Raw genomic sequence first — 230,686 nt, forward strand, 5'->3', positions numbered from 1 at the left:
GTGCGGGCCTGGCCGAAATCATCAAGATGGCCGATGAATACGCCAAGTTCACGGCCCAGCTGCGCCTGGCATCGACGTCAGTGGCCGATTATGCCGCGTCCTACGACGCCGTCAAACGCATTGCGAAGACCTCGCAGCAGGATCTGGCCAGCACGGGGGTGCTGTATGCCCGAATTGCCAACGGCACGCGGGAGCTCGGGACAACGCAAAAGCAAGTGGCTGCCATTACCGAGACCGTCAACCTGGCGCTGCGCGTGAGCGGCGCCACGGCGACTGAGTCGGCATCGGCCCAGCTGCAGTTGTCGCAGGCATTCGCCTCCGGCACGCTGCGCGGCGAGGAATTCAATGCGGTGAACGAGGCGGCGCCGCGCCTGATGAAGGCGCTGGCTGACGGCATGGGCCTGCCGGTGGGCGCGCTCAAGGCGATGGCAGGCGAGGGGCTGATCACTTCCAACATCATGGCCACAGTGTTGCCGAAGGCGCTGGAATCGTTGCGCGAGGAAAGCAAGAATATCCAGACGATATCTGGCGCATTCACGGTGCTGAAGAATGAAATGCTGGAGTTTTTCGGCATGCAGGCGCAGGCCAACGGTACTGTGGCGCTTATTACTGGCGCCATTCAATTTCTTTCTGAGAATTTGGATGGCTTGGTCATTATCCTCAAGACTTTGACTGCGTACCAGATCGGTACCTGGTTGACAACATGGGTGACTAAAACGTATGAGCAGGTTTCTGCGAGCATTGCGCTGCGCGCCGCAACGGTGGCACAAATGCAGGCTGATGTAGTAGCGGCCGACGCGAAAGTGGCGCAACTTGCTGTCACCCAGGTGGCGATAGTTGAAGCGCGCGCGGAAGCCATTGCGCGCCTGTCCCAAGCTCAGGCAAATATTCGTGCGGCCCAGGCCGCTATCGTTGCGGCAGAAGCCGCTGGCGCACAGAGCTACGCTTTGATGGTGCTGCGCACTTCTACGGCGGAACTAGCTGTGGCGGAAGCGGCCCGTTCGGCCATGCTGAAAGAGTTGGCTATCCTTGGCGTGCAACAAAAAAGGATTAGCGAACAGATTGCAGTGGCAGATACCACTCAGGCGGCAGCAAAAGCAGGCCTCGCCGGGGCCACCGGCGTACTGGCGGGGGCCATGCGAGGTCTCAGCGCAGCCACAGCATTTCTTGGTGGCCCACTTGGCGCAGCAATCCTGCTGATCGGGGCGTTGATCCTGGCGTGGCAGTCGTTCGGTAAGACGGCGAAAAAGGCGAATGTCGAGGCGGTGGAATCCTTGGAGGAAGGCACCATCCGCATCAATAAGGTGCTCGACAAGCAAATCGAGAAATACGAAGCGATCATAGCCCTACGGGGAAAAGGCGTTAAGAAAGAAGAAGCCGAGAAATATGCGGATGCGTACGCGCAATTGGCAGCTTTAGAACGCCGTCGTGCGGCGTATGAACAAGGGGCAAGGGGTACGTCTTCGAGCATGGCATTGGACCTGATGCGAGAAATTGATAAGGAAATTGCTGTAATAAACGCGAAAATCGCAAAATCGCGCGAGAAAGGCGCGGCCGCCGAGAAAATGATGGGGCAAGAAGCCTATAACGAGTGGAAAAAGATCTACGCTACCCGTGAGGAGCAGCGCGCCGCCGAGATCGCGGACCTGAAATCGCGCAACATGAATGCTGCACAGTACGCTGAGATGCTGGGGCGCATTAATTTGAAGTATGCCGACAAGAGCGCGGCCAAGGCCTTGAAGCAGGAAGAAAACGCCTACAAGACCCTGGTCGCCTCCATCCAAGAGAAACTGGAGGCCAACAAGCTCGAAGCGCTTGGCTTTAGCAGCATGACCGATGCGCAAAAAATGACGGTCAAGCTGAATGCAGCCATCCTGGCCGACAAGACCAAATTGAACACGGCCGACATCGAGCGCGCGCGCGTGCTGATCGCCCAGGTCGCTGCCGAAGACGCTCTGCTGCTGTCGGGCAAGAGCGTGAAGAAGGCGATTCAGGAACTGAAGGAAGAGCGCGACAAGCATGCCGCGTCGGTGTTCGACGAGATCGAGGCCAACAAGCAGGCGATCGCCACCTTCGGCCTGACCAAGGCGCAGATCGAGGCGCTGACGCTGGCCCGCCTGGAAGACCGCCTGGCGCGGCGCGGCCCGCAAGACCTTGACCTGGACGAAGCGGAGGTCAATCACCTGATGCGCATGATCGGCCTGCAAAAGGAAAAGGCGACCACGGCGGCTACGCTGGGCGCGCTTAATGCTGGATCCGATGTAACGAAAGCCAAGGAACTGCTCGATATCCTGACGGCGGTCGACAATGCAGCCAAGGACGCCGCATCGGGCATGGCTGCCAGCTTTGGCGCCGTGGGCTCAGCGATTGGCGGCATGACCACTGCCTTGACCGGCTTTTCGCGCGGCCAAGCTGCCATCGCGGCGGAGCTCGCATCGTCGATGAAGGCTGCCGCCGGCGATCCGACCAAGATCGCCAAGGCGCAGGCCATGGCCGCGCAGCAGGGCGCGCAGGCGCAGGTGCGGTCGTACGGCGACATGGCCAGCGCCGCCAAGGGCTTCTTCAAGGAAAACAGCACCGGCTACAAGGTGATGCAGACCGCTGAAAAAGCTTTCCGGGCCTACGAAATGGCGATGGCTGTCGAATCGATGGTCAAAAAGATCTTCTTCAAAGAAGCCGAGGTGGCAGCCAACCTGACGCTAAACGCCACCAAGGTGGGCGGTGAGGCTGCTGCCAGTGCCGCGTCGACAGGCCTGGCCGCAACCGAAGCCAGCGCCTGGGGCATTACGGCCGTGGTGAAGGCCTTGGCCTCGCTGCCGTTCCCAATGAACTTGGCCGCTGGTGCCGCGACACTTGCGGCCGTGGTGGCCATCGGCGCCAAGATGCTGGGCGGCGTAGGCGGCGGCAGCGTCAGCGTATCCGAACAACGCCAGGCTGCCAACGGCACCGGCTCGGTGCTGGGCGACTCGTCCGCGAAATCGGAATCGATTGCCCACAGCCTGGCCATCATGGAAAAGAATTCCGGGCTGGGCCTGGTGCACACCATTTCCATGGATGCCTCGCTCAAGCAGATGGTGGCCGGCATCGGCAATCTGGGCAACCTGCTGGCGCGCTCGGGCGTCACGGCCGAAGGCGGCGGTGCGGCAGCTGGTGTGCAGACTGGCACCAAAGTGCTGGGCGGCACCCTGGGTACCGTCGCTGGTGTTGCTGCTGGGGGAGTTGGTGGCGCAGCGCTTGGTACATACCTAGGCATGGGCATGGCCGCCATTGGTGGTCCGCTGGGCCTGGCCGTTGGCGCCGTGCTTGGGGCGGTGCTGGGCGGTGTAGTGTCGAAACTGTTCAACACTTCCACTTCCATCAAAGATCAGGGCATTACCGGAAAGACCATGTCGCTGGGCAATGTCGATGCGCTAGGCTTCACGGCCCAGGCATACGCTGATGTCAATACGAAGAAAAAGGCGTTTGGCATCAGCTACAGCAGCAAGGACAGCACCCAGGTAGCTGCCCTGTCGACCGAAATGAACCAGCAGTTCAGCATGATCATCAGCAGCATGGGCAATACGATCCGCAGTGCAGCGGATGTGTTGGGCATGGGCGGCGATGTTTTTAATGCCAAATTGAATACTTTCGTCGTCGATCTGGGCAAGATCAGCCTGAAAGGGCTAACGGGCGAAAAGCAGCAGAAAGCACTGGAAACCGCATTTTCCAAGATGGGCGACGACATGGCCAAGTTTGGCGTGGGCGGCCTGCAGCAATACCAGGCTGTCGGCGAAGGCTATCTGGAAACGCTGGTGCGCGTCACCAACGACTACATGCAGGTGTCCGACGTATTGGCCGTGCTGGGCAAGTCGTTCAACACGACCGGCCTGGGCGCGGTGGCGCTCAGCGAAGGCTTGATTGCCGCAACTGGCGGTCTTGACAAGCTGACCAGTGGCACCAGCTATTTCGTGCAGAACTTCCTGAGCGAGGCCGAACAGATGGCGCCGATTACCAAATCGGTACAGCAGGCCATGGCCGCCCTGGGCCAATCCAGCGTAACGACTAGCGAGCAGTTCAAGGCCCTGGTGCTGGCGCAGGACTTGAACACGGCCGCTGGCCAGGCCATGTATGCGCAGCTGATCGCCATTGCTGAACCATTCAAGAAGGCTGCCGATTACGCAGCTGAGCTGGCGGCGGCAACCGGGGATCTCTCGGCAGTGAACAAGACTGCCAGCGAAATCGCCAGCGAGCGCAAGGATTTGCTGCAGCAGCTGAACGAATTGACGAAAAGCGAAACTGAACTGCTGGCCATCCAGCGCTCCAGCATCGCCGCCGTCAACCGTGCGCTGTTCGACCAGGTGCAGGCCGCCAAGGCTGTTGTTTCGGCCAAGGATGCGCTGGCCAAAGCCTACGAAACCGAATCGACCGCCGCCAAGGCTGCGCTCGACAAGTCGAAATCGTGGGTGACCACGCTCAATGGCCTGAACGCCAGCATGGCCCTGGGCAACCAGTCCATCCTGACGCCGGAGCAGAAGTACGCCGAGGCGCGCGCCCAGTTCGAGAAGACCCTGGCGGCGGCCAATGCCGGCGACACGACGGCGCAGTCCGGCCTGTCGGCTGCCGAGCAGGCATTCCTGACGGCCTCGCAGGTGGTCAACGCTACGGATGCTCGCTACGCGGCAGATTACGCCCGTGTGGTGGCCGCCAACAACGAGGCATTGAAATGGGCCTCGGCCCAGGTCGACGTGCAGCAGGCCAGCCTGGATGCCCTCAAGGCCCAGGTGTCGGGCCTGATCACCATCAACGACAGCGTGCTGACGGTGGCGCAAGCCATCGCCAACCTGCATGCGGCGATGGGCACGGCGACTGGCCTGGGCGTGAAGTTCGACGGCTCCCATGCCGGCGGCTTGGCCAACGTGCCGTTTGACGGCTACGCGGCCGAGCTGCACCGCGGCGAAGTGGTTATGGATGCACAAGCTGCTGCAGTCATGCGCCGCTACTTCGGTGGCGCACCAAGCCAGGGCGGCGGCAACACCGACGCCCTGGTGGCCGAGATCAAGCTGCTGCGCGCGGAAGTGGCTGCGCACCGTGCCGATCAGGACAAGCAAACCGGCGCCACCATCCAGGCCACCGTCGAATCGAACGACAAAGCGGCGAAAACGGTTGTGGCTGGTGTCGACAAATCAGCCAAGGGCTCAGCCTGGGCCAATACAGTGAAAGGTGAATACGCATGACCGATGAGCAATTTCTACAATGGCTGCAAAGCCCGTCAGCCACCCGCATGGTGCTGATTGAGGCGCAGGTGAACGTGGCAGGCAGCGAGGTGACGCGTTACATCGCCTCGCGGCCGTACGTCACCGGGCCGACCGAAGTGCCAGCCAACACCGAGTATCTGCCGCTGGCCACTGGCGGCCTGGCTTTCACCGAGCAGGTCAGCTTGACGGGTGAAGCTGGTCTATCGGGTGGCGACATTGAGCTGGACAACGGCGATGGCGCGCTTGATGGCTGGTTGCTTGATGTCTGGCGCAACCGTGCCATCAAAGCCTGGGCTGGCGACCCTAGTTGGCCGCGCGCCGACTTCCGCCTAGTGTTTGACGGCATCATTGATGACGTTGGCAGTTCCAGTCGGGAAACCATCAACCTGGTGCTGCGCGACAAGATGCAGCGCTTAAATACGCCCATCACCGAGGCCAAGCTGGGCGGCACGTCGCCAAACAAGGACGCAATCTTGCCGATTCCGTTCGGCGAATGTCACAACGTGACGCCGTTGCTGATCAACCCAAATACTCCGGAGTATGGATTTTTGGGGCCGGTCGAGTGGTTCGTCAATGACGAGGCGCGCACCAGCGGCAAGCCGGTGCCGACCGTTGTCAATGCCGCCACGGGGCGCTTCACGCTGCCGATCAACCCGCTGGCCAACGCTGTCACCGTCAGCGTGCAGGGCGACAACGTTGGCGGCTACGCTCCGCGCATCGCGCCGCTGGTGCAGCGCATTGCCACCGGCTACGGCAAGGCAGCTGACCGCTTCACTCTGGATGACCTGGACCTGGACAACCTAGCCGCCTTCGACGCCGCTCACCCGCAAAAGGTGGGCCTGTACGTTGCGGACCGAACGAACCAGGCGCAGGCCATCCAGCAACTGGCGGCCAGTGTGGGCGCCCAGGCGCTAATGTCGCGCACGGGCAAGTTGCGCCTGGTGCAAATCACCTTGCCCGCTATCGGCGTGCCGATTGAGATCGGGCCGGACCAGATGCTGGAGCACTCGTTGCGCCCGGTCCAGCGTCTGCCTGTGGCCGCTGCCGTCAAGATCGCCTTTGACCTCAACTACACAGTGCAGGCCGGCCTTGTCACCTCGCTGCCGCCGGCGCATGCCGAGCTGTATGCCGCAGAATGGCTGACCGAAACAGTGGTCGATGCTGCGGTGCGTGCGCGCTACCGCTTGACCGATGACCCGGTGCAGATCGAGACGTGCCTCAAATCGCGCGCCGATGCGCGGGCCGAGGCGGCGCGGCGCCTGGCGATGAACAAGGTGCCGCGCACCATTTATGAACTTGACGGGGAGCCTGAATTAATGATGCTTGAACTGGGGCAGCCTGTGCTGCTGCGCGATGCGCGCTTCGGCCTGCAGGATGGTTTGCCGGGTGTGGTGGTGTTGCTGTCGCGCTATTGGCTGACCGGCCGTGTCACCGTGGGGGTGCTGGTATGAGGACCATTGCAGGAGAGCGCGACAACATCATCATGAACACCGTGCCGCGCTTCGCGCCGGCCACTGACCGCGTGCTGCTGCTGGCGGCCACGGGGCAGGCGTTCAAGGTAGCGGCAACGGGCTTGGCCAGCCCGGCAGCCATCACGTTCACGGCGGCAATGCTGAATATGGCGGGGACGGTCGATATCAGCACCAGCGATGGCAGCGTGCTCGAACTTGCAGGCAACGTCGCAACGCTGCGCTACGCAGACATGGCCAGCAATACGACCGTGATCACGGCCCGCATCGTGGTCGATGGCCTGACCTACACCGCCAGCCAGACGGTGAGCAAGATTTTCGATGGCGTGACTGGCAACTCCACGCGCGTCTGCTACAGCAAGACCAGCTTATCCTCGCTGGCCAGCGCGCCGGCAACGATCAGCACGGCCGGAAGCACATCGTACCCGCCGCTCAACACTTGGGGCGCAGGCACTGTATGGGAGGGCTCGCCGCAAGAATTCGCCGCGGGCGAATCGCTGTACCGGTCTGATGGGATTTTCAACCCGGCCAGCGGCACGACCTTGTGGAGCGCGCCGTACCTGAATGCATTGAAAGTGGGAAGGCTGAGCGCGATCAGTGCGGATCTCGGGGAGGTTACGGCGGGCACCTTGAGGGCGGTCACGATCTATGGCGGCCCTGGGTACCTGACCAAGGACTACGCATGGCCCACCAATGGCCTCGGCGGTTTCCACCTTAGTTCCGCTGGGCTGCTCATGGGCTGCTACAGCACGGGGAAATACTTTGAGGCCCGGGCAGATGGCAACCTTTATATGCCGGGACTGAAGGTGGAGGGCGGCCAGGCCAGCTACTCGGGGAAACTCTCGGCCGTAACCGGTTCGTTTGGCGCCGTGACGATTGCTCCCGGCGGCTCCATTTCCTCGGGGCAGACGGGCTTCAACGTCGGAAATGGATTTTGGCTGGGCATTGACGTAGGCATCCCCAAATTCAGCCTGGGCCAAGGTGGAGGTGCTGGTATCCGATGGGATGGCAATAATTTATATGTCGTCAATCCAAAAATTGCCAGTTTTGATCTGGTCATTTCCCCTAGCGCATCCGGCAACTACTTCACGATGGGGCGCAATACCGTAGACGGTTTCGCCGGCACTTATACGGCAGTGGCGACCAATGGCAGCGGGAGTTTCAGCTATCTATGGCGCTTGGAGGGCAGCACCTTTGCCTGGGTGTCGACAAACAATTACACCAATGCGCAGGTACTGCCGGGGGTTTCCGGGCGCGGCGTGACCGGCGAATTTGACCTCTACGCCATTTGCACCTGCACCGACACCAACACCGGGCAAACGCAAACCCGGTCTTTCAACTTTATAGTGAATTTCACATGACACAATTTATTGCCGTGGATGCCGATGGCCGCGTGCTGTATGCGTGCGGCCGTCCAGATCCAGCCGATTTTACCGGGCCTTTGCCACCACCACCGAATGAGGAAGAGGGGATCGAGTACTTCCCCTGGCAGCGGCCTCTGGTTTTCGGCAACCCGCCAAGCCCCACAGCGGTATTGCGTTGGAATGGTGTGGCGCCGGCATGGGTCGAGAATGACAGCACCATCGACGCATGTCGCCAGCGGCGATGGGCGTTGATCAAAGCAGCGCGCGATGCGGCATTGGCCGGCGGCTTCACGTTTGGCGGCGCGCGGTTCGATAGCGACGCCGTGTCGATTGGCCGCATCACGGGCGCCGCCATGCTGGCCTTGATGGCTGTTGCCGCAGGCGAGCCGTACAGCGTGACATGGGTGCTGGCCGACAATACCACCCGTACGTTCGACGGTGCCAGCACCATGGCGCTGGGCGCGGCGGCCGGACTGCATGTGCAGCGTATCGTCGACCAAGGCCAGGCATTGCGCGAGCAACTCGATGCGGCCACATCACACACCGCCATCGAGGCGGTGATCTGGCAGGAGGCGTCGTAAATGGGAAATCTTCGCATCATCTACGACAACGCTGCCGACCGCGCGGCGCTCACCGCATCGAGCCAGGCCGGCGCGCTTGGCCCGAGCAACCTGCAGCGAGAACGCAAGTCAGCCGTGCTGCGCTCTGTCGGCACGGCGCTGACCATTACCGCCACGCTGCCGCTGGGCGAGATTATAGGCGTCGTGGTCCTGCCGTTCTGCAACCTGACTTCGAATGCCAAGATCCGTGTGCGCGGCTATACCGCGTCCGGGGATGCTGTTCCGGTGATCGATACCGGCCTAGTGCTGGCATGCGCCTACGCGCCGCTGGGCGCTTGGGACTGGGGAGCCACGGCGCTGGCAGTCAATGCCTTTTCATTTGGTGGTGGCACCTATGCGCGGGCCTGGTTCCCGCGCCAGACCGCGCGCTATTTTGTGATCGAGCTGGCCGACCCCGGCAACCCCGCTGGCTACATCGAGTGCTCGCGCCTGGTGATGGGGAACTACTGGGAGCCTGATAACAACGCCAGCTACGGCGCCAGCGTGACGCCCGTCGACACGTCGACCCAGTACCGCAAGGCTTCCGGCGAGCAGGGCGTCGAGGCTGGCTGCAGCTACCGCAAGCTGTCGTTGCCGCTCGATCACATGACGCCGACAGATCGCGCTGCAGTCTGGCGCCTGGTGCGCGGCAGCGGAAAGCGCCTGCCGATTCTGGTGAGCCTGTTTCCCGATGATGCTGATCCTGAGTTGGAGCAAACCCACCAGCTATATGGCCGCCTCAGCGAACTGGCCGCCATTTCGGCGCCGTACTTTAAAACCTATGCAACATCGCTTGATATCGAGGAACTGTAATGGCAGATATTTTTACTCCTGGCATGCGGGACTGGCTAGACAAGCTCAATCAGTTGGCTGAAGGGCAGCTGCTGCCAATTCAGCCCGACTGGAACGCGGCGCCGGGCTCGGTCAAAGAAATCAAGAACAAGCCCGTGTTGGCAGCCGTGGCCACATCGGGCAGCAAGGCCGATGTGGGGCTGGGGGCTGTCGACAATACTGCGGACGCAGACAAGCCGGTCAGCACTGAGCAAAAAGCTGCGCTGGATTTAAAGGCGAGCATAAACAGTACGGGCATGAAAAACCGCATCCATAACGGCTGTATGCGTGTGGCTCAACGTGGAATCAGCGGGGCGAGCGTCTGGTTTGGTATCTCCTTAGATCGGTGGCACTTAATCTCGGCAGGGACTGCGGTGAACTGGGAGCAACGGCCATTAGATATTGATGGCAAGCTCCGAGCGCTAACATGGGCAGGGGCTGCTGGTAACACTTACGTACAGGCACAGCAGCGCATCGAGGCTATAAACTGCCAAGACATGGCTGGCACTGCTGTCGTCTTATCTTTTCTTGTATATCAGTCCACAGGGGCAAGTAGGAGCATTGCCCCGCAACTAGGGTACTCCACAGGGGCAGAAGACTCGTGGCAGGCCATAACGTTCATCCCCTCGCTAGACCCAGTGGCAACAATACCAAATGCCGCGTGGACTCGTGTTACAGCGCGGTTTGCAGTTCCCGCAGCAGCGACTACGGGTTTAGCGGTGTTCCCTATAGGCGCAAACGCCCCCCTAGCTTTCGGTGCTGGGCAGGAAGGGGGGCTTGCAAATGTGCAGCTAGAGATAGCAAACACTGCAACCCCGTTAGAGCGCAGGCCATATAGCCTAGAGCTCAGCCTTTGTCAGTACTACTACAGGAGGGATGCGTTCGGCCATAACGTGGTTGTCGGCACTGGGCAGGCGTATAGCACTGATACCGCGTACGTTTTGGTGCCGCTGTCGGGCGCGATGCGAGTGTCACCTACTCTCTCATTTTCTGGAGCGTTGTCAAGGCTGGGAGGGGAAATGGTTACGGGGCCGGATCAGCCGGGTTACGGGCCATCTGGACTTTCAATCCGCGTTGGCTACTCCACCACGCGATACGTCGCAGGTGACGCGGTTATGCTTATGGCCAACGGATCATTCACTGTCATTAGAATTGCGGAGCTATGATGTATAAACAATTAAATGGTGCCTACGTTATTCGCTTGGCCGATAACGCCTATGTACCACGGGACCCTGAGAATCAAGACTACCAGGCTTATTTATCCTGGTTGGCGGAAGGCAATACGCCGGAACAGGAGGACCCACCTATCGACGGCGCACCTGCTTTCCCGCCGTACGCTGAGCCAGCAACTCCATAATTTTTAGCGCAGCACTCCACCATAAACCCGCTTCGGCGGGTTTTTTCATTTCCACCACCTGAAAGGCACTACATGGCCATCGAAACAACCGCCGCCGGCGGCGCATTGATTAAAATTTTTGGCATCCCGGTCCTCGCCGGCGCTGCCGCAACCTCACTGGGATTCATGTTCATGTGGCCTAAATCTGCCAAGGAAGCCTTCGTGCGCTTCTTCGTCACCATTCTGTTTTCCGCCCTGATGGGTCCAGCCCTGGTCGTAGTCGTGCGCAACTGGATGCCGGGCCTGTTCGACAGCGCACGCGCCGTGGCCGTGCTGTACGGCAGCGATCCGGCCTTTGGCTTCCTATTCATCGCCGCGCCGCTGATGGTCGCCGCTGGCTTGCCTGCCTGGTGGATACTGGGCGCCACCGTACGATGGTTCGACAAGCGCCGCGACAAGGATATCGGCGAGCTGGCGCGCGATGCGGCCGCCGACTTCAAGGACGTGCGGGGTGGCCTGTGAACCTGACCAAGAATTTCACCCTGCAGGAACTGACCGCCTCCGACTGGGCCGCGCGCCACGGTGTCGATAATACGCCACCGCCCGCTGTGCTGACCGAACTGCAGCGCACGGCCGAGATGCTCCAGCGCATCCGCAACTACCTGACGGCCTGCGCAGGCATCGACACGCCGCTGACCAATATCAGCGGCTACCGCTCGATTCCGGTGAATCGCGGCATTGGCAGCAGCGATGGCAGCGACCATGTGCGCGGCATGGCGGCCGACTTCAAGGCGCTGCGCATGACGCCGTACCAGGTATGCCAGGCGCTATTGCCCAAGCTGGACGAGTTCGGCATCGGCCAGATCATCAACGAACTGACCTGGATACACGTCAGCACGAAGATGGTGGCCAAGCCGATCAACCGCATCATCACCATTGACCGCCATGGCACGCGCGCTGGCATCTTGCAGGTGCGGCCGTGAGCGCCCTGGGCAGCAAGCTTTGGCGCAGCCAGCTGGGCGGGCTGATGTTTCATTGCCCCGGTTGCAGCTATGATCACGTCGTCCACGAAGCCGGACAAGGCTGGTCCGGCCCCGCCTGGTCGTTCAATGGCAACGGCGATAGACCAACGTTTTCGCCTTCTGTGCTGGTCACGACAGGTCGCGCGGTCGATTCGTCATTTGTGAAAGAAGAGGGGGATCCGCCGGAGGTGTGCCATTCATTCGTCATCGATGGTCGGATCCAGTTTCTCGGCGATTGCTACCATGAGCTGGCTAGCCAGACTGTTGAAATGCCAGATTGGCGGGCATCTTGAGCGCCATCAGCGCGCTGGCGGGCGCCGCCGTCAGCGGTATCTGGAAGGCCGCCGCCGTCATCCTTGCCGCCGCGCTGCTGCTGGTGGCCAGCTCCACCGGCGCCGGCTGGTGGCTGGCCGCTGGCGACCGTGACACCGCGCGCGCTGCGCTGGTGCAGGAGCAGGGCGTCAGCGCTGCGCTGCGGGCGTCGATCACCGAGCAAAACCGCGCCATCGATGGCATGGCCAAGGCAACCCTAGCGGCGCAGGAGCGCGGCGCTGTCGCGCAGGCGGCCGCCGTTGCCAAGGGCAAGAAGTATGACGCGGCCCTGGCGCGGATCGCTGGCGCGCGCGCCACGACCTGCGATGAGGCGATGCCGGCCGTCAGGCTGCTACTGGAGGGCGTGCGATGAAATGGATGCTTGTATTGCTGCTGGCCGGGTGTGGCAGCGCGCCGCCGGTAGTGCAGCGGGTCGAAGTCCCTGTCTTTACACCATGTGTAAAGGTGCTGCCGAGGCGGCCGGTCTATGAGTTCGACCAGCTGGCGCCAGCGGCAACGGATGGCGAGATCGTCCTGGCGTTGGCGCGGGACTGGCCGCGCGGCCGAGCATATGAGTCCCATTTGGAAGCAATTATTGCTGGGTGTCGGTAGCCGCCAACACTGAAGCCCCACGGATCGACGTCACACTGGCCACAGCAGGCACTGCATTGCAGTAGTTTGCCCACACTTGCATGAGTAAAATCCGTTTCTCCAGCAGATCACCCCTGCGATACGCTGCCTCGACCTTGTCTGGCAAGCTGTGCGCCAGCGCATGCTCGCAAACCTCGCGCGGGAACGAGTTGGCCACCGATTCCGAGCACCAATCCCGGAACGTCGACCGGAAGCCGTGCACGGTGATCTCGTTTCGACCCATCCTGCGCAGCACGGCCGTCAGGCTCATGTCGGATAGGGGTGTTGCTTTTCTACTCCCCGGGAAAATATGCTTGTCGACGCGCGGCAGCTGCTTGAGCAGCGTGATCGCCTCGGCCGACAATGGAATGCGATGCTCCCGGCCTGCCTTCATCCGAATCGCTGGAATTGTCCACAGCGCGTAGTCGAGGTCTATTTCTTCCCAAACCGCTCCACGAACCTCGCCAGATCGGGCGGCTGTCAGAATCACAAACTCCACGGCGCGAGCCGACACGCCTTCGCGCTGGCGCAACTCTTCCATGAATTCGCCTATATCCTGCCACGGCAGGGCAGCGTGGTGCTTTACCCGCCCCAGCTTACCGGGATCTGCCAGCAGGTTATCCAGGTGGCCACGCCATCGGGCTGGGTTTTCGCCCACGCGGTACTTGCTGACGGTTGCCCAATCCAGGATGCTCTCGATGCGTCCGCGCAGCCTGGTGGCCGTCTCGGTCTTTTCCTGCCAGATAGGGCTGAGTACCTTGACCACCATGCCAGTGTCGACTGCGGCCACCGGCAACTCCCCGATAAAAGGATCTGCATACGTCGCCAGCGTATTTTCCCACTGCTCAGCATGCTTGAAGTTCTTCCAGCTGCCACGGTGTGCGGCGATGTAGGCGGCGGCGCATTGGCTGAACGTGATTGCCCGGGCCTTGTCCAGAGCATCACTGAGCTTGTCGGCCGCGCGCGTCTCCAGGGGGTCTTTCCCATCCAGCAGCAGCGCACGGCAATCTCGTGCCTTGCCACGCGCCTCGGCCAGGGTTACAGTGTGCACGGCGCCCAGGCCCATCTCGCGCTTCTTGCGCTCGCGCGTGTAGCGGAATATCCAGCTTTTGGTTCCCGTCTTCGATACCTGCAAATACAGGCCGGCGCCATCGCCAAAATATCCGGGCATTTTTGCGCGGCTTACCGCTAGCGCAGTCAATTTTTCCACCGTTCGCGCCATAGCCTACCCCCATTCCTACCCACATATAGAGTGCGGATTTTAACGCAATCAAGCGGCACCATGCGGACTAATTGGCAAAAAAATCGCATGAATTCAAGGGCGTAGGGGCATCAAGCGACGTTTGGCGAACATCGCTTAGGCGGACACCGTCTCCGCCAGTATTTTTAAAAACCCGCTTCGGCGGGTTTTTTCATTTCCACTCCCCGCATTGCGCTCCCATTGGTTTTCTGCCCACGGCGCACGCGCATGCGCGAAAATTTTTCCCGGTGCTTGGCAGTAATATCGACTGCTTGGTAGCGGCGTAGCAAATACACCGGGCTCGGCAGCACCTGTCCCCTGCAGTCATTCTTTTTTTGCCTGACTCTCCCCAAGCTTCTTTAAAAATTGCATAATCAACAAATGCTGCGCAGAAACTTCATTCTGACCAGTGCGGCATATGCCAACGGCATTGTGGGCATGGTCCGGATTACGAAGGGAATACGCAAATGCAGCTACTTCGCCAATTAAAACTGTCGCACAGGCTGGCCTTGTTGGTCGCCATTTTTTCGCTGGGCCTGATCGTGTATGGCGGCTTGTCGCTGCGCGTACTCGGCGAATTGAAAGTCAATGGGCCCGTGTACCAGCGTATTGTGCAGGGCAAGGACCTTGTGGCCGATGTGCTGCCGCCGCCCGAATACATCCTCGAATCCTATTTGGTGGCCTTTCAGCTGATGGCGTCCGAAGACCGGGCGGCGCAAGACAAATTGGTCGAGCGCCTGAAGGTCTTGAAGGGCGAATACGACACGCGCCATCAGTTCTGGCGTGGCCAAGGTCTCGATACCGACATCGCCGATGCCTTGCTGGCGCAGTCGCATGCCCCTGCAGTGGCATTCTATGAAACGGCATTCACGCGCTTCATCCCGGCGCTGCGGGCTGCGGACAAGGCCGCTGTGGCCAATGCCATGAGCGCCATGAGCGCCAACTACGACGCCCATCTGGTGGCCATCAACCGGGTCGTCGACCTTACCAGCAAGCGTTCGGGCGCGTTCGAGACCCAGTCGGCCGATAGGGCGCGCTCGGCGACGGTGCTGCTGGCGGGCTTGCTGCTGGCATTGCTGGGCGTCAGTATCGCCGGCGCCGTCTTGATCAGCCGTAGCATTACCGGTCCTTTGCAGCAGGCGCTGCGGGCTGCCCAGATGGTGGCGGCCGGCGACCTGACCAATCGCGTCGACAAGCTCTATTGTGATGAGCCTGGTCAATTGCTGCAGGCGCTCGAAGCGATGAATGGCAGCCTGTCGCGCACCGTGGGGCAGGTGCGCAGCAGCACGCAAAGCATCACTCTTGCTTCGCGCGAAATTGCGGCCGGTAATTTCGATCTGTCCTCGCGCACGGAGGCGCAAGCGAGCTCGCTGGAAGAAACGGCTTCTGCGATGAAGGAGTTGACCAGCACGGTCAAACAGAATGCCGACAATGCCAGGCAGGCCAACGAGCTGGTGCTGTCGGCGTCGCAATTTGCCGTGCAGGGCGGGCAGGTGGTCGAGCGCGTGGTCGATACGATGGGTGCCATCAATGCCAGCTCGCGCAAGATCGTCGATATTGTCGATGTGATCGATAGCATCGCTTTCCAGACGAATATCCTGGCCTTGAATGCGGCTGTGGAGGCGGCCAGGGCGGGCGAACAAGGACGCGGTTTCGCCGTCGTCGCCAGCGAAGTGCGCAACCTGGCACAACGTTCGGCCAGCGCCGCGCGCGAAATCAAGGCCATGATCAGCGATTCGGTCGACCGCGTTGATGCGGGCAGCAAGCTGGTAGACGAGGCGGGTGCGACGATGGACAAGATAGTGACATCCGTCAAGCGGGTGGTCGACCTGATGAGTGAAATCGCCGCCGCCAGCCAGGAGCAGAGCCTGGGTATCGAACAGGTCAACCAGGCCATCACGCAGATGGATGAGGTCACGCAGCAGAACGCCGCCTTGGTCGAGGAGGCGGCGGCCGCTGCCGGCAGCCTGGAAGAGCAAGCTGCCAGCCTGGTGCGCGAAGTGGGGGTGTTCAAGCTCCTCGCGGGCGTCACTGCCGGCGTGCCTGCCACGCCTGCGTAGATGCTCGGGCTGGCGGCGCTTTGGCGCGCGGACCGCTGAAGCGGCTTGCTTGTTGCAAGCGGCCAGCGCGCGCATCATTCTTGCATTTGTGCATCCAAATAGTAATGATTCTCATTTATAATTCATGTCTTATGGATAGCGACGCGCTGGCGCCATGGCGCCACTGCTGGTGAAGGAGGGCATGATGGGCAGTGTGTATGGCAATGAGGATCTGATCGCGCATGAACATCGCGTGTTGATGGGCGAGTATGGGCGGGCCCAGGCCCGTTGCAGTGCACAGCTGGCCGCGCAGGCGGCCCGCATCGCGCAGCTGGAGTCGGCATTGATGCGTGCGCGGGTACAGGTGGTGATCCGCGATACGCAGCTGGCGCTGGCACGTGATGAACTGGCCGAGCTGGCGGCCAGCATGCCGGGCTTGCCGACGCGTGCCAGGCTGGCCCGCCGGGTCGAGTGGCTCGGCGACAGGGTGCAAGACTTGATGCGCGAGTTGCTGCGCCTGCAGTGGCTGCCCGTGCCAGGCTTGCAAGCCGATCTGCGCGAAAAAGCCGTGCTGTACGTGGGCAGCTATTTTAGCCAGGATACGGGTCAGGCTATGGGCCAGGCTATGCGCCAGGATATGGGCCAGGATATGGGCCAGGCTATGGGCGCTGCCCATATGGCGCAGCATGCCGTCGAGCAGGCCGGCGGGCGCTTTCTCCATCATGCGGGCGGCGCCGCTGGTGCCGACGATGCCGCGGCCCTGGAAGCTGGCCTGGTGGCGGCCGACCTGGTGATTTGCCAGACCGGCTGCGTCAGCCATGATGCCTATTGGCGCGTGCATGACCATTGCAAGCGCACGGGCAAGCAGTGCGTGCTGCTGGACCAGCCGCACACCGTGCATGCCATACATTTTGTGCGCAAGCAGTCACTGCTGGCGTGAGGCTTGACGAAGCTGCCACTGGCTTGGTCGTTGAACTCGATGTTGTGCCGGCTTGGGGTGCTTTGATTGCAGGAATGGGGCTGTTGCATGACAAGCCGCACATCGCTCCCGATGTGCGGCTTTTTTTACGCCTTGTCCTTGTTCCGTGCTCTCTGATAGTATACCCCCCTATAGTATTTATTCGGGTGAAATCATGGGCCATACGGCGCACAACAAGACCAAGCTGCTCAATCGCGTGAAGCGCATCCGCGGCCAGGTGGAAGGCCTGGAGCGGGGCCTGGAAGAGGGCCGCGACTGCGGCGAAGTACTGCAGTTGATCGCCGCCGTGCGCGGCGCCGTCAATGGCCTGATGGCCGAAGTCATCGAAGAGCACTTGCGCGAGCACGTGGCCAGTCCCGATCTTGCCAGCGACGAGCGCACCAGGGGCGCCGACGACATCGCCGCCATCCTGCGCACCTACCTCAAATAATCGATCAAAGAGACCAGCATGAAACTGCAACATATCGAGGAAGACCTGTCAGCCTGGCAGCACGAACATGTTTTTGGCGGGACCAGCGACAAGGCAGAACGCCGCGCGCGCATCGTCATGTGGATCACCTTGGCCACCATGGTGCTGGAAATCGTCGCCGGCTGGTGGTACAACTCCATGGCCCTGCTGGCCGATGGCTGGCATATGAGTTCGCACGCGCTGGCCATCGGCCTGGCCGCGTTTGCGTATGCGGCGGCGCGCCGCTATGCGCGCGATCCCCGCTTCGCCTTCGGCACGTGGAAGATCGAGGTGCTGGCCGGCTACACCAGCGCCATCGTGCTGCTGGGCGTCGCCGTGCTGATGGTGGCGGCCTCCGTCGAGCGCCTGTTGTCGCCGCAGCCCATCCATTATCCGCAAGCGATGGCGGTGGCGGCCTTCGGCCTGGTGGTCAACCTGGTGTGTGCGCTGATCCTCGGCGGCCATCACGAGCATGAGCATCAACACGGTCACGATCACCACGGTCACGATCATCATGATCGGCATGGTCACGGCGAAGACCTGAACATGAAAGCCGCTTACATCCACGTGCTGGCCGATGCCGCCACGTCCGTGCTGGCCCTCGTCGCACTGGGCGGTGCGTGGGCTTACGGCTGGCGCTGGCTCGATCCCGTGATGGGCATTGTTGGTGCCGTGCTGGTGGCGCTGTGGGCGAAAAAGCTGATGCACGAGACGGGCAAGGTCTTGCTGGACCGCGAGATGGACCATCCCGTGGTGGATGAAATTCGTGCAGCGGTGGAAGTGGAAAGCGCCGGCGATACGCCGCGCATCGTCGACTTGCACGTGTGGCGGGTGGGCAAGCAGTTGTACTCGTGCGCCTTGTCCGTGCTCAGCGGCGACCCTGCGCTGACAGCCGCCGCGCTGCGCGCGCGCATCGGCATCCACGAGGAAATTGTCCACAGCACCATCGAGATTATTCGCCGTCCTTGATAATGATGGCGAAAAAAGCGCGCTGATGCAGGGTGTAGGCAGTATACTGTCGGCTTTTACAGCACGCGCTGTTCACCAGACAGAGAAAAAAATGAGCACATTACCACCATGCCCGCAATGCAAATCCGAATTCACGTACGAAGACGGCAGCCAGTTGATCTGCCCTGAATGCGCGCATGAATGGTCGGCCACGGCAGGCGATGCCGTGGAGGAGGGCGCCAAGGTGTACCGCGATTCGGCCGGCAACATCTTGCAAGATGGCGATACGGTCAGCGTCATCAAGGACTTGAAATTGAAGGGCGGCGGCGGCGTCGTCAAGATGGGCACCAAGGTCAAGAATATCCGCCTGGTCGATAGCGACCACGATATCGACTGCAAGATCGATGGCTTCGGTTCCATGAGCCTGAAGACGGAGTTCGTCAAGAAGGTGTAACGCTTTTACCCTTAACACGGCGCGCTGGCTTCATTGCTGCGCGCCGTTTTTTCATTGAGAATCCATGCAAATCGACCATCTCCGTCAGCGCCTGCGCGCCTTGGGCGCCAAGCCCTTGCACGAACAGCGCGTGCTGCGCGACTGGATACAGGCGCAGCCGCACGACCAGGGCCGGCGCCGCGCCGAGGATTTCCTGCCGCTGCCCGTGCGCGAGGCCTTGCCTGCGCTGGACCTCGAATTGCAGGGCATGCTGAAACTGCTCAGCACTCATCCGGGTGCGGACGGTTCGGCGCGCCTGCTGGTGGGGCTGCACGATGGCCAGACGGTGGAAAGCGTGCTGCTGCCACGCGACGGCCTGTGCGTGTCGAGCCAGGTGGGCTGCGCCGTCGGCTGCCAGTTCTGCATGACGGGTCGCGACGGCTTGATCCGGCAAGTCACCAGCGGCGAGATCGTCGCGCAGGTGGTATTGGCGCGTACCCTGCGCCGCGTGAAAAAAGTCGTCTTCATGGGCATGGGCGAACCGGCGCATAATTTGAACAATGTGATGGAAGCGATTGAATTGCTGGGCACCGAAGGCAATATCGGCCACAAGAATCTGGTGTTTTCCACGGTGGGCGACCCGCGCGCGTTCGAGCGCCTGCCGCAAGGGCGCGTCAAGCCGGCGCTGGCCCTGTCGCTGCACACCACCAAGCCGGAACTGCGCGAGCAGCTGCTGCCGCGCGCGCCCAAATTATCTCCGCGCGAATTGGTGGCGTTTGGTGACGCGTATGCGCGTCTGACGGGCTACCCGGTGCAGTATCAATGGACCTTGATGGAAGGCGTGAACGATGGCGAGGACGAGATGGACGGCATCGTGGCGCTGTTGCAGGGCAAGTATGCCGTGCTCAATATGATCCCGTATAACACCATCGACGACTTGCCGTTCAAGCGTCCGAGCTGGGAAAAGGCGCACGCCATTGCCGCTGCCCTGCACGCGCGCGGCGTGCTGACCAAATTGCGCGATTCGGCCGGCCAGGACGTCGAGGGCGGCTGCGGACAGTTGCGCGCCCGCGCCGCGAAGGGGAAGAAAGTGATCGAGATACACGCAGCGTAAAACCGGGGTCAGCGGCGTAGGTCGGATTAGCAGGAACCGCGTAATCCGACATTGCGAGGCCAACAATGGTGTCGGATGACGCTCCGCTAATCCGACCTACTCGGCTCACACTGCGCCCAGCAAATCGTTTTCATTCAAGATCGCAAACGCGATTTGCGGATGCGCGGCCAGGCAGCGGCGCACCGCGGCCGGAATGGCTGCGCGCGTCTTGCGGCACAGGCCGGGCCGCTCCAGCAGGCGGATCTGGAAGCCGCGCACGGTGCGCACTTCGCCGCTGCCCGGCGTGATTTGTAATTCCACGCCCAAGTTGCTCTTCAACAGCAACTGCAGCTTTTGCAGCTGCGCATGGGTGGCGATGCCCTCGATGTGCGCCAGCAGGCGTTTTTCTTCCGTCAGGTTCAGGCGCAAGATGGCAAGGTCTGCCTGCGCATCGTCGAGCAGGCGCTGCCGTTCGCAGTCGCACAGCTGCGGCGGACACTCTTTGCGGACTTCAAAATCGACGCTACGCATGCGGGTGTTCCAGTGACATTCCAGTGATATTCCATAGGCGATGGCGGATGAATCAAGTATCGTCCGCCATTTGGCGCGTGTCAATCAGCGCGGGCTGACGATCAGGCGCCAGCGGATAGCACCTTGCTCGCTGCTGTGCTGGTGATGGTTTTGCGGCGGCATGACGTGGCCTTGCGTCGACACGATTTCATGCGCGCAGCCATCGCAGCGGTAAATGCCTGAATACGGTACGGCATCGCCTGGCGAGGTCAGTTCATCGAAGCGCGGGTGCATCGAGCGGGCCACGTAGCTGGGGTTTTTGTAGTCGGCCATGGTATCGCCTGGAAGTGGGTAATGGTCCATTCTGGCACACAATCGCGCGCGGCCTTGAGCGCGCGTCTTGGCGTGCTTGCCAGTCCGCGTCCCGTTTTCCTGGCCGGCAGCATCGATGCTGGCGCTGTGACGAAGGCGCTGCGCAACGTGGATGCGGCGCTGTACGCGCAAGCTTAAGCGACCGTTGTCAAAGCGTTCATCTCGCGCACGAACGCTTGCGTAAATGCAGCAACCATGCCGCTGGCCGCGCGCGGCGAGATCAGGCCCACGGCGCAATGCGATTGCTCATCGGGCAGTGCAATGAATCGCACGCCCGGCGGCGCCAGCAAACGCATGCTGTCGGGGACGATGGCGATGCCCATATCGGCCTCGATCAGGTTTAGCTGCGAGGTCTTGCGCGACAGGGCGCGCGCCGCCTTTGGAAAAAACCCCTGCGCCAGGCACAGGCTCGCCACCAGGTAGCTGAGGCCGCCGCGGTCCGTGTGCGGGATCGAGACGAACGCTTCGTCGCGCAGGGCGGCAATGGTCGTGCGCTCCAGTGTGGCCAGTTTTGAGGCCGCTGACACGGCCACCACCAGCTTTTCCGCATACAGTTCGTGCACGACGATATTTGCATGCTTGCGTAGGGTCGGCAGGCGCACCAGGCCCAGGTCGGCGCGGCCTTCCTCGATATCGGCTGCCTGGTTTTCCGACGAGCCCTTTGAGATATCCAGCGTAAGGCCTGGAAACTGCGCCAGCAGCCGGTTCAGCACCGCGCCTATGGCCGGCGTGAGGGTGACGGAGCTCGAATGGAGCAGGCGGATGATGCCTTGCGCGCCTTGCCCTACATGGCGGGTCTGGCGCACGGTTTCGTCGATCTCGTCGAGAATGCGTCTGGCGCGATCATAAAACACCTGTCCTGCCGGTGTGAGTTCGATATGGCGCGCGTCGCGCGTCAGCAGCAGCGCCTGCACCTCGTTTTCCAGTTCCTTGATTTGCCGGCTCAGGGCCGACTGCGCGATGTACAGCTTTTCCGCTGCGCGCGAGTAGCTGCCCGCATCGACGACTTCGACAAAATAGCGGAACTGTTTAAGGGAAATCAATCGTATGCCTTTTCGAGATCGGTGACTGCCGGATTTGATATTCGCTTTGCGCCGGCGTTCAGGCTACAGTGGATTGCTCTGCTGTCATTGCGAAGGAAAGATCATGCTGGAATTGCTCGGGGTGCTGGGATTACTCGTCAGTATTATCGCAAAACTGATTTTCGTCCAGATCGGCGCGGCGGGAAGTGACAAGGAAGATTAATAGGCCAGGCTTGCCACGTAGGGCGCTGGCACGGGTAAAGCCTGCAAACGGCACGCTGGCGTGGCTTCTTGCCACTCGGCCAGCTCTTGGCCGGAGTATTTGAGCGCCGCTTCGCGCGCCGTCCAAGCCCGTGCCAGCGCTGCCGGGCGCAGGGCGGCGGGGCAGGCGGCCAGTTCCTGCGCCACCTGCGGTCCCAGGTAATCGCGCGCCAGATTCGCCCAGTCGGCAATGTCCTGCACGCGCATCACGTCGATACCGACAGGGCCATGCAGATGGACGGCGGCCAGCGACAGTCCCTCCTCGTGGGTGAACGACAAAGCCGCCGCGCGTCCGGCCAGCAGCAAACGGGAAGGGGCTCCTGGCGTTGACTCCACCGAGATCGCCTCGATGTCCATCTTTTGCCACCGCGCCGCCGCTGCGCGCACGGCGGCGCGGATGCGCTGGCGCGCTTCGGCGCGCGGCATGACGGCGGCGATGCCGATCACCAGCACGCCGTCGCCCGGCCAGAGCAGCGTTGCATCCATCAGCTGCGCAGGGGTGCGGCCGGGCAACCGGCCCAGTTGCTGCCAGCGGGGATGTGTTCGCCCTTCATCACCAGGGTCAAGGGACCCAGGCGCGCATTGTCGCCCACTTTGGCGCTGTACAGCACGGAGCTGCGCGGGCCCATGTAGACGCGCTCGCCGATTTCCACGTGGTCGATCTTCATCACGCGGTCTTCAAACAAATGCGTTTGTGGGCAGGTGAGGGCGTTCAATTCGCTGTAGTGGCCGATGTGCACGCAGTCGAATTCCGTGATGTCGGTCGTGTCCATGTAGACGCCACGGCCGATCTTGCAGCCGAACAGGCGGAAAGCCAGCGGCAGCCATGGCGTGCCGCGCAGGTAGCGCATGAAGTTGGGCACGGCGATGCCTTCATACAGGTTGGTCACGCCTTCTGAAATCCACACGAAGGGCGTCCACATGGGCGCCGCGTGCTTGCGGTAGCGTCCCAGCAGTAGCCATTTAAACAGCACCACGACCAGGAAATTGCCGATGCCATAGGCCAGGCCGGCGATGGTCAGGTCGCCCACCACTTCGCCCCAGCGTCCGGCGCCCGCAATCGGCATCACGTCCAGTACCAGGGTATAGCCGACGGCGATCACCACCGCGTGCGGCGCGACGATACGGAACGCTTCGATCAGGCTGCGGCCCAGGCGGCGCAGCATGGACGGCTTGAACGTCAGGTGTTCCGCATAGCCGGCGACCTGTTCGCGCGCGGGCAGGTGCATCGGAGGAGAACCGAGCCAGGTATCGCCGCTATGCATCTGCGCATTGCGCGGCGCATGCGTGTGCACGCCGATCAGCACGTGCTCGGGCAAGGTGGTGCCGTCCGGGATATAACTGCCGTTGCCAACAAAGCTGCGGTGCGAGATGACGGTGGGGCGCATGGTCATCCAGCCGCCATCGATCTGCTCGTCGCCCAGCATGACGGCGTCGGCGATGAAGGTATCGTCGCCCAGGGTCAGCATGTCGGGCACCACGCCCAGCGCCGTGGAAATCTCGGCGCCCTTGCCCACCTTGGCGCCCAGCAGGCGGTACCAGTACGGGGCGTACACGGTGGCGTAGATGCCGTGCAGCACATTCAGACTCGACTCCTGGATATGGCTGACCAGCCACTTGGCACAATAGATATTGCTGTGCACGGGCGAGCTGCCCGGCTTCAAACGGGGCAGCGCGCCCCAGCGGATGGCGGCCGACAGCAAGGCCGTCAGCACGATCAGCACGGCGCTGGCGGGGAAGGCCAGCAGGAAGTAGCGCGCCAGCTGGGTCGTCACGTCGCGTCCCTGCAACCACGGCATCATTTCGCGTTCGTCGAACCAGTCGATCAGCACGAAGCTGGGGAAGACGGGCATGAAGAACAGCACGGCGATCAAGACCATGCCAAAGCAGAAGAACAGGGTTTCGCCCGTCAGGCGCAGGCGCGAGACGGCGGGGCGCGGCGGCTGGCTGGCAGGATCGTAGGGCCCGATGTCGCGCGCGGGCGAACCCGTATAGATACGGCCGTCGGGCACGCAGGCGCCATCGGCCAGCGCCGATTGACCCTCCAGGTGGCCGAAGGCGCCCACCGTGGTATTGCCTTCCAAAATCGCATAGGAACTGATGCAGGCGTCGTCGCCGATGCGGATGCGGCCCAGCAGCAAGCGGCCCCGTTCGACGCGGGCGTTTTCAAAGTTGACGGCATTGCCCACGCTGACGTTGTCGCCGATATCGAGCAAGTCGGGCGCGCGCAGGGTCATCGAGCCGATAACCACTTCCTTGCCCACTTTCGCGCCCAGCGCGCGCAGCCACCAGCTGTTCAGCGACGAACCGCTGAGTAGATACGCGGGCGCTGATTCGACCAGGCGGTCGGCCAGCCACCAGCGGTAATACGTGACGCCCCATAGCGCATAGCTGCCCGGTTTCAGACGCCCGGCGATCAGCCACTTGCCGGCAATCGCAATGGCAAATTCGGCCAACGTCGCCAGCAGGAATACGCCGATGGAGGCGGCGATGGCGCGCGGCACGGTGTCTCCCGTGTCACCGGTGAAGAAGTGATAAGTGAAAAACGGTGCCATCCACTGCGCCATGCGCAAGGTGACCAGGCCCGGCACGGCTGCCGCCTGCGCCGCGCCGCAGATCCAGCGCTTCCATGTCGACGGCGGCGTCCAGTCCGCTTCCGGCGTGGCCAATGCGGGCACCTCATTGAGCGCGGCGGCGATCTTGCCGATTTGCCGGTTCTGGTAAATGTCGCGCACCGTCACGTGGGCGTAGGCCGGATCGGCGCGCAGGGCGGACGCCAGGCGGGCGGCCAGGAAGGAATGGCCACCGAGGTCGCTGAAGAAGTCCAGCTGGCGCAAAATTGCCTGGCCCGGGAAGAGCTTGGCCAGGGCCGCAAACAGGGCCACTTCGGCCGGTGTTTCCGGCGCGTCCGATGCACTCGCTTCAGCTGTCGGCGGTGCGGACAATGGCATAGTTTTCAAGGCTTTGCGGTCGATTTTGCCGGAAGTGAGGCGCGGCATCAGCGCCAGCAGCTCGAAGCGGCCCGGCACCATATACGGCGGCAAATGCAGGTTCAAGGCCGCGCGCAGGGTTTTCGCCGCCAGCGTGTCGTCGGGGGCATCGTCGCTGCCGACGATGTAGGCCACCAGCTGGTCGATGCCATCATCCTTGCGCAGCAACACGGCCACCGTGCCCACGCCCGCCTGCTGCGCCAGCACGGCTTCGATTTCGCCCAGCTCCACGCGAAAGCCGCGTATTTTGACCTGGTCGTCGGCGCGGCCCAGGCACAGCACCTGGCCGTCGGCATCGATGCGCGCCAGGTCGCCCGTGCGGTACAGGCGAGTATCGCCGGGTCCCGTGCTCCAGGGATTGGCCAGGAATTTTTCCACTGTCAGGTCGGGCCGGCCCAGGTAACCCTCGGCCAGGCCGGGGCCGATGATGCACAGCTCTCCCGTTTCGCCGCGCGCCAGCAGGGCCAAGCGACGGTTTTCACCGGGCTCGGCCACCTGCAGCACCAGCAAGCCATAGTTGGGCAGCGGCGTGCCGATGGTGACGGGTTCGCCGGGGCGCAGGCGCGCCAGGCTGCACGATACGGTTGCCTCGGTGGGGCCGTAGGTATTGAACATGGCGCGGCCCGGGCGCGACCAGCGCTCGACCAAGGACTCGGGGCACATCTCGCCGCCCAGGTTGATCAAGCGCAAACTGGGCACGTCCTCGGCGAACAGGGCCAGCAATGTCGGCACGGCGTGCAGCACGGTGACCTTGTTTTCGGCCAGGGCGCGCGGCAAGGCTTCCGGGTCACCCGAGATATCCTTGGGCCCCAGCCACAGGGTGGCGCCCACCAGGTAGGCGATCCAGATTTCTTCGAAGGACATGTCGAAGGCGACGGAAAAGCCCTGGTAGACGGTGTCGGCTTGCGTCACTTCCAGCACGGCGTTTTCGCTGCGCAGGAAGTGGCAGATGCTGCGCTGATTGATCAATATGCCCTTGGGCTTGCCCGTCGAGCCGGACGTGTAGATCACATAGGCCGGGTGTTCGGGCAGGACGCTGCCGCGCGTGGGCAGATGTTCGCCCGGCATGATGGGCGCCAGCAGGCTTTCCGCCGTCCACACGGGACGCTGGACGCCAGCATCAAACAGGCGCGGCGCGAACTGCGCGCAGCTGATGACGCCAACGCCATTGGCATCGTCCAGGCATACTTGCAGGCGCTCGACTGGCGTGTCTTCGTCGACGGGCAGCCAGGCGGCGCCCGCCTTGGCGATGGCCGCCTGCATCAGCAGCAAATGGGGGCCGCGCGGCAGCCACAGGCCCACGATGTCGCCGGGCTTGACGCCAGCGGCCACCAGGCGCGACGCGGCCAGGCCGGCCTGTGCATCGAGTTCGGCGTAGCTGATGCGGCGCTCGCCGGCGATCAGGGCGATCTGTGCGGGGCAGCGGCGGGCCGTCGCCTCGAGCAGGTCGGCCAGCACTTCCTCGCGCAGCAGATCCGGTCGCGGCGGGCCGTACAGAATGTCGGCGTGGGTGGAAGGAATGCCTGGCTGGACTGCGGTGAACTCGTTCATGGATGACGCTTATCTGTGATGCGGTGTGAAGAATCTGACGCGCTACGCGTGGTGCGCAGCACAGTTGATACCTTACAGTACGCCAGGCATTTTGGTGTTGTGTAAAGAATAATTTTGCCGGGCTTTGCAAAATTATGTGCTTATCGGCTCAACTGCCATGATGACGGAATGTAAATCGCGCAAACATGGCGCCGATGTGCGCCAAAGTGCTCGCCGCCGGATAGCCGTGCAGGGGGCGGCTGGCCAGCGACGCGTCCGCACAGCCTTCGGCGCGAAACTGCTGCAGCACGTAGTTGTCGACGCCTTTGGCGGCCAGGGTGGTGGCCAGGGCCAGCAACTGTGCATCGGGCAGCAAGTCCGGGTGGGCGGTGGTGCGGCATTCGTAAGCGACGCCGCTGGCAAGGATGGCGTCCAGGCAGGCGCGCGCCGGATCACCGCTGCCCGCTACGCCCGTCACAAGACGATAGTGGGCAAACGGCGCCTTGATGTCGAAGCCCACCCAATCGAGCAGGGGCAGCACTTCCTGCAGGCGCTGCGGATAAATGCAGGCCGTGTGCAGGCCGATGTTGAAACCGAGCGCCTTGACGTCATGCATGGCGCGCGCCAGGCCCGGGTCCATGCACGCTTCGCCGCCGCTGAAGACGACGGCGTCGAGCAGGCCGACGCGGCGGCGCAGCCAGGCCAGCACGTCGCGCCAGGACATGGCGCCCTCGGGCGTGCGCCGCTGCAAATGGGGATTGTGGCAATAGCGGCAACGCCAGGGGCAGCCCTGCACGAAGACCACGGCCGCCAGCTTGCCCGGATAGTCGGTGGCGGAAAAGGGCGTGAGGCCCCCCACTTTCAGTTCAACTGCCATCGCGGGCGGGCTGGTCAAGCCGGGCGCTCGCTTGCGTAAAATACTGGCGCTCATGGAATTCGCCCTGCTTGCCGATGTTGAACGAGGCGACGGGGCGGTGATAGCCCATCACCCGGGTCCAGATTTCGCAGCGCTGGCGTTCGCTGTCGAGCAGGCTGATGGCGGGAGTGAAGTCGGGACGTGTATTCATGGCGTTTCCTCGAGTGATGCAGCAGGGTGGGCTTGCTTGCGGGCGATCAGCTCCGCGTCGCAGGTGGGGCAGAATGTATGTTTGCCGGCCAGGTAGCCGTGGCGTGGGCAGATGGAAAACGTGGGCGTGAGCGTGATGTAGGGCAGCGAAAAGCGGCTCAGGGCGCGCTTTACCAGCTCGCGGCAGGCGTTGGCGTCCGAGAGCGCTTCCGTCATGTACAGGTGCAGTACCGTGCCGCCCGTATATTTGCGCTGCAGTGTGTCCTGCATGGCCAAAGCCTCGAACGGGTCGTCCGTGTAGCCCACGGGCAGCTGCGACGAGTTCGTGTAATACGGCTGCTCGGGCGTGCCCGCCTGCACGATGGCCGGATAGCGTTTGCGGTCTTCGCGGGCAAAGCGGTACGTGGTGCCCTCGGCCGGTGTCGCTTCCAGGTTGTACATGTGGCCCGTCTCTTCCTGGAATGCCACCATGCGGGCGCGCACATGGTCGAGCAGGCGTACGGCCAGCGCATGGCCTTGCGGCGTCGTGATGTCATACGCGTCGCTGCTGAAATTGCGGATCATCTCGTTGATGCCATTGACCCCCAGCGTGGAAAAGTGGTTGCGCAGGGTGCCCAGGTAGCGCTGCGTGTAGGGGAACAAGCCTTGCTGCATCAGGTCCTCGATGGTGCGGCGCTTGATTTCCAGGCTTTTCTTGCCCAGTTCCAGCAGGCGGTCCAGGTCAGCCAGCAGCGCCACTTCATCGCCGCGCCACAGGTGGCCCAGGCGCGCGCAGTTGATGGTCACCACGCCCAGGGAGCCGGTCTGCTCGGCGGAGCCGAACAGGCCATTGCCCCGCTTAAGCAGCTCGCGCAAGTCCAGTTGCAATCGGCAGCACATGGAGCGGATCATGTTCGGCTTGAGTTCCGAATTGATGAAATTCTGGAAGTAGGGCAAGCCGTAGCGTGCCGTCATCTCGAACAGCCGTTCGGCATTCTCGCTATGCCAGTCGAAGTCCTCGGTAATGTTATAGGTGGGGATGGGAAAGGTGAAGACGCGGCCCTTGGCGTCGCCCGCCATCATGATCTCGATATACGCGCGGTTGATCATGTCCATCTCCGCCTGCAGCTCGCCATAGCTGAAGTCCATCTCCTGGCCGGCGATGACGGGAATCTGCTGGCGCAGGTCGTCCGGGCAAACCCAGTCAAAAGTGAGGTTGGTAAACGGCGTCTGCGTGCCCCAGCGCGATGGCACGTTGAGGTTGAAGATCAGCTCCTGCATGCATTGGCGCACGTCTTCGTAGCGCAGGCTGTCCTTGCGGATGTAGGGCGCCATATAGGTGTCGAAGGAGCTGAACGCCTGCGCGCCGGCCCATTCGTTTTGCAGGGTGCCGAGGAAATTGACGATCTGGCCGATGGCGCTCGACATGTGTTTCGGCGGGCCTGACTCAACTTTTCCTGGTACACCGTTCAAGCCTTCATGCAGCAGGGTACGCAGCGACCAGCCGGCGCAATAGCCGGCCAGCATGTCGAGGTCGTGGATGTGCAGCGCCGCTTCGCGGTGCGCCGCGCCCACTTCCGGTGGATACACCTGGTCCAGCCAGTAGTTGGCGATGACCTTGCCCGACACATTGAGGATCAGGCCACCGAGGGAGTATCCCTGGTTAGCGTTGGCGTTGACGCGCCAGTCGCGCCGCTCCAGGTATTCATTGATGGACGCGGCGACATCGACCTGGCCGCGTGTGGGGGAAACTGCATTTGTCGCCATGGAACCTCCAATAAACACAACATACGGTGTTTTTTTGAAGACTATCGACTAAATGTAGTGATGTCAAAGGTGGCGTGCAAGCGCTGTGCGTATCCTTGATCCAGGTGAAAAAACCACCTCAGGCGGTAATGCCGTTCAGTTAAGGATTTTGGCGTGATTTATGAGTGCCAGTAAATTCGCTAACCCCAGAGGCAAGAGCTGGGGTCGGACCCCAATCCACCCAAGTTAAGCAACAGGCTGCCATCAAGCAGCCTTGTAGGCCATGTATTTATGGGGCTTGTAGGCGTTGGTTTGCCGTGACCTTGATTGTCCTGGGCGATGTAGAAACGTTCGCTTGGCGATCAGAGCCAGCGCGTCGGCAAGCAAGTGTGCTGCCGCCAGCCCAAGCAGCAACGATGGCAAGAGCGGCTTGAGTACCGAATGGACATAGGCGCGGTTGATGCGTCTGTCCGTCGGCAATGCATCTTGCTGGCCGGCGGCACAGCTCGCCAACGCCTGCAGGTTATCGCATATTACCTTGGCGGCCAGATCCTGCATCAGGGCCTGCTGTGACAGTCCCGTCACGTGCTCCAGATGGAGGCGGTGTTTGATGCGCTTGAAGGCTTCCTCAATGCGCCAGCGTTGGTGGTAGAGGTCTCCGAACAATGCGGCAGGGAATTGTTCAACGTCCAGTAAATTGGTCATCAGAACACGCACCTTGCCGGTCGAGGCAACGTGGCGTATCAGGCGCACGGTCTGCGGTTCAGCGGGACATTCATAGTCAAGCGCATCGCGCCGATCCGGCGCCCGCAGCGTGACGATCTGCTCCTGCAGCCCCGACTTCAGAAACTGATTGACGCAGGGAAAGCCGCCACCGCGCGCCTGTTCGACGCGCATGCAGAAGGCAATGCGGCGCTGGTTCAACACGGCGGGCATCCAGTAACATGGATAGCCTCGGTCCAGCAACAGCAGATCTTCCTTGCCAAGCTGGTCGAGCTGTTCGAACAGCATCTGGCGTTCGCCGACGTCGGTACTGTATAGCGAGGCCGAGAGCATCAATTCGGCACCGGGCAGAAACAAGCCAAACACCAGTTGATCGGCCACGGCGGCGCGTTTGACATGGCTGGCGCGCAAGCCAAAGCGAACGGTCGAGGCGTCAGCGGCGACCAGCCTGAAACCGTGCCAGCGCGGCAGGTAGCCATGCTGCTGTGCTTGTGCAATGAGCCAGTCGTTAAGCTCTGGGATGGCCGTGGTAGCAAGTTTTGAGCGTGCCTGAGCGAAAGCCTGGGCGCTCACCTGGTGCGTCAGTTGCGCCTGCTGTTGCAGATGGCCAAAGAATTCATCAAGTTCGGTTTGCACGCTCTTGCGCATGCCGGTGAGCATGAGCGCCACCAAGGATGGCAGCGGCAGTTTGCGGCGACGTTGAAACGCCATCGGATGATCAGGATGGCGGGCGCTAAGCCGAAACTGGTCGGATTGAAGATGGTCGGAGAAATCGGACAGCAAGGAAGCGAGCGACATGAAGGGCCAATGAAGATCAAAAGACCTTCATTGGCCGCCGCCTTGCCGCTGTCGAAAAAAGAGAGGTCAGCAAGGCGGCGGCCGCGCAAAGCCAGTGCCACGTCAAGCACTATTTCATTGAATTGCCAGCAATTGCGCGGGCTTGCTCCTTAACTTGGGTGGATTGGGTCGGACCCGCCGGGGGAATGTGCTTCAATGGAGCACATTCCGATCACGAAGTGACCGACCCCTGTCCTGGTTCTTGGGCTAAAAATAGCATCACTAACACACTAACTGAACGGCATTACGCCTCAGGCGGTTTTGTTCCAGCGCGTTTCGCGCAGGACCAGCCAGCTCGCGCAAAAGAAGGCGGCGATGCTGGTGACAGAGGTGGGCAGCACCCGGGCGCAGATTTCCAGCGGCGTATAGGTGCTCCAGCTGGCCATGCGCGCCTCGAAGATGGCGACCTGATGCAACTGCGGCCGTTGGCGGCGCGCGAACACGGTCAGCAGGAAAATCAGCAGCGCTTTGCGGGGCATGGTGGGCCTTCAAACAGGAGGAAAGATGGGCATTTTACAGCCAGGTCAAGCAAGTTGAAGGTGCGCCAGCCATGCATGTATTCCTTCACCTGCATCAACGACTGGGCAGCATGGGCGGGGCTATAGTGTGCACCTGAGCCGATACAGGACTGAGAACAGCATGATGCTTGAAGCAACCACCGCCCCCTGCGTAGCCGGACCATTGGAACTGGTTTGCCCTGCCGGCAGCTTGCCCGCCCTGAAAGCGGCCGTCGATAATGGCGCCGACACCGTTTATCTGGGCTTTCGCGACGCCACCAATGCGCGCAATTTCGCCGGCCTCAACTTCGACGAGAAGGCCATCGCCGAGGGGGTGCGCTACGCCCACCAGTACGGACGCAAGGTGCTGCTGGCACTAAATACCTATCCGCAGGCGCATAACTGGGCCGTGTGGCGCAGCGCCATCGACCGCGCCGCCGCGTCGGGCATCGACGCCATAATCGTCGCCGATCCAGGTCTGATGGCCTACGCCGCCCAGCACCAGCCGCAGCTGCGCCTGCACCTGTCGGTGCAGGGCTCGGCCACGAATTATGAAGCCATCAACTTCTATCACGAACACTTCGGCATCTCCCGCGCCGTGCTGCCGCGCGTGCTGTCGATGGCGCAGGTGGAACAACTGATCAGCAAGACCGCGGTGGAGATCGAGGTGTTCGGCTTCGGCAGCTTGTGCGTCATGGTCGAAGGGCGCTGCGCACTGTCGTCGTATGCGACGGGCGAGGCGCCGAACACCCACGGCGTATGCTCGCCAGCGAAGGCCGTGCGCTGGCTGGAAACACCGAACGGTCTGGAGTCGCGCTTGAACGGCGTGCTGATCGAGCGCTACGCACCGGCTGAAAACGCCAGCTATCCGACTCTGTGCAAGGGGCGTTTCGAAGTCAATGGCGAAGTGTATTACGCGATCGAGGAGCCGGCCAGCTTGAATACCCTGGCGCTGCTGCCGCAACTGATCGCCATGGGCGTGCGTGCCGTGAAAATCGAAGGGCGCCAGCGCAGTCCCGCCTACGTGGCGCAGGTGACGCGCGTGTGGCGTGAAGCGATTGACGCCTGCCGAGAAGGTCATCCGCGCTACGCCGTCAAGCCGGCCTGGATGGCGGCCATGGACAAGCTGGCCGAGGGTCAGCAGCACACCCTGGGCGCTTACCATCGCTCCTGGAAATAGCAAAACCTGCTGCGCATCCCGGGGCGCGGCCCCGTGCTCAAGCACGGCTGCGCTTCTCGGCCTCGCTGCGAGCCGCTCGCTACGGTTTTGTAACTTAAAAGATACTGGAAAAGGCATGCTGAAACTCTCTTTGGGCCCTTTGCTGTACTACTGGCCGCGCGCCACCGTCTTCGAGTTTTACCAACAGATCGCCGGCAGCGCCGTCGATATCGTGTATCTGGGCGAAACCGTATGCTCGCGCAGGCACGAGCTGCGCCTGGCTGACTGGCTCGATATCGCCGACATGCTCGCTGCAAGCGGCAAGGAAGTGGTGTTGTCGACGCAAGCGCTGATCGAGGCGGGCAGCGAACTGGCGATCCTGCGCCGCATCACGGGCAATGGCCGCTATGCGGTCGAGGCGAATGACATGGGCGCTGTGCACTGCATGCAAAAGGATGTCTCCTTTGTCGCTGGCCCTCACCTGAACCTGTTCAATGGCCCCAGCCTGCAACTGCTGGCGCGCTTGGGTGCGCGGCGCTGGGTGATGCCGCTGGAAATGGGACGGGTGGCACTGGCCGAGATGCAGCGCCAGAAACCGCAAGGGCTGGAGACGGAAGTATTCGCCTACGGCCGCATGCCGCTGGCGTTTTCCGCGCGCTGCTTCACGGCGCGTAACCGCAACCTGCCGAAGGACGATTGCGGTTATAGCTGCCTGGAAGAGCCGGACGGGCTGCTGCTGCGCACGCGCGATGAGGTGCCATTCCTCGTGCTCAATGGCACGCAGACGCAGTCGGCGCTGGTCTATAACCTGGTGCGCGAACTCGACGTCATGCGCGACATGGGCGTGGCGGTGGTGCGCATCAGCCCACAGGCCATGCATACGCAACAAGTCATCGCCATTTTCGACCGGGCGCGCCGCGGCCAGGTCAGCGGCGTCGGCGCCCAGGCCCAGCTGGCTGCCTGCCAGCCGGCCGCCGCCTGCGACGGCTATTGGCACGGTCAGCCCGGCATGGAACTACACGCCGCTCATTGAACGCATCGAAAGGAAGCACCATGCAAGATCAACTGGAAAGGTTGCCGGTCCCGGTCCCGGTCCCTGCCAAGCCCGTGACGAGCAAGCCTGCCGCCGCGTACCCCGCGTACCGGCTGCCCGAACCGCTGGCCGAATTGCTGTCCAAGCTACCGTCGTATCCCGCCTCCTGGCTGTTCGTGCAAGGGTTGAATCGCTTGCTGGCACCGCAATTGCCCGACGACGTGCGGCGCAGCCTGGAAGGGCGCAGCCTGCGCCTGCGCTTGCTCGATGCGGGCATCGCCTTCGATTTCGAGTGGCAGGGCACAGTGTTCGTGGCCGAACGTTATGCCGACGTGCCGCACTTGTGCATCGCCGCCAGCGTGCATGACCTGATGCTGCTGGCACGGCGCCAGGAAGATCCGGACACCCTGTTCTTCAGCCGTCGCTTGAGCCTGGAAGGCGATACCGAACTGGGCCTGCTGTTCAAGAATACGCTCGACGCCATCGCGCTGCCGCCGTTCGACTTGCAGGCGCTGAAACCGCGCCGCGTGCTGGCGTATCTGTGCGACCTGGCGGCGCGGGAAGGCTGAGCGTAGAAGGGGGGAGGCGCGCGCAGAAGGGCTCGACTCGGCGTTCAGTGACGGCATTGGCCGCAGGCGCCGCTGCAGGACGGCAGTTGTTTCTCATCGGAGGCCTCGGCCATGAAGCCGGCGTCGTTAATGGCCACCAGCAGGCGTTCTTGCGTGGCTTGCCGTTCGTCAAATTGTACCGTGGCGCCCTGGCGCGCCAGCGAGACGCACACGGTGGCCACGCCCGTGACCGCTTCGAGCGCGCCCGTCAGCCTGTCGGCGCAGCCTTCGTGATCCATACCGATAATATTCAAGCGCGCTGTCTGCATGGCTTCCTCTTGTTTTTAAATAAATAAACAGCGTAGGCGAGGACTGCACATGCCGTCCAGAGCCGCACGCAAGATTTATAATCTATTTGCGTTTTTATTGAGCTCGATTAATTGACACCTTCTCGCGCAGTCTGAAAAATATTGCCTTTTATGCACGCTTGCGCTACTCGATGCGATTTGCGTGCCAGCCACATCAGGCAATAGTGCAGGCTGCAATAGACATCCGTGGATATAATTGTTATTGTGAAAGTATAAACATGGCAAGCCCGTGCTTTCCCCTCATTCACTGACTGGACGCTACATGGGTATATTGCAAGGGCATTTATCATTATTGCTGGCCAGCGCGCTGGGTGCGGCGATGCCCGCGCAGGCACAGCTGCCAGCGGGCGCACCGTTGAGCTTTGACGAAGCGCTGCAGCAAGCAGCAAAGGTTTCGGGCACCGTGCAGGGCGCGGCGCTCGACGTGCGCGCGAAAACATTAAAGGCCGAAGCGCTGTCCAATATCGACGGCCCCTCCGTCGATTTGACGGCATTTCGCGGTCGCTTGTCGACGGACTTCAATATTGATACCAGCGGCTTGGTGGGCGGCATCGAAGCGGTGCTGCCGCCAATGCCCGGCTTGCCCACGCCGCATATCCCCAATTCCCTCAACCGCGCAGTGGTGACGGATCTGACCTCGTTCGGCTTGCTGGGCATGTGGCCCATCTACACTGGCGGGCGCCTCGATGCCGTCAAGGGCCTCGCTTCCAGCCAGACGCTGGCCGCGCAAGCGGAGCGCACGGAAGCGGAAGAACAGTTGGCCACCCTGGTGGCGCAGCGCTATTTCCAGTTGCTGCTGGCCAAGCGAGTGGTGGCCGTGCGGGCCGAAGTGACGGTCGGCGTGACGCAACACCAGCGTGACGCGGCCAGGCTGGAAAAGGGCGGCCTGATTTCGCGCGCGCAACGCCTGCGCGCCGACGTGGCCTTGGACAGCGCTCGCAGCGATGAAGCGCAGGCGCGCAGCGACGCGGAAATCGCGCAAGTAGCGCTAGCCCGTTTGCTCGCCGTCAACACGCTAGTGCGGCCCAGCACGCCGTTGTTCGTCAACAGCTTGCCGGTCGGGAGCTTGCAATCGTTCATTAGCACGGGCATGCGCGAAAATGCGAACTGGAAAAAAATCGACAGCAAGCGCATGCAGGCTGAGCAAGCCTTGAAGCTGCACGGCAAGGAGTACGCGCCCACCGTGTTTGCCATCGGTAACTACAATCTAAATCGCGGCCAGATGGTGCGCTCGAACTGGGCCATCGGCCTGGCCGTATCCGTGCCGCTGGTGCATCGCATCAATACGGGCAAGATGACCGCCGCCGCCAAGCTCGACCAGGAGCGGGTGGAAGTGGTGGCGCGCCAGGCCGAGCGCGACATTCCCACCCTGATCGAGAAAAACTGGCGCGCGCTGGAAAACGCGCGTATCCAATACCTGTCCACGGCCTCGTCGGTGGAGCTGGCGCGCGAAAATATCCGTTTGCAAACAGTAGCGTTCCAACAAGGACAAGTGACGTCGCTGGAAGTGGTCGATGCGCGTCTGAACTTGGCCAAGGTGGAAACCCAGCGCGCGCAGACGGCCTATCACTATGTGATGGGGCTGGCGCAATTGCTCGAAGCGACGGGCGAGACGCAGCGCCTGGGCAGCCTGGCCGCCGCGGCCGATATCCAATTACCTGTGGACAAAGAATAATGAGTACCTCCAAAAAACCATGGGCCTTCGGCACCGCCGCCCTCCTCATTCTCATCCTGGCCTTCGTGGGCTGGGGTCTGTACCAGGCGTTCCAGCCGCAGCGCCTGCCTTTGCAGGGGCAGATGGATGCGCAGGAAGTCAATGTCTCGTCAAAAGTGCCGGGCAGGGTGGGCGAACTGTATGTCACGCTGGGCCAGACGGTGCCGAAAGGCGAACTGCTGTTTCAGCTGACGAGCCCGGAAGTCGATGCGAAGATCGCGCAAGCGACGGCCGCCACGCAGGCAGCCGACGCCGTGGCAAAGAAGGCGCAAGCGGGCGCGCGGCCAGAGGAAGTGCGCGCCGCCAAAGCCAACTGGGAGCGGGCGCAAACGGGGGCGACCATCGCCAAGACTACCTTTAGCCGCGTCAGCAATATGTTCGAGCAAGGCGTGATCGCCGAGCAGAAACGTGACGAGGCGCAGGCGCAATGGCGCGCCGCCGACCAGCTGGCGCAAGCGGCACGCGCGCAATATGACATGGCGCAACAGGGTGCCCGTGCGGAAGACAAGACGGCCGCTGCTGCCCAGGCGCGCCAGGTGGGGGCGGTGCTGACGGAAGCGCAAATCGCGCTGGCGGAAACGAAGATCGCCGCACCGGTGGCCGGGCAAGTGAGCAAGATCCAGATACAGCCGGGCGAACTGGCGCCGCAAGGTTTTCCTGTCATCACCTTGGTGAACCTGGACGATGCCTGGGCCGTGCTGCAGGTGCGCGAAGATGACATGGCGGCGTTTGCCATGGGCAGCACGCATGCGGCCAGCGTGCCAGCCTTGCAGCAGCAAGTCAGTTTCAAGGTCAGCTCGGTGGCCGTGCTGCCCGATTTTGCCACCTGGCGCGCTGCCCGTCCGGGCGGTACGGACTTGCGCACCTTCGAGATACGCCTGCGTCCCGCCATCAAGGTCGAGGGCTTGCGTCCGGGCATGTCGGTCGTGTTTCCCCCGCTCCGATAGCCGATGAGCGAGCCTGACAAAGAGCGGCCGACGGCGCTGGCACGCGAATGGGGACGTTTGCGCGGCGACTTCTGGGATGTCGGCATGCTCAGCTGGATTCCCGTGTTGCTATGCGCCATCTTGTGGTTGGTGTTTTCTGCCGGCATCGCACGCGACTTGCCCATCGTCGTCATCGATAACGATAACTCTGCCTTGTCGCGCCAGCTCACGCGCTGGCTCGACGCTTCGCCCGGCATTGAAGTCACGGCGAAAGTGGCGTCCAGCGATGAAGCCCTGCACCGCCTGCGCGAACGCACGGCGTTCGGCTATCTGCTGATCCCGAATGATTTTGAACAGAAATTGCTGGGTGGCCGCCAAGCCACCGTACAGTGGTTGTACAACGCGCAGTTTTCCTCGCACGCGGGCGCCTTGCTGCGTGATGTGCGCACGGTCAGCACGACCTTGTCAGCCGGCATCGAGATGACGGCGAGGATGAAAAAGGGCATGTCGCCCGTACAGGCGGCGGCCCAGTTCGAACCGATACGCACCACGCTGAATAGTTTGTACAATGAAAATGTCAGCTATGAAGCGTTTTTGACCCTGGCCCTGATGCCAGCGATGCTGCAGATTTTCATCGTCGTCGCCGTCGTCACCTCCATCGGACGCGAGTTGCGCGACGCCACGGTGCCGCAATGGCTGGCCTCGGCCAACGGTAGCTGGCTGCGCGCCGTCGGCGCCAAGCTGCTGTTTCCCCTCATCGCCTACAGCGCGCTGGCGCTGCTGTACTTGCTATTTTTCAGCCTGGCGCGGGACTGGGCCGTAGCGGGCAGCTTGCCGGCCTTGCTGCTGAGCATGTTGTTGCTGGTGCTCGCCTATTGCGCCCTGGCGACCCTGCTGATAGCGGCCACCGTGTCCCTGCGTCTGGCCCTGTCGGGCGCGGCCTTCATCACGGCACCGGCTTTCGCGTTTGCGGGCCAGGCCTTTCCCTTGATGGCCATGCCGGCGCCGGCTCGTGCCTGGGCGCAAGCGTTGCCGCTCACGCATTATCTACAGCTGCAAACGAAGTACTGGCTGGCCGGCGCGCCGTGGCGCTATGGGGTGCAGGAAATGCTGATACTGGCCGCTATCACCATCGGCTGCGGCGTGCTGGGTGTATTTCTGCTGGCGCGTCGCGCCAATAGCCCGCAAGCATGGGGGCGCACATGAGTAGCTGCTGGTCAGCCTTTCTTGCCACCTGGCGCGCCATGCTGACGGACAAGGGCGCGCTGACGTTGCTGTTTGTCGGCGGCATTATTTACTCTTTCTTCTATCCGCTGCCATACGCGACGGAAATCGTCCAGCGCGTGCCCGTGGTGATCGTCGACCAGGACCGCAGCGCCATGTCGCGCCAGTTGACGCGTTTTGCCATGGCCCATCCGTCGCTGCAGGTGCTGGCCGTCACGCCGGAATTGCCCATCGCGCAAGATTTATTGTGGAGCGACAAGGTCATGGGCGTGTTGATCCTGCCCGATGGCTTGCAGGCAGACGTGCTGGCCGGCCGCACCGCCCACGCGCAGGTGGCCGGCAATGGCTTGTATTTGATGCTCAACAAGGTCGCCTTGAACGGCCTGGCCGAAGTGGTGGGGACGGTGTCGGCCGGTATAGAGCTCAAGCGTTTGGGCGCGGGCACACCGTCCGCCATCGAGGCCAAACAGCAGCGCTCGCCCATCGTCTTGGCCGCCGTGCCCCTGTTTAACGTCAAGGAAGGTTATGGTGCCTATGTCGTGCCCGGTGTAGCGACATTGATCGTGCAGCAAACCTTGCTGATCGGCATGACCATGCTGTTCGGCACCTGGTTTCAGCACCAGCGTTTTCCCCTCGCGGGCCGACGCACGGCAGGCGGCTACGCAGGCATGCTGCTGGCGTTTGCCTGCGTGGCATTCATCAACTGCTGCTATTTCTTCGGTTTCGTTTTCTGGTTCCAGGATTACCCGCGCGGCGGCAACTTCGGCGGCATGCTCTTGCTGCTGGTGCTGTTCTCGCTGGCGCAAGCGGCTTTCGGCATGCTGCTGGGCATGCTGTTTCGCACGCGCGAACGGGGTACGCAGTTGATGATCGCCACCTCGATGCCCGTGCTGTTCCTGGCCGGCCTGACCTGGCCCGTCTCGTCCATGCCCATGGTGCTGCAATGGCTGCGCTGGCTGCTGCCATCGACGGCCGGCATCCAGGGCTTTGTCGCGCTCAATCAAATGGGCGCCTCGCTGTATGACATCGGCCATGAAGTGGCCGGTTTGCTGTGCTTGCTGGTGGCATGCGTGGCGCTGGGCTGGTGGCGCTGGCGCAAGCAGGAGGAAGCCGTGGTCGATGTGAACAAGGCGTAGTGGGAACGATATGCAATAATTTCGTACCCGGGGTCAGCCCCGCCGGGTCTGACCCCATTTAAAGCAAACGAACCATGTCCGCCTTCCATTTGTTCCAGCGCCTGTCGCAAGCCCCCACCAAGCCCAAGGCCGTGCCCGCCGCGCGGCAGTTCGACGTGGCGGACCTGTACCAGGGCCCCATCGCGCTGGGGGCGGAAGGCGAGGCGCAAGCGCGGCCTTTCGATGAAAAGCTGCGCCAGGCCTATTTCTGGATCGTCAACCACGCCATCATCAGCCCCCATTACGATATCGAGTACAACGATGGCCCGTCGCAGACGTATTCGGTGGGCGACAGCCGCCGCACCCTGAACTTGCCGTCGGCGCAAAGCTATTCCAGTTTTATTTTGCTGCCGCTGCTGACGTTCGCCACGCGCCGCAAATGCCTGTTCGTCGGCGGGCCGGGGCGGGGCAAGACGGCCAGCGCGCTGCTGATGGGCGTGCTGGCCGGTTCCACCGTCAAGGAAGTCAAACGCGCCATGCAGCATGGCCACCCGCAGATGACGGTGGCCGACTTGCTGGGCAATCCGCTGCCGGCGGACCTGGTCAACGCGCAAAGCATGGACGATATCCGCATCGCCTGGCGCGCCTGGCTGGGCATGCGCGTGAAAATCGTCGATGAATACAACCGCATCCCCACGCGCACGCAAAGCGCGCTGCTCACCGTCATGGGCGACAATTACGCGGAAGTGCTGAACCATATTTACGAATGCCCGGAAGCGGCCTGGTATTTGACGGCCAACGACGACCAGGGCGGCGGTACGTACCAGGTGATCGAAGCGCTGCGCGACCGGGTCGACGTGACGGTGCAGGCGCTGGCTTTCAATCCGCGCTTCCTGAATGAACTGCTGCTGCGCGTGGAAGAAAACGTGCGGCCCGAAGAACTGGTACCGCCCGATATCATCTTCACGGAAGGCGAGGTGGATCAAATTGGCGAATCTATCCGCCAGGTGGGCATACCCGACGCCGTGCGGCGCCGCCTGGAATTTTTCGCCAGCCAGTTCGAGCTGTTCGAGACGGCCGGCGGCCAGTTCGAATACATGACCAAGGATACGGCGCGTCTGGCTGGCGCCGACCGTGGCGCCGCGCAGGCGGCCGACAATGGGCGCGACCGCCTGAAGGACCTGGGCTGCCAGACCTTGAATGGCATCTCCGTGCGCACCCTGATGGCGCTGCTGATCTACGCCAAGGCCATGGCCTACTTCCGCGGTAACGGCGAGGTGGAGCTGGAAGACTTGCGCCAGGTGCTGCCCTTCGTCCTGCATAACAAGCTGCAGCCGGACCCGGACGCGCCATTTTTCGCGCTGCCCGAGAACGCCGCCTACCGCAGCGACAGGCTGGGCTGGTTGCGTCGCCTGTTCGACTTGTCGAACGATGAATTCAACCGCCTGGACCTGGACCGCGATGATCCGGTGGGCGTGCTGTCGGCCGAATTCGACCTGGGCCTCGATGGCGTCAGCGAGCGCGAGACACTGGCACGCCTGAACCGCATCGAAAAGCTGATCGGCGAACGCACCAAGGGGCGCAAACTGTATGGTCCCCTGTATGACGATCTGCTCAAGCTCAAATACCTGCACCAGCGCTATACGAATTACCGTAGCTGGCTGCGTTCGCAATGATTTACGCTCTGAATATGGATCACTGCCGAGGGTATCTCGGCGCGCTTGAGAGGCTGAACAGCGAGGCCGGCGACCTGTGCGCAAGCTACGAGCTGCAGCGCCTGCCGGACGCGCCCGACCTGCTCACGGCGCTGGGCATGCGCGTGGAAGAGCATGCCTTGCACGTCATCGAGCCCGCGCGCGACTTGCCGGCGCCCCTGTGGCACCTCAAGGTAGCACCGTGCGGGCGCGCACAGCTGGAGCAGGTATGCCAGCGCTGGTTCTTCTCGTCGGCCCACATGCAGACGGCGCCGCCGGGCCGTTTTCGCGCCTGCCTCGTCGACGCATTCCTCGAAGCGCTGGACATGTCGCTGGCCGGATTCACAGTGCATGTCGTGAAGATGGCGCCGCCACCTGGTTTCTGGTACGCGATCCACTGGGACGAGATCGCTTTCGAACTGGGGGATGAACGCTATCTGCTGCACTTCTCGCACAGCGATTGAGGAGCGGCGATGATCTCTCCTGCCTTTGCCTCGATACTCGCCGGCGGCCGCGCCCAGTTCAACGGCCGCGCTGCGGAAGCGCGCCGGCGTTTTCCATCGCTCGACATGGCCGCCTTCGGCGCTTTCCTGCACGATGGCGTCGATCCGCTGGTAGTGGCCGTAGCCGACGCTGCGCCTGAGCGCGCAGGCGGCGTCACCCTGGCCGCCTACGACATGGCTCTGGAGCTGGTGGGCCACGGCTTGGCGGGGCCGACGGCGAAAAATTTCTTCCTCAACACCGTCTGGCGCGAACTGGCACCGCAATTTTCCCCTCTGCTGGCGACGGCGCCCGTCGAGGTGCTGGGCATGCTCAGCAACGCCGCCATCCACATAGCCTCCGTGGCGGGCGCGCGTCCCGCGCAGTGGCAGCGCGAGCTGGCCGCCCTGGCAGCGCAGATCGCCACGCTGGCGCAGCTGCGCGCCGTTGGCCAGGTGCTGGCCTGGCGCGCCGGTGTCGCGCATTTCCGCCTGGGCGCGCTGGCCGCCGCCGATACCTTGCCGCCAGCCTTGGCGCTGGCCGCCTTTGGCGAGCCCGGTGCGCAGTGGCCGCAGGTGCATGCGCAGTTGCTGGCGAATCCCTGGCGCGGCAATGCCGAGGGCAGGGATTTCGGCAGCTTCAGCGGCCTCGGTGGTGCTTTCGGCACGCCGCCGCAAGTGCGCGCGACAAAGGACGGTTTTGTCGTGCGCAGCGCCGAGCGCCACTACCTGCTGGTGGCCGATGCCTGCGGCGCCGTGCTGCACAGCGCCACGGCGCAGGAGTTCGAGCAGGCGCCAAACGAGCTGCCATCGTCCGTGCGCGTCGATGGTGCGAGCCTGCATATCGGCGCGCGCAGCATCGCGCTCGACCTACCGGGCGGCGACATCGCGCTTGCCGCCAATGCGCATACAGTTGCCATCACGTCGCCGTGGACGCACGCGATCCGCTTGCTGCCGCGCGCATGAAGAAGGACGCTGAACCCGCCCTGATCGACGCCTGGCAGGCTGCCTGGCCCGAGGCCCTTGCCGTGTGGAGCAAATTTACGCGCTTGCGCGACCCGAGCCTGTGCGCCAGCGGCGTCAAGGCCAGCAAGAAGGGGCTGTCCGGCAGCTTCGCCATGATCCGTTTGCTGGACCAGAGCATCGTGGTGGACTTGCCGCTGGTGACGGAGCTGGGGCTGAACGACTATGCGCTGGAAGTGCTTGCGCATGAAATCGGCCACCATATCCTCGCGCCGGGCAGCGCCAGTGACCAGTTCCGCCTGCTGGCGCGCATGCGCCGCGCCTTGCCCACTTTGGAACAGCACGCGCCCATGGTGGCCAACCTGTACACGGACCTGTTCATCAACGACCGGCTGCAGCGCCAGGCAAATTTGCGCATGGCCGACATTTATCGCAAGCTGCAACAGGGCCGCGAGCCTTCGCCGGACGGCAAGGCCAGGGCCAGCGGCGGCGTGTGGACCCTGTACATGCGCATCTATGAAAACCTGTGGCAGCTGGAAAAGGGCGAGCTGGGTGGCGCCAATGTGGATGAGCGCCTCGATACGGACGCCTGGCTGGGCGCGCGCCTGGTACGCGTGTATGCGAATGACTGGATGCTGGCGGCGGGGCGCTTTGCCACCTTGCTGTTGCCGTACCTGGTGGACGACACGGATGCCTTGGGTGGCAGTCTTGACCCCAGCCGCTACCTGCAGGACACACGCGACGCGGCCCGTGGCTGCCAGACGTATGGCGCGCAGCAGATCGAGGATGACGAAGAGGGCGGCGCCATCCATCCCGTGCACGACAAGCGCATCTCCGGCCTCGATGGCGAGGAGCCGCAAGCCGAGGCGCCGGCCAGGCCGGGTAGCGGCCAGTTGCGCGAGCCGTTCGAGCTGGGCGACATTTTGAAGGCCTCGGGCATCAACCTGAGCGACCATGAGATCGCTATCCGCTACTACCGCGAGCGCGCCTTGCCGCACCTGGTGGCGTTTCCCAGCCGCCCCGCGCCCGAGTCGCAGGAGCCGCAGATGGAAGGGCTGGAAGCGTGGGAAATCGGCGACCCTTTGGAAGACATCGACTGGCTGCAATCGGTGATGCAGTCGCCGCGCCCCGTGCCCGGCGTGACCACCATGCGCCGCGTGGTTGGCCGCGAACCGGCGCGCGCCATCGACGCCGTGCCCGTCGACCTGGACATGTACGTGGACAGTTCCGGCTCCATGCCCAACCCGCAGGCGCACACCTCGTTCCTGACCCTGGCTGGCGCCGTCATCGCCTTGTCCGCCCTGCGCGCTGGGGCGAAGGTGCAGGTGACCTTGTGGAGCGGCAAGAATGAGGTGATGCAGACGCCAGGTTTCGTGCGCGACGAAGACATGATCCTGGGCGTGCTGACGGAATTTTTTGGCGGCGCCACCTGTTTCCCCATCCACTGTCTGCGCAAGACCTTTGCGGGCAAGCGCGAACGGCAAGCGCATATTCTGATGATTTCCGACGACGGCATCACCACCATGTTCGACGACGATGAACTGGGCAACAGCGGCTGGGATATTTCCGCCAAGGCGCTGGCGCAGGGCGGCGCGGGTGGCACCATGGCCCTGAACCTGGAGCGCGGCTGGGATGGCGCGGCCAGCCACACGTGGCTGCAGCAGACCTATGAAACCCTGAAACGCGCGCGCCGCGAACAGGGCTGGGATATCCACGCCGTCGAGCGCTACGAAGACTTGCTGGACTTTGCGCGTGCGTTCAGCCGCAGGCATTATGTGAAGCGTTAAATAAGATGAATATACGCAGCAGAATGCCGTTGGGTTGAGGTAATGACATCATGATGCAAATCGGTCCCCACCTCGAAACCCTGACCCACCGCCTGGCCGACACCCCCGTCGAGTTCCTCGCCGAGCCCCGCATCGCCGGCGTCGCCAACGCGCAGGCGGTGGCGGTTGCTGCACTGGTCAACGACATTTTGCTGCTGCATGGCACCCGCGCGCCGGCCGCGTCACTGCAGGGTTTTATCGGCGCGCAAGTGAAGGCGGACCGCAATCGCCTGGCGCTGGCCATGATCTTGTGCTGGCTGCTGGCCGACGAGTGGTTCATCGGCCAGCAATTGCGGCACCAGGATTTGCTGCAGGTGCTGGGCGAGACGGCACGCGAACTGGCCGCCGCCACGCCAGCCCACCAGTTCACGCACGACCCGGAGCGGCGCGAGGAGCTGGCGCGCATCGTGCTGGCGCGCCTGGCCTTTCGGCCCCGTGACGAAAGCGTGGCGCAGGCGACGGACAGATTGTCCGCCATCAGCGGCACGGAGCGCCGCCGCCTGCTCGAAGCGAGCCGGCTAGCCGAACAGCGCGCGCGGGAGATCCGCGAGGCGCTGGCGAAGAAGGCGGCCGAGGAATCGGCCGACAAGTGGTCGCGCGAATGACGCCCGCTGGCAAACCTGATGTCAATCTGCCGGGCGGCGCCTGGGAATCGGACCGCGACTACTGTCCCACGCTGACGCAAGCGGGTGCGCGCATGCTGGAAAAACTGCGCAGCCATCCTTGCGCGCCCCAGTACCGCAACCGCAGCGGCAACAAGCTGCTGGCCGGGGAGGTTGAAGCGCTGCGCGCCTATGAGCAGGAAGTCATGCAGGCGGTAGTCGCTTGGAGCGCGGCCGCGCCGCCATCCTGGCTGCCGGATTTTCTCAGGGCGACTTATGCCACGGTGCCCTACTATCGTGCCTGCGGTTCGCCACCGGCGCGTCTCATCGATGCAACGCCCATCAGCCGGGCCGAATTGGCGCACGATATCGCCGCCTTCGTGCCCGACAATGCGGACTTGGCGCGCATGATCAATTTCCAGACCGCGGGCACCACGGGCCACCCGTTGCTGATCGCTTCGCACCCGCTGGTGGCGGGGCGCTACCTGGCCTTCCACAAGCGCGCGCTGCGGCGCTTTGGTGTGACCTTGCGCCATGGCGCGGGACAGGTGGGCGTCATGCTGCTGGGGCATCAGCGCCGCTGCTTCACCTATGTCTCCGTCACGCCCACGATGGACGAATCGGGCCTGGCGAAGATCAACCTGCACGTGGACGACTGGCGCGAGCCGGACGACCGCGCGCGCTACCTGGACGCCATGGCGCCCGAATTGATCGCGGGCGACCCTATTTCGTTTGCCGAGCTGCTGACCTTGTCCATGACGCACAAGCCGGCCGCGCTGCTGTCCGTGTCGATGATGCTGTTGCCCGGCATGCGGGCGCGCCTGGAAGAACGTTTCGGCTGCCCCGTGCTCGACATCTATTCGCTCAATGAAGTGGGTCCCGTGGCCGTCTACGACGAACAGGCGGGCGGCCACGTGCTGCTGCAGCACCGGCTGTACGTGGAAATCCTCGACAGGGAAGGGCGGCCCGTGGCCGACGGGGAGCGCGGCGAAATCACCGTGACGGGCGGTTTTAACTTTTGCCTGCCCCTGGTGCGCTACCGCACGGGCGATTACGCGTCGCTGACGCATGGACCGCACGGTCCCGTGCTGGTGGGCCTGGCGGGGCGCAGCCCTTTGCGCTACAGGATGATCAACGGCGAATGGATCAACAATATCGACATCACGCACGCCCTGAAGCCGCTGGCCATCGCCCTGTTCGGCGTGCACCAGCAGGGCGATGGCAGTGTCGTGCTGCGCCTGGCGCCGGGCGCCATGCCGCAAGCCGATCGGGCGCGCACCTTGCTCGCGCCCTTTTTCGGCGCCATTACGGTCGAGACTTTGCTGGCGCAAGACAAGATCATTCAATACACCTCGGATTTGCAGGAAGCAGCGGCATGAACCTTTATAAACGCGGCCTCGTGGTAGGCAAATTCTGCCCGCTGCACAAGGGCCACGAACTGTTGATCAATCGTGCGCAGGAGGCCTGCGAAGAGTTGCTGGTGCTTAGCTACACCAAACCCGAATTTCCCGGCCTGGACCCGGCGCGCCGGGAACGGTGGCTGCGCGCGCAGTTCCCGCAGGCGCATATCGTCGTGCTGGACGATGCGCGCCTGGCCGCCCTGTGCGCGGTGCGCTGCGTGCCTGCGCGTTCGCTGCCGCACAATGACGACGAGGGCGACGAGCATCGCCACTTCATGGGCTGGCTGTGCTGGACGGTGCTGGCGCTGCCCGTCGATGCCGTGTTCAGCAGCGAAGACTATGGTCCCGGCTTTGCGGGCGTGCTGGAACGGCATTACGCGATGGGAGCGGTAGCGCATGTCAGCGTGGACCCGGCGAGAACGCTGGTGCCCGTGTCAGGCACCCTGGTGCGACAAGACCCGCAGGCGCGCAGCGCCTTCCTGTCACCCATTGTGCGCGCCGATTTTGTTACGCGCGTGTGCGTGCTCGGAGGCGAATCGAGCGGCAAGACGATCCTGACGCAGGCGCTGGCGCGGCATTTCGAGACGGAATGGGTGGCCGAATATGGCCGCGAACTGTGGGAAAGCCAGGATGGCGTGCTGGCCTATGATGATCTGCTGAAGATCGGCCGGGAACAGCTGCGCCGCGAAGCGCAGATGCTATTGGCCGCGCAGCGCTGGCTGTTTTGCGATACATCGCCCCTGACCACCTATTTTTACTGCATCGAGATGTTCGGCAAGGCCGAGCTGGAGCTGGCGCAGCTGGCCGAGCATGGCTACGACCTGGTGCTGTTGTGCGCGCCCGATTTTCCCTTCATTCAGGACGGCACCCGCCGCGACGGGAATTTCCGCGCGCGCCAGCATGCGTGGTATCAGGCCGAGTTGGCGCGGCGGGGGATCGCCTTTGTCAATGTGTCAGGTTCGGTGGATGAGAGGATCAGGCAGGTGGCGCAGTTGCTGGCGCCGCGATAGCCGGAAATATGGCGCTTGCCAGCGTCAGTGCGGGAGACGAAAGGCGGCATCATCGAGGGCGGCGGTCGCCACCCTGAACAAGCTTGATGCGACGCTGCCCACTGAACTGAACTGAACTGAACTGCGGTGCGCGGGCAGCCCAGGCAGCGGAAGGGAGCGACATGCCGCCGGTGATGGCATGCACAGCCCTCCGGACTACATGTTTCTTAGGCCGCGCTCAAGGCCTGTTCCAGGTCTTCGCGCAAGTCGTCGATATGCTCGATGCCGACCGACAGGCGCAGCATGTCTTCGGACACGCCCGCCTTGGCCAGTTCTTCGGCATTGAGCTGGCGGTGCGTGGTCGACGCCGGGTGGGTGGCCAGCGACTTGGCGTCGCCGATGTTGACCAGGCGCGTGAACAACTGCAGGGCGTCGAGCACGCGGGCGCCGGCCGCGCGCGGATCTTCGTCAGCTGCCAATTTCAGGCCGAAGGACAAAATGCCCGAGGCGCGGCCTTGCATGTATTTTTTCACCAGCGCGTGGTCCGGGTGGTCTTCCAGGCCCGCGTAGTTGACCCAGGCGACTTTCGGATGCTGCTTCAGGTGCTTGGCCAGGGCCAGCGTGTTATCGCAGATGCGGTCCATGCGCAGGGCCAGCGTTTCGATGCCCTGGATCAGCTGGAAGGCGCTCAAGGGCGAAATCGCCGCGCCCATGTTACGCAGCGGGACCACGCGCGCGCGGCCGATGAAGGCGGCGGGCCCAAAGGCTTCCGTGTAGACCACGCCGTGATATGACACGTCCGGTTCGTTCAGGCGCTTGAAGCGCTCCTTGTGCTCGGCCCACGGGAATTTGCCGCTGTCGACGATGGCGCCGCCCACGGTGGTGCCGTGGCCACCCAAGTATTTGGTCAGTGAATGGACGACGATATCGGCGCCATGTTCGATGGGGCGGAACAGATACGGGCTGGGCACGGTGTTGTCGACGATCAGCGGGATACCGTGCGCATGCGCGATTTCGGCCAGTTTCGCCACGTCCGTGACATTGCCCAGCGGGTTGCCGATCGATTCGCAGAAGATGGCCTTGGTGCGGCTGTCGATCAGGGCGGCGAAGGTCTCGGGCTGGCGCGCGTCGGCGAAGCGCACTTCGATGCCGATCTGCGGCAGGGTGTGGGCAAACAGATTGTAGGTGCCGCCATATAGTTGGCTGGCGGAGATAAAATTGTCGCCCGCTTCCGTGATGGTCTGGATCGCATAAGTAATGGCTGCCATGCCCGAAGCGACGGCCAGCGCGGCGACGCCGCCTTCCAGCGCAGCAACCCTCTTTTCCAGCACGTCTTGCGTGGGATTCATGATGCGCGTGTAGATATTGCCAGCCACTTTCAAGTCGAACAGGTCGGCGCCATGCTGGGCATTGTCGAAGGCATAGGCCACTGTCTGGTAGATGGGGACGGCGGCGGCCTTGGTGGTCGGGTCGGGGGTGTAGCCGGCGTGCACGGCCAGGGTTTCGATTCTCATGTGGTCTCCGGTGTCGATGGTGTGCGGTGGTGAAATCCGCAGCCATTGTGCCATGCGCACCTTAACTCATTGCAACGCTTGATAGAATATTAAGTCATAAGCTAGTGCTGTCTTGATATAAGTCATGCAGTTCTGCCAGCGCGATGAAACGTTCATGCGTGCCACGCTGCGCGCAGGCAAACGCGCCGCCGATGGCGCCGCGGCGCATGGCCTCGTCCAGCGGTCGTCCATCGAGCCAGGCATGCAAAAAGGCGGCCACAAACGAGTCGCCCGCGCCATTCGTGTCCACCACGGGCAGCTTCAATCGCGCCGCCGGAGTGTGGCGCACGGACGCGCTGCCCCGTTCCAGCACATACGCACCCTGCGCGCCGGCCATGGCGATGACAGCCTGTGCGCGTCCCTGCGCGACTATCGTGCGCATGACCGACTCCGTGCGCTCGCCCAGCGCGGCCGTACTGAGAAAGACCAGGTCGGCGCGCAGCGCAAAGACCTTGTGGTGCGCGTTGATTCCATCCCAGTCGTGCAAATCGGTCGATACCGTCGTGCCGCACGCTTGCGCGTCGGCAAACAGTTCGGCCACCCAGCCCATGATGGAAAAGTGCGCGTGGCGCGCCGGTCTCAGGTAGGGAAGATAAAAGGCGGCCGGCATGCGTACGTCTTGCCGATGGCGGCCGTCGTACAGCGACAGCCGGCGCCCTTGCGGGTCGACCAGGTTGACGCTGCGCCGCGTGCCAGACGGTTCGACGATGTGTGAAAAATCGAGCTTTGCCTCTTTATAGCGCTGCAGGATGGCCGCGCCTTGCGCGTCGTCGCCGATGAAGTCGATGAACTTGCAACGCAAGCCCAGCGCATGGCAGCCGAGCGCCACGCCATTGCCCGTGTGCGCCACGTAGTCGTGGATGGGGGGCACGTGCACGGAATCGGCGACGGGCAATTGCAAATCGGGGACGCGTACGATGGTGTCGATGCCGGCGCCGCCGACCACTACTATGTCATAGGTACTCATGGTGCAGCTTTCTCCAGCAGGACGGTGCCGGCCGCGTTCACGGCGACGGCGCCATCTTTGACGATATAGGTTTGATTGGCGTAGGCGTCGCGCAGCAGGGCGCCATCGGCGAACACGCCGTGCACCTTCAGGTCGAGCGCGCCTTGCGCTTCGGGCACGGCGATGACGGCGTCGTCCTTCATCACGCGGGCAAACGCATACGGTTTCTCGTCGATCAGGCGATGCTCGCCGCGCGCCAGGGCAGGGTGGCGCAGACGGAACTGGCCCAGCTTGCGCGCATGCGCCAGTATGGCCGCATCCATGGTTGTCCAGTTCATGTCGGAGCGCGTGGCCTGCTGTTCGTCGCCGATCGGTGCCGCGCCAGGCTGGCGACCGCTTTCATCGCCGTAGAACAGCTGCACGCCACCGGGTGCCAGCAACAGGGCGGACAAGCCATGTTTCAGTTCCTTGCGCGGGAACAGGCTGGTATCGTGCGAAGAGATATACGACAGGATGTCGTAGCGGGGACTCTTATTCAGCAAGCCCGCGTACCGGCGGTAGACGCCATCGATGCTTGCCCAGTCGCCGCCGGCGCGGTGTTGAAAGTCGAAATTGATCATCGAGTCGAAGCCGGCATCGAACCAGCTGCTGCGTTCGGGGCCATGGCCCCACGCTTCGCCCGTCATCCAGAACGGCGCGTCATCAATCTTTTGCTGCGGATGGCGCGCCTTCCAATCCATGAGGGCATCGGTGGCCGCCGCGCGCAGGGCTAGCCAGCTGGCCGGCTCCACGTGCTTGACGGTGTCGGCCCTGAAACCGTCGACGCCGAATTCGCGCACCCAGTCGGCCAGCCAGTGGACCAGGTAAGAACGTACTGTCGCATCGGGCAGGGCCACGGCGCGCGTGTCGCTTTTACGCTGCAGTATCGGTGGCAAGCCCACGGCTTTGCCGCTCTCCGTGCGGAAGTCGGGCAGATAGGCCAGTTGCATGGTGACATCATCCTGGCCGCCCTCGCGATAGCCGGGCAGGCCCGCGCGCACCCAGTCCGGGCCCCACCACTGCGCGAATGCGACGTTGTTGTAGTCGATGAAGCTGTGATAATCACGCAAGCCGGCCTTCTCGTGGCCGGGCCACAGCACGGGCACCTTGTATTGCGCCAGGGTGCGCAAGTCCGCGTAGCCGGGGTGGTTCAGCACCACGTCGAACAGCACGCGGATGCCTTGTGCGTGCGCCGTGTCGATCATCTCGCGCAATTGTTCGCGCGTGCCCATGCTGGCGTCCATGGTGGTGTAATCGAGCGCCCAGTAGCCGTGGTAGGCGTAGTGCTGGAATTGCTGCTTGCCGCCCACCACCCAGCCGTGTATTTGCTCGTACGGCGCCGTGATCCACAGGGCGTTGACGCCCAGGTCTTGAAAATAGCCGGCTTTCAGCTGTTGCGTGATGCCGGCGATGTCGCCGCCGTGAAAGCTGCCGACATCGCCGCCTTGCGGATCGGCCGCGCGGCCATAACTATGGTCGTTGCCGGGATTGCCGTTGGCGTAACGGTCCGTTACGACGAAGTAGACGATGGGGTTGTCGGAGAATTTTTCCGAACCCTCGCTCCCTGCGTGCGCCGAAGCGCACAGGAGCAGGGCGGTCAGCGTCGTCAGGGAGCGTCGCATGGTCAGCCCTTCACGCCGCCAGCCGTCAGGCCCGAGATCATCCATTTTTGCGCCAGCAGGAACACGGCCGTGATGGGCAGGCCGGACAAAATGGCTGCCGCGGCGAAGTCGCCCCACAGGTATTTTTGCTCGTACAGGAACAGTTTCGAACCGACGGCCAGGGTCAGGTTGTTCTGTTCATGCAGCAGTACGGAGGCGATCGGATATTCGATGATGGCGCCGATGAAGGACAGCAGGAATACCACCATCAGGATCGGTACCGTCATCGGCAGCAGCACGTAGATGAACGCCTGCCATTGCGTGGCGCCATCGACCTTGGCCGCTTCCTCGATTTCGATGGGGATGGTTTGATAGTAGCCCTTGATGGTCCAGATATGCAGGGCGATGCCGCCCGTGTAAGCGAGCACCAGGCTGCCGTGGTGGTCGATGCCCAGCCATGGCACGTAGTTACCCAGCACATCGAAGATGGCGTAGATGGCCACCAGTGCCAGCACGGCGGGGAACATCTGCAGCAGCATCAGCGCCGACAGGGTTTGCGACTTGAAGCGGAACTGCATGCGCGCGAACGCATATGCGCAGGTGGTCGACAGCAGCACGGTGACGGTGGCGCTCATGCTGGCCACCTTGATGGAATTCCATAGCCACAGCAGCACGGGGAAGTCCGGCTCGACCAGGGTGCCGTTGGGCGCCTGGTAAGACATGCCCAGCGCCAATCGCCAGTGCTCTAAGCTGATCTCGGGCGGGATCAAACTGCCCGAGGCGAAGTTACCGGGCCGCAATGAGATCGACAAGATCATCAGGAAGGGAAACATCACCAGCGCGATCAGCGCGATCACGGCGACGTGGGCCGCCAGGATGCGCCAGCGGTTGGAACGGTCGACAACGATAGCCATTACTGTCCTTTATGCTTTGTTCATGCGCGTCAGGCGCATGTTGACCAGCGAAATCGCGGCCACGAGGAAGAAAATCAGGGTCGAGATGGCGGCGGCCAGGCCAAAGTTCTGTCCGGAATCCACGAACGCGATGCGGTAGGTATAGGACACGAGCAAGTCCGTCGTGCCGGCCGGTAAGGTGGTGTCGAGGAAATCGGGACGCCCGCCCGTCAGCAAGCTGATCAGCACGAAATTGTTGAAGTTGAAACCCAGGCTGGCCACCATCAAGGGCGTCAGCGGCTTGATGATCAACGGCAGGGTGATCTTGAAGAAATTCGTCAGCGGTCCCGCGCCGGCCAGAGCCGAGGCTTCGTACAGGTCCGACGGAATCGCCTTGATCAAGCCCATGCACACGACCATCATGTAGGGGTAGCCGAGCCAGGTGTTGACGATCAAAATCATGGCCTTGGCCAGCGTGGTGTCGGAGAACCAGGCGGGCTTGATGCCGAACAGGGCGTCGAGCACGAGGTTGATTTCACCAAAGTTATTGTTGAACAGCCCCTTGAAGACCAGGATGGAAATGAAACCGGGCACGGCGTACGGCAGGAACAGCAGGGTGCGGTACAGGCCGCGGAAGCGCAGCGCATCCCAGTTCAAGAGCACGGCCAGCACCATGCCCAGGCCCGTCGTGGTGGCCACGCTGATCAAGGCGAAAACGATGGTCCAGACGAAAATGCGCAGGAAGGGGCCGCGGAACGCTTCGTCGGAAAAGATCTTCACGAAGTTGGCGAAGCCCACGTTGACCTTGAAGCCCGGTTCCAGTTTCGTGCCATCGGGCATTTCATAAAAGCCTGTTTTGAAGTTCGGTTTGACCAGTTCGCCCGTGGCGATTTTTTTCAGGGTTTTGTCGGGCAGTTGCTTGTAGACATGCGCGACGGGGCCGAATTCGCGCAAACCGACCATGCGCAGCTCGATCTTGTTCGGCATGACGAGGGTGAGCTGTTTCAAATCCTTTTGCAGCGCGATGATGTCCTTGATGGGCAGCGGCGGGACCAGCACGGGCGCCTGCACGGGGTCGGCCGGCGCCACCTCCACGGTCAAAGGTACGGCGCGCTTCAGGGCCAGCGGCTCGGACAGCAGCACGTCGCCCGTGTCCGGGCTTTCCAGGCGCAAGCGATATTGCTTGTTGTCCTGGTGCACGGTCAGCGCGTAGCCCGTGCTTTCCACGCGCTGCGTCTCGTCGAGCAAATATTGCGTGGCCCGCTCATAGGTGAGCAGGTTGCGCGAACTGAAATTGGTAAAGCCGATCGACACCGTGTACACCATCGGCAGCAGCACGAAGACGATGACCGCCGTGATGCCGGGAAACAGATAACGGTAGGCATAGGCGCGCGGCGACGTGAAGACAAACGTCGTCAGGGTCAGCAAGCCGAGGAAAACGGCGGCCAGCATGGTCTGGCCGGAAATGTACAACATGAAGAGCAGATACAGACCCAGCGCCATGCTGATGGTCAATACCGTAGGGCCGATAAACTTGCGCACGATGGATACCTGTAATGATACGTAGGTCGGATTAGGCCCAAAGGGCCGTAATCCGACAACATTGTTGGCGGCACATGTCGGATTACGCGCTACACGCTAATCCGACCTACGCTCAAACAAAATATGGCTTAATTGGCCGTCGTAATCCGCTTCGCCGCCGCGTCCAGGCCATCCTTGGTGGACTGGCGGCCTTGCGTGATGTTTTCCAGCGCCGATTGCATCGATGACCAGAAGCGGCCCATTTCCGGGTTGTTCGGCATCGGGCGGCCCGCTTGCGCGCTTTCCATCGTCGCCTGGATGTTCGGATTGGTTTTCAATTCGTCGAACAGCACCTTGTTCGCTGGCGTGCCCAGCGGGACGTCGGCGTTGATGGTTTTCAGACCATTGAGCTGCAGCACCTGGTTTTCCAAAAATTCTGTCGCCAGGTCCTTGTTCGGGCTGGCTTTCGACACCATCGCGCCCAGCACGCCCACGAATGGGGTGGCCGTCTTGCCGGCCACGGTAGGAATCGTTGCCACACCGTAATTAATTTTCGATTTGCGCGCGTTGTCCCACGACCATGGGCCGTTGATCATCATGGCGATCTTGCCCTGGTTGAAGCCCGCTTCCATCTCGGCATAGCCGGCGCCCTTCGGCATGGCGCCGCTGTTGATCAGGGTCATCAGCGCGTTCACGCCCGCCTGCGAACCGGCATTGTTGACACCCGTCTTGGCCGCATCGTAGCGGCCGTCGCTCTTGACTTCAAACGGGAAGCCGCCGCCCGCGCCCAGCAAAGGCCAGGTGAAATAGGTATTCGTGTAATCCCACAGGATGGCTTTCTTGCCTTGTGCCGACAGTTTTTTGTCCAGCGCGGCGATTTCCTCGAACGTCTTGGGCGGATTCGGCACCAGATCCTTGTTGTAGACGAGGGCCACGGCTTCGATGGAGATCGGATAGCCCCAGGTCTTGCCGCCCACGGTAAAGGCGTTCCATGCCAGCGGCAGGATGGCGGCGCGCGCTTCCTTGCTTGGCGTCACTGGTTGCAGCAAGCCGGCGTCAATCCAGCCGCCGATGCGGTCATGCGGCCAGATCCAGATGTCCGGGCCCTTGCCGGCGGCCGCTGCCTGCTGAAATTTGTTCGGCGCATCTTCCGGGTGTTCGACGACGACCTTGATGCCCGTCTTCTTGGTGAATTCCTCGCCGACCTTGGCCAGGCCCTTGTAGCCTTTGTCGCCATTGATCCAGATCAAGAGGGTACCTGCTTCGGCCGCGTTTGCCATGCTGGCGGCGGCCAGGTTGCCGATGCCGGCCAGGGCGGCGGCGATCAGGGTGGTCTTGATGAAGCTGCGTTTCGCGTGTGTGACGGACATGTCAATCTCCAGTATCTTTTTTTATGCTAAGTTTATGTTGAGTATCAAGGCTGAAACGATGCAACCAGGCCAGGCGGCGCCTGTAGCGCCTGGCCCCTTAAGTTCGCAATCAGGTACGGGTCTGGCCGTGTTCGTCGAACACGTGGACGCGCGCGGGCGCCACCTGCAGCGCCACGCATTGGCCTATGGCCCAGTTTGTATCGGCATCGGCGCGCACCACGAGCGGCTCGTCGCTGCCCGCTACCTGTACATACAAATAGCTGATGTCGCCCAATTTTTCCACCGCCTGCACGGTGGCCGTGATGGCGCTCGCCACACCGGGCGCGCACGCCTGCACGTGTTCGGGGCGCGCGCCGATGGTGACTTGTGTGCCGGTGGCCAATGGCTGCGTCAACGCCGCCTGCAGCATGCCGCCCGCATTCGTGGCGATGCTGGCCACGCCGTCGACGACACTGTGGATCTTGCCTTTGAGAAAGTTCATGCGGGGCGAACCGAGGAAGCCGGCCACGAACAGGTTGGCGGGGTGGTGGTACAACTCGAGCGGCGCGCCCACCTGTTCGATGCGGCCCGCGTTGAGCACGACGATGCGGTCGGCCAGGGTCATCGCTTCGACCTGGTCATGCGTGACGTAAATCATGGTCGAGCGCAATTCGCGGTGCAGATTTGCCAGTTCGATGCGCATCTGCACGCGCAGCGAGGCGTCCAGGTTCGACAGCGGTTCGTCGAACAGGAAAACGTCGGGTTTGCGCACGATGGCGCGGCCGATGGCCACGCGCTGGCGCTGGCCGCCCGACAGGTCTTTTGGTTTGCGTTCGAGCAAAGGTTCGATGCGCAGGATTTGCGCGGCGCGCTGCACGGCGTCGGCGATTTGCACGCGGCTCTGTCCGGCCAGCTTCAGGCCAAACGCCATGTTTTGCGCCACGCTCATGTGCGGGTACAGGGCGTAGCTCTGGAACACCATGGCGATGCCGCGTTTGGCGGGCGGCACGTCGTTCATGCGCGTCTTGCCAATATATAAGTCGCCGCCGCTGATTTCTTCCAGGCCGCAGATGCTGCGCAGCAAGGTCGATTTGCCGCAACCCGACGGTCCCACGAAGACCATGAATTCGCCATCGGCGATCTCCAGGTCGATGCCGTGCAGGGTTTGCACGTCGCCATACGCCTTCTTCAGCCCTGCTAATTTCAGTCCCGCCATGTCGTCCTCACTGTGTCAAGCCGTCCCCGCTGATGCGCGGGGCTCGTTATTGTAATTGGCGGCACGGCCGCCAAAGTCTGCGATTTACGCCAGGGTGCCGAACCAGCCGCCATGCGCTGGCAGACTGATTTGCTGGCCTTCTTTGCTGCCTGGCAAGCCGTGACCGGCCAGGTAGGCCGCTGGCGCCGCATCGGGCCAGGCAAACGTGAGCGCTTGCGTGCCCAGGTTGAAGGCGGCCAGCACGGACGGTTGGCCGGGCAAGTCGCGGCGCAGGGCCAGCACGGGTTCGGGCGCATCGAAGAAAACGATGTCGCCGCCCAGCAATTGCGGTACGGTGCGGCGCCAGGCGAGGATGTTGTGCGCAAAGGTCAAGGGCGAGGCGCTATCGCGCTCTTCGACGTCAACGGCGCGCGCCAGATGCTCGGGCGGCACGGGCAGCCAGGGTTTTGCCGAACTGAAGCCGCCATGCGGCGCGTCAGCCACCCACGGCATCGGCGTGCGGCAGCCGTCGCGACCCTTGAACTGGGGCCAGAACGGGATGCCGTACGGGTCTTGCAGCGCCTCGAAAGGAATGTCCGCTTCGGTCAGGGCCAGCTCGTCACCCTGGTACAGGCACGGCGTGCCTTTCAGCGCCGCTTGCACGGCCAGCACCACCTTGGCCAGCGATGGCGACGGGTGTTGTCCGCCCCAGCGCGTCATGACGCGCACGCTGTCGTGGTTGCCCACGGACCAGGACGCCCAGCCGTCGGCCACTTGCGCTTCGAATTCTTCCACCTGCGTGCGGATGTGCGCGGCGGAAAACTCCGCCGTCAGCAAGTTGAAACTGTAAGCCATGTGCAGCTTGTCGGCGCCCGTGTAGGCAGCCATGGTGGCCAGCGCATTGTCGTCGCCCACTTCGCCGATGGAAATGGCCAGATATTCGTCAAGCACGGCGCGCACGCGCTGCAGGTAGGCGATGTTTTCTGGCTGCGTCTTGTCGTACACGTGCGCTTGCATGCCGTACGGGTTGATGGCCGACACGCTGCTGGCGTCGCGCTGCGCGGCCGGCGGATTGTCGCGCAGCAATTGGTCATGATACGGGAAGTTGCAGGAATCGAAGCGGAAGCCATCGACACCGCGTTCCAGCCAGAAGCGCAGGTTGTCCAGCTGCGTTTGCTGCACGGCCGGGTTATGGAAATTCAGGTCGGGCTGGCTGGCGAGGAAATCGTGCAGGTAGTACTGGCCGCGGCGCGGCTCCCATTGCCAGGCGGAACCGCCGAACACGGACAGCCAGTTATTGGGCGCCGTACCATCGGGTTTCTGGTCGGCCCAGACATACCAGTCGGCCTTGGCATTGTCGCGGCTGGAGCGGCTTTCCACGAACCACGGGTGGACATCGGACGAGTGCGACAGCACCTGGTCGATCATCACTTTCAAGCCCAGTTCATGGGCGCGCGCCACCAGGCGGTCGAAATCGGCCAGGCTGCCGAACATGGGATCGACGTCGCAGAAGTTGGCCACGTCATAGCCGAAGTCTTTCATCGGCGACGTAAAGAAGGGCGAGATCCAGACGATGTCGGCGCCCAAGGCGGCGATGTAATCGAGCTTGGAGGTAATGCCGGGCAAGTCGCCAATGCCGTCGCCATTGCTGTCGAGGAAGCTGCGTGGATAAACCTGGTAAATGACGGCGCTGCGCCACCAGTCGGCGGGCAGGTGGGCGAGATTGTTCTGGATGGTCGGCATGAATGATTTCTTAAAAGTTGCCTGTAGCCTCGGCTATCAGGACAGCGCTGCTGGTTGGTAGGCGAACGTCTTATTTTAAAATTCAAAGCGCTTTGGGTATGAAATGAGTATAGTTCAAAGCGCTTTGAAAAGTAAAGCGATACACGCGCCAGACATACGATTTTTTTATGAGGGTGATTCAGGACAACAAGATGGGTCCGACCCGCCGGGGGAATGCGTCCCAGTGGGACGCATTCCGATCACGCAGTGACCGGCCCCAGCAGTTGGCTCCAGGGGTAAATCAGGCGTGTATTACCGGTCCGGTCGACTCGCCCGGCAACAGTTCGCACGGCCACAGCTCTTGCAAGTCGGCGACGGGCGTGCCATCCATCAGGGCCAGCAGCATGTGGATCATCTTCGCGCCGGCGCCGCGTGGGTCGGGCTGGACGACGGTGGTGACGTTGTGGCCGGCCAGGGAATCTTCCATCACGCCCCAGACGATCAGCGACATCTCGCTGCCGATGGCGATGCCCGCGTCGAGCAGGGCGCGCACGGCGCCCACGCCCGACATGTGATTGTCGACGATGACGGCGGTGGGGCGGGGCGAGCGGGCCAGCAGGCGCTGCATCGCCTGGTAGCCGGCGCGGCGGTCGTGCGCATGGTCGACCAAGTTGTCCGGATCGACGGCCAGGCCGCCGGCCTGCATGGCGTGCTGGAAACTCTCGACGCGCTGGCGCACGAAGTTCAGGTCTGGCGTGGCGCTGATCAGGCCGATGCGCTGGTGGCCCAGCTGCGCCAGGCGCTCGACGGCCAGGCGCATGCCCGCCTCGTTGTCGTAGTCGAACCAGGCGTGCGGCTGGTTCAGCTGCGTGCGGCCATGCGCGACAAACGGCATGCCTTGCTGCGCCAGGTAGGCGATGCGTTCGTCGTACGGTTTCGTGCGTCCGACGATCAGGCCATCGATGCGACGGCCCTTGACCATGCGTTGATAGGTGTGGAATTCATTGGTGGCCGAGGCGGGCGCGATCATCATGTCCATCTGCTGCGCTTCCAGCGCCTCCGACATGCCGCCGACGATGTCGATGAACATGGGGTCGGCCAGGTCGTTCGGCATCAGCGGGTAGATGATGCCGACGATATTCGTGCGTCCCACGGCCAGGCTGCGCGCCATGGGGTTGGGGCGGTAGCCGGCGGCCTGCGCGGCGGCCAGCACCCGCTCGCGCGTGCGTTCACTCACTTCCGGATAGCCATTCAAGGCGCGGCTGACGGTGGTTTCGGATATTCCTAGCGTTTTGGCGAGATTTTTGAGGTTCATGGATGCTGCGTCTGGGATGGGTCGGGAGCGATGCAGGGTAGTTTATCTGATAAATGCCGGAATGATCAGGGGGATGACCCGCGGCGCCAGCGCCCAAAAAAATACGCGGGCAAACCCAGGGGCGCCCGCGCTAAAAGAGGATACTGCTGAAAACACTACAGTGTAGCTGCCGGCCATCGCGTGCAGCGGCGAAATGGTGGGTCCGGATATTGCCTGCCCCTCGGTGAGCGGGCGGTGTTGCTGCCAGTGGCAGGCGCCTTGCGGCATCAGCCAATGTTGGATGCCATTACCACCAGGATTCCACCTGGAAACCCAGCGAACTGCCGTTGGTCTTGCCACCGAACACACCCGTCGTCGACAACGCCGATTCGGCAACGGCGGCCGACTGGGCTGCCTTGTTCCATTTGGCGTAGGTGTAGAAGGCGCGCAGCACGGGGCGCGACCAGAAGCTGTTGCCGGCCGACAGTTGAGGGGCAATGGTCAGCTTGGTCAGGTTGCGGCTTTCGCCGCCTTCCGGCTTGACGATGTCGTGGCCCAGTTCCACCGCCAGGCTGTAGTTGTCCGTAAAGTGGTAGACGGGACGCGCGCCGATCGAGGTCCATTTGCTGCTGACGCCCGCCGTTTCCTTGTCTTCGTAGACGAAGGTGCCCATGCCCGACCAGGCGCCTTTGGGCTGGATCATGACCTGTTCCGTCAGGCGCACGACCTTGTCATCCTTGCCGGCGCCCAGGCTGAAGCCGCCCGTGTTGGCGGCGCTGCCTTTGCCATACTGCAATGCCACCTTGTTGAAGCCGCCCAGCAGATTGCCCTGCGTATGCATGATGGTCAGCAAGTGGCCGCCGGCGATGGGGGCCGCGCCTTGCGCGTTGCGTTTCTGATTCAATTGCAGGCCCAGCGTCAGTTCACCGTCCGGGTTGACCTTGATGCCGGAAAAACGCAAGTCGTGGGACAGGCCCATACGCTTGCTGTCGCCGTCGTCGGCCGTGCGCACGATGGCGTAGGCCAGCTTGGCGGCGCCCAGGTCGATGTTTTCCAGGCCGGCGCCAGGGCCGCTGTTATTCCAGAAGTAGTAATCGGTGATGTGCACGTCCTGGCGGTCGTAGTAGCGTTTGCCGACCCAGGCGCGCGCTTCGGCGAAGGCGCCCGTGCCGATCTTGTCGGCCACCACGTTCATTTCGCGCCATGACGGGTTCGACTGCTCCCAGTCCTGATTCTGGTTGACGGAAAACGCCACCAGGGTGTTGATGCGGAAGGTGGTGCCGTTGGCTGCCTTGAAGGCTTCGCCGCCGAATTTCAGCTCGCCGTAGGTTTCGCACTCATTGCCCAGACGATACTTGGACGAGGCGCCGGCCAGGCCGAAACAGGCTTCCTTGCCGCCTTCGCTGCTGGTGCCAAAGCCCGAGCGGATGTAGCCGCCGAAGTCGATCGGCAACGCCGCCTGGGCAGCCGAAGCGCTCAAGGCCAACGCCACGGCGGCAGGCAAAGTTTTCAAGAAATGTTTGTTCATTGCGTCTCCAGTATTTTTATAGGTGTGGGATCGGTGCGCATAACTTCGCACAGCCAAAGCGCTTTAGTTATGGTTCAAAGCGCTTTGAGTATAGTTCAAAGCGCTTTGATCGGTAAACTAGTTTTGCTCTTTGAATTCTTCTTCAACTGTTGAGCTGTTGCGGAGAAACATCAAAGGCTGGTGGCGCTGCCCAATATGAACAGGCTTCCTAGGCTGATCCGTACGACCTCGGTGATGCAGAAAGGCAATCGTCGCACCGCGTCACGGCGGCGCGCGGCAGGCGTGGTCTCGGCCTGCCCGTGATCGGCTAGCGCATCATCTTGCCCTGCTGGCCCAGTGCCTGCTGTAATCGTGCAACCGTTCGTTGCTGTGGCCGTCGGGCCGCCACCGGCGGCGCAAAAATCGCGTCTTTGTGACGCATTTGCGTGCCCACCTGTATGCTCCCGCGCCATCGCGAGTCCGTCGAACAGTCTGGCAGCCGCGATGACGGGAGTTGCGCGATATTCTGACATCAGGAAAATTTTCCCCAACATTGCAGAATATATATTTGCTGCGATGCACTACGCCACGCCGCGTATTGTCAACTTATGTCTTTTCTGAATACCCATCATGCGTCAAGTAAATTGCAAAAAAGAATTGATCTATGTTAATTTAATATCTGTTTGTGTCAGATTGCAATAGTTTCCTATTGCTACAACATTGGCATGCATCAGCGTATTAAGCGTGTAGTCACCAATAATGAGGGCGCGAGCCCGGTTCCGTTCAGGGAGTGTGCATGAAGACAGCAAGCATGACGCCGCCATATCGGGCACCCGCCAAGAAACCTGCCCGCAAGACGGGCTTGCTGCTTGGTGGCGGTGCACCAAATTCCACCTTGATTGCGGGCGCGCTAGCCGCGTTTCTCGATGCAGGCATCGAATTCGATGTCATTTCGGCCTCCGGCGCCGGTGTGTTGATGGGCTTGCTTTACACCACGCCGCATCAGGCTACGCCGCGCCAAGCCTTGCAAAACTGGGCCGATACAGGCGTGGCCGACAGCATTTACAAGATGATTCCGATCAACTACAAGGTGTTCCAGAAGCCGGGCATGCACGCGAGCACCTTTCGAGATGCTTTCCAGGCGCCGGCCAACAATCCTTTTTACCAGGCATTCCAGCAAAGCTTTGCGGGCGTGCCCACTGCCTGGTCGGACTGGGGCAAGCTGATGCTGTCGTCGCTGTCGCCATCGGACCTGTCGGCGAAGAGTCTGGGATTGTGCGCGCATTTGCCTTTCCTGGAATCAGCCGTGGATTTTTCGGGCGTGGCGCATATGCGTCCCGATTTTTACATCAATGCCTATAATCTCAGCGAGCACCGCATGCAAATCTGGGGCAAGCACGAGATCGCACCGATCCACGTGCGCGCAGCCCTGTCGTTTCCTTTCTTGTATGCCCCCACGACCATCGATGGTGACGATTACATCGAAGGTGCGGCGCTCGACACGCTCAATTTCGAGCCCTTTATCGAAGGCAAGGGGGAACACCATGACGCCGACACCCTGGTCATCCTCGACATCCTCGGTGACGAACGCCTGCTGCGCAGGCCGCGCAACCTGTACGACGCCTGGGTGCGCTCCATCATCACGCCGCTGGTGAAAATTTCCAAGAGCGAATTGCGCCTGTTTGAACTCGAGCACAACACCGACGCGCGCACGGGCCAGCCCAAGCGGCGTTTGCTGAAACTCGACTTGATGGGCGGCATCCCCGAACAGCACTGGCCCGACACTCTGGACTGGTCCAGTTCGAACATGCAGTTGCTGTTTGACGTGGGCCACAAGGCGGGCCTGGCATTTTGCCGCCAGCATGGCGACTTGCTGCGCCGCAAGCCTGATGCTTCCCCCCTGGCGGCCTGACGTCGCCAGCAACACGTCCCCGGCCACCTGATCGGCAGCTACTTATCCTGCCTGGCTCCCCAGGCTGTTTTCCTGACTGTGAAACATCATGAATATCACCAAACAATTAATTGTGACTCTTACCATCGCCTTGCTGGCTCTGCTGCTGCTGGGCGCCGGCGGCGCCATTCAGTTGCAGCGCGCCCAGCAGCGTTTCGATACCGTGCAAAACCGCATCATTCCCAGCATCCAGGGTTTAAATGCGGCCAAGGGTTTCCTGGCCGATGCGCGCCTGGCTGGCTACCGCCTGTCCGTGTTCGCCAACCTGGCCGACAAGACGGCGCTGGACAAGGCCGTGGTCGACGCCAACACCAATTTTGACAAGCTCATCGCCACTTACCGCGCCGAGCGCCTGTACGACGCCACGGACAGCAAGATGCTCGACGCCGACCAGGCCGCCATGGAAGCCTACCGCCGCGCGCTGGTGCCATTTTTCGCTGCCGCCTACGCTGGCGACATGGATGGCGTGCGCGCCACCTTGCTCGCCGGAACGCCACTGGCCCTCACGGCCGCTGCCGTGAAAAAGAGCATAGATGAGCATATTGCCTACAACAATAAGCTGGTCGACGACGTGAAGGCCGAGAGCCTCGCCGCCTACGATACGGCGTTTACCACCATGCTGGCCGTGCTGGGCGTGGCCGTGCTGCTGACGGGCGCTCTAGCGTGGCATATCTACCGCACCATCAGTGGCGGCCTGGGCAATATCGAGCATACCCTGGAGCGCGTCAGCGCCTCGCTGGACTTGTCGTCGGCCATGCCCGTCGAACGCAAGGATGAAGTGGGCCGCACGGCCACCGCCTTCAACAAGTTTTTGGAGCGCATCGTCGACGTGATCGCCACCGTGCGCACCTCGGCCGATACGGTTAGCGTGGCAGCTGCGCAAATTTCCGCCGGTAACGCGGATTTGTCCGTACGCACCGAGCAGCAGGCGTCTTCGCTGGAAGAAACGGCTTCCAGCCTGGAAGAGCTGACCTCGGCCGTGCGGCAGAATACGGACAATGCGCGCCAAGCCAATACCCTGGCCGTGTCCGCCTCGGACGTGGCGCGCAAGGGCGGCGCCGTGGTGGCGCAAGTGGTGGGCACGATGGGTTCGATCAATGAATCGGCGAAGAAGATTGCCGACATTATCGGTGTGATCGACGGCATTGCCTTCCAAACCAATATTCTGGCCTTGAATGCGGCCGTCGAAGCGGCCCGCGCGGGCGAGCAGGGCCGCGGTTTTGCCGTGGTGGCCACGGAAGTGCGCAACCTGGCGCAGCGTTCGGCAGCGGCGGCCAAGGAAATCAAGGGTTTGATTGAGGATTCCGTGGATAAAGTCAACACCGGCAGCGCGCTGGTCGATCAGGCGGGCGCGACGATGGAAGAGATCGTCGCCAGCATCGGTCGCGTGACGGACATCATGGGCGACATCGCCAATGCCAGCCACGAGCAAAGCGCCGGCATCGAACAAGTGAACCAGGCCATTTCGCAAATGGACCAGGTGACCCAGCAAAATGCAGCCCTGGTGGAAGAGGCGGCCGCTGCTGCAGTGTCGCTGCAAGAGCGCGCCGTCGAGCTGGTCGACGTAGTGGCCGTGTTCCGCTTGCGTGGCGATGCGCAGGCCACATCGTTGAAAACGGCGGCTGGCTTGCCGGCCAGGGCGACGCCTGCCGCCAGCCGGCGCATGACGCTGCCCAGTCGCAGCGCCCGCAGTTAAACCTTGTGACGACCCCGGTACGCCGGGGTTTTTTTCGGTGATATGATAGTTGTTCAAGCAAGCGTTGCGTTCTGTCCCTGTGGCGACGGTGAACCAAGTTGACGAGAGACACGGCGCGGGGCCCGATAAAAGACCCGCTGACTTTCATCAACATGATGGGGAGATCAAAAATTGAGGCAGATCGAAGCAAGCATCCACATTGCAGTCCCGCCCACGCTCATCGATCAAATCTGGAGCGAAGTCGACCGATGGCATGCGTGGGACCCCGATACACGGCAAGCGTGCCTCAACGGGCCATTCGAAGTTGGCACAAAGGGCAGGATAGTTCCCAGCAAAGGGATGGGTATTGCGATGCTGATCACCGAGCGCTCTGCCGGCCGATCGTTTACTGTCGAGGGGCATATTCCGCTATTCCGACTACATTTTGAGCACACGGTTGTTGCCGCAGATGGCGGATCGGAAGTCATTCACCGCGTATGGTTCTCTGGCGCGCTTGCTTTTCTGTTCGGGCCAGGCGTTGCCAAACAAGTCCGGCAAGGTCTGCCCAAAACGATGCGTTCGCTCAAGGCCTATGCCGAAAAACGCAACGCTGCTATCCATGATGGCGAGGTGGATGGGGCCAAGGCGACAACAGTCTGACGGATAGTTTCCCATCGTCAATTCCTGGCAAGGCAGCGTAGCGTCGCAAATTAACGTGCCGTTCCCGTCATGATGGAATACAATTCTCGCGTGGCAGCCAGCGTGCCTGGCAAGGCCAGGTACGGCGCCATGCCTTGAACTTGGAAAGATGGTGGCTTATGACTCCGCAGTTCCCCCAGCAAACGGCGCCTTGCGCGCCACCCACGCGGCGCATCTCACGCCAGCCCCTCGTTTCCCGCTTCGTCCTGATATGTTGCTGTCTGCTGGTCACGGCACCGGTCATGGCCGCCACGCCTGCCACGCCTGCCAATAGCAGCGTCATGCTGGAAGAGCTGACCAGTACCGAGTTGCGCAGCCGTATCGAGCACGGCGCCACCACCGTGCTGGTGCCGATTGGCGGCGTCGAGCAGAGCGGGCCATATATTGCGCTGGGTAAACACAATGTGCGTGCCGGGCTGCTGGCGCGCCAGATTGCGCAAAAGCTGGGCAACACCATGGTTGCGCCCGTCGTTTCCTATGTGCCGGAAGGCAGTATTGCGCCCCCGGCCGGGCACATGCGCTATGCCGGCACGATTTCGATTCCGCCCGCCGTTTTCGAAGCCGTACTGGAAGCGATAGCTGCCAGCCTGCGCCAGCATGGTTTCCGCGACATCATCTTCCTCGGTGATCACGGTGGTTACCAAAAGAACGAGCAGAATGTGGCGAATAAACTCAACCTTGCCTGGGCAAAAGCATCCGCGCTGCACGATGCACGTGCGTATGCCTTGTCCGGCTATTATGACATTACGCAATCGACCTATATTGCCGAACTGCATAAGCGTGGCTATAGCAGCGCCGAGATCGGCCTGCACGCGGGCATGGCCGACGCGGCGCTGATGCTGGCGACGCAGCCGTCGATGGTGCGCAGCGATGCCATGGCCCACGGGTCCAAGCCCGGCGTGGCCGACGGCGTGCGCGGCGACGCCACGCGCGCCACGGCGGAACTGGGCCAGATCGGCATCAAGCTGCAGGTCGATAGCTCGGTGGCCGCCATCAGGCAGCTGCTGCAACGTAATCAATAACATCCGCCGGGGTGCTGAACTTCCGGCTTTTGCAACGAAAATGACGCGAAATAACATGAAAAAATCTCAACGACGTCACATCGTCACCTTGTCCGTCCTGGCTGCCGCACTGGCAGCCTTGGGCGTGGCCAGCCAGGTCATCGGCGCCAGCACAGCGGCCCCTGCCGCCGCTGCACCCGCTGCCATCTATTCTCCGCTGCCGGGCATGCCGCCGCTGGTGGACCCGAAAAACGTGTATGGCAGCACTGCCAGCAGCAATATGAGTGCCGTCGTCAAGGATCACTTGCGCCGCATCTATGTGCCCAATCTGCGCTCGAACGATGTCTACGTGATCGACCAGGATAGCCTGAAGGTCGTCGACAAGTTCAAGGTCGGCAGCGGCCCGCAGCACGTCGTGCCGTCGTGGGACTTGCGCACTCTGTGGGTAGCGAACAATGCCGAACGCACGGACAAGGGCAGTCTGACGCCGGTCGACCCTTTGAGCGGCAAGCCGGGCAAGGAAGTGCCGGTCGATGATCCTTATAATATGTACTTCACACCGGACGGCAAGTCGGCCATCGTCGTGGCCGAGGCGCGCCGCCGCCTCGATTTCCGCGATCCGAAGACCATGGCGGTACAGTATGCGATCGACACGCCCCAGTGCGGCGGCATCAACCATGCCGATTTTTCAAATGACGGACGCTACGCCATCTTCACCTGCGAGTTCGACGGCACCATCGCCAAGATCGACCTGGTGGGGCGCAAGGTTGAGAGCTACCTGAAATTGCAAATGCCGGCCAAGCGTTTTGCCGAGTCCGACCCCGTGGGCGGCCCGGCAAATGAAATCTGCAGCGTCAAGAAGGGCATGCCGCAAGATATACGTATCTCGCCCGATGGCAAGAAATTCTATATCGCCGACATGGACGCCGATGGCGTGCACATCGTCGATGGCGCCACCCTGAAGCAAATCGGCTTCATCCAGACCGGCGTGGGCGCGCATGGCTTGTACCCTAGCCGTGACGGCAAGAAACTATACGTGGCCAACCGCGGCACGCACCGCATCCACGGCAAGCCGAAGGGCAAGGGCAGCGTCAGCGTGATCGATTTCGCCACCGAAAAAGTGGTGTCGCAGTGGCCGATTCCCGGTGGCGGTAGCCCCGACATGGGCAATGTGAGTGCCGATGGCAAGTATCTATGGCTGTCCGGCCGTTTTGATGATGTCGTGTATCGCATCGATACGCACAGTGGCGACGTCTCCAAAGTGAAAGTCGGCCAGGAACCGCACGGCCTGACCGTGTGGCCGCAGCCGGGCCGCTATTCGCTGGGCCATACGGGCAACCTGCGCTGAGCGAGGCAGGCGCCAGGCGATCACTCCATCAGCCCCACTACTGTGCGGACATCTTCCGCCGCGCAGTAGTGCTTGTAAACCTTGCCTATAATGCAATTGCGATACATACTGCGTTTTTCGTGCCACATTCTGCTAGGAGTGCCCTCATGATTCTTGATCATATCGGTTTGAATGTCAGCGACGCACAGGCCAGCAAGGCTTTCTTTTCTGCTGCCCTGGCACCCCTGGGCGTATCGGTGGTGATGGAAGTGCATGGCTGGGTTGGCCTGGGGAAAGATGGCAAGCCTGATTTCTGGTTCGGCGTGGGCGGTACGCCGCATGCCGGCATGCATCTCGCCTTCGTGGCAGACAACCGCGCCCAGGTGGATGCGTTTTACCAGGCCGCGCTGGCAGCAGGCGGCAAGGATAACGGCGCCCCTGGCATCCGCGCCATCTACCACCCGAATTACTATGGCGCCTTCGTGCTGGGCCCGGACGGTCACAATGTCGAAGCCGTCTGCCACCATCCCGAGCCGTGACGCCGAGCATGACCTGAGGAGAGCAATATGCAGCACAGCGCCACCCTGTTTGCCGACGATGCCGGCCGCTATGCCTACGTGAGAGCGGGATTTTCCTGGTCAGCCCTGTCTCTGGGCTGGCTCTGGGCCGTGGCCAAGCGCCGCTGGTGGCTGTTGCTGCTGATGCTGGCGATGGATGTCTGCCTGTGGTTTGGCAGCCAACTGGCCAGCGAACTGCGCCTCGCTCCGATGCTGCTGCTGATGGCTGTCGCGGAGCTCAGTTACCTGCTGGCGCGCGGCTGGTATGCCAACCGCTGGCTGGAAGCGTCGCTGCGCAGCCATGGTTACAAGCCCGTCGCGCCGGGTGCCAGTACCGGCGACGCTCGTTGAGCGTGCTTGACACGGATTGTCCGCTGCGTCATTGATGTTTGGCCAGGGCCTGTCGCTGAGCCAAAAATTTCTGCGCAGCCTGGCGCACATTTGATCCTGATCATCCCCCACCTGCGGTACTCACGTAGCCTTGGGACTCGCGTTGCAAAGCATCTCTCCACCAATCGGATATGTTTTTTCGCGTTTCGTGGCGTAGCCCGGCCGTCTGCGTAAGCGTGCGACAGCCGCTGGTGGCGCCGTGTGTCTACCCAATCGCTATTTAGTGAGGAACTTCATGTATTCCTATTCTTTTCGTGTTACCCCTGCCGCCGAAAACCACCTGGAAGCGCAACTGGCCTTTTTCAATGGTTTGTCAAAGTCGCTGTTTCAGTTGCTGCAGCACTTCAATGAGCTGAACATACAGCTGGCGCAAGGCTTGCTGGAACAAAGCACCGCCACCAGCCAGAGCCTGCTGACGCTCGAACGCGCTGAAGATGTATTCCAGGTGGCTGCCGTAGCGGGCCAGCCAGCGGCCGAGCAACTGCGCAAATACCAGCAACAGCTGTCGCGCCTGGCGGCCGATACGCAGCTTGAACTGGCCAATGTGGCAGAGCGGCATGTGAATGAAACGAGCCGTACGGCCAAGGCCCTGGCCGAAGAAGTGGCCCGCACGGCTTCAGAAGAAACGGAGAAAAACGCGCGCAAGCAGCAAGAAGCCATGCAGCGTATCGCCGAACCGTTTCAGGCCTTTCATCAAAATGGTGCCAACCGCGACCAGCAGCGCGGCATGCAAAGCCGTGACGGCCAAAGCCTCCAAAACGTCAACCAGCAGAGTAACCAGCAGGGTAACCAGCAGTCGGCCGGCAGCGAAAGCTCGGCCGGCGGCAGCGCTTCGCATGCGGGCTCCGCCCAAGGAAAAAGCGGCAGCGCCAGCCGTAAAGAATAAGCGGCTGTCGGTTATCGGCTGACGGCTGAGCGGTCGCTGAACCCGTATCGCGCGGGCCTAGCCTTGCGCTGCGCTGCGCTGAGTTTAGCTGGTGCAGCGTCGTGCGCCCGAGCAGAGCGGTCTTTTCAGAGCGTCCTTCTTTAAGGGGCGGAGGTTTTGTCGTGGGTGCGCGCCGCGGCCGTCTGCGTGGTGGCGCTTTGCGCCGTTGCGGCAGGTAAGGGCGTGGCGGGGATTTGCCGCGCGTGCGTGCCCGCGCCCGTGTCAGCTGTCAGCACGCTATCGACCTTGCTGTTGGCGTCGATAAAGGCGCTCACGGCGTCCAGCGTGGGCGCCAGCATGCGCAAGGGACTGGCCAGAGAGGCGACCAAGGTGGTGTGGCTGACCTTGGCAAAATACGTTTCCGTCACGGGCCGGTGCAAAGCCCGCAAGGCCTTGGCCAGTCCTGCCGTGTTGCGTTGCGGATTGACCAGTTTATCCTGTCCGGGCAGGGGAGCGATCAGCAGGGCGGGCGGCGCTTCGGCAGTCACGTGGTAGATGGGCTGCGAAGAGGCGGGCGTGTCCGGGTAAAAGAAAACGGGCTGGGCGGTGGTATTTTCGATCGGCAGGAAATCATACGGACCGGCCAAGCCTATCCAGCCCTGCAAATCGTGCGGGCGCATGCCGTGGCGCGCCAGCAGGCTGGCATCGAGCGCTACCATCGCTGCATTGTAGGCGCCGGCGCTATGGCCCATGACGAACAAGCGGGCGGGGTCGCCGCCATGGCGGCCAGACTCCATCGCCGCCCATGCCACGGCGCGGGCCGCATCCTGCAAGATTTCGGGGTAGTGCGCGTGTGGATATAGCCGGTAGTCGGCGATCACGGCCAGGTAGCCGCGCGCAGCGAGCGCGTGGCCAACGAAGGCATAGTCGGCGCGCTCGCCCGTCGTCCAGTTGCCACCATAAAAGAACACCACCACGGGCACGGGGCCGGTGCGCATTTTTGGAGCATAGACGTCGAGTTTTTGCCGTGGCAGGGGGCCGTAGGGCAGGCCCAGCGTCACTTGCGAGGCGCTGCCGGACGACAAGGCATTGATGGCACCCAAGGGTGAACAGGCGACCAGGCTGGCAGCGAGCGGGATGGCCGCCAGCACGCCGAGCATGGTGGTGCGCAGGATCGTCATGTTGGCTCCTGATGCTTGTGGATGATGCTTGCAGTGTAGGCCATGCAGGGCAGGGCAGGCGAGGGGAAGTTGCTGTCTGTCATAGATAACGATTGCATGCGTCGCTCAATTCTGCAACAGCCATTTGCGTGCCGTGGCGATGACGGCGTCCGACAAGGTGCGCGTCAGGGGCGTCTGGATATCCCAGGCATGCCAGGTCAGTGGCACGTCGAGCGCCTGCCCGGCTGCCACGTCGACCAGCCGGCCGGCGGCCAGCGCCGTTTCCGCCTGTAGCAGCGGTACCATGCCATAGGCATAGCCTGCTTCGATGAAGCGCACGAAGTCGCGCGCCGAGCCCAGTACATGGTGCGGATAGCGGCCCGCGTAGCCGAGGCGGTGCTGCAGATAGCGCTCGTGCAGGGCATCCTTGCTACCAAACGTGATGGCCGGCGCCTGGCTGACAGCTTCTACCGTAAAACCGTGAGGAAACCATTGCTGCGCGAACGCGGGCGACGCTACGCACAGGTAGCGCATGCCGCCCAGCGGCGTGGCCGTGGTGCCGGCCACCAGGTCGTCGGCACTGGTAACGCAGGCAAACACGCGGCCTTCGCGCAACTGGCTCAGGGTGTGGTCCTGGTCGTCGAGGCGGATATCGAGCAGGCAGGACGGCGGCGACAGCAGCGGCCCCAGCGCTTCCGGGATCCAGGTGGCCGCGCTGTCGGCGTTGACGGCGATGGCCAGCTCCGGCAATTGCGTGGTGGGGCCAGGCTGAGCGTCGAGCGCCGCTTCGAGCAGCTTGACTTGGCGGTAGTGGGCGATCAGGCGTTGCCCCGCTTGCGTGGGCAGGGGCGGGTGGCTGCGGATGATCAACAGGGTGCCTTCCAGGTTTTCCAGTGTGCGGATGCGCTGCGACACAGCCGGCTGGCTGATCGCCAGCGCTTGCGCGGCCTTTTCAAAACTGCCCAGGCCGATCACGGCGTCGAGGGCGGCCAATCCACGGTAATCGACGACGCGCATAAGATTCTCTTATATATGTTTAGAATCATTAATTATACTTATATTTACTTTTTCTTTACACTGTTGAAATAGGGTAACAACTCCACTCTCCCGCGCGGTCCTCCTGGTTCCGCTACACCCTCTACCTACCTCTGATGACTTTGCCGTTGCCGGCAGAGCGTGGGCGACCGTGCGCGTGATGGAAAGCAATATAAAGGATGCAATATGGACAGCGCAATTTTCTTGAAAGGCATGGGGCTCGGAGCGAGCCTGATCGTGGCCATCGGCACGCAAAACGCATTCTTGCTCAAGCAGGGTTTAAGGCGTCATTACGTGCTCACCTGCATACTCGTGTGTCTGCTGTGCGACGCCATCCTGATCACGGCCGGCGTGGCCGGCATGGGTACGTTTATTGCCGACAATCCCAATTTCCTGCTGTGGGCCAAGGCCGGCGGCGCCACCTTCCTGATCGCGTATGGCTTGCGTGCTGCCAAGTCGGCCTGGCGTCCCACGGCCATGGCGGTGTCGGCCGCCAAGGCCCCCGAAGGCTATTGGGCCGTGATCGGCGCGGCACTGGCGTTCAGCCTGCTCAACCCGCACGCCTTCCTCGATACGGTCATCCTGCTTGGCTCGATCGGCGGCCAGCATGAAGGCGTGGGACGCTTTTACTTCGCCGGCGGCGCCATCATGGCTTCGGCCCTGTGGTTCTTCCTGCTCGGTTTTGGCGCCCGCTATCTGGCGCCCGTGTTTGCCAAGCCCATGGCTTGGCGCGTGCTCGACGGCATCATCGCCTTTGTCATGTGGGCCATTGCCGCCTCGCTGTTCCTGTAAAACATCAGCTGTAAAGCATCAACGTGTCAGGAAGGCCAGCACGCGGCTGGCCAGTTTGCCATACGGCGGCCACAGCAGTGTCAAAGCGCTGTAGCGCGCTTGGTAAAACACCGGGCGCAGCTTGCTGAAGGTGTGGAAGCCTTCCACGCCATGATAGTGACCCATGCCCGATTCGCCCACGCCGCCAAAGGGCAGATCGTGCTGGCCCACGTGGTACAGGGCATCGTTGACGGACACGCCGCCCGACATCACGCGCTCGATCAGGCGCTGCACGGTGTCTGCGTCGTTGCTGAACGGGTAGATCGCCAGTGGGCGTGGCCCCGCGTTGATGCTGTCGATCACGGTGTCAAGCTTGGTATAGCCCCGCAGCGGCAGGATGGGGCCAAAGATTTCCCTCTGCAGCAGCAGACTGTCCTCGGGCGCATCGAGCACGATGTGCGGCGCGATCTTGCGCGTGGCCCGGTCGTAGCTTGGCCCCGGCAACAGCGAAATCACTTGCGCACCGCGGTCGCGCGCGTCGTCCAGCGCCAGCAGCAAGCGCTCAAAAGCGGCCTCGTCGATGATGGAAGTGTAGTCGGGCGTGTCCAGCCGCGGGTAGCGCTTGGGCATGATGGTGCGCGCGTGCGCGACGAAGGCGGCGATGCTGGCCTCGGGCAGCCAGGCGTGGTCGACGCTGGTGCAGATTTGCCCTGCGTTCAGATACTTGACGAACAAGATGCGCTCGGCTGCCATGCGCAAGTCGACATCGGCGCAGACGATGGCCGGTGCCTTGCCGCCCAGTTCCAGGGTGACCGGGCATAGATTGCGCGCTGCTGCGGCCATGACGGCGCGCCCCGTCTGGCCGGAGCCGGTAAACAGCAGGTGGTCGAACGGCAGTTGCGAGAAAGCCACGCCCACGCCGCCTGTCTCTTCAAAAAACTGCAATTTTTCCGGCGGAAAGTAGGCGGGCATCTTGTCGATCAGCAGCCGGCTCAGATGGCGCGAGTTCTCGCTCATCTTGACCATGGCACGGTTGCCGGCGGCAAAGATGTAGGTCAACGGCACCAGGCTCAGGTTCACGGGGAAATTCCACGGCACGATGACGCCCACCACCCCCAGTGGCTGGGGCAGCACGCGGTTGCGGGCGCCCAGGAAATTGCGCCTATCGACGCTGCGGCGCTGCGGCTGCATCCACTTTTTTAAGTGTTTCAGTACATGGGCGATGCCGTCGGTGGCGGGAAAGATCTCCGCGAGCAAGGTTTCGTGCCGCGAGCGGTTGCCATAATCGGCACTGATCGCCTCGCAGAGCGCTTCTTTATGCTCGCCGATGAAGCGCTGCAGGGTTTGCAGGTCGCGCTTGCGCTCGGCAAGCGTGGGTACGGGGTGGAGCAAGTAGGCGGCACGTTGCAAGGCCAGGGCGGCATCGAGTTCTGCGTGCGCCGGCTTGCTGCTCAAATCCATGTTTTTTGCGACATCAGGCATTGTTTTCCTTGGCTGGGCGGGCAAGATGCGCGCCGTTCCAGCACACTATAGTGGAGTATTGACGCAGGCGCTGCCAGCGTGCCGACAGCGCTGCACGATAAGCCGTAAAATATCGCTCAACTTTACGCTACGTTCCCCAGGAATGCCATGACCTCGACCACGCCAGACTGCCTGCACATCGTTTGCCCCCATTGTGATGCCGTCAACCGCCTGCCGCACGACCGGCTCAACGCGCAACCGACCTGCGGCAAGTGCCAGAAGGATTTATTCATGGGCCAGCCCGTGGACCTGGCCAGCGCCCGTTTCCTCAAGCATATCGAGCGCAGCGACATTCCCGTACTGGTCGATTTCTGGGCGCCGTGGTGCGGTCCGTGCCGCAGCATGGCACCATTCTATGTCCAGGCCGCCAAAACCCTGGAGCCGGCGTTTCGCGTCGTCAAGGTCAATACGCAAGCGTCGCCGGACCTGGGCAGCCGTTTCAATATCCGTAGCATTCCCACGCTGGCCCTGTTCGTGCGCGGCGTGGAAGTGGCGCGCCAGCCGGGCGCCATCGATGCCCATGCCATCATCGCCTGGGCCAGGGGCCAGGCGCGTCGCTAGGCGCGTGGGGAAACGCGTCAGCTTTCCCGTCTTACATTGACCATGACGCCATGCAGCAGGGCGTCCGATGCTCAAACCCGGGCAGAAATATCTGGCCATGCGGGGCGACGTGCAGCGCCGCGGGTTTGCCCGAGCTACCCGCATCACTGAGTGTTCGTTCGCTAACAGACGCCTCGCTGTTCCCTGCGTAGTCTTGCCCCATGATGTATCACACAGGGAGCAGCCATGCAGGGATATAGCGGGCAAGACGTCGGGAAGACGGGCGAACAAGGTAAACAAGGTGAAGAAGGTGAACAAGCGCGCCGTGAATTCATTGCCGAACTGTGGCGGCGCTTTGAAACCTTGCAGGAATGGGCAGTCCATCACTGGCCGGATCAGCAACATCCGCTCAGTTCGGCTGACTTCGTCGAGGCGCGCAAGGAACTGTTAAGTTTGCGTTCGCCGGCCGGGCCGTTGAAGCAGCCGTTGAAGCAGCCGTTGCAGCAGAATGAAGCGGAACCGGAGCAGGGCGGCGCGCAATATTTGGACGTCACGCCTGCGCCCTGGCCGTAATCGGACCTGCGCGTTAGCGCTTACCCTGCGCAAACACCCAGCACAATAGCGCCACCAGCAATCCCGCCATCACGCCATACGCCAGGTTCAGGGCGCTGTCGAACAGCAGCGGCGCCACCAAGCCCGACACCAGCGCGAACAGCAGCATCTGGATGAACGACTGCATCGACGAGGCCAGGCCGCTGTTGTTGGGGAAGTGGTTCAGGGCCATCAGCGTCATCGGAGGCATGGCAAGGGACAGGGCGAACGAATAGAAGAACAGGGGCAGCACGGCCCATGGCACTTCGGCGGCGAAGACAACGTTGTAGCCGATGTTGGCCAGCGCTGCCAGCAGCATCAGGATGAAGCCGGCCCAGATCATCTGGCGCTGGCTGATGCGATGGGCGATTTTCGCCGACAGGGCCGAGCCGAACACCATGCCGCCAATTAAGGGAATGAACAGCCAGGCGAATGCCGTTTCGGGCAAATGCAGGATGTTGATGATGAAGTAGGCGGCCGAGCCGATATACAGGGCGAAGCCGCCAAAGGCGGCGCCGATGGCCGTCGACAGCAGCAGGAACTGGCGGTGGCACAGCACTTTCCAGTAATTGACGGCGATGTCGCCCAAGTGGAAGGCATGGCGCTGCTGCTTCGGCAGGCTTTCCGGCAGCGCGCGCCAGACGACGAGGAACATCAGTACGCCGAAGGCCGTGAGGAACCAGAAGATCGCCCGCCAGCCCAGCGACACTTGCAGCCAGCCACCCAGCACGGGGGCGATGGCCGGCGCCAGGGCGAATACCATCATGATGTGCGAGAGGATTTTTTGCGCAGCGGCGCCCGAATAGCGGTCTTGCACGATGGCGCGGCCGATCACGGAGCCGGCGCCCGCCGACAGGCCCTGCAGCACGCGCCAGGCCAGCAGCCAGCCCAGCGACGGCGCCAGCGCGGCGCCCACGGAGGCGATCACATACATTACCAGCGAGACGAGAATCACGGGACGGCGGCCGAACGAATCGGACAGGGTGCCGTAGAACAGCATCATGAAGGCGAAGGTGAACAGGAAAAAACTCAGGGTTTGCTGCACCAGCAGGGGGCTGGCATTGAAATCGTGCGCGATGGCGGGAAAAGACGGCAGGTAGGTATCAATTGCAAGCGGTCCGACCATCGCCAGGCCCGCTAAAATCCAGGTTAATAATTTAGTCATGTTGAAGATTTGTTTTGTTAGCCCGTCATTTTACGCTAGTCACTGGAATCGGGTCAGGCGCGCGCCTTGCTGGTCAACGATATGCGTTTTCCGCATATCTAAGCGCAGAATCCTTCGTTGGCTTCGCCCCTCGCCGCCATTATGCTAGGGCGACCCGGCTTGTTGGCCGTTTTTTTTGGAAGTGACACGCCATGCACAGCATTGATCCCGCAGCGCCCGCCGACGACACGCCCCAGTGGAACCTGGGGCCCGTGATCCAGGCGCTACGCATCTCGCGCGAAGACAAGCACAAGATCCGCCATAACGGCAGGGTGCGCGAACTGCCGTCGCGCGAAGCGCTCACCAGCATCGTCAACGGCTTGTCGGCAGCGCTGTTCCCCACGCATTACGGGCGGCCCAACCTGACGGACGAAAGCATCGACTACTTTGTCGGCGACACACTCAATACCACCCTGAACCGGCTCAGCGAGCAGGTGCGCCGTGGCCTGTTATTTTCCGGACCGCCCGGCGATGAGGGCGCAGACGCCAGCGACGATGTGGCCCTGGCGCTGCAGGCGCGCGATATCACGCGCGCCTTTGCCGCCAGCTTGCCCGATATCCGCGCCCTGCTGGTGTCGGACGTGCAAGCCGCCTACGCCGGCGACCCGGCCGCCACCTCGGTGGCCGAGATCATGCTGTGCTACCCGGGCACCATCGCCATCTTGTACCACCGCCTGGCGCACCGCCTGCACGCGCTCGGTGCTCCGTTCCTGGCGCGCCTGATCGCCGACATCGCGCACAGCCTGACGGGCATCGACATTCACCCGGGCGCGCACATCGGCGCGTCTTTCTTCATCGATCACGGCACCGGCGTGGTGATCGGCGAGACGGCCATTATCGGCCAGCGCGTGCGCCTGTACCAGGCCGTCACCCTGGGCGCCAAGCGTTTTCCTGCCGATGCTTCCGGCGCCCTGATCAAGGGTACGCCGCGCCATCCCATCGTCGCAGATGACGTGGTCATTTACGCGGGCGCGACCGTGCTGGGGCGTATTACCATCGGCGCGGGATCGACCATCGGGGGCAATGTATGGCTGACGCAGAGCGTGCCAGCGAACAGCAATGTATCGCAGGCGCAGATGCGCAACGATTGAAGCGATTCCGAGAAAACGTCGATCGCGGCGGCGCTGCATCGCTGCGCCTTGGCCTGCCAGCGTACGCTCTGCTGCGCCGTGCAGTGCCTGGCCCGGTACGTTGTTCAGGCACGCTCGCAATACGCGAGTACGCGTTTTACTGCGGCGTCAGCGCTTTTCCTGTTCCAGGCGGGCGTCGAGCCGGGTGTGCGCGGCCGCTACGTAAGCGCGGCACGCCTGCGGCTCGATAAAGGCATCGCTGCCGCGCGTGGCGCTCGCCTCCAGCCGCTGCCAAAGCTGCGACGCTTCCGGATGCGCCGAGATGAGCACGTCGCAGGGCAGTTTATCTGCTACGTCAGGCCGCTGCCAGAGCGGCGCTGTCGGAGGCGATGCTGACCTGGCGTCCCGCATGGCCTTCGGGCAGTCGCGGGCCTTGGCCGAAGACCTTGTGGCGCAAGCTGCCTTGCTTGTAATGGGTGCGATAGCGGCCGCGCCGCTGCAGTTCTGGCACGATGTATTGCACCACGTCGGCCATGCTGTCGTGCGCCACGGCGAAGGCCAGATTGAAGCCGTCGATACCCGTCTCGGTTATCCAGCTTTCCAGCTGGTCGGCCACCTGACGCGCATCGCCGACGATCACGGGGCCGCGCCCGCCGAGGCCGATGTATTGGGCCGCTTCGCGCACCGTCCAGGTGCGATCCGGGTCGGCCTGGCTGAAGGAGGCCAGCGCCGAGCGGCCCGCCGGGGAATCGATGTAGTCGATGGTGGCGTCGAGCCGATAGCGGCTGAAATCGACGCCGGTCCAGCCCGACAACAGTACCAGCGCCGCCTCGATATTGATGTGCCGCAGATAATCGGCGTGTTTTGCGCGCGCTTCATCTTCGGTGGCGCCGGTGATGATAAGCGCCTGCGCATAGATCAGCAGCGCATCGCCATCGCGTCCCGCTAGCCGCACGGCGGCGCGCAAGTCGTCGGCGTAGTGCTTGACCACTGTTTTGCTGGGGCCACTGACAAAGGTCGCCTCCGCATGGCGCGCCGCGAAGCGCGTGCCGCGCGGCGAGGTACCGGCCTGGTACAGCAGCGGCGTGCGTTGCGGCGATGGTTCGCATAAATGGATGCCTGGCACCTGGTAATGGCGCCCCACGTGATTGATCGGGTGCACGCGGGCAGGGTCGGCGTAGATGCCGCGCACCTTGTCGTTGACGACGGCATCATCGTCCCAGCTCTTTTCCCACAGCTTGTAGACGACCTCCAGGTATTCGTCGGCCAAGTCGTAGCGTTCGTCGTGGCCCAGTTGCTGGTTTAGGCCCAGGTTGCGCGCCGCGCTATCGAGGTAGCCAGTGACGATATTCCAGCCGACGCGCCCGCCAGTGAGATGGTCCAGGGTGGACATGCGCCGCGCGAATGTGTACGGATGTTCATAGGTGAGGGCGCAGGTGACGCCGAAACCCAGGTGCGTGGTGGCTTGCGCCATGATGGGCACGAGGGCCAGCGGGTCGTTCAGCGGCACCTGCACGCCGTGTTCCAAGGCCGCATCAAGGCTGCCCCGATATACGTCATACACACCCAGCACGTCGGCCAGGAACACTGCATCGAACAGGCCCGCCTCCAGCAGCCGCGCCAGTTCCGTCCAGTGCTGCGGATCGGTATAGCGGTGGCTGCGGTCGCTCGCATGCGTCCATAGCCCCGGCGACTGGTGGCCGACGGCGTTCATCTGGAAGGCGTTGAAGCGTATCGTTTTGGCCATGGCTTATTTGCTCGCCGCGTTGGCAGCCGTCTGCACGCCTTGCTGGTAATCAGGTTTAGAGTAGCCGGCAAAGTGCTTGTTGGTGATGTCGAGAAATTCGCGCGAGCGGTAGGCTGCCGCCAGGTCTTTCGCAAACTGCTTGTCCTTGTCGGCCGTGCGCACGGCCACCAGGTTGATGTAGTTGGGCGAGATTTTCTCGGTCAGCAGCGCATCGCTCAGTTTCAGCCCGGAAGCCAATGCGTAATTGCCGTTGATGAAGGAGTAATCGGTATCGCTCAAGGAACGTGGCAGCTGCGCCGCCTCCAGCGGCAGCAGCTTGATTTTCCGCGTGTTGACGGCGATATCTTTTTCCGATGCGCGCACGGGGTCGAAGCTGGCGCGCAGCTTGATCCATCCCAGCTGATCGAGCAGCACCAGTGCGCGCGCCTGGTTGGTCGGATCGTTCGGCAAGCCCACCGTCGTGCCCTCCTTCACCTCGTCCAGGCTCTTGTGCTTCTTGCTGTAGATGGCAATTGGCGCCGTCGGTATCGTGATCAGGTCCGTCAGCGCCAGCTTGTGTTCGAGCGCGAATTTCTTCAGGTAGACGATATGCTGGAATACGTTGGCATCGAGCGACCCCTCGGCCAGTGCGAAATTGGGCTGGATATAGTCATTGAATTCCACCAGCCTGACCTTGTAGCCCTGTTTTTCCAGGATAGGCTTGATGCCCAGCTTGATCTGGTCCGCGTAGGGACCGGCGCTGGTGCCGATGGTGATGTCTTTCGGGTCCTTGGCGCAGACAAGGCTGCTGGCCAGGGCGAGGCTCAGGGTGGCAAGCAATACGTTGCGGCGGGCGATGGTCATGGTGTCTCCTTGGTGGGTAAGTTATGAGTACGCGGTTGGCTCGGGCAGCGTGCCAGTCAAGGCAAAGCGCCCCAGGTCGCGCAGCTTGTAGTCGATGGGGTCGTGCAGGGTATGCACGCGCACGTTGCGCCAGTAGCGGTCGAAGCCATATTGGGCAGAGGTGGAACGGGCGCCCGTCAGTTCGAACATCTGGCTGCTGATTTCCAGCCCCGCCTTGTGCGCCAGGCACTTTGCTTCGGCCACGGAGACGGCCAGCAAGCCCCGTTCGTGCGCCGTGACCAGCGATCCCTTGCGCAACACGGTTTCCAGTGCCTGCGCCGCCGCGTCGGCCAGCACTTGCGCGGGGCGCAGCAGCAGCCAAAGCTGGCCGTAGCGGTGCTGTATCAAAGGGTCGTCCGTGGCTTGTGCCACGCCCGCGGCAAACCAGGCTTTCGCCTGCTCGCGCGTATAGCGGCGTGCCGCCTCGAATGCGCCCTCGGCGATGCCCAGATAGAGATTCGCCATGATCAGTTGCGCGACCTGCGAGCGCACGCTCGCTTGCGGCGTAGCTGCCTGCGCGGGCGCCTGCAGCACCAGTTCCTGCGGCAATGCGACGCGATGAAAATGTACATTGCCGCTATCCGTCTGGCGCTGGCCGAAGGCATCCCAGTCCGCCTGCACGCTCACGCCATCCTGGCGCGTGGGCAGGGCGGCGATCAGCGCCGTTTGTGTGGGCGCGTGCCAGGCCGAAACCGTCAGCCAGTCGGACCCCACGGAGCCGGAAGAAAAGCTCTTGATGCTGTCGAGGAGGTAGCCGTCATCGCTGTCGATGGCCCTGACTCGCTTGTCGAGTGGATTCAAGGCATTGCCCCAGAAAAGGCGTTCATCGACGGTGAGGGCCAGCAAGCGGCGCTGCTGCTGCGCGCTGCCGTACAGCTGCAGGCCGGCCAGTTGCAAATGGTGGAAGCCGAAGATATGGGCCAGTGCGCTGTCGGCGCGCGCCAGGATGCGGATCACCTGGTACACCAGGGGCCAGGATGCGCCCTGGCCGCCGAATTCGACGGGAATCGACAAGGTCAGCAAGCCTGAGTCGCGCAACCACTCGCGTTCCTGGGCCGCATGGCCGCCGGCCTGGTCGCGGGCGTTCGCCGTTTCGGCCAGGCGCGCGGCGAGTGCAGTGGCAATGCTGATGGCGTCCTGCAGCAGCTCCTGTGCGGGGCGCTGGGGGCGGGTAGTGTGGAGGAAAGCGCTAGACATGGATGACATTCCAGAAAGACGATGCAGCCGATAGTGCACCGCCAGGCGTGCGCCGTACACGAAGAAAACCGCGCATGGATATGCGAAAAAAGGCGCACGGCCCCCGGCGCCTTCGCGTGCGGGGCGTCAAGCCCGGATAGTCAAAAAACGCATGTCGAAGCGCGAAAGCATTCGTTTTGCCGGGCCGCTGATGGCGATAGGCTGCAAGCATCCGAGTAACTCCATCTTCGACAACCTGCAGGGACGGACATCACATGAGCATCTTGTTATTGGGCGGTAGCCCACAACTACCATCGAGTTCCAGCCGCTTGCTGCTGCATATCGGCGAACAACTGGCGCTACAGGGCCACAGCTACGCCAAGCTGCATGTGCGCGACCTGCCGGCGCGTGCCCTGCTGCTGGCCGAACATGACGACGTGACGATTGCCCGTGCCGTGCGCGCCGTGGCCGACGCCGATGCCATCGTGATCGCCACGCCGATCTACAAGGCGTCTTATACGGGTTTGCTGAAAGCCTTTCTCGACCTGCTGCCGCAAGATGGCCTGGCCGGCAAGCTGGTGCTGCCGCTGGCCACGGGCGGCGGCCACGCCCATGCCCTGGCGCTGGATTATGCGCTGCGCCCCGTGCTGCAGGCGCTGGGCGCCAAGCAGGTGTTCACCAGCATTTACGCCCATGCGCAGCAGCTGGCATGGCACGCAGAGCAGGGCCTGAGCCTGGACGCGCAGATTGCCGAGCGCGTGCAAGCCGGAATCGAAGAACTCTCCAATGGCCTGTTCGTGCTGCAGGGGCAGCGCCCGCCAGCGGCGGCTGATGCTTCAATACCCGGCCGCTCGCTGAAAGACCAGCCCTATGCGCCGCAATGTCAAGCCGCCTGATTATTTACCGACCAAGGAACTGCCATGACACATCGCCATGCACAACGACTCTCGCGCCGTACCACTTTGGGCCTGCTGTTTGCCGCCGCTGCCGGCGTGATGGCGGCCGGCATGCCGGCTGCGGCGCTCGCGCAGCCCAAGGGGGAGGTGCAGGTGCGTATTGGTTACCAGAAGTATGGCACCCTGGCCCTGCTCAAGGGGCGCGGCACGCTCGATAAACGCCTCGCCGAGCAGGGCGTGGGCGTGAAATGGACCGAGTTTCCGGCCGGCCCGGTGCTGCTCGAAGGGCTCAATGTGGGCAGTATCGACTTCGGCACCGTGGGCGAGGCACCGCCCATCTTTGCGCAGGCAGCCGGCGCCAACCTGGTGTATGTCGGCAATGAGCCGGCGTCGCCGGCCAGCGAAGCCATCGTCGTGCCCAAGGGCTCGGGCCTGCGCACGCTGGCAGACTTGAAGGGCAAGAAGGTTGCTCTGAACAAGGGCTCGAATGTGCATTACCTGCTGTTGACAGCACTGGAAAAGGCCGGCGTCGCGTATGCCGACATCCAGCCTGTGTTCCTGCCGCCAGCCGATGCGCGCGCCGCCTTCGAGCGCGGTAGCGTGGACGCCTGGGCCATCTGGGACCCGTTCCTGGCGGCCGCCGAAAAGCAGCTGGGCGCGCGCGTGCTGGCCGATGGCAAAGGCCTGGTGGCGAACTATCAGTTTTACCTGGCGTCGCGCACCTATGCGGAAAAAAATCCCGAGATCTTGCGCATCGTGCTCGATGAAGTGGCCAAGGTCGATGAATGGGGTCGCAACAATCCGCACGAAGTGGCGACGATTTTGTCGGCGCAGACGGGCCTGAGCACGGAAGTGGTGGCGCTGGCAGCTTCGCGCTATGCCTACGGCGTCAAACCCGTGTCGGTCGACGTCATGGCTTCGCAGCAAAGGGTGGCCGATGCGTTTGCCAGCCTGAAGCTGATTCCAAAACCGATCAGCGTCAAGGATGCGCTGCTGCCGGCGCGCCAGCTGGCTACCAGCGCAAAATAAGGAATAAATACCATGTCATTCAATATCTTCTGGTTCATCCCGACCCACGGCGACAGCCGTTACCTGGGCACGTCGCAGGGAGCGCGCCCTGTCGATGCCGATTATTTGCGCCAGGTGGCTGTCGCCGCCGATACGCTGGGCTATGACGGCGTGCTGTTGCCCACGGGGCGCTCCTGCGAAGACGCGTGGGTGGTTGCCTCGTCCCTGATCAGCGTGACGCAAAAGCTGAAGTTCCTGGTCGCCGTGCGTCCCGGTCTGTCCACGCCCGGCCTGGCCGTGCGCATGGCGTCAACGTTTGACCGTCTGTCGAACGGGCGCCTCTTGATCAACGTCGTCACGGGCGGCGACCAGGGCGAGCTGGAAGCGGACGGCCTGTTTGCCGACCATGCCAAGCGCTATGAAATCTCCGATGAATTCATCAAGGTGTGGCGCGCCACGCTGGCGGGCGAGGGCGGCGAGGCCGGCTACGATTTCGAGGGCAAGCATATCCAGGTGAAGGGTGCGAAAACCCTGTATCCACCCGTGCAAAAGCCGTATCCGCCGCTGTATTTCGGCGGTTCGTCGGAGCCGGCGCATGCACTGGCCGCCGAGCAGATGGACGTCTACCTGACGTGGGGCGAGCCGCCCGCTGCCGTCGCCGAGAAAATCGCCGACATCCGCTCGCGTGCGGCAAAAATAGGCCGCACAGTCCGGTTTGGCATCCGATTGCATGTGATCGTGCGCGAAACCAACGAGGCGGCCTGGCGCGCGGCCGATGAACTGATCAGCCATCTGGATGACGACATCATCGCCAAGGCGCAGGCGGCTTTCGGCAAAATGGATTCCGTGGGCCAGCAGCGCATGGCGGCCCTGCATGGCGGGCGACGCGACAAGCTCGAAGTGTCGCCGAATCTGTGGGCCGGCGTGGGCCTGGTGCGTGGTGGTGCCGGCACCGCCCTGGTCGGCGATGCGCCCACGGTGGTGGCGCGCATGCAGCAATACGCGGACCTGGGCATCGATACCTTTATTTTCTCGGGCTACCCGCATCTGGAAGAGTCGTACCGCTTCGCCGAACTGGTGTTCCCGCTGCTGGGCAAGGGCAAGGCTGCGGGTGAGCAGTCCTTGAGCGGCCCTTTCGGCGAAGTCATGGCCAGCAATATCGTGCCGGTCGCGCCGCAAAAAAAGGTGGCCTGAGATGGCTGCCGGCACCATAAAACGGGCCAGTAGCGCGCCGTGGCCTTCGCTACGTCACGCACTGGCGCCGTGGGCCTTGCCCGCGCTGCTGCTGGCGTGGCAACTGGCCGCGCAATGGGGCTGGCTGTCGAGCCGCATCTTGCCCGAGCCATGGGCCGTGGCGAAGGCTTTCTGGCACTTGGCTGCATCGGGCGAACTGTGGCTGCACCTGAAAACGAGCTTGTGGCGCGCCACGCTCGGTTTTGGCATCGGCGCGGGACTCGGTTTGCTGCTGGGCCTAGTCACGGGCAGCTTCCGCCAGGCGGAAACCTTGCTCGACACGACATTGCAAATGGTGCGCAACATCCCGGCGCTGGCCCTGATCCCGCTGGTGATCCTGTGGTTTGGCATCGACGAGACGGCCAAGCTGTTTCTGCTGGCCGTCGGCGTGTTCTTTCCCGTCTATCTGAACACCTTCCATGGTATCCGATCGGCTGACCAGGACTTGATCGAGATGGCGAAAAGCTACGGCCTGTCGGGCTGGCCGCTATACCGCGACGTGATACTGCCGGCCGCCATGCCTTCCATCCTGGTAGGCGTGCGCTTTTCGCTGGGACTCGTGTGGGTGCTGTTGATCGTCGCCGAAACCATTTCGGCGCAGGCCGGCATCGGTTACATGACCATGAATGCGCGCGAATTTCTGCAAACGGACGTGGTGCTGGTGGGGATCTTGCTGTACGCCTTGCTGGGCAAGCTGGCCGATTTGTTTTCTCGGGCGCTGGAACGCCACTGCCTGCGCTGGAATCGCGCCTACCAATAGTGACCAATAGTGACGCAATCAGGAAAGAAAATATCATGCTGCTCGCCCCTATCCAGATCGAAACAGATTTGTTGTCGCACTTCGTGCAATACGGCCCGGCGAGCCCGATGCCGCAGGCGAAGACGGTGCCGTGCGCTCCCTTGCAGCGCTGCGGCGTACCCTTGGCACTGACGAAGCTGACTAAGTCATATACCAGCCGTCGCGTGCTGGATAACGTCGACCTGCAGCTGGAAGCGGGCGAGTTCGTCGCCATCGTCGGGCGCAGCGGCTGTGGCAAGAGCACCTTGCTGCGCTCGATCGCGGGCCTGGAAAACATCGATGAAGGCAAGATCGCCATCGGCAGCGGCGTGGGCGCACCCGACATCCGCATCATGTTCCAGGAATCGCGCTTGTTGCCGTGGAAGACGGTGCTAGCCAACGTGGCGCTGGGTTTGCCGCGCTGCGTCGGCGCGGCGGCGGCCTCGCTGTGGACCGTGGGCCTGGCCGAGCGTGCCGACGACTGGCCGGCTTCCCTGTCGGGCGGGCAGAAACAGCGCGTGGCGCTGGCGCGCGCCCTCGTGCACGAGCCGCAATTGCTGCTGCTCGACGAGCCCCTGGGGGCGCTCGACGCGCTCACGCGCATCGAAATGCAGCAGTTGATCGAGTCGCTGTGGCTGGCGCGCGGTTTCACGGCCGTGCTGGTGACGCATGATGTGGCTGAAGCGGTGGCGCTGGCCGACCGCGTGCTGCTGATCGAGGATGGCCGCATCACATTCGATGTGCGCGTGGATTTGCCGCGCCCCAGGGCGCGTGGCAGTGCGCGCTTCGCCGCGCTGGAGCAGCAGATATTGGCGCGTGTGTTGTCACTTTAGAAGTGTTGCTGACGGGTAAACAAGAAAGTGGCCAAAATCACACGACGACCCGCTGCGTGAAAAAAGTCACTGCCGGCCCCCGCTCCTGCGCGCCGCTGGAAGGCGCAGCAGGCAAGCGTGGCTGCGCTGCAATGCGCATGGAAGCATGCTTTCGGCAATTCCAACGACAATGTGGCAGCTTTTTGGAGGGCGCGAGCGAGGCGCGCCGGCAGGAAAATTGCGGGCCTGAATACTTTCTATATAGAACTAAAAATTTCCAAAAAACGGTCGGAATATGAGAACATGCAGATATTGAGTGTTTAGTAAGTATTCATCTTGACGCATTATTGCGCGCCATGGGGGATATTCGTATCTGTTCCTGTCACGAGAAAGAGCCCGTTTTGATTCCATTTTCCTTGCAAGCGGGTGCCAAGCGCATGCCCTTACGTTTTGGGCTGAAAATCCTCACCGCTGCCATTTGCGCAAGCACCGTTTCTGGTTGCGCCACCGACCCCCGTACCGGCCAGCCCTCATTTAAAGAAACCTTTGCCAGCGAAGACCCTTGTTCGAATAATGCACGCAATGTCGGCATTGCCGTCGGTGCAATTGCGGGGTTGGTGATCGGTAATCAATTCAAGCACTCGGATAAAAGTCGCTTGATTGGCGCCGTCTTGGGCGGGGCAGTTGGCGGCTTGATCGGTCATGATATGGATGCGCGTCGTTGCGCCCTGGCGAAAATTGCCAAGCAATATGACCTGGATATGAAGATATCGACTGTGGGCGCCAATGGCAGCGTACTTGACGATGCCGCCCTCAATGCGAACGCGAATGGCGCCGATATCCGCAAGAGCGCAGTCGGTTCGGTGGTGGAAGTGCGTGGGCAGGGCGTCAATGGCGGCCATTTTGAATTGAATTCCGATCAGTTGACGGAACGCGCGCAAAACTATTTCTCCGCGATTGCCGATTCCTATAATGCGCGTACCATGACGGCCGATATCCAGGATCCGAAAAAGAAGGCGGAATACCTGGCGCAGATAGCCGCGCGCAAGATTCTGTTGATTGGCCATACGGACGATACGGGCAATTCGCGCCTGAATGCCGATTTATCCGAGCGCCGCGCGCGGGCTGTTTCGGCGTATATGGAAAAGCGCGGCATTCCGAAGCATTCGCTGTATTTCCAGGGCGCCGGCGAGGCCTATCCTGTGGCCGACAATGCCACCGAGGCAGGCCGCGAACTGAATCGCCGCGTGGAAATCGTGGAATTGGCCAACCAGGCCAGTTTCGACACCTATTTGACGGCGCGCAAGCCCCGTTACGATCTGTACCGTAGTACGCCCATCGCGCCTGCCGCCGTCGTCGACGTGGCCGCACGCGGCACGCCGGCCGTTGCGGCGCGCAAGCCGGCCAAAACGAGCAAGGACAATGCCCGCGTCGCGGCCAATGCGCCGCCTGCAGTGGCGACAGCGGGCGCTGCAGCCAGTGCGGACACGGTGGCCAGCGCCCCTGCCGCTACCGCGCCGCGCGCCAGCAACTCCAAGGGCGGCAAGGCGGACAGCGATGCGGGTCAGGCCATCGATTTTGGCGGCGTGCCGTACACCACCTCGGTCAACCTGGCCAATGTGGGCCAGGCTATGCCGAAGCGCCCGTCCTTCTCGCTGATCAGCACCGCCTATGCATCGGAACCGCTGGTCATGACCGATTGCCGCCGCGACCGTCCGCGTGCCTCGAATGCCGTCAAGGCCTTGGCTGATGGCAAGGTCTATTCGACCAGCGAATTCATGCCTGGCCTGTATGGCAAGACTTGGACGGACCAGGTCAATGGACACCAGATCGTCATCAACAAGGTCTCGGTATTGGCCGTCGATGGCGCGCTGGCCAATCCGCCGCAATTCAAGGTCTATACCAATTACAATCCGGCCAAGCGCAACAGCGGGCAGGCGGAGATAAGCGTATCGCCGGAGGTAAATACCTATCTGGGCGAGAACGGTCTGCTGTATCGCATGTTCCTGAACGGACGTGCGGGCTTGGAATGCGTCGATATCGTGTTTGGCAAGGACGGCGCCAATGCCGCCAAGGCCGGCACGCTGGTCTATACGCGCGCGGAAAAAACCTATGCCGCCGATTTCAAACCAAGAATTTATCAAAAATAATACAGGGAACCTGAAATGAAAGAATTTATTGCAAGCTATCCACTGGCGGCGTGGAGTATTGTCAGCGTCTTGCTGGCGGCAGTGGCGATTACCGTCCTGTGGGAAAAGGTCAAATGGTGGTGGTTCAATACCTGGGTCAGTTTCCCCGTCGTGGGCCGCATTGCCGCCTTGTCGCGCGATGCGAATGAAGACAGCAGTTATCCGGGCTGGTTTTCCGGCGAGCGCACCTTGTGCCAGGAGTACAAGAATTTCGTTCATGTGCAGGACGAACACGATTTCAATGAGAAAGTTACGTACCTGACCAAGGCTGGCGATAATGGCCGCAAAAACACGCCGGGCTGGATTTGGCTGTTGACGGTATCGACGGTGTTTGTCGAGGCACTGGGTTTCTCGTATGTGTTGGCCGGCTATACGATTCCTGGCGCTAGCGAGAATCTCCAGCAAAACGGTGCCTATGGCATCGCCTTTCTCATTTCCGTGATCCTGGTGGCATTTACCCACTTTGCCGGACACGAACTGTATAAATCAGGCCGCATCAAGAATGCGCGCCGTGAATGGATCGAGGACAAGCGCCGCGAAAAGCTGTTTACGGGCACCATTCCGCTGGCGCGCGACCAGTCGCAGGATGATGGCATGCCGTCGTACACGCAGTTGTGCAACCGCGTGGGTGCGCATCCCGGCTATGTCGTCAGTATCGCTACCTTGGTGATCGTGCTGGTGATCGCCGGTTTCGCCACCTATGTGCGCGGCCAGGTGCTGGAAAAGGAATTGGCGCACCGCGTCAGCACCGTCAGCGCCGAGATCGACCACAACAGCCGCGCCGCCAGCGACAGCCTGGACATGCAGCAAGTGGCGCTGCCCGATGCGGATGCGGTTTCGAACAACGACGCCGACAAGAAAGTGGCGGCCGATGAAGCCAAGATCGACGGTCGTGGCGGCTGGGCTACTTTTATCATCCTTGCCGTGGTGTTTGTCTTCCTGCAATTGCTGGGCGTGATCTTTGGCTACCGCTGGGGCTTTGCGGGCGAAAACAGCGCGCAGGCGTTCGCCGCCATGGGTGGTGGCCGTTATGCCACGTATTCGGCCGTGCGCGAGCACTACCGCCGCATCGCCGATACGGCACAAGCCAAATTGGCGGTCTTGCAGCAGCGCATCATGGCCAATAACAGCAATGTGGGCACCTCGGGCCAGCACCTGAGCAAGACCTTCCGCGACTATGTGCAGGAAGCGCGCACGGCCGACCATCGCGACCGCAACCACGAGCGCGAGCATGCCCGCGAGGAAGCGGCCCGTGCCGCCGCCAAGCCGGCTCCGGCGCCCGTCCCTGCGCCTGAGCCCGTCAAGGCTGTGGTGCAGGCGGACGCGCCGCAACTGGCCGACATCCTGCGCCAGCTCGATGCCCTCGGCGAGGACAAGGAAGCGAAGAAACAGTTGATCGGCGCCTTACCGATGCAGCTGCATGCGCAAGTGCTCGCCACCCTGAAACAGCAAAAGGAAGAGCGCAAATCGCGCGATGCTGAGCTGGAGGACCTGTTATGAAATGGTTGTTGCCTGTAGTTCAGCTGCTGCTGGCCGGTGCCGCCGTGGCCGGTCCCGGCGATGCCTTGCGCAGCTGCTATGACAGCAAGAATCTGCCTGCCGCCGGCAAGCCGACGACGCAGCTGTTCGTCGCCATCGACCAGACGACGCCGCTCGATACCAGCCTCAAGCAACTGGTGGCGGACAATGTCAAGCCATTCCTGGTCCCCGGCAATGCGTTTGCCGTGGTGACGTTTTCCGCCTACACGCAGGGCCGTTATACGGAAGTGATCGCTTCGGGCGCGCTCGACACGCTGCTGCAGCCGGGGCAACGCGACGATATTTCCAAGCCCATGCTGTCGAAGTTCGATCAATGCACGACGCGCCAGGCGCAGCAGGCCGCGCAACTGATGGGCAAGGCGCTGCGCAGTGCCTTTGATAACACCAGCAGCGATATCGCAAAGTCGGACGTGTTGGCCAGCATTAAGGCCATTTCGGCGATGGTGCAGCAATCGCCGACGCAAAACAAGGTCGTGCTGATCGTCTCGGACATGCTGGAAAATTCATCGGTGGCCAATTTCTATGCCGACCAGGGCAGGGCCGTGCGCAAGATCGATTCCATCAAGGAGATGCGCACGATCGAGGAAAACCAGATGCTGGCCGATTTCGGCGGCGCCCGCGTGTACGTGATCGGCGCCGGCCTGCTGGCCGCCGACGGGCAAAAGAGCAAGACCTACCGCGATCCGAAGACCATGCAGGCGCTGGCCGGTTTCTGGGCCAGCTATATGCAGAAATCCAAGGCACAACTGGTGGAATTTGGACAGCCGGCGCTGCTGAATCGCATCCACTAGACCGCTACGCTACGTCACACCACGCCGCGCTGTCAGCCGGCGCCGGTCTTCTCCGGCGCCACGTCCTCAAGTACGATAAATCCTTCCTCATCGAGCCTTGCCGCGATGGCGGTATAGCTGGCGATGCTGGCGTGCCGCGTAGCGAGCGGGTGCGCATGCGTGGCGGTGACGACGATGACTTTCGCGCCAGCCGCCTCGCCGGCCTCGATGCCGACGCACGCATCTTCGAACACCAGGCAGTCGGAGGGCGCCACGCCCAGTTTTTGCGCCGCCAGCAGGTAGCAATCGGGTTGGGGTTTGCCCGCATTTACGTCTTGCGCCGTCACCATGATGGCAGGAATCGGCATGCCAGCTGCCTTCAGGCGTGCCGTCGCCAGTGCGCGCGGCGCCGACGTGACGATGGCCCATTGCGCCGGCGGCAGCGATTGTAAAAAGCGCAGCGCGCCGGCAATTTCAATAATTCCTTCCACGTCGATGATTTCAGCATCCGTGATGCCTTGCGACTCGCGTTGCGCGTCGACGCCGGGCAGGCACAGCTTGGCGATGGTGTCGACCGAACGCGCGCCGTGGATGGTGGGCAGGAACGCTGCCACGTCGAGGCCCTGGCGCTGCGCCCAGGCGCCCCAGATGCGTTCGGCGGCGGCGATGGAGTTGATGACGGTGCCATCCATGTCAAACAGAAAAGCCCTGTAGCGGCCGGCGGCCGATGGCGGTGGCGCAGACAGCGGCGAGGGCAGTGCGGACATGGCTTCCTTTCAGGTGATGGGCTCGCTGCCATTGTAACCGTACGGTAGCAGCGATTCTTTCCATTTTGCCAGTCTTGGCATTACACTGATGCTTTCTGCTGTTTCAACCTTGATCGGGAGCCGGGCCGATGCTGCAAGCGCAAGCGCTGGATAATCGACTGGTCGCCACCAGTGCCGACGACGTGCTGGTCGACCGTATCGTGCCCGGCGCGCCGTTGGTCATCGCCTTCGGCTTCGTCTCGTGGACCACGCGCCCCGCCTTCGATTTTTATGGACGCTTGCGCAAGCTCGAACAGGCCAGCGGCCAGCCGCTGAACAAAATCCTCGTGCGCGATTCCGGCAATGCCTGGTATCACCGCCGCATCGCCGGCCTGGGCAGCCATGTCGATGAAACGGCGCAAGCCCTGCGCGAGCTGGTGCGCCGCATCGCGCCAAGCCAGGTCGCGACCATCGGGCAGTCCATGGGCGCCTACGCGGCCGTGATGTTTGGCTTGCTGCTCGAGGCACAGCAGATCGTCGCCTTTGGCCCCTTGTCCTTTCTCGACGTGCAGCAGGCGCGCTTGTACCATGAGCTGCGCTGGCTGACCGTGATGGAGTCGCTGGCGCAGGATGCGCCTGCCTCGGGCTACTACGACCTGGCGGCCCTGTGCCGTGCCAGGGCGACGCAGCAGACGCATTTGCACCTGCTGTTCGGCACGCGGCCGGACGCGGCCCGACCGAACGCGGCCCGACCGGACGCGGCCAGCGCCGGAGGCAGTGCCAGCATCAGCGCCAGCGAATCGGTCAACCTCGACGCCATGCACGCGCAGCGCCTGGCAGCCTTCGGCCGCTGCACCCTGTACCCGTTTCCCGATGCAGGCCACACGGTGGTGCAGCACCTGATCGACACGCAGCGCATCAACGGCTTGCTGGCGGCATGCGTACTCGGCCTCACGCTGGCGCCCGAGTCGATTTCCTAGGTCAGCGCCGTATGGAACAATGGATGGCAGCAATGGAGGGCGGAAAACCTGCGCCAGCATACGGTTGCTGCGCTACTGCACAGCATGGCTTTTTGCATGCCAGCAGCGTCGCCGCCATGACGCCGCTGGTATCTTGCCGTGCCGGCTTGGTGTGAGATTTGTTGTTTAATGTGATGAAGAGAGAGATCAATGCCTGTCAGTTCCTACCTCAATACCCGCCCCGTACTGGGCGAACGCGTCTACCTGCATGATACGGCGCAAGTGATTGGCGATGTGCAGATCGGCGACGACTGTTCCATCTGGTGCAATAGCGTGCTGCGCGGCGACGTGAACCGCATCGTTATCGGCGAGGGTAGCAATATCCAGGACTTTTCCATGGGCCATGTGTCGCACAAGAATGCGGCCAAGCCCGACGGTTCGCCTTTGACCATAGGCAAGTACGTGACCATCGGCCACTCCGTGATCTTGCATGGCTGCAACATCGGCGATGAATGCCTGATCGGCATGGGCAGCATTGTCATGGATGACGTGGTGGTGGAAAAACACGTGATGCTGGGCGCGGGCAGCCTGGTGTCGCCGGGCAAGGTGCTCGAAAGCGGGCATCTGTACGTGGGCCGGCCCGCCGCCAAGGTACGCCCGTTAACGGAAGCGGAGATCGCCTACCTGCGTTATTCGGCCGAGCATTACGTACGCGTGAAAAACAATTATCTGGCGGGCCCGTCCAGTTGAAGGCGAACACGATGCCGGTGATGGCCCCGGCCGGCTGCTGACATCAACCCTTGGGGGCCGAAGATGGTTGCGTGTACTTGTCGAAATTGTTGATGTAGTCGTTGAAGTTATCGTTCAGCATGCGCTTGTACTGTTCCGTAAAGAAAGCTACGGCGCCTTCCTTCTCTTCCTGCATCTTGGCCACATCCTCGCTCTTGCTGGCGACGAGGAAGGCGTTGAAGCGTGCGGCCGCGTACAACAGCGAGGTGGCTACTTCATTGCCGCCGCTATGCATGCATTGTTCATTGGCCAGGGCGATGACCTGATCGGCGCGTTCCCAGAATTCCGGGCCCGGTGCTGGTTTGGTGGTAGGTGTGGTCATAAAAATTCCTCATGAAAGTACGCTCCAGTCTACACAGCGCTCTACGGGCTGTCCAGCCGCGTGGCTGCCGCTCAGGGCGCTCGCAGGATCTGTGCCAGCAAAACGGCTAGCGGCTGGCAGATATCGAGCACGATGCCGGTCTCGTCCGCTTGCAGTGGTTGCAGGGTGGCCAGCTGGCTATCGAGCAGGCTGGGCGGCATGAAATGCCCGGCTCGCTGCATGCGGCGCGACAGCACGTCGCGCGGGCCGTCCAGGTGGACAAAGCGCAGGGCCGGGTCGCCTACGCGCAGCACGTCGCGGTAGCTGCGTTTCAGGGCCGAGCACGATAGCACCAGGCCGCTGCCTTGCGCGCGGGCCGCGGCGATCTGCTCGCGCAGCGCGGCCAGCCAGCCGGCACGGTCGGCATCGTCGAGTGGCATGCCAGCAGCCATCTTGGTCACGTTTTCCGGCGCATGCAGGTCGTCGCCTTCCACGTAGGGTACGCCCAGCGCGCCGGCCAGCAGGCTGCCGACGGCGCTCTTGCCGCAGCCGGACACGCCCATCACGACCCAGCGCGCGAGGGGCACGCCCGCGTTCACGGGGCCGAAATGATGACGGTGACGCGGCGGTTTTCGGCCTTGCCCGCCTTGCTGGCGTTCGAGGCTACCGGTTTGCTCATGCCCAGGCCCTTGACGATGATGTTGTCGCGTGCGATACCCGAGGCGCTCATGTCGTCGGCCACCACGTTGGCGCGCGCCAGCGATAGCTTGTTGTTATACGCTTCCGGGCCTTCGTTATCCGTATGGCCTTCCACGCGCATGTGTGTGATGCCCACTTTCAGCAAGGCGGCGCTGATTTTCTGGATGGCGCTGCGGCTCTGTGGCGTCAGCTTGGCGGCATCGAATTCGAACAGCAGCTTGTCGGTAAAGCTCAGTTCCCAGCCTTCGTCGGTCTGCTTAAAGCCTTGTTCTTGCAAGGTGGCGACTTGCTCGGCGTTGAAGGTGGGCTTGCTCGCTGGCGTGCTCTGGCAGGCGGCCAGCAGGCCCAGCATGAACAGCCCGAGCGAGCCGAGGCCTAATTTTTTGTAAATGAATTGCATGGTATTGCTCCTTGTGGTCAGGGTTGAGTATGGGGTTGCGGCGCGCGTGCCACCTGGCGCGGTACATGGCTGCATCCGCCGCAGCGACCAGCGAGGCAGCGTCGATGGCGTGATCAGGGAAGACGGCCACGCCGATGGTCAGCGAGCTGACGATGCTGTCGCCGGTAGGCAGCTCAATGGCTTGCGTCATGGCGGCGATGATGTTGTCGGCGATGTGCATGGCATCGCTGCTGCTGCGCAGCGGCTTGAGCACGATGGCGAATTCGTCGCCGCCCAGGCGCGCCACCAGGTCGCCCTCGCGCAACTGCTGCTTGATGCGTGTGGCGATCGTCACCAGCACATGGTCGCCCGAGGCATGGCCGAAGCTGTCGTTGATGTACTTGAAGCGGTCGCTGTCGAGGAACAGTACGGCCACTTTGCCAGTGCCGACGCGCGCTTCCAGGATGGCGCATTCCAGCGTCGCTTCCATGAAGGCGCGGTTCGACAGGCCCGTCAGGCTGTCGTGGTTGGCACGGTGCGACAGCGAGGCGTGCTCCTTTTGCAGATGGCTTTGCCACGCTTCCAGTTCGTCGAGCAGGGCGTTGAAGTCGTCATTGATCTGGTTCAGTTCGGCAATATTGGCCGGCGGCACGCGCAGTTCGAAGGAACGGTCGCGCCGTACGCGGTGCGCCGTTTCCGCCAGGTGGCGCAGCGGCGACGTGATTTCGGCTTCCATGCGGCGCGACAGGCGTACGGCGACGGCCAGGCTGAGCACGAGGCAAGCTAACAGGCAGGAGAGACCGCTGAGCAAGAAAGGCAGCAGGCTGCGGCTGTGCGGCACCAGCCTGATGCTGCCGATGGCTTGGTCACTGCGCACGATGGGAAACGTCAACGAATCGGGCAGAATCCAGCCCGTCAGCACGCGTTCGATGGCGTAGCGCGTGCCGTGCTGACCGCGTTCCCAGCGGGCCAGCACCTTGCCAGTCTTGTCGCTCACTTGCGCCTGGTCAATGTCTTCATTCACGCCGATCAAGGCCAGTGCTTCCCTGGCGGCCATGGAGTCGCCAAAGACGACGGCTCCTTCCACTGTGTAGCTCATCGAGCGGGCTACCAGGCGCAGGTTCTGGTCCGAATACACACGCAGGGCCAGCAGGGCCACGGCCGTCAGTGTCAGGCCCGCTGCCAGCACGGCGATGACCGATACGCTCAGGTGGGCGCGCCGCAGCACGCTGTCGAGCGTGGGGCGGGGCTTGCGTGTCAGCTTGGGAAGCATGCTGGCGCTCATGGCGGCGGTGCTTTGCGACGTGCAATTTGCAAGGCGTTCGGATGCACGCGCAGGCCGCTGCGGGCGATGGCGTCGAGATTGACGTCAAAACCGATCTGCGCCTCGGCCAGGCGCAGGCAGAACATGCAGCCGACGGAGCAGGTCGTGCCGGGTTCGGCGACCGACAAAACCGGTTTGCCGATGATCTGCGCCAGCAGACGCTCGCGCTCGCCCTCGGGCAGGCTGCCCAGGTATACGACGTCGCATTCGCTCGCTGCCGCTACCGTCGGCGCGACTTTCACGCGTATGCGCTGGCCCAGGCTGGAGGCGGGTGTGTCGACGATGGCCGCGCCGTAGCGGGGCGCGCCGAGCATGCAGACGCGTACTTCGGGGCGCGCTACGGGCCAGCGCACGTAACTGATGATGCCAAACAGGACCTGGGCTACTTCGGCCGGACGTTTCATGTCGGCTGCCGCACCCGTTTGCGCCCACGCCGCGCCCGGTGCCAGCGTACTGCAGACGAACAGCGTGGCCAGCAGCACGGCGGCCAACAGAGAGGCGAACAGTGCCGGCGGCGCGCTGCGCTGCCGGTGGCAAGGGGAAGAGGGCACGGCGTAGTGTGTCTTTATTCAGGTCCGGTGGCTATTTACAGCGCTACTCATGAGCACAGGCTTGAGAAGTCCATGCCGAAAGTACATCGCGACGCTATGCTATCGAGCCTTCAATTATAAAGACGAATGTCGAAACTTGCATTCTTTACCATGAGCATGCGCTCTCTACAATGCCGTTGCGCGCCAGAGTGTTGCTATTCTTCCAGTGTCGCTTCCAGCAAGTCGATTTCGCGCAGCAGGCGCAGATGAATAGTGTCGTCCAGTTCGCCCGAGATGCGGCGACGGAACAGTTCATCGCGTTCCGCATTGAGCGCTTCGAGGCGCAGCGCGCGCTCGGCCTTGGCCAGTTCCTGCAGCCGCATGGCTTCGTCGTTGCTACTTTCGCCGTACGCGAGCCGGCGCCGGTAGGCTTCGATCAGGCGGTTGGCCGCCTCGTTGACGATTTGCTGCTTGTCATTCTTGTCGATGCCCTCGCAGACTTTTTCCAGCCGCGCGATGGCCGCTTCGGCCGCTGCGGCGCGGGCATTGCGCTCTTCCGTCGAGCGGCGCGCGGGCGGCGCGAATACCAGGCCCTTGGTCAGCAGGGGCAAGGTCACGCTGGCCAGTATCAGCGACAGTAGAATCACGCCCATGGCGAGGAAGATGACCAGGTCGCGCGCGGGGAAGCGATTTCCGTCAGGCAAGAACAAGGGTAGCGTCAGAATGCCGGCCAGCGTCAGTGCGCCGCGCACGCCGGCAAACGACGCCACCAGCAGCAGGCGCAGGCTGGGGCGCGCCAGCAGCGCCGCGTCCTTCGGTTCACCGGCTTGTTTCTTGTGATGCTTGAACAAGGTGAGCTTCATGGAAATGAAGACCCAGATGAAGCGCATGAAGGTCAGCCCCACCGTGATGGCGATGACGAACAGCGGCAGTTTCCAGGCGCTGCCGGCGCCCACTCCCACGGAGGCGGCGGGCAAGCCGGCAACCGTGGTGGGCAGTTGCGCGCCCAGCATGACGAAGATCACGCCATTCAAGAGCAGTTGCACGGTATCCCACACGGCCTTGCGCTGGGTGCGCGTGGCGGCCAGCGGGCGCCCGATCAGGTCGGCATAATGCATGCACACGCCCGCCGTGGCAGCGGCCAGAATGCCCGAGCCGTGGATATGCTCGGCGCCCAGGTAGGCGGCAAACGGGATCAGGATGCTGATGAGGATTTGCAAGCCCGGTTCTTCACCGACTTTGCTCACCAGCCATTTATTTGTCAGGCCCACGCCCCACGCAATGGCCAGGCCGATGATGATGCCACCACCGGCTTCCTGCAGGAAACTCAGCGAGGCGGCGCCGATGGAAAAGCCGCCCGTCAGCATGGCCCCCACGGCAAACGTGAAGCAGACCAGACCCGACGCGTCGTTCAGCAAGGATTCGCCCTCGAGGATATGCATCAGGCGCGGCGGAATCGGGTTGCCAGCGACGATCGCCGACACGGCCACGGGGTCGGTCGGCGAGAGGATGGCGCCGAGCGCGAAGGCGACGGCCAGCGGCACGCTGGGGATCAGCCAGTCGATGAAGAAACCCATGCCCAGCACGGTAAACAGCACCAGGCCGATGGCCAGCATCAGGATCGAGCGCGCATCGGAAAAGAAGGCGCCTTTGGGGATGCGCCAGCCATCGAGAAATAGTAGCGGCGGAATGAAGAGCAAGAAGAAAATGTCGGGATCGAGTGGCACTTGCACGCCAAACAGGGCCAATCCCGTGCCGCCGGCGATCTGGATCAGGGGGAGCGGCAGCTTGACCCAGTGCGAGCGGGCGATGAAGCCGCACAGGACGACGCTCAAGACAAGGATGAGGATGATGGCAACGGTATGCATGGAGGAGCGAGGAGCGGCGGCGTGCTGAAATGCTGATTATATGCTGCAGAGCACGCGCGGCATTGCCTGCGTGTGATTGCGCACATACAAGCAGTCATAAGCGCGGTAAGATCGGGACAATTGGCCATGCCGCCGACACTCGGCGAAATTCGGCGAAATTCACCGACACCCGCCAACACGCGCCAACCCCGTTTTTTCCCGGCTGGCCCGTGGTCTTTGACACTTACCGGTACCTGCTTTGCTGAAAAAAATCTTGACGGGCCTGCTACTGCTGTTGGCGCTGCTTATCATGGCGGCCCTGGCCACCTACCTATATTACTGGCGCCCCGCGCTGGCGCCCGTCAATCCGCCTGCCGCCACGGCCTTTTCGCCGCCAGCGGTCGAGCGCGGCCGCATCTTGGCCGGCATGGGTAATTGTGCCGCCTGCCATACGGCCAAGGGCGGCGCCGATTACGCGGGCGGCCACGGCTTGGCCACGCCGTTCGGTACGATCTACGCGACCAATATCACGCCCGACCCGCAAACGGGCATCGGCCGCTGGTCGCAAGCGGCCTTTCAGCGGGCCATGCGCGAAGGCGTGGGGCGCGATGGTGCGCACCTGTTTCCTGTCTTTCCTTACACCCATTTCAACCTCGTCTCGGACGCCGACCTGACGGCCTTGTACGCCTATTTCATGACGCGCCCACCCGTGTATGCGGTAGTGCCCGCCAATAGCGTGCCTTTCCCCTTGAATCTGCGCCCCTTGCAGGCGGGCTGGAAGCTGCTGTTTTTCAAGCCGGCCAGCTATCAGCCCGATCCCGCACAAGGGCCGGACTGGAACCGTGGCCGCTACCTGGCCGAGGGCTTGGCGCACTGCGCCGCCTGCCACACGCCGCGCAATGCGCTGGGCGCCGAGCTGGTCGATTCACCGTATCTGGGCGCGGCCATCGACCATTGGTATGCGCCGGCCCTGAGCAGCGCCAATACTGCAGCGCTGCCGTGGACGCAGGAGGAACTGTATGCCTTCTTGCGTACGGGAGCGACATCTTTGCATGGCGTCGCTGCCGGGCCCATGTCGGCCGTCGTGCACGAAGGCATGGGCGCATCGCCCGATAGCGATATCCGCGCACTGGCGACCTATTTTGCCGATGTTTCCGGCGCTGCCGGGCGCAAGGTGGATGCGGATTCAGTGATCAAAACCGGCATTGCCCGTTCGCAGCGCGTCAGCCTGGTCGACAACGACCGTGGCGCCAGCCTGTACGTGGCCGCCTGCGCGTCATGCCACTCGAACAGCGATGGTCGGCCCGTGGCCCTGCGGCCGGAACTGAGCTTGAACAGCGCCGTCAGCGCGCCCGATCCCGCCAACCTGATTCAGGTGATATTGCACGGCATCAGCAAGGACGAAGCCATGCCCGGCGTGCTGATGCCCGGCTTTGCCGCCTCGCTGACGGACAATGACGTGGCCCAGTTGGCCGCCTATCTGCGCCGCAGCCGCAGCCACGAGCCGGCCTGGGCGAACCTGGATGCAGCCGTAGCGCGCACCCGTGCCGGCAAGTAATTCTTGAAACTTTCTTATGTGCAATGCTCATAGATAGCACTTATGGATAACACTCATGGATAACACTTATGTATAACATTTCTGTCAATGGCCAGCACTTCGGCACCGAGGTCGATGCCGAGACTCCCCTGTTGTGGGTGCTGCGCGACGAAGTCAACTTAAAAGGCACGAAGTTTGGCTGCGGCATCGGCATGTGCGGCGCTTGCACCGTGCATGTGGATGGCCGCGCCATGCGCTCCTGCATCACGCCGATCGCCGCCGTCAACGGTTGCGCCATCACCACCATCGAAGGCTTGTCGCCGGACGGCACGCACGCGCTGCAACGGGCCTGGATCGCCACGCAGGCGCCCCAGTGCGGCTATTGCCAGTCGGGCCAGATCATGCAGGCGGCCACCTTGCTGCGCGACTATCCGCAGCCGACGGACGCGAATATCGATGCCGTCATGAGCGGCAATCTGTGCCGCTGCATGGCGTATGTGCGCATCCGCAAAGCCATCAAGCTGGCGGCCGGCATGCAGGAGGCGCCCGGTGTTTAAGTTGCCGAAAGAAAATTCTGCTGCCCGTCCCAGCTCGCTGGGACGGCGCGGTTTCCTGATCGCCGCCGCCGGCACGGGTTTTACGCTGGCGTTCTTGCGCGCCGACAGTTCCTTAGCCGCCGGCAAGGTAGCGCCCGCGCCGCCGGTCAAAGCCAGCGCACCGGCGTTCGATCCCAGCATCTGGTTGCAGATCGAGCGTGACGGCATGGTCACCGTGAATATCGCCAAGGCGGAAATGGGCCAGCATATCGGCACGGCCTTGGCGCGCATCGTGGCCGAGGAGCTCGAAGCGGACTGGAGCAAGGTGCGCCTGCATTACGTCGACACGGACCCGAAATGGGGCTTGATGGTGACGGGCGGCAGCTGGTCTGTCTGGCAGAATTTTGATCCGCTCAGCCGTGCCGGCGCGGCCGGGCGCCTGGCGCTGGTCGAGGAGGGCGCGCGCCTGCTGCGCGTGCCCGTGGCCGCCTGCCATGCCAAACTGGGCATGGTGCATGGCCGTGGGCGCTCGATCAGCTATGGCGAAATTGTGCGCCGTGGCAAGCTGGCGCGCCAGTACACGCCCGAGCAATTGCAAGCCATCGTGCTCAAGACAGCGCAGCAGCGCAGCCTGATCGGTCAGCAGGTGCAAGCGCTCGACATTCCGGCGAAGACGAATGGCACGGCCGTGTACGGCATCGATGCGCAGGTGGAGGGCATGCTGTATGCGCGTCCGAAGATTCCGCCTACGCGCTACGGCGCCAAGGTGGTGTCTATCGATGATACGGCCGCGAAAAAAGTGCAGGGCTACTTGCGCTCGGTCGCCTTGCAAGACCCCAGCGGCACGGTGCCCGGCTGGGTCATGGTGGTGGCCGAGACGTATGCGGCCGCCATTCGAGCGGCCGACCTGGTGCAGGTGACATGGCGCACTGGCGCAGCGGCCCACGTGGCCGAGCACGATATCGTCAACTACGCCACCAAGCAGCTGGCCGATGCCAGCCTGGGTGCCCGCGTGGTCGATGATGATGGTGTGGAGCAAGCGTTCAAGGATGCCAGCCTGCAGCTCGAGCGCCACTACACCACCAGCACCGTGCTGCATTTCCAGCTCGAACCGGTCAATGCGCTGGCACAGGAAATCAACGGCGTCTGGCATATCCATGCAGGCAACCAGTGGCAATCGTTGATACTGCCCGTGCTGGCGCAGGCGTTGCAGGTGCCAGAAAGTCAGGTCGTGCTGCATCCCTATCTGCTCGGTGGCGGCTTTGGGCGGCGCTTGAATGGCGATTATTGCGTGCCGGCCGCGCTCGTGGCGCAAGCCGTGGGACGTCCCGTCAAGATGATTTGCACGCGGCCTGACGACGCCCGTTTCGATTCGCCCCGTTCGCCGTCCGTGCAGCATGTGCGCATGGCCTTCGACGATGCCGGCAAGGTGACGGCGATGGTGCACGAGGCGAGCGCGGGCTGGCCCACGCAAGCGATGATACCGGCCTTCCTGGCCAAGGATAAACAGGGTCATCCGTATGACCCGTTCGCCATCGCCGGTGCCGACCATTGGTACACGGTGGGGGCGCAGCGCGTGCGGGCCGTGTCGAATGACCTGGCCAGCAGCAGTTTTCGCCCCGGCTGGCTGCGTTCCGTGGGGCCGGGCTGGACCAATTGGGCAGTCGAAAGCTTCATGGACGAGGCGGCGCAGGCGGCCAAGGTCGATCCGCTGGCCTTGCGTCTGTCGCTGCTGCAGGCGACGGGGCGCAACGTGGGCAGTGCGCCGAACGCCGTCGGCGGTGCCGCGCGCCTGGCCCACGTGCTGCAGCGGGTGGCGGACAAGGCGGGCTGGGGCAAGCCCATGCCACCCGACACGGGCCTGGGCATCGCCGCCACCTTTGGCCAGGAGCGCGACATGCCCACCTGGACGGCCTGCGTTGCCCGCGTCAAGGTGGACCGCAGCACGTGCATGGTGAAAGTCGAAAAGCTGTTCATGGTGATCGACGCGGGCAGCATCGTCGATCCCGATGGCGCGCTTGCGCAGGCGGAAGGGGGCGCGCTGTGGGGCGTGAGCATGGCCTTGCATGAAGGCACGGCTTTCCTCAATGGCGAAGTGAAGGATACCAACCTCAATACCTACACGCCGCTGCGCATGGCCGACGTGCCCGAGCTCGACATCGAATTTGTTGCCAGCACAGCAACTTCGATGGGCATGGGCGAGCCGCCCACCACAGCCGTGGCGCCCGCCATCGGCAACGCCATCTTTGCCGCCGTGGCCTCGCGCGTGCGCCATTTGCCGATCCGCCCGGAAGCGGTGCTGAAGGGGCTGGACCGGCATGGCGCCGTCTGATGCGGGCGCGTGGCAGTATCACGTGCCAGCGTGCCAACGGGCATGCCAGTACGCTGCAATAGCGTTTGATCAGGCCACGGCGCGCAGGTTTTTGGCATGGAAGCGCAGATGCTCTTCCATGAAGCTGGCGATGAAGTAGTAGCCGTGGTCATAGCCGGCATGGCGGCGCAGCTGCAATGGCTGGCCGGCGTCGCGGCAGGCCGCTTCAAACACTTCGGGGTACAACTGCTCGGGCAAGAACTTGTCGGCCAGGCCCTGGTCGATCAATATGCCGTTAGGGAACAGTGCCGGCTGGCCTTGCCTGCTGCGCATCAGCGCGCTGGCGTCGTACTGCTGCCAACTGGCCGCATCGCTGCCCAGGTAGCCCGTGAATGCCTTCTTGCCCCAGGGACACTGGCTCGGTGCGGCGATGGGGGCGAAGGCGGAGACGGAGCGGAACAGTTCCGGGTTGCGCAAGGCCAGCACGAGCGCGCCATGACCGCCCATCGAGTGGCCGAAAATACCCGTGCGCTCGGAGTCGATGTTCAATTCATGTTGCAGCAGCGCGCGCAATTCCAACATGTAGCTATACATGCGGTAGTGGCTGTTCCATGGCGCTTCGGTGGCATCGACGTAAAAGCCGGCGCCCACGCCGACATCCCAGGCCTCCGTTTCACCGGCGATATTCGCGCCGCGGGGGCTGGTGTCGGGCGCGATCAGGATCAAGCCTTGTTCGGCCGCCACGCGCTGCGCGCCGCCCTTGATCATGAAGGTTTCTTCCGTGCAGGTCAGGCCCGCCAGGTAAAACAGGGCCGGGCGCTTGGTGCTGAGCGCGCTGCCCGGCGCCGTACCGGGAATGAAGGCTGAAAAACGCATGGGCAGGCCGATGGCGTGCGCGTCATGGCGATAAAAGCGTTGTACGCCGCCAAAACAGGCGTGTTCACTCAACAGTTCCAGCATGAATTCTCCTCGTTAATCGCACAGTATAGCCAGAGTGGCGTAACGCCGAGTCAGTATCAGCCCAGCATGGCCGCTAGTGCTGGCAAGATGTCTTGTGCCGGTGCTTCGGTCTTGAAGGCCAGCAAATGGTCGGCGCGCGTCTTGCCCATGTTGACAGCGGCCACGGGCTTGCCCGTTTCGGCCGCCATGCGACACAGGCGAAAGCTGGAATACACCATGACGGACGAGCCTATCACCAGCAGGGCGCTGGCCTCCATCATCTTACGCTCGGCTTCGGCCGCGCGGGCCGCGGGTACGCCATCGCCAAAGAACACCACGTCCGGCTGCACGGTGCCACCGCAGCGGGGACAGACGGGCAGGTGGAAGGTGGCCAGCTGGGATGGCTCCAGCAAGGCGTCGCCATCGGGCGCCGGCGTGGCCGTGGTGCCCAGCAGGTGCGGATTATCGTGTTCGAGCTGATCCTGGATCAGGCGGCGCGTGTGATGGGCCCGGCAATCGAGGCACACCACGCCATGCAAGTTGCCGTGCAACTCCGTGACGGCGGCGCTGCCTGCCTGCTGGTGCAAGCCATCGACGTTTTGCGTGACCAGGCCGCCGATCAGCTGGCGCTGTGCCATCTGCGCGATGGCAAGGTGGCCCGGATTTGGCGCGGCGCGCTCCATGGTGGGCCAGCCCACCATGGAGCGCGCCCAGTAGCGGCGCCGCACGGCTTCCTGGCGGCGAAAATCGGGGCCTTGCACGGGGGCATTACCGTGCCGCACGCCCTCCGTATCACGGTAAGCGGGAATGCCGGACGCCGTACTGATGCCGGCGCCCGTCAGCAGCAGCACGTCGGGATGGCGCTGCAGGAACTGCGCCAGCGGTTCCAGGGTGCGATCATCGCTGGCGGCTTGCTCGCTGGCTGAGGAAATTTTTTGCATGGTGCCTCATGTTAACCGAAAAACGCGGCGCCGTTGCAAGGGCAGATATTTACTCGAGCGGCATGCCGAAACGCGATAGCCGCAGCTGCCAATGCTCCTCGATATTGGCCGAAACGAGGATGCGCTCGGCCTTGCCGATCAGCAATTCACGGGGCACGAAGCCGAAATAGCGCGAGTCGGCGCTGTTATCGCGGTTATCGCCCAGCATCAGAAAATGGTCGACCGGCACCGTCACGGCGGCAAAGCTGCGCGCCGCCCCTGCGATTTGCGGCAAGAGCTGGATGCGGTGCTGCTCGTTGTGGTTGCGCTCGCTGATGCGCTGCGCCGTCAGCAGGCCTACGTTGGCGACGGTTTCGGGCGCCGTGTCGAGCGCCGTGTACTGCGCGGCTTGGCCATTGATGAGCAAGCGCTCGTCGCGCATTTCCACCGTGTCACCGGGCAAGGCGATGATGCGCTTGATTAATCGCGTGCCGTCTTTTGGCGAGGAAAAGGTGACGATATCGCCGCGCTGCGGCTCGCCCAGGCGCTGCAGCACAATGTCGGTCAGCGGCACTTTCAGGTTGAAGGCCAGGCGGTTGACGAAGACGACATCGCCTTCGAGCAGGTTGGGGCGCATGGATGCCGATGGTATCGGATTCCAGTCTGCCACGGCCGTGCGAAATACGCCGAACAGCAGCAGAAACATCAAAAAACCTTTGTTGGCGCGCATCCATGTTTTCATATTGGCTCTTTCGCTGGGCCGTGCCCGTGAGTGTGGGTGTGAGGGGCGTCGCCATGGCTGCTGGCGCCCTATCGACGATGCACGGCGAGGCTGAAGCCAGTCTTAAATCAAACCCATGCACGAGCGTTAGCGCGATCTTTGTTGCGCCAATGATACGGGCGATTGCCGGCGCTTGTCGGCGCTTGTTGCCGCGCCCTCGGCGGCAACAAGCTGTGCGCCTGCTGCCACGGCGGCAATAACTGAGCGCCCTGCCCACACGTGCGCGTCGTTCCAGCCCGGCGCAAGAAAATCGTGTGCCCGCCCGCTTCGCCGGCGCAATAGAACTCGTCGAGCTGCGGCGCTTCGATGCGCGTGCCGGCCAGCATGGCATGCACTTGTCCTCGGTGGTGGGGTCTGGCGCTGGAATAAATGCGCCAGCATGCGCCGGCGCGTGTCGACGTGCGGCGTGTCGCGCACGATCGTCACGCGGCGCGCCAGGACTGCATCGTACAGGCGGGGCCTTGCAAAGCAGGAGACGCCGAGACGGCGCCACTGTAGCACTTTGCCGCAGGTGCACAAGGCCGGTCACATTCGCCGCACCAGCGCGGCTGTCATCAAGTAAAATTGCGGGGCGGATTGCGCGATAATGATGGATAAAGAGTTAGAACGACAAAATGGGTTGGATAGGAAAATTACTCAACGGCGGCGACGAAAAAAACAAGCCTGCGCCAGTGGCAGTAGCTGCATCTGCAGCGGCGCCCGACATCACACGCCAGCCAGCCTCCATCAGCGAAATCGATGCCATCTACTACCGCTGGCTGGCGGCCGTGGGTGCGACGCAGGCGCCGGAGCAGGCCGAACAGCAGATTTTGGATGAATTGATGCGCCTGGCGCGTGAACCGATCGCCGGCGCTGCGCTGATACCGCGCATTCCGGCCATCATTCCGCAGTTGATGCGCACCTTGCAAGAGGAAAACATGAATGCGGCCGAGCTGTCGCGCCAGTTGGCGCAGGACGTGTTGCTGGTCGCCGAGGTCTACCGCGAAGCAAACAGGCCCTGCTACCAGTCGCGCTACAACACCAGCCCGTCGATCAACAATATGGAAGGCGCCATCATGCTGCTCGGGCAAAACGGCGTGCGCATGCTGCTCGCCCGCGTCGCCTTTCGTCCCATCGTCAGCATGCAAAGCGGCGGGCTGACCGTGCGCACGGCGCCGCTGATCTGGCGCCAGTCCGAGAAATGCGCGCTGGCGGCCAACCTGCTCGCGCCGGCCATGCAGGCAAACGCCTTCGACGCCTATCTCGCGGGACTGATGGCCAATGTCGGCCTGGTGGTGGCGTTCCGCCTGATCGACCAGATGCACGCGCCCGATGCCTTTCCGCAATCGGACGCCTTCATTGCCCAGGTGTTTGCGCAAGCGCGTATCTTGTCGGTGCGGATCGCCGAATTATGGGAGTTTCCCGCCTCCGTGACCCGCGCGATCGAGCAGGCGGGCGTCGATGTCGACGCCGATGCCCACACCGATGCCGATCCGCAGGCGCAAGCGCTGGCGCTGGGCGAGCGCTTGAGCAAGCTGCGCATGCTGGTCGATACGGGCCGCCTTGCGGCCGACGATCCCTTCGTGACGGCCGGACTTGGCAAAAGTGCGCTGCTGGCGTTTGACAAGCTGGCCGACGACGATGACGACTGACGCCAACGGAGATCAACTGCGTGCGGCTGTTGTCATTCAGCGTGCAAAATATAGCGCATGTAAATGATCGAGGTTGACCTCGGAAGCTTTTTGCGACAGCGCCACTGTGCCGCTTTGCATCAGGTAGACGTGATCTGCCACGCCCACGGCGCGCGCCGTATTCTGTTCGACGAGAATGATGGTGCGCCGGCCGTCTTTCAGGCGCGCGAGGATGTCGAACAGTTCGTTGACCACCAGCGGCGCCAGTCCCAGCGAAGGCTCGTCGATGATCAGCAGCGACGGGTCCGACATCAATCCTCGCGCCATGGCCAGCATCTGCGCCTCGCCGCCGGACAGTGACCCGGCCAGCTGCCGGCGCCGTTCGTGCAGGCGCGGGAACATGGCATAGGCCTCGGCCAGGCGGGCTGGCATGTGGCTGCGATGCTCCTTCGGAAAGGCGCCCATGATCAGGTTTTCTTCCACGCTCATGTCGCGAAACGTCATGCGCCCCTCAGGGATCATGGTGACTTTCGCGTCGCTCATCTTCCAGGTGGGCGTGCCGTTGATACTACTGCCGTTGAGCGCAATGCTGCCCGCGCTCACCGGCAGTAGGCCCATGATGGCGCGCAGCACGGTGGTCTTGCCGGCGCCATTCGGGCCGATGATGGTAGTGAGCTTGCCCTTCTGGACGGACAGTGACACATCCCACAGCACATTGATGGCGCCATAGCCGGCGCGCAGGTTTGTTATCTTGAGCATCGTCTCAGGCATCGTTTCAGCTGTCGCTTCAAGCATTTGTTCAAGCATGCGCGGCTCCCGTGTAGCTTTCGATGACGGCCGCATCGCGGAAGACCGCGTCGGGCGTGCCGTCGGCGATCAATTGACCAAAATTGAGCACAGCGACGCGCTGGCACAGATTGCTGATCGTTTCGATGTCGTGCTCGATCATGACGATGCCCACGCCAAAGGCGGCATGCAAATCCTTCAGCATGCCCATGAAGCGGCGCTTGCCGTTCGTTTCCAGGCCCGCCAGCACTTCATCGAGCAGCAGCAGTTTCGGATTGGTGGCCAAGGCCTTGGCCACTTCCAGTGCTTTGAGCTCCGTCAGCGCCAGTTCGCTGGCCGCGTCGCGCCCGGCCTTGTCCGCCAGGCTGGTGAATTCGAGTATTTCATCGATCTTGCGCATGTCCACCGTGCCGGTGCCGAAGCGCTGTGCCACGATGAGGTTTTCGCGCACTGTCAATTCATGCATCGGTTGCGGAATCTGGAAGGTGCGGCCCAGTCCCAGTCGCGCGCGCTGGTACATGGGGGTGGCCATGATGTCGCGTCCCTCGAAGCGGATGCTGCCGCTGGTGGGGCGCACCAGGCCCGAGATCGCATTGAACAGCGTGGTCTTGCCGGCGCCATTCGCGCCCACCAGGCCTATCACGTCGTGGCTGCCCACTTTCAAGGTGACGCAATCGACGGCCGTCAGGCCGCCGAAGCGCACCGAGACATTATCGAGTTCAAGCATGTGCTTTCTCCTTCGCTTTTTCCTTGACCGGCACTTTCTTCAGCCACTTTTTCAGCAGCGGCAGCAGGCCGTTCGGACTGAAAACGATCATCGTCACCAGCAGCACGCCCAGCACCAGTTGGTGGCCCGTGGGGATCAGTGCTTTGAAAATGAGCTGGTCGACCAGGTAGACCACCACGGCGCCCAGCACGGGGCCGAGCAGCGTGCGGTAGCCGCCGAAGATGGCCGCCACGATGGGCAAGGTCACCCACAGGCTGCTGAAGGCATAGTCCGGTTCCAGGAAGTTGATGTAGTGGGCGTTGAAGGCGCCGAACAGGCCCGCCATGAAGGCTGACACCAGCAGCATGGCGCCTTTCAGCAAGGTGCTGTTGACGCCGACGACGCGCGTGGCGTCTTCGCTGTCGTGCATGGCGCGCAGGGCGATGCCGTAGTGGCTGGCGCGGATGCGGCTGTAGGCGAAGGCGCAGGCTACCACCAGCGTCAGCACCACCAGGTAGGCACCCGTCTTGCTGGATAAATCGAAGCCGAGAACGGTTGGCAGGGTGGGGATGTTGTTGATGCCGCCGGCGCCGCCCGTGACCGAACTCCATTGCGTGGCGAGGATGCGGAAGATATGCGCGTAGGCGAGGATGGCCAGCGCAAAATACGGCCCGCGCAGGCGCAGCACGGGCAGCATGATGACGGCAGCGATGGCTGCCCCCGCGCCGCCCAGCAGCATGGCCGGTAACACGGGCAAGCCCAGTTTCACGCTAGTGAGGGCCGAGACATACGCGCCCACGCCGAAGAAGGCGGCATGGCCGAAGCTGACCATGCCGCCCAAGTTGCCCAGCAGGGCCCAGGACATGGCCACGCCGCCGATGATCAGGGCCGCCACCACCATGCTCATCACATACTGGTTGCCGCCCAGGGCCAGCGGTACGGCAATGTACGCGGCCAGCAGCAAACTGGCTGTTGAAATCAGTGTCGAGCGCTTCATCCGCGCCTCCGTTGTGCGCCGAACAAACCATTGGGCATGATGAACAACACCAGCAGGAACAGCACCATACCGGACAATTCCTGCAGCGCGGAGCTGGCCAGGGTGACGGTCAGCGCTTCTGCCACGCCCAGCAGCACGGCGGCGATCAGCACACCGGGGATCGAGCCGATGCCGGCCAATACCGTGATGATGAACGCTTTTACCGTCAGCGCGCCGCCGTAGGCCGGCTGGATCACGCCATAGCTGAACAGGGCGACACCGGCGAAGGCGGCCAGGATGCCGGCCACGAGGAAGGAGACCAGTTCCGTGCGGCCCGGGTCAATGCCCATCAGCTTGGCTGCGTCGCGGTTGCTGGAAACGGCTCGCACGGCGCGGCCATACCAGCTGGTGGCGAGCCAGCGCCATAGCGCCGCCATCAGCACCAGGCTGACGCCGAAGAAAATCACTTCGCTGCGCATGCTGAAAAACGGGCCGATCTCGATGCCCTCCTGTAGCCAGCTCGATGAGGTCGAGCGGATGTCCGCCTTCCACACCAGCAAGATGCCATTGGTGAGAATGACGCCGATGCCGTAGGTGAGGATCAGCGAATTGATTTCGCGGTCTTTCTGGATGCGGCTCACTATCAGGTAGACGCCCACGGACGCCAGGCTGACGATCACCAGCGCGATGGGAATGGCGAACATGGGGCCGAGCCCCAGGCCAGACTCCACGCTGTAGGCAATGTAAGCGGCCAGCAGCACCAGTTCACCGTGCGCCAGGTTGATCACCTTCATGGTCCCGAAGACCAGCGCCAGTCCCAGTGCGATCAGGGCGTAGGAGCCGCCCTGCAGCAAGCCCGAATACAGCGCTTGCAAGATTAATTCTGTCATGTCGTCGTCCCGTCAGGCATCCCGCTTGCATCGCCACGGATGCATCAGCGATGCCGTTCATCGGTGCACGCCCGGCGGGCGTGCGCGTGTGCAGGGGGAGGCTGCCGCTTACCAGGGCAGGGCTGGATAGGCCAGCTTGCCCGTGGCGTGTTCTTTTGGCCAGACGATGACCACCTTCTTGTCCTGGTGCTGCGCCATGCGATGCACGAAGTTCGGGTTGTCGCCATTGGCGGAAAACTGCACCCGGCCGATCAGCGTTTCGCGGTCTGTCTTGCGCATTTCCTCGGCCACGCCGCCTTTCTTGAGCGTGCCCTTGTCGGCCGCGCGCGCGATCGCCTCGAACAGCAGCATCGATTGCACATAGCCGAACTGGCCCAGGTAATCGGGTTCCTTCTTGTACAGCTGTTTGTAGGCGTCGTTGAAAGTCATGCCGTCGGCTGTCTTGAAGTCGGCGGGGAAGGGCAGCAAGGCCGTACCGAAGACATTTGGCATCAGCTCAGGGAAGTCGGCCGCCATCTTCGGCGTGGCCAGCGACCACACGCCCACCATGGCCTTGATTTTTGGCTTGAGCACGCGGGCTGCGCGGATGATGCCCACGTAGTCGTTTTCATAGCCGACCATGGCCACCACTTCTGATTTATCCTGCAGCTTGATCTTGTTGATGATGGGCTTGAAGTCGGTAATGGCTGGGTCGAACGAGTGCGTCGTCACCTTCACGCCCCTGGCGGCCAGGGCCTTTTCCACGTCTTTCGCCAGGCCCGTGGTGGCATCCTTGGTCGAATAGACGATGGAGACGGATTTGGCGCCCACGTCCTGTAACAGTCCCAGCATGGCCTTTTCGTAGCCGGCTGTGTTATTGATGCGAAAAAAATTCTTGCGCCCGCTGGTCACCAAGCTGTCGTCCACGCCGCCCGAGGTGATGTAGACCAGGCCCAGTTTGTTCGCCGTATCCGAGGCAGGCGAGATATTGTTTGAGCCATAGCCGCCCGTGATGGCCACCACGCCCTGGCTGGCCAGTTTTTCCACGGCGGCGATGGCCTTGGCGGGCGCCGATTCGTCGTCGATGGTGATGACCTTGATGGTGTGCTTGCCATTGCTCTTGTTAAATACCTCGGCTGCCACCATGATGCCTTCTTGCATGCCGGCGCCGACCCTGGCCAGGTTGCCCGTCAGGGGAATTTCCGCGCCGACCAGGAATTCGTCGGCGCTGGCGTGCGTCATCGAGGCGCTGGCAAGCAGCGCTGCCATGGCGATGCGTGTGTATCTGCGTTTCATCGTGTCTCCTCCGGTGATGTGACTCGGTTTGCCAGCGCCAGGATCGGTGCCGGCAAAGCTACCCGCCTGGGTTTTATTGTCGGGTCTATTGAAAGCAACTGCAATGGAAAATTTACTGTCTGTTCTGTGCCAGTAGCCGCAACTGGCCCTTTAAAATCTTGCCCGTGGCGGCCGCTGGCAGCGCGTCCATGACGATGATGGCCGACGGGCGTTTGTAAGGCGACAGGGTCTGCGCCAGGTAATCGTGCAAAGCCTGCAGCGTCACGGGGTGCTGCGGGTCCAGTTCCACATAGGCGATGACGTCTTCGTTGCCATCGTCCAGGGTGCGTCCCACCACAGCCGACTGCACCACGCAAGCATGCGCGTTGAGAGCGGTTTCCACTTCCAGCGGATACACATTGAAGCCGGAACGGATGATCAGCTCCTTGGTGCGGCCCACGATGAACAGGGCGCCGTCCGGCTCCTGGCGCGCCATGTCGCCCGTGTTGAGCCAGCCGCCATCGCGCATGGTCGCCGCCGTCAAGGCAGGTTCGCGGTAATAGCCGGCCATGACGTTCGGTCCGCGTACCCACAGTTCGCCCGCTTCGCCCGGCGCCACGTCCGCGCCGGCCACGTCCACCACGCGCACTTCCACGCCCGGAATCGGCGTGCCGACGGAACTGTCTTGGCGCGGCGCGTCGAGCCGCGTCTGGCTGATGGTGGGCGCGCTTTCCGTCATGCCGTAGCCGTTGTGCAGCGCGGTGCCCAGCAGTTTTTCGACGTCGTGTTTGAGTGATGGTGCCAGCGGCGAGCCGCCCGCATACGCGAAGCGCAGCCGGGTGGGCAGCGGCGTGTCGGCGCCGCCCAGGGTTTGCAGCAGCTTGGCGTACATCGCGGGCACGCCTTGCACGATGGTCAATGCCTCGCTTTTCAGCGCGCCCAGCAGCGCGTCGACGGAAAAGCGCGGCACCAGATACAGCGCCGCGCCCGCATACAGCGTGCCCAGTGCAACCGAGGCCAGACCGTACACGTGCGAAATCGGCAGCACGCCGTAGGCGCGGTCACTGGGCGTCAAGCCGCGCAATGTGCTTGAGACGGCAGCAATGAACAGCAGATTGCGGTGCGTCAGCATGACGCCCTTCGATTGTCCCGTCGTGCCCGTCGTGTAGATCAGCGCGGCCACCTGTTCATTGCCGGTCACGCAGGCTTCGGCGATGGCTGTGTCGCTCAAGCCACCGGCCAGCAGCTCTCCCATGCCATCGACCCGGCATGGGGTCGCAGCGTGGCGCGCCGCATGCGCGGCCGCTTCCGGCGAGGCGCCGGCCAGGAACAGCACGCGCCGCGCCGAGCAATGCGTGGCGATGGTGTCGATCTCGCGTGCCGACAGGCGCGCATTGACGTTGACGATCCAGGCGTCGATACTGGCGGCCGCGAAGATCAGCGCCACTTGCAGCGCGCCGTTTTCGCCCACCACCATCAGGCGGTCGCCGGCGCGCACGTCGAGCTTGCGCAACAACTGCATTGCATTTTCCACACTGTGCTGTAACTGCGCATAGGTCCAGTGCCGTCCACCCTCGTGCAGCGCGGGCGCGTCCGGCGCGCGCGCCGCCCAGTAGGCGGGGATAGCCGACAGGCGCGCCGGCAAGCGGGCCAGCAAGGCTGGGATATCCATCGCCGCCTGCTTCACTTTTGCGCTGCCTTGATCATGTTGCGGGCGATGACGATTTGCTGGATCTGCGTCGTGCCTTCGTAGATGCGAAACAGGCGCACGTCGCGGTAGAAGCGCTCGGCCGCATATTCGCTGATGTAGCCTGCGCCGCCGTGGATCTGCACGGAGCGGTCCGCCACGCGGCCGCACATTTCGGAGGCGAACAGCTTGCAGCACGACGCTTCTGTCGAAATGTCTTCTTGCCTGTCGCGCCGGCGCGCAGCGTCGAGCACCATGCTGCGCGCGGCGTAAATTTCTGCCTTGCTGTCGGCCAGCATGGCCTGGATCAGCTGAAATTGCGCGATAGGCTGACCGAACTGCTGGCGCTCCATGGCATACGCCAGCGCGTCAGCGAGCATGCGCTCGGCCGCGCCCACGCAGACGGCGGCGATGTGCAAACGGCCCTTGTCGAGTACCTTCATGGCCGTCTTGAAGCCCACGCCTTCCTTGCCGCCGATGATGTTTGCTGCCGGTACGCGGCAGTTTTCAAAGATCACGTCGCAGGTATGCGCGCCTTGCTGGCCCATTTTCTTGTCGATTTTGCCCAGGGAAAGACCCGGCGTATCCTTTTCCACGATGAAGGCGGAGATCGCCGAGGCGCCGCGCTTGATGGGGTCCGTGCGCGCCATCACCGTGAAGATGCTGGCCTCGGGCGCGTTGGTGATGTAGCGTTTGCTGCCGTTGAGAATATAAAAATCGCCATCGCGCACGGCACTCGTGCGCAGCGATGCCGCATCGGAGCCGGAATCGGCTTCCGTCAGGGCGAATGAACCGATGATCTCGCCGCTCGCCAGCTTCGGCAGGTAGTGCTGTTTCTGTGCCTGCGTGCCGTCGATGACGATGCCTTGCGAGCCGATGCCGTTGTTCGTGCCGATCAGCGAGCGGAAGGCGGGCGAAGTGCGGGCGATTTCAAAGGCGACCCGCACTTCCTCTTCCATGCTCAGCTCCAGGCCGCCATAGGCTTCCGGGATGGACAGGCCGAACAGGCCCAGTTCACGCATCTGCGCCACGATGGCGGGCGGTATCGTATCCGTTTCGGCCACCAGCGCCTCGTTCGGCACCAGCACTTCGCGCACGAAACGGGCGATGCTGTCGAGCAGAATGTTCAGAGTTTCTTCGTCGCGTATCATCGGGGTCCTCGGAGGCAATGTTGAGAGGGGGCGCGCAGTCTAACCGCGACCCAGATTTTTTTCCACTGTCTTGACCAAGGCAACCAGGCGCGGCCCCAGGTCAGATTCGAGTTTTTCACGCGATAGCAGGAAGGCGGGGCCGCCGCAATTGAAGGCCATCACCTGTTCGCCGTCAAGGCCCGGCATGGGCACGCCCACCGCATGCACGTCACTTTGCCATCCGCCGGCAGAGATGCAAAAGCCGCGCTCCTGGTAATCCTTGAAGCCTTGCTCGATGCCGGCCTTGATGCGCGGCCAGCGTTCTGTGTCGTGTACGCGTGCATGATCCATCAGATAGTCGCACTCGGCCTGCGGCAAGATGCACAGCAGGGCCTTGCCCATGGCCGTCGTCATCAAGGGAATGCGCGAACCGACGTCGAGGCGCAGGGTGACGTTGGCGCTGCTGCGACAGGTCTCCACGTAGACCATGCTGAGACGGTCGCGCGTGCCCAGCGACACGGAGGCCTGCGCATGTTCGGCCAGTTCTTCCATGTGCGGGCGTGCCATCTTGCGCACGTCCAGGTGCGACAGCATGCGGTAGCCGAGGGCCAGCACGCCGGCGCCCAGCTGGTACTTGCCCAAATTGTCCGAATAATTGAGGTAGCCCAGTTTGGTCAGGGTATAGCTGAGGCGCGAAATCGTCGGTTTCGGGATGCCCGTGCGCTTGGCCATGTCTGCGTTCGAGAGGAACACTTCGCCGGGGCAAAAGCAACGCAGCACTTCCAGGCCGCGCGCCAGCGCGTTGACGAACTGGCGGTCCTTGCCTTCCTCATCATCGCTGAAGACCATGATTTCCGGATCTGCTGCGACCTGACGATTTGTCATATGTGCATTCATTTTCTGCCTCCCCGAAGCGAGTTTGCCTAGCCGTAGCGTACAAGTCAACCGTTTTGTGAAACGTCCGTTCGCACAGCGAAATGCTGCGCTGCATGAAAAAGGCCTGAGATTGGGCTCGCGCGCGACTTTGCTGATGCCGCATCGGCGCGCATTTGTGCAGCAGTTGGCTCGGGGGAGCAATTGTTGCGCGAAGCCGTGCAGTGATGCGCGGCAGGCGAGGGCGTCCTTGCCCTGCAGGCGCGGGCTGGCGTTATGGATGTGCGCGGGGAAAACGCCGGTGTCGCCGACTGGCTGGCGCTGGAGAGGAGAAATTAAACTATTGTGTTGATAGTTGCGCGGTTCAGGTCTTGACGTCGATCAGGCTGCCCAAGGCCTGGTCGGCCGCCTTGACGACATTCGCCGACAGGTTGAAGCCAGCCTTGTAGACAAGGTTATCCGTCAGTTCGGATGCCAGGCCCACACCGTTAGGCTTGCTTTCAGCGGCCTTGGCCGCAGTTGCATTGGCGCCGCTGACGCTCTCGCTGGCGGCCAGTTTGCGCCCTTCGACGGAAAGGGTGACGCCGGTGCCGGCCGGGCTGGTTTCCTGGAAGTTGGCCGATTGTGGCTGGAAGCCCGGCGTATTCGCATTGGCGATATTATTGGCGGCCACGTCCAGCGCGCGCTGGTTGGCGGTCAGCCCCGAGGTACCGGTGGTGAGTGCGGATATGGACATGACGGCTCCTTCAGAATGCCGCTAGTTTACTCTTGTTCCACCTGTTACGCCCTGTTTCCCCGGTTTTCTGCTCAGTTTTCCTTGTCGGCCCCTGAAAGCGTCGCCGGCTTACGCGCCAGCACCAGTGCAAACGCCGCTGACCATGCGCAATAGGCGTACCGCGCACGATAGTTGTCGCCGAAACGGGCGATGGGCGAATATACTAGGCGAAAAGGGAGGCGTTGCGCCTTCCGTCAGCCCTTATTATCGAGCGAGAATTCACCCTTATGGCGTCATCCCCAGAAAACCTCAGCATGGCCGTGTTTTGCGACTTCGAGAACGTCGCGCTCGGCGTGCGAGATGCAAACTACGAAAAATTCGATATCAAGCCCATCCTCGAACGCTTGCTGCTCAAGGGCAGCATCGTGGTCAAGAAGGCCTATTGCGACTGGGACCGTTATAAAAGTTTCAAGGGCACCATGCATGAGGCGAACTTTGAGTTGATCGAAATTCCCCATGTGCGCCAGTCCGGCAAGAATTCTGCCGACATCCGCCTGGTGGTCGATGCCCTGGACCTGTGCTACACCAAGGCGCATGTGAATACCTTCGTCATCATCAGCGGCGATTCCGACTTTTCGCCGCTGGTGTCGAAGCTGCGCGAAAATGCCAAGCAGGTGATCGGCGTGGGCGTCAAGCAGTCAACCTCCGACCTGCTGGTAGCGAACTGCGATGAGTTCATTTTCTACGATGACCTGGTGCGCGAGAGCCGCCGCACTGCCGCCAAGCGCGATGCGCGCGAAAGCCCGGCTGCAGCCGTCAAGCGTTCGCCCGACGAAGAAGTACGCCGCAAGGAAAAATACGAGTCGCGCAAGACCGAAGCGATCGACATGGCCGTCGAAACCTTCGACGCGCTGGTGTCCGAGCGCGGCGACAGCGGCAAGATCTGGGCTTCGATGCTGAAAGAAGCAATCAAGCGCCGCAAACCGGACTTCAGCGAGTCTTACTATGGTTTCCGTACCTTCGGCAACTTGCTGGAAGAAGCGCAGACGCGCGGCTTGCTCGAATTTGGCCGCGACGAGAAATCGGGTGCCTATGTCTACCGCAGCAGCGCCCTGGTAGCCGCGCCGGCTGCCGCGAACACGCAGACAGTCAGCGAGTCCACTGCCAGTGGCGACACTGGCGTGACGGCGGAAGAGGGCAACCATCGCGAAGGCGGTAGCCGCCGCGATTCGCGCCGCAATAGCCGTGGTGGCCGCAAGCAGAATGAACATCGCCGCGGCGAAGCGCCACAGGCCTTCGTGCCGGTGGCCGAGGCCGAAGCGGCTGTCACCGAGCAGTTTGTGCCGGCATCACAGCCGAAAGTGCAGCCGGAAGCGTCGCAGGAAGCGCCGCAGGAAGTAGTCGAAGCGGTAACCGAGGTGGTGGCAGAAGAAGGCAGCGCCAAGCGCGGTTCGCGCCGTAATGGCCGTGGTGGCCGCAAGAATGGCGATGGCGCCCGCGAAGCGCGTGCCGAGGCAGTCGAGGTGGCAGCAGCGCCCGAGCCGGCGCCCGAGCCAGTAGCCGAGGTGGTCGTGGAAACGGTCGCCGAAACTGTTGCCGAAGCGAAGACCAAGGCCAAGCCGCGCACGCCGGCGCGCAAGGCGGCAGCATCGAAAAAGCCGGTCAAGAAGGCGCTTGACGCCGTACTTGAAGCGGCGCCTGTCGTCGAAATGGCGCCGCTGGAAGTGGCGCTCGTGGCGGAAGCCAAGCCGGCCAAGGCGCCGCGCAAGACCCCGGCACGCCGTCCCGCGCGCAAGAAGGCGGAAGCGGCTTGATAGGCTGAGCCGCAATAAACGGGGCGGCAACTGCATGCGCCCCGGTTTTTAGCGGTACTGCCTTGCGCAAACCGCGCACCGAGATCTCCCCAAGCGTGTACGATGAGCGTTTTTTAACGCAGCGGGCGGTCAAGCATGTACCACGGTGAGCGGTTCAATAGTATTTCCCATATGCTGGGCGCCGCGCTGGCGGCCATCGGCGGCGTCATCTTGGTCGCCGCCGCAGCTCGCGCGGGCGACCCCTGGAAAATCGTCAGCTGCAGCGTGTATGCGGCGATGCTGCTGACCCTGTACCTCACTTCCACCCTGTACCACAGCGTGCGCGGCAAGGCCAAGGCTGTGCTGCAGCGGCTCGACCATTGTGCCATCTACCTGCTCATCGCGGGAACCTATACGCCGTTCATGCTGGTGACCCTGCGCGGGCCATGGGGGTGGTCGCTGTTCGGCGTCGTCTGGGCGCTGGCGCTGTTTGGCATCGTGCAGGAATATGTGTACGCGAAAGGCGCGCGCATCCTGTCGCTGGTGATTTACGTGGCCATGGGCTGGCTGATCGTCATCGGCATCAAGCCGCTGCTGGCGGCGCTCGAGTGGAACGGTTTCCTGTGGCTGGTGGCCGGCGGGCTGTGCTATACGGGCGGTATCGTTTTCTATGCCACCGACCACAAGCTGCGCCATGGTCACGGCATCTGGCACCTATGCGTGCTGGCTGGCAGTAGCTGTCATTTTATCGCCATTTTGTTCTACGTTGCCTGATCTTGCCTATCGCCCTGATTGTTGCCGCGATTCTATTATAATGCCGGGATCTGTGAAATTCCGGCAATAATGTGGGCAATAATGTGGGCAATAAGAAGGCAGCAATGGATATCAATTCGGACGACCTGAAAATCTTCGTCGCCGTCATCGACAGCGGCACCCTGAGCGCGGCCGCCGTGCATCTGGGGCAAACCACCTCGGGCGTCAGCCGCGCGCTGTCGCGCCTGGAAGACAAGCTGGCTACCTCGCTGCTGACGCGCACCACGCGGCGCATGGAGCTGACGGAAGAGGGGCAGCTATTTCTGGACAAGGCGCGCGCCATCCTTGCCTCGATGGAAGACGTCGAGGAATCGATCCGCATCCGCCGCCAGAAGCCTGCTGGGCGCCTGTGCGTGGATGCCGCCTCGCCCTTCATGTTCCATTGCGTGGTGCCCCACGTGGCCGAGTTTCGCGCCATGTACCCGGAGATCCGTCTGGAGCTGAGCAGCAACGAGCAGATCGCCGACCTGCTCGCACAGCGCACCGATATCGCTATTCGCATCGGCGCGCCCGTCGATTCGAGCCTGCATGCGCGAGCGCTCAGTGCCAGTCCCCTGCACGTGCTGGCCACGCCCGCCTACCTTGCGCGCCACGGCGTACCAGGCACGCCGGAAGCGCTGTCCGGCCATGCCCTGCTGGGTTTTGCGCAAGATGAACGGGGCAATCACTGGCCGCTGCGCCACGCTGCCGGCAACAGCCTGCAGACCGTGCCTGCGCTGGCCGCGACCAGTGCAGAAACGCTGCGCCAGCTGGCGCTGCACGACCAGGGCATCGTCTGCTTGCCCGACTTCATGACGCAGGCTGACATCGCGGCCGGCCGCCTGGTCAAGGTGCTGCAGCCGTTTTACACCGGCTATCGCCAGCAGATCGACGCCGTGTATGAGCGCAATACGCAGCAGGCGCTGCGCATCCGCTGTTTCCTCGAATTCCTCCAGCAGAAGCTGTAGCCATGGACAGCGGCATGCAGTGTCCGACTTGCGGCCAATATGGCGACCTGCTGCACGCAACCATCCGCAAAACGGGGCAGCAGGTGATCGTCTGCTCGGAGTGCGACGCGCTGTGGGAGCAAGCAGAGGCGCAGACCGACGTTGCCAGTAAGCTCGATGTCGACGCGTTCCTGGCCGGCTGGGGTCCGCACGGAAGCTGGGAGGAACTTGAGGTCCTGGTGAGGCTGCCTGCGCTATAGCGTGCGGCGGCAGCTGCAGTGCGCTGCGTGAGAAAACGCGTATTTTCCATCAAATCTGGCATGTTAGCCTATGGCAATCAAAAACATTCCAAGGATGAAATGAAAAGGCTATTTTTCCTGATTGTCTTGCTGTGTGCGTCCAGTGCCGGCGCCGCTGAGATCAATTACGCCGGCAAGGCCGATTGTCGTGTTGCCGAGCATGCGCGGGTTGCCGGTCAAGCGGCGTACTGGAGTGGCGCCTGCAAGGACGGCTATGCCAGCGGACCCGGTGCCTTGCAATGGAGCAAGGACGGCAATGCAACGGAACGCTATGAAGGGGCGCTGAGCGAGGGCCAGCCGCAGGGTGAAGGTATCGCGCAGTGGGCGGATGGCAGCCTGCACCAAGGCAGCTATCGGAACGGCATGCTTGAAGGTCCTGGCCTGATCGTCTTTGCGGACAAGGCAAAGATGACGGCCACGTTCGAGCGCGATGCGCCAGCCGGTGCAGTGACGGTGATAGCGCGAAATGGCGACCGCTATGAGGGCGGCTGGCAGAATGGTCCGGAAGGCAGCGGCAGCATGACATTTGCGTTGGGCGGCGTCTATCGGGGCGCATGGCACGAAGGCAATCCTCTGGGGGGCGGCGAAATACTATACCCGAACGGACAAGTGCTGAAGGCACGCTTCAATGGCAGCTTTCAGCTGACGCAGCAGCCGGAGGCTTCTGCGACACCTAGGCTGTATGACATCAAGCAGAAAGACGCATATATCGGCTCGAATATTGCGCCCGTTGTCAGTAGCGGCCATGCCGTACCGCCGGAAAAATCGTATGCCGAATTGACACGCGAGCAGCAAATGCTCGTCAAACGCCGCTACCCCTTGTTGCAGGATGATGATGTGCCGGCCTATCCGGAAAAGGGCTTGTCGTTCGTGTCGCGCGCCATGCGCCATATGATTTCGTATGCGGGCATCACCGGTGTATTGCGCGCCAATGTCAGTGTCAACGAAAATGGCGTGCCACAGAGTGTCGTCGTGCTGGAAAGTCCCGACAGCGAGGCTGGCAAGCTGGCGGCGTCTGTCTTCATGCTCGCCAAATATTCGCCGGGCCGATGCGCGGGCCATCCCTGCGCGATGGTGGTGCCTTTCAGTTTCTCGCTGGAATTCAAGCAGTAGCGTCGCTGGCACGCCGCAACTGCTGCCATGCCTGTGAGTTTGCATGAGCGAGATGCCCGCTCAGGCGGCCACGTTGATGTCGCTGCGCAGCAGCAGTTCCACCTCGTGTGCGGGCAGCGGGTGGCTGAAATAATAGCCTTGCGCTTCATCGCAGCCGTGCTGGCGCAGGTAGTCCAGTTGTGCCGCCGTTTCCACGCCTTCGGCTACCACGCGCAGTTTCAAATTGTGCGCCAGGGCGATGATGGAGACGACGATGGCCGCATCGTCGGCATCGCGCGCCACGTCGCCGACGAAACTACGGTCGATCTTCAGCACGTCGATGGGGAAGGTGCGCAGGTAGGCGAAGCTCGAATAGCCGGTGCCGAAGTCGTCGATCGACAGTTGCACCCCCAGTGCCTTCATGTCGTGCAGCTGGCTGACCGCCAGCGCCACGTCGTGCATGAACAGGCTTTCCGTCAATTCCAGTTCCAGGCAGGCGGGCGGCAGGTCCGTTTCGAGCAGCACTTCGGCGATCGAGGCGACCAGGTTCGGTTCATTGAACTGGCGCGCCGACAGGTTCACGGCCAGGCGCAGCTTGTCCAGCCCCGCCGCATGCCAGCTTTTCACCTGCGCGCACGCCTGGCGCATGACCCAGGCACCGATCGGCACGATCAGGCCCGTATCTTCTGCCAGCGCGATGAAGCGCTGCGGCGCCACCATGCCCAGCTCCGGGTGCTGCCAGCGCAGCAGCGCTTCCACGCCGACGATGCGCCCGCTGGCCAGGTCCACCTGCGGCTGGTAATGCAGCACGAACTGCTCGCGCTCGAGCGCGTTGCGTAGCGCCGTCTCGATGCGCAGGCGCTCCAGCGTGGCCTGGTTCATGGCTGTGGTATAGAACTTGATGTTGTTGCGGCCCTGTTTCTTGGCGCAGTACATGGCGATGTCGGCTTGCTCGATCAGGTTCTGCGTCTCGCCATGCAAGGTCACGTCGCCGGGAGCGTCGTAGCGCGACATGTCGTAGACGGCCACGCCGATGCTGCAAGTGACGAAAAATTCTTTGCCGTCGAGCAATACCGGCTGGGCCACGGCATGCATCAGGCGCTGCACGATGGCGTCGCTGAGCACTTCGTCGGCCTGTTCACTGAGGATGGCGACGAATTCATCGCCCGACAGACGCGCCACCATATCACTTTCGCGCAGGCTGGTCTGCAGGCGTGCGGCGATGGTTTTCAGGAGCAGGTCGCCGGCCTTGTGGCCCAGGCTGTCATTCACAAATTTAAAACGGTCGAGATCGATCAGCAGCACCCACAGCGCGCGGTTCTTGCGCCGCGACAGGGCCATCGCCTGCGCCAGGCGGTCGCGCAGCAGGGCACGGTTAGGCAGGCCAGTCAGCACGTCGTGGTGGGCGATGTGCTGGATTTTTTGCTCGACTAGCTTGCGTTCCGTGATTTCGGACCCCGTGCCCCGGTAACCGCGAAATTCGCCCAGCTCGTTGAACAGCGGTTCGCCATTGACGCTGAACCAGCGCAGCTGGCCATTGCGGTCTTTCATTGCATATTCGAGGTTGGAGAAGGCCAGGTGCGATTCCAGATAGGCGATATGCTGCTTGCCCCAGCGCGAATTGCGCATCTCCGGGTTGTTGTCCCAGCGCGTCATGCCGATGAAGCGTTCCAGCGGCATGTTCGACTTGTCCGAGAAACCGCTGGTGATGTGGGTGAAGCAGAAGTTGGCATCCTGTTCCCAGTACCAGTCCGAGGACAGTGCCAGCAGCCGGCGGAAGCGCTTTTCGCTTTCCCGCAAGGCGCGCTCCGTTTGCTTGCGCGCCCGCACGTCGGCGCTGAGCAGCTCATTGCTGCGCTTGAGGTCGGTCGTGCGCTGTTCCACCAGCAGTTGCACGCGGCGCGAGCGCTGCGTCAGCGATTGCACGAACGCTGCCGTCAGCACGCTGAACAGCAAGCCCGTGATCAGGGTGAGCAGGGAGCCCAGGTGGTCGGCCAGGAAGGGGCGTGGATGGGCCTCCACGCGCACATGCCAGGAGCGACCGGCGCAAGCAAAGCTTCGCTCATAATGACTGTGATAGGGAAATTGCAGCCAGCGCGGCAGCGACTGCCAAGTTCCGGACGTTGCATCGGCGGGCGCCTGACCATGGCCGAAGATTAATTGGCGCGGGTCTGCGCTAGCGTCGGCATAGACGCTCAGTGCGAGCTGCGGCTCGCCCAGCAAGTCGGCTCCGGCGAGGATTTTCTGTACCAGTTCGTCTGCGCGCACGACGACGGCCGTATCGCCGATCAGCGCCGCGCGCCGCTGCTGCAGCGTCTGCAGGGGCGCGCCGTGGCGGTACACGGGACGCAGGATGAGGAAGCCCCGTTGCGGCCCCTGCGCCAGAGTCAGCAGGCCGCTGGCGGTGGTCTGGCCGCTGATGATGGCCTGCTCCAACGCTTGCGCCAGCAAGCTGTTCTGGCTGACGTCCAGGCCAAAGGCGGCGCGGTTGCTGTGCAAGGGGACGAGGTAGTCCACCACCAGGTAGCTGGCGCGTGTCGTGACGGGCACGACGATGCCATCGCGCATTTCCGTCATGGCATAATCGGGCACAATCTGGCGCAGCTCGGCCTCGAAGGCGGCGCGCTGTGCGTGCGGCAAGAAGCGGTGGAAATTGAAGGCCTGAATGAAAGGATGGCGCTGTAGCAGCGGCGTGGCGAAGTCTTGGAATTGCGCGCGCGTGACCAGTGGCACTGCGGCAAACAGCTGGTTCGTCGTGGTCAGCAGCTCGACCGCGTCGTCGAGTCCCTGCTCGATGGCGGCCACGCGCGCGCCGGCGCGTTGCTGCAGGCTCAGGCTCATTTTGTCGTATTCGAGTTCGCTGATGGCGGCGAACAGCGCTGCGGTGATGCTGATGCCGCAGGCAAAGGTCAGCGCTGCAGCGGCAGAAATCCTCAATGGCAGGCGGCCACGCAGCATGGTTTTTCCTATCTCACTTCATGGACACTTCGATGGTGTGGCGCCTGCCGGCCCCGCGCAGGCCGTAGTCTGTCATAAACTACATGCATGATACTGATTTTGCACCAAATTGCTGTGAATTAGCAACAGCATCGACGCTGCTGGAAGGCCGCTGTCAGTCGCCGCCCGCGCCCGACTGCCTGCGCACACGCCACAATTGCCATGCGGGCAGCAAGCGGTTCAGGAAAGCCAGGCCGCACACCCGCCGCCAGCGCACCAAGCGCACCATGCGCAAGGCACGGTCCGCCCCGAGCTGGTCGGGCCTGGCGGCGAAGATAATGCGATTATTGCCGGCGATGCCGTCGAAGTGGCACACGGCGCCGCGGAAGGTGAGGTTCAGGCGTGCGAGCATGGCGCGGTAGTGCTCGTCATAGCTGAACAGGTTAGCCACCAGCACCCCGCCGGGCAGCAGGGCGCGCAGGCAGTCCGCATAGAAGCGTGCGCTGCCGAGTGCGGGCGGCAGGCCCGTTTCGTCGTAGCCATCGAGCAGCAGTACGTCGGCGCAGCCTGGATGCTTGGCGATATAGTTGACGGCGTCCGTTTCGATGATGCGCAGGCGTGCATCGTCGGGCGGCAGCATGAACTGCTCGCGCAGGGCGATCACGTCGGCGCGCAATTCCAGCACCGTGATGCGCGCCTCGGGCAGGTAGCGGTGGCAGAACTTCAGCAGCGAGCCGCCGCCCAGTCCCACCATCACAATGTGCCTGGGACGCGGCACGAACAGGGTGAAGCACATCATGGCGCGCGCATAGCGCAGCAGCAGGTGGTCGGGGCGCGACAGCAGCATTTCGCTTTGGATCATGCCGGGCTGGAATTCCAGGCGGCGCCGGTCACCGCAGGTATGCACCTGAGGCGCGCTTACGGCAGGTAATTTGCTATGCGACATAGGACGGGTTCGCTGAGTGGGCTGGGGGAGATGCTTTGTTGCATTCAGAGAAATCTGATAAGCTCCCCATGAGCATACCCGATTAATTCGCACCGAGCGTCCGTAGACGGCATAGGCGAGCTTGCCGCCTGCCGTCCGACTCGCCTTCAGGCGCAGCGCAAGGCGCTCTACGGCACGCGGCGGTTCGGCCGCGCAGTCGGGCACCATGGAGACAAGCATGTTTTTAGACCACCCCATCATTACCGCGACGAACAGTTTGACCGAGCCTGACCGCATCGAGCGGCTGACGCGCGTGTATGGTTACGCGGCGGCGCTGGCCGACGTGGCCGCCAATGTCGGATTGATTGAAAAAGTGGCGCAGATCCACGATCACAAGGGCACCCTCATCGTGTTCTGGCACGAGGCGCCCAACGACATGGAAAAGCAGTATTTCGTGCAGGCGTGGTCCAGCAAGGTCGGCGACGGCAGCACGAATGTCGAACACGAAATCTGAGCTGGCGCGCTGCGCCTGCGCATCGATAGCGTAGCCCATGGATATCAAGACCCTGGTACTGGCCCTGGCGCTGGGCAATCTCAGCCTGTGCGCGGCCCTGTTCTTCTTTGAATACGAGCGCAAGAAGTCGCTCAGCATGTCCACCTGGGCGGTGGCCAAGCAATGCCAGGCCGTAGCCTGGTGTTTGCTGTATTTCCGCGGCGTGCTGCCCGATGTGCTGTCCATCTTGCTGGGCAACAGCCTGCTGTTTGCCGGCATGGCGCTCGACGCGGGCGCGCTGTGGCAGGCGGCCGGACGCAGTGGCTGGCGCCGCACCATGCTGCCGGCACTGGGCCTGTCGCTAGCGCTGTTTGCCGCCGGCTACCTGTTTGACGTCGCGCCGCTGTTGCGCAGCGCCGGCGGCTCGCTGATCGTGGCGGGCTTTTTCCTCTCTGGCGTGGCCGCGCTGAGCCTCCAATGGCGCGAGGCGAGCATGCTGCGCCGCTTCCTCGTTGTCAGCATGGGCCTGCTGTCGCTGCTGATCGCCGCGCGCGGCATGCTCGCCGCTGCCGTGCCGGATGTCGACGCCGAGTTGCTGCAACTGGCCGGTTTCGGCGCCCTGTACCTGATGATGCTGACGAATGCCTTCGGCTATCTGTTGCTGTCGCGTGAAAAACTGGGCGGCGAACTGGCGCGCCTGGAAGTGCTCGACGCGGCCACGGGCGTGCCGAACCGGCGCGGCTTTTACCAGGCGCTGGCGCCGTGGATGGCGCTGGCGCGCCGGCCAGGCTTGCCGACGGCGCTGGTGGTGCTCAATATCGACCATTTCAAGCGCGTCAACGACAGCTACGGCCATCCGGTCGGCGACGCGGTGCTGAAAGCGATCGTCGATATTTGTCGCCAGCAACTGCGCGACAGTGACTTGATGGGTCGCCTGGGTGGCGCCGAATTTGCTATCCAGCTGCCGCGCACGACCCTGGTCGATGCGCTGATGGTGGCCGAGCGCATCCGCGCTGCCATCGAAGCGCTGCCCGTCAAGACGGAGCGTGCCGTGCTGCAGCTGACAGCCAGCCTGGGCGTGACGACCATCCGCGCCGAGGACAGCAGCGTCAGCCTGTTCAAGCGCGCCGACGAGGCGCTGCAAGCGGCCAAGCAGGCGGGCCGCAACGCGGTGGTCGAGGCGCAGGGTAGCAGCACGCTGGACGTGTAGCGCGGCTATTTTCTGGGCGACCCCAGCCAGCTGGGCTCCTTGCCGCATTCCTTGCTCAAGAACAAGGCGTCGAGGCCGGGATCGCAGCGCCTGTCTGGTGCCTTCATCGGTGTCACGCGAAACCATGCGCTTCTGGGTAAGATTTTTTCCTCGCGTGGCGTCACCGGCGGTGCGGGCGGCAGGCTGTCTTGCCACCTTGACTCGTTGGCCGGCTCAGGCGGGTTGGCCCAGTCTGCACAAGCTCCATCAGCTCCATCAGCTCTATCAGCTCCACAGCGTGCGCCTGTGCTTCGCCAGCGTCCTCGGGGGGCGACTGCGTGCCTGCCTGTGCGCCAGCGCACAGGATGCTGCTGGCGAAGAAAAATAATGCGCTGCGTATAGCTGCGCTGCTTGCTCGATTCATGGCCTGTCCTTGTTTATTCCGGTTCATGCCTTGTCTTTGCTCATTGCCGCGAGAGCGTGCCCTGCAATAGCATCGCTTGTGCAAGCAAAAAGACAAGCAAATTACACGCTTATGTTACCAAAGGTACTATAGTTATGGCTAGCGGGTAGCTGCACTGCAGCACGGTGAGCGAGGCGCAAGGCGTGGGCACCGGGAGGTAGGCATTGCCTAACTGTTATTTAAGCCAAGCAAGTTATGCTACGCCATGCGCGCCAGGGTCTCTCTGCTCGTCCGCACTGCAGTTCCCTTTTTTACTCTTGCCAGGCCTATCATGAAAATGCTCAAATCCCTGCCTGTATGGCCGCTTGCCGCGCCCCTTGTCGGCTGGCTCTTACTGTTCGGTGCCACCTTCAATGTCGCTGGCGCTTACCAGATCTTGCTGGTCGCTGGCCTGATCGGCAGCGTGCTGGCCGCCGTCTACCACGCAGAAGTGGTGGCGCACCGCATCGGCGAACCCTATGGCACGCTGGTGCTGGCGCTCGCCGTGACCTTGATCGAGGTGGCGCTGATCGTCTCGCTGATGCTGGCCGGCGGGCCGGAAACGACGGGACTGGCACGCGACACGGTGTTTGCCGCCATCATGATCATTTTGAACGGCATCGTCGGCATTTGCCTGCTGCTGGGTGCTGGACGCCACCGCGAGCAGAGCTTCGGCCTGCTTGGCGTGAGCGCGTCGCTGGCCACCTTGGCCGCCATCGCTATCCTGACGCTGGTGCTGCCCAATTACACCTCCAGCGCCGCCGGCCCGTACTATAACTCCAGCCAGCTCATTTTTATCGCCGTCATCTCGCTGGTTTTGTACGGCACGTTCGTGCTGGTGCAAACGGTGCGCCACCGCGATTACTTCCTGCCCGAGGAAGCGGTCGGCGATGAAGAGGTGCATGCGGCACCGCCCACGCCCACTGTCGCCTGGGTCAGCGCCGGCGCGCTGCTGGTATGCCTGGGCGCCGTGGTATTGCTGGCCAAGTCGCTGGCACCCGCGCTGGAGACGGCCATTGCCGCCATGGGCGCGCCCAAGACCCTGGTCGGCATCGTCATCGCCGCCATCGTGCTGTTGCCCGAAGGCCTGGCCGCGGTGCGCGCGGCGCGCGCCAACCGTTTGCAAACGAGCTTGAACCTGGCGCTCGGCTCCGCCCTGGCCAGCATCGGCCTGACGATTCCCGCCGTGGTCGTGGTGTCGCTGGCCACGGGCCTGACGATCACCCTGGGACTCGATATCAAATCGACGGTGCTGTTGCTGTTGTCGCTGATGGTGGCCACCCTGTCCCTGGGCACGGGGCGCACCACCGTGATGCAGGGCACGGTGCACCTGGTGATTTTTGCCGTGTATCTATTTACCACTATCGTGCCATAAGTACCGCAGTGGGCCGCTGTTTTGTCACCATCCTGTCACGCCGCTGTCATACGATGGGGGTAGTGTGGTAGGATTTTTAAATCGTTTAAATGATTTATATAGTTTAGCAACTGAGTTTGCCAACTTTTTCAGTTGGCACGGCAATGACAAGACAAGAGGCAAGTATGTATGCAGCGGTGGACCTGGGGTCCAACAGTTTTCGTTTACACGTCGGCAAGCATGATGGCGACACCATACGCGTGGTCAAGAGCGTGCGCGACCCGATACGCCTGGCCGCCGGCCTGGACGCCAATGGCGACTTGACCGAGACCGCCATGCAGGGCGCGCTGGCCTGCTTGCAGCGCTTTCGCGCCATCCTCGCCGGCTATGAACTCGATGCCGTGCGCGTGGTGGCCACCTCGGCCATGCGCGTGGCGCGCAACGGTGCGGTCTTCCTGCCACTGGCCGAGCAAGCCATCGGCTACCCGATCGAGATTATTTCTGGCGAGGAAGAGGGGCGCTTGATCTACATGGGCGTGGCCAATGCGCTGGCCATTCCTGGCGAACGCCGGCTAGTGATGGATATCGGCGGCGGCTCGACCGAACTGATACTCGGGCGTGGCAACGATATCGAGCGCGTCGAATCGTTCAGCCTGGGTACTGTCAAGCAAAGCCTGTCGTTCTTCATTGGCGGGCGCATCGACGCGCCCTCGTTCGAGGCGGCCATCCTGTCTGCGCGCAGCCATTTCGAGGATGCCGCTCCGCCGTATCATCCGCAGCACTGGAAGACGGCCTATGGTTCTTCTGGCACCATCCGCACCATCGCCGACATTATCGCCCGCAATAAACTGGGCGATGGCTTGCTGTCCGGCGCCAGCCTCGATGCGCTGGTGCGCCGCTTCATCGAAATCGGCCATACCAGCCGCATTGACATGCCTGGCTTGCGCCCCGATCGCGCCAGCACCATCGTCGGTGGCCTGGCCATCTTGATCGGCTTGTTCCGCGAACTGGCCATTCCCGTCATGACGCCGATCGAGGCGGGTCTGCGCATGGGCGTGATGTGGGACCTGTACCTGCGCTCGACCAAGCGCGACCGCCGGGAACAGTCGGTGCAGTCCTGCATGGAGAAATTTCATATCGATCAGCAGCGCGCCGGCCGCGTCGCCGAGCAGGCGCTGGCCATGTATGCGCAGCTCAAGCCCACCTCCGAGGCCCTGGTGAAATGCCTGCGCTGGAGCAGTCTGCTGCACGAAGTGGGCCTGGCCGTGTCGCAGACGGGCTACCACAAGCACGCATCCTATATCGTGGAAAACGCGGACTTGCCCGGTTTTACCACGCGCGAACAGAAGACCATGAGCCGCTTGATCCTGGCGCAGAAGGGCAATTTGCGCAAGATCGGCGAAGTGTTGTCCGACCCTGATTTCGCCAAGGCCGTGCTGGCGCTGCGTCTGTCGATTCTGCTGATGCATGCGCGTATCGAAGCCGATTTTAGCGAACTGCGCCTGCGTATGAAAAGCCGAATCGAGCTTGACATCAAGCGCGACTGGGTAGCGCACCATCCCACCGTGTCGTTCTGGATTGAAAAGGAACAGGAATTCTGGGATGAAGTCGGGGTCGATTTTACCATCCGCGCCAGCACCTAGGCAGCGATGCCATAGGCATGGCTTGATGTTTGGCAAGCAAGATTTTAAAAAAAAGTATATATTGTTTATATTATTTATTAGATTGGAAAAACCATGACGAAAACTGTTCCAGTGCAAAAAACCGACAGCGCGCCCGTATCGATGTTCCCCACCAGCGCCTCGATCAATGCGGCAGCAGCCAAGGCCGCACCGGCTGCCAAGCCTGCCGCGAAACCGCTAGCCAAGCCGGTGGCAAAAGCTGCCGCCAAGCCAGTAGTCGCCAAGCCCGCCGCAGCCAAGCCTGCCGTTGCCAAGGCCTCCGTCGTCAAGCCAGTGGCCAAGGCGGTTGTTGCCAAGCCGGTCGCCAAGCCGGTCGCCAAAGCCGCTGCCAAGCCTGCCACCAAGCCTGCCACCAAGCCTGCCACCAAGGCGGCGGCCAAACCGGTCACCAAGGCTGTCGCCAAGCCGGCAGTGCAAGCCGCTGTCAAGCCGGCGGCCGCGAAAAAAGCACCGCTTGCCAAGGTCGTCGCCGTGAAGGAAAAGGCCCGCAAGCCGAAACTGGTGCGCGATAGCTTTACCATGCCGGAAGCGGAATACGAAGTGTTGGGTCAGGTTAAGAAAGTTTGCCTGAAGGCTGGTTTCGAGATCAAGAAAAGCGAATTGCTGCGCATCGGCGTTGCCCTGATCAGCCAGATCGACCTGGCGACCCTGCAAAGCGTGCTGGCCAGTTTGCCGCAGCTGAAAACGGGCCGTCCAAAGAAGGATTGATGACGCGCGCGGAGGGCTTCGCGCCCCCGCTTGCCGATTCTGGTTTACCATGAGGGCTGTGATAGTTCCCCCATGGTTGCCATGTCAGAAGAAACCAGTAGTGAACGCGCCGGCTTCGTCGAGCGCGTTATCGTCCGCCACCGCGCGGGCCAGTCCACCGATGCCATCGACCATGTCGCCGAGGAAATTCCCGTCGCGCTGGTCTTCAATGGCATATCTCATGTTGTCATGATGGCTACGCCGCGCGACCTCGAAGCGTTCGCGTACGGCTTCGCGCTGACCGAAGGCGTGGTCGCTTCTGCCAGTGCCATCTTCGACTGCGAAGTGTTCCTGCGCCCTGATTCCGCCGAAGTGGCGCTGACCATTGCACAGGAAGATTTCGTGCGCCTGAAAGACAGGCGCCGCGCGCTGACGGGCCGCAGCGGCTGCGGCGTGTGTGGCATCGACAGCATCGACATGCTCGACTTGCAGCCCGAAGCGCTGCCGCCGGCGCTGATCGAGGTCAACCTGCCCGCCGCGTTGGCGCGCGCATCGAATGGCTTGCGCGAGCACCAGGTACTGATGTTGGCCACCGGCGGCGTGCATGCGGCCGCGTGGTGCACGCCGGATGGCGATATCGTGCACCTGTTCGAGGATATCGGCAGGCATAACGGCCTCGATAAACTGATAGGCCATCTGGCATTGAGCGGCACCGATATGCGGCGCGGCTTCGTTTTCCTGTCGAGTCGCGGCAGTTATGAGCTGGCGCGCAAAGCGGCGCGCATGCAGATCCCTTTGCTGGCGACCATTTCCGCGCCCAGTTCGCTGGCTATTTCCATTGCCACGCAGGCGCGCATGAAGCTCGTTGGCTTCTGTCGCCAGGATGCTTTCGTCGACTACACCCCCGGTATCACGCTGTAAGTTCACTACGCTGGCTTCCCGTGCAGGGCGTAATGTGCGGGGCTTTCCTTGCGTTCAGCATGGCTTCCTGCGCGGCGACTGTGGTAATGATGCACGCTTCCCGCATGGCATTTACTTGCGTCATAGAAATGACATTTGGCTGTCATTTTCCTGACATATTAAGCAAGTACGCTGGAGTTGTCTTGTTCACAGGGGATGAAACCATGCAAAATATTAGCGCGTCAAAGGAAGCCAAGGCCCGGCCTGTCCAACTGGTGCTAAGCCAAGCCACAACAGCGGCGGAATTGCGTGAAGTACAGCGTTTGCGTTACAAGGTGTTTATCGAGACGATGGGCTTGACGTCGCTGGCCAATGCCGATGGCCTCGATAGCGATGAATTCGATGCGCATTGCGATCATCTGATCGTGCGCGATGCCGATACCCTGAAAGTGGTGGGAACCTATCGCGTGCTGAGCGCGGCCAAGGCGGCCAAGATCGGCCGGCTGTATTCGGAAAACGAGTTCGACCTGAGTCGCCTGAAGAATCTGCGCGGCCGCATGGTCGAGGCAGGCCGCGCCTGCATCCATCCCAAGTACCGGGGCGGCAGTGTCATCATGCTGCTGTGGTCGGGCCTGGCCGAGTATATGCGCCGCGAGCGCTGCGACTACCTCGTCGGTTGCGCCAGCATCAGCCTGGCTGACGGTGGGCATAACGCCGTTGCCGTGTACCAGGCGCTGGCCGAAAAACACATGGCCCCAAGCGAATACCGCGTCACGCCACACCTGCCTTTCCCTATCCATCAGGTGGAAGCGGCGCACAAGCCGCAGGTGCCGCCGCTGATCAAGGGTTATTTGCGTTCGGGTGCCTGGATTTGCGGCGAACCGGCGTGGGATCCTGATTTCGAAAGCGCCGACATGTTCATGATGATGCCGCTGGCGAACCTGGACGAGCGCTATGCGCGCCATTACGGCGTGGTGCCTGGCTGATACTCGACAGTGAGGCCTGCAGTGGCTGGTCAGCGCCTGCACGGCGCTGCGCCAGCTGGTGTCCGTACTGTAGGGTAGCGGCAGTTCGCGCAGTCAGCGCGGCGCGCGCGTGAGCGTCGGGCGCTGCACTGGCGGTGCGGGAGCGGTGCTCGCTATGCGGCGCAGATCACTGCTGACAAGCTGGCCGTGACAGGTGCAGCGAGTATGCGGCTTGTATCGGATTAAGTTTGGCTCGACATGCTGGCAAGCAGGGAGGCAATGCGCAGTGAAAGGAGAGGGGGGGATGCTGGAGCGGGTGGGCAGAGAAACGGTCAGCATGGTTTGGGCTGGGTCTCTTCGCAATCGTGCTCGGATGTTGTACGTTGAGCCAACTACGCGAATTTCATGGCAAAAGTTCATGGCGCCGGGGACCTGGGTGCCTGGCATGGCATGACAACAGCGGGTGTATCAGTGGATAGGCGTGGCCGATAGTTCCTTCAGTTCGCGGATGGTGATTTCCGATTTTTCATGCATGCGCAATAAAATCGTTGCACCGACCGACAGTTTGCCGTGACGAATCTTGCTGATGATGGGAGGCTGGACTTCCAGAACACGGCACAGTTCCGCATCATTTTTCAGGTTCATCTTCTCGATGAGGGTATCTAGCAGCTTGTTGGGCACAAAACTCGATGGTTCGAGCGCGCGCGCCCGGTTCATCGCTTCAATCATTTCCAGCTTCTTTTGCCGAACGTTCATTTACTCCTCCTTCAGGTTATGCAAGGGACGAAACCACTGTATGCGGTCCCGGCTGTCGTTTGTCATCGCAGTATGCCTGTCTGCCTGAGGTGACAGCGTTTGCGTTGCAAAATTAATAACAATGCAGGTTTTTTCAATAATACTACGATAACAAAACTTGTGAAAGATGGTCAGTTAAATTAACTGAGTGTTTGATCAATTTGCTAGGTGATCGTTGCATTCTGTAAGCCGTTTTTGGTCAGAATCATGGTTCTGTCCGCCATTTCGGCGGCGGCCAGCGAATGCGTGACCATGATCGCGCAACTGCCGTTGGCCTTGATTTCGGCGCGCAGCAATAGCAGTATGCTGTGTGCCGTATCCGGGTCGAGGTTGCCGGTGGGCTCATCGGCCAGCACCAGCGCCGGCTTGTGCACGAGCGCGCGGGCAATGGCCACGCGCTGCATTTCGCCGCCCGATAGTTGCTGCGGAAAGTCACCGCCGCGTCCGCCCAGACCGACCGCTTCGAGCATGCTGGCGGCGCGCTCCTGGGGCATGCCGTTGAGCAGCAGCGGCAGTGCCACGTTTTGCAGCAGAGTCAGGTGCGGCAAGACATGGAAGGCCTGGAAGATAAAGCCCATGCGGGCCCGACGCAGCCGGGTGGCGGCGGCGTCATCAAGGCCGGACATGGCTATGCCGTCCACCAGGATAGGCTGCGCTTCGGCACCCGCATCGGGCGTATCGAGGCCGGCGATCAGGTTCAGCAAGGTCGACTTGCCGACGCCCGAATCACCCATGATGGCAATGAATTCCCCAGCCTTGAAGCGGCAGGAAATGTTGGCCAGCACAGGACGGGCATGGGCATAGGACTTCGACAGATGGCGCAATTCAAGCATGGTGTAAATGGCGATCGTAAAGTGAGGCACGCGGGGGAGAGGGGGCCTGGGAGCTGCAAAGGGGCGCGGATTATTTGGCCGGCAACGTGTAGTATACGACAGGATTATCATTTTTGCTGGGCATTAGCAGTTTTGAGTGCGCGCTGCCAGTTTGACCTTAAGTTACCTGTCGCACGTCTGTCATATACGCATTGCGCTATGATGAGAAAAATCATCGCAGATGGTGCCCGCCATGCCGTGCCATGCTCTGCGCGGTAGCAGGCAGCACGGGCGCATGCCGGCTGCCAGCCCTGCAACCCTTTCGTGAACCTTGAGAAACGACGCCAGCCCATGATCCTGCCACTCGCGCAACAGCAGTCAGATTTGTATCTCGCCAGCAACGTCCAAGTGGCCAGCGCCACTCCTGCCACGATAGTCGAGATCAGCAGCGGTCTGCTGGCGCGCGATGCCTGGACCTCGCCCAAGTACCTGTACGACGCGTTGGGTTCGAAACTGTTCGAAGCCATCTGCGCCTTGCCCGAGTACTATCCGACGCGCACCGAAGCGGCCATCTTCGCCCGCTACGGCGCCGAGATCGCGCATGCCGTGGCGCCCGGCAGCACGCTGATCGACCTGGGTGCCGGCAATTGCGCCAAGGCCGCTGGCCTGTTCCCGCTACTGCACCCGGTCCAGTATGTGGCCGTGGATATTTCCTATGATTTCCTCAGTGAATCGCTGAGCCGCTTGCAGCAGCGCTTCCCGCACATCGAGATGACGGGCCTGGGCCTGGATTTCTCCAGTCGCCTGGACTTGCCCGACAGCGTGCGCGCGGCGCGGCGCCTGTTTTTCTATCCAGGCTCGTCCATCGGCAACTTTGCTCCTGAGCAAGCGACCGCCTTCCTGCGTCGCCTGCGCGCCAATGCGGACAGCGATGGCGGCTTGCTGATCGGCGTGGACCTGATCAAGGACGACGCCATTCTCGATGCTGCCTATGACGATGCGCTGGGCGTCACGGCCGCCTTCAACCTGAACATGCTGCGCCATGTGAACGGCCTCATCGGCGCGGACTTCGACGTGCGCGCGTGGCAGCATCATGGCTTTTTCAATGCCGACGAGCGCCGTGTCGAGATGCACCTGGAGGCGCGCAGCGAGCAAGTTGTCCACTGGAAAGGTGGTCAGCGGCGTTTCGCGAAAGGTGAACGCATCCATACGGAAGACAGCTACAAATATACGCGCGCCAGCTTCGTCGGCTTGCTCGAGCAGGCCGGCTTTTCCACCGTACAAGTCTGGACCGACCCGCAGCAATGGTTTGCCGTGATTTACGCGCGCGTGATCCGGGATTGAGAAGGAAACAGATGCTGATTGATCATTACAACAAGGTGCGCCAGCACTCGCTGCGGTTGGCCGAACCTCTATCCGACGAGGATTGCGGCGCCCAATCGATGCCGGACGCCAGTCCCGTGAAATGGCATCTGGCGCACACCACCTGGTTTTTCGAAACGTTTATCTTGGAAAGCATGGAAGCGGCGTTCGCGCCGTTTCACCCGGCCTTTCGCGTACTATTCAATTCCTACTACAACGGCGTAGGTGAGAAGCATCCACGCGCGCAGCGCGGCTTGCTGACGCGCCCCGGCATGGCCCAAGTGCGCGCCTACCGGAGCGATGTCGATGCGCGCATCGCCCGCTTGCTGGGGAGCGAACTGGCGCGCGACGCGCGCGAACGGCTGACCATGCTGCTGGCGCTGGGCCTCGAACACGAGCAGCAGCACCAGGAATTGCTGTTGACGGACGTGAAACACCTGCTGGCGCAGAGCGCGCTATTTCCCGCTTACCTGGATTCCGCTTATCTGGATCGCGCCGATTTAAACAGTGCGCCGGACAAGGTCGTGGCGCCAGTGCAAGCACATGCCCAGCCCACGGCCTGGCTCGCCTTCGACGGCGGTTTGGCGCAGATCGGCCATGCGGGCGATGGTTTTTGCTTCGATAATGAATTGCCGCGTCATCGGCAATACGTGGCGCCGTTCGAGCTGGCCAGTGCCTTGGTGACGAATGGCGATTATCTGGCCTTCATCGAGGCCGGCGGCTACCGCACGGCGCATCTGTGGCTGGCCGAAGGCTGGGACTGGGTGCGTAGCGGGCAGCTGGAATGTCCGCTGTACTGGCAGCGCGACGAGGCGGGGCAATGGCAGGAATTTACTTTATCTGGCTTGCGCCGGCTCGACCTGCAGGCGCCAGCCACGCACTTGTCGCTGTTCGAGGCCGATGCCTACGCGCACTGGGCCGGCGCGCGTCTGCCGACGGAAGCGGAGTGGGAGGTGGCGGCGCAAGGCATTGCCGTGGAGCTCGGCGAGATGCAGCCGGCCGCCGCTGCACCGGGGGCAGGACTGCGGCAAATGTTTGGCCACTGCTGGCAGTGGACCAGCAGCAGCTACGCGCCTTATCCCGGCTACCGCACCGCACCGGGCGCGTTAGGCGAATACAACGGCAAGTTTATGCTGAACCAGTATGTGCTGCGCGGCTCGTCGTGCGCCACGCCGGCTGGCCATGCGCGCGCCAGCTACCGCAATTTCTTCCCGGCTGGTGCACGCTGGCAATTTTCCGGCATCCGCCTGGCGCGTCAAGTGGCATAGTTTGCCGACTGCAAGCGTGGAACGCAGCGCGCAGCGAGAGACGGTGCTTTGCTGCAGGTGTTTTGTTCCAGCTTGAACTGGCTGACGAGGGTTTCCAGTTCGCCCGCCTGTACATGCATGGCTGCCGCCGCTGCGGCCGCCTCCTCGACCAGGGCTGCGTTTTGCTGCGTCGTCTGATCCATCTGCATGATGGCGGCATTGATTTGCTCGATGCCTTCGCTCTGCTCGTGGTTGGCGACGCTGATTTCGCCGACGATGGCGCTGACCCGGCCTACGCTGGCTACCACTTCTTCCATCGTGACGCCCGCCTGGCTGACCAGTTGCGCGCCCTGTCCTACGCGGTTGACGGAGTCGGCAATCAGTTCCTTGATTTCCCTGGCCGCTGCTGCCGAGCGCTGCGCCAGGTTGCGCACTTCGGACGCGACGACCGCAAAGCCGCGTCCCTGTTCGCCGGCACGGGCCGCTTCCACGGCCGCGTTCAGGGCCAGGATATTGGTCTGGAAAGCGATGCCGTCGATGACGGCGATGATGTCGACGATCTTGCGCGAGGAGGCATTGATGGCATCCATGGTGCCGATGACGTCCGCCATGGCCGTGCCGCCGCGCTGAGCGATGTTGGATGCCGAGCGCGCCAAGCTGTCGGCCTGGCGCGCATTGTCGCTGTTGCTGCGCACGGTACTCGTCAGTTCGATCATCGACGAGGCGGTCTCTTCCAACGCGCTGGCCTGTGCTTCCGTGCGGGCCGACAGGTCGGCGTTGCCGCTGGCAATCTGGCTCGACGCCACGGCGATCGTACCCGTACCGCTGCGCACTTGGCCCACGAGGGTCGCCAGGTTGGTATTCATGGCATGCAGCGCCTGCAGCAACTGGCCCGTTTCATCGTTGCCATCGGCCACGATTTTACTGCTCAGATCGCCTGCCGCCACGGCTTGCGCCACGCGCAAGGCATACGCAATCGGCGTGGTGATCGAGCGCGTGACCCACCAGGCGAAGAGCACGCCCAGCAGCAGGGCGGCCGTGCCCAGGCTGGCCATCAGCACATTCGCCGCTGAAATATTTTGCTCGATTTGCTGGCCGCCATGCATGACCATTGCGCGCTGCAGTTCGTTCATCTGGTTCACCGTTTTTTGCAAGCGGTTCAGGGCGGGCAGGGTGTCGTCGCGCACATGCACGGCCGCCTCCGCGCGCTGCCCTGCCAGCAGCAACTTATCGGTCTGGCTGAACGAGGCGACATAGGCTTTGCGCTGCTGCTTCAGGGTGGCCAGCAGTTCCTTGCCTTCAGGCAGTACGATCAGGCGATCGAGGATGGCCAGCGCATCGCTGATGATGGTTTTGTTGGCATCGATTTCACCGTGGATGGCGTCGGCGCGGGCCGCATCGGCGTGGATGAACAGTTCCAGCACGAGCGCTGCGTTCGAACGCGTGGCGCTGCGAATGGTGGCGATGGCATCGGCCTTGGCCCAGTCATTTTCGATGATGGACTCGCTGAGCCCGCCGATCTTTTCCAGGCGCAGCATTCCCGTGCCTACCAGCACTGCCATCAGCAGCAGCACCACACCAAAACCGGCACCCAGGCGCGCGCCTATCTTCATATTCGTCAATTTCATACTCATTCCCTCGGTAGCTAATCTTTTAGATCTGTCTCCGCTGGTCTTTTTATGAAACGATTATATGGCCGGTAATACTTTTTTTGCACTACTAATTGCCCAAGAGAAATGAAAAAGCGGCACGGCGATCAAGCCTTGCCGCTTTTCTTCCTATGCTGAAGGTCCGAGTCGGACTCAGGCGGCGCTTGCGGCCACCTCAGCCGTTGTTATTTTTTCGGCTTCCGTCTGCGCGAGGCGCCGGTTCACGGCCGACAGCACGGCCTTGAACGAGGCGGTGACGATATTGCTGTCGATGGCGGCGCCGAACAGGGTCGGACCGTTATCGAGGCGCAATTCCACGTAGCAAGCCGCCTGCGCATTGGCACCCGAGCCTATCGAATGCTCATGGTAATCCATCAATTTGATGTCCAGGCCCAGTGCATTGACGAAGGCATCGATGGGGCCGTTACCGCCGCCTTGCAGGGCCAATGGCGTCTGCCGGTGCGACAGGCTGATATCGATCTGCACCGATTCATCGCTGCTGGTGTCTTCCACCATGCGGTGTGCCGCGTAGGCGTACGGCGTCGTCTGCAGCAGGTACTCGTTCTGGAAGATGGCATGGATATCGTGTGCGGCGATTTCGCGGCCCGTAGCGTCGGCTACGGCTTGCACGGCGCGCGAGAATTCGATCTGCAAGCGGCGCGGCAAGACCAGGCCGTATTCCTGTTCCAGCAAATACGCCATGCCGCCCTTGCCGGACTGGCTGTTGACGCGGATCACGGCGTCGTAGCTGCGACCGAGGTCGGCCGGGTCGATGGGCAAGTACGGCACTTCCCAGATGCTGTCTGCTTGTTGCTTGGCAAAACCCTTCTTGATTGCATCCTGGTGCGAACCGGAGAATGCCGTGAAGACCAAGTCGCCCGCATATGGGTGGCGCGGGTGGACGGGCAACTGGTTGCACTCTTCCACGCACTTGCGCACGCTGTCGATGTCGGAGAAATCGAGGCCCGGGTGCACGCCTTGCGTGTACAAGTTCATCGCCAGGGTCACCAGGTCGACGTTGCCGGTGCGTTCGCCATTGCCGAACAAGCAGCCTTCCACGCGGTCGGCGCCGGCCATGACTGCCAGTTCTGCCGACGCGACTGCCGTGCCGCGATCGTTATGCGGGTGCACGCTGATGATGATGGAATCGCGGCGCGCCAACTTGCGCGACATCCATTCGATCTGGTCCGCATACACATTGGGCGTGCTGCACTCTACGGTCGATGGCAGGTTGATGATCATCTTGTTGGCCGGCGTCGGCTTCCAGATGGCGCTGACGGCGTCGCAGATATGCTTGGAGAAATCGAGTTCCGTGGTGGAGAACGATTCCGGCGTGTATTCAAAGCCCCATTGCGTTTGCGGGTGCTGCGCCACCAGCTGTTTCACGAGGGTGGTGCCGGTGGTGGCGATTTGCGTGATTTCCTCGCGCGACATGCCGAACACTACCTTGCGGAACACGGGCGCCACGGAATTGTACAGGTGGACGATGGCGCGCTTGGCGCCGACGACCGATTCCACCGTGCGGCGTATCAATTCTTCACGCGACTGCGTCAGCACGATGATGGTGACGTCGTCCGGGATGCGGCCTTCATCGACGAGTTTGCGCACGAAGTCGAAATCGGTCTGCGATGCCGATGGAAAACCCACCTCGATTTCCTTCAGGCCGATGGCGATCAACATCTCGAAAAACCGCAGTTTCTTTTCTGCGCTCATCGGCTCGATCAAGGATTGGTTGCCGTCGCGCAAGTCTGTGCTCATCCAGATAGGCGGTTTGCTGATGATCTGGTTCGGCCATTGGCGGTCGGTCAATTTGACGGGTGGAAAGGCGCGGTATTTGGAAGCAGGGTTTTGCAACATCATGATCGGGTACTCCTGAAGATAGGGGGAAATCAATGGTTGTGGCGCAAGCTTGCCGGGCGGCCACGTCATACTAGGCCAGGCAAGCGATCGGTAGTGTTAGCAGGCAAAGCAGGGCAACGACGCCAGCGGTGGCGCTCGCGGCAGAAGTTACGGGTGTAGCGGGGAGTGGTGCAAACATCATCAAACCTTCCAGGGTTTTTGAAACACGCCGGCGTGTGGCCAAGCGAAGCAATGCGGCAAACTTATGCGCGTGCTAGAGGTAGTCGCGATAGCGACAGCAGGGAAGGGGAGGATTGTTTGAAAGAGGACATGCGCTCAATGTACGGGAAGTCGAACGCGGCTGTCAAGCGTTTCCGCTTTACCTGTGATGCACCTGCGCCAGGCTGGCTGGCATTTGGCGCGCGATGTTGCTATGGCGCAAGCATATCGTCGCAAGGGGCAGTCGATTCATCGTCAGCACAAACATTTAAGGCCCGCTTCAGTGCCAGCGGCCCCGCTTGCGCTACAATCGGCCCTCCTTTGTTGTCACTGCCGCGCGCGGTTTTCTTTTGCCACTATGCTCCCTAAACGCCTGACCCTGCTTGCCCTGGCCGCCTTTGTACTGGCCGGCTGTGATACCACCGTGCCGAAACCGATACAAGTATTGACGCCACCGGAACCGATCGTTGTGCCGCCGCGCAAGATCAAGATCGGTCTGGCGCTGGGCGGCGGTGCGGCGCGCGGCTTTGCGCATATCGGCGTGATCAAGGCGCTCGAATCGCAGGGCATCCACGCCGACATCGTCACCGGCACCAGCGCCGGCAGCGTGGTGGGCGCCCTGTACGCGGCGGGCAACTCCGGTTTCGCCTTGCAAAAGATGGCCTTCGACATGGACGAGGCGGCCATTTCCGACTGGGCCTTGCCCTTGTTCGGCAAGTCGTCCGGCGTGCTCAAGGGGGAGGCCCTGCAAAGCTATGTTAACAAGGCTGTCGGCGGCGTGCCGCTGGAAAAACTCAAGATTGCGTTTGGCGTGGTGGCGACTGATTTGAAAAATGGCCAACCGATCCTGTTTCAGCGTGGCAACACCGGCATGGCAGTGCGCGCCTCGTCGGCCGTGCCCGGCGTGTTCCAGCCCGTGACGATCGCCGGCCACACCTACGTCGATGGCGGCCTGGTCGCTCCCGTGCCCGTGCGCTTTGCGCGCGACATGGGCGCTGACTTCATCATCGCCGTGAATATCTCGTCGCAAACGGATGCGCAAAAAGCCATCAGTTCGATGGAAGTGATCATGCAGACGTTTGCCATCATGGGCCAGCGCATCAACCAGTTCGAGCTCAAGGATGCGGATGTGGTGATCCAGCCCAGCCTGGGCAGCATGAAGGGCAACGATTTCAACAGCCGCAATCAGGCGATCCTGGCAGGCGAGCAGGCGACTTTTGCCGTCATGGCGCAGCTCAAGCAAAAGCTGAAGGCCAGGCGCGAGCAGTAAGCGCGAGTGCCGCTGTGCATTTCGTATACAATTTTGCTTCAACTTTGCTACAACATAACAAGGACGCATCATGCAATCGAAACCGATTTTGACCCTGGACGACGTAAAGAAAATCGCTGCCGCCGCCGAAGCGGAAGCGGTCAAGAATAACTGGGCGGTCGCGATCGCCATCGTCGACGACGGCGGCCACTTGCTGTGGCTGCAGCGCATGGATGGTGTGGCGCCGATCTCGTCGCACATTGCTCCATCGAAAGCCAAGACGGCCGCGCTGGGGCGCCGCGAATCGCGCATCTATGAAGAGATGATCAATGGCGGCCGCGTGTCGTTCCTGAGCGCGCCGGAAATCGACGGTTTGCTCGAAGGCGGCGTGCCTATCGTCGTCGATGGACATTACGTGGGTGCCGTCGGCGTCTCGGGCGTCAAGTCGGCGGAAGATGCGCAAATCGCCAAAGCCGGTATCGCCGCATTGGTATAACAGCTGGCCAAACCTGCTGCGCGCCGCGCAGTAGGTTTGGCCATGTGTTGCGACGTCAACGGTGATTTAAGTAATAACCGTAATTGCATCTCCAGAAGAATGAAGCAGCCGCACCGCGCAAGCCGGGCGGCTTTTTCATGGGGTGCCGGTTTTGTGTTGCTGCACAAAAAAATGCCGCCCATAGTCTATTTTCTTCCTTGTGGAAAAGCACCCTTTTGGTTATAATTCAAAGGTTTAGCCAATCACACATATACCGTAGCGACTACCCATCCCCTCATTCAAAATGACCGTTGAAACACCCTGAGTGCATCTGGCTCGGGTACTACGGCGGTCGGTCTGACGTGGCGCAGCTACGGTAACTTTATCAGGAGTTGCCCTTGCCGCCATTTTTTTCTGGCCCTGCCGTTCCAGCCATATTAGCGCTTGCTGATGGAACGATCTTTAAAGGTTTTTCGATCGGTGCCGCCGGTCATACCACGGGCGAGGTTGTTTTCAATACCTCCATGACCGGGTATCAGGAAATCCTTACCGACCCCAGCTATTGCCGCCAGATGGTCACCCTGACCTATCCGCATATCGGCAATACGGGCGTCAATCCGGAAGATGTCGAATCTTCCAAGGTACACGCCGCTGGCCTCATCATCCGCGATCTGCCGCTGCTGGCATCCAATTTCCGTTCCACGCTCTCCCTGTCCGATTACCTGAAAGCTGAAAATATCGTCGCCATCGCCGGCATCGATACACGCAAGCTGACGCGCATCTTGCGTGAAAAAGGTGCGCAGGGCGGCGCCATCCTGGTCGGTACGCAAGGCAATGAGCCATCCGCCGCGCAAGCGCTGGAACTGGCCCGTTCCTTCCCCGGCCTGGCCGGCATGGACCTGGCCAAGGTAGTATCGAGCAAGGCAGCCTACGAGTACCGCGAAACAGAGTGGACGCTGGGTGCAGGCTACGGCCAACTGGCCGACGCCGACGCGACATACCACGTCGTGGCCTTCGACTACGGCGTCAAGCGCAACATCTTGCGCATGCTGACGGCGCGCGGCTGCAAAGTCACCGTGCTGCCGGCGCAAGCGACGGCGGCCGACGCCCTGGCGTTGAATCCGGACGGCATCTTCCTGTCGAACGGCCCCGGCGATCCTGAACCGTGCGACTACGCCATTGCTGCTACCCGCGAGTTGATCGAGAAGGGTATTCCGACCTTCGGCATCTGCCTCGGCCACCAGATCATGGCGCTCGCTTCCGGCGCGAAGACCCTGAAGATGAAGTTCGGCCACCACGGCGCCAACCACCCGGTACAAGACCTGGAAACCAAGCAAGTCTTGATTACCTCGCAAAACCACGGTTTCGCAGTCGACGCGGCAACCCTGCCCGCGAATTGCCGCGTGACCCATGAATCGCTGTTCGACGGCTCCCTGCAGGGCTTTGCCCGCACGGACAAGCCGGCCTTCTGCTTCCAGGGCCACCCTGAAGCGTCGCCGGGCCCGATGGATGTTGCTTACCTGTTTGACCGCTTCATCAACTTGATGGCTGCGGAGGAGAAAAAGAAAAATGCCTAAACGTTTAGATATTAAAAGTATTCTGATTATTGGCGCTGGCCCGATCGTGATCGGCCAGGCCTGCGAGTTCGATTATTCCGGCGCGCAAGCGTGCAAGGCCCTGCGCGAAGAGGGCTACAAAGTCATCCTGGTCAACAGCAATCCTGCGACCATCATGACGGACCCGGAAATGGCCGACGTCACCTATATCGAGCCGATTACCTGGTCGGTCGTGGAGCGCATCATCGCCAAGGAGCGTCCTGACGCTATCTTGCCGACGATGGGCGGCCAGACGGCGCTCAATTGCGCGCTCGACTTGTTCAACAATGGCGTGCTGGCGAAATACAACGTCGAGCTGATCGGCGCGTCGCCGGAAGCCATCGACAAGGCGGAAGACCGTTCCAAGTTCAAGGACGCGATGACCAAGATCGGCCTCGGTTCGGCCCGTTCCGGCGTGGCGCACTCGATGGAAGAAGCGTGGGCCGTGCAGCGCACGCTGGGTTTCCCGACCATCATCCGTCCATCGTTTACCATGGGTGGCTCCGGCGGCGGCATCGCCTACAACGAAGAGGAATTCGAAACCATCTGCAAGCGCGGCCTGGAAGCGTCGCCGACGAAAGAGTTGCTGATCGAAGAGTCGTTGCTGGGCTGGAAAGAGTACGAGATGGAAGTGGTGCGCGACAAGGCGGACAACTGCATCATCATTTGCTCGATCGAAAACCTCGATCCGATGGGCGTGCACACGGGCGACTCCATCACGGTGGCGCCAGCGCAAACGCTGACGGACAAGGAATACCAGATCATGCGCAATGCCAGTCTGGCAGTGCTGCGCGAGATCGGCGTCGACACCGGTGGCTCGAACGTGCAATTTTCGATCAATCCCGTCGATGGCCGCATGATCGTCATCGAAATGAATCCACGCGTATCGCGTTCGTCGGCGCTGGCATCGAAAGCGACCGGTTTCCCGATTGCCAAAATTGCCGCCAAGCTGGCCGTGGGTTTCACCCTGGACGAGCTGCGCAATGAAATCACGGGCGGCGCCACGCCGGCATCGTTCGAGCCATCGATCGATTACGTCGTCACGAAAATCCCCCGTTTTACGTTCGAGAAATTCCCGACCGCCGACCACCACCTGACGACGCAGATGAAATCGGTCGGCGAAGTGATGGCGATAGGCCGTACGTTCCAGGAATCGTTCCAGAAAGCCTTGCGCGGCCTGGAAGTGGGCGTGGACGGCATGAATGAAAAGACCAAGGACCGCGAAAAGATCGAAGAAGAACTGGGCGAGCCTGGTCCTGAGCGTATCTGGTATGTGGGCGATGCGTTCGCCCAGGGCTTTACCCTGGAAGAAGTGCACAATCTGACCAAGATCGACCCATGGTTCCTGATACAGATCAAGGAAATCGTCGACCTGGAACTGTGGCTCGATACGCAGAAGCTGGACAAGCTGGACAAGAACACCCTGTACAAGTTGAAACAAAAAGGCTTCTCGGACCGCCGCCTCGGTTTCCTGTTGCAGACGACCGACACGGCCGTGCGCCAGCAGCGCCATGCGCTGGGCATCCGTCCCGTCTACAAGCGCGTCGACACCTGCGCAGCGGAATTTTCGACCGACACGGCGTATATGTATTCCACTTATGACGAAGAGTGCGAATCGAAGCCGAGCGACAAGAAAAAGATCATGGTGCTGGGCGGTGGCCCGAACCGTATCGGCCAGGGTATCGAGTTTGACTATTGCTGCGTCCATGCCGCTCTCGCCATGCGCGAAGATGGCTACGAGACCATCATGGTCAATTGCAACCCAGAAACAGTTTCGACCGACTACGATACCTCGGACCGTTTGTACTTTGAGTCCTTGACGCTGGAAGACGTGCTGGAAATCGTCGCCATCGAAAAACCGGTGGGCGTGATCGTGCAGTACGGCGGCCAGACGCCATTGAAACTGGCGCTGGACCTGGAAGCGAATGGCGTGCCCATCATTGGTACCTCGCCCGACATGATCGATGCGGCCGAAGACCGCGAGCGTTTCCAGCAACTGTTGCACAAGCTGGAACTGCGCCAGCCGCCTAACCGCACCGCACGCACCGAAGCCGACGCCCTGGCGCTGGCGCAGGAAATCGGCTACCCGCTGGTCGTGCGTCCATCGTACGTGCTGGGCGGGCGCGCCATGGAAATCGTCCATGAGCAACGCGACCTCGAGCGCTACATGCGCGAAGCGGTCAAGGTGTCGCACGATTCGCCGGTGTTGCTGGACCGCTTCCTGAACGACGCCATCGAGTGCGACGTCGATTGCATCTCCGACGGCGAAACGACGTTCATCGGCGGCGTGATGGAACACATCGAACAGGCCGGCGTGCACTCGGGCGACTCGGCTTGCTCGCTGCCACCGTATTCGCTGTCGCAAGAAACGATTGATGAACTGAAACGCCAGACGGCGCTGATGGCCAAGGGCTTGAACGTAGTCGGCCTGATGAACGTGCAGTTCGCGATCCAGAAGCAGGAAATCGATGGCGCGATGAAAGATGTCGTGTTCGTGCTGGAAGTCAACCCACGCGCTTCGCGTACCGTGCCTTTCGTCTCGAAAGCCACCGGTTTGCAACTGGCGAAGATCGCCGCGCGCTGCATGGTCGGTCAATCCTTGGCCTCGCAAGGCATCACGCAGGAAGTCGTGCCGCCGTATTTCAGCGTCAAGGAAGCCGTGTTCCCGTTCGTCAAGTTCCCGGGCGTGGACACTATCCTCGGCCCTGAAATGAAATCGACGGGCGAAGTCATGGGCGTAGGCCTGACGTTCGGCGAAGCATTCGTGAAGTCGCAATTGGGCGCCGGCGTGAACTTGCCAAAATCGGGCAAGGTCTTCATCAGCGTGAAAGCGTCGGACAAGCCGCGCGCCGTGCAAGTGGCGCGTGACCTGGTCGAGTCCGGCTTCACCGTGGTCGCCACCAAGGGTACCGCCGCCGTGATCGCTGCTGCCGGCATCGCCGTCACGCCAGTCAACAAGGTGATCGAAGGCCGTCCGCATATCGTCGACATGATCAAGAACCATGAAATCGTGTTGGTGATCAACACCGTGGAAGAAAAACGCAGCGCCATCGTCGATTCGCGGGCCATCCGCACTTCGGCCCTGGCCTCGCGCGTGACGACCTACACCACCATCGCCGGCGCGGAAGCGGCGGTCGAAGGCATCCGCCATCTGGATGAGCTGCGTGTGTACGATTTGCAAGGCTTGCACAAGACCTTGAACTAAGTGCGTTTGCAGTGACCGCCGTTAGGCGGTACACTGCATGCTTATCAACCACAGAGTTCCGTGCAGAGCAGCGCGCGGCCTCTGTGGTTTTCACTTGGTGCAGCCGTTAAGCGTGATAAAACACGGGCAACGGCGCCGATAACTAGCAGATAGTAGAGATAACATGACCTCAGTCCCATTGACCAAATACGGCGCAGAACTCTTGAAAGAAGAGCTGCATCATTTGAAGACCAAGGAACGCCGCATCGTCATCGATGCGATCGCCGAAGCGCGCTCGCACGGAGATTTGTCGGAAAATGCCGAGTATGATGCTGCCAAGGAACGCCAGGCCTTCGTCGAAGGGCGTATCGCCGAACTCGAAGGCAAGCTCGGTGCAGCGCAAATCATCGACCCCACCGCGCTCGACGCGGAAGGCCGCGTGGTGTTTGCCTCGACCGTGAATCTGGAAGACCTGGAGTCGGGCCAGAAAGTCACCTACCAGATCGTCGGTCTCGATGAAGCCGACCTGAAAAAGAATAAAGTGTCCGTCACGTCGCCGATCGCCCGCGCGCTGATCGGCAAGTACGCCGGCGACGTGGTGGAAGTGCAGGCGCCGTCTGGCCCGCGCGAATACGAAATTCTGGAAGTACTGTATATCTGATGCTGAGCCGCCTGCGCCTCCTGGTTGCCACCCTGTGGGCTGGCAGTTTGTGGACCATCGGTTTCATCGTGGCGCCCACGCTGTTTGGCACCTTGAGCGACCGTGTGCTGGCGGGTAACATCGCCGGCAGCATGTTCCGTGCCGAAGCCTGGTTGTCCTTCGCCTGCGCCGTAGTGCTGCTGGCCTTGCTGCAATGGGGTGCGGGCGCGCTGGAGCTCAAGCGCCGCCGTCTGCTGGGGGCGCTGGTGCTGTCTATGCTGGTGTGTGCGCTGCTCAGCCATTTCGGCATCACGCCCCTGATGGCCGCGCTCAAGGCGCAAGCGCAGGGTTCATCGGGTATCATGGACGAAGCCATGCGTAGCCGTTTCGGCATGCTGCATGGCGTATCGACCCTGATCTTTTCCGTGCAGAGCTTGCTGGCGGGCGTATTGATCTGGAAACAGCAATAATCGCTGCCGTGCTTGTCGGATTAGCGAGGCCGTAGGCCACGCGTAATCCGACAAATGCCGTAGCGGCAATAAAAAAGCGGAGCAGGGGAAATCCCGTGCTCCGCTTCTTGTTTCAAGCCCGGCAGCCTTGCAGTTGCCGGGTGAACAGGCTTACTTGCTGCCCAGTGCGCTTTTCTTGGCGCTTTTCTGACGTGGCTTGGCACGCTTGATGGAACCGCCTTCGGTAACGCGCTCATTGCCCTTGATCATGACTTTCGTCACGCTAGGGCGCTTGGTGCCGCTGGCGCTGGCCTTGACGATGGTCACTTCGCGCATGCCTTTGCCGGCGCTGACCTTCTCCTTAACCACTTCTTTTTTCGGACGGTAGATTACCAGCAGTTTGCCAATATGTTGTACCGGGGCGGCGCCGAGATTGCCGCAAATCGTATCGTACATTCCGACGCGGGCTTCGCGGTCATCGCCGAACACGCGGACTTTAATCAGACCGTGCGAATCCAGGCCAAGGTCGATCTCTTTGAGCACAGCAGGTGTCAAGCCCGCTTCGCCAATGATGACGATAGGCTTCAGCGCGTGTGCTTCGGCGCGCAGTGCGCTGCGCTCTACGGGTGTAAGTTTTAGCATAATAATATTTAGTAATTCCCTTAAAAGCAGTATTCTACGCGAATGGCAAAGAAGAAATTAAACAAAAACTGGTTGCACGACCACATAAATGATCCTTATGTGAAGTTAGCGCAAAAAGAGGGCTACCGCGCCCGGGCAGCATACAAGCTGAAAGAAATCGATGAAGACGAAAAACTGATCAAACCTGGCCAGGTCATTGTCGACCTTGGGTGTACTCCTGGCAGCTGGGCCCAGTACGCGCGGCGCAAGCTGGCCGGCAAGGATGGCGGCGGGGTCAATGGTACCCTGATTGGCCTCGATATGCTGGAAATGGAGCCAATCGCCGATTTTCATTTTATCCAGGGCGACTTCCGCGAGGCGCGCGTGTTGCGCCAGCTGGAAGTGGTGTTGCAAGGACGCAAGGTCGACCTGGTTCTGTCGGACATGGCGCCCAACCTGTCGGGTATCGCCACGGCCGATGCGGCGCGCATGGAACACTTGATTGACCTGGCTCTCGAATTTTCGCAATTGCACCTGAAACCATCGGGCGTGCTGTTGGTGAAATGCTTCAAGGACATGGGTTTCAGCCAGATCGTGGAGAAATTCCGCGCTGAATTCAAGGTCGTGGTGCAGAAAAAACCCAAGGCCAGCCGCGATAAATCGTCAGAAATCTTCCTGATGGGGCGAGGAATCAAGAATCCGCTGAAAAATGCTGTGCAAGAAGATGATTCGGCCCTTGATATTTAAGGGGCGATCCGCACATGGGAACGAGAAGTGCAGTAGCGTCTGATGGCTTAAAAGCCTAAATTGTTTATACTGCATTTTTCATGTGTGCGCGTTGTTTCGCGCGCACGAATCGGTGGGCTTTGGCACGGCCCGCTTATTGCGAGTAAAATCGTGTTTCTAGCTATTGGTAAAGAGATGCGCACTGCATCCAAGGAGTCTTCGTGAATAACATGTTTTCCAAATCTGCCATCTGGGTAGTCGTATTGCTGCTGTTGTTCATGCTGTTCAAGCAATTCGACAGTCATGGCGCCACAGGCGGCAGCAAGGCCATCGCTTATTCCGATTTGCTGGATGAAGTCAAAGCCAAGCGCGTCAAGGATGTTGTGATCGAAGGTTCGTCGATCACCGCCAAGCTGATGGACGATACCAAGGTGCGTACCACCGCCACCAGCCTCGACAAGGGTTTGATTGGCGACTTGCGCGACAACGGCGTGCATTTCGATGTGCGCCCGCCAGAGGAAGCGTCGTTCCTGCAAACTATTTTTGTATCCTGGTTCCCCATGCTGCTGTTGATCGGCGTCTGGGTGTTTTTCATGCGTCAGATGCAAGGCGGCGGCAAGGGCGGGGCATTCTCGTTCGGCAAGTCGAAGGCACGCATGATGGATGAAGCCAGCAACACCGTGACCTTCGCCGATGTCGCCGGTTGCGACGAAGCGAAAGAAGAAGTCAACGAAGTGGTCGACTTCCTCAAGGACCCGAGCAAGTTCCAGAAACTCGGTGGCCGCATTCCCCGCGGCGTGCTGATGGTCGGTCCGCCGGGCACGGGTAAAACCCTGCTGGCGCGTGCCATCGCCGGCGAAGCCAAGGTGCCGTTCTTCTCGATTTCCGGTTCCGACTTCGTGGAAATGTTCGTCGGCGTGGGCGCGTCGCGCGTGCGTGACATGTTTGAAAACGCGAAAAAGCATTCGCCATGCATCATTTTCATCGATGAGATTGACGCTGTTGGTCGTCACCGCGGTGCCGGCATGGGCGGCGGCAATGATGAGCGCGAACAGACCTTGAACCAGTTGCTGGTCGAGATGGACGGTTTTGAAGCGAACTCCGGCGTGATCGTCGTGGCCGCCACCAATCGCGCCGATGTACTCGACAAAGCCTTGCTGCGTCCCGGCCGTTTCGACCGCCAAGTCTCTGTCGGCTTGCCCGATATCCGCGGCCGCGAGCAGATCTTGAACGTGCACATGCGCAAGGTACCTATCAGTACCGATGTGAAAGCCGATATCCTGGCCCGTGGTACCCCTGGTTTCTCGGGTGCGGACCTGGCCAACCTGGTCAACGAGGCAGCCCTGTTTGCCGCCCGCCGCAGCAAGCGACTGGTGGAAATGGCCGACTTCGAAGACGCGAAAGACAAGATCTATATGGGTCCTGAGCGTAAGTCGATGATCATCCGCGAGGAAGAGCGTCGCAATACGGCTTACCATGAATCCGGTCACGCCGTCGTTGCCAAGCTGTTGCCGAAAGCTGATCCCGTGCACAAAGTGACGATCATGCCGCGCGGATGGGCTCTGGGTCTGACCTGGCAGTTGCCGGAACACGACAACTTGTCCGCCTACAAGGACAAGATGCTGGAAGAGATTTCCATCCTGTTCGGTGGGCGTATCGCCGAAGAGATTTTCGTGGGACAAATGTCCACCGGTGCCTCGAATGACTTCTCGCGCGCTACCAAGCTGGCCCGCTCCATGGTGACCCGCTTCGGCATGTCCGACAGCATGGGCGTGATGGTCTACGAAGACAGCGAAAACGAAGGTTTCTTCGGTGGTGCTACCAAGACGATCTCGGAAGCGACCCAGCAAAAGGTCGACGCCGAAATCCGCAATATTCTTGACAAGCAATATGCTTTGGCGCGTAACTTGCTGGAAAGTAATCGCGACAAGGTGGAAATGATGACCAAAGCCTTGCTGGAATGGGAAACCATCGATGCACAGCAAATTAATGACATCATGGCCGGCCTCGAGCCGCATCCGCCGAAAGTCATCCCGCCACGCCGTAATGCGGGCGATAGCGACACGGGTGGCATCTCGCCAAACGTGACGGCGCCAGCTTAATAGCGCCAGCCGCTTGAGCGGCGGCGTGTTGTATGAAAGGGTAAGGAGCGATCCTTGCCCTTTTTCGTTGCCGCTGCAAATTTTTCCTGACGACTAAAAAGAGTTACATGCGACACTATTTGCAATTCGGCCGTTTCGGCTTCAACCTGCAGGGCACGCAGGCGCTGGTGATGGGCATCCTGAATATCACACCCGATTCATTTTCCGATGCAGGCCAGTATCAGCACCTGGAATTTGCCCTCTCGCGCGCCGAGCAGATGATGCTCGATGGCGTTGATATCATCGATATCGGCGGCGAATCGAGTCGCCCCGGCGCGCCGCCCTTGCCGCTGCAGGACGAGTTGCAGCGCGTTATGCCGGTGCTGTACGCTTTGCGCGACTGTGGCAAGCCGCTGTCGGTCGATACTTATAAACCGCAAGTGATGCGCGAAGCGATTCTGGCGGGCGCCGACATGATCAATGACATCAATGGTTTCCGCGCGCCTGGCGCCATCGAGGCGGTGCAGGGCAGCGACTGCGCGCTGTGTATCATGCACATGCAAAGCGTGCCACAAACCATGCAGGACCAGCCCCAGTATGACGATGTGGTACGCGAAGTGATTGCCTTCCTGCACGAACGCGTCGAGACGATGACGGCAGCCGGCATCGATCGTGAACGCCTGTGCGTCGATCCCGGCTTCGGCTTTGGCAAGACGGTGGAGCAGAACTACGCCTTGCTGCGCGCCACGCGCCAGCTGCGCAGCGAACTGGGCTTGCCGGTGCTGGCGGGGCTGTCGCGCAAGTCGATGATAGGCGCCGTTACTGGGCGTGCCGTGGAGCAGCGCCTTGCCGGTAGTGTTGCCGGGGCGCTAGCTGCGGTAGCGCAAGGCGCAGAAATTATCCGTGTGCATGATGTGGCTGAAACCGTCGATGCATTGAAGGTCTGGCGCATGGCACATTAATATTGTAAAATTTATCATAAACAACAAAAAGAGAAATACGATGACGCGTAAATATTTTGGCACCGATGGCATCCGCGGTCTGGTGGGCACGGCTCCGATCACCCCCGATTTCGTCATGCGCCTCGGCTATGCGGCCGGCAAGGTGCTAGCCAAGTCGCAAGGTGGCAAGGTGCGCCCGACAGTGTTGATTGGCAAGGACACACGCATTTCCGGCTACATGCTGGAAGCAGCGCTGGAAGCGGGCCTGTCGGCCGCTGGCGTGGACGTGATGCTGGCCGGCCCCATGCCGACGCCGGCGATCGCTTACCTGACGCGGGCGCTGCGCCTGTCGGCCGGGGTGGTCATTTCCGCCTCGCACAATCCCTACCATGACAATGGCATCAAGTTCTTTTCCGCCCAGGGTAGCAAGCTGCCCGACAGCGTGGAACTGGAAATCGAGGCGGCACTCGACGAACCGATGGCCTGCGTGCCATCGGACAAGCTGGGCCGCGCCAAGCGCTTGGACGATGCCCAGGGCCGCTACATCGAATTTTGCAAGAGCACCTTCCCGAACGAGCTGGACTTGCGTGGCATGAAGATCGTCGTCGATTGCGCGCATGGTGCCGCTTATCATATCGCGCCACACGTGTTTCATGAGTTGGGTGCGGAAGTTATTGCCATCGGCAACAAGCCCGATGGCTTCAATATCAATGCGGGCTTTGGCGCCACGGCAACCAAGGCCATGGCTGCCGCTGTTGTCGAGCATGGCGCTGATCTCGGTATCGCCCTCGATGGCGACGCTGACCGCCTGATCATGTGCGATGCCACGGGGCGTTTGTATAACGGCGACGAGTTATTGTACGTGATGGTCAAGGATCGCCTGGCGACGGGCCCCGTGGCTGGCGCCGTGGGCACCCTGATGACGAATATGGCGCTGGAAGTGCTGTTCAAGCAGCAGGGCATCGGCTTTGCGCGCGCCAAGGTAGGTGACCGCTACGTGCTGGAAGTCATGCAGGAAAAGGGCTGGATACTGGGCGGCGAAGGCTCCGGCCATTTGCTGTGCCTGGATCGCCACACGACGGGCGATGGCATCGTCTCCGCGCTGCAAGTATTGTCCGCACTCAAGCGCAGCGGCCAGAACCTGCAGCAGTGCCTGGCTGAGCTGGTGCTGTTCCCGCAAACCCTGATCAACCTGCGCGTAGCGCCCGGTTTCGACTGGCAGAAAAATGCCGCCATGGTGGCCGAGAAAGAAATGGTCGAGGCCGAATTGGGCGACACGGGCCGCGTGCTGATCCGCGCTTCGGGCACCGAACCGTTGATACGCGTCATGGTGGAAGCCAAGCATAAGGACAAGGCCGAGTCGATGGCGCGCCGCATTGCCGATAAAGTCAGCGCTTAAGCAGGAAAGTGCTGGACAGGCCAGGGCAGGGCAGGCGCGATAGGTATTTCCATCTAATTCGTCTATGCCAATTGACGAAATTGCTTGGGGGCGTTATTATCTTTTCTGCGGAGTGTGGCGCAGCCCGGTAGCGCACCTGGTTTGGGACCAGGGGGTCCAAGGTTCGAATCCTTGTACTCCGACCAAAGTCATAAGCGGGCTGTCAGAAATGACAGCCCGTTTTCTATTCTGCGCAGGCATTTCATGGCTGGCGCATGAATTGAAATACTGCACCTTTCCGCCCATCGTTCAACGGATAGGACAACGGTCTTCTAAACCGTGAATGGGGGTTCGATTCCCTCTGGGCGGACCAGTTCATACTGGTCACACAGCATGCGCCATGAGTCGGCCGCACTGCATCTTCCCCTCGTGATTTGCGTTTCGCGTATCAGCTCACGGCTGCGCAAACAGCAGCACGCTCAGTAAATACACCAGCGGCGCCGAGCATAGCAGGGCAGACAATACCGACAGCTTTTTTTTGCTCGCCCGACGCGCGAGGCGCAGCCGTTCTCGTGCCGGCAAATGCTCGCGTAGCACGCTACGTGCGCGAGACTGGAATGGGGATTCATGCATGGATGCTCCTTCGCAAGGTTGGCTGTCGTGCCAACGAGCATAGCCAGAGCGGTATAAAGATGGTGTAAATAGTCAGCTGCTGCGCGTATGCGGCGTGTATACGTGGCGCCGCTGCAGGCGCATGCGGGCCTTATTTTTCGTCGTCGTGGGGGCTCTTGCCGAACAGGCGGTCCTTGGCATTGAGCAGCTTTTGCATCTTGGCGCCCATTTTCATCAGTTGCGCCATCGATTCGGGCGATAGGCGCTGCAAGTCGTCGAACCAGGTGTTGGCCAGGTTAACCAGTTCATACATTTCGCGCATGCGCTCTTGTGCATACTGGTCGCCGGCTTGCGTGGCCGGTGCCAGCAGCGATTCGCGCAGCACCGTCAGGGTCGGTGCCACTTCGCGGCGGCGCCGTTCGGCGGCCACGACGCGGAAGATTTGCCATACATCGCCCAGCGAGGAAAAATACTCGCGTCGGTCGCCCGGAATGCGCGACTGGCGTATCAAGCCCCAGCCCTGCAACTCCTTTAAGCCGATGCTGACGTTCGAGCGGGAAAAACTCAGGTGCTCCGCAATTTCGTCCGCGTGCAAAGGATGTTCTGCGACAAATAACAAGGCATACACTTGCCCCACCGTACGGTTAAAGCCCCAGCGGCTGCCCATCTCGCCGAAATGGCTGACAAAGGTCAGGATCAGCGGCGTCATTTGAATATGTTGAGTTTTCATAATTATCTGGATTTTTTCACGCCATTCGGGTGGGGTCAATTGATATATGTCATGTTTCGCAGTATTATACTAAGAATCGAATTTACAGAAAATTCTGAAAACTCAAGAAGTATAGATATGCCTAACCTGTCACCACTGCCGTCCCCGCCCCTATCCTTGCCCCGCTTTGTTCTTCCCCGTGTCGCCAGCCTGGCGCAAGGTGGCGCCGCCTTGCTGTGGCTGCCGCAAGCGGCCTTGCTGGCCTGGGCCGTACAAGCCATGCAGGGCGGTGCACTCTGGCGCGCGGCCCTGCTGCCGGCCGCTGGCGTGCTGCTGCTGGGCGTGCTGCGCGCCGGCTGCGAAGCGTGGGGTGCGCGGCGCATGTATGCGGCGGCGCGCGAGCACCTGTCTACCTTGCGCGTCCAGGTGGCGCAAGCGCTGGCGCGCCGTTCGCCGCTCGATCGCCAGCGCGCGCAGTCGGGCCAGGCGGCCAGCGTCATCGCCGAGCAGGCCGAAGCCATCGTGCCCTACCTGGTGCGCTACAAGCCGGCGCGCTGGAAAGTGTTGCTCGTGCCGCTAGTGATCCTTGCTGTGGTGACACCGCTGTCGTGGATTGCCGCCTTGATCTTGCTCGTTGCCGCCCCCCTGATTCCCGTCTTCATGGCGCTGGTGGGCATGGGCGCGCAAGCGGCCAGCCGCGCGCAGATGGTGGAAATGGGCAGCATGAACGCCTTCCTGCTGGATCGGCTGCGCGGCCTGGCCACTCTGCGCGCCTTGGGCGCCGTCGACGCCACGGCCGAGCGGCTCGATGCCTCGTCGCAATCGGTGCGTCGGCGCACGATGCTCGTGCTGCGCATCGCCTTCCTGTCGTCCGCCGTGCTGGAACTGTTTTCCGCGCTGGGCGTTGCCATGGCGGCGGCGTTTATTGGCTTCTCCTTGCTCGGCAGCATCAATTTCGGCACCTGGGGCCGGGAACTCAGCCTGGGGCAGGGCTTGTTCATCTTGCTGCTGGCGCCCGCATTCTTCGAGCCGCTGCGCGAGCTGGCCGCCGTCTGGCACGACAAGGCGGCCGGCGAAGCGGGGCTGGCCGGTTTGCATGACCTGGTGGCCGATGGCGTGCCCCTGCCTGGCGCCGGCATGCCAGCAGCTGCCGTCTCCGCCGCCGCCATGGCGCTGGCGCCGCCGCCCGCCGTCGACGTCCGTGAGCTGCGCTTTGCTCACCCTGGCGAAGCGCGCGTATTCGACGGCTTCGATTTGACCGTGCATGCCGGCGAACACGTGGCCTTGCTCGGTGCCAGCGGCGCCGGCAAGACTACCTTGCTCTCGTTGTTGGCTGGCTTGCTGCCCGCCAGCGGCGGCGAGATCCGCATCGGCGGCGTGCGCCTGAACGACAGCACGGTCAATACTTTGCGCCAGCGCATGGCCTGGATGGGCCAGCGTGCGCACGTGTTTGCCGCCTCCGTCAGCCAGAACGTGACGCTGGGCCGCGCTGGCGCGAACGCCGCGCAAGTGACGCAGGCTTTGCATCTGGCCGACCTGGCCGCCGTGGCTCAGGCGCAACCGGCCGTCATGCTCAGCGATGGGGGCCAGGGCCTGTCCGGCGGCGAAGCGGTGCGCCTGGCGTTGGCCCGCGTGGCCCTGCACCCGCATGCCGACCTGTTGCTGGTCGATGAACCGACGGCCCACCTCGATAGTGAGACGGCGGCGCGCGTCACGGACGCCTTGCTGGCGTTGGCAAGGGGCAAAACCATGATCGTCGCCACGCACGACCCCGTGCTGGCTGGCCGCCTGCAGCGCACGGTGCAGGTCGATGTGCAGGCGCACATGCAGGCGCAGCCGCAGCCGCAGGCACAGAAGGAAGAAGGACGCGCATGAAAACTTCCTTCATGCGCCATCGCGTCCTGCGGCAATTGCTGCTGGCCCAGCCCGGCAAATTGATTGCTGGCGCCATGCTGGCGGCCCTGACGGCGGTAGCCGGCATGGCCTTGCTGGGTTTGTCTGGCTGGTTCATCACTGCCACCTCGCTTGCTGGCCTGCATGCGTCCACCGCCGTGCTGTTCGACGTGTTCGGCCCGTCGGCCGGCATCCGCCTGCTCGCCATCGGCCGCACGGGCTCGCGCTATGCGGAGCGTCTCGTCACGCACGACGCCACCTTCGCCGCCCTGGCCAGCATCCGCGTGCAACTGTTCCGTGCCTGGTCGCGCCCGGAAGCGGCCAGTCGCTTGCTGCGCCAGCCTGCCAAGCTGCTGTTCCGCTTGACGGCCGATATCGATGCGCTCGAAGCGCTGTATTTGCGCCTGCTGGTGCCGGCCTTTACGGCGCTGTGCGTGGCCTTGCTGGCCGGCATCGCGCTGGGCGTGCTGCAGTGGCAGCTGGGCTTGGGCCTGGCCGCGTGGCTGCTGGCGGCCGGCGGCGGCATCAGCTCGGTTGTGGCGCAGCGTGCCCGCCGTCCCGCCATCCTGCGCTCGCGCGCCATCGAAAAATTACGTTCCGGCAGCATCGACCTGATGGCCGGCCAGACGGACCTGGTGATGGCGGGCCGCATCGAGGCCCAATGCGCGGCGCTGGGACAGATCGACCGCTCGCTGGCGCAAGCCGATTTCGCCTTGCTGCGCCTCGATACGGCGGCCAGTGCCGCGTATGGCGTGGCCGCCAGCGTGACCTTGGCCGGCGTGCTGCTGGCCGTGGCCGCGCTGGTGCAGCAGCAGGCGCTGAACCTGCCGCTGGCGGCGCTGGCCTTGCTGATTGCCCTGACGGCCGTGGAACCGTTTGCGGGACTGCGCCGTGGCGCGCTGGAAGCGGGTCGCATGCTGCTGGCCATGCGCCGTCTGGCGCCGTGCCTGGCAAGCCTGGAACAGTCACCGCTGTCGCCCGCCGCAGCCGCAAACGGCTTGCGCCTGGAACGCATCAGTGCCGCGCATGCGGGCAGCGATGTCGCCATTTTGCATGACGTCTCGCTGCACATCGCGCACGGTGAGCGCGTGGCCTTGATCGGTCCCAGTGGCGCGGGCAAGTCGACATTGCTGGCCATCGCCGCGCGCGAGCTGGCACCGCTGTCGGGGATCGTCAGCGCCTCGCGCGCCTGTCTGTTTACGCAGAAGACGGAACTATTCCAGGACAGCCTGCGCGACAACCTGCGCCTGGCCGACCCGTCCGCCAGCGATGCGCAGCTGTGGGCGGCGCTGCAGGCGGCCGGCCTGGAGGGGGACGTGCGGGCCTTGGCGGGCGGCCTCGATACGCTGCTGGGCGAGGGTGGCCTGGGCTTGTCGGGTGGCCAGGCGCGGCGCTTGGCGTTGGCGCGCCTGTGCCTGCACGAATCGACCTTGTGGCTGCTGGACGAAGCCACCGAGGCACTCGATGCACCGGTGGCAATCGATGTCTTGCAGCGCCTGCGCGCGCGCAGCGACGGGCGCACTCTGCTGATCGCCACCCACTTGCGGCGCGAGGCGGCGCTGGCGGACCGGCTGCTCAGCCTGCGCGATGGCCGCATCGTCGCTGACGTGCGCCGTGGCACGCCGGATTTCGAGGCAGCGCTGGCGCGCTTGCGCGGTGATTGAAGAACGATAGGGGAGACACAGGCGGCGCTGCTCGGCAGTTTTGCCACATGGGCGTCTATCGACTAGCAACAGAAAAATGTCAATTTTGCAATTAAAGTAGGGAAACACCAAGGAAATTATATGGACTTCGATATTGTCGCTTTATCCAGACTGCAGTTCGCGCTGACAGCTTTGTACCATTTTATATTTGTTCCGCTGACCTTAGGCCTGTCCGTGATCCTCGCCATCATGGAGACGGTCTACGTGATGACAAACCGCACCATCTGGCGCGACATGACCAAGTTCTGGGGTGTCTTGTTCGGTATTAACTTCGCCATGGGCGTGGCGACGGGCATCGTCATGGAATTCCAGTTCGGCATGAACTGGAGCTATTACAGCCACTATGTGGGCGATATTTTCGGCGCGCCGCTGGCCATCGAGGGCTTGATGGCCTTCTTCCTGGAAGCGACCTTCGTCGGCCTGTTCTTCTTCGGCTGGGACAAGCTGTCCAAGCGCGGCCACCTGGTCACGACCTGGCTGGTGGCCATCGGCTCGAACTTCTCGGCCCTGTGGATATTGATTGCCAACGGCTGGATGCAAAATCCCGTCGGTGCGGCCTTCAATCCACAGACCATGCGCATGGAAGTGACCGATTTCGGTGCCGTGCTGACGAATCCTGTCGCCCAAGCGAAATTCGTCCATACTGTTTCGGCCGGTTACACGGCAGCGGCGATTTTCGTGCTGGGTATTTCCGCCTGGTATCTGTTGAAGGGCCGTCACGTACAACTGGCCAAGCGCTCGATGACGGTGGCCGCCTCGTTCGGCCTGGCCGCCACGCTGTCGGTACTGGTGCTGGGCGACGAAAGCGGCTACCTGTCGTCCGAACATCAAAAGATGAAACTGGCCGCCATCGAAGCGATGTGGACCACGGAGCCGGCGCCCGCCGCCTTCACCGCCTTCGGTTTTCCTGACGCGACAGCGCGCGAGACGCATTACGCGGTGCACATCCCGATGGTGATGGGCTTGATCGGCACGCGTTCGCTGACGACGGAAATTCCCGGCATCGAGCAGTTGGTCGAGCGCGGCCAATTGCTGATCCAGGATGGCATCAAGGCGTATGACGCGCTGCAAACCATCCGCAGCGTGGCGCCGGGCGCGCCCGTGCCGCAGGAGGCGAGCGATATGTTCGAGTCGAAAGGCCATTCCCTGGGCTATGCCTTGCTGCTGAAACGCTATGTCGATGACCCGCGCCTGGCCACGCCAGAGCAGATCCACAAGGCCGCGCTCGATACCGTGCCGCCCGTAGCACCGCTGTTCTGGTCCTTCCGCGTGATGGTGGGTCTGGGCATGTTCTTTATCTTGCTCACCGGCACGTTCTTCATCCTGTCGACGCGCCGTACGCTGGACAAGCACCGCTGGCTGCTGAAAGTGGCCGTGTTTTCCATCCCGCTGCCGTGGGTGGCGATTGAAGCGGGCTGGATCGTGGCCGAACTGGGCCGTCAGCCGTGGGTGATCGAAGGCGTGCTGCCAACGGCCGCGGCGGTCTCTAACTTGGGCGCGACCACCTTGCTGATCACGATTGCCGGCTTTGCCGCCATCTACACCGTGCTGTTGCTCATTGAAATGAAGCTCATGCTCAAGGCCATCCGCAAGGGGCCGGAAGAGACGGCGCCGTCTCCCGTGCCAGCAGGCGCAGCCATTCATACTCAACGCGCCTAAGGAGGGCCAGACCATGATTTTGCATGACATGATTTCTTACGAAACACTGCGCCTGATCTGGTGGCTGCTGATCGGCATCTTGCTGGTGGGCTTTGCCATCACCGACGGCTTCGATCTGGGTACGGGCATGTTGCTGCCGTTTGCCGGCAAGACCGACCTCGAGCGCCGCGTCATCATCAACAGTATCGGTCCCGTGTGGGAAGGCAACCAGGTGTGGCTGATCCTCGGTGGCGGTGCCATCTTTGCCGCCTGGCCGCAGCTGTACGCGGTCTCGTTTTCGGGCTTTTACCTGGCCATGTTCGCCATCCTGGTGGCGCTGATCGTGCGCCCCGTGGCGTTCAAATTTCGCAGCAAGCGCGAAGACCCGCGCTGGCGCGCCCGCTGGGATGCGGCCCTGTTCGTGGGTGGCTTCGTGCCGGCCCTGATCTGCGGCGTGGCGATCGGCAATGTGCTGCAGGGCGTGCCGTTCCGTTTCTCGTCGGATATGCACATTTTCTATGACGGCAGCTTCTTTGCGCTGCTCAACCCGTTTGCCGTGCTGTGCGGCCTGGTCTCGGTCGCCATGCTGGTGATGCACGGCGCCACCTGGCTGCAAGTGAAAACGGACGGCGCCGTGGCTGACCGTTCGCGCCGCTACGGCAGCGTCGCCGCGCTTGCGACAGTCGTGCTGTATGCACTGGCCGGCGTGGCCCTGTGGCTGTGGGTGGATGGCTACCGTGTCACCAGCGCCGTCGTCGTCGATGGCCCGTCGAACCCGATGCTGAAAACGGCGCAAGTGCACGTGGGCGCCTGGTTCCTCAATTTTGCCGCCCATCCGTGGACCGCGATTGCCCCCGTAGTGGGCTTGCTGGGCCCCTTGCTGGCGTTCGCCCTGCTGCGTGCGCGCCGCGAAGTGCCCGCCTTGCTGGCCAGCGCGGCCGGCATCGCCGGCATCATCCTCAGTGTGGGCGCGGCCATGTTCCCGTTCATCCTGCCATCGTCGATCGATCCGCGCGCCAGCCTGACGGTGTGGGATGCCTCGTCGAGCCACATGACCCTGTTCATCATGCTGGTCGCCACGGCCGTCTTCATTCCCCTCATCGTCGCGTACACGACCTGGGTCTATAAAGTGCTGTGGGGCAAGGTTGATGCCAAAGCCATCACGGACGACAGCGCTCACGCTTACTAAGAATTAAGGAAAGGTTATAACTATGTGGTATTTCGCCTGGATACTCGGTCTTCCGCTGGCGGCGACCTTCGCCGTACTCAATGCGATGTGGTATGAAATTGCCGATGGCGACACGTCGCCCGCGCAGCAACGCGACACACCAAAATAGGCGTATGTCGGCTTGACTTGCCCCGCCCGGTGCTTGAGCGCCCGGCGGGGCTTTTACTTTTCTGTCACAGCAAAATGAAGCCGCCGCGGATGCGCAGCATCATGTCGCGCGGTGCGTCGGCGCCCGCCGCCACGGCCCAGGCCGTGATCCATTGCGCGCAGCGTTGCCGTTCGACCTTATCGTGCACGTGCTGCATGCGTGCGTCTGCCTGGTCGATGCGCTGCGCCAGGTACAGGCGTTGGTCCGTGGGATTCGTCTTTTTGCTGTAATGCTGCATGTCGATTCCTTTGCGCGTAGTAACTTAAGTTGCTCATGGTATATTCATCTACGCGCGGACGGGGCAGATGGATTCAGCTTTTGCAAAATAAAAAAGCCACCCAAAAAGGTGGCTGATGCGGTGTGCTCTCAGGCGCGCGCACTGCCCGACGGTTTGGCGGTGGCAATGGCAATCGGATCGCTGGCCGGAAAGCTTTCCTTGAGCGCCTCATCAAGCGCTTGCTCGGCATGGCTTTCGCTGGCCGGCGTGGGTGAATCGCGTTCAGGTGGCGGGGCGGGCGCGGTAGCGGCATTGGTGCTCGGATGCATGATCATGTCCTTGCTGTGGTGCGCCAGGGGGCCGCAATGGCCATCGCGCTTGTTGATGCTCTGAAGCTGCCAGCCTAGCACATGACGCAAAAAGAGCGCGCCCGCTGCGCTTGCCCAAGCCGGCAATGATGGCAGCGGCGGTCGTGTCTGCTACACTGCGTCCCACTTTTATCGACGGAACTGCCATGACTTCCCTATCCCTGCCGTACCGCGCCACCGCCGTTGAAGCCTGTGCCTGGCTAGCGCAACAGACAGGCACGCCATGGACCCTGGCACGCCTGCTGGAGCAGGGGGGCTTGCCGTACGTCTGGCTCGATTACAGCGACACGTGGGCCGAGCTGTTCCATGACGGCGTGACGCGCTATGCGGCGCCCGTCGTGTTCATCGGCGACAAGCAGCACCTGGTCTCCGGCGCTGCGGATGTCTGGCTGCGTTTTACGCGCGACTCCGGCAATATCGCCATCGAACTGAAGGCGCCGGGCTTGCGCGTGCCGCTCGATGGCTTGCACTTCCAGGAACGCGATCTGTTGCGTTTGCTCAAGGAGTTGCAGCAGCCGCAGCCGCCAGAGGCAGAGCTTGACAAGGCGCCGGTGGTCTTGCCGAGTGCCCTCAAAGGCCTGGGGCGCGAACAGATCTTGATTGCCTTTGCCGGCGTGGGCAAGGTCAACCTGGACCAGGGGCTGGCCAGTGGCGTGGGCATCTTTGGCGACGACGGGGCGCGCGTGCGCAAGAATTCGCGTGGCGGCAAGAACAGTCACCTGTGGCATCCCGTTACCCTCGCTTTCGGCTTGCACGATGTGCACCGCGTGCCGATGGCGCACCTGAAGAAGGCGTTTGCCACGCAGCCTTTGTTGCGCGAATGGAAGGCGGATTGGCTGGAATCGCTGCGCCTGCTGGGCGAGTGAGGCGACCGGCAGTCCTATAACTCGATGGGCGCCACCTCGGTGCCGATATCGGGCGCTGCGTAATGCATGCTGAAATACACGAAAGCGGCAATATTGAGGGCGACGGTGAGCCAGAACAGCACGCGGAACGAGCGCTTGCTGGACTTGTGGCGCAGCCATTGCTGCGCCAGTACCGCGCCCGGCCAGCCGCACAGCAGTCCTAGCAGTAACAGGGTGCGTTCCGAAGTGCGCCAGCGCCCCTGTCGGGCGGCCGACTTGTCGATCGCGTAGGCGACGAAACAGCTGAGGCTGAGCACGCCATATGCGAGAGCGACCAGGGCGGGAATGTGGAAAAAGAATGTGGCCAGCAAATACAACAGGCTAAATAACAGGATGGACAGGTAGGGCATGGTGTGTGATGTCGAGACAGTCGTCTTGCAGTTTCTTGCTTGATCAGATAGCGCCAGTGTAGCAGGATGGCGCCAGTGCGCCTATGGCATGGCTAGGCCGGCAGTTCCAGCGCAAGGCCAGGCGCGGTGTAGCGGCCTCCCTTCTGCGATAATGCGGGGCCGACAAAAAATATTCTCTTCATTGAAAGAAATGCATGCGTATATGGATTGCTTGTGCCGGATGGTGGTGTCTCATGTCGCTGGGCCAGGCTCAGGCCCAGGATCACGCGGCAGCGCCGGCTGTTTCGGCGCCGCTACGCAGTGCCAGCGTGCCACCTGTCAGCGATGCCATGCCGCCGCCCGCTGTGCCTACAGCTACTGCCACAGCTGCCACAGCCGCCACGGCAGCCACACCAGCCACACCAGCGGAACAGGCCTTGCCCTCGCAAACGGTGACGATCACCGCTAGCAGCGACGCCAAGGCGCCGCGCATACGTTTCACGGCTTACCGCGAGAGTTATCTGACAGCCAGGAAAGTGTGGCAAGTGTCGAGCGGCAGCGTGGTCATGGCCCTGCGCCTGATTCCGGCCAAGCTGAACGCCAGCATCGACGATGTGCGCGTGGCCTTGATCGGCACTGGCGCACCCGTGCCGATCAAGGTCTCGGACGGCGGCGTGTTTGTGGTGCCGCTCAACGAGGACATCGCCGCACAGGATGGCATGTTTTTGGTGAACAAGGGCAGCGGTGAGCTGACGGCCAATATCGTGCTCCAGCCGTCCGTGGCGCGCGATGCGTGGAGTGTCACGCGCGTGGGACAAGTGCTGCGCGACGCGCGGCGCGCCGTGCGGGCCATCACGCCGTGGTACAAGCGGCCGTTCGCCAACGACGTGCAATCGCTGGCCTTTTGCGCCATCGAGCGCGGTCACGCCTTGCAGTTGATGGATGGCGAGCAACTGATCGCCACCTTGCCCATGAAGGAGCCTGCCGTCAATGACATCAGCCAGCCCGTGTTTTGCAAGATTTTTGACGGTGAAGACAAATATCCGGGACACTACCGCGTCGTCTTGCCCGAGCAAGCCACGGTGCTGCTGCTGTAGAGACTATTTCGGCTGGGGCTGCACCAGTTCTAGCGCCGCCGCCAGTGCCAGGTCCATGGTGGCCTGGTGGAAAATCAGCCATTGCGGCAAGAGCGACAGCGCATGGCGACCCTGTTCCATGTCGCCCTGATCGACGGCGGCCCAGGCATGGTGCAAGCCGCTGAGCAAGCGCGCGTGCTGTTCGCGGTGCTTGGCTAGCGAGGGAAAGTCGATTTGTTCCATCAAATCCTCTTCCTCGCGAAAATCGCGTTCGACGGCCGCAATCAGCTCGCGAAAAGCGACGCTAAAATGCTGGTCGCTCAACTGCCCCAGCCGCGCCAGCTCCTGAAACAGCGCCTCATGTGCCTCGTCGATGGCGGGAACGCCCAGCGCCATCTCATCTTTCCAAGCAGATATACCCATGCCGATGCCCCCGGTTAAGTCCGTCTCGATGCGAAGCGGACCGTGCCAGTGTGGCCGCAGTGCAGGTGAAAATCCATGATCTGGATCAAAAGTATGGTGAAGAGCGCAGATGTGGGTGGTGGATCAATTCAACGCAAAACGGGCAACAAATTGTCACCCGCAAGTAGTAATGCCGTTCAGTTAAAGGTTTTGGCGTGATTTATGAGTGCCAGTAAATTCGCTAACCCCAGAGGCAAAGAGCTGGGGTCGGACCCCAATCCACCCAAGTTAAGCAACAGGCTGCCATCAAGCAGCCTTGTAGGCCATGTATTTATGGGGCTTGTAGGCGTTGGTTTGCCGTGACCTTGATTGTCCTGGGCGATGTTGAAACGTTCGCTTGGCGATCAGAGCCAGCGCGTCGGCAAGCAAGTGGGCTGCCGCCAGCCCAAGCAGCAACGATGGCAAGAGCGGCTTGAGTACCGAATGGACATAGGCGCGGTTGATGCGTCTGTCCGTCGGCAATGCATCTTGCTGGCCGGCAGCACAGCTCGCCAACGCCTGCAGGTTATCGCATATTACCTTGGCGGCCAGATCCTGCATCAGGGCCTGCTGTGACAGTCCCGTCACGTGCTCCAGATGGAGGCGGTGTTTGATGCGCTTGAAGGCTTCCTCGATGCGCCAGCGTTGGTGGTAGAGGTATCCGAACAATGCGGCAGGGAATTGTTCAACGTCCAGTAAGTTAGTCATCAGAACACGCACCTTGCCGGTCGAGGCAACATGGCGTATCAGGCGCACGGTCTGCAGCTCAATGGGACATTCATAGTCAAGCGCATCGCGTCGATCCGGCGCCCGCAGCGTGACGATCTGCTCCTGCAGCCCCGACTTCAGAAACTGATTGACGCAGGGAAAGCCGCCACCGCGCGCCTGTTCGACACGCATGCAGAAGGCAATGTGGCGCTGGTTCAATACGGCAGGCATCCAATAGCACGGGTAGCCTCGGTCGAGTAACAGCAGATCATCCTTGCCAAGCCGGTCGAGCTGTTCGAACAGCATCTGGCGTTCACCGACGTCGGTGCTGTATAGCGAGGCCGAGAGCATCAATTCGGCACCGGGTAGAAACAAGCCAAACACCAGTTGATCGGCCACGGCGGCGCGTTTGACATGGCTGGCGCGCAAGCCAAAGCGAATGGTCGAGGCGTCAGCGGCGACCAGCCTGAAACCGTGCCAGCGCGGCAGGTAGCCATGCTGCTGTGCTTGTGCAATGAGCCAGTCGTTAAGCTCTGGGATGGCCGTGGTAGCAAGTTTTGAGCGTGCCTGAGCGAAAGCCTGGGCGCTCACCTGGTGCGTCAGTTGCGCCTGCTGTTGCAGATGGCCAAAGAATTCATCAAGTTCGGTTTGCACGCTCTTGCGCATGCCGGTGAGCATGAGCGCCACCAAGGATGGCAGCGGCAGTTTGCGGCGCCGTTGAAACGCCATCGGATGATCAGGATGGCGGGCGCTAAGCCGAAACTGGTCGGATTGAAGATGGTCGGAGAAATCGGACAGCAAGGAAGCGAGCGACATGAAGGGCCAATGAAGATCAAAAGACCTTCATTGGCCGCCGCCTTGCCGCTGTCGAAAAAAGAGAGGTCAGCAAGGCGGCGGCTGCGCAAAGCCAGTGCCACGTCAAGCACTATTTCATTGAATTGCCAGCAATTGCGCGGGCTTGCTCCTTAACTTGGGTGGATTGGGGTCCGACCCCTGTCCTAGTTCTTGGGCTAAAAATAGCATCACTAACACACTAACTGAACGGGATTACCCCGCAAGTAGTCGCTTTTGTTCCGGCGGCAGCGCAGGGATGCGCCGGCTGCCGGTCACTGCCTCGCTTCTTTCATTGCGCACTAGCATAATCGCAAGGTGGTTGATCTGCTTGACACTACAACTAATTGCTGTGTTGCGCTGCATCAGTTAGCAGTTATCAGCTGTATCAGCTGTATCAGCCCTTGCCGTGGCGCCTGCCCACATGGCCCGATCGTGCCGGCGGCGCTCTGCTGTCGCTCAACGATCTCGTTCACCGCTGTCGTTCACTGCTGTCGTTCACTGATCTCGCTCAATACACGTCGCGGCGATAACGTCCGGCCGCCAGCAGGACATCGTAGCCCTCCTGCCCCAGTGTTTCTTGCAGTACTGCATCGATTCCTGTTGCCATGCCTTGCAAACTGCCGCACACGTAGACGATGGCGCCTTGCGCCAGCCAGTTGCGCAAGATGTTGGCGTTGGCGCGCAGGCGGTCCTGCACATACTCGCGTGTTTCAGCATCGCGCGAAAAGACGCGGTCCAGGCGTGCCAGGTGGCCATCGGCGACCCAGGCGTCGAGTTCAGCAGCGCAGATGCTGTCCACGGCTTGCTGGCGCTCGCCGAACAGCAGCCAGTTGCGTGCCAGTCCGGCCCGCTTGCGTGCGCGCAGGTGCGCCCGCAAGCCAGCCAGGCCGGAACCGTTGCCGATATAAATGCAGGGCAGATCGACCAGGGTGGGGGCGAAGGCGCGATTGGCTTGCAGGCGCAGGCGGATGCTGGCGCCTGGCGGCGCGAAGCGCGTGAGCCAGCCCGAACAAATGCCATAGCCCTGGTTATTCTTGCCCGCGTGGCGTTCCTGGCGCACCAGCAACTGCAGTTCTCCATCGGAAGGCAGCGACGCGAGCGAGTAGCTGCGCGGCGCATGCTGCGCCGTATGCGTACCATGCGTACCATGCGCGTCGGCATCGCTGCCGTCCGCGTTGCAGCCGATGATTTCGGCCAGCGCACCGGCTTGCCAAGTGGCGCCGGCCGGCCCAGTTAAGGTGATTTCATACAGTTCGCCGCCCAGGCTGCCGGGATTGAGCAGCACGCGGCGCAGCAAACGCCAGTCTTCGTATGAGGTCTGCTCCTGCACGCAGATGGCCTCGATGGCGCTGCCGCTGCAGCGCGCCAGCGCTTGCGACCAGTCGGCCAGGGCGGCGCTGTCGTGCTGGTCGACTTCGATCAGCGGGAACAATGGCGTCGCGCCTAGCGCGCGCAATTGCCGCTCCAGCACATGGCCAAAGGCGCAGAAGTGGCTGTAATGACGGTCGCCCAGGGCCAGCAAGCCCAGTTCAAGGCCTGCCAGCGGCGTGCCCGATGTTTGTTGCAACAGGCGCGCGAAGCGGCGCGTGCCGTCCGGCGCCTCGCCTTCGCCAAAGGTGCTGGCAACGATCAGGACCCGTTCGTACTGGCGCAATTGCGCAGGATCGAAGTGGTTCAGCGATTGCACGTCGACGGCCACCCCTGCCTGCTGCAGGGCGCGCGCACTTTCCAGGGCCAGGCGCTCGGCCTGGCCCGACTGGCTGGCGTAGGCCACCAGGGTGGGCAAGCCGGTATCTTGCTTGCCCGCAATGCCAGCCAGCAGAGCCCGCTGCGCCTGCACAGCGCGCCTGGCCTTGCGGCGGCCCAGGTACAGCATCGAGCCCGTGATGGCGAACAGGGGCAGGCCCAGGCTGGCTAAGGTGACGATGATGCGGCCCGTCAAGCCGAAATAGGTGCCCATGTGCAGCGGATAAATGATGTTGACGAGGCGCGCGCCCAGCGCCTGCTGGCTGTAGGGCGCGTTTTCCGTGACGCTGCCATCGGCCGGTGCAATGCTCAAGCGGCTGCGTGCGCGCTCATGCGGCGCATCGCTGGCCAGCCAGGTAAATTGCACGGCTTCGCCCGCACGTGTGGGCAGGCGCACGCTGGCCAGGGTCCAGCCGGCGGCGTGTTGCTGGAAAACGCTCCACGCCAGGCCGATGTCGACGGCGGGCGATTGCTCCTTGGGCGCGCCTTTCTTGCCCGGCGCTTGCGATACCCGTGGCGGCTTGCCGGCCCAAGCATCGATATTGTCGCGCACCACGTCATAGCTCCAGTAAATGCCCGTCAGGGTCAGTGCCACGTAGACGAGCAGGCACCAGGTGCCGGCTACGGCGTGCAAATTCCACAGCAAGGAGCGACCCTTCAGGGCCGGGTCAAAGGTCAGCCAGGTGCGCCAGTCCAGCGCACGGCGGGGCCAGCGCAGATACAGGCCGGAAAGCGCCAGGCCCAGCAGGCACAAGGCCAGTGCGCCTGCCACTTGGCGGCCCGGATCGCGGGGCAGCAGCAGCCAGCGGTGCAGCGATTCCATCCACTCGAAAAATTGCGCCCCCGTCAACGCCGGCTGGGTGACGCCCGTGTACGGATGCAGATAGATGGACGCGCCGCGCCGCTGGCCGTCTTTCGGTGCGAAGAGCAGCCGTGGGGCAGCGCCCGCCTGTGCATACATGGTGATGGATGCGATGCGCTGGCCGTGTTCGGTGGCAGCGATGCTGGTCAACTGGGCCGGCGTCAGCGGCGTACGTGTTTCCACAGGCACATGACGCACGCCAGGGTTCATGACATCGAGCAATTCATCGTTGAAGGCCAGGATGGCGCCGCTGATACCGATGATCACCAGCACCGTGCCGGCCGTGATGCCGATGAACCAGTGTAATTGAAACCATAGCTGCCTCCAGCTCCAGTGCCAGCGCTTTTGTCGCGGCGCGGTGGCAAGTGGGCGCTGCTGGCGGGTCTCAGACGCAGCGTTGGCGCTGGCGCGCAGCTGGGCTTGTGCAAGGGAGGACGTCGTCATGGCAGCTTTCGATAGCGCTGCCATGCTGGGTGCCTGGCATGGCAGTGAAGAAGGAAGGCTGATATATTAACGCAAAATAACGCAAACGAGAATCATTCGCAAGATCGGGCGCGAGTTTTTGCGCAGCGGGGCCGCTGTCTTGCCCATTCTGGTTTGCCTGATGGGGCACTATAGGCGCTATAGGCGCTACAATAGGGATACTGTTCACTCGTTACTATTGCCGCCATGACCACTTCCACACCGAATCTCATCGTCACGCCATCCGCCCACCCCTTGTCCGATGCCGAGCGCGCCGCGCGCATGGTCAATCCCGCCTTCGGGCGCATCTTCACGGACCACATGGTGGTGATTCCTTACCGTGACGGCAAGTGGCAGCAGGGCGAACTGAAGGCTTACGGCCCGTTGATGCTGGACCCGTCCGCTTCGTCGCTGCACTACGGCCAGGCAATTTTCGAAGGTTACAAAGCGTTTGCGCAGCCCGATGGCAGTATCAAGACTTTCCGTCCCGAACAAAATGCCGAGCGCTTCAATCGCAGCGCCGCGCGCCTGGCCATGCCGGCCATCCCTGCCGCGCTGTTCCTGGAAGCGGGCGACGCGCTCATCGCGCAAGACCGCAACTGGGTGCCGAAGAACACGGGCGAGAGCCTGTACATGCGTCCGCTGATGATCGCCACCGATCCTTACCTGGGCGTGCGGCCGTCGGAAGAGTATCTGTTCGTGCTGTTCGCCTCGCCGGCTGGCGCCTATTTCCCGAAAGGCGTGAAACCGGTCACCGTGTGGATCAGCGAAGACTTCGTGCGCGCCGCGCCGGGCGGCACCGGTGAAGCCAAATGCGCGGGCAACTATGCGGCCAGCCTGATGGCCCAGTCGCAAGCACAGGAAAAGGGCTGCGACCAGGTCGTGTGGCTGGACGCCGTACAACGTGAATTCATCGAAGAGATGGGCGGCATGAATCTGTTCTTCGTCTACCAAGATGGCGAAAAGGTCACCGTCGTGACGCCGGAACTGACGGGCACCTTGCTGCCAGGCATTACCCGCCGCAGCCTGCTGGAAATGGCAAAAGACCTCGGCTATGCCACGGAAGAGCGTAAATTGTCGGTCCAGCAATGGCGCGACGATATCGCTTCGGGCCGCATGACCGAAGTGTTTGCCTGCGGCACAGCGGCCGTCATCACGCCGGTGGGCGTGGCCAAGGCCAAGGGCTTTGAAATGACCATCAATAACAACGAAAACGGCGCCGTCACACTGGCCCTGCGCGAAGCGTTGCTGGGCTTGCAGCATGGCACGGCACCGGACACGCACGGCTGGATGCACAAGGTTTGCTGATCAACTTGTTTGATTGAGACATCGCCGGCACGTTGCCGGCGTTTTTATATCTTGAACGGGAAACCCGATGCCATTACGAACTGTCTTGCCGGCGCTGGCCGCCGTTTTCTTCAGCCTGTCAGCCGGCGCCGTCCACGCGGCCGAGGCCACGTGCGCCATCCCGCGCAACGTCAGTTACAACGATTATGACGTCAAGCCGTCGGACGAGAAAAACACTTGCTACAAGCAAAGCACGAACGTGCCCACCGATTACTTCATGCTGGCACTATCGTGGTCGCCCGGTTTTTGCGACAGCCAGCGCCGCCGTGGCGCAGTGTCAAAGAAAGCTGCCTTCCAGTGCGCCGAGAGTAATCACTTCGGCTGGATCGTGCATGGCTTATGGGCGCAGTCCAATCGCCCGGCTACTTGTGTAGACATTTCCGTGACGCCGCCGCGCAAGACGGAACTGCATCCGCGCTATTGCAAGGGCAACTTGCCGAAACTGGCACCGTCGGACATCTTGCCGTATATGTGCATGCAGCCCGGCGAAGCCTTGCTGCAGGGCGAATGGGAAAAGCATGGCGCCTGCGATTTCGCGACGGCCAGAGAGTATTTCGAGAAAGAGCGCGAACTGTTCCAAGCCTTGAAATTGCCGGACAGCAGCATGCCTAAAAACGCGCTGTTCCAGTGGATGAAGCAGCACAACCCGCAACTGAAGGGCCGCTGGCTCAATTATGAACAGCATACGGGCGAATTGCGCATCTGCTATTCGAAGGACTACAAGGTCATCGACTGCCAGAAATGATGATGCGGCGGCAAGACAGGGGAGACGCCAGGGAGCAAGGCGTCGCGGTGGGCGAGGATGGCTTGCCGCCCGGTGCCCGCTTGTGGGCCATGCTGGCGCTGGCCATCGGCGTGGGCATGGCCTCGCTCGATACGGCGATTGCCAACACAGCCTTGCCGGGCATCGCCAGCGAGCTGCGCACGACGCCGGCCGCCTCCGTCTGGATCGTGAATGTGTATCAGCTGGCCATGGTGGCGACGCTGCTGCCATTGTCTGCCCTCGGCGAGATCGCCGGTTACCGCCGTGTGTTTATCGCGGGCATGCTGCTATTTACCCTCGCTTCGCTCGCTTGCGCGCTGGCCTGGTCCTTGCCCTCGCTGGTGGTAGCACGGCTTTTTCAAGGTGTCGGCGCCAGCGCCATGATGAGCGTGAATACGGCGCTGCTGCGCGCCCTGTACCCCAAGCATTTGCTAGGACGCGCGTTCGGCAATAATGCGCTGGTGGTAGCCGTGGCGTTCGCCATCGGTCCCACGGCGGCCTCGCTGATATTGGCGACGGCTTCATGGCCATGGTTGTTCGCTATCAACGTGCCGCTGGGCGTGATTGGTTTTTTCCTCGCCAGGCGCATGTTGCCGGCGACAAAACTCTCGGGGCACACGCTGGACGGGCGCACGGCGCTGTACAACGTGGGTGCTTTTGGCTTGCTCATTTTATTTTTTGGCGACGCCGCCCATCATGCGTCCAGCGCCGTGCTGCTGCCGGAACTGCTGGCCGCGGCCGTATTCTTTTGCTTGCTGCTGCGCCGCCAGGCCGGGCATGCGGCGCCCATGCTGCCCATCGACCTGTTTCGCCGCCCGCTGTTTTTGTTGTCGTCGCTGACGGCCATCTGTACCTTTGCGGCGCAGGGGCTGGCGTTCGTCTCGCTGCCATTCTATTTTGAAGTGACACTGGGCCGCTCTCCCATCGAGACGGGCTTTTTGATGACGCCGTGGGCCGTGCTGGTAGCGGTGATGGCGCCCGTGGCCGGGCGTTTGAGCGAACGTTATTCACCGGGCATGCTGGGCGGCATCGGCCTGGCCGCGCTGGCCGGCGGCTTGCTGACATTGGTGTGGATGCCGGCCCATCCGGGCGCTGTTGACATCGGTTGGCGCATGGCCTTGTGCGGCATCGGTTTCGGCTTTTTCCAGGCGCCCAATTTGCAAGCCATCATGGGTAGCGCGCCGCCCGAGCGCGCTGGCGGTGCCAGCGGCGTGGTGGCCACCTCGCGCCTGCTCGGGCAAGCCATGGGCGCGGCACTGGTCGCCTATTGCTTTACCGTTTCTGCCGCCCAAGGCACGACGTATGCGCTGTGCCTGGCGGCAGGATTCGCCGCCGTGGCCAGCCTCGCCAGCTTTGCGCGACTGACGGTGGCGCAGCCGGCGTGGCCGACAGACAAGAGGGACTGATCAAGGGCGACTGAACCAGGACGACTGAACCAGGACGAGGATCAGACGTCGATGGCCTTGTCCGACTGCATGCGCTTGCGCAATTCGAACTTCTGGATCTTGCCCGTCGAGGTGCGCGGTAGCGGACCAAAATAGATGGCTTTCGGCACCTTGAAGCCAGCCAGGTTGTTCTTGCAGAAGGCCATCAGTTCTTCTGCCGTCACGCTGGCGCCTTCACGCAGCTCGACGAAGGCGCACGGCGTCTCGCCCCATTTCTCGTCCGGCTGGGCGATGACGGCGGCGGCCAGCACTTGCGGGTGGTGGTACAGCGCATCTTCGACTTCCACGCTGGAAATATTCTCGCCACCGGAAATGATGATGTCCTTGCTGCGGTCCTTCAGTTTGATATAGCCGTCCGCGTACATGACGCCCAGGTCGCCCGTATGGAACCAGCCACCGGCGAACGCTTCCTGCGTCGCCTTTTCATTCTCCAGGTAACCCTTCATGCAGATGTTGCCTCGAAACATGATTTCACCGATCTGCTCGCCGTCAGCCGCGACCGGCTGCATGGTTTCCGGGTCCAGCACGGCGACAGCGCTTTGCAAGTGGTAGCGCACGCCCTGGCGCGACTTGAAGACGGCGCGCTCTTCCTGGCTCAGCGCTGCCCACGCATCTTGCTCGGCGCAGATGGCGGCCGGGCCATACACTTCGGTCAAACCATACGAGTGAATCAAGTCAAAGCCCATGGCATCGATCTTGGCCAGCATCGCTGCTGGCGGCGGCGCGCCAGCGACCATGCCGCGCACGGTCCAGTCGATTCCTGCGCGCCAGTTGGCGGGCGCGTTGGCCAGCGCCGCGTGCACGATGGGCGCCGCGCAATAGTGGGTGATGCGTAATTCGCGCATCAGGTCGAATACCAGTTTCGGTTCGAACTTGCGCAGGCACACGTTGACGCCGGCGCGCGCGGCGATGGTCCACGGGAAGCACCAGCCATTGCAGTGGAACATCGGCAAGGTCCATAAATACACGGCATGCTTGGGCATGTCCCATTCCAGGATGTTTGACAGGGCGTTCAGGGCCGCTCCCCGGTGGTGGTAGACCACGCCTTTCGGGTCGCCCGTGGTGCCGGACGTATAGTTGAGGGCGATGGCATCCCATTCATCGGCCGGCCGCGGCCAGTCGTAATCAGGGTCGCCGCTGGCCAGCAGGCTTTCATAGTCGAGGTCGGAAAAGGCTGCCACTTCTGGTCCCAGCACGTCATTGACCTGGATCACGCGCAAGCCGGGAATTTGCGCCGCCATCTGGCGCGCCAGTTCGGCAAACTCTGTGTCGGCCAGCAGCACCTTCGCCTGGCCGTGGCGCAGCATGAAGATCAAGGAGGCCAGATCGAGACGAATATTGAGGGCATTGAGGACGGCGCCGGCCATGGGCACGCCAAAGCTCGCTTCCACCATGGCGGGCGTGTTCGGCAGCATCACGGCTACCGTGTCGCCCGTGCCCACGCCCAGCGTGGCGAGAGCCGATGCCAGGCGGCGCGTGCGCGCGTAGGTGACGCTCCATGTCTGGCGCACGGCGCCATGTGCAATTGCCAGGCGATTGCCATATACTGCCGCTGCCCTGGCGATATAGTCGAGCGGGGTGAGGGCGGCGTAGTTGGCGCTGTTTTTGCCGAGTCCGGTGTTGAAGTCAGGTGTCATGCTTGTCTCCTGGTAAAAAATCGCTAGCTCCCTGTTGCGGGATTGATGCCGGTCAGCATAGCACCGACGCTTGAAAATCACTGTCATCTTAGTGACAGGTTTGAAAGATAGAATGGATAGCAACGATAGTGTAGACCGTGTGGTGAGCGAACTCGATAGCCACGACTGGTTCGCGGCCCTCGATGCCAGGCATCAGAACTTGTTGCGTGCCGGCAGCGTGGTCCGGCATTACGCGGCCGGTGGCTTCATCGCGCGGCGCGGCGAACCGTCGGCGCACTGGATCGGCGTGCACACGGGCTTGATCAAGCTGGCCGTGTATAGCGCCGATGGCCGCGCTGCCACCTTTTCCGGCGTGCCGGCAGGCGGCTGGTGTGGCGAGGGCAGCGTACTCAAGCGCGAACTGCGCCGCTACGACGTGGTGGCCGTGCGCGCCGCGAACATCATCCTGGTGCCGCTGGACTTGTTTCATCTGCTGCTGGCCGAGAGTCTTTCCTTCAATGCCTACGTCATCCGCCAGTTGAATGAACGCATGGGCCAATTCATCGCCACCATCCAGAACCAACGCCTGCTGGCCGTCGACGCGCAAGTGGCGCAAGCGATTGCGCAGCTATTCCATCCCATGTTGTATCCGCGCACCTCCAGCGTGCTTGCGCTGTCGCAAGAAGAAATCGGCTTGCTGACCGGTATTTCGCGTCAGAGGGTGAACCTGGCCCTGGGCCGTCTGGCTGAATTGCAACTGATCAGCATTGCTTACCAAGCCATCCGCGTGGTGGATCTCGATGGCTTGCGCCGCTATGGCGTGGCGTCGCTGTGATGACAGACTGCTTGCGCGATGTGTGGCATGCTGGGAGTTTATTGTCCACATTGACCTGACGCATGGCCCTCGTTTCCGATCATCCTTTGCACTTGTTGGGCTTGCGCTTTCCACTCAGGCTGCGCGTCACCGTGCGCCAGGGTTTTGTGACTTTGCATAATGAAATCACCACCAAGAAACTGGGTAGCGGCGAGAGTTTTGTCGTGCCAGCCTTTCTGCGCTTTGCCTGCGACGTGATGCCGGGGCGGGGCAAGCCGGCCGTATTTAGCCTGGCGCTGGAAGGCGATGCAAGCGATGTCGGCCACGGCAGCGGCAAGCGCTGGAGCCAGGCGCTGGCGCTGCATATCTTCGCTACGCCGCAAGGAAAATGGACGGCGGCGCGCTTGGCGAGCCTGTGGCAAGTGACGCCGCACAAAGCCAGGGCGCGCCTGTTTGCCGAGGGCGAGGCATTGCTCAGTCTGGTACGCGAACAGCGCCTCGCGCATGCGCTGCACACGGCGGCGCAAGCGGGCGCCGATGGGGAAGGCGGCGAGCGCGACCTGGCGCAAGTAGCGGCCGGCTCCGGCTTTGCCTCTATCCCCGCATTTTGCGACGCTTGCGTGGACGTGGCCGGCGTGCGCCCCAGTGTGTTCCTGCGCGGCCAGGCGGGCGCGCCCGCGCAACGCGAAAGCCATACTCCGCTATAATCGGACGCATGGGATCTTCGTTCAAGCGCAAGCGGTGGCATCTGTGGTTGGCCTGTATGGCGATACTGCTTAATGCACTGTCGCCGTCGTTGTCGTATGCGTTTGCCTCGCTGCATGCAAACGCGAACAGTACCGCCGTCGAAATGTGCTCGGCCAGCGGCACCGTCTACACGCAAGCGTACCTGGCGCCAGCCGCCAAATCGACCACCGATTCCGTATTGCTGCACATCGAGCATTGTGCTTTCTGTATCAGTCACGCTGGCAGCGTGGGCTTGCCGCCATCGTCATCGTCGCCGCTGGCCGTCATTAAGGGCCGCGAGCATTATCCGCCATTGTTCTTTCAGGCACAGCGAGCGCCGTTTGCGTGGCTCGGCGCCAGTCCGCGCGGCCCGCCGGCGCTGGCCTGAATAGCGCTGTTCTGCCTGCCGCATTGCGGCATGGCATTTGCATCCCAACTTGTATCAACTACGCCCATTGGGCCGGAATTACCATGAAACGTCGTCTTTTTCTTCTCGCCGGCACGGCAGGATTGCTCACGCTTGCCGCTTGCGAACAAGCACCGAAGCCCCATTACAACGGTCTCGATTTGACGGGAGGCGATTACAAGCCCGACTTCACATTGAGTGGCCCCGACGGCAAGGTCTATACACTGGCTGACTTCAAGGGCAAATATGTGATGGTCTTCTTTGGCTTCACGCAATGCCCGGACGTGTGCCCGACGGCCCTGTCGCGGGCGCTGGAAATCCGCCAGAAACTGGGCGCCGATGCGGAGAAGCTGCAAGTGATCTTCATCAGCATCGATCCCGAGCGCGACACGCCCGAGTTGCTGGGCGAGTATATGCGCGCCTTCGACCCGAGTTTCCTGGGCTTGCGCACGGACCCCAAGGCGACGGCGCAGACTGCCTTCAACTACAAGGTCTTCTACCGCCGTGTGCCGAGCGGCAGTTCTTACACCATGGATCATACGGCCATCAGCTATGTGCTCGATGCGCAGGGGCGCATGCGCCTGGGCTTGAAACACCAGTTGACGGGCGACGAGTGCGTGCAAGACATCAAGACCCTGATGCAATCGAAATACACCTTATAAGCAATCATAACCAGACCGAGGAAACAAGCATGACCCACCTGAAAACCCTGCTGGCCACGGCCCTGACCGTGCTGTCCTTCTCCGCCATCGCACAAAGCAGCGTGCAGATTTCCGACCCGTGGGTGCGCGCCACCGTGCCGCAGCAAAAAGCCACGGGCGCCTTCATGCAGATTACGGCGCCGAAAGCCATGCGCCTGCTGGAAGTGCGCTCATCCGTGGCCGGCGTGGCCGAAATCCATGAAATGAGCATGACGGACAATATGATGCGCATGCGCCAGGTCAAGGAAATTGCCTTGCCAGCGGGCAAAGCCGTCGAATTGAAGCCGGGCGGCTACCACGTGATGCTGCTCGAACTCAAAGGTCAGGTCAAGGCGGGCGACAAGATCCCGCTGACCCTGGTGCTTGAGGGCGAGGACAAGCACCGCGAAACGATAGAAATCAATGCCGTAGCGCGTCCGCTGGGGGCGACGAGCACGCCGGCAATGAAGCATTAAATTTGCCGCAAGGTCCTTGAAAAGCCCGGTTCGCCGGGTTTTTTTGCGTCTGTTTGAGCGTAAAACGGCTGTTTGATGCAAGGCTGAACAAGGGTGCACGGCGGCATACATCGTGGGCGTGGCATGAAGCAAGAGCGGGCAAGCGACAAGGCTGGCGCAGCGGGGGCGGGCGCATCGGGCTGGTGTTTGCGCTGGTGTCCGCTTTTGTCGCAGCCTGGCTATGCGATCGTATTTGTAAAATGGCGCTGGGACAGGCTTCGGTCGAATTGATCAAAAAACATGACTTTCCTGTGAAAAAGTCGGCATGCTTTCTGCTTTGTTACACTGTGACAATCAGACCCGTGCTGCGCGCGCCACTGCACGCGCGCCGGTCTAAGCAGTTTTACAACTTTACCTTTGGCTATCATGCACTTGATTAACTCCAGTTTGAACCACGCCTTGCGCGTGCCGCTGGCTGCGGAAATCCACTCGCGGCCCTTCCTGCAGCTCGACGCCCCCGAGCTGATCACCCATCTGGCCGTGTATAAAGACGACAGCGCGGCGCCGGGCGCGTCGAATATGGCGGCCCAGCACGCCACGTTGGCGGCCCTGTGCACGCATTTCGGCGTCACGCCCCCAACTGCCGAAGCCAAGTATTTTTATTACGATTTTGGTCGCTTCCGCCTGAAATGGGAGTGCCACACGGAATTTGCCACGTTCACCTTCGCCGAGCATCCAGGCGCCGCCTTGCCGCTGGAGCAGGCGTTCGAGCGCATGCCTTTGGCGCAATTGCCACAGCAATGGCTGGCGGGCTTGAAGGGCAAGCTGATGGTGGCCGCGCACGTGGTGCTGGAGCAGGCGAACGATCCGGCCGAGATCTTCATGCAGGGCTTGTCGCGCGTGTTCGAAGGCAATACCCTGGCCGGCAGCAAGGTGCTGCAGGGCGGCGAATTGTGGACCGATTTCACCATCCAGTCTGACGGCTTCAGCCGTTTCGTCATCCGCGACGCTGGCATGCGCTCGCAGCAGTCCGGCCGTCTGGTACAGCGCGTGCTGGAAATCGAAACCTACCGCATGATGGCCTTGCTGGGCTTGCCCTACGCCATGCAGGCGGCACCATCGTTGAACGCCATCGAAAACGAACTGGCGACCCTGGCTGCCGCCATGGTCGATACGGATGATGCACCGGGCCTGGCCAAGGCCGACGAGGGCCTTGCCGAGCAAGCCTTGCTCGACCGCATCACGCGCCTGGCAGCCCGCATAGAAAAGCTGTCACTTGACAATAGCTACCGTTTTTCCGCCTCGAAAGCCTATATGGGTCTGGTCAAGGCGCGCATCGAGGAGTTGCGCGAAGTGCGCATCGAAGGCATCCCCACGGTCGAGGAATTCATGGACCGCCGCCTGACGCCAGCCATGAATACCTGCGAAGCGATGGCCAGCCGCCAGGAAGCGATGGCGCAGCGCATCGCCAACACCAACGATTTGCTGCGCACGCGCGTGGGCATCGTGCAGGAATTACAAAACCGTCAAATCCTGCAATCGATGAACGCCCGCGCGGCGCAGCAGCTGCGCTTGCAGCAGGCGGTGGAAGGCCTGTCCGTGGCGGCCATTTCGTATTATGTGATCGGCCTGTTCAGCTACACGGGCAAGGCGGCCAAGGTGCTCGGTTTACCCGTGAACCCGGAAATCCTCGTCGGCGCGCTGGTGCCGTTCGTGGCGGGGGCCGTCTGGCTGGGGCTGCGGCGCATGCATCACAAGCTGCATAGCGATTGAGCCGTACTCATTATGCTACTAGAAAAAAAGTTCTAGATATTTAGTTCTAGAACTGTTAATCTGGTCGCATGTTAAAAAATACCAGCACCCCCCATCCCACCGCCGCCGAACTCGACTTGTTGCGCATCCTGTGGCGGTGCGGTCCCTCGGATGCCCGGGCCGTGTACGACGCCCAGGCCGAAGAGCGTGCCGACGCCAGTTATGCCACCGTACTGCGTCAGCTGCAATTGATGCATGGCAAGGGCCTCTTGAGCCGCGATGAAAGCCAGCGGCCACAGCTGTATGCTGCCGTCGAGGCGCAGGAAAAGCTGCAAACGAGTTTGCTCAAGGACTTGATCGGCAAGGTCTTTTCCGGTTCTGGCAAGGCGCTGGTGCTCACGGCGCTGCGCGAGCATGTGAGCGAGGCGGAACGCCTGGAAATTGAAAAGATATTGCGTAGCAAGGATGGCAAGGCGCCATGAACTTGGAGACAAGCTTGGTCAACGATGTGGGCCACTTGGTCCCGGCGCTGGGCTGGGTTTTGCTGTATTTTGTCTGGCAGGGCTTGATCGTCGGTGCCGTCGGCGCTGTCCTGCTTTGGCTGCTGCGCCACGCCAGCGCGCGCAGTCGCTATGGCGTCTGCGCGCTGGCGTTGCTGCTATGCCTGTGTATTCCCATACTGCATCTGCTCGCACTCCTGTCGGACGCGGGCGCCGCGTCGTCCCCGCTGGCGCTGGCTGCACCGCCCGCCTGGCACGCTGCGCTGCAAGCGTGGATGCCGGCCCTGGTGCTGGCCTGGGGCGCCGGTGTCTGCTTGATGAGCTTACGCCTGTGCCTGGGCCTGGCCTGGGTCGGCAAGCTGCGCCGCCAGGCAGTCGAGGCGCCGGCCATCTGGCAGGCACGCCTCGATGCGCTGGCGCTGCGCATGGGCTTGCGCTTGCGCTTGCGCGGCAGTCAGCAAGTGCCGCTGAAGCTGCATGCGCGACTGTCCAGCCCCGTGACCGTGGGCTTCTGGCGCCCCGTCATCGTGCTGCCGGCCGCCTTGTTGAGCGGCATGCCCGTCGCCTTGCTCGAAGCGCTGCTGGCGCATGAATTGGCGCACGTGCGGCGCTGGGATTACCTGCTCAATTTGCTACAAAGCGTGGCCGAGGCGCTGCTGTTCTTCCATCCCGTCGTCTGGTGGCTGTCGGCGCGCATGCGCACCGAACGGGAACAGGTAGCCGATGCCCTGGCTGCACAGTCACTGCAAGACCCGCAGCAACTGGCCACGGCCCTGCATGCGCTATCGCTGCACGCGGCTGGCCCCAGCCAGCCCGGCTTGCTGATGTCGGCCCGTGGCGGAGCGCTGCTGACGCGCATCGAACGCCTGATGCTGCCCGGCTTCGGCCCCGGCACCGACACTGGCAGTTGGAAGCTGGCCGTGCCCGCTTTGCTGCTGGCCTGTGCCATCTTGCTGCTGCAGGCGCAGGGCAAGCCTGCGCTCAACGGGGCGGCCTTGGCCGATGCCGCCAGCGCGATGCTGGCATTGCCCGTCAGCGCCAAGCATATGCTGGTATTTGACGATAGCACAGGCCAGGTATTGATGGCCAAGGATGCCGATGCCGTGGTGCCGATCGCCTCGATCACCAAGCTGATGACGGCCATGGTGGTGCTGGACGCGGGGCTAGACGCGGATGAAAAGTTGCGCATTGTGCGCGCCGATGGCGATGCTGCGCCGCAGCGCCACAGCTTGTTGGCCGATGGCGTGGCGGTGTCGCGCGGGGCGCTATTGCAACTGGCGCTGCTGCCGTCCGATAACCGCGCCGCCGCCGCACTGGCGCGCACTTATCCCGGTGGCAGTGCGGCTTTTCAGCAGGCATTGCAAGCGAAGATACATAGCCTGGGCCTCGTGCGCACCAGCTTGACGGACCCGGTCGGCAGTTCGCCCGCGAATACTTCCACGGCAAACGAGGTAGCGAAAATCGTCGCAGCGGCAGCGCGCTATCCGGACATTACCCGCATCACTAGCCACCCGCAGGCCAGCGTGGCGGTGAATGGCAAGACGCGCACCTTGCACAACAGCAACGCGCTGGTGGGTGGCAAGGGCTGGGATATTTTGCTATCGAAAACGGGCAGCAGCAACGCGGCCGGCAGTTGCCTGAGCATGCACATGCGCAGTGGCGACAAGCAAGTTACCGTGGTGCTGCTGGACGCCGACGGCGCGCAGCGGCGCTCGCTCGATGCCGGACATATCCGCGACGCCCTGGCCGGCAGTACAGATCACATGCATTGATACCCCCCCGGGCGCGCCGCCGAGCACGCCCTTTTTTACACTCTGGAGATGAAGATGACACTATTGGCGAAGTTGATGCTGGCCACGGTTGCGACCGTTGCGACCGTTGCGACTATGGCGGCAGGCACAGTGCAGGCAAAGACGCTGGCACCGATGCAGGATAAACCTGTTAATTGCGATAATTGCAAGCAGTGGAATGCGCCCGTCCAGCCATTCAATCTGTATGGCAATAGCTGGTATGTGGGCACGGCGGGGCTGTCCGCCGTGCTGGTGACGAGTCCGCAGGGCCATATCTTGCTCGACGGCGCGCTGCCGCAATCGGCGCCGCTGATCGTGGCAAGCATCAAGGCGCTGGGCTTTCGCATCGAAGATGTGAAGTTCATTTTGAATTCCCACGCGCATTGGGACCATGCAGGCGGTATTGCTGCACTACAACGCGCCAGCGGCGCCACGGTAGTGGCCAGTGCATCGGGCGCGCTGGCGCTGCAAAGCGGCACCAATGGCAAGGATGACCCGCAATACCAGGCCGACCCCGTCGTGCATGTCGCGAAAGTGGCCAAGGTCAAGGTGGTGGGCGAGGGCGATAGCGTCCAACTGGGGCCTGTGGTGCTAAGCGCCCACATGACGCCTGGCCACACGCCCGGCGGCACGACGTGGACCTGGACCTCGTGCGAAGGCGCGCGCTGCCTGAGCATGGTGTACGCCGATAGCCTGAACCCGTATGCCAGCGGCGATTTCACGTATACGGGAAAAGGCGCTGGCAAGGGCAAGGGCAAGGCTAATGCTGCCGACACTTCGGCCGCGTTCGAAGCGAGCATCGCCAAGGTGGCCGCCTTGCCATGCGACATCATCATCCCCGTGCATCCGGGCACGACAGATTTGCTGGGCAAGGCCGCCAAGCGCAGCGGCACGGACCACCCCCTGGTCGACGCCAACGCCTGCCGCGCCTATGCGGCGCAAGCGGGCGGCTTGCTGGCCAAGCGCCTGGCGACAGAGCGGGGCGAGGCGACGCCTGTGCAGGCCAAGGGCGCCGCGCACGCGCATTAGGGCGCCTTGGCCGGCCGCCTGGCGCTGTTTTTGCCCGCGTATCAGCAATACCCGGGCCACAGCGTAGCGGGGCGCTGTCGCGTCCCTGCGCCAGCAGTTTTTCCAGTTTTTCACGCACCCCGGCTCCAGATTAATATGCAAGTTATTTCTTGCACATTAATGCCTGGGGCGTTTGTCCGCAAAGCTATCGTTGGCCTGCGGTACTCAGCCTATGCGCTGAGTTTTTTCCATGTGCGGTGCTGCGGCGCAGGCAGGCTGGTTCGCTAGCCGGGCGGCAATTGAGGCAGGCAAGTCTTTTAATGAGAGTTGATTATCATTTATAATGCAATTCATTTGCATTATAAATCTCTTTTGGGAATCTCCATGCTCCACTCTTTACCGCGTCCGATGGCGCTGCTGCTGGCCGCCGCCAGTCCGCTGGCCCTGGCGGACGGACTCGCTGCGCAAGATGTCGTCACCGTCAGCTCAGAGCGCCAGCATTACCGCAGCCTGTCCGCCACGGGCGCCACCAAGACGGATGCCTCGCTGATGGACTTGCCGCAAAGCGTGCGCGTGCTCACCAGCGACCTGCTGCGCGACGCGGGCGTGACGACACTGGCCGGTGCGCTGGACCTGGCCAGCGGCATTGCGAAGCAAAGCTCGCTGGGCGGCCTGTGGGACAGCTACGCCATGCGTGGCTTCACGGGCGACCCGAATTTTGGGTCCGACTACATGGTCAATGGCTTCAGTAGCAGCCGTGGCTACAACGGCATGCGCGATGCCGGCAATACGCAGACGGTCGAAGTGCTGAAAGGCCCCGCTTCGGCCCTGTACGGCCGGGGCGAGCCGGGCGGCACGGTGAACATCACTACCAAGAAGCCGAAGTTCGCGCCCGAATACAGCGCCTATCTGTCCTTAGGCAGTTTCCAGACGCGCCGCGCCGCGTTGGACTTGACGGGACCGTTGAGCCAGAGCGTTGCCTATCGCCTCAACGCGGCGCATGAAGAAGGACACAGCTTTCGCGACACGCTGCACGTCGAGCGCAGCCTGTTTTCTCTGTCCTTCCTGTGGCTGATTGGCGAGCATACGACCGTGTCGTATGAAATCGAAGCGGTACAGCAGCGCGCGCCGTTCGACCGGGGCGTGGTGGCCGTGCATGGCAAGCTCGGTCTTGTTCCCGTCGCGCGCTTCCTGGGCGAACCGGGCGATGGTCGCATGACGGTCAAGTCGCTGGGGCAGCAGTTATTTATCCATCACGGGCTGTCCGACGACTGGACGTTGCAGGCGGGTGCCTCTTATCGCGACAGCGAATTGAACGGCTATTCGACCGAGGCGAACAAATTGCTGGCCGATGGCCGCACCTTGAACCGCCAGCGCCGCCACCGCGATTTTACGGCCACCGACGTGTCGGCCCGCGTCGAGCTGCTGGGCAAGTTCAAAACCGGTGCGCTGGCGCACGAGGTGCTGGCCGGTGTCGACGCCTATCACTTCGACGACCACAGGGTACAGCTGCGCCGCAATCCCGGCGCCGCGAATGCCTATGCCGTCGACATTTTCAATCCCGTGTATGGCGGCCAGGCCGCGCCACTGGCCCTGTCCATCGATACGCAGGAAGGGCAACAGGCACGCGGCCTGTATGTGCAAGATCAACTGGACCTGGGGGCGCAGTGGAAGGCGCTGGTCGGCGTGCGCCGCGACACGTACACGCAGGATGTCGTGAACAATCGCCTCAACGTGAGCAACCGCCAGTCGCTGTCAGCCACCAGCCCCCGCGCGGGCCTCGTCTATCGGCCGTCAAAAAACTGGTCGCTGTATGCGAGTGCGGCCAAGGGCTTCCGGCCCAACAGCGGCATCAGCATAGACAATCAGGCCTTCCCTGCAGAGCGCAGCCGCTCGTATGAACTGGGCGCGAAGCTGGAAACGGGTAAGCTGACGGGCACCGTGGCCGTGTATGACATCCGCAAGAGCAATGTGCTGACGACGAATCGCGCCAACACGGATTTCGCGATTGCGGCGGGCGAGGTGGGCAGCCGGGGCCTGGAACTGGACGTGGCGGGCGAAGTGGCGCGCCGTTTGCGCGTCTCTGGCGCCTATGCGTACACGGATGCCACCGTCACGCGCGGCGACAACACCATCGTCACGGGCAGCCGCTTTGCCAACGTGCCGCGCCACAGCGCCAAGCTGCTGGCCACGCAGCAGCTCACCATGGGCACGGGCACGGCCAGCGTGGGCGGTGGCGTGCATTATGTGGGTAAGCGCCAGGGCGACGTGGCCGTCAGCAGCAGCTTTACCCTGCCTGCCTACACGACAGCCCAATTGCTGGCATCGTACTCGCCCAATGCTCAATTGCGCCTGGCGTTGAGCGTGGAAAATCTGTTCAACCGCAGCTACTATGCCAGTTCCTACAGCCCCCTGTGGGTGGCACCCGGGGCTGAGCGCACGCTCACTGTGCATGCACATTACCGTTTTTAAGCGATGGCCATGACCTTGACTCTCCCCGCCACCTTGCGCACCCGCATCGTCGTCATCGACGTAATGCGCGGCCTCGTCATGCTGATCATGCTGTTCGACCATGTGCGCGAAACGGTCTTCCTGCACCACCAGGTCAGTGATCCCATGGATGCGGCTCATGTCGATCCGGCCCTGTTCTTTACGCGCCTGGCCGCGCACTTTTGCGCGCCCATGTTCGTCTTCTTGACGGGCTTGTCGGCCTGGCTGTACGCGCATCCGGCTGCCGGAACCCGCAGCGCTGCCGGCTTTTTGTTCAAGCGGGGCTTGCTGCTGGTGCTGTTGGAGTTGGTATTTGTCAACTTCGCCTGGAGTGGCGCGTTTCCGCCCGCCGTGCTGTACTTGCAGGTGATCTGGGTCATCGGCCTGGCCATGATGGCGCTGGCCGTGCTGCACCAGTTGCCGTTGAGGCTGCTGGTGCTGCTCGGCTTGGCGACTATTGCGGGTCAGCATCTGCTTACGGGCTTACACGCGAAACAGGGTAGCCTGGCCTATGATGTATTGACTGTGCTGCTGCAACGCGGTTATCTGGTGGCGGACGGCGCCATGAAAATCAAGGTCAGCTATCCGCTGCTGCCGTGGATAGGCGTCATTGTGCTTGGCTATGCGGCCGGCCCCTTGTATGCGCGCGGTCTGTCTGCCGACAGACGTCGCCGCCTGCTGCTGGCGCTAGGCACGGCAAGCTTGCTGCTGCTGGCCGTGCTGCGCGGCTTCAATATCTACGGCGAAACCTTGCCATGGGTGGCGGGCGACACGGCCTTGCGCACGGCCATGAGCGTGCTGAACTTTAGCAAGTATCCGCCGTCGCTGGACTTTTTGCTGTTTACCCTGGGCTTCGGTTTGTTGGGCCTGGCCTGGCTGGAGTCGCTGGACAACTGGTTCACACGCGCTTGCGCCACCTTTGGCGGCGCGCCCATGTTTTATTATCTGCTGCACCTGTATCTGCTGCTGGCCATCAGCATCACCTTGACGGCAGTGCTGGGCGCCAATCACGGTGCCCGCTACGGCGTCGGGCACATCTGGCAAGTCTGGCTGATCGCGCTGACCCTGATGCCCGTGCTGTACTTTCCCTGCCGCGCGTTTGCCAACTACAAACGCACCTCCAGGCAGGCGTGGGTGCGCTACTTCTAAGCTTGCCTACTTGCAGTAGAGGCGGTCAATGCTGTGCGACGACGCCAGGTAATGCCGCGTCTGCCAAGCAATCGCCACACGGTAGGCGCACGGTGGGTCGAGCGCCACGTTGACGGGAAAACCGCCATTGTTGCCTGACAGATGAGGCCCGCCCGCGCCGCCGCGCAACAGATAGTGGCTCGTCGGTGGTGGCGGCGTGAAGCTGGCGGCCGGCAACGGTGGAGGCGGGTGCGCGATGCCGTTGTTGTTCGATATCGTGATATTGAAAAAGCGCAGATGCGGGTGGTCGATCGTGTACAGGATATGCACGAGGCCGCCCGCGATGGGCTTGCAGGCATTGCTGCGTAACTCTTCCAGGTCCAGCGCCACGATGACGGGCGAGTTGTCGAAGACGATGGAATCGAGCCCATCCGTGGCTACGGTGGCCAGGGTATTGCCGTCGCGCACCTCGAAGCCCAGGCGGTAGCGGCGTATCGGTTCGCTCTCGTCCGCGCTCAGGCTGCGGCCCGCTACGACGATGGGCAAGCCGCCCGGCAGCTTGGTCGGATGCAGGCTGGTGATGGCGGGCGTATTTATGGTCAGCAAGTCAAAGGTGCGCAGGAAGGTGTTGGGCGCCACGTTGACGATGGCCGTCGTGCCATCGCGCATGTCCACGGTGACGTTTTTGCCGTCCACGCGTATCCAGCCGCCCGGTTGTAAGTCGCCCGCATCGACGATCACCTGTGCCGAGTCGGCGAGGCCCAGTCCATTCGTATAAAACACATAGCCGACGAGGGTGCCGAGCACTTGCGTCAGCGGTGCCATGCTGGTCGGCGCCATCGTGGGAATGGCTGTCGGGTCGTCGCTGCCGCCGGGCCAGGACCATAGGCCGATCAGGAAACGGTATTCGAGCGGGTTGGCGGGGTTGGCGCTGTTGCGCAGCGGACAATTGCCTTTCAGTGTGACGCCGCCGCCGAACACGTAGGACGCGCCGGCGCCACCCGCATAGCCTTGCGCAGAAAAGCCGGCCAGCGAGGGGAACGGGTGGATATCGAACACTTCGACCTGCTGCCAGTGGGGTACGCCTTCCACATCGGGCGGCAAGACGTTTTTTGAACACAATTCCACGCAGAAACAGTGGCCCACGTTTTCGCGCCCCGGCCGGTGCCCGTTGGCCTGCGTTTCCGACAGGATGGTCACGCTGCCCAGCTGCGCCGTGAAATACACGTCGGGGCCGCTAGCAAACTCGACGTTGATGAACGGTGAAAACGGCGTCAGCGTGAAGTCCGACGTCAGGTAATCGATGCGGAAGCGCCCGCTGACATCTGTCACGGCCACGCCCAGCGCATCGTCCTGCAGCCAGTCCGCATCGAAGGCCCGCACGGTGGCGCCGGCGATCGGCGTGTGGGGCGCATCGCAGGTGCGCAGGCGGCCGCAGATGGTCCAGGCGCCGAAGTGCGCGCGCACCAGGCACCAGAAGCGTTGCGGCAGGCAATAGTCCCAGACGGCGAGGAAAGCGTTGTCGGCCTGGCGCCAGCGCGGCTGGATGGTGGTGATGGAAAATTGCAGTGGCACGGGGTCTTTCGGCCCCGGCTTCAGCTGCGGCACGGTGGGGCACAGGATGTCGACCTCGACGGCCTCGCCCTGATAATCGCCTTCCAGCCTAAAACTATAGTTGCCATCGTCATCGGTGCGCGCTTCGGCCAGCAAAAACGGCGCTTTCGCCGGCACTTCGTCGTCCGTGAGGATGGCAAAGGTTTCCTTGGCGCTGGCCACGGCCAGGGCCGTGACGTTTTGCGCCGCGCGCGGGCGGTACAGGCGCACGATGACGTGCGACAAGGCTTCAGGACACTCGGCACAGATCAAGCCGCACAGTTTTCCCCGCAGGATATAGGCCATGATGGTTCTCCAGCTCAGTTCGACAGTTGTACCGCTCACCATGGCGGCGCTGTTACCAAGTTAGCCAATGCATAGTCGTCGGGCTTGATCTTGCGTAAAGGAGTGGCTATTTGATCAGCGCCAATACCTCGCGAAAGCGCGGGTGCTTGCAGTCGCGCAGCCATTCAAAGGCCAGCATTTCTACCGTCACCAGGTGCGCGCCCAGCTTGTCCAGGCGCGCCAGCGCGGCGTCGCGGCTGGCAGCCTGGCGCGAACCGACGGCGTCGATGGCGATGATTACTTCATAGCCCAGCTCCAGCAAGCCGATGGCCGTCTGCAGCATGCACACATGGGCTTCGCAGCCCGTGACGACGATCTGTTTTCGTCCGGGCGGCAGGATGGCTTGCAAGCCATCGGCACAGGCGCCGAAATGCGTCTTGTGCAAGGTTTGCTGGCACAGGGCCGCGATTTCCTCGACGTTCGGCCCCAACCCCTGGCGGTTTTGCTCCGTGCCCAGCACGGGCACGTCGAGCAGCCGCGCGATGTGTGCCAGGCGCAGGTTTTGCGCCAGCACCAGGCCGGCATCGTGGATGGCTGGCATCAACCGGCCTTGCAGGTCGACGATGAGCAGTACGGCCTGGCTTGCATTCATCAGCATGGCATAGTCCTTGAGTGAGTCGATGGCGACAGTGTAGCGTGCAGTCAGCTTGGCCAGCTGGGCGAGCTCGTTTCGCCCATCAGATAGGCGTGATTGAGTTCGATGGCGCCACGCAGATAGTTCCACAGGGCGCTGACGCGCGCGATGTTGCGCCGCTCGCTAGGTGAAATCATCCAGAAGGCGCGCAACAAATCGATCTCGCCGTCGAGCACGGCCACCAGTTCATTGGACTGCTGGGCCACGAAGCAGGGCAGAATCGCCAGTGCCTGGCCCGCGCGCGCCGCGTGGTACTGGGCGATCACGCTGGTGCTGCGAAACGCGCGCAGGGAATCGGGTGCCACATTGTCCATGTAGCGCAGCTCGGCGCTGAAGACCAGGTCATCGACGTAGCCGATGATGGCGTGCTGCGCCAGTTGCGCCACGCTGGTAATGGGGGCGTGGCGCGCCAGGTAGCTTGGGGTGGCGTACAGTTTCAAGCGGTAGTCGGACAGCTTCGTCGCGACATACGGGCCAGAGAGCGGGCGCTCGATGGAAATGGCCACATCGGCCTCGCGTTTGGACAGGCTGACGAAACGCGGCACGGCGATCAAGTCCACGCTGATGTGCGGGTAGTGCCCACAAAACTGTGCCAGGTGGGGCGCCAGCACGATGGCGCCGAAGCCTTCCGTGGCGCCCAGGCGCACTTGCCCCGAGAGCAATCGGTTGTGTTCTCCCAGCTCCTCGGTGGCGGCAAACACCGTGCTTTCCATGCTTTCCGCATATTCCATCAGGCGGTGGCCTTCCGGCGTCAGCTGGTAGCCCACGTAATTGCGATCGAACAGCTGCGTACCCACCTGCTCTTCGAACTTGCGCATGCGCCGCGACACGGTGGAATGGTCGATGCCGAGTTTTTTCGCCGCATCGACGAGGCCGGCGCTGCGCGTCAGTTCCAGGAAGACTCTTACATTGTCCCAATCGAGCATGGCAGCAATCCTTTGTGCATTTTTGCAAAGGAATTACGCATTAATTTCACTTGAGTGCATATTTTTACACATGCAGAATGCGTCGATACCTATAAATATCCATCCACCTGGAGACACGCATGAAAAAACCCGTTCTGGCCATGGGCGCGCTGGCGCTTTGCCTCGCATTTGGCGGCGCGCAAGCGCAGATTTCCGATGGCGTCGTCAAGGTCGGCATCCTGACCGACATGTCCGGCCCGTATTCGGCCATGGGCGGGCGCGGCTCCGTCGTTGCCAGCCAGATGGCCGTCGAGGATTGCCTGAAGGCCGAATGCAAGGGCATGAAGATCGAAATCGTCTCGGCCGACCATTTGAACAAGGCCGATATCGCCGCCTCCAAGGCGCGCGAGTGGATAGACCGCGACAAGGTCGACGCCATCGCCGATCTGACCAATTCCTCGGTGGCGCTGTCGGTGCAAAAGCTGATGAAAGAGAAGGGTGGCATCGCCATGTTCAGCGGCCCCGCCACCACGCGATTGACGAATGAAGACTGCTCGCCAAACGGTTTTCACTGGATGTTCGACACCTATTCGCAGGCCGCTGGCACGGCGGCGGCGCTGACCAAATTGGGGCAAAAATCCTGGTACTTCGTCACCGTCGATTACGCCTTCGGCCATTCGCTGGAAAAGGATGCGAGCGAAGTCGTCAAGCGCCATGGCGGCACGCTGCTGGGCGCTGTGCGCCATCCGCTCAACGCCTCTGACTTCTCGTCCTTCCTGGTGCAGGCGCAAGGCTCGAAAGCGCAGGTGATCGGCCTGGCCAATGGTGGCGCCGACACGGTATCGGCCATCAAACAGGCGCGCGAGTTCCACATCGGCAGCGGCAAGGACCAGCGCCTGGCCGCCTTGCTGGTATTTCTCTCCGACGTGCATGCGCTGGGGCTGGAAACGGCGCAGGGCCTGGTCTATGCGGACGGCTTTTACTGGGATTACGATGAGCGCAGCCGTGCCTTCGCCAAGCGCTTCGAGGCACTCAACAAGGGCGCCAAGCCGACCATGGTGCAGGCGGGCGTGTATTCCAGCGTCTACCACTACCTGAAATCGGTGGCGGCGGCGAAGAGCGACGATGCCAAGCTCGTGGGCCAGAAAATGCGCGAGCTGCCCATCACGGATTTTGTGATGAACAACGCCTCGATCCGCCCCGACGGCCGCGTCATCCACGACATGTATTTGGTGCAGGTGAAGACCCCGGCCGAATCGAAGGGGGCTTGGGATTACCTGAAAGTGCTGTCGACCATCCCCGCCGAGCAAGCCTTCAAGACTATGGATGCGGCCGCGTGCAACTTGGTCAAGAAATAATTTTTGGCTGAGCAGCAGAGGGCCAGGGTCAGTTCCTTCGGAACCGGAATTTCCCCCACTGGGGGAAATTCCCCCGGCGGGTCTGACCCCAGTACTCATTTGCTCAGCCACACCCTATGAATATCGCACACCCGGAGCAAACCATGAACCAAGCCCTCACCTCAGTCCCCGCCATCGCCCTGCACATCGGCGGCCAGCATCACGCATCATCGAGCACCGAGTGGCGCGACGTCGTCAACCCGGCGACGCAGGAAATCGTCGCCAGGGTGCCGTTTTCCACGCCGGACGAAGTCAAGCTGGCCGTCGCCACCGCCAAGGAAGCCTTTAACACCTGGCGCAATACCCCGCTGGCCGCGCGCATGCGCATCATGCTCAAATACCAGCACCTGATCCGCGAAAACATCGGTGCGCTGGCCGCGCTGATCACGCGTGAGCATGGCAAGACCTTGCCCGACGCGGAAGGGGAAGTCATGCGCGGCCTGGAAGTGGTGGAGCACGCGTGCTCGATCGCCACCCTGCAGCTGGGAGAAATTGCGGAAAACGCGGCCACGGGTGTCGATGTCTACAATATTTACCAGCCGCTGGGCGTGGGCGCCGGCATCACGGCCTTCAACTTCCCCGTCATGCTGCCGTGCTTCATGTTCCCGATTGCTATCGCCTGCGGCAATACCTTCGTGCTGAAACCATCGGAGCAAGATCCATCATCGACGATGTACCTGGTCGAACTGATGTATCAGGCGGGTTTGCCGGCCGGCGTGCTGAACGTCGTGCATGGTGGCGCCGATGTCGTCAACATGCTGTGCGACCATCCCGACATCAAGGCCGTATCCTTCATCGGCTCGACCCATGTGGGCACGCATGTGTACCGTCGCGCCAGCGAATCGGGCAAGCGCGCGCAATCGATGATGGGCGCGAAAAACCATTGCGTGGTGCTGGCCGACGCCAACAAGGAGCAAGCGATCAATAATCTGATCGGCGCGGCGTTCGGCGCAGCCGGCCAGCGCTGCATGGCCAATTCCGTGGTGGTGCTGGTGGGCCAGGCGCGCGCCTGGCTGCCCGAGATCGTCGCCCGTTCGCAAGCGCTGAAAGTGGGGCCGGGCAGCGACCGCACGGCCGACCTGGGCCCAATGGTGTCGAAAGCGGCCATGCAGCGCGCGGAAAAACTGATACAGGCGGGCGTGGATGAAGGTGCGCAGCTGCTGCTCGATGGCCGTGGCCTCAAGGTGGCCGGCTACGAGGGCGGCAACTTCATGGGGCCGACGATTTTTGCGAACGTGGCAGCATCGAACTCGGTCTACACGCAAGAGATTTTCGGCCCCGCCATGTGCGTCGTCGAGACCGATACGCTGGACCAGGCCATCGCTTTTATCAACGCCAACCCGAACGGCAATGGCACCTCGATCTTCACCTCTTCCGGCTGGGCGGGGCGCAAATTCCAGAACGAGATCGACGTCGGCCAGGTGGGCATCAACGTGGCCATCCCCGTGCCCGTGGCCTACTTCAGCTTCACCGGCTCGCGCGCCTCGAAACTGGGCGACCTGGGGCCGAACGGCAAGCAAGCCTTGTACTTCTGGACGCAAACCAAGACCGTCACGGCGCGCTGGTTCGCTCCTGACGATGGCGGCAGCGGCATCAATACCACCATTTCGATGAAATAAGGGGCGCCGATCGGCAGCCTGTCGCGCAATCTGTATGGCTTGCGCGGCAAGACTGGCTCGGGTGCGCTGGACGCTTCCAGCACTGATCCGTCGCTCGGTGACGCCGCTTAAGGCTGTTGCGCTTGCAAGGCGGCCAGTTCCGCCTTGGCCTTTTCCAGCTTGCCTTCCAGCTTGGCGATTTTCTTCGGCTCTTTATTGGCTTCCTGGGCCAGGCGCAGCGAACGCTCCGTCTGGTTCAGCTTCGCCTGCGCCTTCAGTACCTTCTTGTTGTGACGCTCGACCAGCACCGTGTCGCTGCAACGAGCGTTGACTTCAGCGAGCGCGCGCGTGAGGCCAGCGACCTTGTCGGACAAGCCTTGTTGCTGCGCCTGGTGTAATTGGCTGCGGATGCTGTCGCGCTTGGCGGCGCAGCCTGTCAGCGTGGTGTCTGCGGCGCTGGCGGCAGCGCTGGTGGCGAGGGCGACGAGCAAGCTCAAGGCGGTTTTCGAGAAGCGATGCATGCTACTCCTGTGTCAGTGATGGGCTCGTGCAATGTAAGCCTTCGGAAGTGCCGTGTCAAACATCGCCTGCAGTGCAGCCGTTACAGCTGGCGCTGTGGCGTGAAAAGCACCGGCTGGCCGAGCCACCCTGACTGGGTATGACGGCGTGGGGACGCCATGCTATGATGATTGTTATCGATAACAATATAATGAGACCATCATGCATCCTAATTTTCGCTCCAGGGAAACGCTCGAAAAGCACATCTTGCACACGATGCATTTTTACCACCCGCGCGCCCTCGATGCGAGCGGCGGCTTTTATCACTTCTTCCTCGATGATGGCACGGTGTACGATGCCAGCACCCGCCACCTGGTCAGCAGCACGCGCTTCATCTTCAATTACGCCATGGCTTACCGCCATTTCGGCGATAACGATTACCAGGCGGCGCTGCGCCACGGCGTGGCCTTCCTGCGCGACGTGCACCGCGACCCGCTTACGGGTGGCTATGCCTGGCAACTCAAATGGCAAGACGGCGTCAAGACGGTGGAAGACGGCGCCAACCAATGCTACGGCCTGGCCTTCGTGCTGCTCGCGTATGCACACGCCTTGCAGGCGGGGATGCAGGAAGCGCGCGCTTATCTGGACGAGACGTTTGAACTGATGGAGCAGCGCTTCTGGCTACCCGAGCACGGCCTGTATGCGGACGTGGCCAGCGCCGACTGGGCCACACTGGACGGCTACCGCGGCCAGAACGCCAATATGCACGCCTGCGAAGCCATGCTGGCCGCGTTTGAAGCGACCGGTGAGGCGCGCTACCTGCATCGCGCGGAGACACTGGCACACAACATCTGCGTGCGTCAGGCGGCCCTGGCCAATGGCATGATCTGGGAACACTACCAACCCGACTGGTCGATTGACTGGGACTACAACCTGCACGACAAGAGCAATATCTTTCGCCCCTGGGGTTACCAGCCCGGCCACTTCACGGAGTGGGCCAAGCTGCTGCTGATCATGGAGCGCCACGCGACATTCTTGGCCGGCCCGTCCGAATGGCTGCTGCCGCGCGCGCGCGCCCTGTACGACATGGCACTGGCCAAGGCCTGGGACAGCGCACATGGCGGCATCCACTACGGTTTCGGTCCGCACGATGAAATCTGCGACGGCGACAAATACTTCTGGGTGCAGGCGGAAAGCTTCGCCGCCGCCGCCGTGCTGGCCGCGCGCACCGGCGACGACGCCTATTGGCGCAGCTACGACAAGATATGGGATTACAGCTGGACGCATTTTGTCGACCATGAGCACGGCGCCTGGTATCGCATTTTAACGCCCGAGAACGGCAAGATCAGCGCGCATAAAAGCCCGGCTGGCAAGGTCGATTACCACACCATGGGCGCTTGCTATGAAGTGTTGAACGTGCTTGGCGGTGCCGCATGAACGCCGTGCATTTGCCACGTTTTGTGTCGGCCGGCGAAGCGCTGACGGATATGCTGCGCACGGGCGCGCACGCCTGGAGCAGCCAGGTGGGCGGCTCGACCTGGAATGTGGCGCGCGTGATGGCGCGCCTGGGCCTGCCCAGCGCCTTTGCCGGCGCCGTCAGTCTCGACGTCTTCGGCGATGCGCTGGCCGCTGCCACCGACTCGGCGGGCCTGGACATGCGTTTTTTGCAGCGTCATGCGAAGTCGCCGCTGCTGGCCATCGTGCATGAACTGCATCCGCCCAGCTATTACTTCATCGGTGACGACAGCGCCGACCTGCATTTCGACGCCGCGCTCTTGCCTGCCGGCTGGATGCAGGCGGTGCAATGGGTGCATTTCGGCGGCATCAGCCTGGCGCGCGAACCGCTGGCGGGCAAGCTGGTGGCGCTGGCGCGGACATTGAAGGCCGCTGGCGTGAACATCAGCTACGACCCGAATTTCCGCACCCTGATGGATGAGCGCTACGACGCCACCTTGCGTTGCATGGTGGAACTGGCCGACGTCGTCAAAGTGTCGGACGAAGACCTGGCGGGCCTGTTCCGCCATGACGACATCGATGGCGCGTTTGCCACACTGCGCAGCTGGAATCGGCACGCCACGTATTTGTATACGCGCGGCGCACAGGGGGCGGCCCTGGTCCAGGGCGAACAGACATGGCAGGCGGCACCGCCCGTCATCGAGGTCGTCGATTCGGTAGGGGCGGGCGACGCCAGCATTGGCGGCTTGCTATACAGCCTGATGTGCCGGCCCGATGCTGACGGCGGCCAGCACTTGCGCTTCGCCGTCGCGGCCGGCGCTGGCGCTTGCCTGGCCGCCGGCGCCGCGCCGCCGTCGGTGGAGCTGGTGGAGTCGCTGGCGCAGCACACGGTGGTGCGTTAGCGGCTGCTTAGCGGGGGCGCCATGGCCCCGACGATGCCCGCTCCATCAGCGTAAATTCCAGCAGGCGATGCGTGGCGGGCGCCGCTTCTCCCGCGCGGCGCTGGCGTATCTCGTCGATGACGAGATTGACGGCGGCGCGCGCCATGTCGGCGATAGGCTGGTGGATCGTGCTCAGCTCCGGCCAGACGGTGGTAGCGACCGGTGTATCGTCGAAGCCGCACACGCTCAAGTCCTGCGGTATCTGCAAGCCCATGCCGTGCGCCACGGCCAGGGTGGCCGCTGCCATGTCGTCGTTGCTGGCGAAAATAGCGCTCGGTTGCGGTTGCTGCGCCAATAGCTGGCGCGCTGCATCGAGTCCCGAACGATACGTGAAATAACCTTGCGCCACCCTGTGCGGCGGTACCGGCAAGCCCGCTTCGCGCATGGCGTGTTCGAACGCTTGGCGGCGCAGCAGGGCGGGCGTGTGCGCCGGATCGCCTTCGATGAAGCCGATGTCGCGGTGGCCCAGCGCAAGCAGATAGCGCGTCATGGCCAGCGCGCCCTCATAGTCGTCGATGCGTACTGCCGACACGTCGGGCGAGGGGCGCGCCGTGGCGACGGCGATGGCCGGGATGCCCATTTGATTGAGCTGCGCCAGCACTGCGGGCGAATCGCACAGGGGTGGTGGCACCAGGATGCCGTCCACGCCAGCGGCCACCAGGCAGCTAATGCCGGCGCGCTGGCTATCGAGGTCGTCGCAGCGCTCGAGCAGCAGTTGGCCGCCGCTCTGGCGACACTGATCCATCGCGCCGACCAGGAATTCGCTGAGGAAGGCCGCACTGGGGTTGCTGTATAGCAGGCCGATGCGCAGGGTGCCCGTGCGGGCCGCCCTGGCCGCCAGGTTGGGCTGGTAGCGCAGGCTGGCGATCGCCGCCGCGACCTTGTCGCGCGTGGCCGCGCTGACGCTGGCGCGCCCGTTGATCACGCGCGAAACCGTCATGGCCGACACGCCGGCCAGGCGCGCCACGTCGTGCACGGTGGCGCCGCTGGCGGGGTCGGAGGAGGCGGGGGCGGCGTGCGCCGCCTTATTCGAGATGTCCACCGAATTTCAGCTTGCCGCTGATGCGCATGCCGTGCAATTGTCCTGCTTCCAGTTCAGTAGCGCTGGTGCGCTGCGCCGTGTCGCGCCGCGCCAGTCCCACCGACAAGATATCGAGCATCATCAGCTGCAGCAGGCGCACGATCATGGGCACAAAATTGAGGTTGCCTTCCGGGTGGTTCAGGGTCAGCAGCACGTCGGCCAGCCTGGCCAGTGGCGAACCGCTGGCTGTAATGGCCAGCACGCGCGCGCCGCAGCCCTGCGCTACCTTGACGGTGTGCAGCAGGTCGGGCAGGGTGCCCGAACGGGAAATGACCAGCGCAACGTCGCCCGGCTTGAGCATGGCCGCGCTCATTTCCTGCGCCTGCGGATCGGCAAAGAAGCTGCTGACGATGCCCAGGTTGAGCAGCTTTTGCTGCATGTCGTCGGCCACCACGCGGGCGCTGCCCACGGCCAGCAATTCTACGCGCTGCGCGCCGCGCAGCAGTTCAATGGCCGCTGTCAGTGCCTTCACGTCGAGCATGTCGCGCAGGGCCAGCGCGGCCGAGGCGTTATTGCCCAGCACCTTGCGCGCCAGTTCGGCGTCAGAGTCCGAGATCTCCACGTGGCAGTGCGCCACCGTGATGGCGCCACCCGTCAGGCCGGAGGCGAGCTTCAATTTGAAATCGGCCAGGCCCTGCACCCCGATCGAGCGGCAAAAGCGCATCACCGTGGGCTGGCTGACGCCGACCCGTTGGGCGATCTCGGCGATCGGCAGGGTCAGCATGGCGTTCGGCTCTTTGAGTACCCAGTCGGCCACCTTGCATTCCGATGGGCTCATGCGCACGCGCGCCTGGCGCACCGATTCGAGCACGGGCGCACCGGAATGGGCGCGCTTGAGCTTTTGCGAGAGGATGGCAGCGATGCCCAGGAACGTGGGCAGTTCGGCCGTGATCAAGAAGGTGGGGATCTGTGCCAGGTAGTCGTTCAGGCGGCCCTTTTGCTCGAAGCGGGCGCGGAACTGCGACTGTTCGAATAGGTGACCAAGGCGCGGCACGATGCCTCCGCCTATATAGATACCGCCCAGCGCACCGAGTGTCATGGCGACGTTGCCAGCGATGGAGCCGAGGATGGCGCAAAAGCAGTCCACCGCTTCCAGGCACACGTCGCATTCATTGTTCAGGGCGCCGCTGGTGATGTCGGCCGCCAGCAGCGGCGGCGCATCGGGCTTGCCGGCGCGCTCGGACAGGGCGCGGTAGATCAGTTCCAGCCCGCGCCCGGAGGCGAGGCGCTCGGCTGAAACGTGCGACAGTTCGCGCCAGGCGAAGGACAGCACATTCATCTCGCGCTCGTCGCAAGGGGCGAAGCTGACGTGGCCGCCTTCGCTACCGAGTGCGATCCAGCGATCTTCGGCGGGGATCATGCCCGACACGCCCAGGCCGGTGCCCGAGCCGAGCAGGCCGATGACGCTATCGGCGCGCGCCATGCCGCCGCCGATCTGCAGGCGCTGGTCGGACCGCAGATACGGCAGGGCCATGGCCAGCGCCGTGAAGTCGTTCACTACCAAGAGCGTGTCGAGGCCCAGCGCGGCGCGCATCGCCTCGATCGAGAAGAACCAGTGATGGTTCATCATGCGGATATTGTCGTCGTCGATAGGATTGGCGATGGCGATGGCCGCATGGCGCACGCGCGCCGAACCGGCGGCGCGCGCCTCGCTGCTAGCCATGTAGGCGGTGATGGCGTCGAGCAGCGAAGCGTAGTCGTCGCAGGGCAGCACCGCTACCGCTTCCAGGTGGCCCTGGCGCGTTTCGAGCACGAAGCGGGCATTGGTGCCGCCGATGTCTGCCAGCAGGCGCGGCCCGTCACTGAAACGCTCCGCCGGATCGCTGCCTGCTACTTCAATTTTCTCATCAATTTTCATGGCGCTGCTTTGTCTCGTTTGCGTGCGCTGTCGTGGCGGCGCACTGTCGTTATGGGCAAAAACCAAGGATTTTAATTCGTATACGTGCCGCGTGCCGAAAAAAGCAGGGTGCCCGCGCAAATGCCTTTCCATCGTGCCTGATGGGGTGGCGCCAGCGGGAAAAACCGGGCTTGAACTCGCTTGTCGTTACGCAAATAAAGTGTCGCAGACTAGTCGTAGGATTACAACATAATATGTTGATATTTGTTCGTAGTATAGTTACTATGTCCCTGCTGGAAAGAATTCTGGCCAGTCCATTCGGCCAAGAATGACTAGATAAAAAATAACTACTGAGGAGACTTACCATGCTGCATCGCACCATGCTGAAGGCCGTATTGAAAACATTGCCAGCTGCCATCGTCTTAGCCATCGCCAGCGGTTCCGCTGCCGCCGATCCCATGTATCCATCCGACGCCGAAGGCTTCCACGGCTACCTGCGCGCCGGCGCCGGCAGCAATACCTCGGGCGACGGCGGTTCGCAAGGCTGCTTCGGCCTGGGTGGCAACACCATGAAATACCGTCTGGGCAATGAGTGCGATGCCTACGCGGAATTCGGCTACACCAAGTCCGTCGCCAAGTCCGGCGGCGTGAACTACCTGGCCACCATCTGGGTCAACGCCTATGCACCGAATTCCGATTTCGGCGACAACAAGCTCGGTATCGTCAAGGCTTATGTCGAAGCACAAGGACTCGATTTCCTGAACGGCGGCACGGCCTGGGTCGGCAAACGCTTCTACTACCGTCCCGACATCCACATGCTCGATATGCAATATATCAACATGAACGGCACGGGCGCCGGCCTGGACCGCATCCCTGCGGGCCCCGGTAAATTCTCGTATGCCTTCTTCAAGGATAACGATATCAACAAGCGTGATCCGAAAACGGGCGCCATCGTCGGCACCCGTTCGGCTGTGCGCCAGAACTTCATCTACGGCGAAATTGCCGTCAACGAAAACGGCACGCTGGACCTGGCCGCCACCGTCATCACGGCCGAAGGCAAGGACAACGACTTCTACGGCAAGAAGCATAATGGATGGCAACTGTCGGCCTTCCACCGTCAAGGTAAAGTCTTTGGCGGCGGCAACACCTTCGGCGTGCAATACGGCGTCGGTCCTGGTGTCGGTGGTGCGGGCAACGGCCAGTTCGGTGCCTCGGGCGACACGTCTTTCGGCTCCGACGTCAAGCGCACGCGCATCTTCAATGATATGGCGATCCAGCCGATGGCCAACTTCGGCATGGAATTGGTCGCCCTGTGGCAAAAAGACGAGTCGAACGCCACCGGTTCCTCGACCTGGACTTCGGTCGGCGTGCGGCCCGTGTATGCGTTCACCGACAACTTCAAGCTGGTGGGCGAACTGGGTACCGACCGTGTCACGCAAGCGGGCGGCCTGCCGGCCAAGCGTTTGACCAAGCTGACCATCGCCCCGACGATTTCGGCCGGTCCTGGCCTGTGGTCGCGTCCTGAACTGCGCGCTTTCGTCACGTACGGCAAATGGAACGATGCCGCTACCGCTTCGGTCAACGCGTCGAACAATGGCGGCCCGATCTACAACAACAATACCAGCGGCACCTCGTATGGTTTCCAAGTGGAAACTTGGTTCTAAGCACCGAACCAAACGGTTTTGTTCAGTATTGATGTTTGTAATGCAGATCAACCTGGCGCATCCTTTGCGGATGCGTTTTTGGCGCCGTACCGTGATATAAAGACAATGTCAGCATGGCATGGATCACGGCGCCGTCTTTTGACTGAAGATGATGCCCGTTTGTAAGCGGGCTTGAGTACAAGAGCGTCGGCACAGACGCAGCTTTCACCTTTTTCGGCCCGCGTATGCCGAAGCCCCCTAAAAGCTTGATCAAAAAAGGAATGTGGAGATGAAACTGAAATTCAAGATTACCCAACTGGCCGCACTGACCACCCTGGCATTTGCTGGTAGCGCCTTTGCGACCGACGTGGAAGTGTTGCACTACTGGACCTCCGGCGGCGAAGCGAAGTCCGTGGGCCAGTTGCAGCAAATCGTGAAGGAAAGCGGCTTCGGTTGGAAAGACTTCGCCGTCGCTGGTGGCGCTGGTGAAAACGCCACGACCGCATTGAAAACCCGCGTCATTTCCGGCAACCCGCCGACGGCTGCCCAGATCAAGGGTCCATCGATCCAGGAGTGGGGCGCGGAAGGCGTGTTGGCCAATATCGATGATGCTGCCATCCAGGGAAAATGGGATGCCGTGCTGCCGAAAGTGGTCGCCGACATCATGAAATACAAGGGTCACTACGTTGCCGCACCGGTCAATGTCCACCGCGTCAACTGGATGTGGGTCAATCCTGAAGTGCTGAAAAAAGCCGGCGTGGCCACTACCCCGACTACCTGGGATGCGTTCTTCGAGGCAGCCGAAAAGATCAAGAAATCGGGCGGCATCGCCATTGCCCACGGCGGCCAACCATGGCAGGACGCCACCGTGTTTGAATCCGTCGCGCTGGGCGTGGGCGGCACCGAATTCTACAAAAAAGCCCTCCTCAAGTTGGACCAGAAGGAATTGACCGGCGCAACCATGCTCAAGGTGTTCGATACCCTGGGCAAGGTAAAGGGCTATATCGACAAGGATGCAGCAGGCCGCGACTGGAACCTCGCGACCGCCATGGTCATCAACAACAAGGCCGGCTTCCAGTTCATGGGTGACTGGGCCAAGGGCGAATTCACGGCTGCCGGCAAGGTGGCGGGCAAGGATTATCTGTGCGTGGCAGCTCCTGGCACGGACAAGGCCTACACCTTCAACATCGATTCGTTTGCCATGTTCACGCAAAAAGATGCGAATGCGAAGAAAGGGCAGATCGCCCTGGCCAACGCCATCATGAATCCGAAATTCCAGGCGATCTTCAACCTGAACAAGGGTTCCATCCCTGTGCGTTCCGGCGTTTCCAAGGACAAGTTTGACGCTTGCGCCCTGAAATCGATGGAAGACATGGATGCCACCAACAAGAGCGGCGGCCTGGTGCCATCGTTCGCACACGGCATGGCGCTGCCATCGGCCACGCAAGGTGCCGTGACCGACGTCATCGCCAAGTTCATGAATTCCAACATGAGCTCGAAAGACGCGGTTGTCGCATTGGCCAAAGCGGCAAAGGTGAAGTAATCACAACGGCGCCGGTGCTCCCGCCGGCGCCCGCTGCATCGCATGCATCGCAGGCGCCGCCCTGGCGTTCGACCAGGGCGGCGCCACACGCAGTTCTCTCTACGGCTCTACTATGTCCATACGCAAGCAATTCGACCGATGGATACCGCAGATGGTGTTGGGCCCCACGCTCATCGCCAGCTTGGTATTTGTCTATGGTTTTATCTTTTTGACCGGTTGGCTGTCGCTGACCGAATCGCGGCTGATGCCGAACTACGAGTTCGCCGGCCTGGTGCAATACGTTGAGCTGTTCGACAATGAGCGCTGGTGGACCTCGCTCAAGAACCTTGGCATCTTTGGTGTCCTGTTCATCGGATGCAGTATCGCCATCGGCCTGTTCCTGGCGATCCTGCTGGACCAGAAAATCCGCGCCGAAGGCGCGCTGCGCGCCATTTACCTGTATCCGATGGCGCTCTCTTTCATCGTCACCGGCACGGCCTGGAAATGGATGCTCAATCCCAGCCTTGGCCTGGAAAAGGTCATGCACGACTGGGGCTGGACCTCGTTTACCTTCGACTGGCTGGTGAACTCCGACATGGCCATCTACACGGTGGTGATCGCCGGCGTATGGCAATCGTCTGGCTTTGTCATGGCCCTGTTCCTGGCGGGCTTGCGCGGCATCGATGATGAAATCATCAAGGCGGCGCAAGTCGATGGCGCGTCCTTGCCGACGATCTACTGGCGCATCGTGATTCCTGCCATGCGGCCCGTGTTCTTCAGCGTGCTGCTGATCCTGGCGCATATCGCCATCAAGAGTTTCGACCTGGTCATCGCATTGACAGCTGGCGGACCTGGCAATTCGTCGTCCGTGCCAGCGATCTTCATGTACCAGTTTTCCTTCACCCGCGGCCAGCTGGGCCTGGGCTCGGCATCGGCCATGATGATGCTGGCCACCATCGTGGCCGTGCTCGTGCCGCTGATGTACCTGGAAACGCGCAGCGCAAAGGCGATGAGATGACACACACTCCTACAAGTAACCATAAACTCACTCTGGGTCGGGTGGTGTTATACCTGCTGCTGCTGCTGTTCGCGGTATATTACATCGTGCCCCTGTACGTGACCCTGTCGACGTCGTTCAAGTCGCTCGACGAAATCCGCAGCGGCAACCTGCTGGCATTGCCGCACGTGTGGCAGTTCGACTCCTGGTCCAAGGCCTGGTCTTCGGCCTGTACCGGCGTCACCTGCGAGGGCATGCAGCCGTTCTTCTGGAATTCGATCAAGATGGTGATTCCCGCCGTGTTGATTTCAACCTTCCTGGGCGCCTTCAACGGCTATGTGTTCGCGCACTGGCGCTTCCGCGGTTCGGAAATCGTCTTCGCCGCCTTGCTGGTGGGCTGCTTCATTCCCTTCCAGGTAGTGATTTTGCCGATGGCGCGCCTGCTGGGCGAATTTGGCCTGGCCAATACCACCAGCGGCCTGGTCTTCGTGCACGTGGTGTACGGCACGGCCTTCACGACCCTGTTCTTCCGCAACTACTATATCGGCGTGCCGGAAGAACTGATCAAGGCAGCGCGTATCGACGGCGCCGGCTTCTTCCTGATCTTCCGCAAGATCGTGCTGCCGATTTCGGGCCCGATTTTTGTCGTCTGCATCATCTGGCAGTTTACGCAGATCTGGAATGACTTCCTGTTCGGCATCGTCTTCGCCAGCGGCGATTCGCAGCCGATCACGGTAGGCTTGAACAACCTGGTCAACACGTCCACGGGCGTGAAGGAATACAACGTCAACATGGCAGCGGCGGTGATTGCCGCACTGCCGACCCTGCTGGTCTATCTGGTCGCAGGTCGTTATTTTGTGCGCGGTCTGACCGCAGGCGCAGTCAAAGGTTAAGGAAAGAATATGTCCAGTTTATCGATACGCAGCATCCGCAAGGTCTACACGAATGGCGTCGAAGTGCTCAAGGGCATCGACATCGACATCAAGGATGGTCAGTTCCTGATCCTCGTCGGCGGCTCCGGCTCCGGAAAATCGACCTTGCTCAATATGGTAGCCGGCCTGGAAAGCGTCACCTCGGGCGAAATCCTCATCGACGGCAAGGTGGTCAACGACCTGCCGCCCAAGGACCGCGACATCGCCATGGTGTTCCAGTCCTACGCCCTGTACCCGTCGATGACGGTGCGCGAAAACATCGCGTTTGGCCTGAACGTGAAAAAAGTGCCGAAGGCGGAGCAGGAAGAAATCGTCTCGCGCGTCGCCGAAACGCTGCAAATCACGCACTTGCTGGACCGCCGCCCGGCGCAGCTGTCGGGTGGCCAGCGTCAGCGCGTGGCCATGGGCCGCGCCATCTCGCGCAAGCCTTCGCTGTTCCTGTTCGACGAACCGCTGTCGAACCTGGACGCCAAGCTGCGCGTGGAAATGCGCGCCGAGATCAAGCTGCTGCACCAGCGCCTGAAGGCCACCATCGTCTACGTCACGCACGACCAGATCGAAGCGATGACCATGGGCGACCTGATCGCCGTCATGAAAGACGGTGTGGTGCAGCAATTGGGTACGCCGCAGGAAATCTACGATAACCCGGCCAATCTGTTCGTCGCCGGCTTCATCGGCTCGCCGTCGATGAATTTCGTCACCGTCAAGCCTGTCATCGAAGGCAACGCAGTGTTTGTCGCCATCGAGAACGCCGGCAAGAGCATGCGCCTGGCCTTGCCATTTGCCGCCGACAAGCTGCGCAGCTATGCGGGCCGCGACGTGATCCTGGGCGTGCGCCCGGAACAGATCACGGACATGAGCAGCGCGCATGGCGACGTGGGCCAGGAACTGGGCTGCCTGATCGACCTGGTCGAGCCGACCGGCCCCGATACCCTGCTGACGACGCGCTTGAACGGTGCTGCCGTGACTTGCCGCACGCATCCGCGCGAAGCGGTGCTGCCGGGGCAGACCATGCAGCTGTCGTTCAACCTGTCGAAAGCTGCCCTGTTTGATCCAGCCAATGGCGAACGCATCGCCTAAGCCATCGCTGCCATAGAAAAAGCGGCCCGCTTGTCAGCTGACAGGCGGGCCGTTGTCGTTTGCATCGTCGCATCGTGGCAGCAGGTGCACGCGACACCATGCCACTGTCAATGAGGCAGCGGCCATGGGGTTGCGCCTGGCAGGGGAAGCCAGGCAGGCGTTACGCGCGCCGGCTGCCTGCTTCCTCTGACCGCTTACAGCTCCACGGGCCGCGCTTCGCGCATCGCTTGCGTCATGGCCATGCCGATGCGCGTCGCTTGCGTCGCGTCATGCAAGCTCAATGACAAGGTGCGCCGGCCCAGCGCCGCATCGGTAAATGCCTGCGCCTCGATCAGGAAGGCGTCGGCGAAGCGGGCATAGAAATCTGGCGTGCATTCATTGCGTACGCCATGCGCATCCGAGATTTCCACGCGGTTCAGGCGCGCATGGCTGCCCACGGCCAGGCGTCCGCCCGTGCCGAACACTTCCGTCAGGGTTTCATGGCCGTGCGCCATGGTGCGCGAAGCCATGAAGCTGGCCATGCTGCCATCGGCAAACTCGACCGTCGCCAGACCGTTATCCACGTCGCCGTACGCCTGCAAGCCTGTGTGAATGGCATTCGTGCCGCTCGCGTACACGCGCCTGGGAACGGGATTGCCCAGCAGCCAGCGCGCCAGGTCGATATCGTGCACGCTGCAATCGAGGAAAATGCCGCCGCTGGTGGGGGCGAAACGCATGAAGGCACCGCTGGGGTCGTTCTGGTCGCAGGTTTGCGAACGCACCAGATATGGTTTGCCGATCAAGCCTTGGGCGATCTTTTGCTGCGCGTCATGGTAGCTGGCATCGAAACGCCGCACGAAGCCGATCATGACGGTCAGCTGCGGGTGGCGCGCCGCTTCCGCTTCCACCTGCAGGCAGTCGGCCAGGTTCAGCGATAGCGGTTTTTCGCAAAATACGTGCTTGCCGGCGCGCAGGGCGGCGATGATCTGTTGCGCATGCAGCGAGGTGGGCGTGACGAGGAAGACGGCATCGAGGCCCGGATGGGCCAGCAGGGCGTCGTAGTGGGCATAGCCGCTGGTGATGCCGAGCGTGCTGGCGGCCCAGTCCAGTTCCTCCGGCACGGGGCTGCAGGCGGCCACCACTGCGGCGTTGGGCACGCGCTGCGCCAGGTTGATGGCATGGCGCTGGCCCAGCCGGCCCAGGCCGACGATGCCGATTTTTAATGTTGCCGATGACATGCTGTCTCCAGATATTTTTATTATTGGTTTATAGATTGACCACGCGCTGCTCGCGCCACGACAGCGTGGCCGCCTCGGCCAGGGCCAAGGCCTGCAAGCCATCGTGGACGGTGGTGCGCAGCGGCGTGCCGTGGCTGAGAGCGTCAAAGAAGTGCGCCATTTCCTGTGCGTAGGCCACGCGGTAGCGTTCCAGGAAAAAGTCTTCCGGCTTGTCCACGCTGACGTTGACGGCGCCATAGGCCGTCACTTCCGTCGGCTTGTGGTTGCCCGCCTGCAGCATGCCGGCACTGCCCAGCACTTCGAAGCGCTGGTCGTAACCGTAGGCAGCGCGGCGCGAGGCATTGATCTGGCACAAGCGTCCTTTCGCCGTGCGCAGGGTGACGACGGCCGTGTCCAGATCACCCGCCGCGCCGATGGCCGGGTCGACCAGGCAGCTGCCCGTGGCGTGTACGCTGACGGCTTCATCGTCGAGTATCCAGCGGAAGATGTCGAAATCGTGGATCAGCATATCTTTGAAGATGCCGCCCGAAACCTTGATGTAGCTGACCGGCGGCGGACCCGGATCGCGGCTGGTCACGACCAGCAGCTCCGGTGTGCCGATTTCGCCCGCGTCAAGACGCGTCTTGACGGCATTGAAAGTGGGATCATAGCGGCGCTGGAAACCCAGCATGCAGATGACCTTCGCTTCCTGGACGGCGGCGGCGCAGGCGCGCGCCCGCTCGATACTCAGGTCGACCGGCTTTTCGCAAAAGATGGCCTTGCCGGCGGCGGCCGAGCGCAGTATCAGGTCCGCGTGCGTGTCCGTGCTGGAGGCGATGACGACGGCCTTGATGGCCGGGTCGGCCAGCGCCGTTTCCACGCTGGCGCTGCTGCCGCCATACAGGCGGGCCAGCGCGGCGGCCGCTTCCGCGTTGACGTCGACGACGTACTTGAACTGCACGCCGGCTTGTGCAGCCAGGTTGGCCGCGTGGATTTTGCCGATGCGTCCGGCGCCGAACAACGCTACTTCAATCATCATGTTCTCCTGGGGTGTGGATTTCTTCGATGTCGAGCTCTAATTTGTATGCCAGCGCGATGAACAGCGCCTGGCACAGGCAGATGGTGCTGGTGAGCGAGCGGAAGGCGAAGGCGCTGCCCTCGGTAACGGTCAACAGCGCGTCGGCGGCCCGCGCGAGCGGCGCGAGCTTGCTGTCGCTAATGACCAGCACCTTGGCGCCCTTGTCTTGCGCCGCCTTGATGCACTGCTGGGTTTCCTTGCCGTAAGGCGAGAAACTGATGGCGATCGCCACATCGCATGCCCGCACGCTACGCATCTGTTCGCGGTGCATGCCGCCCAGTCCGCTAATCAAGTGCACACGCTTGTCCGTGTGTTCGAGCGCGTAGGCGATGTAGGAGGCGATCGGAAACGACCGGCGCACGCCGATCACATAAATATTTTCAGCCTTGAGCAGCAGGTTGACGGCCGCTTCCAGCTGCGCGTCGTCCAGGCTGGTGGCCAGGTCGTCGAGGCCGGCACGGCTGGCGCCGACGAATTCGCGCGTCAGGTCGCCAGCGCTGAGTGGGGCGTCGCGCGTGGAAATGAGTTTGCGGATGCGCTGCTGGTAGTCGGGCGTGGCGCCGGCCTGATCCGTATAAGCCTGGCGGAAGACGTCTTGCATTTCGGAAAAGCCGCTGTAGCCGAAGCGCTGCGCAAAGCGCACGATGGCGGACGGCTGCACGTCGCAGGCGTTAGCGATGTCGCTGATGCGCTCGAGCATCAAACTGGCGCGGTGCTTTTCGATGTATTGGGCAATGACTTTCAACTGGCGCGACAGATTGTCGTACTCGGCGGCAATGTGCTGCATCAGTTGTTCGATGGGGGCGGTAGATGCCATGTTTTTTTCCTCCGTATGCTTGCTGGGCCGCGACGCTGTATCAAGTTGCGCTACGGCTGGTTCTGGCGAGAATTATAGGATTGAATCGTAAAAATAGAAATGATTTTCTATTTAAATATATATTGAAAATTTTATTGCATTTGTCTTTTTTGTGGCCTAAGCTGTGCGCAGTGCATCGGGGCTTGCCGCTTTTCCAGCTCCCCGCTGACACGCGACAAAAGCTGGCAACTATAAAAATTAATCCTTCAAGGAGACATTCATGCAAAGCAATAAGCGTACGCGATTTCTGAAGAGCCTGGCCATGCTCGGTCTCGGCCTGGGACTGGGTCTGGGCATGAGCGCCAGCCACGCGGCAGGCGAGAAATTCGTGCTCATCAGCCATGCGCCTGATTCCGATTCCTGGTGGAATACGATCAAAAATTCCGTCAAGCAAGCAGGCGAAGACTTCAACGTCACTGTCGATTACCGCAACCCACCGAACGGCGACCTGGCCGACATGGCGCGCCTGGTCGAGCAATCGGCAGCGCGCAACTACGACGGCGTGATCGTCAGCATCGCCGACTTCAGCGTGCTGCAAAAACCGCTGGGCCTCGTTGCTGCCAAGAAGATTGCGGTTGTCACGATCAATTCCGGTACCCTGGCACAAAGCGAGCAGTTGGGCGCCGTGATGCACGTGGGCCAGCCTGAATACGAGGCAGGCAAGGGCGCTGGCGAAAAAGCCAAGGCGGCCGGCATCAAATCTTTCGTCTGCGTCAATCACTACGCGACCAATCCATCGTCGTTCGAGCGTTGCCGCGGCTTTGCCGAAGCCATCGGCGTCGATTTCAAGGCCGCTACCCTCGATGCGGGCGAAGATCCCACCACCATCGAAAGCAAGTTGAGCGCCTACCTGCGCAACAACCCGAAAACTCAGGCCGTGCTGGCGCTGGGGCCCACTTCTGCCCATGCCTCGCTCAAGGCGCTGGAAAAAATGGGCTTGAAGGGCAAGATGTGGTTCGCCACATTCGACCTGTCCGATGAAATTTCGAAAGGCATCAAGGATGGCAGCATCCAGTTCGCCATCGACCAGCAACCCTACCTGCAGGGCTACATCCCCGTTGCCGTGCTGGCCATCATGCATCAGGACAAGACCACGGACTTGGCCAAGGTACGCGAAAAGCTGATCAACAACGCCAAGTTCAAGGCGCGCCTGGCAGAGTATGGCCTGGCACCATCGTATGGTCCGCGCCATATCGGTTCCGGTCCTGGTTACGTCACCAAGGACAATATCGGCAAGGTAGAGAAATACGCCGGCCAATTCCGTTAAGCCCCCGCTTTTCAATTCCATCAATACCCTACAACACCTAACAAAACCGTAGCGAGCGGATGGGAGTTGTGGTTGAGACGCGGAACTGTGCGAAGGCACGGGGCCGCCGAGGCAGTGAGCATCGGAGACCGCAAATCGCGACGCGCAGTAGATTTTGATAGGTGTTCTTGGTCGTTGTCCCCGCGCGCAGGCATTGCTTGCCGGCGCGCGGGCCCTGCCGCCCGGGAATTGCTGTCGAGGCAGGCAGGTTGCTATAAAACAAGGGAGACATAGTATGAGTAGCGTGAAATTAAGCGTGGAACACGGTGGCATGGCTGCCTTTGGCACGTCGCCGCAAAAGCAGCACTTTGATGAGCGCGTGGGGCAGGTCAGCTGGTTCAAGCGGCTGTTCAGCCGCCCGGAATTCGCCTCGATCTCGGGCGCCATCCTGGTGTTCGCTTTCTTTATCCTGACGGCTGGCGACTCCGGCATGTTCAACCTCGATGGCGTCATCAACTGGGCGCAAGTGGCAGCCTATCTGGGCATCATCGCCATCGGCGCCTGCGTCTTGATGATCGCCGGCGAATTCGACCTATCGATCGGTTCCATGATCGGCTTTGCCGGCATGATGATCGCCATCCCTTCCGTCTATTTCCACTGGCCCGTGTGGGCTGCCATCGTGTTCGCCTTTGCCGGGTCGATGGCGCTGGGCTGGCTCAACGGTTACCTGGTCATCAAGACGCGCTTGCCTTCGTTTATCGTCACCCTGGCCTTCCTGTTCATCCTGCGCGGCCTGACCCTGGCGCTGTCCATCATGTTTGCCAACCGCACCATCGTCAGCGGCATAGGCGCGCTGGCCGCCGACGACTGGCTGGCCGTGGCCCTGTTTCAGGGCGAAGTGGGGACCTCCTTGTTCGCCTCGATGGCCAAGGCGGGCTGGATCACGGCGCTCGACAATGGCGCACCGCTGGTCAAGGGCATCCCCAAGGTCATCGTCTGGTGGGTCGGCCTGGCGCTGGTGTCGGGCTTCATCCTGGCCCGCACCCGTATCGGCAACTGGATCTTCGCCGTCGGCGGTGATGCCAACGCCGCCAAGAATGTCGGCGTGCCGGTCAAAACCATCAAGGTGTCGCTGTTTGTCTTCACCGCTTTCTGCGCCTGTTTGTTTGCCACGCTACAAGTATTTGATGTGGGATCGGCCGCCGCCGACCGCGGCATGCAAAAGGAATTCGAAGCCATCATCGCGGCCGTCATCGGCGGCGCCTTGCTGACGGGCGGCTATGGTTCCGTCGTCGGTGCCTGTTTCGGCGCACTGATCTTTGGCGTAGTACAGATCGGCATTACTTATACCAATATCAATTCGGACTGGTTCCGCGTCTTCCTCGGCGTCATGCTGCTGATCGCGGTACTGTTCAATAACTTTGTCCGTGCGCGTGTCACGGAAGCGAGATAAGCCATGAGCCCATACATCCTTGCGCTGGAAAATATCAGCAAACGTTTCGGCTCCGTCATCGCCTTGCAAAACGTCACCCTGCGTTTGAAGCCGGGCGAAGTGCATTGCCTGCTGGGCGACAACGGCGCCGGCAAGTCGACCCTGATCAAGACCCTGGCCGGCGTGCACCGGCCAAGCAGTGGCGACTATCTGGTCGACGGCAAGAGCGTCAGCTTCAATTCGCCGAAAGAGGCGCTCGACCTGGGCGTGGCCACCGTGTATCAGGACCTGGCGCTGGTGCCCTTGCTGTCCGTGGCGCGCAACTTCTTCATGGGCCGCGAACCGATCAAGAAAATGTTTGGCGTGCTGCCCGTGATGGATATGGAATACGCGGCCACCACGGCGCGCGACAAGCTGGCCGAGATGGGCATCATGGTGCGCGACCCGCACCAGGCCGTCGGCACCATGTCGGGCGGCGAGCGGCAATGCCTGGCCATTGCCCGCGCCATCCACTTCGGCGCGCGCGTGTTGATCCTCGACGAGCCGACGGCCGCGCTGGGCGTGAAACAGTCGTTCAATGTGCTCAAGCTGATTTACAAGGCGCGCGAGCGGGGCTTGTCCGTGATTTTTATTACCCATAATGTGCACCATGCCTATCCCGTGGGCGACTCGTTCACCCTCTTGAACCGGGGCAAGTCGCTCGGTACTTACACTAAGGAAACCGTTTCCAAGGATGAAGTACTCGACATGATGGCGGGCGGTGCGGAAATGCAAACGCTGATGGCTGAACTCGACGGTGTCACGATTTAAGGATAAGCATGAATAACCCGACACAATTTGCCCAGGGCCGCGCCCTGGACGTGATTTGCCTGGGCCGCCTGGCGGTAGACCTATACGCGCAGCAGATCGGCAGCGCGCTGGAAGACGCGACGAGTTTCGCCAAGTACTTGGGCGGCTCATCGGCGAACATCGCCTTCGGCACGGCGCGCCTGGGCTTGAAGTCTGCCATGCTGTCGAAAGTGGGCGACGATCACATGGGGCGTTTCCTCACCGATACCTTGTCGAAAGAGGGCTGCGACGTCAGTCATGTGGGCATAGACCGCGACCGCCTGACGGCCCTCGTCATGCTGGGCATCAAGGATAAAAATACTTTCCCGCTGATTTTTTACCGGGAAAATTGCGCCGACATGGCTATCGAAGCGTCCTCGGTGGATGTGGCCTTCATTGCCTCCAGCAAAGCGCTCCTGATCACCGGCACGCATTTTTCCAGCAGTGCCATGCACGCCGTCAGCACGCAGGCGCTCAAGCTGGCCCGCGCCAATCATGTGCGCACCGTACTCGACATCGATTACCGGCCCGTGCTGTGGGGACTCTCCGGCAAGGCTGATGGCGAAACGCGTTTCGTCTCGAACGACGGCGTGACCGGCCACCTGCAGGCGATCTTGCCGCAGTTCGACCTGATCGTCGGTACGGAAGAGGAATTCATGATCGCCGGCGGTGGCGCCGACATCATGGCGTCGCTGCGCGCCGTGCGCGCCGCCACCCTGGCCACGCTGGTCGTCAAGCGCGGTCCGCTGGGCAGCGCCGTCATCGACAGCGTGGTACCGCAAAGCCTGGATGCGGCATATAACTACCGTGGCGTGCGCGTGGACGTGCTGAACGTGCTGGGCGCGGGCGACGCTTTCCTCTCCGGCTTCTTGAAGGGCTGGCTGCGCGGCGAGGATTATGCAGCGTGCTGCCGCTATGCCAATGGCTGCGGCGCCCTGGTCGTATCGCGCCACGGTTGCGCGCCAGCCATGCCGTCGCCGGTAGAACTCGACTATTTCCTGGCCAATGCGGCACAACTCACGCAGCCGGACCAGGACGCTACCTTGTCGCGCTTGCATCGCACGACGGTGGCGCGCCAGCAATGGGATCAATTGTGCGTGTTTGCGTTTGACCACCGTACGCAATTTTTCGAGCTGGCGCAACAAACGGGGGCATCCGAAGCGCGCATCTCGGCCTTGAAGCAATTGATGGTGCAAGCCGTGGCGCAAACGCAAACGGCATTGCAGTTGTCCGGCAAGACGGGCGTGCTGATCGATGGCCGCTATGGCGTTGATGCGCTCAACGATGCGACGGGACGCGGCTGGTGGATAGGCCGTCCGGTGGAATTGCCGGGCTCGAACCCGCTGCAATTTGACTGGGGCCGCTCCATCGGTTCGCACTTGCTCAGCTGGCCCAAGGAGCATGTGATCAAATGCCTGGTGCAGCTGCACCCGGACGATGCCGTGGAAAACCGACTGGAACAGGAAGCGCAGATCAAGGCCCTGTATGACGCGGCGCAATTGAGCGGTCACGAACTGTTGCTGGAAGTCATACCATCGCATGCCTTGGCGCACAACGATGATACCGTCTTGCGCGCCGTCAAGCGCCTGTACAACCTGGGTGTCTATCCGGAATGGTGGAAGCTGGAAAGCATGTCGGCTGCGCAATGGCAAGCCATCGATGCCCTGGTGCACGAGCGCGATCCATATTGTCGTGGCGTCGTCCTGCTGGGCTTGAATGCTCCGATCGAAAAACTTGCCGCCAGTTTTGAACAAGCCAGTGCCAGCACCACCTGCCGCGGTTTCATGGTGGGCCGCACGATCTTCCAGGAACCGAGCCGCCACTGGCTGGCCGGAGAGCTCGACGACGCGGGCCTGATCGCCGCAGTGCGTGCCAACTTCGAGCTCCTCATTAGCTTATGGCAAGGCTCACGCAAGCGCCTGGAGCGTGCGCCATGAGCGCCACTATTCGGTTGACCATGGCGCAGGCGCTGGTGCGCTATCTGTCGGTATTGCGCACCGAGGATGGCGCGCCCCTGTTCGGCGGCGCTTTTGCCATCTTTGGTCACGGCAACGTGGCAGGCCTGGGTGAAGCGCTGTACCAGTATCGCGACAGCTTTCCCACCTACCGTGCGCACAACGAACAGGCGATGGCGCACTCGGCTATTGCCTATGCGAAAGCCCACATGCGCCGGCGCATGATGGCCGTCACCAGTTCCATCGGTCCGGGCGCGACGAACTTGCTGACGGCCGCCGCGCTGGCGCACGTTAATCGCTTGCCCGTGCTGCTGTTGCCGGGCGACGTGTTCGTCTCGCGCGCGCCGGACCCGGTGTTGCAGCAGCTGGAAGATGGCACCGATGGCAGCGTCTCGGTCAATGATGCGTTCAAGCCGCTGTCGCGCTATTTCGACCGCATCGTCTACCCGGAGCAGTTGCTGACGGCCTTGCCACGCGCCATTGCCGCCTTGACTGACGCGGCCGCCTGCGGTCCCGTGACTTTGTCTTTGCCGCAAGACGTGCAAACGATGGCATATGACTATCCGGCCGACTTTTTCGCGCCGCGCATCGTGCGTTTTCGCGCCGTGCCGCCCGTAGAGCAGGAATTGGAAGACGCGGCCCAGCTGTTGAAAAATGCGAAACAGCCGCTGATCGTCGCTGGCGGCGGCGTGTTGTACGGCAAGGCCAGCGCCGCCTTGCAGGCATTTGCCGAACGCCACGGCATCCCCGTGGCGGAAACCCAGGCGGGCAAGAGTGCCTTGCCGTGGGATCATCGGCTGCAACTGGGCGCCATCGGCGTGACAGGGTCGCCTGCCGCCAACAGCCTGGCGGCAGACGCGGACGTGGTGCTGGCCATCGGCACGCGCCTGCAGGACTTTACGACGGGGTCGAACTCGCTGTTTGCGCAGGCGCAATTGCTGAGCCTAAACGTCAACAGTTTTGATGCCTTGAAACGCCGTGGCCTGGGCTTGCAGGCGGACGCGACACTTGGCTTACAGGCACTGTCGCCGCTGCTGGGTAGCTGGAACAGCGCAGGGCACTGGCTGGACCGGGCGCAGCAGGCAGGGCAGGCGTGGCGCGAGACAGTAACTTGCATCACGCGCCCGCTCGAGGGGGCCGGCTTGCCGTATGACGGCGAAGTCATCGGCGCCGTGCAGCGTTCATCTCAGCACTCCGCCAGCGGCGACATCGTCGTCTGCGCGGCAGGCACCTTGCCGGCCGAACTGCATAAACTGTGGCGTACCAGCACGCCCGGTGGCTACCACATGGAATACGGCTATTCATGCATGGGCTATGAAATCGCCGGCGGCCTCGGCGTGAAGATGGCGAAACCGGCTGCCGAGGTGATCGTCATGCTGGGCGATGGCAGTTACCTGATGATGAATTCGGAAATTGCCACCTCCGTCATGCTGGACAAAAAACTGATTATTGTTGTGCTCGACAACCGTGGCTACGGCTGCATCAACCGCCTGCAACAGGCCTGCGGCAATGCCTCGTTCAACAATATGTTGCCCGATAGCGCACCCGTGGTCGACTTCGCCCTGCATGCGCGTTCGCTGGGCGCGCTGAGCGAACATGTGGCTAGTATCGCCGAGCTGGAGCAAGCGATGCTGCGGGCCCGAGCAGCTGTGCGCACCTACCTGATCTGCATCGATACGGACGCCACGCGCACGACGCAAGAAGGCGGTTGCTGGTGGCAAGTGGCCGTGCCCGAAGTGTCCACCCAGCCCGGCGTGCAGCTTGCGCGCGCACGTTATGAAACTGATTGCCAAGGACAAAAAAAATGAAGACATGGAATGTCAGGATCGGCATCAATCCGATCTCGTGGATGAACGACGATTTGCCCAGCCTGGGTGGCGAAACGCCCCTGGAGACAGCGCTGAAGGAGGGCGCCGAGATCGGCTATGTGGGTTTTGAGCTGGGTAACAAGTTTCCGAAAGATGCGCCGACCTTGAGCGCCGTGCTGGGAAAATATAATCTGGCCTGCGTTTCCGGCTGGTATTCGGGTCGCCTGGCGCAGCGCAGCGTCGAAGAAGAGATCGCCGCTGTTGGCCCGCATTTACGCCTGCTTGCCGACAGCGGCGCCACTGTCATGGTGTATGGCGAAGTGGCCGACGCCATTCAGGGCGAAGCGCGCCCGCTGTACAAACGCCCGCGTTTCCAGAATCAGCTGCAATGGCAGGCTTATGCGGACAAATTGACGGCCTTTGCCGCCCACTTGCTGGCGCACGGCGTGCGTCTGGCGTATCACCATCACATGGGCGCCTATGTGGAAACGCCTGCCGACGTGGATCAACTGATGGCCTTGACGGGGCCGCAAGTAGGCTTGCTGTTTGATACGGGCCATATCACGTTTGCCGGCGGCGACGCGCTTGTCGTCTTAAATCAACATATCGACAGGATTTGTCACGTGCATTGCAAGGATGTGCGCCCGAATGTGGTGAAACTGGCGCGCAATGGCCACTGGAGTTTCCTGCAAGCCGTCATCAATGGTGCTTTCAGTGTGCCTGGCGACGGCTGCATCGACTTTCCGGCGATCCTGACGCGTTTGTATCTGCACGGCTATGCGGGCTGGCTGGTGGTGGAGGCAGAGCAAGACCCGGCCGTCGCACCCAGTTATCAGTATGCCAAGATGGGCCACGATTACCTGGCGCACCTCGTCGACGCGATTCCCCGCCTGGGCCGGGAGGCAGCATGAGCCAGCTGTTGCTCAAGGCCAGGCCCGGCTCCATCATCGTCGAGGTCACGCCCGCATCGGCCGGCTGGACGCATGTTGGCTTTGCCGCCCACCGTCTGGCCGCTGGCGAGGCCGTGAAGCTGGACACGGGCAAGCGTGAGCTGTGCATCGTCGTGCTGACCGGCACGCTCACTGTGCAGGCGGGCGAACAGCGCTGGGAAGCCATCGGTAATCGTGCCAGCGTCTTCGAAGACCGCTCGCCGTATGCCGTGTACGTCCCGTTGGAAACACAGGTCTGCATCACTGCCGTGAGCGCTGCCGAAGTGGCCCTGTGCAGCGCGCCGGCCACGACCCACCGCCCGGCACGGCTGATCGACCCATCGAGCATGACGCGCTCTGTACGCGGCAAGGGCGCCAACACCCGCTATGTATGCGACATCCTGCCGCAAACGGCCGAGGCCGATGGCTTGCTGGTCGTCGAGGTGATCACGCCCTCGGGCCATTCGTCGAGCTATCCGCCGCACAAGCACGACAGCGACAATGTGCCGCTGGAAAGTTCGCTGGAGGAAACGTATTACCACCGCCTCAATCCGGAGCAGGGCTTTGCGTATCAAAGAGTCTACACGGATGACCGTTCCATCGATGAAGCCATGGCCGTGGAAAACCATGACGTGGTGATGGTGCCGCGCGGTTACCACCCCGTTACCGTGCCGTACGGCTATGACGGCTATTACCTGAACGTGATGGCCGGTCCGAAACGCGTATGGCATTTTAAAAACGATCCGGCCCATGCGTGGCTGATGCAGAGTACATAATAGGGAGTCAAGATGACAACGCAAAAGATAGACCACTTTATTGGTGGCAACCCGATGGCTTCGCGCTCCGAGCGCACGAGCGAGGTCTTCAATCCCGCCACGGGTGCGGTCACGGCCCAGGTGTCGCTGGCAACTGCCGCCGAGCTGAACGCGGCCGTGGCCGCCGCCCACGCGGCCTTTCCCGCCTGGTCGCAAACTTCGCCCCTGCGCCGTGCGCGCGTCATGTTCAAGTTCAAAGAGTTACTGGAAGAACATGCCGACCAATTGGCGGCGCTGATCACAGCCGAGCACGGCAAGGTGTTTACGGATGCCAGAGGGGAGGTGACGCGCGGCATCGAAGTGGTGGAGTTTGCCTGCGGCATTCCGCAAATGATGAAGGGCGAATACTCGCAACAAGTGGCCGGTGGCATCGACGCCTGGTCCATCCGCCAGGCGCTCGGTGTCTGCGTCGGCATCACGCCCTTCAACTTCCCCGTGATGGTGCCGATGTGGATGTTCCCGATGGCGATTGCATGCGGCAACACCTTTGTCTTGAAACCATCGGAGCGCGACCCTTCGGCCAGCCTGCTGCTGGCGCAACTGCTGACGGACGCGGGGTTGCCCGATGGCGTCTTCAACGTGGTGCAAGGCGACAAGGAAGCGGTCGATGGTTTGCTGCATCACCGGGACGTGCGCGCCATCAGCTTTGTCGGCTCCACGCCGATCGCCGAGTATATTTACGCCACCGGCTGCGCGCAGGGCAAGCGCGTGCAAGCGCTCGGGGGCGCGAAAAACCACATGGTCGTCATGCCCGACGCAGATATCGCGCAGACGGTCGATGCCCTGATGGGCGCCGCCTTCGGTTCGGCAGGCGAGCGCTGCATGGCTATTTCTGTCGTCGTGGCGGTGGGCAATGTGGCCGACCAGTTGGTCGAAGCGCTGGTGCCGCGCATCGCGGCCTTGAAAATCACGCAAGGCATGGATTTGTCTGCGGAAATGGGGCCCGTGGTGACGCAAGTGCACAAGGACAAGATTGCCGGCTACATCGCCACGGGCGTGAAAGAAGGCGCCACACTGGTGGCCGACGGACGCGGTTTCGTCTTGCCCGGCCATGAAAACGGCTTTTTCCTTGGTGGCAGCCTGTTCGATCACGTCACGCCGGAGATGACGATCTACAAGGAAGAAATCTTCGGCCCCGTGCTGTGCATCGTGCGCGTGCCCGATTTCACGACGGCGCTGGAGCTGGTCAACGCCCATGAATACGGCAATGGCACGGCCATTTATACGCGTGACGGCAACACGGCGCGCGAATACACGCACCGCGTGCAGGTGGGGATGGTTGGCGTGAATGTACCGATCCCCGTGCCGATGGCTTTCCACAGCTTCGGCGGCTGGAAGCGCAGCCTGTTCGGCGACCACCACGCGCATGGCCCGGAATCGGTGCGTTTCTACACGAAACAGAAGGCTGTCACGCAGCGCTGGCCCGCATCGACAGCCGCCGGCGCCGAGTTTGCCATGCCGACGCTGAAGTAAATCCGGCAGCTGCGCTGCTTGCCCACTGCAATGGCTCAATGTTTAGTCATTGCAGATCGCGCACAGTCTGACCGATTGCGCAGCTATATTTACGCTGCCGATTGGAGGTGCAACAGCTTTGATAGTATCCTCTTATTAACCGTGCGGGCGTTCGCGTCCGTACTTGAGGAACCGGAATAAGCGATCGACGATGCACAATTTGAGCCAGGGCGGGGCGGCAGCATGCGTGAGGATATGGCTAGGTGGGTTGCTGCTGGCATTGCTGGTGGGCGGCGCCCTGTACGCGGGCGCGGCGCGCACGGTCAATGACGATGCCGAACAGCGTTTCGACAACATCACCTACGGCGCCCAGCACAGCCTGGCCACGCGGGTAAAAAGCTATGCAGATCTGCTGCGCGGTCTGGAAGCGCTGTTTCGTACCAGCGAGCAACTGACGCGCCGCCAGTTCCACGATTACGTGGCGGGCCTGGATGTCGCGCACCAGTTTCCCGCCATCGAATCGGTCAATTATGCGGTGGCGCTGACGTCGGCGCAGCGCGAAGCCTATGTCGCCGACGTGCGCCGTGACACCAGCCTGGCGCCGCGCGGCTATTCCGATTTCACCATCCGTCCGTCAGGCGAGCGGCCGCACTACACGGTACTGACTTACCTGGAACCCGATCCGCTGCTGGCCGAACGCATGGGTGTCGATATCGGCGCCAACCCACTGGTGGCGAAAGCCCTGCAGCAGTCGCGCGACAGTGGCGAAGTGAGCGCCTCGGGGCAGGTCATCATGATCAAGGGACCGCCCGCCCACGTCGGCCTGGGCATGCGCCTGCCCGTGTACCGCAACGGCATGGCGCAAGGCACCGTGGCCGAGCGCCGCGCCGCCTACCAGGGGTCGGTGGGCATCGGCTTCGGCGTGGCGCAACTGGTGCACAGCGCGCTCGAACGCAGCACTGTGGAACCGTTGCACCTGATCTTGTACAGCGCGGCCGAAGCGCGCCCTGCCGATGGCATATGGCGCATTACGCCGCAGGACCGCCTGCTGTTCAACGATGACGGCGATCTGGCGGCGGCGCCACCGCAACCGGGTAGCGACGCCGATTACTTCGACCAGGTGCTGCCCGTGCTGTACCAGGGCGGTGTATGGAAAGCCCATTTTCGCGTGCGCAAGGCGCAGCTGTATAGCGGCTTTGACCGCTATTTTCCGTCGCTGGCGCTGGCCGTCGGCGTGGCCGGCACGCTGCTCATTTATGGCTACATCTTTACCCTGTACCGTTCGCGCCGCACGGCGGTGGCGCAGCGCACCTTGCTCGATACGGTGCTCGATAGCGTCGATGCCTATGTCTACATGAAGGATGCCGACCTGCGCTACCGCTATGTGAATGCGCGCGCGGCAAAGATACTGGGCCGCTCGGCGAAGCAGTTGCTCGGCCGCCAGGATGACGAGTTGATGCTTGGCGAGGCGGCCGCCGCTGCGCAGTTGACCGAGCGCCAGGTTTTTGACAGCGGCGTCAAGTTCGTCGGCGAAGAGCGCTTCGTCGATGCGCAGGGCCAGGTGCATCAGTTGTGGAGCGTGAAGGTACCGCTGGGCTTGCCCGGTCCCGTGACTGGCCTCATCGGTCTGTCCACCGACGTGACGGAACTGCACCGCCTGAAGGAACAGGCCGACGCTGCCAGCCAGGCCAAGAGCGACTTCCTGTCAAATATGAGCCATGAAATTCGCACGCCGATGAACAGCATCATCGGCATGGCGCATCTGGCGCTGAAATCGGTGGCCGATGCGCGCCAGCGCGATTATCTGCAAAAAATCTTCCATTCAAGCCAGCATTTGCTGGGCCTGATCAACGACATCCTCGATTTTTCGAAGATCGAGGCGGGCAAGCTGGAACTGGAAGTGCTGGACTTTCGTCTCGACACGCTGCTGGAAAATATCGCCAGCCAGCTCGGTGATGCGGCCGTCGTCAAGGGCTTGGTGCTGCAGTTCGATATCGCACCCGAGCTGGCGCAGCGCTGGCGTGGCGATCCGCTGCGACTCGAGCAGGTCTTGTTGAACCTGGCCAGCAACGCCATCAAGTTTTCCGACAATGGCAGCATCTACGTGCGCGTGCGCCAGTCAGAAGAGCACGGCAGCCACGCCATGCTGCGCTTCGAGGTGCAGGATTGGGGTATAGGCATGAAACAGGAAGAGGTGGCGCAACTGTTCCGCTCTTTCCACCAGGCCGACCCCTCGACCACGCGCAAGTATGGCGGCAGCGGCCTGGGGCTGGTCATCAGCAAGCAGCTCGTTGAACTGATGGGCGGCACTGTGGGGGTGTACAGCGAGCCGGGTCAGGGCAGCACCTTCTGGTTCACGGCGCGCCTGGAGAAAAGCGCGCAAGCGGGCGATGAGCGCAGCGCCGAAGTGGCGCCCGACGTATTGGGCGTGATCCGCGGCGCATCGATCCTGCTGGTGGAAGATAACGTCTTCAGCCAACAGGTGGGCTGCGAATTGCTGGCAGATGCCGGCGCCACTGTCTGCGTCGCCTGCAATGGCCGCGAAGCACTGGAATTGCTGGCCCACCAGCGCTACGACTGTGTGCTGATGGACGTGCAGATGCCGCTGATGGACGGCTTCGAGGCGACGCGCCGCATCCGCGCCGACCCCAAGCTCAGCGGCCTGCTGGTGATCGCCATGACAGCCAATGCGGGAAGCGAAGACCGTGCCCGCTGCCTGGCGGCGGGCATGGATGAATTCGTGACCAAGCCGATCGCCCCGAATCTGCTGTTTCACGTGTTGGCAAAATGGTTCCGCCTGCGCGGTGGCATCGGCAGCATGGGCAGCATGGGCCGCGCGCACGCGGGCGACTGGCTGGCAGCAGCACCGAAGGCGCCGCCATCGGCCGCTTCGCCGGCATTGCACGGCACCGCCATCCTCGACCTGGCCACCCTGGCGCTGACGTTCAGCAATGACGCAGTGAAGATGCGCAAATACACCCAGCTGTTTCTCGATACGGCGCGCGACGGCATCGCCGAAATGGAGCAGGCCATGGCGCTGGAAGACCTGGGCCGCCTGGCCGACCTGGGACACCGCAGCAGGTCGTCGGCGCTGGCCGTGGGTGCCCATGCTTTTGCCAGCCTGTGCCTGTCGATCGAAGGCTTGCGCTCGGGCGGCGACCTGCAGCAGGCGCGCGCCCTGCTGACGGCGCTGGAGCCGGCGCTGGCGCAGGTGGCGCAACAAATTTCACGCCAATTTATCGCCAGCGACGCCCCTTGACGCAGGCAGCGGCGATAATAGGCGTTTGACGTCTGTGGCTACCCGGCCGCAGACGCGGCAACTCATCGGATCAGCATGCATACTCCCGTCACGCCCGGCCTTCTCATACTGCATGGCAACCAGCTCGAACAGCTGCGCGCCGCCGTCTTCCAGTGGCTGCGCCAGCACCCGCTGGCGCCCCTGGAAACGGATATCTTCCTGGTGCAGTCGAACGGCGTGGCCGAATGGCTGAAGATCGCCCTGGCCGAGGAGATGGGTGTGTGCGCCGCCACGCGCATCGCCCTGCCGGCGCGCCTGCTGTGGGAAAGCTACCGCGGCATGTTGGGACGCGAGCGGGTGCCGCGCGTGTCGCCATTTGATAAGTCGCCGCTGAGCTGGCGTTTGATGCGCCTGTTGCCGTCGCTGCTGGCCGATCCCGTCTTCGCGCCGCTACGCTATTTCCTGGCCGATGGCGATAGCGAACGCCGGCTGCAACTGGCCGAGCGCCTGGCCGACCTGTTTGACCAATACCAGGTCTACCGTGCCGACTGGCTGTCCGACTGGGCTGCGGGGCGCGACGAGCTGCGTACGGCGCGCGGCGAAGCCATTGCCTTGAAGGAAGACCAGCGTTGGCAGGCGCAGCTGTGGCGCGCCGTGACCGCCGATGTCGAGGCCTTCGAGCGCGACACGGGCCGCGCCGACATCCACGACGCCTTCCTGGCGGCGATCGCCGCCGGCCTGCCTCCTGCCGGCAAGCTGCCGCGCCGCGTGGTGCTGTTTGGCGTATCGGCCTTGCCATATCAAACCTTGCAGGCGCTCGCTGCGCTGGCGCGCCATACGCAGGTGGTGCTGGCCGTCCCCAACCCATGCCAGTTTTACTGGGGCGACATCATCGACGGGCGCGACTTGCTGCGCGCGCAAAACAAGCGCCAGCGGCAGCGCAACGGCACCGACTTGGCGCAAATGCCGCTCGAAGCAATGCATGCGCACAGTCATCCGCTGCTGGCCAGCTGGGGCAGGCAAGGGCGTGACTTCATCCGCATGCTCGACGAGTTCGACGAACACGCGCAAGCCGAGGGACGCGATGACAGCCTGCGCATCGACCTGTTTGGCGAGGAAACGGGAGAGACCCTGCTGCAGCAGGTACAGGTGGCCATTCGCGAACTGCGCCCGCTGGCGGAACACGAACAGACGCCGCCCGAGGCCGGTGATCGATCGATCGAATTTCATGTGGCGCACAGCGTGCAGCGCGAAGTGGAAGTGCTGCACGACCAGCTGCTGGCCATGTTCGCGCACAGCACCGAAACGCTCTTGCGTCCGCGCGACGTGGTGGTGATGGTGCCCGATATCGACACCTTTACTGCCGCCATCCACGCCGTCTTCGGCCAGTACCGGCGCAATGACGAGCGTTTCATTCCGTTCGAGATCGGCGACGTGAAGGACCGCAGCGTCAACCCGCTGCTCGTTGCACTCGAGTGGCTGTTGCAGCTGCCGCAGCAGCGCTGCCGCCAGAGCGAAGTGCGCGACCTGCTCGACGTGCCTGCGCTGGCCACCCGCTTTGGCCTGCAGCCGGACGACCTGGCCACGTTGGGCGCCTGGATCGAAGGCGCGGGCGTGCGCTGGGGCCTGGATCAGACGCACCGCGCCGGCCTGGGGCTGGGCGCGGCAGGGGAACAGAATGCATGGATCTTCGGCGTGCGGCGCATGCTGCTCGGCTATGCCAGCGGCAGTGGCGCCAGCTTTGGCGGCATCGAGCCGTATGCGGAAGTGGGTGGCCTCGATGCGGCGCTGGCGGGCTCGCTGGCGCAGCTGGTCGAGGCGCTGCTGCGCTGGCGCAGCATGCTGTCCGTCGCCTGCACGCCAGCCGAGTGGGGCGTGCAGGCGCGCGCGCTGCTGGCGGCTTTTTTTGACGCCGACGACGAGGGCGACCGCCTGACCCTGGCGCAGCTCGAAGGCGCCTTGCAGGGCTGGCTGGAAACCTGCGAGCATGCGGGCTTTGTCGAGCCGGTGCCCCTGTCGGTGCTGCGCGTGGCGTGGCTGGGCGCCTTGGACGAGCCGACCCTGAACCATCAATTCGTCTCCGGCGGCGTCACCTTCTGCACCCTGATGCCGATGCGCGCCGTGCCATTTCGCGTGGTGTGCCTGCTGGGCATGAACGATGGCGATTTTCCGCGCCGCGCCCCAAAGGCTGATTTCGACCTGCTGGCGCTGCCCGGCATGGCGCGCCCGGGCGACCGCTCGCGCCGCGACGATGACCGCTACCTGATGCTCGAAGCTTTGCTGGCCGCGCGCGACAAACTCTATGTGAGCTGGGTGGGGCGCAATGTGCGCGACAATTCCGAGCAGCCGCCGTCGGTGCTGGTGTCGCAGCTGCGCGACTATCTGGTCGCCGGCTGGTCGCTGGACCGGCACCTGGCTTCGCTCACCACCGAGCACGCGTTGCAGCCATTCAGTCGCCGCTATTTCGAAGCCGATGGCTTGCTCACGTTTGCGCGCGAATGGCGCGTGGCACACGATGCCCACTTGCAGGCGCTCGACGAATTGCCGCTGGGGCCGTATGAACTCGATCCCGGCACGCGTTTGAAACTGGGCGAGCTGGCCAGCTTCCTGCGCCAGCCCGCCAAGTATTTTTTCCGCCGCCGCTTGAGCGTCCACTTTGCCGATGCGGCCATGCTGGGCGAGGATGAAGAACCGTTCGGCCTGAACGCGCTCGAACGCTATTTGCTGGAAGACACCATGTTAGATGATGGCGGCGTCGTCGAAGCAGCGGGTGAGGTGCGCGCCAGCCTGGAAGCGCGCGCGCAGAAGCTGGCGCGTGTCGGCGTGCTGCCCATCGGCCTGATCGGCCAGCAGGTGCAGGCGCAGCTGGTCGAGGCGCTGGTGCCCGTGCGTAGCGCGTGGCTGTCCCTGCGCGCCTCGTTCCCGCTGGCAGCCGACAAGCGCGCCATCAACTTGACGTTTGGCGAACTGCACATCGACGACTGGCTCGATAAATTGTGCAGCAACGGCCAGGAGACGGCCTGGCTGATGCAGATTTCCTCGAAGGTGACGGACAAGGACGGCCTGGCGCGCGGCGACAAGCTGATGCTGATGTGGCTGCGCCAGCTGGCCGCCGCTGCCCTGGGTTTGCCCGTCACCGGCTACCTGGTGGCGCGCGACGCCATCGTCAGCATGGCGCCACTCGATCCGGCCGCATCGCGCGATGCGCTGGCCACCTTGCTGGCGCTGTGGCGCGAAGGCATGAACCATCCTTTGCCCACGGCGTGCAAGACGGGGCTGGCGCTGGTGCAGCAGGGCGACCCGCGCGCCGTGTATGACGGCGGCTTTGACATCTCTGGCGAGCGCGAGGAACTGTGCCTGGCGCGCCTGTGGCCCGAGTTTTCCGCGCTGGCCGCCGAGGAAGCATGGGAAGACTGCACGCGCGAGCTGTATGGCCCGCTGGCCGACTGGCTGCAGCAACACATTACGATTGATCCGATCAGCGCGCCCAATGATGGCGCGGGAGAAGAACCATGACGAGCCATTTGCTCAATCCGCTGACGTTCCCGCTGCACGGCTCGCGGCTGATAGAAGCCTCGGCCGGCACGGGAAAAACCTGGACCATCGCCGCGCTGTACCTGCGCCTGGTACTTGGTCATGGCGGGGGCCACGGCGACGACGACAGCCGTTTTACGCGTCCGCTGCTGCCGGCCGACATTCTGGTGATGACATTTACCCGCGCCGCCACGCGCGAATTGTCGAACCGCGTGCGCGAACGCCTGATCGAGGCCGCCGCGTATTTTCGCAATGAGGTCGGCATGCAATCGGGCGCCAGCGACCCCTTTCTCGACGCCTTGCTGGAATCTTATCCTGACGAGAGCGCACGGCAAAAGGCCGCGCACCGGCTGATGCTGGCCGCCGAGACGATGGATGAAGCGGCCATCTTCACCATCGATGCCTGGTGCCAGCGCATGTTGCGCGAGCACGCGTTCGACAGCGGCAGTCTGTTCGATGAAGAATTGGTCAGCGACGAGCAAGCCCTGTTCGAGGATGCGGCCCACGATTACTGGCGTCAGCAAGTCTATCCCCTGGCGCCGCAGGCGCTCGATGTGTTGCTCGCTTGCTGGCCCGACGTCGACGCATTAAAGAAAGGCGCGCGCGAGCTGGCGCGCCGTGCCGATAGCATGGGCATGGCGGACGATGAGCCTTTATCTATGCTGATCGCGCGCGAACAGCGGGCGCTGGGCGCGCAGCTGGCCAGCCTGAAGGCGGGCTGGGTCGAGCGCGTGGATCGGATGGCCGCCTGGATCAACGAGCATCGCGCCGCCAGTCCCAAGTGTTTTAACGGCGTCAAGATGAAGCCGGAGAACCTGGCGAAGTGGTTCGACGGCTTGCGCCAGTGGGCGCAAGACCCGCTCTTGCTGCAGCCGGCCATCACGGCCAAGGCGTGGGAACGCTTGACGCCGTTCGGCATCGAGGATGCGTTTGCCAAGAATTTTACGGCGCAGGTGCCCGAGTGCTTCGAACATACCGAGGCGCTGGGGAGCGCCCTGGCAGCGCTCACGCCGCTGGCGCACAAGCTGCACCTGCATGCGGCGGCGGCCATTGCGCGGCGCATGGATCAATTGAAGCGCCAGTCGCGCCAGTTCGGCTTTGCCGACATGCTGCAGCGCTTGCACGATGCGCTCGCTGGCGAGAATGGCGCGGCCCTGCGCCAGCGTATCGTCGACCAATACCCGCTGGCCATGGTCGATGAATTCCAGGATACGGCGCCGGCACAGTATCAGATCTTCAATTTGTTATACCGCATTGCCGAGAATAATCGAGCGCAAGGGCTGTTCCTGATCGGCGACCCGAAGCAGTCGATCTACGGCTTTCGCGGCGCCGACATCCAAAGCTACCTGGCGGCGCGGCGCGCAACGAACGGCCGCCATTACCAGCTGGGCACCAACTACCGTTCGACGGCGCCTCTGGTGGCTGCCGTCAACCAGCTATTTTTGCATGCCGAGCGCGCCGAAGTGCCGCTCGGTGCCTTCCGTTACCGCAAGAACGGCGAGAATCCGCTGCCGTTCGAGGCCGTCGAGGCCAAGGGCCGCGCCGAGCACCTGGTGAACGCCAGCGGCCCGCTGCCTGCGCTACTGGCCGCCTGCGCCAGCGATGAAGGGCTGCGCGGCGACAGCTACCGCGAGTATTTCGCGCAGCATTGCGCCGAGCACATCGTCGCCATGCTCGGCGATGCGCAAGCCGGCTTCGATGGCCCGGACGGTTTCGTGCGGCTGCAGCCGGCCGATATCGCCGTGCTCGTGCGCGACCGCAAGGAAGCGGCGGCGGTGCGCCGCGCGCTGGCGCGCCGCCGGGTTGCCAGCGTCTACTTGTCGGACAAGGATTCCGTCGTCGACAGCGAGGAAGCGCAAGATGTGTTGCGCTGGCTGGCGGCGCTGGCCAATCCCCTCGACGGCGGCCTTGCGCGCGCCGCATTTGCCACGCGCACCATCGGCTTGTCGCTGGGCCAGCTGGCGCGCCTGTCGAGCGACGAACTGGAATGGGAACGCCGCGTCGAGCAACTCAAGGCCTTGCACCTGATCTGGCAGCGCCAGGGCGTGCTGGCCATGCTGCGCCGCTTCATCCACGAACTGCAATTGCCGGCCATGCTGTTGCAGCAGACCGGTGGCGAGCGGCGCTTGACGAATCTGCTGCACCTGGCCGAACTGCTGCAATCGGCCAGCCGCCAGCTCGATGGCGAGCAAGCGCTGATACGCTGGCTGGCCGAGCAGATTGCCGGCGAAGGCGAGGGTGGCGACGAGCGCGTGCTGCGCCTGGAAAGCGATGCAGAGCTGGTCAAAGTCATCACGGTGCACAAATCCAAGGGCCTCGAATACCCGCTGGTCTATTTGCCATTCGCCGTCACGGCGCGCAAGGTCGATAAGCGCAACCGCAGCTTCTTCGAGTATGCCGGGGACAATGGCGAGCGCCGCCTCGACCTGTCGCTGTCCGATGCGGCGATGGCGGCGGTCGAAGAAGCGCGCATCGAGGAAGACTTGCGCCTGCTGTATGTGGCGCTGACGCGCGCGCGCCACTTCTTGTGGCTGGGGGTGGCCGCCCAGGCGGCGCGCAAGGCGGGCGAGAATACCTTGCACGAATCGGCGCTCGGCTATCTGCTGACGGGCGGCGACAAGCTGCCCTGCGGGCAGTTGCTGCTGCGCTGGCAGCAGGTAGCCGGCGATTGCGATGCCATTGCTGCCATGACGCTGGCGCAGCCCGATGCCTGCACGGTGCTTGACCGTATCGAGCGGCGCCCCGAGTTGCGCCCCGCGCCCGTGTTCGTGGGCGAGTTTGAGCGCGACTGGTCGGTGGGCAGCTTTACGTCGCTGACGCGCCAGATCGGCGCCGTGTCAGCGGCGCACGTGCCGCAGCGGGCGCTGGAAGAGACCTTGCTGGAAGATGGGGCAGGGCCCAGCGTGGCAGCTGTGTCGCCGCTGCAGACGGGCGACGCGCCATGGCACCGCTTCCCGCGTGGTTCCGTGCCTGGTAATTTCTTGCACGAGCAGCTGGAGTGGATGGGCGGCGAGGGCTTTGATTGTGTCAATGACGCACACTTCAATACGCGCCTGGCTGCGCGTTGCGAGCGGGCGGGCTGGGGCCACCGCCAGGAAGACGCCATCGCCTGGCTCAGGCAAGTGGCCATCACGCCGTTGCCGCTGCTCGACGCCTCGCTGTCGCAGTTGGGCAGCACCCTGTCCGAGATGGAGTTCTGGTTCCCCAGCGAGCATTTGTCCACCGGCGCGCTCGATCAGCTGTGTACGCGTTTGTTGCTCGATGATGCGCCGCGCCCCGTGCTGCCGCGCCGCCAGTTGCACGGCATGCTGAAAGGCTTTGCTGACCTGGTCATTGAGCACGAAGGGCGCTACTGGGTGCTCGACTACAAGTCCAATGCGCTCGGTGTCAACGACGCCGCTTACCACAGCGCCGCGCTGGCGGCCGGAATGGCGCAGCATCGCTACGATATCCAGGGTGCGATCTACATGCTGGCCCTGCACCGGCTGCTGAAAAGCCGGCTCGGCGACGCCTACGACCCGGCCGAGCACCTGGGCGGCGCCATTTTCCTGTTCCTGCGCGGCATCGCGAATGCGGATACGCATGGCTGCTATTGGCTGGCACCGCAGTTGGAACTGCTCGATGGACTCGATCAATTATTGTCACAGGAAGTGGAAATAGCATGATGCATGAGGAACACGATGCAGCAGGAGGAACACGATGAAGCATGAGGAACACGATGAATCTTGACCCGGCCCTCGAAGCCCTGCTTACCCACGTCGACGGCGTGGCCGAGGCGGGCCATCTGCGCCGCCTGAGCGCCGCCTTCGCGCGCTTCATCGCCAGCCTGGACGAAAATGCGCCCGATGCGCCTGCCGTGGCCGTGGCGTGCGTGGTGCTGTCCGAACTGGAAGGGCGCGGGCATAGCTGTCTGATGCTGTTTGAGCTGGCCAGCGAGCCGTCGCAACTGCTGGGCTGGAGCGAGCAATTGTGGCATGGCGTGCTGGCCGTTTGCGGCCCGCTGCCTACCTCGCTTGACGGCTGGCGCGCGCTGCTGGCCGGCGCGCCGCAGGTGTGGCAGGTGGGCGCGGCCGATCTGCGCCAGCCGCTGGTGCTCGATGGCGAACGCCTGTACCTGCGCCGCTACTGGCGCGACGAGACCCTGGTGGGCGGGAAAATCGCCGCCCGCGCGCACGATTTGCTCACTGCGCCATTGGCGCAGGTGCGCCTATGGCTCGACATCGTGTTCGACCAGCCGACGCACGATGCTGGCCCGGACTGGCAAAAGGTGGCGTGCGCCATCGCCCTGCGCGGCAAGGTGGCCATCATCACGGGCGGCCCGGGCACGGGGAAAACCTATACGGTAGCGAGCTTGCTGACGCTGTTGTTTGCCGTCTCGGCGCAGCCCGAGCAGCTGCGCATCGCGCTCGCTGCGCCGACGGGCAAGGCAGCGGCGCGCTTGAAACAGTCGATCGACAAGGCGCTCGAAGGGCTGGCGGCGAAGGTGGGCGCTGCGCTGCCCCTGCTGGAACTGGCGCGCCGCATGGGCGCGGCGCGCACTTTGCACAGTTTGCTCGGTGCGCGGCCCGATACACGCGCTTTTGCCCATCACGCGGGCAATCCGCTCGACGTCGATGTGCTGATCGTCGATGAAGCGTCGATGGTGCATTTGGAGATGATGGCCTCGGTGCTCGACGCCTTGCCGCCGACGGCCATCTTGATACTGCTGGGCGACAAGGACCAACTGGCGTCGGTGGAAGCGGGCGCCGTGTTGGGCGACTTGTGCCACGATGCGCAGGCGGGCGGCTACCTGCCTGCCACCATCGCGTATGCGCAGGCGGCCAGCGGCGTGGCCATTCCGCCTGACTTTGCCGGTGCGGCGGGTGCACTGGCGCAGCAGACGGTGATGCTGCGCCACAGCCACCGTTTCAGTGGCCCGATCGGCGAACTGGCGCAGGCTGTGAACGGCGGCAGACCCGATCTTGCCAAGGCTTGCTTCGCCAGCGACAGCGGCGGCCAACTGGCGTGGAGCGTGCCGGCGCAGCAGGAAGACGTGCTGCGCCTGGCCTTGCGTGGGCGGGTGGACGCGCCGGGCGGCTACCAGCCCTACCTGGAACTGCTCAATGGCGGTGAGGCAGCGTATGCGCAGCACGATGACTGGGTGCGCGCCGTACTGCACGCTTTTGAAGCGTTCCGCATCCTGTGCGCCGTGCGCGAGGGCGAGTGGGGCGTGGCGGGGCTGAACACGGCCATCGAACTGCGGCTGGAAAAGGAAGGCTTGATACGCCGCAGCGAATGGTATGTGGGCCGTCCTGTGATGGTCACCCGCAACGACTACGGCACGGGCGTGTTCAATGGCGACATCGGCTTGACGCTGCGCGATCCGGCGCGCTCTGGATCATTGCGCGTGTATTTCCTCGAGGGTGAGAACGTGCGCAGCGTGCTGGCCACGCGCTTGCGCCATGTGGAGACGGCGTTCGCCATGACGGTGCATAAGTCGCAGGGCTCGGAATTTCGCCACACGGTACTGGTGCTACCACAG

201 protein-coding genes and 2 tRNA genes (2 of these 203 only partly in view) are annotated in these 230,686 nt (G+C 62.4%); 126 read left to right on the forward strand and 77 right to left on the reverse strand.

Features of this window, described 5'->3' with window-relative positions; all coding sequences use genetic code 11:
• From H4V96_RS07860 to H4V96_RS07905, 10 genes are all read left to right on the forward strand, one after another.
• Positions 1-5,213, forward strand: partial view of a tape measure protein gene (locus H4V96_RS07860; RefSeq protein ID WP_280720840.1) — the 3' portion only. The gene continues 154 nt to the left of window position 1, outside the view; the window shows 5,213 of its 5,367 coding nt (coding positions 155-5,367); the start codon falls outside the window, past its left edge; the stop codon is at positions 5,211-5,213.
• Positions 5,210-6,685 carry a hypothetical protein gene (locus H4V96_RS07865; RefSeq protein ID WP_196856789.1) on the forward strand — a complete coding sequence of 492 codons (1,476 nt, stop codon included), beginning with the start codon at positions 5,210-5,212 and terminating at the stop codon, positions 6,683-6,685. Before H4V96_RS07860 ends, H4V96_RS07865 begins: the two co-directional genes overlap by 4 nt.
• Positions 6,682-8,064 (forward strand): hypothetical protein, encoded by a 1,383-nt coding sequence (locus H4V96_RS07870; RefSeq protein WP_196856790.1) that lies wholly within the window; start codon positions 6,682-6,684, stop codon positions 8,062-8,064. The genes H4V96_RS07865 and H4V96_RS07870 overlap by 4 nt, the downstream gene beginning before the upstream one ends.
• Entirely contained in the window at positions 8,061-8,648 is a 588-nt protein-coding gene (locus H4V96_RS07875; protein ID WP_280720841.1) for a DUF4376 domain-containing protein, read from the forward strand. Before H4V96_RS07870 ends, H4V96_RS07875 begins: the two co-directional genes overlap by 4 nt.
• A complete protein-coding gene (locus H4V96_RS07880) occupies positions 8,649-9,479 on the forward strand; it encodes a hypothetical protein (protein ID WP_196856792.1) in 831 nt (276 codons plus the stop codon).
• Complete coding sequence (locus H4V96_RS07885) at positions 9,479-10,663, forward strand: hypothetical protein (protein WP_196856793.1); 1,185 nt, start codon at positions 9,479-9,481, stop codon at positions 10,661-10,663. Before H4V96_RS07880 ends, H4V96_RS07885 begins: the two co-directional genes overlap by 1 nt.
• A gap of 263 nt (positions 10,664-10,926) precedes the next feature.
• Complete coding sequence (locus tag H4V96_RS07890) at positions 10,927-11,355, forward strand: hypothetical protein (protein WP_070345501.1); 429 nt, start codon at positions 10,927-10,929, stop codon at positions 11,353-11,355.
• A complete protein-coding gene (locus H4V96_RS07895) occupies positions 11,352-11,816 on the forward strand; it encodes a D-Ala-D-Ala carboxypeptidase family metallohydrolase (RefSeq protein WP_196856794.1) in 465 nt (154 codons plus the stop codon). Before H4V96_RS07890 ends, H4V96_RS07895 begins: the two co-directional genes overlap by 4 nt.
• Complete coding sequence (locus H4V96_RS07900) at positions 11,813-12,148, forward strand: DUF6527 family protein (RefSeq protein WP_280720842.1); 336 nt, start codon at positions 11,813-11,815, stop codon at positions 12,146-12,148. The genes H4V96_RS07895 and H4V96_RS07900 overlap by 4 nt, the downstream gene beginning before the upstream one ends.
• On the forward strand, positions 12,145-12,540 hold the full coding sequence (locus H4V96_RS07905) for a hypothetical protein (RefSeq protein WP_196856795.1): 396 nt from the start codon (positions 12,145-12,147) through the stop codon (positions 12,538-12,540). Before H4V96_RS07900 ends, H4V96_RS07905 begins: the two co-directional genes overlap by 4 nt.
• A 219-nt stretch (positions 12,541-12,759) precedes the next feature.
• Here H4V96_RS07905 and H4V96_RS07910 read toward each other — a convergent pair whose 3' ends face one another.
• The gene (locus H4V96_RS07910) at positions 12,760-14,007 is read right to left on the reverse strand and encodes an integrase arm-type DNA-binding domain-containing protein (protein WP_334686054.1); all 1,248 of its coding nucleotides are present in this window, start codon (positions 14,005-14,007) and stop codon (positions 12,760-12,762) included.
• 497 nt (positions 14,008-14,504) lie between these two features.
• Here H4V96_RS07910 and H4V96_RS07915 point away from each other — a divergent pair, with 497 nt between their 5' ends.
• The 6 genes from H4V96_RS07915 to H4V96_RS07940 all read left to right on the forward strand — a co-directional run bounded on the left by H4V96_RS07915 (position 14,505) and on the right by H4V96_RS07940 (position 19,998).
• Positions 14,505-16,097, forward strand: a complete 1,593-nt coding sequence (locus H4V96_RS07915) for a methyl-accepting chemotaxis protein (RefSeq protein ID WP_280720843.1) — start codon at positions 14,505-14,507, stop codon at positions 16,095-16,097.
• A gap of 154 nt (positions 16,098-16,251) precedes the next feature.
• Positions 16,252-17,016, forward strand: a complete 765-nt coding sequence (locus tag H4V96_RS07920; RefSeq protein ID WP_334686055.1) for a DUF2325 domain-containing protein — start codon at positions 16,252-16,254, stop codon at positions 17,014-17,016.
• A 193-nt stretch (positions 17,017-17,209) separates the two neighbouring features.
• Entirely contained in the window at positions 17,210-17,485 is a 276-nt protein-coding gene (locus tag H4V96_RS07925; protein ID WP_196856798.1) for a metal/formaldehyde-sensitive transcriptional repressor, read from the forward strand.
• Between the two features lie 18 nt (positions 17,486-17,503).
• Entirely contained in the window at positions 17,504-18,472 is a 969-nt protein-coding gene (gene dmeF / locus H4V96_RS07930; protein WP_196856799.1) for a CDF family Co(II)/Ni(II) efflux transporter DmeF, read from the forward strand.
• A gap of 91 nt (positions 18,473-18,563) precedes the next feature.
• The gene (locus H4V96_RS07935) at positions 18,564-18,905 is read left to right on the forward strand and encodes a zinc ribbon domain-containing protein YjdM (protein WP_010397006.1); all 342 of its coding nucleotides are present in this window, start codon (positions 18,564-18,566) and stop codon (positions 18,903-18,905) included.
• A gap of 64 nt (positions 18,906-18,969) precedes the next feature.
• The gene (locus H4V96_RS07940) at positions 18,970-19,998 is read left to right on the forward strand and encodes an RNA methyltransferase (RefSeq protein WP_010397008.1); all 1,029 of its coding nucleotides are present in this window, start codon (positions 18,970-18,972) and stop codon (positions 19,996-19,998) included.
• Between the two features lie 105 nt (positions 19,999-20,103).
• Here H4V96_RS07940 and H4V96_RS07945 read toward each other — a convergent pair whose 3' ends face one another.
• Positions 20,104-20,508 (reverse strand): hypothetical protein, encoded by a 405-nt coding sequence (locus H4V96_RS07945; RefSeq protein WP_010397010.1) that lies wholly within the window; start codon positions 20,506-20,508, stop codon positions 20,104-20,106.
• Between the two features lie 84 nt (positions 20,509-20,592).
• Entirely contained in the window at positions 20,593-20,820 is a 228-nt protein-coding gene (locus tag H4V96_RS07950) for a hypothetical protein (protein WP_010397012.1), read from the reverse strand.
• Positions 20,821-20,874: 54 nt separating this feature from the next.
• On the opposite strand from H4V96_RS07950, the gene H4V96_RS07955 reads away from it, so the two are divergent.
• Positions 20,875-20,997 carry a hypothetical protein gene (locus H4V96_RS07955; RefSeq protein WP_261981076.1) on the forward strand — a complete coding sequence of 41 codons (123 nt, stop codon included), beginning with the start codon at positions 20,875-20,877 and terminating at the stop codon, positions 20,995-20,997.
• Here H4V96_RS07955 and H4V96_RS07960 read toward each other — a convergent pair.
• The 8 genes from H4V96_RS07960 to H4V96_RS07995 all read right to left on the reverse strand — a co-directional run bounded on the left by H4V96_RS07960 (position 20,994) and on the right by H4V96_RS07995 (position 31,492).
• Positions 20,994-21,902 (reverse strand): LysR family transcriptional regulator, encoded by a 909-nt coding sequence (locus H4V96_RS07960; RefSeq protein ID WP_196856800.1) that lies wholly within the window; start codon positions 21,900-21,902, stop codon positions 20,994-20,996. The two genes, H4V96_RS07955 and H4V96_RS07960, sit on opposite strands and share 4 nt — an antisense overlap.
• Before the next feature lie 198 nt (positions 21,903-22,100).
• Positions 22,101-22,628, reverse strand: coding sequence for a 4'-phosphopantetheinyl transferase superfamily protein (locus H4V96_RS07965; RefSeq protein WP_196856801.1), 528 nt, complete (start codon positions 22,626-22,628; stop codon positions 22,101-22,103).
• Entirely contained in the window at positions 22,628-26,683 is a 4,056-nt protein-coding gene (locus H4V96_RS07970) for a Pls/PosA family non-ribosomal peptide synthetase (RefSeq protein WP_196856802.1), read from the reverse strand. The genes H4V96_RS07965 and H4V96_RS07970 overlap by 1 nt, the downstream gene beginning before the upstream one ends.
• A 148-nt stretch (positions 26,684-26,831) precedes the next feature.
• Positions 26,832-27,539, reverse strand: coding sequence for an anaerobic ribonucleoside-triphosphate reductase activating protein (locus H4V96_RS07975; RefSeq protein ID WP_010397022.1), 708 nt, complete (start codon positions 27,537-27,539; stop codon positions 26,832-26,834).
• Positions 27,529-27,729 carry an anaerobic ribonucleoside-triphosphate reductase gene (nrdD, locus tag H4V96_RS07980; RefSeq protein WP_070346986.1) on the reverse strand — a complete coding sequence of 67 codons (201 nt, stop codon included), beginning with the start codon at positions 27,727-27,729 and terminating at the stop codon, positions 27,529-27,531. Before nrdD ends, H4V96_RS07975 begins: the two co-directional genes overlap by 11 nt.
• Positions 27,726-29,474 carry a ribonucleoside triphosphate reductase gene (locus tag H4V96_RS07985; RefSeq protein ID WP_196856803.1) on the reverse strand — a complete coding sequence of 583 codons (1,749 nt, stop codon included), beginning with the start codon at positions 29,472-29,474 and terminating at the stop codon, positions 27,726-27,728. The genes nrdD and H4V96_RS07985 overlap by 4 nt, the downstream gene beginning before the upstream one ends.
• A 243-nt stretch (positions 29,475-29,717) precedes the next feature.
• Positions 29,718-30,974 carry an IS4 family transposase gene (locus H4V96_RS07990; protein WP_096233692.1) on the reverse strand — a complete coding sequence of 419 codons (1,257 nt, stop codon included), beginning with the start codon at positions 30,972-30,974 and terminating at the stop codon, positions 29,718-29,720.
• Between the two features lie 290 nt (positions 30,975-31,264).
• Positions 31,265-31,492 carry a hypothetical protein gene (locus tag H4V96_RS07995; RefSeq protein WP_010397027.1) on the reverse strand — a complete coding sequence of 76 codons (228 nt, stop codon included), beginning with the start codon at positions 31,490-31,492 and terminating at the stop codon, positions 31,265-31,267.
• A 163-nt stretch (positions 31,493-31,655) separates the two neighbouring features.
• Here H4V96_RS07995 and H4V96_RS08000 point away from each other — a divergent pair, with 163 nt between their 5' ends.
• The 3 genes from H4V96_RS08000 (at position 31,656) to H4V96_RS08010 (ending at position 34,271) form a co-directional block, all read left to right on the forward strand.
• The gene (locus tag H4V96_RS08000; RefSeq protein ID WP_196857140.1) at positions 31,656-32,690 is read left to right on the forward strand and encodes a peptidase U32 family protein; all 1,035 of its coding nucleotides are present in this window, start codon (positions 31,656-31,658) and stop codon (positions 32,688-32,690) included.
• Between the two features lie 115 nt (positions 32,691-32,805).
• Positions 32,806-33,702, forward strand: coding sequence for a U32 family peptidase (locus tag H4V96_RS08005; protein WP_010397031.1), 897 nt, complete (start codon positions 32,806-32,808; stop codon positions 33,700-33,702).
• Positions 33,703-33,722: 20 nt separating this feature from the next.
• Positions 33,723-34,271 carry an SCP2 sterol-binding domain-containing protein gene (locus H4V96_RS08010; RefSeq protein ID WP_196857138.1) on the forward strand — a complete coding sequence of 183 codons (549 nt, stop codon included), beginning with the start codon at positions 33,723-33,725 and terminating at the stop codon, positions 34,269-34,271.
• A 44-nt stretch (positions 34,272-34,315) separates the two neighbouring features.
• Here H4V96_RS08010 and H4V96_RS08015 read toward each other — a convergent pair whose 3' ends face one another.
• Positions 34,316-34,579, reverse strand: coding sequence for a heavy-metal-associated domain-containing protein (locus tag H4V96_RS08015; protein ID WP_010397035.1), 264 nt, complete (start codon positions 34,577-34,579; stop codon positions 34,316-34,318).
• Between the two features lie 301 nt (positions 34,580-34,880).
• Between H4V96_RS08015 and H4V96_RS08020 the strand changes: the two genes are divergently transcribed.
• The 11 genes from H4V96_RS08020 (at position 34,881) to H4V96_RS08070 (ending at position 47,571) form a co-directional block, all read left to right on the forward strand.
• Positions 34,881-36,293: a TolC family protein gene (locus H4V96_RS08020; protein WP_280720844.1), complete on the forward strand. Its 1,413-nt coding sequence runs from the start codon at positions 34,881-34,883 to the stop codon at positions 36,291-36,293.
• Positions 36,293-37,279 (forward strand): HlyD family secretion protein, encoded by a 987-nt coding sequence (locus tag H4V96_RS08025; RefSeq protein ID WP_196857137.1) that lies wholly within the window; start codon positions 36,293-36,295, stop codon positions 37,277-37,279. Before H4V96_RS08020 ends, H4V96_RS08025 begins: the two co-directional genes overlap by 1 nt.
• Before the next feature lie 3 nt (positions 37,280-37,282).
• Entirely contained in the window at positions 37,283-38,464 is a 1,182-nt protein-coding gene (locus tag H4V96_RS08030) for an ABC transporter permease (protein WP_196857136.1), read from the forward strand.
• Positions 38,461-39,618 (forward strand): ABC transporter permease, encoded by a 1,158-nt coding sequence (locus H4V96_RS08035; protein WP_196857135.1) that lies wholly within the window; start codon positions 38,461-38,463, stop codon positions 39,616-39,618. Before H4V96_RS08030 ends, H4V96_RS08035 begins: the two co-directional genes overlap by 4 nt.
• Positions 39,619-39,692: 74 nt before the next feature.
• Positions 39,693-41,273, forward strand: coding sequence for an AAA family ATPase (locus tag H4V96_RS08040; RefSeq protein ID WP_196857134.1), 1,581 nt, complete (start codon positions 39,693-39,695; stop codon positions 41,271-41,273).
• 14 nt (positions 41,274-41,287) lie between these two features.
• On the forward strand, positions 41,288-41,755 hold the full coding sequence (locus H4V96_RS08045; protein ID WP_280720845.1) for a hypothetical protein: 468 nt from the start codon (positions 41,288-41,290) through the stop codon (positions 41,753-41,755).
• 9 nt (positions 41,756-41,764) lie between these two features.
• On the forward strand, positions 41,765-42,736 hold the full coding sequence (locus H4V96_RS08050; protein ID WP_280720846.1) for a hypothetical protein: 972 nt from the start codon (positions 41,765-41,767) through the stop codon (positions 42,734-42,736).
• On the forward strand, positions 42,733-44,520 hold the full coding sequence (locus H4V96_RS08055; protein ID WP_196856053.1) for a VWA domain-containing protein: 1,788 nt from the start codon (positions 42,733-42,735) through the stop codon (positions 44,518-44,520). Before H4V96_RS08050 ends, H4V96_RS08055 begins: the two co-directional genes overlap by 4 nt.
• A 53-nt stretch (positions 44,521-44,573) precedes the next feature.
• A complete protein-coding gene (locus H4V96_RS08060) occupies positions 44,574-45,164 on the forward strand; it encodes a hypothetical protein (protein ID WP_280720847.1) in 591 nt (196 codons plus the stop codon).
• A complete protein-coding gene (locus tag H4V96_RS08065) occupies positions 45,161-46,540 on the forward strand; it encodes a capsule biosynthesis protein CapK (RefSeq protein WP_280720848.1) in 1,380 nt (459 codons plus the stop codon). The genes H4V96_RS08060 and H4V96_RS08065 overlap by 4 nt, the downstream gene beginning before the upstream one ends.
• Entirely contained in the window at positions 46,537-47,571 is a 1,035-nt protein-coding gene (locus H4V96_RS08070; RefSeq protein WP_196856051.1) for an AAA family ATPase, read from the forward strand. The genes H4V96_RS08065 and H4V96_RS08070 overlap by 4 nt, the downstream gene beginning before the upstream one ends.
• 206 nt (positions 47,572-47,777) lie before the next feature.
• Here the strand turns inward: H4V96_RS08070 and H4V96_RS08075 are convergent, their stop codons facing one another.
• The 10 genes from H4V96_RS08075 to H4V96_RS08120 all read right to left on the reverse strand — a co-directional run bounded on the left by H4V96_RS08075 (position 47,778) and on the right by H4V96_RS08120 (position 61,191).
• A complete protein-coding gene (locus tag H4V96_RS08075; RefSeq protein WP_196856050.1) occupies positions 47,778-49,064 on the reverse strand; it encodes an aminotransferase class I/II-fold pyridoxal phosphate-dependent enzyme in 1,287 nt (428 codons plus the stop codon).
• Between the two features lie 94 nt (positions 49,065-49,158).
• Positions 49,159-50,070: a PfkB family carbohydrate kinase gene (locus H4V96_RS08080; protein ID WP_196856049.1), complete on the reverse strand. Its 912-nt coding sequence runs from the start codon at positions 50,068-50,070 to the stop codon at positions 49,159-49,161.
• Positions 50,067-51,710, reverse strand: coding sequence for an alpha-amylase family glycosyl hydrolase (locus tag H4V96_RS08085; RefSeq protein WP_196856048.1), 1,644 nt, complete (start codon positions 51,708-51,710; stop codon positions 50,067-50,069). Before H4V96_RS08085 ends, H4V96_RS08080 begins: the two co-directional genes overlap by 4 nt.
• A 2-nt stretch (positions 51,711-51,712) precedes the next feature.
• Complete coding sequence (malG, locus tag H4V96_RS08090; RefSeq protein ID WP_010397069.1) at positions 51,713-52,603, reverse strand: maltose ABC transporter permease MalG; 891 nt, start codon at positions 52,601-52,603, stop codon at positions 51,713-51,715.
• 9 nt (positions 52,604-52,612) lie between these two features.
• Positions 52,613-54,124 carry a maltose ABC transporter permease MalF gene (malF, locus tag H4V96_RS08095; protein ID WP_280720849.1) on the reverse strand — a complete coding sequence of 504 codons (1,512 nt, stop codon included), beginning with the start codon at positions 54,122-54,124 and terminating at the stop codon, positions 52,613-52,615.
• A 128-nt stretch (positions 54,125-54,252) separates the two neighbouring features.
• The gene (malE, locus tag H4V96_RS08100) at positions 54,253-55,473 is read right to left on the reverse strand and encodes a maltose/maltodextrin ABC transporter substrate-binding protein MalE (RefSeq protein WP_196856046.1); all 1,221 of its coding nucleotides are present in this window, start codon (positions 55,471-55,473) and stop codon (positions 54,253-54,255) included.
• A gap of 109 nt (positions 55,474-55,582) precedes the next feature.
• On the reverse strand, positions 55,583-56,668 hold the full coding sequence (gene ugpC / locus H4V96_RS08105; protein ID WP_196856045.1) for a sn-glycerol-3-phosphate ABC transporter ATP-binding protein UgpC: 1,086 nt from the start codon (positions 56,666-56,668) through the stop codon (positions 55,583-55,585).
• Positions 56,669-56,752: 84 nt separating this feature from the next.
• Positions 56,753-58,390: an alpha-amylase family glycosyl hydrolase gene (locus H4V96_RS08110; RefSeq protein WP_196856044.1), complete on the reverse strand. Its 1,638-nt coding sequence runs from the start codon at positions 58,388-58,390 to the stop codon at positions 56,753-56,755.
• A gap of 280 nt (positions 58,391-58,670) precedes the next feature.
• Positions 58,671-59,684 (reverse strand): substrate-binding domain-containing protein, encoded by a 1,014-nt coding sequence (locus H4V96_RS08115; protein ID WP_010397078.1) that lies wholly within the window; start codon positions 59,682-59,684, stop codon positions 58,671-58,673.
• Positions 59,685-59,970: 286 nt separating this feature from the next.
• Positions 59,971-61,191: a carbohydrate porin gene (locus tag H4V96_RS08120; RefSeq protein ID WP_196856043.1), complete on the reverse strand. Its 1,221-nt coding sequence runs from the start codon at positions 61,189-61,191 to the stop codon at positions 59,971-59,973.
• Positions 61,192-61,966: 775 nt separating this feature from the next.
• Here H4V96_RS08120 and H4V96_RS08125 point away from each other — a divergent pair.
• The 8 genes from H4V96_RS08125 to phaP all read left to right on the forward strand — a co-directional run bounded on the left by H4V96_RS08125 (position 61,967) and on the right by phaP (position 69,656).
• Positions 61,967-63,082 carry a patatin-like phospholipase family protein gene (locus H4V96_RS08125; protein ID WP_261981069.1) on the forward strand — a complete coding sequence of 372 codons (1,116 nt, stop codon included), beginning with the start codon at positions 61,967-61,969 and terminating at the stop codon, positions 63,080-63,082.
• Between the two features lie 88 nt (positions 63,083-63,170).
• Positions 63,171-64,817, forward strand: coding sequence for a methyl-accepting chemotaxis protein (locus H4V96_RS08130; RefSeq protein ID WP_196856042.1), 1,647 nt, complete (start codon positions 63,171-63,173; stop codon positions 64,815-64,817).
• Positions 64,818-64,988: 171 nt separating this feature from the next.
• Positions 64,989-65,456: an SRPBCC family protein gene (locus tag H4V96_RS08135; RefSeq protein WP_010397085.1), complete on the forward strand. Its 468-nt coding sequence runs from the start codon at positions 64,989-64,991 to the stop codon at positions 65,454-65,456.
• 281 nt (positions 65,457-65,737) lie between these two features.
• Positions 65,738-66,517 carry a creatininase family protein gene (locus H4V96_RS08140; RefSeq protein ID WP_010397086.1) on the forward strand — a complete coding sequence of 260 codons (780 nt, stop codon included), beginning with the start codon at positions 65,738-65,740 and terminating at the stop codon, positions 66,515-66,517.
• Positions 66,518-66,572: 55 nt separating this feature from the next.
• The gene (locus H4V96_RS08145) at positions 66,573-67,844 is read left to right on the forward strand and encodes a YncE family protein (RefSeq protein WP_010397089.1); all 1,272 of its coding nucleotides are present in this window, start codon (positions 66,573-66,575) and stop codon (positions 67,842-67,844) included.
• A 149-nt stretch (positions 67,845-67,993) separates the two neighbouring features.
• Positions 67,994-68,362, forward strand: a complete 369-nt coding sequence (locus tag H4V96_RS08150) for a VOC family protein (protein WP_029496319.1) — start codon at positions 67,994-67,996, stop codon at positions 68,360-68,362.
• Positions 68,363-68,389: 27 nt separating this feature from the next.
• Positions 68,390-68,731: a hypothetical protein gene (locus tag H4V96_RS08155; RefSeq protein WP_196856040.1), complete on the forward strand. Its 342-nt coding sequence runs from the start codon at positions 68,390-68,392 to the stop codon at positions 68,729-68,731.
• Positions 68,732-69,005: 274 nt separating this feature from the next.
• Positions 69,006-69,656 (forward strand): TIGR01841 family phasin, encoded by a 651-nt coding sequence (phaP, locus tag H4V96_RS08160; protein ID WP_196856039.1) that lies wholly within the window; start codon positions 69,006-69,008, stop codon positions 69,654-69,656.
• Between the two features lie 140 nt (positions 69,657-69,796).
• On the opposite strand, the gene H4V96_RS08165 is transcribed toward phaP, so the two are convergent.
• Positions 69,797-70,816, reverse strand: coding sequence for an alpha/beta hydrolase (locus tag H4V96_RS08165; protein ID WP_196856038.1), 1,020 nt, complete (start codon positions 70,814-70,816; stop codon positions 69,797-69,799).
• 105 nt (positions 70,817-70,921) lie between these two features.
• Positions 70,922-71,812 (reverse strand): LysR family transcriptional regulator ArgP, encoded by an 891-nt coding sequence (locus H4V96_RS08170; protein ID WP_196856037.1) that lies wholly within the window; start codon positions 71,810-71,812, stop codon positions 70,922-70,924.
• 204 nt (positions 71,813-72,016) lie between these two features.
• Between H4V96_RS08170 and H4V96_RS08175 the strand changes: the two genes are divergently transcribed.
• On the forward strand, positions 72,017-72,622 hold the full coding sequence (locus H4V96_RS08175) for a LysE/ArgO family amino acid transporter (protein ID WP_010397097.1): 606 nt from the start codon (positions 72,017-72,019) through the stop codon (positions 72,620-72,622).
• A gap of 18 nt (positions 72,623-72,640) precedes the next feature.
• Here H4V96_RS08175 and H4V96_RS08180 read toward each other — a convergent pair whose 3' ends face one another.
• A complete protein-coding gene (locus tag H4V96_RS08180; RefSeq protein ID WP_196856036.1) occupies positions 72,641-74,083 on the reverse strand; it encodes a coniferyl aldehyde dehydrogenase in 1,443 nt (480 codons plus the stop codon).
• Positions 74,084-74,230: 147 nt separating this feature from the next.
• Here H4V96_RS08180 and trxC point away from each other — a divergent pair, with 147 nt between their 5' ends.
• Together trxC and H4V96_RS08190 are read left to right on the forward strand one after the other, a co-directional pair.
• On the forward strand, positions 74,231-74,683 hold the full coding sequence (gene trxC, locus H4V96_RS08185; protein ID WP_070346969.1) for a thioredoxin TrxC: 453 nt from the start codon (positions 74,231-74,233) through the stop codon (positions 74,681-74,683).
• Positions 74,684-74,908: 225 nt separating this feature from the next.
• Positions 74,909-75,235, forward strand: a complete 327-nt coding sequence (locus H4V96_RS08190; protein ID WP_196856035.1) for a hypothetical protein — start codon at positions 74,909-74,911, stop codon at positions 75,233-75,235.
• 13 nt (positions 75,236-75,248) lie between these two features.
• Here the strand turns inward: H4V96_RS08190 and H4V96_RS08195 are convergent, their stop codons facing one another.
• Positions 75,249-76,418: a multidrug effflux MFS transporter gene (locus H4V96_RS08195; protein ID WP_029496322.1), complete on the reverse strand. Its 1,170-nt coding sequence runs from the start codon at positions 76,416-76,418 to the stop codon at positions 75,249-75,251.
• A 191-nt stretch (positions 76,419-76,609) separates the two neighbouring features.
• Here H4V96_RS08195 and epsC point away from each other — a divergent pair, with 191 nt between their 5' ends.
• Complete coding sequence (gene epsC, locus H4V96_RS08200) at positions 76,610-77,548, forward strand: serine O-acetyltransferase EpsC (RefSeq protein WP_280720850.1); 939 nt, start codon at positions 76,610-76,612, stop codon at positions 77,546-77,548.
• Between the two features lie 147 nt (positions 77,549-77,695).
• Here the strand turns inward: epsC and H4V96_RS08205 are convergent, their stop codons facing one another.
• The 4 genes from H4V96_RS08205 to H4V96_RS08220 are packed head-to-tail and all read right to left on the reverse strand — an operon-like array spanning position 77,696 to position 81,353.
• A complete protein-coding gene (locus H4V96_RS08205) occupies positions 77,696-77,857 on the reverse strand; it encodes a hypothetical protein (RefSeq protein ID WP_157998717.1) in 162 nt (53 codons plus the stop codon).
• Positions 77,858-77,882: 25 nt separating this feature from the next.
• The gene (locus H4V96_RS08210) at positions 77,883-79,274 is read right to left on the reverse strand and encodes an LLM class flavin-dependent oxidoreductase (RefSeq protein WP_010397107.1); all 1,392 of its coding nucleotides are present in this window, start codon (positions 79,272-79,274) and stop codon (positions 77,883-77,885) included.
• Positions 79,275-79,277: 3 nt separating this feature from the next.
• Entirely contained in the window at positions 79,278-80,117 is an 840-nt protein-coding gene (locus H4V96_RS08215; RefSeq protein WP_010397108.1) for a MetQ/NlpA family ABC transporter substrate-binding protein, read from the reverse strand.
• A gap of 21 nt (positions 80,118-80,138) precedes the next feature.
• Positions 80,139-81,353 (reverse strand): acyl-CoA dehydrogenase family protein, encoded by a 1,215-nt coding sequence (locus H4V96_RS08220; RefSeq protein ID WP_196856033.1) that lies wholly within the window; start codon positions 81,351-81,353, stop codon positions 80,139-80,141.
• A gap of 254 nt (positions 81,354-81,607) precedes the next feature.
• Here H4V96_RS08220 and ssuE point away from each other — a divergent pair, with 254 nt between their 5' ends.
• The 5 genes from ssuE to H4V96_RS08245 are packed head-to-tail and all read left to right on the forward strand — an operon-like array spanning position 81,608 to position 86,080.
• Complete coding sequence (ssuE, locus tag H4V96_RS08225; RefSeq protein WP_196856032.1) at positions 81,608-82,228, forward strand: NADPH-dependent FMN reductase; 621 nt, start codon at positions 81,608-81,610, stop codon at positions 82,226-82,228.
• A gap of 24 nt (positions 82,229-82,252) precedes the next feature.
• A complete protein-coding gene (locus H4V96_RS08230) occupies positions 82,253-83,257 on the forward strand; it encodes a sulfonate ABC transporter substrate-binding protein (protein WP_280720851.1) in 1,005 nt (334 codons plus the stop codon).
• A gap of 12 nt (positions 83,258-83,269) precedes the next feature.
• On the forward strand, positions 83,270-84,430 hold the full coding sequence (gene ssuD, locus H4V96_RS08235) for an FMNH2-dependent alkanesulfonate monooxygenase (RefSeq protein ID WP_010397117.1): 1,161 nt from the start codon (positions 83,270-83,272) through the stop codon (positions 84,428-84,430).
• 1 nt (position 84,431) lies between these two features.
• Positions 84,432-85,229 (forward strand): aliphatic sulfonate ABC transporter permease SsuC, encoded by a 798-nt coding sequence (gene ssuC / locus H4V96_RS08240; protein ID WP_196856030.1) that lies wholly within the window; start codon positions 84,432-84,434, stop codon positions 85,227-85,229.
• A 35-nt stretch (positions 85,230-85,264) separates the two neighbouring features.
• On the forward strand, positions 85,265-86,080 hold the full coding sequence (locus H4V96_RS08245; protein ID WP_070347042.1) for an ATP-binding cassette domain-containing protein: 816 nt from the start codon (positions 85,265-85,267) through the stop codon (positions 86,078-86,080).
• Between the two features lie 509 nt (positions 86,081-86,589).
• Here H4V96_RS08245 and H4V96_RS08250 read toward each other — a convergent pair.
• Positions 86,590-86,763 (reverse strand): hypothetical protein, encoded by a 174-nt coding sequence (locus H4V96_RS08250; RefSeq protein ID WP_280720852.1) that lies wholly within the window; start codon positions 86,761-86,763, stop codon positions 86,590-86,592.
• 57 nt (positions 86,764-86,820) lie between these two features.
• On the opposite strand from H4V96_RS08250, the gene H4V96_RS08255 reads away from it, so the two are divergent.
• Genes H4V96_RS08255 through H4V96_RS08265 form a run of 3 tightly spaced genes read left to right on the forward strand, consistent with a single transcriptional unit; the run spans position 86,821 to position 90,578 of the window.
• Positions 86,821-88,209 (forward strand): OmpA family protein, encoded by a 1,389-nt coding sequence (locus H4V96_RS08255; RefSeq protein WP_280720853.1) that lies wholly within the window; start codon positions 86,821-86,823, stop codon positions 88,207-88,209.
• A gap of 15 nt (positions 88,210-88,224) precedes the next feature.
• Positions 88,225-89,748, forward strand: coding sequence for a hypothetical protein (locus tag H4V96_RS08260; protein ID WP_010397126.1), 1,524 nt, complete (start codon positions 88,225-88,227; stop codon positions 89,746-89,748).
• Positions 89,745-90,578, forward strand: a complete 834-nt coding sequence (locus tag H4V96_RS08265; protein ID WP_196856028.1) for a hypothetical protein — start codon at positions 89,745-89,747, stop codon at positions 90,576-90,578. Before H4V96_RS08260 ends, H4V96_RS08265 begins: the two co-directional genes overlap by 4 nt.
• A 32-nt stretch (positions 90,579-90,610) precedes the next feature.
• On the opposite strand, the gene H4V96_RS08270 is transcribed toward H4V96_RS08265, so the two are convergent.
• Positions 90,611-91,324, reverse strand: a complete 714-nt coding sequence (locus tag H4V96_RS08270; protein ID WP_196856027.1) for an HAD family hydrolase — start codon at positions 91,322-91,324, stop codon at positions 90,611-90,613.
• Positions 91,325-91,452: 128 nt separating this feature from the next.
• Between H4V96_RS08270 and H4V96_RS08275 the strand changes: the two genes are divergently transcribed.
• Positions 91,453-92,283: a hypothetical protein gene (locus tag H4V96_RS08275; protein ID WP_196856026.1), complete on the forward strand. Its 831-nt coding sequence runs from the start codon at positions 91,453-91,455 to the stop codon at positions 92,281-92,283.
• 189 nt (positions 92,284-92,472) lie between these two features.
• On the forward strand, positions 92,473-93,012 hold the full coding sequence (locus H4V96_RS08280; RefSeq protein ID WP_010397133.1) for a gamma carbonic anhydrase family protein: 540 nt from the start codon (positions 92,473-92,475) through the stop codon (positions 93,010-93,012).
• A 43-nt stretch (positions 93,013-93,055) separates the two neighbouring features.
• Here H4V96_RS08280 and H4V96_RS08285 read toward each other — a convergent pair whose 3' ends face one another.
• The 6 genes from H4V96_RS08285 to H4V96_RS08310 all read right to left on the reverse strand — a co-directional run bounded on the left by H4V96_RS08285 (position 93,056) and on the right by H4V96_RS08310 (position 98,152).
• Positions 93,056-93,373, reverse strand: coding sequence for a DUF3144 domain-containing protein (locus tag H4V96_RS08285; protein ID WP_196856025.1), 318 nt, complete (start codon positions 93,371-93,373; stop codon positions 93,056-93,058).
• A 71-nt stretch (positions 93,374-93,444) separates the two neighbouring features.
• Complete coding sequence (locus H4V96_RS08290) at positions 93,445-93,915, reverse strand: gluconokinase (RefSeq protein WP_196856059.1); 471 nt, start codon at positions 93,913-93,915, stop codon at positions 93,445-93,447.
• Between the two features lie 32 nt (positions 93,916-93,947).
• Entirely contained in the window at positions 93,948-94,403 is a 456-nt protein-coding gene (locus H4V96_RS08295) for an OmpA family protein (RefSeq protein WP_280720854.1), read from the reverse strand.
• Complete coding sequence (locus H4V96_RS08300) at positions 94,309-95,715, reverse strand: diguanylate cyclase (protein WP_280720855.1); 1,407 nt, start codon at positions 95,713-95,715, stop codon at positions 94,309-94,311. Before H4V96_RS08300 ends, H4V96_RS08295 begins: the two co-directional genes overlap by 95 nt.
• Positions 95,712-96,305, reverse strand: a complete 594-nt coding sequence (locus H4V96_RS08305) for a YfiR family protein (protein ID WP_280720856.1) — start codon at positions 96,303-96,305, stop codon at positions 95,712-95,714. Before H4V96_RS08305 ends, H4V96_RS08300 begins: the two co-directional genes overlap by 4 nt.
• Positions 96,306-96,499: 194 nt before the next feature.
• Entirely contained in the window at positions 96,500-98,152 is a 1,653-nt protein-coding gene (locus tag H4V96_RS08310; protein ID WP_196856023.1) for a Na+/H+ antiporter, read from the reverse strand.
• A gap of 238 nt (positions 98,153-98,390) precedes the next feature.
• Between H4V96_RS08310 and H4V96_RS08315 the strand changes: the two genes are divergently transcribed.
• The 3 genes from H4V96_RS08315 (at position 98,391) to H4V96_RS08325 (ending at position 102,536) form a co-directional block, all read left to right on the forward strand.
• The gene (locus H4V96_RS08315) at positions 98,391-99,689 is read left to right on the forward strand and encodes a cytochrome c (protein ID WP_196856022.1); all 1,299 of its coding nucleotides are present in this window, start codon (positions 98,391-98,393) and stop codon (positions 99,687-99,689) included.
• Between the two features lie 68 nt (positions 99,690-99,757).
• On the forward strand, positions 99,758-100,225 hold the full coding sequence (locus tag H4V96_RS08320) for a (2Fe-2S)-binding protein (RefSeq protein ID WP_010397152.1): 468 nt from the start codon (positions 99,758-99,760) through the stop codon (positions 100,223-100,225).
• Positions 100,218-102,536: a molybdopterin cofactor-binding domain-containing protein gene (locus H4V96_RS08325; RefSeq protein WP_196856021.1), complete on the forward strand. Its 2,319-nt coding sequence runs from the start codon at positions 100,218-100,220 to the stop codon at positions 102,534-102,536. Before H4V96_RS08320 ends, H4V96_RS08325 begins: the two co-directional genes overlap by 8 nt.
• A 69-nt stretch (positions 102,537-102,605) precedes the next feature.
• Here H4V96_RS08325 and fghA read toward each other — a convergent pair whose 3' ends face one another.
• From fghA to H4V96_RS08345, 4 genes are all read right to left on the reverse strand, one after another.
• Positions 102,606-103,475: an S-formylglutathione hydrolase gene (gene fghA, locus H4V96_RS08330; RefSeq protein WP_280720857.1), complete on the reverse strand. Its 870-nt coding sequence runs from the start codon at positions 103,473-103,475 to the stop codon at positions 102,606-102,608.
• A gap of 56 nt (positions 103,476-103,531) precedes the next feature.
• Positions 103,532-104,395 carry an NAD-dependent protein deacetylase gene (locus tag H4V96_RS08335; RefSeq protein ID WP_196856020.1) on the reverse strand — a complete coding sequence of 288 codons (864 nt, stop codon included), beginning with the start codon at positions 104,393-104,395 and terminating at the stop codon, positions 103,532-103,534.
• A 49-nt stretch (positions 104,396-104,444) separates the two neighbouring features.
• Entirely contained in the window at positions 104,445-105,116 is a 672-nt protein-coding gene (gene lepB, locus H4V96_RS08340) for a signal peptidase I (RefSeq protein ID WP_196856019.1), read from the reverse strand.
• Positions 105,117-105,223: 107 nt separating this feature from the next.
• Positions 105,224-105,481: a hypothetical protein gene (locus tag H4V96_RS08345; protein WP_196856018.1), complete on the reverse strand. Its 258-nt coding sequence runs from the start codon at positions 105,479-105,481 to the stop codon at positions 105,224-105,226.
• Positions 105,482-105,769: 288 nt separating this feature from the next.
• On the opposite strand from H4V96_RS08345, the gene H4V96_RS08350 reads away from it, so the two are divergent.
• Positions 105,770-106,786 carry an HDOD domain-containing protein gene (locus tag H4V96_RS08350; RefSeq protein WP_196856017.1) on the forward strand — a complete coding sequence of 339 codons (1,017 nt, stop codon included), beginning with the start codon at positions 105,770-105,772 and terminating at the stop codon, positions 106,784-106,786.
• Positions 106,787-106,822: 36 nt separating this feature from the next.
• On the opposite strand, the gene H4V96_RS08355 is transcribed toward H4V96_RS08350, so the two are convergent.
• The 9 genes from H4V96_RS08355 to H4V96_RS08395 all read right to left on the reverse strand — a co-directional run bounded on the left by H4V96_RS08355 (position 106,823) and on the right by H4V96_RS08395 (position 115,803).
• Positions 106,823-107,524 (reverse strand): ABC transporter ATP-binding protein, encoded by a 702-nt coding sequence (locus H4V96_RS08355; protein WP_029496327.1) that lies wholly within the window; start codon positions 107,522-107,524, stop codon positions 106,823-106,825.
• A 40-nt stretch (positions 107,525-107,564) separates the two neighbouring features.
• The gene (locus H4V96_RS08360) at positions 107,565-108,278 is read right to left on the reverse strand and encodes an ABC transporter ATP-binding protein (protein WP_010397165.1); all 714 of its coding nucleotides are present in this window, start codon (positions 108,276-108,278) and stop codon (positions 107,565-107,567) included.
• Positions 108,271-109,254, reverse strand: a complete 984-nt coding sequence (locus H4V96_RS08365; RefSeq protein WP_010397167.1) for a branched-chain amino acid ABC transporter permease — start codon at positions 109,252-109,254, stop codon at positions 108,271-108,273. Before H4V96_RS08365 ends, H4V96_RS08360 begins: the two co-directional genes overlap by 8 nt.
• Positions 109,251-110,123, reverse strand: coding sequence for a branched-chain amino acid ABC transporter permease (locus H4V96_RS08370; protein WP_070346950.1), 873 nt, complete (start codon positions 110,121-110,123; stop codon positions 109,251-109,253). Before H4V96_RS08370 ends, H4V96_RS08365 begins: the two co-directional genes overlap by 4 nt.
• Before the next feature lie 108 nt (positions 110,124-110,231).
• On the reverse strand, positions 110,232-111,371 hold the full coding sequence (locus H4V96_RS08375; RefSeq protein WP_261981091.1) for an ABC transporter substrate-binding protein: 1,140 nt from the start codon (positions 111,369-111,371) through the stop codon (positions 110,232-110,234).
• A gap of 139 nt (positions 111,372-111,510) precedes the next feature.
• Positions 111,511-113,049, reverse strand: a complete 1,539-nt coding sequence (locus tag H4V96_RS08380) for an AMP-binding protein (protein ID WP_196856016.1) — start codon at positions 113,047-113,049, stop codon at positions 111,511-111,513.
• 11 nt (positions 113,050-113,060) lie between these two features.
• Complete coding sequence (locus H4V96_RS08385; protein WP_196856015.1) at positions 113,061-114,215, reverse strand: acyl-CoA dehydrogenase family protein; 1,155 nt, start codon at positions 114,213-114,215, stop codon at positions 113,061-113,063.
• Between the two features lie 39 nt (positions 114,216-114,254).
• Positions 114,255-115,079: an IclR family transcriptional regulator gene (locus H4V96_RS08390; RefSeq protein ID WP_196856014.1), complete on the reverse strand. Its 825-nt coding sequence runs from the start codon at positions 115,077-115,079 to the stop codon at positions 114,255-114,257.
• Between the two features lie 352 nt (positions 115,080-115,431).
• A complete protein-coding gene (locus H4V96_RS08395) occupies positions 115,432-115,803 on the reverse strand; it encodes a flagellar basal body protein (RefSeq protein WP_196856013.1) in 372 nt (123 codons plus the stop codon).
• Positions 115,804-116,069: 266 nt separating this feature from the next.
• On the opposite strand from H4V96_RS08395, the gene H4V96_RS08400 reads away from it, so the two are divergent.
• From H4V96_RS08400 to H4V96_RS08420, 5 genes are all read left to right on the forward strand, one after another.
• Entirely contained in the window at positions 116,070-117,596 is a 1,527-nt protein-coding gene (locus H4V96_RS08400; protein ID WP_029496328.1) for an NYN domain-containing protein, read from the forward strand.
• 135 nt (positions 117,597-117,731) lie between these two features.
• Positions 117,732-118,349, forward strand: coding sequence for a hemolysin III family protein (locus H4V96_RS08405; protein ID WP_010397187.1), 618 nt, complete (start codon positions 117,732-117,734; stop codon positions 118,347-118,349).
• Positions 118,350-118,453: 104 nt separating this feature from the next.
• A complete protein-coding gene (locus H4V96_RS08410) occupies positions 118,454-119,335 on the forward strand; it encodes a LysR family transcriptional regulator (RefSeq protein WP_196856012.1) in 882 nt (293 codons plus the stop codon).
• Between the two features lie 2 nt (positions 119,336-119,337).
• Positions 119,338-119,574 (forward strand): hypothetical protein, encoded by a 237-nt coding sequence (locus H4V96_RS08415; protein WP_196856011.1) that lies wholly within the window; start codon positions 119,338-119,340, stop codon positions 119,572-119,574.
• A gap of 99 nt (positions 119,575-119,673) precedes the next feature.
• On the forward strand, positions 119,674-120,726 hold the full coding sequence (locus H4V96_RS08420) for a hypothetical protein (RefSeq protein ID WP_196856010.1): 1,053 nt from the start codon (positions 119,674-119,676) through the stop codon (positions 120,724-120,726).
• A gap of 60 nt (positions 120,727-120,786) precedes the next feature.
• On the opposite strand, the gene H4V96_RS08425 is transcribed toward H4V96_RS08420, so the two are convergent.
• A complete protein-coding gene (locus H4V96_RS08425; protein WP_196856009.1) occupies positions 120,787-123,663 on the reverse strand; it encodes an EAL domain-containing protein in 2,877 nt (958 codons plus the stop codon).
• Between the two features lie 154 nt (positions 123,664-123,817).
• Positions 123,818-124,588 (reverse strand): transferase spermidine synthase, encoded by a 771-nt coding sequence (locus H4V96_RS08430; protein ID WP_196856008.1) that lies wholly within the window; start codon positions 124,586-124,588, stop codon positions 123,818-123,820.
• A 217-nt stretch (positions 124,589-124,805) separates the two neighbouring features.
• Between H4V96_RS08430 and H4V96_RS08435 the strand changes: the two genes are divergently transcribed.
• Positions 124,806-125,081 (forward strand): hypothetical protein, encoded by a 276-nt coding sequence (locus tag H4V96_RS08435; protein ID WP_196856007.1) that lies wholly within the window; start codon positions 124,806-124,808, stop codon positions 125,079-125,081.
• 37 nt (positions 125,082-125,118) lie between these two features.
• A complete protein-coding gene (locus H4V96_RS08440) occupies positions 125,119-126,270 on the forward strand; it encodes a GGDEF domain-containing protein (RefSeq protein WP_196856006.1) in 1,152 nt (383 codons plus the stop codon).
• Positions 126,271-126,430: 160 nt separating this feature from the next.
• Here the strand turns inward: H4V96_RS08440 and H4V96_RS08445 are convergent, their stop codons facing one another.
• Positions 126,431-126,673: a hypothetical protein gene (locus tag H4V96_RS08445; protein ID WP_280720858.1), complete on the reverse strand. Its 243-nt coding sequence runs from the start codon at positions 126,671-126,673 to the stop codon at positions 126,431-126,433.
• Positions 126,674-126,983: 310 nt separating this feature from the next.
• On the opposite strand from H4V96_RS08445, the gene H4V96_RS08450 reads away from it, so the two are divergent.
• The 5 genes from H4V96_RS08450 to H4V96_RS08470 all read left to right on the forward strand — a co-directional run bounded on the left by H4V96_RS08450 (position 126,984) and on the right by H4V96_RS08470 (position 132,300).
• Positions 126,984-128,066, forward strand: coding sequence for an ionic transporter y4hA (locus H4V96_RS08450; RefSeq protein ID WP_010397204.1), 1,083 nt, complete (start codon positions 126,984-126,986; stop codon positions 128,064-128,066).
• Positions 128,067-128,230: 164 nt separating this feature from the next.
• Entirely contained in the window at positions 128,231-129,688 is a 1,458-nt protein-coding gene (locus tag H4V96_RS08455) for a Ppx/GppA phosphatase family protein (protein ID WP_010397206.1), read from the forward strand.
• Between the two features lie 93 nt (positions 129,689-129,781).
• The gene (locus tag H4V96_RS08460) at positions 129,782-130,435 is read left to right on the forward strand and encodes a hypothetical protein (RefSeq protein ID WP_196856005.1); all 654 of its coding nucleotides are present in this window, start codon (positions 129,782-129,784) and stop codon (positions 130,433-130,435) included.
• An 81-nt stretch (positions 130,436-130,516) separates the two neighbouring features.
• On the forward strand, positions 130,517-131,335 hold the full coding sequence (gene fdhD / locus H4V96_RS08465) for a formate dehydrogenase accessory sulfurtransferase FdhD (protein WP_196856004.1): 819 nt from the start codon (positions 130,517-130,519) through the stop codon (positions 131,333-131,335).
• A gap of 203 nt (positions 131,336-131,538) precedes the next feature.
• Positions 131,539-132,300: a GNAT family N-acyltransferase gene (locus tag H4V96_RS08470; RefSeq protein WP_010397212.1), complete on the forward strand. Its 762-nt coding sequence runs from the start codon at positions 131,539-131,541 to the stop codon at positions 132,298-132,300.
• 447 nt (positions 132,301-132,747) lie between these two features.
• Here H4V96_RS08470 and H4V96_RS08475 read toward each other — a convergent pair whose 3' ends face one another.
• Both H4V96_RS08475 and H4V96_RS08480 read right to left on the reverse strand, forming a co-directional pair.
• A complete protein-coding gene (locus H4V96_RS08475) occupies positions 132,748-133,035 on the reverse strand; it encodes a hypothetical protein (protein ID WP_010397214.1) in 288 nt (95 codons plus the stop codon).
• A 203-nt stretch (positions 133,036-133,238) separates the two neighbouring features.
• Positions 133,239-133,907, reverse strand: coding sequence for an ABC transporter ATP-binding protein (locus H4V96_RS08480; RefSeq protein ID WP_010397215.1), 669 nt, complete (start codon positions 133,905-133,907; stop codon positions 133,239-133,241).
• Positions 133,908-134,237: 330 nt separating this feature from the next.
• Between H4V96_RS08480 and egtD the strand changes: the two genes are divergently transcribed.
• Together egtD and egtB are read left to right on the forward strand one after the other, a co-directional pair.
• Positions 134,238-135,230 (forward strand): L-histidine N(alpha)-methyltransferase, encoded by a 993-nt coding sequence (gene egtD, locus H4V96_RS08485; RefSeq protein ID WP_280720859.1) that lies wholly within the window; start codon positions 134,238-134,240, stop codon positions 135,228-135,230.
• An 11-nt stretch (positions 135,231-135,241) separates the two neighbouring features.
• Complete coding sequence (gene egtB / locus H4V96_RS08490; protein WP_196856003.1) at positions 135,242-136,516, forward strand: ergothioneine biosynthesis protein EgtB; 1,275 nt, start codon at positions 135,242-135,244, stop codon at positions 136,514-136,516.
• On the opposite strand, the gene H4V96_RS08495 is transcribed toward egtB, so the two are convergent.
• Both H4V96_RS08495 and leuA read right to left on the reverse strand, forming a co-directional pair.
• The gene (locus H4V96_RS08495; protein WP_280720860.1) at positions 136,504-138,123 is read right to left on the reverse strand and encodes a methyl-accepting chemotaxis protein; all 1,620 of its coding nucleotides are present in this window, start codon (positions 138,121-138,123) and stop codon (positions 136,504-136,506) included. The two genes, egtB and H4V96_RS08495, sit on opposite strands and share 13 nt — an antisense overlap.
• Positions 138,124-138,297: 174 nt before the next feature.
• Positions 138,298-140,004 carry a 2-isopropylmalate synthase gene (gene leuA / locus H4V96_RS08500; protein WP_010397223.1) on the reverse strand — a complete coding sequence of 569 codons (1,707 nt, stop codon included), beginning with the start codon at positions 140,002-140,004 and terminating at the stop codon, positions 138,298-138,300.
• Between the two features lie 556 nt (positions 140,005-140,560).
• Between leuA and H4V96_RS08505 the strand changes: the two genes are divergently transcribed.
• From H4V96_RS08505 to H4V96_RS08530, 6 genes are all read left to right on the forward strand, one after another.
• Positions 140,561-141,472 carry a patatin-like phospholipase family protein gene (locus H4V96_RS08505; RefSeq protein WP_010397226.1) on the forward strand — a complete coding sequence of 304 codons (912 nt, stop codon included), beginning with the start codon at positions 140,561-140,563 and terminating at the stop codon, positions 141,470-141,472.
• Positions 141,473-141,542: 70 nt separating this feature from the next.
• Positions 141,543-141,947, forward strand: coding sequence for a heme-binding protein (locus H4V96_RS08510; RefSeq protein WP_010397228.1), 405 nt, complete (start codon positions 141,543-141,545; stop codon positions 141,945-141,947).
• Between the two features lie 377 nt (positions 141,948-142,324).
• Positions 142,325-143,503 (forward strand): glutamine-hydrolyzing carbamoyl-phosphate synthase small subunit, encoded by a 1,179-nt coding sequence (gene carA, locus H4V96_RS08515; protein ID WP_050855896.1) that lies wholly within the window; start codon positions 142,325-142,327, stop codon positions 143,501-143,503.
• A complete protein-coding gene (gene carB, locus H4V96_RS08520) occupies positions 143,496-146,726 on the forward strand; it encodes a carbamoyl-phosphate synthase large subunit (protein WP_010397231.1) in 3,231 nt (1,076 codons plus the stop codon). The genes carA and carB overlap by 8 nt, the downstream gene beginning before the upstream one ends.
• 163 nt (positions 146,727-146,889) lie before the next feature.
• The gene (greA, locus tag H4V96_RS08525; protein ID WP_010397233.1) at positions 146,890-147,366 is read left to right on the forward strand and encodes a transcription elongation factor GreA; all 477 of its coding nucleotides are present in this window, start codon (positions 146,890-146,892) and stop codon (positions 147,364-147,366) included.
• Positions 147,366-147,815, forward strand: coding sequence for a DUF4149 domain-containing protein (locus H4V96_RS08530; RefSeq protein WP_196856002.1), 450 nt, complete (start codon positions 147,366-147,368; stop codon positions 147,813-147,815). Before greA ends, H4V96_RS08530 begins: the two co-directional genes overlap by 1 nt.
• A gap of 150 nt (positions 147,816-147,965) precedes the next feature.
• Here H4V96_RS08530 and H4V96_RS08535 read toward each other — a convergent pair whose 3' ends face one another.
• Positions 147,966-148,436: a YhbY family RNA-binding protein gene (locus H4V96_RS08535; protein ID WP_010397237.1), complete on the reverse strand. Its 471-nt coding sequence runs from the start codon at positions 148,434-148,436 to the stop codon at positions 147,966-147,968.
• Positions 148,437-148,478: 42 nt separating this feature from the next.
• Between H4V96_RS08535 and H4V96_RS08540 the strand changes: the two genes are divergently transcribed.
• The 6 genes from H4V96_RS08540 (at position 148,479) to H4V96_RS08565 (ending at position 153,914) form a co-directional block, all read left to right on the forward strand.
• Positions 148,479-149,162, forward strand: a complete 684-nt coding sequence (locus H4V96_RS08540) for an SAM-dependent methyltransferase (RefSeq protein WP_010397239.1) — start codon at positions 148,479-148,481, stop codon at positions 149,160-149,162.
• A gap of 200 nt (positions 149,163-149,362) precedes the next feature.
• Positions 149,363-151,243 carry an ATP-dependent zinc metalloprotease FtsH gene (gene ftsH / locus H4V96_RS08545; RefSeq protein ID WP_070346944.1) on the forward strand — a complete coding sequence of 627 codons (1,881 nt, stop codon included), beginning with the start codon at positions 149,363-149,365 and terminating at the stop codon, positions 151,241-151,243.
• 107 nt (positions 151,244-151,350) lie between these two features.
• A complete protein-coding gene (gene folP, locus H4V96_RS08550) occupies positions 151,351-152,184 on the forward strand; it encodes a dihydropteroate synthase (protein WP_010397241.1) in 834 nt (277 codons plus the stop codon).
• A gap of 40 nt (positions 152,185-152,224) precedes the next feature.
• Positions 152,225-153,562, forward strand: coding sequence for a phosphoglucosamine mutase (gene glmM, locus H4V96_RS08555; RefSeq protein ID WP_280720861.1), 1,338 nt, complete (start codon positions 152,225-152,227; stop codon positions 153,560-153,562).
• Between the two features lie 108 nt (positions 153,563-153,670).
• Positions 153,671-153,747: transfer RNA gene (locus H4V96_RS08560), tRNA-Pro, on the forward strand.
• 92 nt (positions 153,748-153,839) lie between these two features.
• Positions 153,840-153,914, forward strand: a tRNA-Arg gene (locus H4V96_RS08565).
• Between the two features lie 80 nt (positions 153,915-153,994).
• On the opposite strand, the gene H4V96_RS08570 is transcribed toward H4V96_RS08565, so the two are convergent.
• On the reverse strand, positions 153,995-154,174 hold the full coding sequence (locus tag H4V96_RS08570; protein WP_196855999.1) for a hypothetical protein: 180 nt from the start codon (positions 154,172-154,174) through the stop codon (positions 153,995-153,997).
• Positions 154,175-154,304: 130 nt separating this feature from the next.
• Positions 154,305-154,862 carry a GbsR/MarR family transcriptional regulator gene (locus H4V96_RS08575; RefSeq protein WP_010397245.1) on the reverse strand — a complete coding sequence of 186 codons (558 nt, stop codon included), beginning with the start codon at positions 154,860-154,862 and terminating at the stop codon, positions 154,305-154,307.
• 138 nt (positions 154,863-155,000) lie between these two features.
• Here H4V96_RS08575 and cydD point away from each other — a divergent pair, with 138 nt between their 5' ends.
• From cydD to cydX, 5 genes are all read left to right on the forward strand, one after another.
• Positions 155,001-156,737: a thiol reductant ABC exporter subunit CydD gene (gene cydD / locus H4V96_RS08580; RefSeq protein WP_280720862.1), complete on the forward strand. Its 1,737-nt coding sequence runs from the start codon at positions 155,001-155,003 to the stop codon at positions 156,735-156,737.
• Positions 156,734-158,419 carry an ATP-binding cassette domain-containing protein gene (locus H4V96_RS08585; RefSeq protein WP_196855998.1) on the forward strand — a complete coding sequence of 562 codons (1,686 nt, stop codon included), beginning with the start codon at positions 156,734-156,736 and terminating at the stop codon, positions 158,417-158,419. Before cydD ends, H4V96_RS08585 begins: the two co-directional genes overlap by 4 nt.
• A 120-nt stretch (positions 158,420-158,539) precedes the next feature.
• Positions 158,540-160,117: a cytochrome ubiquinol oxidase subunit I gene (locus H4V96_RS08590; protein WP_196855997.1), complete on the forward strand. Its 1,578-nt coding sequence runs from the start codon at positions 158,540-158,542 to the stop codon at positions 160,115-160,117.
• Positions 160,118-160,130: 13 nt separating this feature from the next.
• On the forward strand, positions 160,131-161,285 hold the full coding sequence (gene cydB / locus H4V96_RS08595; RefSeq protein ID WP_010397254.1) for a cytochrome d ubiquinol oxidase subunit II: 1,155 nt from the start codon (positions 160,131-160,133) through the stop codon (positions 161,283-161,285).
• 22 nt (positions 161,286-161,307) lie between these two features.
• Complete coding sequence (gene cydX / locus H4V96_RS08600) at positions 161,308-161,433, forward strand: cytochrome bd-I oxidase subunit CydX (RefSeq protein WP_010397256.1); 126 nt, start codon at positions 161,308-161,310, stop codon at positions 161,431-161,433.
• A 64-nt stretch (positions 161,434-161,497) separates the two neighbouring features.
• Here the strand turns inward: cydX and H4V96_RS08605 are convergent, their stop codons facing one another.
• Positions 161,498-161,710 (reverse strand): hypothetical protein, encoded by a 213-nt coding sequence (locus H4V96_RS08605; protein ID WP_010397258.1) that lies wholly within the window; start codon positions 161,708-161,710, stop codon positions 161,498-161,500.
• A gap of 128 nt (positions 161,711-161,838) precedes the next feature.
• On the reverse strand, positions 161,839-162,018 hold the full coding sequence (locus tag H4V96_RS08610) for a hypothetical protein (protein ID WP_128089310.1): 180 nt from the start codon (positions 162,016-162,018) through the stop codon (positions 161,839-161,841).
• A 185-nt stretch (positions 162,019-162,203) separates the two neighbouring features.
• Between H4V96_RS08610 and H4V96_RS08615 the strand changes: the two genes are divergently transcribed.
• Positions 162,204-162,923, forward strand: a complete 720-nt coding sequence (locus H4V96_RS08615) for a hypothetical protein (protein WP_196855996.1) — start codon at positions 162,204-162,206, stop codon at positions 162,921-162,923.
• Between the two features lie 14 nt (positions 162,924-162,937).
• On the opposite strand, the gene H4V96_RS08620 is transcribed toward H4V96_RS08615, so the two are convergent.
• Positions 162,938-163,312, reverse strand: coding sequence for a DUF1294 domain-containing protein (locus H4V96_RS08620; RefSeq protein ID WP_010397266.1), 375 nt, complete (start codon positions 163,310-163,312; stop codon positions 162,938-162,940).
• A gap of 194 nt (positions 163,313-163,506) precedes the next feature.
• On the opposite strand from H4V96_RS08620, the gene H4V96_RS08625 reads away from it, so the two are divergent.
• A complete protein-coding gene (locus H4V96_RS08625) occupies positions 163,507-164,388 on the forward strand; it encodes a hypothetical protein (protein WP_196855995.1) in 882 nt (293 codons plus the stop codon).
• Positions 164,389-164,391: 3 nt separating this feature from the next.
• On the opposite strand, the gene H4V96_RS08630 is transcribed toward H4V96_RS08625, so the two are convergent.
• The 3 genes from H4V96_RS08630 to H4V96_RS08640 form a co-directional block, all read right to left on the reverse strand.
• Positions 164,392-164,790, reverse strand: a complete 399-nt coding sequence (locus tag H4V96_RS08630; RefSeq protein ID WP_070346937.1) for a hemerythrin family protein — start codon at positions 164,788-164,790, stop codon at positions 164,392-164,394.
• A 285-nt stretch (positions 164,791-165,075) separates the two neighbouring features.
• Positions 165,076-166,332, reverse strand: a complete 1,257-nt coding sequence (locus H4V96_RS08635; protein WP_280720863.1) for an IS4 family transposase — start codon at positions 166,330-166,332, stop codon at positions 165,076-165,078.
• Positions 166,333-166,858: 526 nt separating this feature from the next.
• Entirely contained in the window at positions 166,859-169,402 is a 2,544-nt protein-coding gene (locus H4V96_RS08640) for a sulfite reductase flavoprotein subunit alpha (protein WP_196856989.1), read from the reverse strand.
• 225 nt (positions 169,403-169,627) lie between these two features.
• On the opposite strand from H4V96_RS08640, the gene H4V96_RS08645 reads away from it, so the two are divergent.
• From H4V96_RS08645 to H4V96_RS08655, 3 genes are all read left to right on the forward strand, one after another.
• A complete protein-coding gene (locus H4V96_RS08645) occupies positions 169,628-170,728 on the forward strand; it encodes a branched-chain amino acid aminotransferase (RefSeq protein WP_029496333.1) in 1,101 nt (366 codons plus the stop codon).
• Positions 170,729-170,795: 67 nt separating this feature from the next.
• Positions 170,796-171,512 (forward strand): hypothetical protein, encoded by a 717-nt coding sequence (locus H4V96_RS08650; protein ID WP_080570618.1) that lies wholly within the window; start codon positions 170,796-170,798, stop codon positions 171,510-171,512.
• Positions 171,512-172,936, forward strand: coding sequence for an MFS transporter (locus H4V96_RS08655; protein ID WP_280720864.1), 1,425 nt, complete (start codon positions 171,512-171,514; stop codon positions 172,934-172,936). Before H4V96_RS08650 ends, H4V96_RS08655 begins: the two co-directional genes overlap by 1 nt.
• A 41-nt stretch (positions 172,937-172,977) precedes the next feature.
• Here the strand turns inward: H4V96_RS08655 and H4V96_RS08660 are convergent, their stop codons facing one another.
• Positions 172,978-174,612: an acyl-CoA synthetase gene (locus H4V96_RS08660; protein ID WP_196856990.1), complete on the reverse strand. Its 1,635-nt coding sequence runs from the start codon at positions 174,610-174,612 to the stop codon at positions 172,978-172,980.
• Between the two features lie 112 nt (positions 174,613-174,724).
• On the opposite strand from H4V96_RS08660, the gene H4V96_RS08665 reads away from it, so the two are divergent.
• From H4V96_RS08665 to H4V96_RS08720, 12 genes are all read left to right on the forward strand, one after another.
• Positions 174,725-175,426, forward strand: coding sequence for a Crp/Fnr family transcriptional regulator (locus H4V96_RS08665; protein WP_010397278.1), 702 nt, complete (start codon positions 174,725-174,727; stop codon positions 175,424-175,426).
• A gap of 62 nt (positions 175,427-175,488) precedes the next feature.
• Positions 175,489-176,112 (forward strand): hypothetical protein, encoded by a 624-nt coding sequence (locus tag H4V96_RS08670; protein WP_010397279.1) that lies wholly within the window; start codon positions 175,489-175,491, stop codon positions 176,110-176,112.
• Between the two features lie 56 nt (positions 176,113-176,168).
• A complete protein-coding gene (locus tag H4V96_RS08675; RefSeq protein ID WP_280720865.1) occupies positions 176,169-176,519 on the forward strand; it encodes a DUF2946 domain-containing protein in 351 nt (116 codons plus the stop codon).
• 83 nt (positions 176,520-176,602) lie between these two features.
• Positions 176,603-177,199 (forward strand): SCO family protein, encoded by a 597-nt coding sequence (locus tag H4V96_RS08680; protein WP_280720866.1) that lies wholly within the window; start codon positions 176,603-176,605, stop codon positions 177,197-177,199.
• A gap of 29 nt (positions 177,200-177,228) precedes the next feature.
• Positions 177,229-177,693: a copper chaperone PCu(A)C gene (locus H4V96_RS08685; RefSeq protein WP_196856992.1), complete on the forward strand. Its 465-nt coding sequence runs from the start codon at positions 177,229-177,231 to the stop codon at positions 177,691-177,693.
• Between the two features lie 53 nt (positions 177,694-177,746).
• Positions 177,747-178,112, forward strand: a complete 366-nt coding sequence (locus H4V96_RS08690; protein WP_196856993.1) for a hypothetical protein — start codon at positions 177,747-177,749, stop codon at positions 178,110-178,112.
• Positions 178,099-179,445: a DUF3422 domain-containing protein gene (locus tag H4V96_RS08695; protein ID WP_029496338.1), complete on the forward strand. Its 1,347-nt coding sequence runs from the start codon at positions 178,099-178,101 to the stop codon at positions 179,443-179,445. The genes H4V96_RS08690 and H4V96_RS08695 overlap by 14 nt, the downstream gene beginning before the upstream one ends.
• A gap of 68 nt (positions 179,446-179,513) precedes the next feature.
• The gene (locus tag H4V96_RS08700) at positions 179,514-179,906 is read left to right on the forward strand and encodes a BlaI/MecI/CopY family transcriptional regulator (RefSeq protein WP_280720867.1); all 393 of its coding nucleotides are present in this window, start codon (positions 179,514-179,516) and stop codon (positions 179,904-179,906) included.
• Entirely contained in the window at positions 179,903-181,696 is a 1,794-nt protein-coding gene (locus tag H4V96_RS08705) for a M56 family metallopeptidase (RefSeq protein ID WP_196856994.1), read from the forward strand. The genes H4V96_RS08700 and H4V96_RS08705 overlap by 4 nt, the downstream gene beginning before the upstream one ends.
• A 54-nt stretch (positions 181,697-181,750) precedes the next feature.
• Positions 181,751-182,743, forward strand: a complete 993-nt coding sequence (gene bla, locus H4V96_RS08710; protein WP_280720868.1) for a subclass B3 metallo-beta-lactamase — start codon at positions 181,751-181,753, stop codon at positions 182,741-182,743.
• A gap of 363 nt (positions 182,744-183,106) precedes the next feature.
• Positions 183,107-185,194: a TonB-dependent siderophore receptor gene (locus tag H4V96_RS08715; protein WP_280720869.1), complete on the forward strand. Its 2,088-nt coding sequence runs from the start codon at positions 183,107-183,109 to the stop codon at positions 185,192-185,194.
• Positions 185,195-185,197: 3 nt separating this feature from the next.
• Positions 185,198-186,361, forward strand: a complete 1,164-nt coding sequence (locus H4V96_RS08720; RefSeq protein WP_196856995.1) for a heparan-alpha-glucosaminide N-acetyltransferase domain-containing protein — start codon at positions 185,198-185,200, stop codon at positions 186,359-186,361.
• Positions 186,362-186,367: 6 nt separating this feature from the next.
• Here the strand turns inward: H4V96_RS08720 and H4V96_RS08725 are convergent, their stop codons facing one another.
• The 3 genes from H4V96_RS08725 to H4V96_RS08735 form a co-directional block, all read right to left on the reverse strand.
• Complete coding sequence (locus tag H4V96_RS08725) at positions 186,368-188,239, reverse strand: hypothetical protein (RefSeq protein WP_196856996.1); 1,872 nt, start codon at positions 188,237-188,239, stop codon at positions 186,368-186,370.
• A 106-nt stretch (positions 188,240-188,345) separates the two neighbouring features.
• Positions 188,346-188,876: an isochorismatase family protein gene (locus tag H4V96_RS08730; RefSeq protein ID WP_196856997.1), complete on the reverse strand. Its 531-nt coding sequence runs from the start codon at positions 188,874-188,876 to the stop codon at positions 188,346-188,348.
• 44 nt (positions 188,877-188,920) lie between these two features.
• The gene (locus H4V96_RS08735; RefSeq protein ID WP_280720870.1) at positions 188,921-189,838 is read right to left on the reverse strand and encodes a LysR family transcriptional regulator; all 918 of its coding nucleotides are present in this window, start codon (positions 189,836-189,838) and stop codon (positions 188,921-188,923) included.
• A 119-nt stretch (positions 189,839-189,957) separates the two neighbouring features.
• Here H4V96_RS08735 and H4V96_RS08740 point away from each other — a divergent pair, with 119 nt between their 5' ends.
• On the forward strand, positions 189,958-191,175 hold the full coding sequence (locus H4V96_RS08740; protein WP_280720871.1) for an ABC transporter substrate-binding protein: 1,218 nt from the start codon (positions 189,958-189,960) through the stop codon (positions 191,173-191,175).
• A gap of 143 nt (positions 191,176-191,318) precedes the next feature.
• On the forward strand, positions 191,319-192,833 hold the full coding sequence (locus tag H4V96_RS08745) for a CoA-acylating methylmalonate-semialdehyde dehydrogenase (RefSeq protein WP_196856999.1): 1,515 nt from the start codon (positions 191,319-191,321) through the stop codon (positions 192,831-192,833).
• 107 nt (positions 192,834-192,940) lie between these two features.
• Here the strand turns inward: H4V96_RS08745 and H4V96_RS08750 are convergent, their stop codons facing one another.
• Positions 192,941-193,333 (reverse strand): DUF1090 family protein, encoded by a 393-nt coding sequence (locus H4V96_RS08750; RefSeq protein ID WP_196857000.1) that lies wholly within the window; start codon positions 193,331-193,333, stop codon positions 192,941-192,943.
• 199 nt (positions 193,334-193,532) lie between these two features.
• On the opposite strand from H4V96_RS08750, the gene H4V96_RS08755 reads away from it, so the two are divergent.
• Entirely contained in the window at positions 193,533-194,747 is a 1,215-nt protein-coding gene (locus H4V96_RS08755; RefSeq protein WP_196857001.1) for an AGE family epimerase/isomerase, read from the forward strand.
• Complete coding sequence (locus H4V96_RS08760; protein WP_196857002.1) at positions 194,744-195,667, forward strand: carbohydrate kinase; 924 nt, start codon at positions 194,744-194,746, stop codon at positions 195,665-195,667. Before H4V96_RS08755 ends, H4V96_RS08760 begins: the two co-directional genes overlap by 4 nt.
• 7 nt (positions 195,668-195,674) lie before the next feature.
• Here H4V96_RS08760 and H4V96_RS08765 read toward each other — a convergent pair whose 3' ends face one another.
• Both H4V96_RS08765 and H4V96_RS08770 read right to left on the reverse strand, forming a co-directional pair.
• Positions 195,675-196,748: a LacI family DNA-binding transcriptional regulator gene (locus H4V96_RS08765; RefSeq protein ID WP_196857003.1), complete on the reverse strand. Its 1,074-nt coding sequence runs from the start codon at positions 196,746-196,748 to the stop codon at positions 195,675-195,677.
• On the reverse strand, positions 196,732-198,645 hold the full coding sequence (locus H4V96_RS08770) for a glucokinase (RefSeq protein WP_196857004.1): 1,914 nt from the start codon (positions 198,643-198,645) through the stop codon (positions 196,732-196,734). The genes H4V96_RS08765 and H4V96_RS08770 overlap by 17 nt, the downstream gene beginning before the upstream one ends.
• Before the next feature lie 344 nt (positions 198,646-198,989).
• Here H4V96_RS08770 and H4V96_RS08775 point away from each other — a divergent pair, with 344 nt between their 5' ends.
• The 5 genes from H4V96_RS08775 (at position 198,990) to ugpC (H4V96_RS08795) (ending at position 204,798) form a co-directional block, all read left to right on the forward strand.
• Positions 198,990-200,288: a carbohydrate porin gene (locus H4V96_RS08775; RefSeq protein ID WP_082261129.1), complete on the forward strand. Its 1,299-nt coding sequence runs from the start codon at positions 198,990-198,992 to the stop codon at positions 200,286-200,288.
• A 268-nt stretch (positions 200,289-200,556) separates the two neighbouring features.
• A complete protein-coding gene (locus H4V96_RS08780; RefSeq protein WP_196855503.1) occupies positions 200,557-201,810 on the forward strand; it encodes an ABC transporter substrate-binding protein in 1,254 nt (417 codons plus the stop codon).
• A 112-nt stretch (positions 201,811-201,922) separates the two neighbouring features.
• The gene (locus tag H4V96_RS08785; protein ID WP_010397323.1) at positions 201,923-202,807 is read left to right on the forward strand and encodes a sugar ABC transporter permease; all 885 of its coding nucleotides are present in this window, start codon (positions 201,923-201,925) and stop codon (positions 202,805-202,807) included.
• A complete protein-coding gene (locus H4V96_RS08790; protein ID WP_043461406.1) occupies positions 202,804-203,679 on the forward strand; it encodes a carbohydrate ABC transporter permease in 876 nt (291 codons plus the stop codon). Before H4V96_RS08785 ends, H4V96_RS08790 begins: the two co-directional genes overlap by 4 nt.
• Before the next feature lie 9 nt (positions 203,680-203,688).
• Positions 203,689-204,798: a sn-glycerol-3-phosphate ABC transporter ATP-binding protein UgpC gene (gene ugpC / locus H4V96_RS08795; RefSeq protein ID WP_010397327.1), complete on the forward strand. Its 1,110-nt coding sequence runs from the start codon at positions 203,689-203,691 to the stop codon at positions 204,796-204,798.
• Between the two features lie 194 nt (positions 204,799-204,992).
• On the opposite strand, the gene H4V96_RS08800 is transcribed toward ugpC (H4V96_RS08795), so the two are convergent.
• From H4V96_RS08800 to H4V96_RS08810, 3 genes are read right to left on the reverse strand one after another with little or no spacing between them, the layout of a single operon-like run.
• Entirely contained in the window at positions 204,993-206,015 is a 1,023-nt protein-coding gene (locus H4V96_RS08800) for a Gfo/Idh/MocA family oxidoreductase (protein WP_010397330.1), read from the reverse strand.
• 28 nt (positions 206,016-206,043) lie between these two features.
• Positions 206,044-207,030: an inositol 2-dehydrogenase gene (iolG, locus tag H4V96_RS08805; RefSeq protein WP_196855514.1), complete on the reverse strand. Its 987-nt coding sequence runs from the start codon at positions 207,028-207,030 to the stop codon at positions 206,044-206,046.
• Positions 207,023-207,889, reverse strand: coding sequence for a MurR/RpiR family transcriptional regulator (locus H4V96_RS08810; protein WP_010397334.1), 867 nt, complete (start codon positions 207,887-207,889; stop codon positions 207,023-207,025). Before H4V96_RS08810 ends, iolG begins: the two co-directional genes overlap by 8 nt.
• 301 nt (positions 207,890-208,190) lie before the next feature.
• On the opposite strand from H4V96_RS08810, the gene H4V96_RS08815 reads away from it, so the two are divergent.
• The 12 genes from H4V96_RS08815 to recD all read left to right on the forward strand — a co-directional run.
• On the forward strand, positions 208,191-209,195 hold the full coding sequence (locus tag H4V96_RS08815) for a sugar ABC transporter substrate-binding protein (protein WP_043461605.1): 1,005 nt from the start codon (positions 208,191-208,193) through the stop codon (positions 209,193-209,195).
• Positions 209,196-209,505: 310 nt separating this feature from the next.
• The gene (locus tag H4V96_RS08820; RefSeq protein WP_280721180.1) at positions 209,506-210,627 is read left to right on the forward strand and encodes an ABC transporter permease; all 1,122 of its coding nucleotides are present in this window, start codon (positions 209,506-209,508) and stop codon (positions 210,625-210,627) included.
• A 3-nt stretch (positions 210,628-210,630) separates the two neighbouring features.
• Positions 210,631-211,416, forward strand: coding sequence for an ATP-binding cassette domain-containing protein (locus H4V96_RS08825; RefSeq protein WP_070347157.1), 786 nt, complete (start codon positions 210,631-210,633; stop codon positions 211,414-211,416).
• A gap of 8 nt (positions 211,417-211,424) precedes the next feature.
• Positions 211,425-213,371 carry a 5-dehydro-2-deoxygluconokinase gene (gene iolC, locus H4V96_RS08830; RefSeq protein WP_196855500.1) on the forward strand — a complete coding sequence of 649 codons (1,947 nt, stop codon included), beginning with the start codon at positions 211,425-211,427 and terminating at the stop codon, positions 213,369-213,371.
• On the forward strand, positions 213,332-215,197 hold the full coding sequence (gene iolD, locus H4V96_RS08835; RefSeq protein ID WP_280720872.1) for a 3D-(3,5/4)-trihydroxycyclohexane-1,2-dione acylhydrolase (decyclizing): 1,866 nt from the start codon (positions 213,332-213,334) through the stop codon (positions 215,195-215,197). Before iolC ends, iolD begins: the two co-directional genes overlap by 40 nt.
• Complete coding sequence (gene iolE, locus H4V96_RS08840) at positions 215,194-216,108, forward strand: myo-inosose-2 dehydratase (RefSeq protein ID WP_196855499.1); 915 nt, start codon at positions 215,194-215,196, stop codon at positions 216,106-216,108. Before iolD ends, iolE begins: the two co-directional genes overlap by 4 nt.
• Positions 216,105-216,902 (forward strand): 5-deoxy-glucuronate isomerase, encoded by a 798-nt coding sequence (iolB, locus tag H4V96_RS08845; RefSeq protein WP_280720873.1) that lies wholly within the window; start codon positions 216,105-216,107, stop codon positions 216,900-216,902. The genes iolE and iolB overlap by 4 nt, the downstream gene beginning before the upstream one ends.
• A gap of 12 nt (positions 216,903-216,914) precedes the next feature.
• Complete coding sequence (locus H4V96_RS08850; protein ID WP_196855497.1) at positions 216,915-218,414, forward strand: CoA-acylating methylmalonate-semialdehyde dehydrogenase; 1,500 nt, start codon at positions 216,915-216,917, stop codon at positions 218,412-218,414.
• A 190-nt stretch (positions 218,415-218,604) separates the two neighbouring features.
• Positions 218,605-221,652: a CHASE domain-containing protein gene (locus H4V96_RS08855; protein WP_196855496.1), complete on the forward strand. Its 3,048-nt coding sequence runs from the start codon at positions 218,605-218,607 to the stop codon at positions 221,650-221,652.
• Positions 221,653-221,727: 75 nt separating this feature from the next.
• Entirely contained in the window at positions 221,728-225,147 is a 3,420-nt protein-coding gene (gene recC / locus H4V96_RS08860) for an exodeoxyribonuclease V subunit gamma (RefSeq protein ID WP_196855495.1), read from the forward strand.
• Positions 225,144-228,830, forward strand: a complete 3,687-nt coding sequence (gene recB, locus H4V96_RS08865) for an exodeoxyribonuclease V subunit beta (protein WP_196855494.1) — start codon at positions 225,144-225,146, stop codon at positions 228,828-228,830. Before recC ends, recB begins: the two co-directional genes overlap by 4 nt.
• A 53-nt stretch (positions 228,831-228,883) precedes the next feature.
• A protein-coding gene (gene recD / locus H4V96_RS08870; RefSeq protein WP_196855493.1) for an exodeoxyribonuclease V subunit alpha crosses the window boundary here: on the forward strand, positions 228,884-230,686 show its 5' portion. The gene runs 156 nt beyond the window's last position; 1,803 of the gene's 1,959 nt are visible here — the first part of the coding sequence; the start codon lies at positions 228,884-228,886; the stop codon falls past the right edge of the window.

This window comes from Janthinobacterium sp. CG_23.4, assembly GCF_029892305.1.
In the GTDB taxonomy this organism is placed as follows: Bacteria; Pseudomonadota; Gammaproteobacteria; order Burkholderiales; family Burkholderiaceae_D; genus Janthinobacterium; species Janthinobacterium lividum_D.

Excerpts from the sequence above, each read along its gene's own strand:
- egtD (WP_280720859.1), top strand. The coding sequence starts at position 134,238 with ATGATCCTGCCACTCGCGCAACAGCAGTCAGATTTGTATCTCGCCAGC.
- H4V96_RS07890 (WP_070345501.1), top strand. The coding sequence starts at position 10,927 with ATGGCCATCGAAACAACCGCCGCCGGCGGCGCATTGATTAAAATTTTT.
- H4V96_RS08400 (WP_029496328.1), top strand. The coding sequence starts at position 116,070 with ATGGCGTCATCCCCAGAAAACCTCAGCATGGCCGTGTTTTGCGACTTC.
- cydB (WP_010397254.1), top strand. The coding sequence starts at position 160,131 with ATGATTTTGCATGACATGATTTCTTACGAAACACTGCGCCTGATCTGG.
- lepB (WP_196856019.1), bottom strand. The coding sequence starts at position 105,116 with ATGAAAACATGGATGCGCGCCAACAAAGGTTTTTTGATGTTTCTGCTG.
- recB (WP_196855494.1), top strand. The coding sequence starts at position 225,144 with ATGACGAGCCATTTGCTCAATCCGCTGACGTTCCCGCTGCACGGCTCG.
- H4V96_RS08155 (WP_196856040.1), top strand. The coding sequence starts at position 68,390 with ATGCAGCACAGCGCCACCCTGTTTGCCGACGATGCCGGCCGCTATGCC.
- H4V96_RS08190 (WP_196856035.1), top strand. The coding sequence starts at position 74,909 with ATGCAGGGATATAGCGGGCAAGACGTCGGGAAGACGGGCGAACAAGGT.
- H4V96_RS07940 (WP_010397008.1), top strand. The coding sequence starts at position 18,970 with ATGCAAATCGACCATCTCCGTCAGCGCCTGCGCGCCTTGGGCGCCAAG.
- H4V96_RS08760 (WP_196857002.1), top strand. The coding sequence starts at position 194,744 with ATGAACGCCGTGCATTTGCCACGTTTTGTGTCGGCCGGCGAAGCGCTG.
- H4V96_RS08685 (WP_196856992.1), top strand. The coding sequence starts at position 177,229 with ATGACCCACCTGAAAACCCTGCTGGCCACGGCCCTGACCGTGCTGTCC.
- H4V96_RS08785 (WP_010397323.1), top strand. The coding sequence starts at position 201,923 with ATGTCCATACGCAAGCAATTCGACCGATGGATACCGCAGATGGTGTTG.
- H4V96_RS07945 (WP_010397010.1), bottom strand. The coding sequence starts at position 20,508 with ATGCGTAGCGTCGATTTTGAAGTCCGCAAAGAGTGTCCGCCGCAGCTG.
- H4V96_RS08480 (WP_010397215.1), bottom strand. The coding sequence starts at position 133,907 with ATGCTTGAATTGCGCCATCTGTCGAAGTCCTATGCCCATGCCCGTCCT.
- H4V96_RS08380 (WP_196856016.1), bottom strand. The coding sequence starts at position 113,049 with ATGGATATCCCAGCCTTGCTGGCCCGCTTGCCGGCGCGCCTGTCGGCT.
- H4V96_RS08450 (WP_010397204.1), top strand. The coding sequence starts at position 126,984 with ATGAAAATGCTCAAATCCCTGCCTGTATGGCCGCTTGCCGCGCCCCTT.
- H4V96_RS08675 (WP_280720865.1), top strand. The coding sequence starts at position 176,169 with ATGGCGATACTGCTTAATGCACTGTCGCCGTCGTTGTCGTATGCGTTT.
- H4V96_RS08115 (WP_010397078.1), bottom strand. The coding sequence starts at position 59,684 with ATGAACCTCAAAAATCTCGCCAAAACGCTAGGAATATCCGAAACCACC.
- H4V96_RS08820 (WP_280721180.1), top strand. The coding sequence starts at position 209,506 with ATGGCTGCCTTTGGCACGTCGCCGCAAAAGCAGCACTTTGATGAGCGC.
- H4V96_RS08000 (WP_196857140.1), top strand. The coding sequence starts at position 31,656 with ATGCTTGAAGCAACCACCGCCCCCTGCGTAGCCGGACCATTGGAACTG.
- H4V96_RS08605 (WP_010397258.1), bottom strand. The coding sequence starts at position 161,710 with ATGCAGCATTACAGCAAAAAGACGAATCCCACGGACCAACGCCTGTAC.
- H4V96_RS08015 (WP_010397035.1), bottom strand. The coding sequence starts at position 34,579 with ATGCAGACAGCGCGCTTGAATATTATCGGTATGGATCACGAAGGCTGC.
- H4V96_RS07950 (WP_010397012.1), bottom strand. The coding sequence starts at position 20,820 with ATGGCCGACTACAAAAACCCCAGCTACGTGGCCCGCTCGATGCACCCG.
- H4V96_RS08020 (WP_280720844.1), top strand. The coding sequence starts at position 34,881 with ATGGGTATATTGCAAGGGCATTTATCATTATTGCTGGCCAGCGCGCTG.
- cydD (WP_280720862.1), top strand. The coding sequence starts at position 155,001 with ATGCCTAACCTGTCACCACTGCCGTCCCCGCCCCTATCCTTGCCCCGC.
- H4V96_RS08850 (WP_196855497.1), top strand. The coding sequence starts at position 216,915 with ATGACAACGCAAAAGATAGACCACTTTATTGGTGGCAACCCGATGGCT.
- iolB (WP_280720873.1), top strand. The coding sequence starts at position 216,105 with ATGAGCCAGCTGTTGCTCAAGGCCAGGCCCGGCTCCATCATCGTCGAG.
- H4V96_RS08120 (WP_196856043.1), bottom strand. The coding sequence starts at position 61,191 with ATGAACAAACATTTCTTGAAAACTTTGCCTGCCGCCGTGGCGTTGGCC.
- H4V96_RS08570 (WP_196855999.1), bottom strand. The coding sequence starts at position 154,174 with ATGCATGAATCCCCATTCCAGTCTCGCGCACGTAGCGTGCTACGCGAG.
- H4V96_RS08140 (WP_010397086.1), top strand. The coding sequence starts at position 65,738 with ATGGCCGCCACGCCTGCCACGCCTGCCAATAGCAGCGTCATGCTGGAA.
- H4V96_RS08635 (WP_280720863.1), bottom strand. The coding sequence starts at position 166,332 with ATGTCGCTCGCTTCCTTGCTGTCCGATTTCTCCGACCATCTTCAATCC.
- H4V96_RS08080 (WP_196856049.1), bottom strand. The coding sequence starts at position 50,070 with ATGAGTACCTATGACATAGTAGTGGTCGGCGGCGCCGGCATCGACACC.
- H4V96_RS08035 (WP_196857135.1), top strand. The coding sequence starts at position 38,461 with ATGAGTAGCTGCTGGTCAGCCTTTCTTGCCACCTGGCGCGCCATGCTG.
- H4V96_RS07885 (WP_196856793.1), top strand. The coding sequence starts at position 9,479 with ATGGCAGATATTTTTACTCCTGGCATGCGGGACTGGCTAGACAAGCTC.
- H4V96_RS08810 (WP_010397334.1), bottom strand. The coding sequence starts at position 207,889 with ATGGCATCTACCGCCCCCATCGAACAACTGATGCAGCACATTGCCGCC.
- H4V96_RS08345 (WP_196856018.1), bottom strand. The coding sequence starts at position 105,481 with ATGCTGGCCGGCACGCGCATCGAAGCGCCGCAGCTCGACGAGTTCTAT.
- H4V96_RS08665 (WP_010397278.1), top strand. The coding sequence starts at position 174,725 with ATGGATAGCAACGATAGTGTAGACCGTGTGGTGAGCGAACTCGATAGC.
- leuA (WP_010397223.1), bottom strand. The coding sequence starts at position 140,004 with ATGATGTTGCAAAACCCTGCTTCCAAATACCGCGCCTTTCCACCCGTC.
- egtB (WP_196856003.1), top strand. The coding sequence starts at position 135,242 with ATGCTGATTGATCATTACAACAAGGTGCGCCAGCACTCGCTGCGGTTG.
- H4V96_RS07965 (WP_196856801.1), bottom strand. The coding sequence starts at position 22,628 with ATGGATGCAACGCTGCTCTGGCCGGGCGACGGCGTGCTGGTGATCGGC.
- H4V96_RS08060 (WP_280720847.1), top strand. The coding sequence starts at position 44,574 with ATGCAAATCGGTCCCCACCTCGAAACCCTGACCCACCGCCTGGCCGAC.
- H4V96_RS08370 (WP_070346950.1), bottom strand. The coding sequence starts at position 110,123 with ATGACAGAATTAATCTTGCAAGCGCTGTATTCGGGCTTGCTGCAGGGC.
- H4V96_RS08410 (WP_196856012.1), top strand. The coding sequence starts at position 118,454 with ATGGATATCAATTCGGACGACCTGAAAATCTTCGTCGCCGTCATCGAC.
- H4V96_RS08275 (WP_196856026.1), top strand. The coding sequence starts at position 91,453 with ATGCTGCAAGCGCAAGCGCTGGATAATCGACTGGTCGCCACCAGTGCC.
- folP (WP_010397241.1), top strand. The coding sequence starts at position 151,351 with ATGCGACACTATTTGCAATTCGGCCGTTTCGGCTTCAACCTGCAGGGC.
- iolE (WP_196855499.1), top strand. The coding sequence starts at position 215,194 with ATGAAGACATGGAATGTCAGGATCGGCATCAATCCGATCTCGTGGATG.
- H4V96_RS08540 (WP_010397239.1), top strand. The coding sequence starts at position 148,479 with ATGGCAAAGAAGAAATTAAACAAAAACTGGTTGCACGACCACATAAAT.
- H4V96_RS08790 (WP_043461406.1), top strand. The coding sequence starts at position 202,804 with ATGACACACACTCCTACAAGTAACCATAAACTCACTCTGGGTCGGGTG.
- H4V96_RS08335 (WP_196856020.1), bottom strand. The coding sequence starts at position 104,395 with ATGCAAAAAATTTCCTCAGCCAGCGAGCAAGCCGCCAGCGATGATCGC.
- ssuD (WP_010397117.1), top strand. The coding sequence starts at position 83,270 with ATGTCATTCAATATCTTCTGGTTCATCCCGACCCACGGCGACAGCCGT.
- H4V96_RS08010 (WP_196857138.1), top strand. The coding sequence starts at position 33,723 with ATGCAAGATCAACTGGAAAGGTTGCCGGTCCCGGTCCCGGTCCCTGCC.
- H4V96_RS08385 (WP_196856015.1), bottom strand. The coding sequence starts at position 114,215 with ATGATACGCGACGAAGAAACTCTGAACATTCTGCTCGACAGCATCGCC.
- H4V96_RS08075 (WP_196856050.1), bottom strand. The coding sequence starts at position 49,064 with ATGAGAATCGAAACCCTGGCCGTGCACGCCGGCTACACCCCCGACCCG.
- H4V96_RS08430 (WP_196856008.1), bottom strand. The coding sequence starts at position 124,588 with ATGTCGCATAGCAAATTACCTGCCGTAAGCGCGCCTCAGGTGCATACC.
- H4V96_RS08535 (WP_010397237.1), bottom strand. The coding sequence starts at position 148,436 with ATGCTAAAACTTACACCCGTAGAGCGCAGCGCACTGCGCGCCGAAGCA.
- H4V96_RS08130 (WP_196856042.1), top strand. The coding sequence starts at position 63,171 with ATGAATATCACCAAACAATTAATTGTGACTCTTACCATCGCCTTGCTG.
- H4V96_RS08280 (WP_010397133.1), top strand. The coding sequence starts at position 92,473 with ATGCCTGTCAGTTCCTACCTCAATACCCGCCCCGTACTGGGCGAACGC.
- H4V96_RS08295 (WP_280720854.1), bottom strand. The coding sequence starts at position 94,403 with ATGCTGGGCCTGCTGGCCGCCTGCCAGAGCACGCCAGCGAGCAAGCCC.
- H4V96_RS07920 (WP_334686055.1), top strand. The coding sequence starts at position 16,252 with ATGGCGCCACTGCTGGTGAAGGAGGGCATGATGGGCAGTGTGTATGGC.
- H4V96_RS08215 (WP_010397108.1), bottom strand. The coding sequence starts at position 80,117 with ATGACCATCGCCCGCCGCAACGTATTGCTTGCCACCCTGAGCCTCGCC.
- ssuE (WP_196856032.1), top strand. The coding sequence starts at position 81,608 with ATGAGCATCTTGTTATTGGGCGGTAGCCCACAACTACCATCGAGTTCC.
- H4V96_RS08255 (WP_280720853.1), top strand. The coding sequence starts at position 86,821 with ATGAAGATATCGACTGTGGGCGCCAATGGCAGCGTACTTGACGATGCC.
- H4V96_RS08170 (WP_196856037.1), bottom strand. The coding sequence starts at position 71,812 with ATGCGCGTCGTCGATTACCGTGGATTGGCCGCCCTCGACGCCGTGATC.
- H4V96_RS08640 (WP_196856989.1), bottom strand. The coding sequence starts at position 169,402 with ATGACGACGTCCTCCCTTGCACAAGCCCAGCTGCGCGCCAGCGCCAAC.
- ssuC (WP_196856030.1), top strand. The coding sequence starts at position 84,432 with ATGGCTGCCGGCACCATAAAACGGGCCAGTAGCGCGCCGTGGCCTTCG.
- H4V96_RS08070 (WP_196856051.1), top strand. The coding sequence starts at position 46,537 with ATGAACCTTTATAAACGCGGCCTCGTGGTAGGCAAATTCTGCCCGCTG.
- H4V96_RS08285 (WP_196856025.1), bottom strand. The coding sequence starts at position 93,373 with ATGACCACACCTACCACCAAACCAGCACCGGGCCCGGAATTCTGGGAA.
- iolG (WP_196855514.1), bottom strand. The coding sequence starts at position 207,030 with ATGATTGAAGTAGCGTTGTTCGGCGCCGGACGCATCGGCAAAATCCAC.
- H4V96_RS08265 (WP_196856028.1), top strand. The coding sequence starts at position 89,745 with ATGAAATGGTTGTTGCCTGTAGTTCAGCTGCTGCTGGCCGGTGCCGCC.
- H4V96_RS08695 (WP_029496338.1), top strand. The coding sequence starts at position 178,099 with ATGCACTTGATTAACTCCAGTTTGAACCACGCCTTGCGCGTGCCGCTG.
- H4V96_RS08720 (WP_196856995.1), top strand. The coding sequence starts at position 185,198 with ATGGCCATGACCTTGACTCTCCCCGCCACCTTGCGCACCCGCATCGTC.
- H4V96_RS08780 (WP_196855503.1), top strand. The coding sequence starts at position 200,557 with ATGAAACTGAAATTCAAGATTACCCAACTGGCCGCACTGACCACCCTG.
- epsC (WP_280720850.1), top strand. The coding sequence starts at position 76,610 with ATGCACAGCATTGATCCCGCAGCGCCCGCCGACGACACGCCCCAGTGG.
- H4V96_RS08420 (WP_196856010.1), top strand. The coding sequence starts at position 119,674 with ATGAAAAGGCTATTTTTCCTGATTGTCTTGCTGTGTGCGTCCAGTGCC.
- H4V96_RS08250 (WP_280720852.1), bottom strand. The coding sequence starts at position 86,763 with ATGACCGATCAAGCCGCCAACTGCCCCGCCCAAGACGGCGCCAATCAA.
- recC (WP_196855495.1), top strand. The coding sequence starts at position 221,728 with ATGCATACTCCCGTCACGCCCGGCCTTCTCATACTGCATGGCAACCAG.
- H4V96_RS08455 (WP_010397206.1), top strand. The coding sequence starts at position 128,231 with ATGTATGCAGCGGTGGACCTGGGGTCCAACAGTTTTCGTTTACACGTC.
- H4V96_RS08750 (WP_196857000.1), bottom strand. The coding sequence starts at position 193,333 with ATGCATCGCTTCTCGAAAACCGCCTTGAGCTTGCTCGTCGCCCTCGCC.
- H4V96_RS08415 (WP_196856011.1), top strand. The coding sequence starts at position 119,338 with ATGGACAGCGGCATGCAGTGTCCGACTTGCGGCCAATATGGCGACCTG.
- H4V96_RS08655 (WP_280720864.1), top strand. The coding sequence starts at position 171,512 with ATGATGCGGCGGCAAGACAGGGGAGACGCCAGGGAGCAAGGCGTCGCG.
- H4V96_RS08390 (WP_196856014.1), bottom strand. The coding sequence starts at position 115,079 with ATGACAAATCGTCAGGTCGCAGCAGATCCGGAAATCATGGTCTTCAGC.
- H4V96_RS08815 (WP_043461605.1), top strand. The coding sequence starts at position 208,191 with ATGCTCGGTCTCGGCCTGGGACTGGGTCTGGGCATGAGCGCCAGCCAC.
- H4V96_RS07975 (WP_010397022.1), bottom strand. The coding sequence starts at position 27,539 with ATGGCAGTTGAACTGAAAGTGGGGGGCCTCACGCCCTTTTCCGCCACC.
- H4V96_RS08510 (WP_010397228.1), top strand. The coding sequence starts at position 141,543 with ATGCAATCGAAACCGATTTTGACCCTGGACGACGTAAAGAAAATCGCT.
- H4V96_RS08740 (WP_280720871.1), top strand. The coding sequence starts at position 189,958 with ATGAAAAAACCCGTTCTGGCCATGGGCGCGCTGGCGCTTTGCCTCGCA.
- H4V96_RS07925 (WP_196856798.1), top strand. The coding sequence starts at position 17,210 with ATGGGCCATACGGCGCACAACAAGACCAAGCTGCTCAATCGCGTGAAG.
- H4V96_RS07990 (WP_096233692.1), bottom strand. The coding sequence starts at position 30,974 with ATGTCGCTCGCTTCCTTGCTGTCCGATTTCTCCGACCATCTTCAATCC.
- H4V96_RS08300 (WP_280720855.1), bottom strand. The coding sequence starts at position 95,715 with ATGAGCGCCAGCATGCTTCCCAAGCTGACACGCAAGCCCCGCCCCACG.
- H4V96_RS08495 (WP_280720860.1), bottom strand. The coding sequence starts at position 138,123 with ATGAAATTGACGAATATGAAGATAGGCGCGCGCCTGGGTGCCGGTTTT.
- H4V96_RS08110 (WP_196856044.1), bottom strand. The coding sequence starts at position 58,390 with ATGCCGACCATCCAGAACAATCTCGCCCACCTGCCCGCCGACTGGTGG.
- trxC (WP_070346969.1), top strand. The coding sequence starts at position 74,231 with ATGACCTCGACCACGCCAGACTGCCTGCACATCGTTTGCCCCCATTGT.
- H4V96_RS08770 (WP_196857004.1), bottom strand. The coding sequence starts at position 198,645 with ATGAAAATTGATGAGAAAATTGAAGTAGCAGGCAGCGATCCGGCGGAG.
- H4V96_RS07915 (WP_280720843.1), top strand. The coding sequence starts at position 14,505 with ATGCAGCTACTTCGCCAATTAAAACTGTCGCACAGGCTGGCCTTGTTG.
- H4V96_RS08670 (WP_010397279.1), top strand. The coding sequence starts at position 175,489 with ATGGCCCTCGTTTCCGATCATCCTTTGCACTTGTTGGGCTTGCGCTTT.
- H4V96_RS08660 (WP_196856990.1), bottom strand. The coding sequence starts at position 174,612 with ATGACACCTGACTTCAACACCGGACTCGGCAAAAACAGCGCCAACTAC.
- H4V96_RS08145 (WP_010397089.1), top strand. The coding sequence starts at position 66,573 with ATGAAAAAATCTCAACGACGTCACATCGTCACCTTGTCCGTCCTGGCT.
- H4V96_RS08065 (WP_280720848.1), top strand. The coding sequence starts at position 45,161 with ATGACGCCCGCTGGCAAACCTGATGTCAATCTGCCGGGCGGCGCCTGG.
- H4V96_RS08755 (WP_196857001.1), top strand. The coding sequence starts at position 193,533 with ATGCATCCTAATTTTCGCTCCAGGGAAACGCTCGAAAAGCACATCTTG.
- glmM (WP_280720861.1), top strand. The coding sequence starts at position 152,225 with ATGACGCGTAAATATTTTGGCACCGATGGCATCCGCGGTCTGGTGGGC.
- H4V96_RS08045 (WP_280720845.1), top strand. The coding sequence starts at position 41,288 with ATGGATCACTGCCGAGGGTATCTCGGCGCGCTTGAGAGGCTGAACAGC.
- H4V96_RS08645 (WP_029496333.1), top strand. The coding sequence starts at position 169,628 with ATGACCACTTCCACACCGAATCTCATCGTCACGCCATCCGCCCACCCC.
- H4V96_RS08395 (WP_196856013.1), bottom strand. The coding sequence starts at position 115,803 with ATGTCCATATCCGCACTCACCACCGGTACCTCGGGGCTGACCGCCAAC.
- H4V96_RS08445 (WP_280720858.1), bottom strand. The coding sequence starts at position 126,673 with ATGAATCGAGCAAGCAGCGCAGCTATACGCAGCGCATTATTTTTCTTC.
- H4V96_RS08440 (WP_196856006.1), top strand. The coding sequence starts at position 125,119 with ATGGATATCAAGACCCTGGTACTGGCCCTGGCGCTGGGCAATCTCAGC.
- nrdD (WP_070346986.1), bottom strand. The coding sequence starts at position 27,729 with ATGAATACACGTCCCGACTTCACTCCCGCCATCAGCCTGCTCGACAGC.
- H4V96_RS08230 (WP_280720851.1), top strand. The coding sequence starts at position 82,253 with ATGACACATCGCCATGCACAACGACTCTCGCGCCGTACCACTTTGGGC.
- H4V96_RS08040 (WP_196857134.1), top strand. The coding sequence starts at position 39,693 with ATGTCCGCCTTCCATTTGTTCCAGCGCCTGTCGCAAGCCCCCACCAAG.
- H4V96_RS08290 (WP_196856059.1), bottom strand. The coding sequence starts at position 93,915 with ATGGGCGTGTCCGGCTGCGGCAAGAGCGCCGTCGGCAGCCTGCTGGCC.
- H4V96_RS08425 (WP_196856009.1), bottom strand. The coding sequence starts at position 123,663 with ATGCTGCGTGGCCGCCTGCCATTGAGGATTTCTGCCGCTGCAGCGCTG.
- H4V96_RS08025 (WP_196857137.1), top strand. The coding sequence starts at position 36,293 with ATGAGTACCTCCAAAAAACCATGGGCCTTCGGCACCGCCGCCCTCCTC.
- H4V96_RS08220 (WP_196856033.1), bottom strand. The coding sequence starts at position 81,353 with ATGTCTAGCGCTTTCCTCCACACTACCCGCCCCCAGCGCCCCGCACAG.
- H4V96_RS07880 (WP_196856792.1), top strand. The coding sequence starts at position 8,649 with ATGGGAAATCTTCGCATCATCTACGACAACGCTGCCGACCGCGCGGCG.
- H4V96_RS08630 (WP_070346937.1), bottom strand. The coding sequence starts at position 164,790 with ATGGGTATATCTGCTTGGAAAGATGAGATGGCGCTGGGCGTTCCCGCC.
- bla (WP_280720868.1), top strand. The coding sequence starts at position 181,751 with ATGACACTATTGGCGAAGTTGATGCTGGCCACGGTTGCGACCGTTGCG.
- H4V96_RS08735 (WP_280720870.1), bottom strand. The coding sequence starts at position 189,838 with ATGCTCGATTGGGACAATGTAAGAGTCTTCCTGGAACTGACGCGCAGC.
- H4V96_RS08620 (WP_010397266.1), bottom strand. The coding sequence starts at position 163,312 with ATGCCCTACCTGTCCATCCTGTTATTTAGCCTGTTGTATTTGCTGGCC.
- greA (WP_010397233.1), top strand. The coding sequence starts at position 146,890 with ATGACCTCAGTCCCATTGACCAAATACGGCGCAGAACTCTTGAAAGAA.
- H4V96_RS08175 (WP_010397097.1), top strand. The coding sequence starts at position 72,017 with ATGGACAGCGCAATTTTCTTGAAAGGCATGGGGCTCGGAGCGAGCCTG.
- malE (WP_196856046.1), bottom strand. The coding sequence starts at position 55,473 with ATGTCCGTCACACACGCGAAACGCAGCTTCATCAAGACCACCCTGATC.
- H4V96_RS08825 (WP_070347157.1), top strand. The coding sequence starts at position 210,631 with ATGAGCCCATACATCCTTGCGCTGGAAAATATCAGCAAACGTTTCGGC.
- H4V96_RS08350 (WP_196856017.1), top strand. The coding sequence starts at position 105,770 with ATGGGTTGGATAGGAAAATTACTCAACGGCGGCGACGAAAAAAACAAG.
- H4V96_RS08585 (WP_196855998.1), top strand. The coding sequence starts at position 156,734 with ATGAAAACTTCCTTCATGCGCCATCGCGTCCTGCGGCAATTGCTGCTG.
- H4V96_RS08745 (WP_196856999.1), top strand. The coding sequence starts at position 191,319 with ATGAACCAAGCCCTCACCTCAGTCCCCGCCATCGCCCTGCACATCGGC.
- H4V96_RS08625 (WP_196855995.1), top strand. The coding sequence starts at position 163,507 with ATGCGTATATGGATTGCTTGTGCCGGATGGTGGTGTCTCATGTCGCTG.
- H4V96_RS08320 (WP_010397152.1), top strand. The coding sequence starts at position 99,758 with ATGTATAACATTTCTGTCAATGGCCAGCACTTCGGCACCGAGGTCGAT.
- H4V96_RS08355 (WP_029496327.1), bottom strand. The coding sequence starts at position 107,524 with ATGCTCAAGATAACAAACCTGCGCGCCGGCTATGGCGCCATCAATGTG.
- H4V96_RS08615 (WP_196855996.1), top strand. The coding sequence starts at position 162,204 with ATGACTTCCCTATCCCTGCCGTACCGCGCCACCGCCGTTGAAGCCTGT.
- H4V96_RS08360 (WP_010397165.1), bottom strand. The coding sequence starts at position 108,278 with ATGCTTGAACTCGATAATGTCTCGGTGCGCTTCGGCGGCCTGACGGCC.
- H4V96_RS08405 (WP_010397187.1), top strand. The coding sequence starts at position 117,732 with ATGTACCACGGTGAGCGGTTCAATAGTATTTCCCATATGCTGGGCGCC.
- malG (WP_010397069.1), bottom strand. The coding sequence starts at position 52,603 with ATGGCTATCGTTGTCGACCGTTCCAACCGCTGGCGCATCCTGGCGGCC.
- H4V96_RS08800 (WP_010397330.1), bottom strand. The coding sequence starts at position 206,015 with ATGTCATCGGCAACATTAAAAATCGGCATCGTCGGCCTGGGCCGGCTG.
- H4V96_RS08125 (WP_261981069.1), top strand. The coding sequence starts at position 61,967 with ATGAAGACAGCAAGCATGACGCCGCCATATCGGGCACCCGCCAAGAAA.
- H4V96_RS08365 (WP_010397167.1), bottom strand. The coding sequence starts at position 109,254 with ATGAAGCGCTCGACACTGATTTCAACAGCCAGTTTGCTGCTGGCCGCG.
- H4V96_RS08270 (WP_196856027.1), bottom strand. The coding sequence starts at position 91,324 with ATGTCCGCACTGCCCTCGCCGCTGTCTGCGCCACCGCCATCGGCCGCC.
- H4V96_RS07995 (WP_010397027.1), bottom strand. The coding sequence starts at position 31,492 with ATGCCCCGCAAAGCGCTGCTGATTTTCCTGCTGACCGTGTTCGCGCGC.
- H4V96_RS07875 (WP_280720841.1), top strand. The coding sequence starts at position 8,061 with ATGACACAATTTATTGCCGTGGATGCCGATGGCCGCGTGCTGTATGCG.
- H4V96_RS08005 (WP_010397031.1), top strand. The coding sequence starts at position 32,806 with ATGCTGAAACTCTCTTTGGGCCCTTTGCTGTACTACTGGCCGCGCGCC.
- H4V96_RS08730 (WP_196856997.1), bottom strand. The coding sequence starts at position 188,876 with ATGCTGATGAATGCAAGCCAGGCCGTACTGCTCATCGTCGACCTGCAA.
- H4V96_RS07870 (WP_196856790.1), top strand. The coding sequence starts at position 6,682 with ATGAGGACCATTGCAGGAGAGCGCGACAACATCATCATGAACACCGTG.
- dmeF (WP_196856799.1), top strand. The coding sequence starts at position 17,504 with ATGAAACTGCAACATATCGAGGAAGACCTGTCAGCCTGGCAGCACGAA.
- iolD (WP_280720872.1), top strand. The coding sequence starts at position 213,332 with ATGGCAAGGCTCACGCAAGCGCCTGGAGCGTGCGCCATGAGCGCCACT.
- H4V96_RS08575 (WP_010397245.1), bottom strand. The coding sequence starts at position 154,862 with ATGACGCCGCTGATCCTGACCTTTGTCAGCCATTTCGGCGAGATGGGC.
- H4V96_RS08470 (WP_010397212.1), top strand. The coding sequence starts at position 131,539 with ATGCAAAATATTAGCGCGTCAAAGGAAGCCAAGGCCCGGCCTGTCCAA.
- H4V96_RS08650 (WP_080570618.1), top strand. The coding sequence starts at position 170,796 with ATGCCATTACGAACTGTCTTGCCGGCGCTGGCCGCCGTTTTCTTCAGC.
- H4V96_RS08505 (WP_010397226.1), top strand. The coding sequence starts at position 140,561 with ATGCTCCCTAAACGCCTGACCCTGCTTGCCCTGGCCGCCTTTGTACTG.
- H4V96_RS07970 (WP_196856802.1), bottom strand. The coding sequence starts at position 26,683 with ATGAACGAGTTCACCGCAGTCCAGCCAGGCATTCCTTCCACCCACGCC.
- carB (WP_010397231.1), top strand. The coding sequence starts at position 143,496 with ATGCCTAAACGTTTAGATATTAAAAGTATTCTGATTATTGGCGCTGGC.
- H4V96_RS08775 (WP_082261129.1), top strand. The coding sequence starts at position 198,990 with ATGCTGCATCGCACCATGCTGAAGGCCGTATTGAAAACATTGCCAGCT.
- ugpC (WP_010397327.1), top strand. The coding sequence starts at position 203,689 with ATGTCCAGTTTATCGATACGCAGCATCCGCAAGGTCTACACGAATGGC.
- H4V96_RS08085 (WP_196856048.1), bottom strand. The coding sequence starts at position 51,710 with ATGCGACGCTCCCTGACGACGCTGACCGCCCTGCTCCTGTGCGCTTCG.
- cydX (WP_010397256.1), top strand. The coding sequence starts at position 161,308 with ATGTGGTATTTCGCCTGGATACTCGGTCTTCCGCTGGCGGCGACCTTC.
- H4V96_RS08180 (WP_196856036.1), bottom strand. The coding sequence starts at position 74,083 with ATGCCTGATGTCGCAAAAAACATGGATTTGAGCAGCAAGCCGGCGCAC.
- H4V96_RS08705 (WP_196856994.1), top strand. The coding sequence starts at position 179,903 with ATGAACTTGGAGACAAGCTTGGTCAACGATGTGGGCCACTTGGTCCCG.
- fdhD (WP_196856004.1), top strand. The coding sequence starts at position 130,517 with ATGTCAGAAGAAACCAGTAGTGAACGCGCCGGCTTCGTCGAGCGCGTT.
- H4V96_RS08460 (WP_196856005.1), top strand. The coding sequence starts at position 129,782 with ATGACGAAAACTGTTCCAGTGCAAAAAACCGACAGCGCGCCCGTATCG.
- H4V96_RS08310 (WP_196856023.1), bottom strand. The coding sequence starts at position 98,152 with ATGCATACCGTTGCCATCATCCTCATCCTTGTCTTGAGCGTCGTCCTG.
- H4V96_RS08050 (WP_280720846.1), top strand. The coding sequence starts at position 41,765 with ATGATCTCTCCTGCCTTTGCCTCGATACTCGCCGGCGGCCGCGCCCAG.
- H4V96_RS08590 (WP_196855997.1), top strand. The coding sequence starts at position 158,540 with ATGGACTTCGATATTGTCGCTTTATCCAGACTGCAGTTCGCGCTGACA.
- H4V96_RS08530 (WP_196856002.1), top strand. The coding sequence starts at position 147,366 with ATGCTGAGCCGCCTGCGCCTCCTGGTTGCCACCCTGTGGGCTGGCAGT.
- H4V96_RS08435 (WP_196856007.1), top strand. The coding sequence starts at position 124,806 with ATGTTTTTAGACCACCCCATCATTACCGCGACGAACAGTTTGACCGAG.
- H4V96_RS08030 (WP_196857136.1), top strand. The coding sequence starts at position 37,283 with ATGAGCGAGCCTGACAAAGAGCGGCCGACGGCGCTGGCACGCGAATGG.
- H4V96_RS08680 (WP_280720866.1), top strand. The coding sequence starts at position 176,603 with ATGAAACGTCGTCTTTTTCTTCTCGCCGGCACGGCAGGATTGCTCACG.
- ugpC (WP_196856045.1), bottom strand. The coding sequence starts at position 56,668 with ATGGCGGGACTGAAATTAGCAGGGCTGAAGAAGGCGTATGGCGACGTG.
- H4V96_RS08195 (WP_029496322.1), bottom strand. The coding sequence starts at position 76,418 with ATGACTAAATTATTAACCTGGATTTTAGCGGGCCTGGCGATGGTCGGA.
- H4V96_RS08725 (WP_196856996.1), bottom strand. The coding sequence starts at position 188,239 with ATGGCCTATATCCTGCGGGGAAAACTGTGCGGCTTGATCTGTGCCGAG.
- H4V96_RS08210 (WP_010397107.1), bottom strand. The coding sequence starts at position 79,274 with ATGGCCAAAACGATACGCTTCAACGCCTTCCAGATGAACGCCGTCGGC.
- iolC (WP_196855500.1), top strand. The coding sequence starts at position 211,425 with ATGAATAACCCGACACAATTTGCCCAGGGCCGCGCCCTGGACGTGATT.
- H4V96_RS08375 (WP_261981091.1), bottom strand. The coding sequence starts at position 111,371 with ATGGCAGCGCTGCTTGCCAGCGCCTCGATGACGCACGCCAGCGCCGAC.
- H4V96_RS08245 (WP_070347042.1), top strand. The coding sequence starts at position 85,265 with ATGCTGCTCGCCCCTATCCAGATCGAAACAGATTTGTTGTCGCACTTC.
- H4V96_RS08855 (WP_196855496.1), top strand. The coding sequence starts at position 218,605 with ATGCACAATTTGAGCCAGGGCGGGGCGGCAGCATGCGTGAGGATATGG.
- fghA (WP_280720857.1), bottom strand. The coding sequence starts at position 103,475 with ATGCTGGAACTGTTGAGTGAACACGCCTGTTTTGGCGGCGTACAACGC.
- H4V96_RS08260 (WP_010397126.1), top strand. The coding sequence starts at position 88,225 with ATGAAAGAATTTATTGCAAGCTATCCACTGGCGGCGTGGAGTATTGTC.
- H4V96_RS08715 (WP_280720869.1), top strand. The coding sequence starts at position 183,107 with ATGCTCCACTCTTTACCGCGTCCGATGGCGCTGCTGCTGGCCGCCGCC.
- H4V96_RS08165 (WP_196856038.1), bottom strand. The coding sequence starts at position 70,816 with ATGACGATCCTGCGCACCACCATGCTCGGCGTGCTGGCGGCCATCCCG.
- H4V96_RS07935 (WP_010397006.1), top strand. The coding sequence starts at position 18,564 with ATGAGCACATTACCACCATGCCCGCAATGCAAATCCGAATTCACGTAC.
- H4V96_RS08055 (WP_196856053.1), top strand. The coding sequence starts at position 42,733 with ATGAAGAAGGACGCTGAACCCGCCCTGATCGACGCCTGGCAGGCTGCC.
- phaP (WP_196856039.1), top strand. The coding sequence starts at position 69,006 with ATGTATTCCTATTCTTTTCGTGTTACCCCTGCCGCCGAAAACCACCTG.
- H4V96_RS08610 (WP_128089310.1), bottom strand. The coding sequence starts at position 162,018 with ATGCATCCGAGCACCAATGCCGCTACCGCGCCCGCCCCGCCACCTGAA.
- H4V96_RS08700 (WP_280720867.1), top strand. The coding sequence starts at position 179,514 with ATGTTAAAAAATACCAGCACCCCCCATCCCACCGCCGCCGAACTCGAC.
- H4V96_RS07985 (WP_196856803.1), bottom strand. The coding sequence starts at position 29,474 with ATGGCGACAAATGCAGTTTCCCCCACACGCGGCCAGGTCGATGTCGCC.
- H4V96_RS07865 (WP_196856789.1), top strand. The coding sequence starts at position 5,210 with ATGACCGATGAGCAATTTCTACAATGGCTGCAAAGCCCGTCAGCCACC.
- H4V96_RS08475 (WP_010397214.1), bottom strand. The coding sequence starts at position 133,035 with ATGAACGTTCGGCAAAAGAAGCTGGAAATGATTGAAGCGATGAACCGG.